This is a genomic window from Paenibacillus psychroresistens, assembly GCF_009728935.1.
GTDB classification, from domain to species: Bacteria; Bacillota; Bacilli; order Paenibacillales; family NBRC-103111; genus Paenibacillus_AC; species Paenibacillus_AC psychroresistens.
The window spans coordinates 2,802,684-3,033,369 of the sequence record NZ_CP034235.1 but is presented as its reverse complement, the minus strand read 5'-3'; the positions used below and the strand labels follow the sequence as shown (position 1 = coordinate 3,033,369).

Below are 230,686 nucleotides of genomic sequence, written 5' to 3'. Positions count from 1 at the left end.
AATTTAATAAATCCTCTATTAATTTCAATCAAAGACTTGTTTTCTAAAGAAGTTATTTCTCGATCTGTTACTTTATTAATATTTAATTTATACTCATCTTTCAAAAAAAACGTTTTCAAATTTTGCATGTGTATACCATCTGGGAATAGAGCCAATATTTCGAAGAGTAGTTTTTCTCTATTGGTTAGTTTGTTATACGAATAGTAAATTGATTGAAAAAGTGACTTCGATCTTTCTATGTTTTTATCTCCATGATTATTAAATATATCATCGTATCCAGATGCTGTTATATTAAAAAAATCTAAGTCTAATTCATTCTTTAACTGAATCATGTCTTTTGTTTTAGGCAAATTTTGTGCAATAATCTTAATTGCTAGCGGGTTATTATTTAATAAATTATCAAGTATCTCTTCTTTAAGAATTTTAATATTTTCTTCGTTTATAGATGAATGATAATACTTCCGAAACAAATTATATGCTTCATCTGAAGTAAAAGCTCTTAGCTCATGGCGTTTTTCAAATTCAAATCCTACCCACTCTCTAGATGTAATAACTAATGTTGCGTATTCACAAATGAATGTTATCAAATCTTTAATTTTATCAACTTCGATTATATATAACATTGTCTCAAAATTATCAAACATTATTAGCATATCAAGTTTCATTTCATTTTGTAGAATATGATCTTTAAGATTAATTGAACTATCTATTCCAAAACATTGAGATACTTTATATTCAAAAGTATTAAAATCTAAAATAAATTCGCAATCTATAAAATAATAACCATCACAGAAATATCTTCTTTTATATAACTCATAAACAGCTTTCTTTAAAGTAGTAGTTTTCCCAATACCACCCGAACCTTTTATTGTTAAAATATTATTATTAATATCAATTATCTTTTGAATTATATCTTCTATATCAGTCATTCTGCCTACAAAATTAATTAATTTTTTGGGGTCAATACTATCATCAATAGAAATTTTCGGACCTACATATTCATTAATTACAGCAACACCCTTCTCAATCATGCTTATTTCTATTTTTTCACTATTAATGATCTTCGAATTATTCAAACTTTCATATGTTGTCTTTTTAAATAATTTAAATAAGATATTACTTATTTCATTTTCCCATAAAATTATAATGGGTAATGAAAAATCTGCTATATCGATGTTTATTTCTTTATCAAGTATGATAAAAATACATTTAATACCGGTAATTGCTATGTCTTGTTCAATATCCCTTAATTGTTTATATTTACTCTTCAAATATTTATCTTCAATTAATATTTTCTCTTGATAAGCATTCGAGAAAATAAATACATAATCATATCCATCAAGGTCCCTTAGATTTAATTGTGTCAAATAAAAACAATCCACATTTACTTGTAACCTACTAAATTCTTTATTTATATCAATAAAATTATAGTGAACTTCTTTATCAACAGGTGAAGGTAACAATATCGCAATATTGTTTTTTTGTTCTAAATAATTTTTGGCAATTACTTCAGGTGTTAATCTTTCCATTGAAACACTTAACTGCAGTTTAGGTCCTTTTATTTCAATTAAACTAGTTAGCAAATCATCAAAAGCTTGCCCCCAGTTATCAATCTTAAGAGGTTGGATGCCGTACGCATTAAAATCTACATCTTCAGTTGTAATTATGAAATGATTACCAGATAGCCCTTTGTATACTTTTTGAATGTATTCAAATTGCTGCCTTACAAATGGATCTGAGAAACTGAATCCAATAAATAAAATGGTTTTATCTGTTATTATATTTTTAAATCTTTCAATTGCAGAATTATTTTCTTTATACAATTCTACGTAATCATCTTTAAATAAAATACATTTCGCTGGATCCTCTATGCAGCCATGTAATTTCAAAATATAATTTTCAGATAAATTTGCAATATGGTAATCATTATCATAGATGATTTTCCTATAATTATTTGCATATTCTAAAGATTTGTCGTAATTTGTGGTAATAATTTTATTTGAAATTTCTCCTAGTTTTTTGTGAAACCCAAGATTACCCATATGATCTTTTTCAATGTTAATAATATCGTCCATTATTCGATATATAAGCTGTTTATGATCTTTAATTTTCTCTAATATTTCTATTTCAGTAAAAAATTTTTTGCTTTCCAACCCATCTAATAATATTTGATAGCTTGAATCTTCGTTTAAGAGTTCAATTAAAAAAGCTCTAACCAATCCATTCCAATCCGGAAGCCCTAAGCTCTTTGAAAATCCTGAACCAATAAATAAAACAAGTTTATCTTTTTGAATTGCATCAATAATTTGCTGATTTATTCTCATTTAAGTGCTCCTTTAATAATAGCTTTAATTAATTTTACCATAAATCCCCTCCCCACTTTCGACAAATTTTTCTATTTTTATTTTCTTAGAAGAATTAGAGGGGGAAAGAGCGAAAAATGTAAATATGTAGTGCATTAGAATTAGGGAGGTGGTAGAATATACTAAGTTCATAAGTAAGGAGAAATTCCCATGCCCAAATTATTAAAGTCTAAAACGCGAAATAATACTACTATTTTCGAAATTGACGCAAAAAATTATATTTTAAAAGTTCGGCTGGTAAACCAATTTCGTAAAAGTACAACAACTATAAAAGGAAATATTAACTGTATCAAAATGATTGATAAAGTAGAAAAAACATCTATAGAAATAACAAGTAATAGCATTTCTTTTTTTCCAATGACGAAAACTGAAGATATAGAAGAAACAAGAAAAGTAATATATAAACAAGTAGCCCAACGCTCTTTAATTTATATTATGAGTTCGGAGGATAATTTAGAGTTATCTACCTCTTCTTTACTTTCTGATGATTTACGGGCATCCGCTAGTCTTCTATATTATTCTTTACATAAATATATAACGGGTCAACTATATACCTTTCTAAACGAAAAGCTGAATATCAACGATCAAAATATTTTTTTTGATGAAGTAGACCATTTTACAAGTGAAATATTTTTTAATGAAATATATAAACCTAGTTTAACATTTGAAGACCTTTCAAATATTACACTTAATAAGGAAAATTATATTAAATGCTTACAAAATTCAAAAAAGAAATCTTCGGTTAATCCCTTTAAATTGATATCACTGTTATTAATGAATGAATCATCTTTTTACGAAGAAATTGCACCCTATTTAAAAATATTATATAAAGAAATATTTAATGAAGAGTACACAGTGGAATTAGATAATATTGAAAAAAAAATCACAGAATGTTTGACTAAAGAAAAAAAAAATAGGACTCCGGAAATAGAAGTTTGTGCCGCTATAGCTTATGCTTTTAAAAATATTATTAATTCAACTGATATACATTCTAAAACAATGTGGTCAATTTACGCTTTATCTCTGAGACTTTACTGGTTAAGACAAACAGCGGATTACGATTACGATTTTGAAATTAAGACATCTGTCCGTGAAATGAGCCTATTAATTTCTAGTGTTAAAAAATTTATTAAATATATAAATAAACAATTTACTAATAATGGAGATATCGACGACGAAGAAATTTCAGGGGATGCTATCAATACTAAATTTAATGAAGTAGAAAACCATCCCAAAAATGCGGATGCAAGCAATGTTGACTTAGACAATACGAAGTTATACAATATCGATTCCAAATTTCTTTTAGATAACATTCAAAATAGTGAAATAATTATTTTCATGACCGCTGTTCATTTAGATGCTGAATTCGACTTTGAAAATATACTTTATTCATTAAATTTCACTGAAAATATAACCAATAAAGGTAAATATTTTATATATGAATCAGATAACTCATTCCAATTTTCTATAAATATTCATATAGATTTAAATGGAAGATGGACAATTTGGCAGGACGAAAAATCTTTATATGATAATATCTATACTCAATTGGATTTAATTAAAGTATTTGATGAATTCAAATATACTTTTTTAAATGTTTATCAAGAATGTTTTACTGTAAAATATTTCCCGGAACTTATAACTTCAAATCCAGTTATATTAAGAAATGATTATAATATTCAAACTTATAACGTAAGTGCAATTGGTGATATCCAGAATTCTATATATATTAGAAAAAATTTAATTTTGACCAGTGTTATTAGAGAAATTAAAACTTTATTTAATCTGAACTTTGGACATTACAATTCTTTCATTTTAGAAGGCTTTAACGTATATATTCATTTAGAATTTAGTCATGCTGTTTTTTCTACTTCATTACCATTTTATTCATCAATAAATAAAAGTGCTTTCGAGGGAAATTCAAATGATATAATTATGTTAATTGGTGTTGAACATGCTAGAGAATACTATGAAGATTTCGAGCATCATATTAATAATTCGATGGATATATATGATACTCTTTCGGTTAATGCGAATAATAAATCAGCTTTAATTGATTATACGCAGCCCATAGTTACTGAAATTAGTAATTTAGATGATTTTCTAAATAATAAACCATCAGTTTTAGCCCGAGAAATATTAGATTTTTTCAACCATATTGCATACTCATTAATAGAAAAAGGTAATGAATTTGAAAAATCGAACAACATAATTAATGTATGTATTAAAAGTCAATATTGCGGATCATTTCCACATGCTACATTAGGAATGTGGTATCTAAGGAATACAATAATTCCTATTGAAATTTCTGAGGAAAAAGGTAATGAATATTACTTAGTTTCAATTGATTTGATTGAAAGTGACCATCCTGAAGCTATAGATGAATTACATCAAAAATATTTCTATGAAATGGCTAGGTTCTATTTATATAGAAAAAACGATTATATTCAGTATTTAAAATATTACGATCAAGGAATTGATTTAGGTGATACTCTAAGTTCATATGATGAATTAATAAAGACAAATTATGATTATCAATCTTTAACAATAAATACTGAGATTGCTGTAACTTTAGAGGGAAATATAAAACCAAATAAGATAAAAACAACACGAAAAAAAACTATTGTTTCTCAAAAAGAAACGACACCCTAGTCCGGTGTCGTTTCTTTTTGCAATATTACTTTCAGCAACTCCAGGGCACTCTCTTCATTCGGATCGTTGGTACCGAGTCCACCTTGGATTCAGTAAGTAATTTGTCGATGTCTTGGAGAGCAATAAGATGTTCTGACAACTTTATTAGTAGATTCCTACTATCTTCTAAATATAATGGCCTTAGATTTTCTGGAGGAAATTGTGTACTCGTATATAATTTAAACAATACAAATACGTCTTGTTTGTACTGTGCTTTTTTCTTTTTATCTCCTGTTGTCATTCTTGAGACCCGACCATATTCGTTAAATATGACATCCATAATATCATTTAATTTAAGCTTAGCTGTCGTATCACAAAAATTTTTAAAACCACCCTCTTCAAATATTATTTCCTTTTCAGCTTCTATTTCATCTTCAAATTCCTCTTCATCGTCGTCTACGTTTTTATCATCATCTTTCTCATATTCATCGTCACAATTACGAGTGACTTCCTCGCTCTCTGCAATGTTATATATTATAGAATATAATTCATCCTCAACCATCTCGAGTAACTCATTAGTTCCAGGAGACCAGTCCTCATTCCAATCATAATAACCATCTGATATCAACCAAAGTAGCTTCAATTCATTAACAGATAATTTTTTAAGCACCCCACTGCAAATTGATAGAATAGTTGCTTCGTAGAATTCATAGAAAATACTTTCTCCTTCTTGAACTTGGAATTTAAATTCTTCCCATACATCGTCAAGCCCACTGTCATCACCACTGTGAAGACAATCAGGACCTAGTTCTTGAATTTCATTAATCACTTTATCAGCATATTCATTATATTTATCCTTTATAATTTGAGTCACTTCATCATTCAATTTCCTTTCCCCCTTTGCCATTATCATCCTCTTGCATTCGAATTTCGACTTCACCAACATCTCCATGCCATTGAATTGAACTCAAAAGAAAAGTTTTTAGGAACGAAGAACATTAATCTAACTCCTCAAACAACGTATAATTAATTGCATTTTCGTGAAATCCTATGTAATAATTCGTCGTTTGCCAGTTTATCCCTCTATTATTCCTACAAATATTTCTACTTTTATTACCCAAGAGGAAATAGAGGTGATAAGAACTAAAAATGTAAATATGTAGTGCTTTAGATTTAGGTAGGTGGTAAAATATGTTTATTGATTTTTTATTAATATATGAGGTGATATCTTGTCAGACCATTGGGATATATATTTTTGTTATTATGAGGACAAATTTGCCTCTGTTGTCTTGGATATGGATATTTGGAGAGAAATAGATAAGAATAATTATTCGCATCCGTTATTCCTTAGAACGATTGTTAAGTCCCCTGCTGAAAATGGCCTTCCTATTAATGATGAAGCAGAATTATTAAATGATATTGAAGACCTAATTATTGCTGAGATTAAAGATTTGGGATACAACATTGGTAGAATAACTTGTGATGGTAATCGTGATGTTTTCTTTTATTTTAAAGAACCCTCGTTAGAATTACTTTTAACTCTGGCAAAGAAACACTACTCTCAGCATGACTATGAATTTAAAGTAACAACTGTAAAAGAAGATAGTCCATGGGAGTTTTACTTTGAATATATCTATCCGAACAAATATCAAGTACAACATATTGGCAATCGAAAAGTTGTCGATTCCTTAAGGGAGTCTGGAGACCCACTAGAAAAACCAAGGCGAATAGACCACTGGATTAATATTAATAATCTAAAGGATAAAAAGTCTATTATAAAGAAACTTATTAACTTGGGTTTTATAATTGAACCAAAAGATAAACCATCTTTATTAAAAAAAGTCACAAATCTAGGGTTGAAAATGGTTTCGAAGAATAAAAATAATGACGAAAAATACTTGCAGTTTTATCGTACTGATCTCTCAGATTTCCATTCAATAAATGATATTACTGATTTGTTAGTTAACTTACTAGAAGATTATGACGCGGAATTAGATGGTTGGGAGACTTTAGCGTTAAAATGAATGCTATAAGTATCTGGGAAAGATTGAATCAAATTCAATTCCTGAAATTATCAATCAGATCGGGGTTACGAAATGGTATATGAGCTTTTATCTCTTTATAAAAAAAGTTAAGTCTAAGAAGAATGTTTCTAAAAAAAATGAAAATTTTGAAAATGATATTGCCGTTCTTTCTATTTATGGTATCCGCTTACTTCCTTTTTCATTTCACTTCAGTGAATACCATTGGAATTATTATTAGTTTACTCACTTTAATAATTTCAATTTGGATTTTCACAAAAATAACTAAAAAGGAAAGAGATCGCATACAAAACGAACTATATGATGGATTAAACTTTAATCAAATTCGAATCAAAGGTCTTAGTGATTATCTAAAACTAAAAGGCATTGAAAAAGACAAAGAAAAAATTCAAGATTTAATAAAACTTACCGAAGAAGAAATCAGCGAGGGGAAACTCCCTTATATTTTTGGTAATGGTTTAATGTTGGCTTTATTGATACCTGTTTGGAATCAATTAATCACATGGAAATTCACCCGTGAAATTGTACGATTTAATGATGGTTTAATTTTGACATTAGTTATCACTATATTAGTAGTTTTATTTTTTTTCTATATTACTTTTATGAAAAATACTTTTCATGATGATATCATCAATAACAAACAAAATAAGTTAAAAACAATAAAAAACGATTTAAAAGAAATTCATTTCAACTTATAGAATCTCTCGCCTAATAAGTCCTCTTTTACAATTATGTTTACTGTTCTAAAGGTTTTACTATGGTATAAACTATATTAATGCTTAAAACAAAGGAGAAATTTAAAGATGGAAGAAATACAAACGGCAGTTTTAAAAATTGAAGAAATAAAAATAAAGGTAACTGCAGCAATCAAAAAATTGTTTGATAATGATTTATATTTTCTAATTAATGATTTAAATGAACGAACAATTACACATAAACTTGGAACGTATTTACAAGAAGGTTTTTCCGGATTTGATGTAGATTGTGAATACAACAAAAATGTTGATGAAGAAAATGGTTTAAAAAATATTCATATGTTGATAAACGAAGCTGAAAAATTGAATAAAAGAAGTAAAATTGTGCTTAATGGAGAACTATATGTATTCTCAACATATCCAGACATTATTGTACACAAAAGAGGTGGTAATGAGAATAATCTGCTAATAATAGAAGTTAAAAAAACAACTAATCCTACTTCAAGAGATTTTGATCAAAAAAAATTAAAATGTTATACTGATCAATTGAATAGCTCTTTAAAATATAAATATGGTTTGTTTATAGAATTTGAAACAAAAGTTGAAATCCCAAAGCTTCCAACTTTAATATGGTATGAAAATGGAACAGCACTGCCTTCTGCGAATGCTCTTAGTAACTAATTTCAATACAAAACGACACCCTAAACCGGTGTCGTTTCTTTTTGTAGTATTTCTTTCAATAGTTCCAATGCACTCTCTTCCTCTGGATCATTAGTTCCTAGCTCACCACGGAAGGCTTTGGAGAGGACTGATTCTCTTAAAATGTTCATTTCTTTTTCCAAATCTACATTATGATTCACTTTTTTGAATTTTTGTACTGTTACATCAACAATTCGAACTATCTCATTTTGCTCATCAAGAGAAGGTAATGGAATTGGAAGTCTTCGAATTATTGACAAATTTAATATTTCCATTGTACCACCATGTGAACTATTGCTTAATAAAGCTTGAGCTATAGTTGATTGAAAATATATAGCTATATAGTAAGGATTAATAAATTCATTAAATGACAATTTAACCAATCGGGGATTTATTATACCTTTTTCAAAATTTTCAGGTACGACTAATATTTTACCTATTGTACCTACTAAACTAATTAATATATCGCCTTTCGATATTTCAAATGACTTAAGTTCAAGAAATTTTTCCTTAGTGATAAAATAATCTCCATAAGTAATATCTGATTTAATTACTTGCTCTTGACCATAAATTTTGTATTCTCCATTTTGTACATGGAACTCCTTTTTAAGAGCAGAACCAAATGGGCCTGCTTTTATTGCATTTTTTTTATTAGCAGCAATTTCATCAATCGAAACAACGGCCCATCCTTCAGGTAACTTATCAAATAAATCAGATTTAATTAATTCATTTTTCTTAAACCCACCTTTATTTTTAACAACTCCAGAATATTGAATTGTTTCAGCTATAAAAGGATTTTTATTTTTTTTCGAATTTTCATTTCTCCATTGAACTGATATTTCACCTAACGATGCACTTGTATATAATTCATTCATTGTAGAATTTTTTTTTTCGTTTACTTCATCAATAAATTGTCTAGCCTGATCAATTTTCCCAATAAGAAATTCCACACGTTCTACAATCCGAATTTGTTCTAGTAGAGGAGGAAGGGGAAAAGGATAGTCTAGTAAAAAACCTTTTGGCACTCTCTGTTGACCCACAGCCCCAGACATAACACCTTTTGCCTGTTTCCTAAATCTCCCTGATCGTATAAGAAGAAAAACAAAATTTTTATTTACTATTCGTTTACTTCTAATAACATGAAACTCTGTAGAACCAAAACCAAAACCGTTTAATAATTTTTTCGCAATTGCTGCTTTACCATTTTCCATACAAGGAGTTATTTTAGCAAAAAGAATATCATCTTCATTAAATGCAGTGTAACCTTTTTTAATTTCTACATACTTACGTACATCATGAACAACTATTTCGCCCTTTAATTCATCAACTGAAGCCATTGGAACAAAGCTTGTTTCAGTGGAATCAATGATATCACTTGGTATATTCCTTGAAGGATTAATTTCAACAATAGTACCAAGTTTAACCCAGAACCAGTTATTAGGAATGTCATACGGCTGGTCAGCATCAGCCACCATTGTCTTTTCTAGTGATGCATTAATATTCATTCCTATTCTCAAACTTGTCCCCCCTTAGCTACATTAAGTTCACGGACAACTTCATTTAATAAAGAAATTGCTTGCTCTAACTTTACAATCGATTCTTCTGCTGATTCGATTGGATCCGGTAAATCTTCATATGAATTTAAAGAATCATCAGCAATCAACCCGAGATCAAGGTTGTCACTCATAGCTTTAATCTGTTCACGAGTAAATACGTTCCAACGCTCGTCTTGAACATTCAAACGATCTTTTGCTTTATAAGCGGTAACAAAACCATCAAAATGCCCCTCGTTTAGCATGCTTCGTTTTCCGAAGCTATCCATATTGGTCCGTAAATCATATATCCAAACATCTTTAGTATTGTTTGAAAGCTCTTTGCCTAAATCAAAAAACAATACATTTGTCTTTACACCTGCAGCGTAAAAAATCCCTGTAGGAAGTCTTAAAATTGTATGAAGATTGCACTTATCCATTAAGTCTGTTCGAATACGTTGACCATCTCCATCTTGAAACAAAACATTATCTGGCAAAACTACTGCTGCTCGCGCTTTACCTGACTTTGGACTTAATGCTCTGTAAATATGTTGCAAAAAGTTTAGTTGTTTATTAGATGTTGTAAATAAAAGGTCATCACGTGTAGGACGTTCTCCACCTTTTTTCGTTCCAAATGGTGGATTTGTTAAAATAACGTCCACGTTACTCATTTGTTGTCCAATACTCGACAGAGAATCACCAAGAAGAATCTGACTTTTTAATCCGTGCAGCATTGTGTTCATTAAAGCTAACCGATGCGTTTCTGGTACGAGTTCGCACCCTGAAAAAGCTTCCTCTAGTTGAAAATCAACAACACGTGGTTCTAAACCGAAATAGCTATTATTATTTTCTTTTACATGTTGCGCTGCAGCAATCATAAAACCGAATGTTCCGGCAGCAGGGTCATTGCACTTCTCCCCTAGTTGAGGATCCAAGAGTTTGACCATGACATTAATCAATGGACGCGGAGTAAAGTATTGGCCGGCGCCAGATTTTTTCTCGTTTGCATTTTTCTCAAGAAGACCCTCATACAAATCTCCAAGACCTTCATGCCGTGCACTATACCAATCCAAAGCGTCAATTGACTTAATAATCTTTTCAAGATTAGCAGGCGTCGTGATATTAGTAGAGGCATTTGCATAAATCGACCCAACTAATCCTGTTCCTTTATTTCCAAGGTCATTTAATAATGTCCGGTAATGTGAATATAATTCCATCCCAATTTTTGAGGTTAAGCTCTTCCATCTATATTCTTCTGGAACCTGTCCATCTGTTTCAGTTTCGTCTAACATCTTCAAAAATAGTACATAGGTTAACTCGGTAACATACTGATGATATGTAATCCCATCATCCCGGAGTACATTACATAGATTCCATAGTTTCGATACAATTTCATTCGTATTCATAAATTAAGCATTCTTCCTCTCGTATAGCGATTCATTGATGTTATCTAATATTGGTTGAAGCATGCCTTTAAATATTTTATCCAATCCTTTACTTCCATTAATATCAGAGCGAAATGGTTCTATATCAAAAGCCCTTTGAGCGTTCGGGTCTAATACCCTTTCTGCAATGAGTTGAAGTTCAATCCGTCCAAGCCAGTTTCGTTGCACTGGAGACCAGTTCTCCATTTCATAAACTTTCCCCATTGCGCTTTTAACTCGTTCTTCGTGTGATAACAAAGCATCGCCTAAAACACGTTGCCGAATGAACCCGATAATGCTTGCTGTAATATCTTTTTTCGTTGTCTCTTTCCAGGCAGTTTGTAAATACTTCTCACTAAATTGATGTAAATCAAAAATCGTTCTAAGCTCTTTATAGTCAGCCCTTGTCATGTCTTTAGGACTTGTACAAACTAATATTAATGCCGGAATCAAGTTCATATTATCATCAATAAATTTACCGAATTCATCCAAGAAATCTCCTGGTTTCTTTCCGCTGCCATATCCTCTTTCATGCCTCAGAAATTCATCTTCATGGGTAGAGATGAATTGAACATTACCCCGGTATTTATTTTCATCTAAGAAGGCTACCAAATGTTTATTTTGCTGTAGGCTCTGATTCACTTCTCCAGGAGCAGCATTCTTCATCCAATTTAAATATTCTTCCACACTTTGGTCACCAGTTAAAGAGGAAAAGTTTTCTTTTCCCTTTTCATCAAGACGTTGCTTTTTTCTTTGAAGCTTCGCAATAATCATATCTATAATCTCTTTTTGCTTTTGTTCATCCTCAAATTGATTTAATCCACTCACCAATTCTTCAAAACTGATTTTTGGATTTACTACAACTGGCTTCATATTCGTAATTGGTTCAAGGGCTTCGAACATGCCTACCGCATCAAAGATATTAAAATGAGTCTTGCCCACTTCCGGACAAAGACGCGTAGCCCGCCCAACCATCTGCTCATAAAGGATGCGGGATTTCACCCTGCGCAGAAATACTAAATTACATATCTCAGGTACATCTATACCCGTTGTAAGAAGGTCAACTGTAACTGCAATATTAGGTAAGCGGTCATTTTTAAATAGTTTAATCGTCGATAATGGTTCCTTAATTGAGCCGGTAATCTTCATAATTGCTTTTTCGTCTATTTGACCAAGCAGACCTTCATACTCTTTACGCAGCAAATCAACTATCAAATCAGCATGATCATCTGTAGCAGCAAAGATTAATGTTTTTTGCCTGGAAGTTGGATCGATGTATTGTGCTATTTCTGCTAAAACCGTTTTATTGAAATTTTCAGTCAAAACCAATTTATTAAACTGTTCAATTTCAATAGATACTTCATCAGGTAAATCGTCGATATTTTCAACTTCACCAGTGGCAGGGTTAAAGACATCAATTTTACTTCCCTTTTCCCATGTAATCCCGTTTTCTTTTAACTTGGTAGTCAATTGATGTGGGGGTTCAAAATCGATTAACCATCCATCTATAACTGCTTCACGATAAGAATAGTTAAAGACTGGACTCCCGAACAACTCCTTTGTATGTAAAGCTGGAGTGGCCGTTAAACCAATCTTTACTGCATCAAAATACTGGAGTGCGTTCATATACTTGCTAATATAATCGGCCTGGTCTCTGAATTCATATTCTGTATCCGTCATAACTCGATCCAAAGTATACCCTCTATGAGCTTCATCGACAACTATACAATCATACTTATCTACTGTCAGTCCTAAATCCTCATTTTCTATCCTAGCGACTATACTTTGAATGGTTGCTATATGGACTTTTGATTCCGGATTTGGCTTCTTATCATCCAGCTCCTGAAGCTCAAAAATGTTTGTAAAGGTCTGTTGATTGGTAAGTCTGGACTCTTTAAATGAATCGGCAGCTTGGATGCCCAGTGCTTTTCTATCAACTAGAAACAAGATTCGCTTAAACCGTTTGGAGTTTATCAATCGATAAATTAAGCCAATCGACATGCGTGTTTTTCCGGTACCTGTCGCCATTGCTATCAGAATGCTTTTCTGTCCATTGGTAATAGCTTCTTCAACTCGTTTAATAGCCTCCAATTGGAAATCACGGAGCTTTAAGTATTCCTTTAAATAATCTTTGTTTTCTGCTTTTAGATGCTCCGTTGCTGCGTCAATATCTTGGACTAGTAGTTCCATAAGCCCTTCTGGACTATACCATGATTGGAGAGCTTTGGGTAGGTTTGTTGTCTTCCTCAAATCCTGGAACCAAATACCAGACTTCATTTCATGCTGCTTGATATATGGCCTTCCATTCGTTGCAAATACAAAGGGGATTGAATAATCACCCCACTGTCCTACTAATTCTTCATTTGCCTTTGGAGTAATTAATCGGCCATACTCTTTTGCTTGTTCTAAATCTGAATATACATCTTTTTTCTTACGTTTTGCCTCGATAAACCCAATAAATTTCAAACCAACAAATAAAGCATAATCAGCAGAGTAATTTTTCTGTAAAGGCCATTCGGATATCGCCATGTTTTTCCCTTTTACCGGGCGCGATCCTTTTGAGTATTTAATGGCTACAGAATCTACTATCCAGCCAGCCTTCATTAATTGGTCATCAATTAGTTTGCGCGTCTCTGCTTCATTAAGAGAAATAGAAGCTGCAGCTTTACGAGATTGCGTTCTCCGGGCTTTCAACACTTCATCCGGAGTATGAACTGCACTAAGTGCAGCAAGCTCTGCTTCGAGCTGAGAAAGCTTACTTTCATAGGAATGTGTTAAACTGTCCAATTCAGCTTTTAGTACTTCAGAAGATTTTGTTTCCTGCGGTATTGTAAACTCCTTCGGTTCAAAGTCCCAATCTCCATAAGTCTGCATAAACCAGACTCCTAATTGAAAAGACAATGATAGAAGTGTTTCGGCTTCTTGTTTTGAATCAAATGCATCATGTGTCGCTTTGTTTCCTTTTTTTCGTAAAGTATCAAGTATTTCAAATATCTCTCTTGAAATTAAATCTTGGCTCTTGAGGTATCTTATTTTATTATCCTGCGAAGCATTAAATGGTTCAGCTAATTGTTCAAAAGCATATAAGAATTGAGTCATTTTCTCGCCAAATAACCGAAGCTTTATCATTGTAGTGTTGGGATCATGATGTAGATTCTTCTCTGCTGTTTCCCCTATGGTAGCCAGGATAGGCCATTTCGTAAAAAGAAATTCAAAGTTACTTTGACCCATCATTAGCCTCCGTAAAATGCTTATTGTTTAAATACTGATTCTCTATGATGAGTTAAATATTTCTTGTGACCTTCTAGTAGATCTATTACTTTATCTACTTGTACATTGAGAAACATTATGCTTTGATCATCAAGAAATTTAGAAACCATGATTCTTCCATCATCGTTAAAACTAATATAGCCTCTATCAAACAGTGTATTATGAGCTGGGCAGAGTAAAAAACCATTATATTCGTCTAATCTTTCATGATTATTAGAATCTTTCCAAGGCTTTGTATGACTTGCAGTAAGAAAATCTATGTTGTTAATGGGACAAAGTTTACAATTACATCCGAACTTTAATAGTTTAGTTTTAAAAATACCTTGTCCGATTCTAGTTTTCACAATTCGTTCTTTTTCAGTGGTATCTAAATCAGGAGGCAGTTCATTTTCAATTTGTTGTATTATATCCACTTCATCTGGTCGCGAATGACCTATTAGGCCTAATAAGAAATCAGCAAATTGCTCTGAGATTTCGTACAAATACCCTTGGTTGCCTCCACCATTTATATTGAAAGGTGCATGAATTTGAGCCTGCAATTTGCTAATATCATCTTTATAATCAATATACCTAATTGGATTATTAACTCTAATATAATCCGCCTTTACATACCAACCATGATTTCTCCACGATTCATTTCTATCAAAGTTTATTGGCTTTTCTTGCTCCTTATTATCTTCAGTAGCAGTAATTAAATCCAATAACAGACCACCAACACTATTAAATATTAAATCCCCTTTAAGAACTTTTGTCATCGAAGTCCAGTAGTGAAAAGTTTGGCTTTGTTCATTTTTAGTAGGAGCCCATAGATAACCACCTGAACGAGCGTCTGTGTAGCTTTGCCCTTGGAACACAATAAAGTAATTCATAGATGTATCCCTCATATTCTTTATGTAATTATGTAATTTTATTTGAAATTACCTTCATAAATGAATTCGACAAAAAGTCCCAGTTCCCTTGTTAATTCAGGGGAATTTTAGGAATCGAAATTAAATATGGAAATAATGTGACAATTATCGATAAGTTGGTGGTATAATTTTCCTATGTAATTTAGACCATTGCAATTATGAGAGGAATACATATATGAAACTGCGTCTTGAATATTTTTCTTACCGATTTGCTGAGCAAATAATAAATAGTAAATTTACATTGAAGCAAGAAATAGACCAGATTCTTTTGCATTCTAATATTGATATTCCTACTCTTACACGGCCTAATTTTAATAAAGTTTTATTGAATAATTTCTTAGAAAAAGGTTGGAAGAGCCAGCCTTCTGTATTCGATGAACCTGATTCTCCAGCAGCAAAGATGGATTTTCTGAAAGAACGAATTGGGATTGAAGTGGGATTCGGACACGCATCTTTCATGGGCATTGACCTACTTAAATTTCAAGTTGCATCCTATTCCGCATTAAATAAGATCGACTTAGGTGTATACATAGTCACGACAAAAAACTTTCAAAAGAAAATGACGACCCAGCATAATCAAAACTGGGAAGGTTCATTGAATTTTGAAAAGGTTGTTAAATATCTGCCCCATTTTAAAAGCGCTATACAGGTGCCTGTTTATGTAATTGGAATTGATTTGTAATATAAATCCACTGTTTGATATAGGAGATTCTTATGGAAATATTATTGTATTTAAAGGCACTTTTTAAAAATAATTCTTTTTTACTCCAAATTATTGCTATCATACCTACAAGCATATTTATCATTAAAAAAGTTTCAATTATATTGAATCGATCAAAATTCGATGTATTATTTTTAACTAAAGATCAGAAAATGTGGAATAGAGGTATGCAATTAACTATCTATTTGCTATTTTTCAACATTTTCGTTGCCTGCTGGGGGTTCTTTTCAGCTCAATCAATTAAAATATCAAACTCTCAACACTTTGTTTACAATTCCGTTCTTATTATTCTTCTAGTATTCCTAATTACTTATTTATCAATAGGGCTAATAATGATTTTACATCCAATATATGATTTGGTTTTCAAAAAAATCAAGAAGAAAGAACCTAATATATATTTAAAATCTTTGACATATATAAACATGTATTCAGCATATTTTTCATTCTTATTTTTAGATTTTGTATTATTCAAACCTCCAACTCCATTAAATACGTCTAATATTATCTCTCTGATACCACAAATAATAATCCCTACTCTTTTTTCTGGTTTCTATTTCTTCACTTTACGTGGAATTTTCAATTCGTTTTATCTAAGCTCAAAAAAAGCTACTTCATTTATAATTAATCTCCCAGCACCCATTGATAAAAAGTTATATGTGCTACACGCAATAGAGAAGAATCTTATTGTTTTAGGCGACGAGTCAAGTGAGTTACTTTCAAATAAACTTTACATCTATGATAGGGATAAAAAAGAGCTGCAAGAATTTATTAAAGAATCTCAAAAATCAAATGAAGAAACAGAGATTACAAAGCCTAAGAACACCTTAGAAAGTAAATATTTTAACATAGATATATATTAATACAGGGTACTAAAAAACGACAATCATGTAGTTGTCGTTTTTTTGTAAGCCTATCCTATTAATATCTGAACGGTTGGAATGTCAGCTGGTGCCCATTCAAGTAGAAGCAATTCATTTTTCTTTTGATATACCAGACTTTCATGTTCCGTTACTTGTGGAATTCCGCTAATAACCTTTGCAAAGTATGAAATAAGCCTAACCTTGATTGCTGGATATTCATGAACTGTCTCCGTAATCTTTTCCCCTACTTCTATAACGCACCTAAGCTCTTCTTTTACTTCCCGTATTAGCGCTGTATGTGGATCCTCACCCTGCTCTATTTTACCGCCCGGAAATTCCCATAGCCCAGGTAAAGACATTGTTACAGAGCGCAGCGCACATAACACTTCGTTCTGTTCATTTAGGATTACTGCAGCAACCACATCAATTTGTTTCATGTTGTATCCCCTTTATTACATTTCCGGTACAATTCCATATGCCTCGCACAAATTAGAAAATGTGATCTCTAATCCTAATCTCTCCAGCTTATCGCGACGTTCATAAAATAATTTTCTTAACATATCTAGCCTATCACTATCTATCCCATGATGAATAAGACGATGACAGTTCGGACATAACGAAACGATATTTCCAGATTTGTCTAACATTTTTTTAAAGTTTCTCTGAAGCCCCATAGGAATAAGGTGATGAGCTTCCATATATGATTTACGGGTTATCTTAGAAATAAAAGAATGATGAGAATTATCAAAAGCACATTGATACTTAGCTTTAAATAAAGACTGTGCTGCTTTCTTTGCATCTCTCGGCCATCTTTCTGCCCCTCCCGTATCAATTAAAGGTTCTCGTCTATCCTCTGAATTTTCCTCCTTTTCTAAACTTTGTTCAACTGTTTTGATTTCTTCTGCAATGGTCTCTTGCACTGTCTCTTGGAAATCAGATTCTTGTTCACTATCTTCTAAAAACTGCTTATCCTCCTTAAAAAGTAGAAAGTCATTAAACTGTTCGACTGTTCTGTTACTAATCAAATATTGGATCTCATCGTATACGAGCAAGAGTTGCTTTAAATCTTGAATTAAGATTTCTGAACTCGGTAAACTATCTGCTGCATAATATTTACCGCAGATATGCCCGTTTTCATAACCAATACCTAAATCTCCACGTGCTTTCAAATCAATTGTTTCAGTCGAAAGCTCATTTGGTATGTTATGAAGTATTTCTTCTCTCAGCATATTTACTACTTTTTGTATTTTCTCTCTCCCTAATTTGATTCCGTATTTATCTTTATAATAAGTCCAGCCTTGATTCAAACTAATATAAAACCCACTCATATCAGCTTTGAACAAAAAGACAATATAATACCCTTTTTGCGCACTTAAAGTGACGTTCTTTAAGAAAACAGAAATCCAAGGAACCTCTGCCCATTGACCCTGTCCTATAGAACCTGTTAGTTTATACGTATTTGGACTCAACAACGCTTCTTCTTTAAGCGTTCTAGTTATTCTATTACGTATGAAATCCCCAATTACATGATCTTTAAAAGTTTCTTTACTTGCTCTGTTATAGTTGCTTAAAACAAATTCAAATTCTTCCCGGATTTTGCTATTGTTTTGTAAAGCTTCTTTCAGCTCAATCTCTTGTGCAAGTTTAAGTCCTAGCAGCTCATCGATAGAAACTTTATAATAAGCTGCAATTTTAATTAAAATATCACTATCTACTGAACGGCCTTCACTCTCAACTCGCGACAGGGTTGAATAACTAATCCCTATAGCCTGGGATACCTCCATCTGTGTTTTTCCGTGTTGTAATCGCAAAGCTTTCAGTTTATCACTTAGAAAAAAGTCAGCCACTTTAATCACCCTCACTTAAAATTGTCATTTAATAATTTTTATATTAACATGCAATTTGCATATTAGCAAATAAAAAATGAACGTTTTTTAATGAATGGAAATGAAATAATGACAATGTATTGATTGTTAAACATTTAATACTAGAACATTTGTTCGACATTTGCTATACTTGGGTTACTCATTTTTAGGGGGTCACACATGCAGCTTAATTTATATAAACCAACTGACCTAGAACAATGGATCACTCTGCAATATCAACAAAATGGAATTCACTACGCCTCAGACTTGGACATCGAAAAAATCGCCTCCATTTTCAACACCACTGTAATGACTTCTAAAGGACCATCGCACGTTCAATGGGATGACGAATTCTGCGTCATATTTATCAACGGTTACCACCGGGAAGAAACGAAACGAGAAATGTTTTTTCATGAGCTCTGCCACCCTATTCGGCATGAAGGTAATCAAAATAAAATGCCTACCTCATTTATTGAACTACAAGAAATCCAGGCTTCTATATTTCAGCTTTACGCTGCAATGCCTGCGTACATGTTAGAAGAATTTAAGAACATCCAAGGACCGGTACATACAAAAGTGCTAGCCGAAGAATTTCGCCTTTCCGAGCAGTTTATTATTCGTCGGTTGGAGCAAATAAATCAACGTATCCTCAGGGAGCAGCAAGATGAGTTATACCGAGCCAGCCGTCGACGTACTAGTAAACCTCCTGAATACACCGAAGAAACCAAACGAATTCTCAACCAGCTTTATAGACAAATCAAACATAAGTTACAATTGGAGGCTTAATATTGAAAGTATATTATGATGAATTTGAGGGCGGGTTATCGCCCGTCTGGATGATTGTGCCCATTAATCTAATAGAATGGCAATTAGAGCGTTTCTACATCTCGCTAAGTACTCCATTTGAACAGTTTACAACAAATGATTTTGATTCTAACCAGTTATACCTCACCGTACAAATTGAGGACCTTATTCGAAATTGGAATGAGCAAGATAGCGTAGGTATATCTTTGTCTTCTATTCGCAGTCGTTTTGAAAGCCAGAAATCAAATAATGATATTGATGTAGAATTCATCTGTACTGATATTGAACAGTTGGTAATCCGAATGTCCGATATTGAAGAAGTGCTGCAGATGAATATTCGAAGTTATTATAAGTGGGAGGAATCTAGCAATGAGAGGGCATGTCTTTCAACGAGGTAAGACTTGGAGCTATATAATTGATATACCTTATGAACCTTTAACCGGTAAGCGACGTCAAAAAAAGAAAGGTGGCTTCAGATTAGAAGGAGAAGCTGAAGCTGCTTGTGCCGCTGAGATAACTAGAATTAATTCAGGATTATTTATTGAAGATTCTAATATGACTGTGACCACCTATTTAAATATGTATCTCGAAATCCATGCAAAACCAAACTTCAAACCTACTTCATATGACACAGAAAAAACGGTTATTGAAGCTCGAATTATTCCTGAGATAGGTAGTACAAAATTACAAAAACTCACTCCATTAATCATTAAAAAATTCTATGCAAAACTAAGACTAAAATACTCTTCAGACTATGTGAGGAATATACACGGCATACTGAGAAGGGCATTGAGATTAGCTTATACAGATTATGACTTACTACTCACAAATATTATGGACAAAGTAAAGACTCCAAAAGTAGAGAAAAAAGAAATGAAGTTCTGGACATTTGAAGAATGGAATAAATTTATTGAATCCTCTGAAGGTCATGTGCATTTTATTGTCTTTTCATTGGGGGTTTATACAGGTATGCGTCGGGGAGAAATCTTGGGATTACGATGGAAAGATATTGATTTAGTTAAAGGAACACTCACGATTAATCAAACTCTTAATTGGATCCGAACGGGAGTAATCATTCAACCCTCAGCTAAAACCGATAACTCAAACCGGCCCGTTGTGCTGGATCGATATTTAATCGATGACCTTAAAGCAAGAAAAAAACAAGTGGATAACTTAAAACTAAAGTATGGTAAGGAATATGAAAATCATGATTTAGTTTGCTGCTATGAGTATGGAGGTAGAATAATTCCAAAGCGAATAACTGAAGCATTCAATGTACTAACACGAAAAGCTCAACTAGATAAAATACGCTTTCATGATTTGCGTCATACATATGCATCTTTTCTTCTTAGTATCGATATAAATCCTAAAGTTGCCGCAGAACGTATGGGCATGAGCCCCCAAATGTTCAACCATAGGTATTCTCATCTTCTTCCGAATATGCAACAGGATGCAGTTAATCGGATTGAAGATCGTATCGAAGAAGCTCGGAAAAAGCGCGCTGAACCTGTGGATAAATAGTTTTCGTTACCAAAGCGTTACCAAATATTATTTTTAAGATGTTTTTTAGTGGTTTATATGAATCTAGTATAACCCCTAAAAATAAAAAAAGCCTTATAGAATAAGGGTTTTTCTTTGGTGGGCCTTGAGGGACTCGAACCCCCGACCAATCGGTTATGAGCCGACCGCTCTAACCAACTGAGCTAAAGGCCCAAATATAAAATTTGGTTGCGGGGGCAGGATTTGAACCTGCGGCCTTCGGGTTATGAGCCCGACGAGCTACCGAGCTGCTCCACCCCGCGCCAGTATTCTAGAGTCACTTGTTAACAGCGACAAGAAGTAATATACACCATCGCTGCAAGCAAAGTCAAGTTTATATTAGAAAATATATCTAACACCAAAGCGGCCTTTTTTCGAACGGAAAACTTCTACGGTTTGCGGACACTCATAGCCATAAATCCACCAGTCTTCTTCTATTCGCTTCGCTAAAGTGCCCGCTTGGTTTTTGCTATCATGCAGCTTCACCCAATACACCCAAGACATCTGATCCCATCCTTTCTAATTGTTGTCCCTTATGTCTTATATAGGATAACCCATTAGCGGTAAAATCTATCCGTTTTTACTTAAGCAATATGTTGAAGCTTTTCTTCTGCATAGACCAAACGTTTGTAAGCCGTATCCCCTACCATCAATTGCTCATGGCTGCCCATCTCAATCACCTTCCCACGATCGATCACATAAATCTGATCCGCATTGATGATCGTAGATAACCGGTGGGCAATAATAATTGTCGTACGCCCCACTCTGAGCTCGTCTAATCCCCTCTGCACCAAACGCTCTGTCTCCAGATCTAGCGCCGATGTAGCTTCATCCAATATTAGAATTTCTGGATTAGCAAGAAAAGCACGCGCCAGCGACAAGCGTTGTCTTTGACCACCGGATAAAGTAATCCCGCGCTCCCCAATAATCGTTTCATAACCATCAGGCAGCTGCTGAATCACGTCGTGGATTTGGGCAACTCGGCACATGGCTTCAAGCTGCTCGTCGGATATGGACTCTCTGCCCAGTGTAAGATTCGTGCGGATCGTATCCGGTATCAAATAGGGATCCTGAAAAACAATATCGACTTTTTTCGTCCAATCTTCTCGTTTATAGTCCGATAAGGGTTGTCCATTCACGAGAATTTGGCCACTTTTCGGCTCAAAAAACCGAATCAACAGCTGGCTGATTGTCGACTTACCGCCTCCACTTGCCCCTACGAAAGCTATTTTCCCGCCCATGGGCAAATCCAGACTCATGTCATCGAGAATTAACGGAGTACCCGATCTGTAAGCAAAGGAAAGTCCTTCAAAAGCAAGTGTCTCCACAGGCTCTGATAACCGTTTATCCCCATCTTTAATTGATTCACCTTCAAGCACCTCGCTAAGACGGTCTAAATAGGCTAAATGACTGGAAGCATTCATAATATATTGAAAAAAAGTATTCAGCGAATCCATCAAGGTTGTTGAATATTGATACACGACGACGAACAAACCCAACGTCATATTGCCCTTCATCAGCTCGTATCCGCCAAAGCCCAATACGAATAAAGTGACTCCCCATTTGATTGGATTGCTGCTTAACAGCTGCTTGTTAACGATGCTGCCTTCCTTCATTACTTTTTCATAAAAGCTTGCGAATAATCCATCATAAATCCCTTTTTCCCAGCGAGTTCTGTTGTAGGAGATCACTTCTCGCGTAGATGAGACACCTTCTTCAATGTGAATGAGCAGCTTTGTTTTATTATCTTGGACTTCTTTAGAGACCTTTCTTAAACGCGGAGAAAAGTATTTACCGATCAGAATGAATCCCGTGGTCAATACTAAAATAACCAGCAGCATCTTTACATTAATATTTCCGATTACAATCATTAGAATCACAGCCATCAATGCCTGCTGCAGCATTCTTGGCAATTCAGTCCCCACTAGCCTTGAAGCTTGAGCAGCATCATTGGTAAAATAATGCACGTACTTAGCCGTACGTTCATTCTGCAAGCGGCCGATCGGAAATTTATATAAGCGCTGCATCAGCTTGCCGCACAAGCGAGTATACAGCGTGAATTCATTCTTATGAAAGGTGTAAGGAGCCCAGGTAAAGATCATCGCGTAGAAAAGGAAGACCAGTGCAAAAGCGGCAATAATCCGCGTTAACTCATTATAATGTCCATTAATAAAAACATCGTCGATAATAAATTTCTGTAAACCAGCCATAGCCAGAAACAAAACGGATTCCGCGACAAGCAGCACAAAAGCCAATACATAACTCCAACGATCCTCTTTAATTAAGGCGAAAATCCATTTTTTATGCTTCAAGACACTTCCTCCTCTTCCCCTGCTAGCTCTAAGCCTTCCGACAGGCGATAAAACAATCCCTGCATCGCCATTAAGGCATCATAAGTCCCCGCTTCGGCAATACACCCTTGATCCATCACAATGATACGGTCGGCCTTCCTAATCGTCGACAATCGATGTGCCACGGTTATCGTCGTTCTGTTCTTAAGTAAGTGATCTAAAGCGAGCTGGACTTTGCGTTCACTTTGATTATCCAATGCCGAGGTTGCCTCATCCAATAAAACAATCGCTGGATTTTTGAGGAATAAACGCGCAAGTGAAATGCGTTGCTTTTGGCCTCCAGACAGCTTAACCCCGCGCTCTCCAACAATCGTTTCATACCCTTCAGGAAGCTGCAGAATAAACTCGTGGGCATACGCTGCTTCAGCGGCTGCATATAGCTGCTCATCACTGGCATCGGGGCGACCAAAGCGTATATTATCGCGGACTGTCGTACCGAACAGATACGTTTCTTGGAACACATATCCCATGGCATCATGGATTTGCTCCAAAGCTAGCTGGTTCAGTGGTACTCCGTCTAGTTTTATTTCACCTGAAAGCGGGTCATAGAAACGTGCAGCCAGCTTGAGAATGGTTGATTTTCCATTACCGCTTGTGCCTACAAGTGCTATTTTCTCACCTGCTCGAATATCTAGTGTAAATCCACGAATGACGTCTGGTCGAGATGGATACCCAAAATGAACCTCGTTAAATTCAATTCGTCCGCGAATCTCTGCTAGGACTGGCTGCGGAACCTCTTGAACATCAGGCTTTTGATGCATAAAATGATAGAGAATCTCCCCTTGAAACATCAACAATCTCTGCTCGGTTAAATTAGTGATGACTACTGTCATTTTAAAAATCGCAAAGAAATAGAGAATTGTAAACGCAACAAAACCACCTACGCTCAGTTGATCATGTTTAATTAGATAAGCCCCATACAAGAAAACCGCAATAGCGCCTGAATAGGTACATAATCTTCTTACTGTTCCTCGCAAATAGGCATAGAGAATAACTCGGAGATTATTTTTCACGAGAAGATTTAATCTCTCTAGAACGCGCTGTAGATCCCATGATTCACGACCATAGGCCCGAAACTCTGGCAAGGCCGAAATACTCTCATAAATTTGTTTATTGAATTGAACTCGATTATCTGCAGTCATCTTGCCTACCTTAGCCGCTTTTTTCTCATAGTAAGGCCCAACCAAATAATAGAGTAGAAAGCACGGAATCAACAGTAAAGTTAGCTTAACATCAATCGTGAATAGAATACTGACAGCTACCACAGCAAAAATCGCATCCTGAATGATCCCAGGTAAATATTGACGATAGATTTCTTGAATGGCAGCCACTTCTGTATTGAGAAAAGATAGGGTTTCGCCTACAGGATGCCGCTCATAATAGGAGAACCCGAGCTTGCGCAGCTTTTGAAACACAGCAACCTGCAAATCACGTGCTGCTTTTTCGCGAATCACACGTTGTAAAGTATTCTGAGCCATTGCGGCAACAAACATGACCACACATAACCCAGCAATAGCTAGCAATAAATAGCCAAACGCAGTGTAGTCTTTGGCAGGATAGATAACGTCGATGAAGTGCTGAATCATTTTCGGAATAAGAATTTCACTGCCAGAGACGAACAAGCCACTGAGAACTAGCAAAGCAACAGTTCCTAAGTAGGGCTTTAGAAAAGCTAGAATCCAAAAGTATATTTGACGTAATTTAAGCTCGTCCTTTATAGGTTTTTCACTATGTACTTGATGTTGCGTAAGATTTACAGATATGACAAACTCCCCCTACTCGACCATGAGCAAAAAGCGACCCAATGGGTCGCCAATGCCTAAACCTATCTTATTTATTAAATAGTAAAGAATCAAAATAGTGCTCAATCGCCTGCTCATAATTCCCTTCAGCTTCTGCTGCTAACCCATCATTAACCATTTGCTGATCCAGCTCTGGAGCAAGCTTCATTGCTTTCTTAATGTTCAATAGTGCCGCGGGTGCGTCCATTTTGTGCAGATAAAACCAGCCTAACTGTTGGTAAACTTTAGCCATTCTCGTACTTCCCGCATCCATACTTTGCAGCTTATGAAGGATTTCTATGGCACGATCAATGCCATCTTGTACGAAGCCTTGACCAAACCGACATTGTGCGATGAATAAAGATATATCTTCCTTAGTGAAATCCAATTCTTTAGTAAGCTCAACCGGATACATATTCCTTGCCTGCCAGAGAAAGTCCTCAGCTACATCGTATTTCATTTGATCCATGCGAATATGTGCAAGCTCTAATAAAGCTCGTAATCTAGATAGCTCTTGTTCCTTCTGTTCGGAGACCGGCTCCTGGAGAATACTTTCTAATAATAGCTCAGCTTCTTTAATTTTATCCGACTCGGACAACGCAATCGCTAGAATGACACGTGCACTCCACTGATGTTTCGCCAAATCAATTAAAAAAGCTAGTTCTTGGTCCAACCAAGGCCGTAATGCTGTCAAAAGATCCTGAAGCTTATCTTCAGCGCTTAATTCCATACGATTTGTATCGCTCCCTTACCCATGATATAGCACATTATAACCGTTTCACGGTGAGGAATCCAGATTAACCCTTCCATTTATAAAAACGCGAACCGATTATGAAAGTGACAATCCCCCAAGCAGCCAGTACGCCTAAATTCAGCCAAAATGCAGGATGCATAATTCCCAAACCATATACCATTCCATCTCGAATCCCATTAGCAAAATAAGTCAGCGGCAGAAAATCAGAAATCGGTTTAATATAGGAAGGCAATGAGGCGCTGTCAAAAAAGATCCCACTCAGAAACATCATCACAAAGCTGATTAAATTAGCAAGGCCAAAATAACTATCCGGTGTTTTAGTCAATGAAGATACCATAAAGCCAATAGCTGAAAAGGCTGTCGTTCCAACAATAAAAATTAATAAAAAAGAAATGATATTTATATCAATTGATGCGTCATAGAAGAAAATGCCTACTAACGTTAAAAGTACGGCTTGAATCGCTGAGAGGATAAACCGGACCATCATATTGCTTAAGCCAAACAGCTTCATATTAACGGGACTTAGCATCAAGCGTTTAAGCAATCCATTGCGGCGCATTTCAACCATCACGATCATCCCAAATAAGCCCGCTTGTGAGATGGATAAGGCAATTAGTCCAGTCAATAAAAAGTCGACATATTTAAGCTTAGCATTACCTGAGGAGATAAATTCGGACTGGATGCTGTAATGTGGTTTAACTGCAGCTTCCTCTTGAATGCTTTGTTCCAAAGCACCCTTTACAATGTTGTTCATCACTGGAGTGAGGGCAGAATTTTGCTTTTCTTTATGAATGATCAGTTCAATTGGTTTTGCCATATCTCCCGAAGGAAGCACAATCGCTGCATCAATATCCTTGCTTTTCACTAAGTCCTCCGCCTGCTGTCTGCTTACGGGCTCCTTATTTTCCCACTCCAGTGCAGGCATTTGCTGCAAGGTAGTCAGGAGCTGCGTGGCATCTTGATTTTGCTGCTCTGCGGATACTACGACTATTTTAGCTGAGAAATTAGCTTCCTTCGCATCGGAACCACCAAAGATCATTAAGAAAATAACAAGCAGCAGCACAGGATAGAAAACAGACCAAAACCAGACCTGCTTCTCACGGAAAGTGGACTTGAAGTGCGCTTCAAATAGCTTTTTAAATTGACGCATCGCTTAATCCCTCCATTCTTTGCCGGTAAAAGCAATGAAGACATCTTCTAAGCTCATATCCTGTAACCGTATTTGCTCAACCTCTAGATGATTCTCCGTTGTAAACTTAAATACTTCATAGAGCGTTTCCTCTGGGCGAAAAGTAGAGAAGGTTAGCTTATTCTGATCCATACGAATTTTAGTGGTTGCCGGATGAGTTTCAATTGCACTTTTCAAAGCACGAATTTCTTCAATCCCTGAGCTTAAAGTAAGCTGAACCTCTCTTTCCTGCGAAAGCTGCTCAATTAGTTTTTTTGGCGTATTAATTGCAACCACCTTGCCTTGATCTACTATGCAGACTCGGTCGCTTAGTTTATCCGCTTCCTCCATGTAATGAGTAGTCAGAATTGTGGTTTTGCCCATTTCCTTCAGCTTCAGCACGATGTCCCACAGGTTGCGTCTGGCTTGTGGGTCCAGTCCTGTGGTTGGTTCATCCAGAAATAGCAGCTCAGGATCATTTACAAGCGCCAAGCCAACAGCCAGTCGTTGCTTCTGTCCGCCTGACAAGGAGCTTACCCGTTTCTTGCGATGCTCGGTTAAGTTAATCAGCTCCATGATTTCGTTAATCGATCTCGACTTCTTATAGAAGCTGGCAAACACATCGAGATTTTCATAGACGTTTAGATTGTCGAACAAGGCGCTTGATTGAGGCTGCACGCCAATCAGCTGCTTCATTTCTGCACTATGCTGAGACCAATTCATTCCGCTAATGCGAATTTCACCTTGATCCGGCTTTTGCAGTCCCTCAATCATCTCCAAGGTCGTCGTTTTCCCCGCACCATTAGGGCCAATAATCGTAAAAACCTCGCCTTTTTCCACAGAGAAGCTAATCTCTTCAACCGCAACAATGGACCCAAACGTTTTTCTCAAGCCCGATACTTCCAAAAGCGCCATCTTAATTGCCTCCTTATGTATGGTTAATGACTTCATTTTAACGGAATTTAGGCGTTCACAAAACAGTCCAAGGATGGCTTTACAACTCCGTCTTAAGGCGGAATATTTCTCTAAGATTCGGTTTATTTGACTCACCAATTTCATTGTGATAAATTTAATTGTGGGCAATTAATTTATAGATAAGGATGGATAAAAATGAGCATTTATGATTTTAAAGCGAATACGATTCGGGGAACTGAGGCATCTTTAGCAGATTATGAGGGCAAGGTTATACTAATTGTTAATACTGCAAGTAAATGCGGGTTCACTCCACAATATACGGAGCTTCAAAAATTATATGAACAATTTAAAGATCAAGGCTTGGTCGTACTAGGCTTTCCTAGCAATCAATTTGGCGGGCAAGAGCCAGGCACCAACGATGAAGTAGACAGCTTTTGTCAGATCAATTATGGTGTAACCTTCCCGCTTTTCGAGAAAATCGAAGTCAAAGATGAGCATAAGCATCCATTATTTGCTTATCTAACAGAAGAAGCTCCTTTCAAGGGATTTGATCAGGAAAGCCCTAGAGGAAAAATGATGCACGACATGTTCACTGGAAAAATGCCCGAGCAGCTGGAAACAGATGAAATTAAATGGAACTTTACTAAGTTCTTGATCGATCGTAAAGGACATGTAGTTCAACGTTTCGAGTCCCCTATTGAACCACAGGATATCGCTCCTGCAATCGAAGCTGTGTTATAAAACAGAAAAAAGCATTTCAACTCACCAAGTCCCCCGACCTTGTGATTGAAATGCTTTTTATTTAAGCTAAATTACTTCCCAAACTCCTGAGGGTTTGCTCTCCATGATTGCATTAAGGAAATATCTTGCAGTTGAATGTTACCCAACTCTACGGCTGTTTCCAACAATACTGTATAATCCGTTAAAGTTTGTACAGGAATGTTAGCTGCAGCGAAAACCCCAGCCGCTTTTTCGAATTGATAAGTAAAGATAGCAAGAACAGCAAGCGCTTGTCCACCAGCTTCATTAACAGCCAATGCAACCTTCAAAGAGCTTCCGCCAGTTGAGATCAAATCCTCAATCACGACTACCTTTTGCCCCGATTTTAAAGCACCTTCGATCATGTTCTCTTTTCCATGGCCTTTAGGTTTATCACGTACATAGATCATCGGCAGATTCAGCTTCTGAGCGACCCATGCTGCATGTGGAATGCCGCCTGTAGCTGCTCCAGCAATTACTTCAGCATCTGGATATTGCTCCCTAATAATGGCAGCAAAGCCGTCTGCGATCAGATCACGAATCTCTGGATAGGAAATCGTCAAACGATTATCACAATAAATCGGTGATTTAATGCCTGATGCCCAAGTGAACGGTTCATTGGGACGAAGCGCTACTGCGCCGATATTTAACAATGAGCTTGCGATTTGTTTACGTAAGGTTTGCGTTGTGCTCAACTAGATCAGCTCCTCAAGAATAGTTTCCAACGCTTTCCGCGGATCAGTCGCTGCAGTAATCGGTCGCCCAATTACGATGTAATCCGTACCTTGACTGAAAGCTTCCTGCGGTGTCATTACACGAGATTGATCGCCAATTGCAGCTCCTGTAGGACGAATCCCAGGTGTTACGGTAATGAAGCTGCTTCCCAGCTGCTGCTTAATTCTCAACACTTCATGTGGTGAAGCAACTACTCCATCCAAGTCAGCGGCTTGAGCCAATTGAGCGTACTTGAGAACGGCCTGCTCCACTGTTCCCGTCAAGCCAATTTCATCATTAAGCATTTGCTGGCTTGTGCTGGTAAGCTGGGTAACTGCGATGACTAACGGTCTTTCCGCCTTGCCACTCGTTAGCCCCTTATCCACACCTTCTAAAGCCGCTTCCAGCATAAGCTTCCCGCCAGCAGCATGGATATTGAACATATCCACACCTAAGCGGGTCAAGCTTTCTGCTCCACCTTTAACCGTGTTGGGAATATCGTGCATTTTTAAATCGAGAAATACTTTGTAGCCTTGCTCCTTCAAATACAGCACAAAGCTTGGACCAGCCGCATAGAACAATTGCATGCCGACTTTCATATAACAAGGAATGCCTTGAAGCTCCTTCAACAGAAGCTTCGCTTCATCCGCACTTGAATAATCCAGAGCGACCATAATTCTTCCGGCATGATCTTCATCTTTAGTTGTCCCTTGAGCTTGCAGCTTTTCATTCATCATCGTTGCAGTACCGTATTACCTGGCATTGGAGTCATAATCGCATTAAGCGGCATTGGGTTCGTTGCAAAATTAATCGTCTCCAGCATAACCTGCAGCGCACGTACGGTATCCAAGGATGTCATACAAACAATGCCGTTTTCTACTGCTTCACGACGGATTCGGAAGCCATCACGTTCTGGAGCCTTACCCTTAGTCAGAGTATTGACTACAAAGTGGGCTTCGCCATTGCGGATCAAGTCAAGAATATTCGGTGATCCTTCGCTTAGCTTGTTCACGGTTGTTACACGCAGACCCGCATCTGTAAATGCGATTGCAGTGCCGCCAGTTGCCACGATTTTATAGCCCATGCGGTCAAAGCCTCGAAGAATTTCGATAGCTTCTTCCTTATCTTTATCGGCAACAGTCACAATAATGGAGCCAGTTGGCGGAATTTTCATCCCTGATCCAATCAAACCTTTGTACAAGGCTTTGGCGAATACTTTATCGCGTCCCATAACTTCACCAGTTGATTTCATTTCAGGCCCGAGCGTTGTATCTACACGACGCAGCTTAGCAAACGAGAACACAGGTACTTTAACCGAAACATACTCATCTTCTGGCCATAGACCATTCTCATAGCCAAGCTCCTTGAGCTTTTTGCCCATGATCAGCTTAGTAGCTACATTCGCCATCGGAATTTTGGTCACCTTGCTTAAGAAAGGCACCGTTCTCGAAGAACGCGGGTTAACTTCAATGACATAAACCTCATTGTTAAAAATAACATATTGGATGTTGACTAACCCAATAACATTTAATGCCAAAGCTATTTTCTCTGTAATCGCACAAATTTTCGCCTTAATCTCAGCAGAAAGCGACTGCGGAGGATATACCGCAATGGAGTCACCGGAGTGAACGCCTGCGCGCTCTACATGCTCCATAATTCCTGGGATAAGCACCGTTTCACGGTCGCAGATCGCGTCAACTTCAACCTCTTTACCCAGCATGTAACGGTCAATTAACACCGGATGCTCTGGATTAATCGTTACTGCGTATTCCATGTAGCTCAACAATTCTTCATCACTATAAACGATTTCCATAGCACGCCCACCTAGTACATACGAAGGACGAACCAAGACCGGATAACCAAATCTCGATGCAACACCTACAGCTTGATCGACTGAAGTAACAGTACCGCCAGGAGGTTGAGCAATATTCAAGCTGGTTAATAAAGCTTCGAATTTCTTGCGATCTTCAGCAGCATCAATGTCAGCCAAATCCGTACCAAGAATTTTAACGCCTGCTTTAGAAAGCGGAGCAGCTAGGTTAATCGCCGTTTGCCCACCGAATTGCACGATAACGCCAATTGGTTTTTCACGTTCAATGACATTCATTACATCTTCGAAGAACAAAGGTTCAAAATAAAGTCGGTCAGAAGTACTGAAATCCGTTGAAACTGTTTCTGGGTTGTTATTGATGATTACTGCCTCGTAACCTGCTTCTTGAATCGCCCAGACTGCATGTACAGTTGAATAGTCGAATTCAATTCCTTGGCCGATGCGAATTGGACCTGAGCCCAATACAACAACCTTCTCCTTAGTTGTTTCAAGCACTTCATCTTCTGTTTCATATGTCGAATAGTAGTAAGGTGTTGAAGCTTCAAATTCAGCCGCACAGGTATCTACCATTTTATAAACAGGGATCAAACCAAGCCCTTTGCGGTAAATCCGAATTTCATTCTCGTTCGTATAAGTAAGCCCACGTCCAGCATTGCTGCGAATCTCAGCAATCGCACGATCCGTAAAGCCTTTGCGTTTAGCTTCGTACAACAAGTCATAGCTTAGTTCAGTTGCTTGAATGTCGGTTTCAAATGAAACCAAGCCTTGCAGCTTGTGCAGGAACCACCAGTCAATATTCGTTAGCTGTTGAATTTCTTCTAAGGTATAACCCATACGATAAGCTTCAGCAATTAGGAAAATTCGCTCATCATCCGGCTTTTGCAATCTAAGCTCAAGAACATCTCTAGCAATCCCTACAGCTTCCTTAAGGAACAAGCGATGTACGCCAATTTCTAATGAACGAATTGCTTTATGAATCGATTCCTCAAAGGTCCGGCCAATCGCCATAACCTCTCCAGTTGCTTTCATTTGAGTGCCTAATTTACGGTTTGCCGCAACGAATTTATCAAACGGCCAACGAGGTATTTTTGAAACAATGTAATCCAAAGCTGGCTCGAAGCAAGCATAGGTTTGTCCTGTAACTGGGTTAACAATCTCGTCCAATGTGTAACCGATAGCAATCTTAGCGGCCATCTTCGCAATCGGATAACCAGTTGCTTTAGAAGCAAGTGCCGATGAGCGGCTAACACGAGGATTAACCTCAATTACATAATATTGAAAGCTTTGTGGATCAAGTGCGTACTGTACGTTACAGCCACCCTCGATATTAAGCGCGCGGATAATTTTTAGTGAAGCGGAACGCAGCATTTGATATTCACGATCAGACAAGGTTTGGCTAGGTGCAACAACGATGCTATCCCCTGTATGTACGCCAACCGGATCAAAATTCTCCATATTACAAACCACTATACAGTTGTCGTTTGCATCACGCATAACTTCATATTCAACTTCTTTAAGGCCCGCAATACTCTTCTCAACTAGACATTGTCCAATTGGACTATAACGAATCCCAGCTGTAACAATCTCGATCAATTCTTCTTCGGTGTTGCAAATCCCGCCGCCAGTTCCACCTAATGTATAAGCAGGGCGGATGATAAGCGGAAAGCCTATCTCCCGTGAGAATTCTACAGCTTCGTCAATCGCAGTAACAATAATGCTATCGGGAATCGGTTGTTCTAATTCCTTCATAAGCTCTTTGAATAAATCGCGATCCTCGGCTTGCTCAATGGCGAACAATTGAGTTCCTAGCAGTTTAACATTTTCTCTTTCCAAAACGCCTGCTTTAGCTAATTCCACAGCCATATTCAAGCCCGTTTGGCCACCTAATGTTGGCAAAAGACCGTCTGGACGCTCTTGACGAATGATTTGTGTAACAAATTCCAAAGAGATGGGCTCAATGTAAACCTTATCTGCCATGTTAGTATCCGTCATGATCGTAGCTGGATTACTGTTGATCAAGACAACCTCAATACCCTCTTCTCTTAATGCTTGACAGGCTTGTGTTCCCGCATAATCAAACTCAGCTGCCTGACCAATCACAATCGGACCGGATCCGATAACCAATATCTTTTTTAGTGCCTTATTTTTGGGCATATTGTAAATCTCCTTTCGGTGCAGTTGCTTTAGCCAACTGAGCAGCAGCTAACATTTTAGTTTGCTGAGTGGCTTGTGGATTATCTAGTTTATAGGTACGAATCATATCGATGAATTGATCGAATAAATAACTGGAATCAAAAGGTCCTGGTGCAGCTTCTGGGTGATATTGAACGGAGAAAGCTGCATGTTTAGTATGCTTCAAGCCTTCGATGGTTTTATCATTATTGTTGATATGAGTGACTTCAAGTCCTGTGTTCAAAACGGATTCTTCCAAAACCGTATAACCATGATTCTGTGAAGTGATGTAGCAACGATTCGTTTTCAAATCCTTTACAGGGTGATTCCCACCGCGATGTCCAAATTTCAATTTAACTGTATCCGCACCGCAAGCCAGAGCGAACAGCTGATGCCCCAAACAAATCCCGAAAATCGGAATTTCACCAAGCAATTCAGCAATTGTTTTTACAGCTTCAGGCACGTCTTTCGGATCCCCAGGACCATTCGACAGCATAATTCCGTCTGGAGCAAGACGGCGAATTTGATCAGCCGTAGCATCATGAGGCACAACAACCACATCACAGCCGCGCTTAGTTAAATCATGCAGAATTCCAGCCTTAGAACCGTAATCGACTAGTACGATACGTTCCTTTTCCCCACGGAAGCTGTAGACACTTTTAGTCGAAACCTGTGCTACTTGATCCGTCATCAAGCTCATTGCCGTTAACTGCTCTTGCAGCTCTCCAACTGATTTCTGAGAAGTCGTGAGAATACCCTTCATCGTCCCATAGTTACGAAGAATACGTGTTAGCATTCTTGTATCAATACCGCTTAGACCTATAATGCCATATTCTTTCAACAGATTATCAATTGTATATTGGGAACGCCAGTTGCTTGGCGCCACTTCATGCTCGCGCACAACAAAGCCATGTATAAAAGGTCTCACCGATTCAAAATCATCGCGTGTGATTCCATAATTTCCGATTAGCGGGTATGTCATCGTTACAATCTGACCACAATAGGAGGGATCTGACAACACCTCTTGATAACCCGTCATTCCTGTATTAAAAACGACCTCACCTGTCGATTCACCTTCACTGCCAAACGATTTCCCTGTAAAAATAGTTCCATCTTGCAATAACAATCTTGCTTGCATGACCATCTCTCCTTTTGTCAAAGCTATTTATTCACTCCACACTACTTTACCTGCAACCATAGTTAACTTAGGCCAGCCCTTGAGCTTCCAGCCTGTAAAAGGGGTATTCCTTGACTTAGATGCAAAAGTAGTTGGATCAACTGCTTTCTCCTGCTCTAAATCGATTATTGTTAAATCCGCATCTGCACCAATTTCTATCCGTCCAGAAGTTAGCTTGAAAACATCTGCTGGCTTGCTTGTCATCCGCTCTAACAAGAAGGCTAAAGTCCACCGGCCGGTTGCAACAAACTTTGTATATAACAAGGGGAATGCCGTTTCAAAGCCTACGATGCCAAACGGTGCCAAATTCATCCCTTTTGCTTTCTCTTCTTCACTATGTGGAGCGTGATCCGTGATTAAAATATCGATCGTGCCATCTTCTAAAGCTTCTATACAAGCTTCCATATCTCTGCGTGAGCGCAAAGGCGGATTCATTTTCCAATTGGCATCCATACCCGGGATGTCTTCTTCGCATAATAATAGATGATGCGGACAAACCTCCGCAGTCACTTTAACCCCAATTTGCTTGCCTAAGCGAATTAAGCGAATCGATTGCTCCGTGCTGACATGACACACATGATAATGAACCCCAGTAGCCTCTGCTAGCAAAATATCTCGCCCCACATGAATCGCTTCCGACTCATTAGGAATCCCCTTCAAACCATGCTTGGTTGCGAAAGTTCCTTCGTTTACAGGAGCGCCCTCCACTAATGTATTATCTTCACAATGTGCGATAATCGGCATTCCCATGGCTGCTGCCTTTGCCATTGCATCCTTCATCATCTGTGCACTTTGGACACCTACACCGTCATCCGTAAAACCAATGACGCCTGCTGCTTTTAGTGCTGCAAAATCAGTCAGCTCGCGGCCAAGCTCATTTTTCGTAATGCATCCGTAAGGGAGCACACGTACTATGCCTTCTTGCTCGGCTTTATCAAGCACATATTTCACCGTTTCTACCGTGTCAATGACTGGTCTTGTGTTCGGCATACAAGCGATTGTTGTAAAGCCCCCGCGTGCTGCAGAGCGTGTTCCTGATGCAATTGTTTCCTTATGCTCAAAGCCTGGCTCGCGGAGATGGACGTGCATATCAATTAAGCCTGCTGAGATAAGTGCGCCTTTGGCATCTATAACCTCATGTCCGTCTGTTGCCGGCAGCGCATCGCCACTCGCTTTAACTATCTGAGCGATTTTACCTTGCTCTATGTAAAGATGGGATAATGTTGTTTCAAGCTCATTGTGAACTAACGTACCGTTTATAATCCAAATCCCCATGATTTCTTCCTCACTCCATCCAAGTTGATTTTTAGGTTAGGATAATGCTCTTTCAATAACTGACATTCGAATCGGTACACCATGACCGATTTGCGTGAAGATTTTGGAGCGTTGGCATTCAACTAACTCATCGTCGATTTCAACATTGCGGTTGATTGGCGCGGGATGCATGATAATCGCATGTGCCTTCATTCTTGAGGCTCTTTCCACCGTTAATCCGAACTGCGCTCTATATTCTAAAGAAGATGGTGTAATTTGCCCCTCTTCATGTCGTTCTAATTGTACCCGCAGCATCATAACTACATCCGCTTGCAAGGCTTCTTCCATAGTAATATAATCCGCAAGTCCGTCTAAGTCATGCGCATGCATATTATCTGGTGCACAGAAGCTTACTTTGGCTCCCATCGCTTGTAAAGCCCAGAGGTTGGAGCGCGCAACTCGACTATGCATAATATCACCAATAATAACAACATGCAGTCCGCGAACTTCACCAAAATGCTTACGCATTGTATAAACATCCAATAAAGCCTGGGTCGGATGCTCATTATGTCCATCTCCTGCATTGATTAGAGGAATACTCATTTTACTAGCTAGATCAGGCAATACTCCATTGGGCTTCATGCGAATGACACCTGCGTCAATTCCCATAGCTTCTAACGTTTTCACCGTATCGTAAATGGATTCGCCTTTTTGTACGCTTGATACCGCGGCTGAGAAGTTCAGCACTTGAGCACCTAAACGTTTTTCAGCTAGCTCAAAAGAAAATCGCGTACGTGTGCTATTCTCAAAAAACATATTAGCAATGAATTTTCCTTGCAGAAAATGAGTCACCTTAGCAGGATATTGCTCCCAAAAAGCAGCTCTGTCCAGAATTGATGTTATCTCCTGTGCACTCATGCCCTTTAAACCAATTAAATGCTTGATTGATTGAGTTTTAGTTTTTACCTGTGCCATTCCGCATTACCTCCCAGTTTGATTGATCAATACTTGATCGATTTCATCCACTTCTTCAAGGAGGACTTCAATCTCTTCCATCTTCGAAGTCGGAACGTTCTTTCCAACATAATCGGGGCGAATCGGCAATTCTCGGTGTCCACGGTCTACCAATACGGCAAGCTGGATCATTTCCGGTCTTCCCATATCCATCAAAGCATCCATAGCTGCTCTTACCGTTCGGCCTGTATAAAGCACATCATCGAAAAGGATCAGCTTTTTGCTGCGGATTTCCAAGGCTTGATTGGTGGTAATGGCATTTCCACTTTGCTTACTAGCAATATCATCGCGGTATAAAGTTACATCTATCTCGCCTACCGCAATTGGCATGTGTTCGATGTCCTGAATCAATTGAGCAATCCGTTGAGCTAAGAAAATACCCCGTGTCCGAATTCCAATCAGCATACAGTTAGCCACGCCTTTATTCTTTTCCAGGATCTCATGGGCAATGCGTGTAAGAGCTCGGCGCATTGCTATTTCGTCCATCAAAACAAGCTTTCCGGGTTCTGCCATACATGGACCTTCTTTCGGTAAGGATCGATAATTCCGTCTATCAGCATTTTGGGGCAAAAAAAAACCTCTAAGCCCGTAAGCAAGAGGTTTGTACAAAGACAGCATGTTCTCATACAGAGTCAATTTCAACCCAAAGGTTGAAATCTTGTCCGATCTAGAAATTCAGCTTGTTTGTCGTTCACCTTGCCAGTCTCTCGGGACTGCATTAAAGGCACTATTCGATTAAAAGAATTATCGCATTTTCGACAAAAGATGTCAACTCGGTTTTAAAAAGCGAAAGCCCTTTGAAAGGACCTCCGCCTGAATATTCAACTATTAAAATTTAATATTTCGAATACGCTCAATAGCTCGTTCTGTATTTTCCAAGCTGCCGAATGCCGTTAAGCGGAAGTAGCCTTCACCACTTTGACCGAAACCAACGCCTGGCGTACCCACGATGTTTGCCGTTTGCAACAGCTTATCGAAGAACTCCCATGAGCCGAAGCCTTCAGGTGTTTTCAACCAAATATAAGGTGCATTGACTCCGCCGTATACTTCAAAGCCTAAACTTGAGATACCTTCGCGAATGATCTTTGCATTGTTCATGTAATATTGAACTAGCTTGCTGATTTGCTCTTTGCCTGCATCGGAATAAATCGCTGCAGCACCTTTTTGCGTAATATAGGATACTCCATTAAATTTAGTTGTTTGACGACGATTCCAGAGATCTCTTAAAGTAATTTCATTACCTTGCTCGTCATACGCCTTTACTTCTTTAGGAACTACCGTATAAGCGCAACGTACGCCAGTGAAGCCCGCTGTTTTAGAAAGGCTGCGGAACTCAATCGCTACTTCACGCGCACCTTCAATTTCATAAATGCTGCGAGGAACATCATCTTCTTGGATATAAGCTTCATAAGCTGAGTCATAAAGAATAATACATTTATTCGCCTTAGCGAAATCAACCCACTTCTTTAATTCGTCTTTAGATAAAGTCATGCCCGTTGGATTGTTTGGATAACAAAGATAAATCAAGTCAACCTTGCGATCAGGCAGTGAAGGAATAAATTTGTTATCCGAATTACAAGGTAGGTATACGATATTCTCATAACGATTGGTTAGCTTGCTGTAGTTACCTGAACGTCCAGCCATTACATTACTATCTACATAAACCGGATATACAGGATCTGTTACAGCGATAATAGTGTCATTGCTAAAAATTTCTTGAATATTGCTGACATCACATTTCGAGCCATCGCTAACGAAAACCTCATCCGTTTGGATGTTGATGCCGCGAGCTGCATAATCATGCTCAACAATTTGCTGCAGTAGAAAATCATAGCCTTGCTCAGGGCCGTAGCCTTTAAATGTTTTTGTATCCGTCATATCCTCGACTGCTGCATGAAGACTTGCTATAACTGCATCCGGAAGTGGACGTGTAACATCGCCAATACCTAAGCTGATAATATCTGCTTGTGGATTTTCGCTAATAAATTTAGTTCTTCTTTTTGCAATTTCGGAGAAAAGATAGCTGCCTTGCAGCTGAAGATAATTCTGATTAACCTTTGCCATGAATGAATTGCTCCTTTTATAATCCATAATGTTTGTTTCATCATCACACTACTTTACCATCTATGCCTATATTTTTTCAAGCATTTATGAACGATCCCTTAGCATTTGCAATAACAATTGCATATCCTCAGGTAATGGAGCTTTAAACTCAAGATACTCCCCTGTTCGCGGATGTACAAAGCCTAAAACCTCAGCATGCAGAGCTTGTCCATCGATAAACTCGTTGCGCCCTCCACGTCCATAAGAGGGGTCTCCCATCAACGGATGCTTAATGAATTTCATATGCACGCGAATTTGGTGAGTACGTCCCGTTTCAAGCTTTAACTCCACTAACGTATTCTCCGAGAAACGCTCTTGAACTAAGAAATGAGTAATAGCTTCTTTACTATTACGTTCCGTTACCGTATAAAGCTTACGGTCGTGAGGGTCTCTGCCGATTGGCGCATCAATGGTCCCATTCTCATGGGAGATGACACCTTGAACAAAAGCTAGATATTTGCGCGTAACCGTATGATTCTTCAATTGTTCCGCTAAGCTTGAGTGTGCTAAATCATTTTTGGCAGCCATTAATAAACCAGAGGTATCTTTATCGATGCGATGAACGATCCCCGGTCGCATGACCCCATTTATTCCAGAGAGGTCTTTACAGTGAAACATCAACCCATTAACCAAAGTTCCAGAGTAATGTCCAGGTGCAGGATGTACGACCATCCCTCTTGGCTTATTGATTACGATGACATCACTATCTTCATAAACAACATCCAGCTCCATTTCTTCAGAAGCTATATCAAGCTCAACTGGCTCTGGGATTATCAAAACGATTTCATCCATTGCGCGCAGCTTATAATTCGTTTTCACAGCTTTGCCATTAACTTTAATATGCTCATCCTTAACCCATTGCTGAACCTGGGTACGCGAAAATCCTTCTTCCAAAGAATCCGCGATGTACTTATCTATCCGTTCACCCGCTTGCTCTGGTTCTACGGTTAAATCATGGCTATTCAATTGTTCCAGATCCATAGGCTTCATTGCTTTTCCCTCTTCTTTCTTTCAACCAACCTCGTAATGCATCAATAAATATCAGTACTACACCTACCGTAATTGCCGTATCTGCAAAGTTGAAAATCGCAAATGTATAATCAACAGCATGTCCGAAAAATGAAAAAACAAAATTAAATTGCAAAAAATCGACAACTTCCCCTTTGAATACCCGATCAGTAAAGTTACCCAGTGCTCCACCAATTAGAAAACTAATCGCTACGGCTAATAAGCGTTTCTTTTCCCGTAGCATTTTCTGCAAATACCAAATCATCCCAATGACTACAATCACCGTAATAATATAGAAAAACCATTGTTGTCCTTCGAGGATACTAAAAGCAGCCCCACTATTCCGATGCGAAGTAATTAGAAAAAAATCCCCAATTACAGAACGTGATTCGTACAAAGTAAAATTATGTACGATCAACCATTTCGTCGCCTGATCGATAAGAATCAAAAGCAATGCCAAAGCATAATAAATCAATTTTGGGTCCACCTTTCACTGCATTAAGGGTAAGTTTACCTCTCTTAGTATAACGCGACTCGGTGAATAATAAGCAATAGCAAGCGCGATGAAAGGAGATAACTCTAATGAATCCACTATCTAAATTACAAAAAGCTGAACTAAAGCAGCTGCTACTTGAGCAAAAATCCAGTTTATCCAAGCTTCTAGAAAACAGCGACAATTATGGACTGGCCTCATCTCTCCGAGAATCCTCTGGAGAATTATCGAATTATGATAATCATCCAGCCGATAATGCAACGGATTTATACGAAAAAAGCAAGGATCTAGCCCTTAACGAGAACACGGAAATGCACTTAGCTGAGGTCGAAGAGGCTTTATCAAGAATTGATTCTCAAAATTATGGCTTATGTGATCGTTGCAATCAACCCATACCTTTTGAAAGACTACAAATCCTTCCAGAAACTCGCTTTTGTGTTGCACATTCGCCAGAGCAAGAAATTTCTGATAATCGCCCTATTGAAGAAGAGGTATTAGCCATTCCATATGGACCAACGAGCGCAGACAGCTATGCCAAACAAGATCATTTTAATGGGGATGATGCTTGGCAAATTGTCGAAAGCTGGGGCAATGCCGATTCACCAGCTATGTCGTCGAATCGCGAAGTGCACAACTACAACGATTTATTCAATGATGCTGAAGAAAGTGAAGGCTACGTTGAAGCTTATGAGAGCTTTATTGCGACTGATATTTATGGAAAGCATGTATCCATTGTACGAAATAAAGCTTATCGTGAATATATAGCTAACCAAGAAGGTGAACCTCTTTTAGAGCCAGATAATCTTGATTAATTGTTTATTCAATGGCAAGACCGAAACCTGAGGACAGAACAGCGACAATTTATCCACCTTCGCTTAATATGAATTCAGTAATCGGTTTTGCTTATTAAACCTCATAATGAGCTGAAACAACCTCAGCACAACGTTTACAAAGAGTTGGATGAACCGGACTTTCGCCTACTTCAGATGTTACATTCCAGCATCGCTCACACTTTTCACCTTCAGCTGATGTCACCCGAACGGCTAGTTTTTTAAATTGGATCGCCTCATCTGGAATGCTGCTTTCTGTATGCACGACTACCTTTGAAACAATAAACAATTGTTCCAATTGTTCGAACTTTGACAATAAACCAGCAGTAGCTTCATCCACATATAAATCAATTGTTGCTCCTAATGCATTGCCGATTAGTTTCTTAGCCCGTGCATCTTCCAGTGCTTTTAGAACGTCATCCCGAATTTCAATGAACTCCAGCCATTTATGCTCTAAAGCTGCATCATATCGATTCTGCTCGACCTTAGGCATCTGAGAGAGCTGCACACTGATTTGTTCAACACCCGGAATGAACTTCCAGATTTCATCCGCAGTATGAGGTAGAACTGGTGCAATTAAGCGAGTAATCGTTGTTAAAGCTTCGTACAAAACAGTCTGAGCCGCTCTTCTCCCTGCACCATTAGGAGAACTTGCATAAAGGCGATCTTTAACAATATCCAGATAAAGCGCACTTAAATCCACTGCACAGAAATGATGCACGGATTGGTAAACAATGTGGAACTCATAGCTTTCATAAGCCGCTAAAACGCGTTCAGACATTTGATCCAGCTGTCCCAAAGTAAAACGATCCAATTCATCCAGCTGATCTTCACTCACTTGATCTGTCGATGGATCAAAACCAGCTAAATTACTTAACAAGAATCTTAAGGTGTTGCGGATTTTACGGTAAACTTCTGTTATTTGGCTAAGGATATTGTCCGAAATTCGTACATCCGATTGATAATCAACGGAAGAAACCCACAGACGCAAGATATCAGCACCTAAGCTATTGCAAACTTTGTTGGGATCAATAGTATTGCCTAAAGATTTAGACATCTTCTTGCCTTCACCATCTAGTGCAAAACCATGACTCAGAATTGCCTTGTATGGCGAGCTGCCACGCACTGCAGTACCTGTAATTAAGGATGAGTTATACCAGCCGCGATATTGATCTGAGCCTTCCATGTATAAATCAGCAGGCCATTGCAGCTCTGGACGGGATTCTAGAACAGCTATGTGGCTTGAGCCTGAATCGAACCATACATCCATAATATCATTTTCTTTACGAAATTGATCGTGCCCGCATTCAGGACAGGTAATCCCATCAGGTAAAAGCTCTTTTTCATCCTTAATGAACCAGACATTCGAGCCTTCCGCTTCAAACACAGAGGCTACCTTCTCAATAGTTTGCTCATTGACCAGAGGATGATTACAGCTGCGGCAATAAAAAATCGGAATCGGAACTCCCCAAGCACGCTGTCTAGAAATACACCAATCTCCACGATCGGCAATCATATTATGCAAACGCAGCTCGCCCCAGTGAGGGGTCCAATTCACTTTTTTAATTTCTTCAAGCATTTCAGCTCTAAATTTATCAATCGATGCGAACCATTGCTCTGTTGCCCGATAAATAACTGGCTTCTTGGTTCTCCAATCATGTGCGTATTGATGCACAACCGAGCTAAGCTTTAATAAATGTCCGCTTTCTTGGAGTCTGTCTGTTATCAGCGTATTAGCTTTTTCATAATAAATCCCTTCATAACCAGGGGCTTCTAGTGTGAATTTCCCTTGATCATCAATCGGACATAAGACACCCAGGTTATAACGTTGGCCAATACTAAAGTCATCCTCACCGTGACCAGGTGCAGTGTGAACACAGCCTGTTCCCGCTTCTAAAGTTACATGCTCGCCTACCATAACTAAGGACTCACGGTCGTAAAAAGGATGCTGGCAGGTAACGAATTCCAAGTCTGCTCCGAGAATTTTATCAAGAACTTTAACTTCGTTCCATTCTAATTCCTTAGAAACACTCTCCAATAAACCTTCTGCAACTATATATTTTTTCGCGTTAACTTCTACAACTACATAAATGAACTTAGGATTTAAACTAATTCCCAAGTTAGCAGGCAGCGTCCAAGGAGTCGTTGTCCAAATGACGATTGCCGCATCCTGAGGCAGCTTGCCTTTACCATCTTTAACTTGAAACGCTACATATATGGAAGGAGAAGTTTTCTCCTTATATTCGATTTCAGCTTCAGCTAATGCACTCTCAGAGGATGGAGACCAATATACCGGTCGCAGTCCTTTGTAGATATAACCTTTTTTAACCATATCGCCAAAAACACGAATTTGCTGTGCTTCATATTGAGGCTGTAGAGTGATATATGGGTTTTCCCAATCACCTCGGATAGCTAAGCGCTGAAATTGTACTTTTTGTTTCTCTACCCAGCTTAGCGCATATTCCTTACAGTATTCTCTGAATTCAGAGATACTCATTTTCTTACGATCCACCTTGCCGCCATTCGTAATGGCCTGTTCAATCGGCAAGCCATGTGTATCCCAGCCTGGTACAAAAGGTGAATCAAAGCCTTGAAGCGATTTATAGCGCACAATGATATCCTTAAGTATCTTATTCAAAGCATGCCCAATATGAATATCTCCATTAGCATATGGAGGACCATCATGAAGGATAAATTTCGGTTTGCCTTTACTTTGAGCTTGAACCTGTGCATAAATATCAATTTCGTCCCACCATTGCTGAATTTTCGGTTCTGCTTGTGGCAAATTTCCTCGCATAGGGAAATCTGTTTGCGGTAAGTTCAAGGTTTTTCCATAATCCATCTTTCTACACTCCTCTTTTTCAGTAAATAGACAAAAAAAACCTCCATCCCAAAGGGACGAAAGTTAACTCGCGGTACCACCCTAATAAGCTTCATGCTGTATAGAATACAGCATAAACCCCACTCGATGATTGTTAACGGAATCACCCGATACTCTTTACAGCTTACTTATTCAAGAGATACTCGTGGATGATATTCCAACGTGAATGAATATTAGGCTCTCACCAATTCCTAATTCGCTGCTTTCATTCCTTCGTTGTACTCGTCCCATTCATCGCTTTCTGATGTACATTAATTAAATGGAGTATAGCGGATTTAACGGACTACGTCAATAAATCGCAACTTACTGTTACTCTAATCCAGTCCGAGTTTCTAAAGTATCCCAGCCTTCGGTTTGGATAAGCTCCAATTGAGCTTCAACCAGCATCCGAAAACGTGTGCGATACACGGAAGCTTGCTTCTTTAACTCTTCAGTTTCCAGAGCAATTCTTCCAGATTTAACTAAGGATTCATTGATGATCCGATCTGCATTCTTCTCAGCTTCACGCATAACGAGCTGAGCTTCTTTTTTGGCATTCATCTTAACTTCTTCTGCTGTTTCTTGCGCAACAATTAACGTCTTGCTTAATGTTTCTTCCATTGTCGCAAAGTGGCTTAAGCGCTCTTGTACGGTCTGAACCTGGTTTTGCAATTCTTTGTTTTCGCGAATCATTGCCTCATAATCCTTGATTACTTGATCCAAAAATTCGTTAACCTGATCCTCGTCATAACCGCGCCAGCCTCTCTTAAATTCCTTGTTATGTATGTCTAACGGCGTTAATGGCATGATAAACCTCCTCAAAATAATAAACAATCCTTAAAAAGCAATTCGACAAAAAAAATAAAACTCCTGCAAAAGCAGAAGCAAAAAGCTGATCTTTACTTAAACCGACCAATTTTCATGCGTATTCTGCCTTTTTTAGACATTCCTTCGACTTCCAAAACTTTAAATCGACCAAGTCCTTGCACAGAAATGAGATCTCCTTCATTAAGCGGCTTGCTGGGATCTTCCTCAACCTTCCAGTTGACTCGACACTTCCCTGCCTTAATAGGCAGCAGCACTTTGGCTCGACTCAAGCGAAAAGCATCACTGACTATACCATCCATTCTTAACGAAGCTACGGAGATATGCATTTCCTCTAAATTAACCTTTGTGGGTTTGAATTGTTCCAATGGAATAATCTCGGTTTGCACAGCAACTTTATGAACCTGCTGAAGCTGGAGATGAAGATATGAGCTTGCTTCTGCAGCAACTAAGCAATGACAGCCTGATTCATGCACATGGATATCACCAATTTTATCACGTTTCATACCTAGGCCAAGAATCGAACCCATAAAATCACCATGAGTCAGGGTTAAAAACTTGCTATCCCCGCCTACAATGGATAAAACTTCAATGCCCATATCTTCTAGATCCATATGATAGTCCGGGGAAATGAGTGCGCGTTTTCTTTCTGCACCTTCATAGCCGCCATCAAATCGAACTATCACATTATCTGTTTTTTGAACAAGTGCTGTTACGATTACGGCTTGTCTTGGATCAAGAAAATCAGTTCTTTTCACCATATGCAGTTCACTTGCCTGAGAAATCCATTCCCAAGCTTTATCTACAAAATGATGCTCATCGGAGTGAAAATGTACATATAGCTGTTTGTTCATCGATTGCTTGTTCATTAGAATAGATTGCCTATAATCTCAACGATATATTGTATTCCTTTGATTACAAAACCTAATGCAAAGAATGCAATGATTGGTGAAACATCGATCATGCCGCCAATTGGAGGGATTAGTTTACGGAATGGAGCTAGATAAGGCTCGACAATCTTTCCAAGCAGCTCGCCAATAAAACTGTCTCTAATGTTCGGGACCCATGAAAGCAGAATATAAGCTATAAGCAACCACTTATAAATCGTTCCTAAATAAAAAATAAAATCATTAATACTGTTGACATTCATCGATTCTGTCACCTCTGTTTAGTGTTATCCGCTTAATCCTCACGCGCCTCTGAAATAGAACCCTGAATTTCTACAGAGTCTGGTGTGCATAAGAAAATGTTGGAGCCAATTTTTGATATGGAACCGTTCAAAGCATACACGGTACCGCTAAGAAAGTCTACAATCCTTATTGCTTGATCAGAACGAACCCGATGAAGATTAACAACAACAGGTCTGCGTGCACGAAGATGATCGGCAATTTCCTGAGTTTCTTCATACGTGCGAGGTTCATTTAGAACGACTCGTACATTTTTTTGCGAATGGATGCTTACGATATTCCCTTTGTTTTTACGTTGCTCAAAGGATTTGGTTTCATTCTCTTCAGGTGAATCTACAACTCGTTCTCTTTCGACAATCTCTTCTTCCTCTTGCAAGCCCAAGAAGTTCATAAATGTATTCATAACGCCCATAATAACACCAGCCTTCACCTATTATATTATTTGCCAACCAGTACAGAACCAAGTCGAACCCAAGTGGCTCCTTCTTCTATCGCAACCTCGAAGTCGTTAGACATGCCCATGGAAAGATGTGGAATAGAATAATCGAGAATTTGTCTAGCATTTAACTCATCACGCAAACGCCGTAATTCCCGAAATACAGGACGTGTTGATTCTTTCTCCGCCTCATAAGGGGCCATGGTCATTAGACCAACAATTCGAATATTAGGCAATTCGCGTAATTGCTCAGCGAATAAGAAGAACTCATCTGGAGCTAATCCGTATTTGGTTTCTTCACCAGATACATTTAACTGGATAAAGCAATCGACTTGAATGTTCAAAGCCAGCGCTTTTTTATGTAATTCTTCAGCTAATGAAAGCCTGTCCAAGGAATGAATAAACTGAAACTTGCCGATAACATCTTTTACTTTGTTCGTTTGCAGATGACCGATAAAATGCCAATTTGCTTCATCACCATAGGCTTCCCATTTCGCTTGCGCATCCTGCCAGCGGTTTTCGCCAATTTGCGTCAAGCCGCTGTGTATGGCTTCACCTGCAGCTTCAAGGGAGACATATTTAGTTACAGCAATAATTTGCACTTCTTCGCGCTTTCTGCCACTACGCAAGCAAGCTTCCAATACCCGCTGCTCTACTTCAATTGTACGTTCTTGCAATGACACTGGTGGCTCCACCTCATTCTATAATCCCTTAAATCAAACCAATCCAAGCAACCATTCTACCTGTTTTGCCATTTTCTTTGCGATGTGAAAAGAATAAATCGGTACGACAGCTTGTGCAGTACTCTGTTACTTCGATGTGCGACGGCAATATTCCTGCTTTCATCATAATTTGTCGGTTGATTTCTTGCAAGTTTAAAAGGAATTTGCCATTTTCCTTCTCTTTATACAGCGGGGGATCCTCTAAATCCCATAGCATGTCCTTGCCAAATATTTGCCATACTCGGTTCATAACGGTCTCATCTACTTCGAAGCAACAAATCCCGATAGAAGGTCCAATAGCGGCGATAATTTCATGTGGTTGACTATTATATTGCTGCTGCATCTGATTTATTGTAACTGCTGCTATTTCCTGAACGGAGCCTTTCCAACCAGCGTGAGCGAGACCGATAGCTTGATGGACTGGATCAAAAAAGTATAAAGGTACACAGTCCGCAAATAAAGCAGCTATGCATATATTCGTGCTTTGGGTTATAAAAGCATCCTTCGCTTGAAGCGCAGTTTCACGGGAATAAATACCCTTCCCTCGATCTATTGAAGTAAGTACTTCGACTTCATTGCCATGAACTTGCTCCGCATAAACCCAAGATTCGATGGGTAAATTAACCGAATTAGCCAAACGTTGTCGATTGAGCAGAACATCCTCTGTGTTATCTAGAACATGAAGTCCAATATTCAGTGAATGAAATGGGGCTGAGCTAACCCCGCCAGAACGGGAAGAAAATCCTACCTTAAGCTGTGGATATAGCTTCTGCCATGAATCAATAGTAAAAAGAGTAAGCTCCTTGCTATTTTCTTTTATAAACGGTTCCATTATGAATCCCTCCGTCCTCATCCCCTTGTTCGTCTTATAGTAACACAAGTAAATAGCAATTGTTACCTCTCCCGAGACGGTCTAATGTAATCCTGCAAGGGCTCACTATCATCAACAACACGATACAAACGTGGATCATCGAGCTTAACTAACACAACATCCAAGCCAATTTTTACTATATCCTTCCAAGGGATTACAACATCTGTCCCACCGCCAAAAAACCCAAAAAACTTCCCTTGATGCGGAACAACAATCGAATCAATTCGGCCCTGTCTTAGATCTAATTCCAAATCGCTGACTTGGCCAAGCTTCTTGCCATCCACAATATTAATCACATCTTTCGACTGGAAATCCGAGATTTTCACGAGGCAATCACCACGTATTCTGATTTATTGGGTTCTTTCCTTATTACTATATGTCCCTAATCAGAAAAATGTTCAATTGTCTCAAAAAAAGCTCAAAAAATTAAACATGCCAAGGCCATGGCGTTAAGCTCCATCTCCAGCCGCTTGAGTCACTGTCCTCTGAAGTGCTTGATTCTCTGTTATGATTCTCTAGCACATTACGGGTAGCATGTCGTTTTTCTGCTAATTCGTTATGTTGTTTGATCGCATTTTCATCATAAGGATGTGAGCCTAAATATAAGGTTAACTCTACAAGTGCAAAATCTAATGCCTGCAGCTCATTTAACAACTGATTGGAATCGGCTTCATAAGAATTCATTTCATTCAGCTCCATTTCTATGTTGGAATTACTTGTTAATTCTGAAATAACCAAAAAATCAACTTGTGAATCATAGTGGGTGGATTGATTAGTATACACCTGGATGCATCTTAGTTTCCCCCAAATTCACAGCTTCATCATGTATACTTAAAAAAAACATTAAATCATGAAAGAGCTGATAAGATTTGAGCGTTAGTCACTCCATAAAAGGAACATTTCAAGAAATTTTTATTGAACGCAGCATTTGGGTTTATTTACCTCCTAGTTATGCACTTTCTGCTAAAACTTATCCCGTGATTTATTTGCAGGATGGCAAGAGACTTATTGATCCTCTGGTATGTTCGAATATTCAAATTTTCGAGTCATGGTTTGAACAGGGTACTATGGCTGAATTTATTATAATCGCAGTTGAAGCTTTACATAGGAATGATGAATATACCCCTTGGAAATCAACAAAAGACTCTCATCTTTATGGAGAATTTGGCGGTCTGGGTGATGCTTACTTGCATTACTTAACAGAAATCGTCAAACCACTAGTAGATCAGCATTATAGAACATTAACGGATAATTTGAATACGATGATTGTTGGTTGTTCTTTAGGAGGTCTTATTGCGATTTATGGCGGCTTACAATTTCCGGGGATTTTTGGCAAAGTGGCAGGTCTGTCTTCTTCTGTCTGGTTTGAGGGTTTTTATGACTTCGCATCCAGAATGACATTACCTGCAAATCTACAGCTATATTTAGATGTGAGTAAAGCTGAAGGCAGCAACATGTTAAAAAGTAATCAAGCCTTCTACGAACTGTTTAAATCCAGCGGGTTCAATCAAGATAAATTGCATTTCCACATTGCTCAGGCTGGCAAGCATACCACCGAACATTTCATCAAAAGACTGCCAGATGCGCTAGAATGGTTAGTTCGCAGATCTATGCCACATTAAAGCACATTAGTGCACATCAAAGCACATTAGAGCGCATTAAAAAAGGTTATTAAGAAGCTCGCGCATCTCAATAACCTGAATACTTACATAGATAAAAACTTTATTTAAACATTTCACAGTAAGACTTCTTAAGTTTTCACATGCTTCTGCATCTGAGATATAGCGGATTTCTCTAAACGGGAAACCTGAGCTTGCGATATCCCAATCTCATCAGCAACTTCCATTTGTGTTTTCCCTTCAAAAAAGCGCATGGAAAGGATCATTTTCTCACGAACATTTAGCTTGCGCATCCCTTCTCGTAAAGCAATGCCTTCAATCCAAGAGGCATCCTTATGGCGGTCATCGCTTATTTGGTCCATAACATAGATAGGGTCGCCACCATCATGATAAATCGGCTCAAACAAGGATACAGGGTCTTGAATCGCATCTAATGCAAACACAACATCTTCCTTAGGTACGTTTAAAGCTTGAGCAATCTCATAAATGGTTGGCTCGCGAGAATTCATATTCGTGAGGTTGTCCCTTACTTGAAGTGCCTTGTACGCAATATCCCTAAGGGACCGCGAAACTCTGATGGGATTATTATCTCGAAGATACCGTCGAATCTCTCCAATGATCATGGGCACGGCGTAGGTTGAAAACTTCACATTCTGACTAAGGTCAAAATTGTCTATAGCCTTCATCAAACCAATGCAGCCGACTTGAAAAAGATCATCCACAAACTCTCCACGATTGTTAAACCGTTGGATCACACTTAATACCAATCTCAAATTGCCATTGACCAGCTTTTCTCTAGCTGATCGTTCATTTTTCGTCTGCAGTTGTACGAATAGCTCGCGCATCTCTGCATTGGTAAGGACAGGCAGCTTTGAGGTGTCCACACCGCAAATCTCGACTTTATTACGCGTCACCGTGATTACCTCCCAAGGAGAAACATTAATGTTAATTATCCCCGAGGAAGTTTTTTTTATGCTTTAAACCATCTTATTAAATTCTTTGCGTAGACGTTTAATAATTCGTTTTTCCAATCGAGAAATATAAGATTGCGAAATTCCCAGTAAATCCGCCACATCTTTCTGTGTCTTTTCATCTCCATCGGTTAATCCGAAGCGAAGCTCCATGATCACTCGTTCCCGTTCCGATAATTTATCTAAAGCCTTATGCAATAGTTTACGATCAACTTGCTCCTCAATATTGCGATAAATCGTATCATTCTCAGTTCCAAGCACGTCCGACAAAAGCAACTCATTGCCATCCCAATCAATATTCAACGGTTCATCAAACGAAACCTCGGTTCGTGTTTTACTATTACGGCGCAAATGCATCAATATTTCATTCTCAATACAACGGGAAGCATACGTAGCTAATTTTATTTTCTTCTCTGGATCAAATGTATTGACTGCTTTAATCAAACCAATGGCTCCGATCGAAACCAGGTCCTCGATATTAATCCCTGTATTCTCAAATTTGCGAGCAATATAAACAACGAGTCTTAAATTGCGTTCAATTAGCATCGCCCTAATTGCAGCGTCTCCTGTTGTTAGCTTTTGAAGCAAAACCTCTTCCTCCTCACGTGTTAAGGGCGGGGGCAAAGCTTCACTTCCCCCGATATAGTAAATTTCATTATTTTTCAATCCAAGTAACAGAATAAAGCGATAATAGCGCCACTGCAGTAAAAGCTTCCACCTATAAACCATTAACTTTTCCTCCCAGAGTTTTCGTAAGAAAACTTTCATCGTAAGCATAATCAAGCATTAGCAGAGTTTACTTTAGCAATTTCACTTCATAAGCATTGTTAGAATAAATCGTTCTCATGTTTCTATCTCAATTAACTTCGGATGCAGTATTGCTTGATAAGCACCATCCGAGCTAAGCTTGCCTCCATCCATGCCTACCAATACTTTATTAGTTGTGATCCACTGCTCATTATTGCGAACCATAACCTGATCTGGCTTAATCGCCAGCATGAACTGCCCTCCTTTATTAATTCCACGAAATGGAACTAGTCTGATTCTTTCTTGTCCTTTAAAATCCACTTTGTCTAATTCCATAAAAATTTGTTCAACTTCTGCATTTTGAATTCTCTTAATCCAAACTTCCGGCAAATAATCATGCAGTAACCCTACTTCAACTACCATTACAGGCATATTGGTTAGGGGATCGTAGAGTCGGTTCCCTGTGTCTATCAATCCTTTGCAAGTAAATTCAACCTCATCCAACTGAATTCTCAAATCAGTTATCCACTGGGAAACTTCCATTTGACGTTGAGAGGTTCTTGTTACTCGCAAATAAAACCAAACTACAAGCAACAAGGCAATGAGAACGAAACCCATACTCAGCTTCACATGAAAAGATAATCCTCCCGTATGTGTATACCAGATTCCATTCATTACATCGCCAGAGGATAGCAATAAATAATGAATGCCCAAGATACCACCAGCAGCTACAAAATTAACCAGATAAAAAACGCCCAAGGTACGGAAAAACCGTTGTATTTGACCAAAGCCAAAAGACACCAAAATCATAAAAACGGAGAAAATAAACTTAAAGATAAAGGTAAATAAAATGGATGTCTCAGGAAATAACATCATGATGACATACAAAGCGCCAATGCCAGCTCCTGCGGCAATTCTCCAACCCTTCATTTTGATTTTTCGAGTCCATCCAGTAGCTAGCAAAAGAACTCCATCAATTACAAAATTCATAAAAAAAATAAGATCCACATACACTATCACCGTTGAAGCCTCCAAAAATATTCCATTGCATAGACACGCCTTTCGCGATGAATGAGCTTAGTATACTGGTTTAGCTTTACGAAGTCTGTCTAAAACCGCCTGAGCTTTTTGGTTTTTTTGTCGAAAAAAAACCTCGAAACGCAAGCAATAAAACGGCTTGTATTTCGAGGTTTTCGACAAATAAAAACCCCTAAATTTCAGCAACTAGATTGCTGGATTTAGAGGTTTTTATTGTTCATTATTCAATTTACTAGAACCATCCTATTAATCATTCATGCTATTCTTACCGCGATTACGTAAAAAGGTAGGAATGTCTAGCTGATCATTGGGAGTTTGAGCACCAAAAGGACGAAGATTAGCCGTTTTTGGCTCTGCAGGCTCATTATGCTGCTGAACATTGTTATTATTATTATTATTATTGTTATTATTGTTATTATTGATATTGTTGTTAGTGCTTTGATTGCTATTGTGGTTTGAACTCTGAGGAAGCTGTGATGTAGGACGTCGAACTATCGGTGCGCTAGGTTTATGTTCAAAGCCTGTAGCAATAACAGTTACTTTAATTTCTTCCTTCATATTCTCATCGATAATCGCTCCAAAAATAACGTTTACTTCTGGATCAGATGCACCAATAACAATTTCAGCCGCTTCGTTCACTTCATACAAGCTTAAATTAGAACCACCTGTAATGTTCATGATAACTCCACGAGCACCTTCGATTGAAGTTTCCAATAAAGGGCTCATTATTGCTTTCTTCGCAGCTTCTGCAGCACGGTTTTCACCGGTTGCAATTCCAATTCCCATTAAAGCAGAACCACGTTCAGACATAATCGTCTTAACATCCGCGAAATCTAGGTTAATAAGTCCAGGAACCATAATTAAATCGGAAATCCCTTGTACGCCTTGACGAAGTACATTATCCGCTTCACGGAATGCTTCGATCATCGGTGTCTTCTTATCGACAATTTCAAGTAAACGATCATTAGGAATAACAATCAAGGTATCTACTTTTTCTTTCAGTGCTGCGATTCCTTGCTCTGCATGTGAAGCACGTTTACGTCCTTCAAAAGTAAAAGGTCGCGTAACAACACCTACTGTTAAGGCTCCACATTCCTTGGCAATCTCTGCAATAACAGGAGCTGCGCCAGTACCTGTACCGCCGCCCATTCCTGCAGTCACGAATACCAAATCAGCGCCTTTAATCGCTTGAATAATAGCTTCCCGTGATTCCTCTGCTGCTTTTTTACCTACTTCTGGATTTGCGCCAGCACCAAGACCACGTGTTAGCTTTTCACCTATTTTGAGCTTTACATCTGATTTGGCAAGGTTCAATGCTTGCGCATCTGTATTTACCGTAATAAAACCAACACCTTGAATTCCGTTCTCGATCATTCGATTGACTGCATTGCTTCCGCCGCCGCCAACACCGATTACTATTATCTTAGCGCTTTGCTCCATATCAATATCAAATTCCAACATAGTAATGTTTATCCTCCTCACGGAAAGCTTCTAAATATAGTCACTTAACCAATTTTTAAATTTTTCTACTAAATTTGTTTTTTTCTTATCTGACTTTTTTGAGGTTGTGCTCTTTACATAACCAGTGCTTCTGTTTTTAACGGATTTGGAAACAAATTGAATGATACCCACTCCGCTAGTGTAAGAAGGGTCACGTACGCCAATATAGTCGGGAACTGCAATGCGCACAGAAGCAGCTAACTCAGCTTGGGCGTGCGCAAGCATTCCTGGCATAGATACGGTCCCCCCAGTCAGAACATAACCACCTGGAGCATCACCGTAGCCTAAGCGATAAACCTCAGCACGGATCAATTGATATATTTCTTGAACCCTTGGTTCGATAATACTTGCTAATTCCACCTGGGTGAATTCTTTATCCACATTACTGCCGATTCTCGGCACTTTAAATCCTTGCTCGGGTGCTGCAATATCAACCAACGCACAGCCAAATTTCAGCTTCATTTTCTCAGCATGTTCCATTTGAGTATGAAGTCCGATTGAAATATCGTTGGTTATGTATTCTCCACCAATCGGTAAAGTTGAAGTAGCTGCAATAGCCCCATTCTCAAAAACAGCAATGGTAGTAGCTCCTGCACCAATATCTACTAAAATAGTACCTATCGATTTCTCATCTTTGGAAAGGGTAAGCTGTCCAGCAGCGAGTGACATCAGAATTAAACTAGATGCCTTTAAGCCTGCTTTATCCACGACACGGCGTAGATTATGTATCGCAGTCTTGGCACCTGTAATTATAGTTGCCTCAACTTCAAGACGAACACCAATCATTCCTCGCGGATCCTGGATTCCTTCTAGGCCATCTACTAGATACTGCTTTGGAACGACGCCGATAATTTCACGCTCAGGGGGTAATGCAATTACTTTGGCTGCCTGTAGGACGCGAATAATATCTTCTTCGCTGATCTCTCTATCTTCATTGGAAACTGCTACGACACCATGACTGGTTTGTAAAGTGATGTGACTTCCTGAAATACCCACATAAACATCAGATATTTGTACTCCGACCATGCGCTCAGCATGCTCTACCGCATTTCGGATAGATTGAACCGTTTGATCGATATCAACGATAGCTCCCTTACGAATTCCTTCCGAGTCGGCAGAACCTACCCCAATTATATTAATGGATCCGTTCGATACTTCTCCAATAATCGTGCGCACTTTAGATGTACCGATGTCCAAACTAACAATGACTTCATTGTTGCTCAAGCCCTGGCACCTCCTAGAACGTTCTGAATATAGCTTTTGTACTTATTCAACATGGTTGTTATATTCCCTCTTTTTTAAACAATATTTTTGCAAGTTAAAATTTGGCTATTGATACACGAAGCCCATAATCTTAAGTTTACCATTAATTAATAGGGATGAGTAGTTTTATTTTGCATAAATAGTAGGTTTATGTGTCCGTTTTCATCAAGGAGCAGGCGACTCCACAAGTTCATTAGGATCCTTATCTTTCTCAAACCGATCCCCATAATCAGAATCTAGTAAAGATAGAATTCCATCCGTTGAATTCTGTTTTTCTTTTGTATCGTTAATCAATGAGCTCATATAAGGAATTTTTTCCAGCAAGTAACCGACCGTTGTATTGACTTCAAACATTGAGCGTGTATAAATTTTTATTTTATCCTCGTAGGCTACAGAAGGAATAGGCTTAATTTCGGAAATGTCTGACAGCAAGGCTTCTGGAATTTGCGCTAATACGGCACATAGTTTGTTTTTCCAAGGATCAATATCCTTCCAGCCTGACATAATTGGCCGATCTATTGTCGGTGACCTTCCTTTTAAACTAACTGTGCTTCCATCTGCCAAAATGGCTTCCATATCCCCATCACTATTCAACTGGAAAGCAACACGCTGAAATTCTTTCACTTCGATATGAATGTAGCCGGGAAACTTTTTGGTAATTTTAACGGTATCGATTGTTTTTAACGTTTTCACTCTTTGTGCGATTTTAGCTGAGCTTGTGTAAAAATAGGAATCTCCAATTGAGATACCTGAAGCTTGTCCAATGGCAGTTTCTGAAATGAGTTCGAAGCCTGTAATATGTATTTGGGCAACCTTACTTATGGATGACTGGAAAAACAAGATAACAAGCAGCACTATAAAAAGCCCCGATAATATTAAAATGATTCTTCGGCCATTACGTTTCCTTGGCTTGTCTTTTTTTAATGCTGGAATTTGGCTTTGTACGGTTTCCACCTTAACACCATCCTAATCTATAACAAGGGTCTTAAATAATAACTCGCCTTTGAAATGGCATACCCATAACGTTCCTCATGATGGCATACGATTTCAAAGACAAGTAATCCATACTCGCACAACAGATAAATCCTAGTATTCTATTAAGGTCTGCTTAATAATAGGCGGTAGAGCGTTTTCTAGAGTTAGCTTTTTGCGCATGGGAACTGCCTGCCTACTGATTGAAGCACCTAAACGGCTTAACATGAACTCAATTCTATCATAGCCTCTATCAATATGATGAATTTGCTCTACGATGGTTGTGCCATGCGCAGCCAGCCCGGCAATGACCAGTGCTGCGCCTGCTCGCAGATCCGTTGCTTCTACAGTTGCCCCGTAAAGCCTTGGAACACCTCGGATGAAGGCTGAATTCATATCCACTCGAATATCGGCTCCCATACGAGTTAATTCATCCACATGTTTATAACGCCCTTCGAATATCGTTTCTTTTATGACACTTAACCCCTCTGCAAGGGTAAGCAATACCATGATTTGGGATTGTAAATCTGTTGGAAAAGCCGGATAAGGTGAAGTAACGATCCGTTCTAATCTTTTCGGCCTTGAGCGACAATTTATGTTGATTATATCATCATCAATATGAATTTGGACACCTGCTCGCCGAAGCACATGTATGACTGAGGTTAAGTGTGCAGGACAAACATGCTCCAATGTAACATTGCCTCTAGTAACTGCAGCAGCTACCATAAACGTTCCGGCTACTATTCTGTCTGGGATAATGCGATAAGCGCAAGGAATTAGCTTTTTAACACCTTCAATGGTAATTGTACTTGTACCCGCCCCAATAATATTGGCACCCATGCGATTTAGAAAGTTTTGTAGATCCTGAATTTCCGGCTCACGTGCTGCATTATGAATGGTTGTAATACCTTCCGCCATCGCTGCAGCCATCATTATATTCTCGGTAGCTCCCACACTTGGAAAATCAAGCATTATCTCTGCACCGATTAAGCGTGTTGCTTTGCAAACAATGGTATTGCCATACTCTCTAATTTCGGCTCCCAATTGCTGCAAGCCATCTAAATGCAGATTAATTTTCCGCTCACCAATCGCACAGCCGCCAGGCTGGTAAACCTGCACTTCACCGAAACGAGCCAAAAGTGGACCCATTAAAAATATCGAGGAACGCATTTGCTTCATCAAAGCCTCGGGTATGTGGCTACTATCTAACGTTGACATATCCAAAAACACGGTTTCCCCTTTATGCTCAGCCCGACAACCAAGGGCTCGTAGGATATTCAGCATTACCCTAATATCGAGCAAATCAGGTACATTCTCGATTGTATGTTTCCCACCTGCCATTATGCTAGCAGCAAGAATAGGCAGTGCTGCATTCTTCGCGCCGTGTATTCGAATGGTTCCCGAGAGAGGTCTCCCACCTTCGATAACCAATTTATCCAATACTACACCTCCCAGGCATTTGCTGGGCAAGCTTCTTCAGGCCTGATGACTAGAACAGTTTCAACAAGTACCAACAACAAGCACCTCGGGTACCAACTCTATACCGTATTGCTGCTTGATTGTAGTCTGGATTAGGTCAATTAATGTAAGTACATCCTGTGCAGTTGCTTGCCCAATGTTGACAATAAAATTAGCATGCTTTTCTGACACTTCTGCTCCGCCAATACGAAGTCCTTTAAGGCCAGCAGCTTCAATTAACCTAGCTGCATGATCTTGAGCCGGATTGCGAAACACACTCCCCGCACTATGCTGCTGCAACGGCTGTGTTCTAACCCGACGGTCGCGATAGGCTGCCATGGCCCCCGCTATTTCTTTACGATCGCCTTCCACTAATTCAAATACCGCTTCGGTAACAATACCTGGGACTTGATGAAGGAGAGAGTGGCGATAAGCATATTGTAAATCTTCTTTTTGCATGATGATTAACTCTCCAGATTGGAGTAGTACCTCTGCTTGCTTAAGAATATGCGAAACATCCGATCCGTGTGACCCTGCATTCATATAAACTGCACCACCCACACTGCCAGGAATCCCTCCAGCAAATTCCAAGCCGGTTAATCCTTCTTTCGCAGCCAATCTCGACAGCTTGACTAATGAGCATGCAGCCCCGGCATAAACGAGTGATCCTTCAAAACGAATATGCTCTAAAGACTCATTGATTTTCAATACAACCCCGCGAAAGCCTTGATCCCCAACTAATAAATTAGAGCCCCGGCCAATAACGAGCCAAGGTATGTTATAGCGATTTAACAGTTGGATACAAGTAACCAGCTTCTCCTTGGTTGCAGGAATGATAAAAACATCAGCAGGCCCACCAATTTTCCAAGTCGTGTAAGAAGCTAAAGGCTCGTTAAGACGGATTTCGCCGACATGAGCGGTTTCCAAGTCAGATATGAATTGCAGCATCGGTTAAACCTCCTTCACAAACATCTTCGGATCCAAGCTGACATTATCGCAAATCGGCCATTTTCGCGAGTTTAATGTCAGGCTTATTCGTTGTCTGCCTCGGTTATAAAGTATTTTATGTGTAATCGTCAATAGTGTGACAAATGCCTATAATTTGCGCAGCAGGTTTTTCATCTCTTGCACAAAAAGCTGCGCCGCCTTTGGGTTGCCCATTCGTTTGGATTGCTTGGACATGTAGTCACTGCGAATAGGGTCTTGCACAATTTTCTCAATCAAGTCAAACAAGCTATCGGCTGTCAAATCTTTTTCCAGCACGACTTCTGCAGCTTTCTCGCGCTCCAACCATCTTGCGTTGACTTCTTGATGATTGTTCGTTACATAAGGAGATGGAATTAAAATAGAGGGTATGCCTAAAGCCGTTATTTCTGCTAAAAAAGAAGCTCCGGCTCGATTAACAATTAACGACGCAGCCGCTAATACCTCAGGCATATTGTGAATGTAAGGAACAACATGATAGTGGTCTAGCTGCCCATTAGACTCAGTCTGAATTCGCTTTAGGGTGGCTTCGAATTGCGCTTCCCCTGTTATACAAACAAAATGGGCATTAGGCAGCCGCGGCAGCAAAGGCACAATATCAACCATCACATTGTTTATAGCTTTTGCGCCTCTGCTGCCCCCCACAATAATTACAAGTGGAGCATTTGGCAATAAGCCTAAAGTGGCTCGTCCTTTACTTGCATCTGCCTGGGCAACTGTGGTGGCACGTGGATTTCCCGTAAAAACAACTCGCTTAGCTTTAGGGAATTTGGATTCAGAGCCTTTAAAGCTAACAGCGATACAAGTTGCATACCGACTCAAAAAGCGATTGGTTAAACCCGGAAGTACATTTTGCTCATGAACCATCGTGGGAATATTTAGTTTTGCTGCTGCATAAACGACTGGACCACAAACATAACCACCCGTGCCAATCACTACATCGGGTTTAAATTGTTTTATCAGCTGTTTAGAACGCCGTACACCCGCCAAAAAACGCATGACTGTTTTCAGATTCTCCATGGAAAGCTTGCGCCGAAATCCCGTAATCTCAATTGATTCAAACCGAATCGGCAGCCCGGACTTGGCAACAATCGTTTTTTCCAAGCCTGATTGGGTGCCGATATAGAGAAATTCTGCTTTTGGATGCTCTTTTAAGCATTGTTCAGCTATTGCAAGCGCAGGATAAACATGTCCTCCTGTTCCGCCTCCGCTTAGCACAATTCGCATTCTATTTTCACCTCGCATAACGTGATATGTTTAACAATACACCTAAAGCAGTCAGCATTAGGGTTAAAGAGGAACCGCCAGCGCTTATCAATGGGAGAGTTATCCCGGTTACAGGGAACATCCCTATTACCACTCCAATATTAATAATTACCTGTACAGCAATCATTCCGACAATTCCAGTTGCCAAGAGACTGCCAAACTTATCAGGAGCCAGAATTGCGATCCGAATGCCCCGCCAAAGCAAGAGCATGAATAAGAACAGGACAAGAATGCCGCCTATAAAACCAAGCTCTTCTGCCAATATCGAGAATATAAAATCCGTTTGCGGTTCAGGCAGGTAGCTGTATTTTTGTCGGCTCATCCCTAAGCCAAGTCCAACTAAGCCGCCTGGCCCGATAGCATATAGCGATTGGATAATCTGATAGCCTGCACCTAAAGGGTCATCCCACGGAAACAAAAAGCCGGTTATTCGCTTCAAACGGTAAGGAGCAGCAAGGATTAATCCCACTAAGCCAACAACACCTGTAAGTCCAAGCAGATTCAAGTGAAGAATTCTAGCGCCAGCTATGTATATCATCAGCATGGAGGCCCCTACCAGCACCGCTCCCGTGCCTAAATCAGGCTGAAGCATGATCATCCCAAAGGCCAATCCAACGATCAGGAGAGGCGGCAGCAAACCTTTGGTGAAGCGCGTTATCTCCGAGGATTCCTCTGAGAGCATTTTCGCAAGATAAATAATAATTACAATCTTAATAAATTCTGAAGGCTGGATACCAAACGAGCTTATGCCCAACCAGCTTCTAGCGCCTCCCCGCACAACACCTATCCCTGGAATAAGCACAATAATCAAGAGAATAAACCCAAGGATAAGCCCTGGCTTAGCAGCTTTTCGCCATATGCGATAATCTACATTCATTGTAATTACCATTGCGACAACACCTAATATCGCGAAAATCAATTGTCGCTTTAAATAATAGAAGGAATCGCCATAATCATGAAAAGCAAGAACTGCACTAGCACTGTAAACCATCATTACGCCAATAACCAATAACAAAATCGTAGAAATAAAAAGTATCGTGTCCGCAGCGGAACGCTCTTTACTCATAACCCAACACCTCTAACCTCAATGTGGGCAGCCAATCCAATTAAATAGGCTTGGCCTCCCCTTGTTTAAGGTTATGCACGGCTTGCTTAAAAATGCGTCCACGCTCTTCATAAGATACAAACATATCCCAGCTGGCACATGCGGGTGAGAGCAAAACAACATCACCATCCTCCGCTAGCTCACTTGCTAGGATTACTGCTTCTTCAAGTATTTCTGCTGAGCTATTCCCATTATCGACAGATCGGATTAACTGTATGCCTGCCTGAGCTGCCACCTGCTTTAATTTATCCTTTGTTTCACCAAGGGTCACTAAAGCCCGCAATTTCTCGCGAAAATAAGGCGCTAATTCATTATATTCCGTGCCGCGATCCAATCCACCTGCAATCAATACAATTGGCCGCTCAAAAGCCTCCAGATCTTTGATTGTAGCTGCTGGATTGGTGGCCTTAGATCCATTAATATACGTTATACCAGCCCGGACAGAGACGAACTCCAAACGATGCTCTACGCCACGAAAATCTTGCAACACTTTAGCTATAATGTCTATAGAAACTCCACATGATAGGGCAATTGCAGTAACAGCCAATGCATTTTGAATGTTATGTCTGGCAGGAATACCTAAATTCGCTGTAGCCAATATAGCTTGATTAAAGCCAGATCCATTCCGATATACAATCCATTCCGCTTTATCCTCAAGTACCTTTAAGAATACGCCAGCCGCTAACTCCTCTCTCATGGAGAAAGACAGCAGCTTAGCTTTAATCGACGGAATCAGCTTGCGGCAATGGGCATCATCCCAATTTAGAATTGCGATATCATCTGCAGTTTGGTTTGCGAATAACTTGGCCTTAGAGGCCATATAATCCTCAAATGACCCATGATAATCCAAATGGGTTTCATACAAATTCAGTAAACAAGCAATATGTGGTTTGAACTGGGACGTTCCTTTCAATTGGAAGCTGCTGAGTTCAACAACCATAATATGCTCTGAGGTTGCTTCCTCTGCCGCTTCACATAAAGCGCGCCCAATATTACCGGCTACAATAGGTGAAAGTTCTGCTGCCTCTAATATTAGTCCCACCCACGTAGTTGTCGTCGTTTTACCATTTGAACCTGTAATCCCGATAATCGGTGCTTTGCAAATATGGTAGGCGACTTCAACTTCAGTTACTATTTCAATTCCTAGCTCCAATGCTTTTTGAAGGGGCTCAGCGGAATAAGGAATCCCCGGATTTTTGACAATAAGCTCCACTTCTGAATGAATTAAACCAGTTGGATGCTCGCCGCAAACCACAGCAATACCCCGCACCTCTAAAACTTCGGCCTCGGGGCATAAACTTCGTGCTTTTTTATCATTAACAATTACTTTTGCCCCTGCCTCATGCAGCAGCTTAGCAACAGCAACTCCGCTTTTGGCCAATCCCAAAACGACAATTTGCTTGTCCTTGTAAGCATTAGGATGCAACATACTCTAAAACACTCCATTCAAGTAAAGTCCCAAAGCAGCAAGCAATATACCCACGAACCAGAATGTAGTCACAACTCGCCACTCCGACCAGCCGACTAATTCGAAATGATGATGAATCGGACTCATTTTAAACACACGCTTGCCCCTTGTTTTAAACGAGATAACTTGAATAATAACCGATAAAATTTCAAAAACGAAAACACCGCCAATTATAGCTAACAGAATCTCTTCTTTAGTCAGAATAGCCACTGCTACTAAGCCGCCGCCTATCCCGAGCGACCCCGTATCTCCCATGAATACCTTAGCAGGATGTGCGTTGAAGACGAGAAAGCCCAGCACAGCGCCAATCATCGCCGCAGAGAATATAGCTGCTTCCGGACTGTGTCCTTTCATTGCAACAATTACAAAGCCTCCAAAGGCAATTGCACTAGTTCCGGCAAGTAAGCCATCTAAGCCATCGGTAATATTAACCGCATTAGTCGTGCCCATCATCAGTAAAGCTACAAACGGAAAATAAAGCCAGCCCAGCGAAAGAGACCAGTCAAAAAAAGGAATGTGCAGGTCAGTGGAATGACCCATTTTCACTAAATAATAACAAACAATAGCCGACACAATAAGCTGGCCCACCAGTTTTTGTCTCGCAGTTAGCCCAAGTGAACGTTTGAACACAATTTTAATATAATCATCGAGAAATCCAATCAGCCCAAACCCAAGTGTCGCAACTAACAAAACAATTAGCTCTGAATTTTTATCGATAAATTTAAGTGAGGCTAATGCTATCGCCAATAAGATAATGATGCCGCCCATAGTTGGGGTTCCCGTCTTCTTCAAATGGCTTTGGGGGCCATCTGTACGGATTTGCTGCCCAAACTTCAATCGCTTTAAAAAAGGAATAAATAAGGGGGCAACCAACATGGTAAATACAAAAGTAATCACTAAGGGGAATAAGACTTCTTTAAAATCAATCATTGGACACCTTCCTTTAAAGCGTTGACCACTTCCTCCAGCTTCATGCCGCGTGAGCCTTTAACTAGAACCAGATCACCCTCAGATACCTTGCCTTGCAATTGACGAATCATTTCCGCTTTATCTGTAAACCAATGTACCTGCTTAGCAGAGAATCGCGTCCGAGCCGCTTCTGCTATATATTGTGCAAGAGTTCCATAGGTAAATATGAAATCAATGTGCTGCGGCTGCAGCTCGTGGCCAATGCCTTCGTGGAAAGCTATTTCTTCCGTTCCTAGCTCGAGCATATCTCCAAGCACAACGAATTTACGTGTATACCCCTTCATTTCCTCAAGCAGACGAATAGCCGCTCTCATCGAAGTTGGACTCGCATTATAAGCATCATTTAGAATCAAGGCTTTATTGGCTGCGATAACCCGTTCAATTCGCATGCTTGTCATCTCAAGGGATCGCAAGCCTTTAACAAGATCGGCATCACTCACACCCATATACTTAGCTACAGCAATAGCCGATAAGGCATTAATAACGTTATGATGACCCAATACGGGTAAATAGAAATTGGGTGATTTCTCGATGTTAATTTGGAAATAGCTGCCTTCTTGTTCACTCAGAATAACAACAGGATAGAAATCGTTGCTATCATCTGAACCAAAGCGGAAACGCAGTATATTAGCCGGCTGCTTCATTTCAGGCAAAAAGCGTTCAATCAGCGGTTCGTCACCATTATAAACGAATAAACCATTCTCGCGAAGTCCGGCAAGAATTTCAAGCTTAGCTTTGGCAATCTCATCTCTAGATCCGAGCTGTAGTAAATGAGATTCACCAATATTAGAAATAATGGCTACATCAGGAGCAGCAAGCTTACTTAAAAGCTCAATCTCTCCGCGCTCGCTCATTCCCATCTCAATAATTGCCATCTCTGTTTCTTCTGACAGCTGCAAGAGAGTTAGGGGCAATCCAATATGATTGTTTAAATTGCCTTTTGTTTTGTGCACTTTGTAGGTGGTAGCCATAATAGCCGCAACTATGTCCTTCGTGGTGGTTTTACCATTGCTGCCGGTAATTCCGATCACGCGAACAGAGAGCTCGAGGCGATAAGCCTTGGCAAGCTCTTGTAAGGATATTAAGGTATCTTCCACATAGATGATTGGTACATTCGTTGGAGCATCGGGTCGATCCTTCTGCCAAAGTGCAGCAACAGCCCCTTTAGCAAATGCATCAAGTACAAATTGATGCCCGTCATAACGGTCTCCAATATCCAATGGGATAAATAAATTGCCCGGCTGCAGCGTTCGTGTATCTGTAGAAACGCCATGAAATTGCAAGGAGGTACTCCAATCCCCTGCAATCTCGCCGTTTAATACTTGAATCATATATTCCAGCGAACGTTTAATCACGTTTTCAATCCCCTTATCGCCGCTCTAGCTTCATCTCGATCATCAAAATCTGTTTTAATCGTGCCGATAATTTGATAGGTTTCATGTCCTTTACCCGCTATCAATACTACATCGTTTGGGCTTGCCATTTCAATGGCTTTTTTTATTGCCGCTCTACGGTCGACAATCATCTCGTACCGATGCTCAGGGAATCCAAGCTCCAAAAGCCCCGGTTCGATATCCAGTAAAATATGATCTGGGTTTTCTGTGCGCGGATTATCCGAAGTAATATACACATAATCACTGTATTGTGCTGCAATTTTTCCCATAAGCGGACGTTTTGTGCGATCGCGATCTCCACCACAGCCAAACACGGTAATAAGATGCCCTTGAACAAACCCGCGAATTGTCGAGAGAGCATTCTCTAAGCCGTCAGGCGTATGCGCATAATCCACTGCAACCAAGAAGTCTTGACCTTCTAGTACAGGCTCCATTCGTCCCGGTACAATTGACATTCCTTCTAAGCTATTCTTAACCTGCTCCAAGGGTACGCCTTCTAATAAAGTCGCGGCAATTGCCCCTAATGCATTATAAACATTGAATTTACCAATCAATTTTAATTGAATATCCGTCTCGCCGGCAAAACAAGTTAAATGAAATTGTGTACCTTCTGAGGTAATCCATATATTGTCAGCCATTACATCGGCCTTGTTATCAATTCCGTAGGTTACCACTTGAGCCGAAGTAATCTCTGCAAAATAAGTGGAGGCTGAATCATCTGCATTCAACACAGCGTATTTCTGCTTGGAAAAATCAGGTTCAAAGGTATTGCCCAATCTAGCAAACAAAAGTCCTTTTGCTGCTTTATACTGTTCCATGGAAAGATGAAAATCAAGATGATCCTGTGTTAGGTTAGTGAAAACAGCCGTACGAAAATTCGTCCCCAGCACCCTGCTTAATTGAAGCCCATGTGAAGAAACTTCCATCACACAGCAATCTATGTCGGCTTCTTTCATTTGTTGAAAGCTTTTCTGTAATTCAGGAGCTTCTTGTGTGTTGCCTTCATAAGCATATAATTGATTGTCTATTTTCATTCCGAGGTTGCCCATTAAACCTACCTTAAAGCCTTGATCGTTTAAGATATGCTCTATTATATGAGTTGTTGTAGTTTTACCATTCGTACCCGTTACGCCAATCACGTGAAAATCACGGCTAGCATATCCATAATAATGGTTTGCGATAACCGCCATAGCATATCTAACATTCTTCACAAGCAGCTGCGGCACATCAACCTCGAGGATACGTTCTGTCAAAATCGCTGCAGCTCCATATTCGATGGCCTCTCCAGCATATTGATGTCGATCCTGAAAGATAAGATTTGGAAAATCAGGAACACACAGAAATAAATCCCCTGGTTTGACTTTACGTGAATCCATTTCCATACCTGTTATCGAAATGTCACCATCCCCGATCACTCTGGCAACGGCGATAAGTGAAGCAAGTTCATTCAGCTTCATTGATTTCCCTCCTTTTAGTTTCATTAGGTTGATTAGCCAGCAATATGCGAATGGTTGAGCCTTGATCGACTCTTGTCCCAGGCTTTGGTGCTTGGCTAATAACCGTTGAGCCTTGACCCGATTTAGCTAATAGGAAATCTGAATTTAAATCTTCATAAATATCCTCAACTGTCCTACCTACTAAATCTGGAACCTCAACAATTTTAACATCCCCGTACCTATAGTCCTTCGTTATTTGCGCTTTTTGCTTCTCAACTTTCATATAAGGTAAAACATCGCTCATTATATTTTTGACAATAGGAGCAGCAATTAAACCGCCAAACTGCAAGCCTTGCGGATCATCAACCGCGATATATATCACGACTTTAGGATTATCTGCTGGGGCAAAGCCTACAAAAGAAACGATATGCTCATCAGCGGAATAATAACCATTCACTACCTTCTGAGCCGTTCCGGTTTTGCCGCCAATTCGGTAACCATCGAGGAAAGCATTACGCCCGGTTCCTTTAGCTACAACACTTTCTAATGCATCACGAACCTGCTTCGAGGTTGCTTCCGAAATGACTTGATCAACCAATTCCGGTTCAACGGTTTCTAATACTTCACCAGTTTCAGGCTGATACCAGGCTCTTGCAATATGGGGTTTGAATAGCTTCCCCCCATTAATCGCTGCTGAGACGGCTGCTATCTGCTGAATAGGAGTAACAGAAACCCCTTGGCCAAACGCTGTAGTGGCTAGCTCGACAGGGCCAACCTTCGCCAATTTAAAAAGAATCCCATTTTCTTCGCCACCGATATCAATACCCGTTTTTTTACCAAAGCCGAAACGGCGGATATAATCAAATAAGGTTTCTTTTCCTAAACGCTGTCCCATCACAACAAAGCCTGGATTACATGAATTCTGTACAACCTGGAGAAAGGTTTCACTGCCATGCCCGCCAGCCTTCCAGCATCGCAAACGCGCACCTGCTACCTCAATTGCACCCTTGTCATAGAACATTTCATGCTGTAGATCAACCTTTTTCTCCTCTAGAGCAGCTGCCAATGTAATGATTTTAAAGGTAGACCCCGGCTCATAAGTCATCCATATGGGTAAGTTACGATTATACACCTCAGCAGGGGATTCTTTATACTCAGCTGGATTATAGGAAGGTCTGCTTGCCATAGCCAGCACCTCTCCATTGTTCGGATCCATCATGATGCCAATGACATCTTTGGCTTGGTAATGAAGCATCGCTTGATCTAGCTCGCGCTCTAATACAGTCTGCATGTAGTTATCAATGGTCAACTGTAAATTCAAACCATCCTTAGCTTTGGTATATTGGTCTGAGGAGTTTGGCATTTGGCGTCCAGCTGCATCTGCCAAGAACGAAATGCTGCCGCGTATCCCATTTAATCTTTGGTCATATTCTGCTTCAACCCCGGTTAATCCTTGATTATCAATTCCCGTAATGCCAAGAATATGTGCGGCAAGCTCGCCAAATGGATAATATCTTTTGTTATCCTCTGCGACTACAATACCAGGCAACTTCAATTGGCGAATTTCTTGAGCTTTCTCAGCAGTGATTTTGCGGCCGCCTGGTTTAATATTAGATAGTGATTTCCTAATCGTAATTTGTTTATAGATGGTTTCTTCTGAAACCTCTAATACCCGGGCAAGCTGTGCAGCAGTGTTGCGCGCATCCTTAATTTGTGCAGGAATGGCTAACACCGTTGGCGACGTTATGTTGTAAGCAAGCTTTACCCCGTTCCGATCCCAGATCTCTCCTCTTTTTTCTTCAAAAGGAATATCTCTGCGCCATGAATCCTCTGCTTTCTGAGTTAGCTCAGAGCCAAGCCATAGTTGCACATAAGCCAATCGTAACATTAATGCCAAAAAAATCAAAGTACCGCCCCAGAGTGCAATCCACAATCTACGACGTACCTTTGCATTTGAAACTTGCATATAAGCTGCCCCCTTGACTAACCCCCTGTTAATGGACAACTTATTGACCATTAACAGGATCGATCGGTTTCATATCAAGATTATTCGGGACAACCTGGTCTTAGAACAAATGAAGCTTAGGTTAATCGGATTCTGTAGTCTCTTCTGGTGATGCATTTGGAGAGGCATCTTGGCTTTCTACGGAATCCTCATTTACTTCCGGTGTAGGCTCACTTAAGGGATGAAGCTCAAATTTGACAGATCGTTGTGCACCAGTACCCGTCACTACTTGTTTGGTTACATAGCCTTCACCGCTAACTTTACATTGCAGATCTAGCAAGGCACAGATTTCTATGGAGTCCCGCAACGATTTGCCAGTAAAATCAGGCACGGTCGTGATTTTGGCCTCAGTGGTCACATAAACGGGCCTGCTCATTGAAATTTCTGTCCCAGCTAACGGGAATTGCTTAATGATCTTAGCTCCATTGCCGAATACCTCGGGTGTCAGTCCAGTTTGATTCAATAAATTTTTTGCTGCTGTTAAAGTAGTTTGGCTTAAATCTGGAATTGTTTTAATCGGCGTTTCACTAACCGTTTTAGCATCTACTGTATTTGAAGTGATTCCCATATTGCGCAAGCTTGGTGTCATAATATCTCTAAAAACAGGAGCCCAAACGAAGCTGCCTTGATGGTAATCCCCGCCAAGATCAGGCTCATCTGCAATAATCGCAATCAATATTTGCGGATCTTCTACAGGTGCATACCCAATAAATGATATTAGCCATGAGTCGGTTTTATAGGTATTCTTACCAGGGTCTACAACGGAAGCCGTTCCCGTTTTACCGGCAATGCGATATCCATTCATATAAGCTTTCTTACCCGTTCCGTATTCTTGATCAGCTACAACCTGCTCCAAATAAAGACTTGTTTGCTTGGCTGTTGCTGCTGTAACAGCTTGTTTAATTATTTTGGGTTCGAACTTTTTAATGATCTCATTGGTTTTAGAGTCCTCAATATCCTTCACAACATGCGGCCACATAAGCTTACCGCCATTCGCAATTGCAGCATATGCCGCTATCTGTTGAATGGCTGTAACTACAACCTGACCTTGGCCATACGTAGCTGTTGCTTGCTCGGAATCATATTTCATCTGGCCAATTGTACCTGCAACCTCATTGGGAAGATCAATATTAGTTTTGCTGCCAAATCCAAAGTTATTGATATAAGCTTTTAATCGATCTACTCCTAGCTTCTCATAGCCTAATTTAACAAAGGCTACATTACTGGAATAGAGCAGTCCTCTCATATAAGTAATTGGACCCCAGCCAACATAATTATGATCATGCAAGGGTCTACTGCCTGGCACACGAATTGAACCGGATTGATAAGTATCATTAGGGTTAAACAAATTTTCTTGAACCGCACCAGCTAGAGTAACTAGCTTAAAGGTTGAGCCTGGTTCATGAGCATCCGAAATACTGAGATTCTTATAATCCTGCTGCTCCGCTTCCCAGTATCGGTTTGGATTGAAAGTCGGTGCATTAGCCATTGCTAATATTTCCATCGTTTTCGGATTAACAACAATAGCGGTCATGCTTTTGGGATGATATAAATCCATCGCTTTCTGTATCGCGGTTTCCGTATAGTATTGGATATTCTGATCAATCGTCAATCGAACATTATTGCCCATTACTGCAGGAGTATAGGAAACCTTGGAATCGGGAATTTCTACGCCAGAGGTGTCTTTTTCATGATTAAGCTTGCCTGGTAAGCCTTTTAGAATTTCATCCAATGAGCTCTCAATCCCACCAACTGGATCGCCTGCTTTATTTACATACCCCAAAACCTGAGAAGCTAAGCTGTTTAAAGGGTAATAGCGTTTAATAACTTCCTTAGTATAAAGTCCTATATTAGAATTTTTCTTTAGATCATACTTTTCTCGAATCGAGATAGCCAATTCATCAATTTTTAATTTGATTTCTCCGTCGATTTTCCAGCCTTCGGGATTAACCTCTACTTCGATCGCAAGATCTTTGCCATTTTGTTTTAATTTAGTCGTCATAGCATAAATTTGTTTTTCAAGCTTAGACGTATCTACACCAGCATTTGGACCCAAAATCAAGGCAAGCCCCTGTGAAATCTCATTAGCAAAATTAGGAATATCTTTTCCTTTATCTGCAATAATCTTCGGATTCACCGCTACTGTAAATGCCACACCATCCTCTGCAAATACTTTCCCTTTACGATCTAAGATGGATCCACGTTTTGCAGGCAGGATATCCTCATCTGCCCAAAGCCGTTCCGCTTTTTCTAACAGCATTGAAGCTTCAACAATTTGTACGTAATACATACGAGAAACGAGGCCTAGAAAGAGCAAAGTAAAGAAAAGGCCTATCACCATGGAACGGATTTTCAGTTTTCTATGCATGTTACACCCGCTCCGTTATCTGTTAAATGCCACTTTATTGTCTGTTGATTTGGAAAGTGATGGTTTACTAGGCACGTGAGTAATTTCATCCGGATCAAGCTGGGATAACCCTGTTTTCTCCGCTTCTATCCGCAAGCGTTCAGGATCATTGGCTTTATTCCACTGTTGCTTGAGGATATCGTTTTCAGCCTGTAAAGCTTTGATTTGCGTTTCAATCGTATGTATTTCTGTGTTCATTTCGTATATTTGCGCGTAGCGCCAAATGATTGTACCTGCCACAATAACACAGAGCAGTACAGTGAAAAGATACAGCAGCTTCTCTTGTACCGGTATAGCTTTCTTTCGATACACTTTCCTTTTTATCTCTCTTACCTTTACGGTTTCTCGATTGACTTGTTCTTCCATTGCTAGATTACCATGAACATACATTGCCATATTTATCGCCTCGCTATCTTATATTTTTTCTGCAACTCTTAATTTAGCTGATCGTGATCGGTTATTAAGCTCCAATTCTTCTTCAGAGGGTGCAATTGGCTTTCTATTTACCAGCTTAAGAATAGACTTTCTTTGACAAACGCACATTGGAAAATCCGACGGACATGTACATTGTTCGATAAATTTCGCAAATAAATGCTTGCAAATCCTATCTTCTAAGGAATGAAACGTGATTACTGCAATTCTTCCGCCTGGAGCTAAGCAGTGTACGGCTTGCTCTAATGCCTCTTTCATCGCACCCAATTCATCATTTACTGCGATCCTAATCGCTTGGAAGCTTCGTTTAGCAGGATGTGGTCCAGTGCGTCTTGTAGCTGCCGGGATTGCATTCTTGATGATTTCTGCAAGCTGAAAGGTTGTCATAATCGGAGCTTGTTCACGTGCTTTAATCAGATTAGAAGCTATTCTTCTTGCAAACTTTTCTTCACCGTATTCAAACAATATTTGGGTCAACTCAGCTTCTGTCCATTCATTAACTACCTCGTGAGCAGTTAATCCCCCCTCTTGATCCATACGCATATCAAGCGCTGCATCGTGATTGTAGCTAAATCCACGTTCTGCATCATCCAATTGTGGGGAAGATACACCAAGATCAAACAGAATGCCGTTTACTTGAGGCTGACCATTTAGCTTAGGGATGTCTAATTCGAGCAGTTTGTCCTTAAGATAGCGAAAATTGCTTCTCACTAATGTTACGCGATCCATTTGCTCTGCAAAAATTTGTTCCGCATTACTTAAAGCGGCATCATCTTGATCAAAAGCAATCAATCTGCCTGGAGGTTGAAGCTTTGAAACGATTAATTCGCTGTGTCCTGCTCCGCCAAGTGTGCAATCCACATAAATACCATGGGGGTCAATATGCAAGCCATCTACTGCTTCTGCTTTTAAAACCGTTATGTGATGAAACATTATGAACCTCCTGGAAGCATAAGCTGAGTTTCCTTGAAAAACTCGCATGGCTAAATTCTATTTCTTTATCTTATATTTAGAGATCAAAGTTAAAATCGACCAATTTTTCAGCTATTTCATTAAAGGATTGCTCCGATTGCAGCGAATATCCTTCCCATGTCTCTTTACTCCAAATTTCCACTCGATTGGATACCCCGATAACAACACAATCTTTAGCGAGCTTAGCATGATCCACTAGGGTATTCGGTATATTTACCCTTCCCTGTTTATCCAGTTCGCATTCGGTAGCACCTGAGAAAAAGAATCGAGTAAACGCGCGAGCGTCTGATTTCATTAGGGGCAGTGCTTTAAGCTTTTGTTCCATAATCGTCCATTCTTCCATTGCGTAAACGAAAAGACATTGATCTAAGCCGCGGGTAACTACAAAATGGGATCCGAGCGCATCTCTAAACTTAGCCGGAATGATAATACGGCCTTTTTCATCGATACTATGTTGATATTCACCCATAAACATCGGATCTCCACCCCTTTCCACCACTTTTACCCACTTTTCACCACAAGTTTATAAATATTCGCTGTAAAAACAAAAAGTCCTGCTAAGTTAGCAAGACTTTTTTTATATTTATTATAATATTGTGACTATTTAAGGTAGATCCTTAGGCGGTTCTTCCATTGAATCAACTTTCTGTATATAACTAGCTGGAGGTGAAGGATTTAATGCTGCTTTTCGTGCTCGCTTTCTTATAACTATAATAAGCGGTATTCCAATGATGGCAAGCACGATTAACACTGGAAGTACAGCTGCTACAAAAATGATTAAGCCTTGTGCTATCACTTTCAAAGCATGCACACTTGCTTTTAGTGCATCCTCTATCTGTGTCAAGGTAGAATCTCCACCGGCATCTATCTTAGCAGCCCCTTGTTGATATAAGCGTATTTCTACCGTTGACATGGATACGTTCTGATCGAGAAAGCGCATGCGGCCTTTAATTTGTTCAATAGCTTCCTGTACATTCCCCAACTCATTAGAGAAAGAAAGCAATTCAGCGGTTTTTTCTGCTTTTTCCATAAAAGCTAGCAATCTTGCTTCCACAACTTGTTTAGCCTTTAAACGTGAGCTTAAATCCACATATTCCTCCGAAACATCCTGACCTTGAATATTATGACGGATGTCAGAAACGGTCTTGATTTTCTCCAAATCACGAATGAAAGAGGAGAAACCATTAGCCGGCACCTTAATAACGTAGTTGCCGCTTTTTTCAGCTGTTGATTGATTCTCAGAAAATTGTAAAATATAGCCGCCCGTTAAAGTAACTAAGTTATTTATTTCGGTTTGGGCAACCGCATAATCCGGAACTTCCATCGTTAAGTTACCTTTGTAGATGACTTTACGATCCCAGCTATCCGTTGAAGCTGCAGCTGTAAATCCAACTTTACTTTCTGCGGCAGCCGCTATACCTATAGTTTGATTTTCTGTCGCTGTATCACTTAAGGTATAATTAGCATCTTTTGCCACTGATGCTGCTTGAGGTGCTTCTTCACTGATGGCCACTTTTAGATTATCTTGTGAAGCGGTTTCATCTCTTTTCGAGCTGCTACATCCAGATACCACTAACCAAATGCATAAGCATACTACCGCCATGATTCGGCCACTTCCATTTTTTATCCACATTCTCGAGCTCGGTTTCTTCTTGTTTATCTCTAACATTCAAAACGCCCCCTTTTAGCCCTTTATTGCGAGCTTATTCTCCTTAACGTAAAAAAAGGAAAAATGTTGCAATTAAGGGTGTGAGCCTATTTCAGCAAAAAATGCTATAGTAGAATGGTTAATTAACTTGAAAACTTTAGGGAGTGTATGGCATGACTCATAATTTCGATCGTATTGTCCCCAGACAGAATACCCATTCTTATAAATGGGATCAATCCAAGAAGCTGTTTGGAAATGCTGATATTCTACCCTTGTGGGTAGCTGATATGGACTTTGAAAGCCCACCCGCTATCAAAAAAGCACTACAAGATAGAGCTGCTCAGGGTATTTATGGATATACCATTCGTCCAGAGAGCTATTTATCAGCCATTACATCATGGTTTGAACGTAGACACAAATGGCAAATAGACCCCGCTTGGATCACAGATTCTCCTGGGATTGTTACTTCACTCAGCCTAGCCGTAGAGCTATTCAGTGAACCGGGCAGCTCCGTAATCATTCAGTCACCTGTCTATTATCCCTTCTATGATGTAATCCGGATGAATGATCGGCAGATAGCGATAAATCCGCTTCTGCAGAATAATGGCAGATTTGAAATAGATTTTGATCATTTGGAAGCTTTAATGCGTGATGGCGCAAAGCTAATGTTATTCTGTAATCCGCACAATCCTGGAGGAAGGGTATGGGAACACGCAGAATTACAACGCTTAGGCGAACTAAGCCTGCAATATAATGTTTTGATCATTTCAGATGAAATTCATTGTGATTTGACCTTTCCAGGGCATCCCTTTATTCCATTTGCCTCCCTTTCCGAAGAGCTTGCCCAAAACTCATTAACCTTGCTAGCTCCATCCAAAACCTTTAATTTGCCAGGTCTGCAATCCTCCATTGTCGTGACCCCAAATAAAGAGCTGAAGAGAAAACTCGATTATCGCCTAAAAACACTAAGCTTACATATGACCAATTATTTTGTCCCCGATGCCATACAAGCTGCTTATAATGACAGCGATCTATGGTTAGATGAGCTGTTAGTTTATTTACGTGGCAATTTAACCTATGCATTAGAGTTTATAGCCAAAGAAATTCCGCAGATAAAGGCAATGACACCTGAGGGGACCTACTTGCTATGGATGGATTGTAGTGAGCTTAAATTAGATGTTGCAGAGCTTAAGAAGCTCATGTTTCAAAAAGCAGAGGTAGCTTTCAGTGAAGGCTCTGTCTTTGGCACAGAGGGTATAGGCTATTTGCGGATTAACTTCGCTTGTCCACGTTCTATATTAGAAGAGGCGCTTCAAAGATTCAGCCGTGCTGTTAGGGAAGAATAGCTCTTTAAGGAGATACGCAAAAAAGCTGGTCATTGGATGATCAGCTTTTTTGCGTTATTTTAAATTAACTTATTCGTGTTCTGCCCAGCTGTCTAAGTAGCTGACTTGCGCATCTGTCAATGTATCGATCCCCATACCCAATGATTCAAGCTTGAAGCGAGCAACCTGCTCATCCAATGCATAAGGAACTGTAACTACGGTTTTGCCCAAGGTTTTGTATTGGTCATTAACATATTTCAATGACATTGCTTGAAGCGCAAAGGTCATATCCATAATTTCTGCCGGATGTCCATCACCAGCAGCTAGATTGACTAAACGGCCTTCTGCGATAATATAAACTTTACGTCCATCCTTGAGCTGATATTCTTCAATGTTTTTGCGAACGGTTCTTTTGCCAGAGGACAATGCATCGAGATCAGGCTTATTCACTTCAACATCAAAATGCCCAGCGTTGGATAGAATAGCTCCATCCTTCATCACTTTATAGTGCTTGCTGCTAATTACATCTCTTGTACCTGTAACTGTAACGAAGAAGTCGCCTACTTTTGCGGCATCTTCCATTGTCATTACAGAAAAGCCATCCATATAAGCTTCAACAGCCTTAATCGCATTGATTTCTGTAACAATTACTTGCGCTCCAAGACCTTTGGCACGCATCGCTACACCTTTACCACACCAGCCATATCCTGCAACAACTACTGTTTTACCAGCGACAACTAAGTTGGTTGTACGGTTGATTCCATCCCATACAGATTGTCCAGTTCCATAACGATTATCGAATAAATATTTGCAAAATGCATCATTTACCGCAACCATTGGGAATTCCAATTGCCCTTGCTTCTCCATGGCTTTTAAGCGAAGTATACCTGTTGTCGTTTCTTCGGCACCACCACGCACCTTGGCCAACAAATCACGACGTTCCGAGTGAAGAATCGATACCAAATCTCCGCCATCATCAATGATTAAATCGGGTTCTGTTTCTAATGCTTTAATAAGTAATTCTTTATATTCTGCTGGACTTGGATTGTATTTAGCGAATACCGTAATCCCATCTTCAACTAAAGCTGCACATACATCATCCTGTGTGGATAGAGGATTGCTCCCCGTAATGGTAACTTCAGCCCCGCCTGCTTTAACGACTTTTGCTAAATAAGCTGTCTTAGCCTCTAAATGAAGGGAAATGGCTACCTTTAAACCTTTAAAAGGCTGTTCTTTTTCAAATTGAGCTTTAATCCGATTCAAAACAGGCATGTGGGCGTTGACCCAATCAATTTTCAAATGTCCCTCTGGTGCTAATGCGATATCCGTAATAATACTTTTTCCTTGTGTACTCAATGTAATCTTCCTCTCTAAATATATATTATTCTGTGTGAGCCTTCAGTCGTATAAGGCAGCTCCAATAATTGCTGCAGGAAGCTTTCACCGTATTTATTCAGATAACCTATTATATTATACACTCTTTCCTGAGGTTTGCCGAGTGGATATAAAGTTAACCTAATCCGATCCAGATGTCGAAGCGCAGCTTCGTATTGCACTAAATTGGCTTCAACTGCTTTTGCTTCAAGAAATTCCATTTGCTCGATAATCTTATGCATATTGGTTTCTCCGAGCTTTCGCAAACCAGGATTAATTCCAGCTAGGGTATCTACTATCGGACCGTATACCTGATTAAACTGCTGCTTTGCCTCTGTAAATCGTGCCGGCAAGCCTAGCTGATCCTGAGCAGTTAACCATTCCTGCTTCCAAAGCTCAAATTCTTCAACTACCGTCTCAAAGGATAAAGTAAACTTATCCATTTGCTTCGCTACAGTTCCTTCTATAAGAGTAAACTCCATTCGCGGGATAATAATCGGCATTTCCATGCCCAAAGCTTCAAAAGCCAGTCCGGTTAAGCCCCAATACGCAATTTCTCCAGGCCCAAGAACAGTTGCAAGCACAGGGAATAAGAATTCTTGCATTAAGGGCCGTGTCATCACATTATTGCTTAAGCGTTCTGGACAAGTCTCGGCCCAATGGTTCATCTCATCTACTGTAAAGCTGCGTTCTTTTTTCTTATCGTGATATTGATGACCATCCCACTGCAGTAAGACACGTTCACCTTGATCGGTAAAAACGAACAAATTAACATTATGAGGAGCAAGCTCGGATTGCGCTTTATAGCCTAAAGCTTCAACTCGATCTTTACCTTGGAGATAAGCTTGATTGATTATCTCATGCTTCTGTAATAATTGGGAAAACATTGGACCTTCTAATCCACGTATAGCGGGGTTATCGGAGTCCATAAGAATAAGGCCTTGTTCACGGAACAACCAAACAAAGATTCGTGCAAAGAAATCTACCAATGTGAGTGATTGTGCACCAATCTCACTTAGCTTATGGATTAAGCCCGCTTTAAATTCCGTATGCATCAGCGAATTGTCTAGCTGCTGTATAGCCTCTTCCCATTGCTGAATAGTTAATTTACTAACCGAACAACGTATTCCAGTAGGGTGATCAATTCTAATCTTGCTCACTTCGAGCTGCTGTGTCAGGGTAAACGTGTGGTTCACTTCATCAAAATCATGGTCTTCTCCAGCTAACCAAAAAACCGGAATAACCTTACGATTCAATAGCTTTTCAGCATGCTTGGCTGATTGAATTAACGTGATTGCTTTATAAATGACTAACAATGGGCCTGTAAACAAACCTGTTTGTTGTCCACCAACGACAGCAAGCGTGCTTGGGTCTTCCAGTGACTTAATATTCTCAATTGCTTCCGAAGTGTTGCCGATAATCTTATTATATTCAAGTAAAACCTTAACCAGCTCACTGCGATTAGCTGTAAACCGGTTGGATTGATCTAACCATTTAGCTCGCTTAGACCAATTAGCTTCAACAGAAGGATGATATGGAAAAATAGCTCGTGCTTTTTCTATATTATGTACATAGTCTTCTGCTAAAGCTTGGCTTTTAGACCAAGGATACTCTTCCACTCTCATGCTATGATTCCCTACTTTCTCGACTGAATGATAAATACTGTTAACGGGCAACATGCCACATTTCCATTCGAAGCTATACACGAGGAACCTCGCTTCAGTTGGAATGGAATAATTAATTGTTGCCCGTTACCAGTAATAAAGGCTTCTACTGATTGTATCCATCCTAGCCAAGTTAGTCAAAAAAAATGCCCGAATAATAAATATCGGGCATTCCTCAAATTGTAGCTTAATATAAATGACAAGCTGTATAATGTCCTGTTTCTACTTCTTTAAACGGTGGCATGGACTCTGCACATTCCTTCATAGCATGGGGACAGCGTGTACGGAATGGACAACCGCTTGGTGGGTTAAGCGGGCTTGGAACCTCACCTTGCAGAATGACCCGCACCCGTTTCTTTTGAACGTCTGGATCCGGTATAGGAATCGCAGAAAGCAACGATTGCGTATAGGGATGTAATGGCTTGGCATTAAGCTTCTCAGAAGTAGTAACTTCAACCATTTTACCTAAATACATTACACCGATACGATCCGAAATATGTCTCACCATAGCCAAATCATGCGCAATGAATAAATAAGTAAGGCCACGGTCCTTCTGCAGCTTCTTAAACAAATTTACGACCTGCGCCTGCACAGAAACGTCCAAAGCTGAAATCGGCTCATCCGCAATAATAAACTGCGGTTCAATCGCGAGTGCACGAGCAATCCCTACACGTTGTCGTTGACCACCTGAGAATTCATGAGGAAAACGTCCTGCATGCTCTTCATTTAGTCCAACATCATTCAACAATTGGCTAACTCGGTCGCTGCGTTGCTTACCTGTATATAGCTTGTGGATATCAATGCCTTCAGCAATAATCTTCCCGATAGTCATACGCGGATCCAAAGATGCGTAAGGATCTTGAAAAACCATTTGCATATTACGATTATATTGAAGCTTGTTTTTAGCATTCAGCTTATGAATATTCTCGCCATTAAATAGCACTTCGCCACTAGTCGCTTCATATAATCGAATAATGGTACGTCCTGCAGTTGATTTTCCGCAGCCTGATTCGCCAACGAGCCCAAAGGTCTCACCGCGATTAATCGCAAAGCTGAGATCATCTACCGCCTTAAGGACACGTCCACCGCCTAAATGAAAATGCTTCTTTAGCTTTTTAACTTCTAGAATTGGTTTATCAGCCATTTGCTCTACCTCCAACTTCAATCGGACGTTCAACCTTTGGAGCATCCTCATGCAATAGCCAGCATGCTGCACTTTGTGTTTCTGAAACAATAAAATGTTCCGGATCCTGTTCCTTGCATATTTGCATAGCATAAGGACATCTTGCTGCAAAAGCGCAGCCAGTCGGAGGCGCGAATAAATCAGGAGGAGTCCCAGGAATCGGCACAAGCTCATCATGCCTATTACTATCTAAGCGCGGAACAGAACGAAGCAGCCCCCAGGTATAAGGATGCTTGGGATTATAAAAAATTTCATCTAAACTACCTTGCTCTACAACCTTGCCTGCATACATTACAATAATGCGTTGTGCAATCTCAGCAACTACTCCAAGATCATGAGTAATTAAGATAATAGAGGTTTCTGTCTTCTTTTGAATTTGGCGAAGCAAGTCAATAATTTGCGCTTGAATCGTTACGTCCAATGCCGTCGTAGGCTCATCTGCTATAAGCAGCTTTGGATTACAGGCAAGTGCAATAGCAATCATTACACGCTGCCGCATTCCACCTGAAAGCTCATGTGGATATTGATGAAGGCGTTCTTCCGGGTTTGACATGCCCACAAGCGCCAAAATCTCAGCCGCACGAACCAAAGCTTCTTTTCTGCTCATTCCTTGATGCTTGATGATACCTTCAGTGATTTGTGAGCCGACAGTCATAGTGGGATTCAAAGATGTCATAGGATCTTGGAAAATCATCCCCATCTCTGCTCCACGAATTTTCTCCATCTGACCTTCAGAAAGCTTGGTAATTTCATGCTTGCCATCAAATAAAATCGATCCTGATTTAATAAAGCTCGGTGGTGTTGGTATTAAACGCATGAGGGTTTGAGCTGTAACGGATTTGCCACAGCCAGATTCTCCAACGATAGCCAACACTTCACCTTTATTTAATGTAAAGGAGACCCCACGAACAGCCTTAACTTCACCAACATACATTTTAAATGATACCTGCAAATTCTTCACTTCAAGGATGGGCTTGCTCATTCATCTCACCTCCTTACTTTCTCATCTTAGGATCGAGAGCGTCACGAAGGCCGTCTCCCAAAAGATTAAAGCTTAATAAAATAAAACTAAACATAACTGCTGGAAACAATAAGCGATGCGGTTGATATCTCATATAATGAGCTCCATCATTTAACAGGTTACCTAATGATGCTAAAGGAGGTCGAATCCCCAATCCAATAAAGCTTAAAAAGGCCTCAACAAAAATTGCTGTAGGCACAACAAAGGTAATCTGTACAATAATAACACCCAAAACATTAGGAATTAAATGCTTAAATATAATTCGCCAAGGACTTGCTCCAAGTGTACGAGCAGCCAAAACAAACTCCTGTTCTTTGAGAACAAGCATTTGACCACGTACCAAGCGAGCCATTGTAACCCAGCCTGTAATGGCATAAGCGATGATAATTGATTTTATTCCGGGCCCTAAGGTCATCATTAATAGAATCGTCAAAAGCAGAAAAGGGATTGAATAAACAACTTCAATAACACGCTGCATAATGCTATCTACTCGTCCGCCATAATAAGCAGCAATCCCACCGTAAATAACTCCAATAACTAAATCAATAAGCGCTGCTGCTATACCGATGAATAATGATATGCGAGTGCCCCACCAAACACGAACCCATAGGTCCCGTCCAAAATCATCTGTTCCAAAAAAATGGGTAGCTGAAGGTTTTAAATTAATCTCTTTTAGGTGCTGTGTTTCGTAATCGTAGCTCGATACTAAAGGAGCCACAATCGCCAAAATTATTATTATTACTAATACAACCAAGCCCATCATAGCGAGCTTATTTTTCTTCAGACGGCGCCAAGCATCCTCCCAATAGTTAAGAGAAGGTCGGACTATGGCTTCCAGATCTGTTGTTTTTGCAGCAGGTTGAAATTTTTCTTTTGAAATGGATTGCATTTTCTACCTCCCCTTTCCTAATCGAATGCGTGGATCAATAAAGCTGTAGGCAATATCGGTCAAGAACAAGACGAAGATCAAGATACTTGCATAAAAAATCGTTAATCCTGTGATCATTGTATAGTCGTTTGAAACGATTGAGGTTACAAATTGTGTGCCTAATCCAGGTATAGCGAAAATACTTTCTACAACCAGTGTACCCGTAAGAACATTAACGGCAATAGGGCCAATTATCGTTACAACAGGTAAAATAGCATTTCGAATCATATGCTTCCAAACAACTGCAGTCGTTCGCAGTCCTTTTGATTTTGCTGTTTTAATATAATCCTGACTGGCTATATCCAACATTGAGGCACGCATCATTCTCGCGAGAATGGCAATAGTCCCAAAAGACAGAGCTATAGCGGGCAATACCCAATACTTTGGACCATGCCATAAACCTGGAGGCAACCATTTCAACTTTACCCCAATAAAATAAGAAAGTAGAGGTCCCACTACAAAGGAAGGTATCGATATTCCAATGATAGCTATAAACATGGCTGAATAATCGCCAAACTTGTTATGTTTAAGAGCTGCAATAATGCCGAGCAGCAATCCAACAATCATTGAAAAGCAAAGCGAGATAATGCCCAATTTAAATGAGGCAGGGAATGCCGACTTAATTACTTCCACAACTGTTCTTGTTGGGAATTGATAGGAGACCCCTAAATCACCTTGGATGACATGACCCATATATTTAAGGTATTGTTGCCATTCTGGCTTATCTAACCCATATTGCACCCGCAGAATTTCTAAATTCTCAGGTTGTAATTTAGCAGCCGCATCGCCAAAGGGATCTCCCGGTAAGATTTTCATTAAAAGAAACGTTATGGTAACGATAAGCCACAAGGTAATTATCATAAAAAGAAAACGGCGTAAAGTGTACCAAACCAACATAATCACCTCCCAAGAGAAATAAGTTTAGACAAACGAATTTGCAGTAGTCACATGAAAGGAGCCGTTCCACTAACTAACAGAACGACTCCTTCATTCAAACATTATTCTAGTCTGCTAAAGATAATTATTTAATTGTTGTCCATTTCAATTCAAAGTCAGGACCGTATGGAGGCAAGATCAAGCCTTCTACAGTTGGTCTAACTACGAATGCGGATGAACGGAAGTAAAGCGGCATAACTGCTGCTTCGTCCATTAGAATTTTTTCTGCATCAGCAAGCTGTTTAGCACGGGAAACAACATCAGTATTAGCTATTGCGCCTTTTACTAATTCATCATACTTAGCATTGGACCAATCTTGAGTATTGAAAGAACCGCCTGTCAAAAACATATCTAACCAAGTCATCGGATCATTATAATCCGCGCCCCATAGTGAAGATACGATTGTGTAATCCTTTTTCAATTCGCGGTCAAGACGGTTTTTATGTGGCATTGGTTCAGCTGTTACATCAACACCTAAATTTGTTTTCCATTGTGAGATTAAGAATTCTAACAATTTCTTTCCTGTTTCGGTATCATCGCCAATAACACTTAACTTAGGCAATGCTGCAACTCCTGCTTCTTTAAGACCCTCAGCAAGCAATGTTTTGGCTTTAGCTGCATCGAATGGTACTTCTGTATCTCCTACTACCTTACGGAATTCTGCATTGTTGCCATCTGCTGAACCATTTGGAACATATCCTGTTGAAGCAACAGAACCGTTCATAAGTACTGTATCCACGATCCCTTGGCGATCAACAGCCATGGTCAAGGCTTGACGAACTTTTAAGTTCTTGAATGCAGGTACTTTAGTTTGTTGAAAATTCAAGTAACCTGTTACAAGCTCACTTTTAATTTTTAAATCTTTCTTTTCTTTATATGCCGTGATTTGGTCACCTTTGATATCGGTGTAATCAACTGCATCTGTTTCATATAGGTTTAAACCAGTATTAGAATCTTTAACGATATTAATTGTGACTTTATCTAATTTAACATTAGCTGCGTCCCAATATTTATCATTTTTCTCAAGTACCAATGTTTGGTCATGATCCCATTTAGTAAGCTTAAATGGTCCTGCTCCCAATACTTTATCTGCATCTGCACCGCTCTTATCGCCTTGTGCTTTAACAAACTCTTCCTTTTGTGGATAGAAGTTTAAGAATGCAAGGGAACCTGTAAAGTAAGCAATTGGTCTTTCCAAAGTAATAACCAAAGTCTTCTCATCTTTTGCAACAGCGCCTAATGCTTTTTTAGCTGTCTCAACTGCTTCTGGCGTTTTAGCTGAAAGGATATCGTTACCACCTTTGATCCATGCAACCATAAAAGCATAAGAAGCTTTTGTAGCTGGATCTAAAGTTCTTTGGAAAGAGTAAACAAAATCCTTAGCTGTTACTGGCGTACCATCTGCCCATGTAATTCCATCACGCAAAGTAATCGTGTAAGTCAAACCATCAGTAGATATTTCTGGCTCCTTAGCAGCAAGTGCCGGCTCTGGCTTCATATCCTTGTCCAAACGGTACAAGCCTTCGCTAATAGCCCCTAAGAATGTAAACGAAGCTGAGCTTTCTGCGATGGAAACATCCAAAGCGGGAGGATCAGCACGATAATTCATTTTAAGTTCCTTTGGTCCTGTTGACTCTGGTGCAGCGCTTGCTGCAACTGTTTCTCCTGGTGAAGCTGGTGCTGCTGATTCGCTTGTCTCACTTTTACTGCTGCAACCATACAACGAAGTACCCACTAGTGCAGCTACAATCGCTGTTGTCATGCCTTTCTTGAAATTCATACATTTGCCTCCCCAAATTTTGTTGTGACAGAAGTTTGCGCATACGCTTGCACCAATGTTCACGAATTTACTTGAACATATGTTCACAACATCGTTTGCAATATTTCACTACTGCCCATTCAACGATTATACATCCAAATATCCATAAAATCCATACATTTAATTTAACATTATTTACAGTTACAATAATCCATTACATTTAATGTAATATAAATATCATTAATTTGGATAAATTTTCATAATGATGTTATGAAATATAACATGAGTTTTATGATTCTCAGCTTGTTATATATAACCCAGTATAGTTAGTTTGAATCAAAACCAATTTTTTAATACCAATTCATGCAAATAAATGCATTTTTAGCAGCTTCTTCTCAGAAAATAAAAAAATCGCACTCCGCTTGACCAAAAAGGTTAAGGGAATACGATCTAAATATTTGTCTTTAAACGAATTTAGGACTATTATCCATTTTTCTCATCGAATACAGAATTCCTTGAAGATTTAAGCACAATATCCATAGCGAGTGATAATTCTCGATAAACGTCTGTCTCCACCTGAGAACGCAACTGTGTTTTTGCGAGCATCTCTCCTTGTGATGTAGCCACATATTTGGATGGAAGCTTATTAAGCGTAATCGCCAAAATATCACTTTGATTTTTTTCATCTATTTCCGCTGCTCGATTATTATGATTCATTAATTCCTTCAAACAATTCTTCACAATATCTTCCATTAAGTTATGTACTTCCATGAATGAAACCCCCTACAAATTTGTTAGTTTTTCTTACACTAAGCTTATTAGCAATAATACTACGTAAAAGAATGATAATACAACAAACCCAATTCTCGAGATAATTTTTAAAATCCTTGGAAAATGGATAAAACCTCTTAAATCATTTTGCTGCCTGCCAATAAAGCCAGTGATCAGCAAAAGGAGTAATAGCATGAACCAAAAACCAAACCAGGAATTAAAAAGCTTATTCATCTGCATCGCTACAGTACCTAACAACAAGATTGTTGTGATATCAATTGCCAAGCGTGTAGTCTTCTTCTTGTCTTTTTTTATGAAATAAATGATGAACCAAATCACGAGAAAGGATAAATGAGGAATATAAGCTAAAGCTTTATAAATATTCTCTATAAAAGTAATAAAACCGATTTGGATCACCTGCTTTCTAAATGTTTAATCATCTTATAAAAGGCTTGATGCGTAGGCAATGCCAATTTATATTGGTTCGCATACTGGATTAACGCACCATTAATCCAATCTATCTCCGTGGTTCTCCCTTCCAATATATCCTTCAACATGGAAGATTGATTCTCAGCCGTTTTCTCACATACATGTATCAGTTGCTCCCACAGATTATCTGCGATTGTAATATTAGCAGCCCTGGCCACCAAGCAGCCTTCTTCAAAAAGCACCGACATTAGATCCTTAATATACAAAGACTCAAGCAATGCGCCGTTTTTAATTTGGAGAATAGCAGTCAGCGGATTAATTACAGCATTGATTAAAAGCTTGTTCCAAATGTTGCTAATTATTTTTTTCGACAAAAATACGTTAAATCCTGCTTCTATCAACATAGTTTGCAGGATTATTTCAGCTTCATCCCATTCTACACTATCTGAAGACATATTTTCTAAACGCCCAATCCAAGTTGTTCCGTGCCCCGAATGTCTAAAAGAAGCAGCAGATAACTTCAATGCACCTTCCGTTGTTATGGCTGCATATAAGCGATCATTTGAGAAATGTTGCTTTAAAAGCTCCATATGCCCTATCCCGTTTTGAAAGCAGACAATTCGAGTTGTCGGAGTAACTAATAGAAGCAGTTGCTGTAATAAGGCAGCTGTAATATCTTTCTGCTTCACCATTAAAAATAACCAATCCACTGGCTCCAATAACTCAGCAGCCCCTGTAATAGTATGCATGGAAAATGCATCAACTGAATAAACAATCTCCTCCTGGGAAGAGACTGCTAGTATACCTTTTGCTGTCAGTAAATCACTTTGCTCTTGTGTATGAGTAATTAAATCTACTATAGCAGCTGTTGCAGCAATTTTACTCGCAAATAACAAGCCTAGCGCTCCCGCCCCAACTATTCTGATCCGCACGGGATGCACCTCATTCTCTCTTTTTTTCAATATAGCATATTTACACATAAAAAAGACCTTTGCCATTAAAGGCAAAGATCAACTTGCAGCTTAAGATTCAATTCTTTCTAAATTACCGTTAGCATCCATTTTAAAACGAGACTTGTTTTCTTCATCCTCTTCTACCAAAAAAGCCAGCTTGCGGGCTCGATCCATGATTTGGATGAGTGCTTTGTAGTCGTCATTCACCACGCGATAATCCGTTTCTACTACATTATATTGCTTGTTCAAACGATCGTTTTCTTTTTTAATTCGATCCATTTGTTCTTGCGTTTCATGCAGTTCTTTCTCGAGATTTCTCGTATGCCGGGTCATATCTTGATAAGTTAATTTCCACTGCCGCAAGAAGCGAATAACGGCTTCAATGGATATAGTTTCATCTGTCATCCCCTCTATTCGATCGATCCTCTCGTTTCTTTCGTTTCTTGAGTGTACTAAGTCCGAAATATCCATAGTGGAAACAGAAGAAATGGTGCTCATTCCTTGAAGGGATGAAACGGTCTGTCTTTTCAATTGGTTGCGCTTTTGGCGCTGTGCCTTAGCAATTTGTATGGCAGGTTCATACTTTTTACGAACATAACTATTCCAACGAAAGCCGCAAGCGGCAGATGTCCTACCAATTCTTTCACCCACCTCTTCAAAAGCCGATAGCTGAGTGCCCCCTTCACGAATATGCCGCAAGGTCACCTCTGCTAAGATTAAATCATCATCATCGCTCCACGCATCTTGCCTAACTGCTGACATCGTCATACCTCCCGACCTGAATGAATAACGTTTTGTTACCGTTATCTTATCTTTATGCCCATAATAGAGTTCATAGAATCTATTTGATACTATTTGGTATATCCATTTTTTACGAAGTCCATACATGATTTCGAATGAAAAGGTTATAATAGAAGTAAAAGCGGTAAAACTGATACTTTCTAATATTTAGAAAAGTTTTAGATTTGGACACAGCTTTTTCGTTTACAGTCCAGATTCCAAAAGGTATAATGAAGTCAGTTAATTGACCGTAGTAAAGAGAGGGGGATTTCAACGTGGCACGCATGTTTCGCGTTCTTGGCTTTTGGACACTTGTAATCGGCCTTATGGCAATTGCCGGTGATCTAATACCGATGGCTTTTATTTTCTTTTTCCAGACTGCTCTATTCGTAGTATTAGGTTATATGAATTTGTCTGAGCGTACGTATATATTAATGTTTTGGGGTTATATGGTCCTTTCTTTTACAGGATTTACATACTGGTCCTTCTTCAAAATGCCTATATAAACAGTCACTTCAAACAGAATATAACCAAGGAAAAACGCTCCGTCTTTTCAGACGGAGCGTTTTTTATCGTTTAGTTAGATGAAGCACTTTAAATAGCTCGCTCATTTGATCACCAAGCAGAAGCTGGCGAATCGCTCGGTTTCTTTTGGCTACTGGACCAAAGGGATCGCGAGAATTATCATTTTGCAGCAGCTCCAGAATACCCTCCTGTACAAGAAATTCTTTCTGAGTCAGAAGCTTTGACTCTTGGATACCCGCTTTTGAACCCGATTGAATACATGCAGAGAAGTTGATATGAGCCGTTATATCCTGCTCTCCCACATGAATATAAGGGTTATCATATGCTTGATGATCTTTATAGCACAGCAAAGTACCATGCATACGATGAGTTGCATAAATTTCACTGGCGATATCACCATAATCAATGGTAATTAAATGACCAGCCTCAAGCCAGTTAGCTGTTTCAGCAAGCCATTCGTCTGCTGCCAGATTGATCTCTGCGGTTTGTCCTTCATGCAGCACAATATTATCTCTTTTCAAGTAAGCCAATAGCTGAACATTCTCACAAGGCAGCTCACATTCATAAAAAAGCTGTTTTGCTTCATCCCAGCCAACAAACAATTCATATAACAGATCAGCTTTATAACGAACACGATGAACAGGAAATGCATCTAATAATTCATTAGAGAAAATATAAGTATCCGTTCGCTTCCCCTGTTCCTTCCATTGCTCCGGAGACCAGAAGCTAATCACGTCCAGATGCTGTTGCAGATTCACCTTTTGTAGTTCACGGTGATATTCACTTCGCTCAATCTCTATAAAATGCAATCGTCGATAAAATTCCGAAAAATCAACCTGGAGCTTATGCAAAATCTGCTGGGCAAGCTGTCCATTGCCTCCCCCCCACTCGACTATTTCATACGATTCGCTTGTATTTTCAGTAAGCTTTTTCACCATATGACAGGCTAAAATTTCACCGAGCAAGCTGCCAATCGAAGAACTTGTATAAAAATCGCCTTTTTTGCCTACTTTAGAGCGTGTACCCGTGTAATAACCAAGCTCTGGAGCATACAAACAAAGCTCCATAAATTGGCGAAACGAAATTGCTTTAACATCACTTTGTTCTATTTCTCGACGAATCAGCTGTACCAACTCTTCATTAGACTCCATTGTTCCCACTATTGACACTCCTTGAGTATTTTCTGAAAATGCTTCCCATTCCCTAAAGACAAATGCATACAGAACCGTTATAATTGAGTGTGCTTCAACAACTACAAAGGAGATCCTACATTTATGTATAAAACCAAATTGACTTTATCTGTTTTAATGCTCGGTGTTTTGCTTACAGGCTGCAAAGAAGAACCAACACACTACAAGGAAGCTGCCCAAGCTTCTATAACTAAACAAGCTGAGATGAAAAACTACGTTTTTGCTGGAAATGCCGATATAGATCTAGGCAATATCATCCCTCAAACCAAGGATAGCAATGCGATAACCTCAAATTTATTGGGTATTTTGCAGAACAGCCGCATAGAATTTAAAGGGGTTGCCAATACGCAGCCTGTGCAGCTTGAGGTCGATCTTAAAGCTACACCTGCTCTACTAGGAACCGCATTAGACCTGCCAATTATCCTCAAGGATAACAAACTCTATATGAACATTCCAGTCTTGAGCCAAAAAGATGAATATTTTGCCATAGATTTAACTAAGCTCGGAACCGCGACGGATTCCAAAAGTGCATTGTCACCTGATAGCTTGAAAAACGTTTCACAAATTTCCTCGACAATTTCCAAGCTAATCATGGATGATATGCAGGAAGATTGGTTCCAGAAATCCGCAGACGAAATTACATTGCCCGACGGTAGTAAGGCTACTTCACTAACTGTAACAGTAAATGATAAGAATAAAGCGGCAATCTCCACTGTCTTTCAGTCCAAGCTTCCCAAAATAATCAGCACTTTACAAACAAGTGGAATTCTATCCAAGGATCAAGCGGATAAACTGAATCAAACTAATTTCCAATCCGTGCTTATTGAAATGCCCAGCTCCATAGTGTTAATTACTGATATCGAAGGCTTTATTCGTGAACAGCAAATTAATTTAAGCTTTTCGATTAAGGATGCAGCAGGAGCAACTGCCACTCATCATTTGAATCTCAAACAAACTTATGATCAAATTAATAAAAATCCAGCCTTTACAAAGCCAATTCCTAGCAAAATAAAGCCCTTTGAAGACATTCTAAAGCTAGTGGCTCCTAAAAAGTAAATTTTTTCAAGGAGAAAGTATGATTAGACTGCTGCGTACATGTACGATCCTTTATATTTGTTTATTCTTATTCGTTTATTCTTCTGCGCAGGCTTTAGCCGACCCCACCTTAGATGAAACCAAAGAACTGCTTAAAAAAAGCTTAACTATCGTGCAATTGGATCAAGAAATTGGACGTTTGTCGGTACAGGATACAGCGGTTAGCAAACAAATTGAAACGACCCAAGTGGAATTAGTTGAACAAGATCAACAAGTAACTGATACCCGTGAGCATGCAGGTAAAGTTTTGCGAGCTTATTATATGGGCGAGCGGGAATCGATCTGGACCTTGCTGTTTACGGCTAAATCCTTTGCAGATGCGCTAGCTCTTTACGATTATTTAAGTATGATTATCTCTAATGACCATAGGTTATTAGATAATTATGCTGGAGCCTTAACAGACTTAAAAACACTGCAGAACCAATTGGTCCAAACTCAAACCCAGCTCCGTCAAGTAAAGGCAGCTTTTATCGAACAGCGCGATCGTAATATAGCCCTGCAAAAAGAAGTGGATGCCAAAATTCAACAAATCCCTAAAGAAGAAGCAGCGATTATCTTAGTAAAAATTGAAGATCTTAAAACTACTTTTAAAAAGAAGGTCGTTCCGCTCTTCGAGAAATATTTTAAAGGAATCTCTGAGGTCATGCCGGTTTTTGTTAACCATGCCCTGAAAGAAGAGCGAGCAAAATATATTAAGGGAACTACCTTTGTGGTGAGCGATCAAGACTTCACCCAATTCTTCCGCAGCCAGAATAAGCTATTTGAAAACCTCACTTTTCAATTCAAAGATGGCATGTATAGTGTGGTTGGTAAAGATGGCGATATTCAAGCTTCCATTAAAGGCCATTATACGGTTGAGGAGAAACCAAATCGCCTGCAATTCCATGTAGATGAGTTGGGCTACAACGATCATCTTGGAGAAGCAGGCTCAACGGAGAATATTCTCGATGAAACAACAAGGCGTTTTATGGAGGAGCAATTTGATCTTAGTCTTTCTGTGCAGGATCATTCCCAAGGATTATTGCAGGCTGTTGAAGTAACAACCGAGGACGGCCTATTAACTTTGAAGATGAAGGTTACACTTACGGTGAAAGATAACTAAAGCTGCTCTTATTTTCTATCCAAAGTTTTGCGCTGCTCTCTAAGAAACTGCTGAAGTTTTGCTTCCCTTGCCAAACCTGATTCCATTCATTCTTGAAGGTGCTTATTTTCTTATTCGTCTCGGGCTCAACTGGAAGTGCTTTGCCATGATTAATTAGCCAACTGTACGAATTAGAATTCGCATCATTAGAGATGGGTGTTGCTAGGTAAGCCGTTGGGATGGAGCGTAATAGCTTAGCTTCGTCCCAAACAATTAGATCGGTTCCAACCGATGTCATTTCCTTAATCCAGTTTATTGCCAGAATTTCATTTTTGGATCGAGATGAAATGGCGTAGCTTCTTCCTTTTAGAAGCCCATTGTTTATCGTTTCATAGGTTGCCAAGCTGTTTGTTTTGAGTGCAGCCAGCTCAATATAGCTGCTCTCGTGCTCTTTATATTCAGAAACAGTTGTAACCATTGCTGCTATTGTTCCTAATCTAAGCAATATCCACGGATCCGTATTGGCTGAAAATGCTGGATAATTCTGTTTAAGCAGCGCTGCATTATAGATTTCTTCTTGAGGAACGAAAAAGCTTTCAATTTTTTTGATGATAAGCGGATCCCTCAAGCTCGTTAAATAGCTAGTTTGAGAGGGTTCATCTGTAAATGAAGATAGCACAGATAGAATAGCGTAAGGGTCAGTTGGATTTATGTATATCCCGAACTTACCGAGCTCCGGATGCATTAATGTTTTATTCCAGGCTATCCATTCTTCTGCGGATTCAGGAGCATGCTGCCATTTGTTTTCTTTGGCTATATCTTTATTCCAAACTAGTATGTAGGGATCAACATCCTTAGGTATTGCCCACATATAACCATTCCATTTCACTTGATTCATTAAAGTCATTATCCCTTTAGACTGTTGTTCACCAGTAAAAAACTCGTCTATTGGACGCAGAAACCCAAGCGCAGCAAACTCATTTACCCAAAGGTTGTCCATTAGCATTAAGTCAGGAGCGTCCCCCATTTGGTTCGCCTTTTTTAATTCAGAATAACCATCCGGTATATTTTTCAATTCAACATGTATATCTTCATTATTTTTTGTATATTCATCTGATTGCTTCTGTAACAAGGCAAACTCCGCTGGCTGCATCGAAACGGTAACCTTCAATGTTTGGCTTTCCAATATGGAAGTGGTATCGTTATTCTTACCTACACCTGTTACTACTTTATCTGTTATTGTCTTTTCGGGCTGTTGAACGGATTTGGTACATTGCGACAAGAGAATGATTGAAAGTCCAAATATGATAAAAAGCATAAGTAAGCTTCGTTTTCTGGTCAAGGCTGAATACTCCTTTGCGCATTTCATTTATAGCTTAATCATAACAAATATATGGAGTGCAATGCCAATTTTTATTTGATGTTGAAATTGCAATTTAAGAAAGGAAAGTTAATTATGGTTAAAATTGGTTTAATGCTGGACATGCCGGAAGGCAAGCTTCCTGGGTTTTACGCTCAGATTGTAAAAGGGTTAGCACAGCGTGTAAGCTTATTTGATCGCGATAAGGAATTGTTAGTGCTCAATACCATAGAGGAACGTGATGCGGTGCTAGAGCTCTTAGAACACTATCATATACCATCAGAAGAAATGCAATTACTGCTTATCCCTTCCGATAGTTATCTGTTCCCTGCATTCTCTGATTATGGTTTTACAAGTCGTGCAGAGCGACATTATCTTTATGCTCACTTGGTAAGCACGTTTCGCTTTTCAGTTATTCAGAACGCTCAATCCAACCCAGAAAATGCTTTGTTGCAAATGGAAGAACACTTATTAGCACGTTTCCTAGATGATAATATTCTTAACTTTGTGGTAGATCTACAATTTATCGAATTAATTGAAAGAATTGCAATTGCATATGGATGTTCGGTAGAGTTTGATCTGCCAAGATAAAAGGCTAGCCTCCGATCCGATTAGGACCGTGATGGCTAGCCTTTATTAATAATTACAATAAATCTGCAGCTAGCTGAGCCAGGTTAGAACGTTCTCCACGCTCGAGTGTTATATGGCCGCTGATGGATTCATTCTTAAACCGTTCCACTACATAAGTGAGTCCATTGCTTGAAGCATCTAGATAAGGATGATCAATTTGATCTGGGTCGCCAACGAGAATAATTTTACTGCCTTCACCAACTCGCGAGACAATCGTTTTCACTTCATGCCTCGATAGGTTTTGAGCTTCATCAATGATGATAAACTGACCTGGAATGGATCGCCCTCTTATATAGGTCAGCGCCTCAACTTCAATGCTGCCCATCCCTGCAAGGATCTTCTCAATATCTCCTGTTTTTTTAGTATCGAATAAGAATTCAAGGTTATCAAATATCGGTTGCATCCAAGGACGCAGCTTCTCGTTCTTCTCACCTGGCAAATACCCAATATCCTTCCCCATAGGGACAACAGGTCGGGCAATTAACATCTTCTTATATTTATGCTCATCTTCAATTTTCATTAATCCAGCAGCAAGTGCAAGCAATGTTTTCCCCGTTCCTGCCTTGCCTGTTAAAGTAACCAATGGAATTTCATCATTCAAAAGTAATTCCAATGCCATTCGCTGCTGCACATTACGAGCACCAATCCCCCATATAGGATCATTGCTGAGAAACAAAGGCTCTAATCTTTTGCCATCTGCATTTACTTTCAACAAAGCTGATTTCGAAGTGCCCAATTCATCCTTCAGAATAACAAATTCATGAGGATGTAATTTATAGCTTAATTGCAGACTGCTTACGCTAAGAAATCTGTACGAATAGAATTCATCTATAATGGCAGGATGAGTTAATAGGGTCAAGCAGCCGGCATACATATCGGTCAGTGATACAATGCGATCTGATAAATAATCCTGAGCTGTCAAACCAAGCACATCCGCTTTAATACGCACCAATGTGTCCTTACTGACAACAATCACAGGCTTAGGATCTGTCTTTCCCATCTCTTCATGAGCGTAGTTTAAAGCAACCGCTATAATTCGATTATCATTGCTCATATCAGCAAAGGTTTCTTGCATTTTCTCAAAGCTGCGATGATTCAATTCAACCTTAAGTGTTCCACCATTTTCTAATAGTACGCCATCATGAAGCTTGCCTTGCGCCCGAAAACCATCTAATAAACGTGAGACAAACCGTGCATTTCGCCCAATTTCATCAGCGAGTCTTTTTTTAGAATCAATTTCTTCCAGAACTATAGCAGGAATAATCACGTCATTATCTTCAAAAGCAAACACCGCATTAGGATCCTGCAACAATACGTTTGTGTCTAAGACAAATATTTTTTTCATTTAGAGTCCCTCCCAAATTTGGTTTGCGGCTATTAAGATGCATAGTGTAGATGAGTTAGGACAAAATACCGCTAAGAATCAATAAGAAGAAAGGACAGTGCAAATGCGAACCCTCCTTACTATTATCATTGGCTTGCTTGTATTTACTGGATGCAGTCGCGTGGCCCACAACGGGGCAACACCTCAGCAAAACCAATCACCAAATGGTAAAATCCGTGCTCAACAAACCGTCCCCGAGAACAACAATAAACTCCAGTCCCAACAAATTGTAAAGCATCTTGAGCAGCTAGCCAGTTCGATTCCAAATGTACAGCACGCTCATTGTGTAATTCTGGGTAAAACGGCCATCGTCGGTATTGATGTCAAAGAAGATTTACCCCGTTCACGTGTAGACAATATTAAATATTCTGTAGCTGAAGCTTTACGTAAAGATCCTCACGGTGTTAACGCCGTTGTTACTGCGGACATGGACTTGGATCGACGCATAAGCAATATTCGACAAGAGATAATGAAGGGTAGACCTATTGCTGGATTTGCCGATGAATTGGGTAAAATTATTGGCAGAATCATGCCTCAGCTTCCTAAAGACATTAATGCTAAAACCTACACACCACCAAACACAAATCATGCAAAGTAAGCAAAAAGCCTAGTTGCGCGAGCAAACCTAGGCTTTTTTCATGGCATCAAAAACCTGACCGTCCAGCTTTTCTGCCGCCCGTTTATCATAGGTTTTCTCATATTCAGGTGTAACAGATATTCGCGAACCATAGAACATAGCGTCACGAACCGCGCTGATTGTAATATCGACGCAAGCAAGCTTGAAAGGTACTGCCTCAAGTGCATCAACAATGATGCGGGCAGAGCCATAAATCGCATAAACGCTTCCGTCCGCAAAAACAGTCACGTTAACCAATTCATTATTGCGAATATTGGTAACTAGTCGTGAGCGTTGATCAATAGCAAAACGCAATGTGTTCGGCTCAGTGGCATACAACCAGGAAACTGCTGATGTACTTGGCGCCCCAGTTTCAGCATCAATTGTACTGAGTAAAGCGATAATTTCATTCTGTAATGCGGTGAATAAAGGCTCTGATAATCCTGTTAACGTTTCGGCCATCCATGAACCTCCCTCGGAAGTAGATAAACTGACTAATTACTTTTTACTAATAACGGGCAACAAATGACCGTTAACAACTTAAGTATAACATAGTCTGATTGCTTCAACCAATGTCATTCGCATTAATTGTACTTCGGGTTTGAATTAATATCCGTTAATAATTGCTCTGCACGTTCACGATCAAATAATTGCTTTTTGCTCTCACCATCGACTGTATATTTAATATAGAGCTTGGTTTCCTCTTCCACCACAACTTCAATTTCAGAGAGATGATGATCTTCTGTCAATATAATATCAAAAAAATCCAAGGTCTCTTTAGCTGCACCATCATCAGGACGGGCATCCGAAACAATCTTCATTTGCAACCAATTAAATAGTGCATCCTGCAGTACCATTAGTATTCTTCCTCTCGAATTATAATAACTTCCATACCGGCTGCAAGCCAATTATTCATCTGAGCAAGCCAAAGCTGTTGGGATGTAGTCCAGAGTTCTTCATCCGCAGCACCTGCTTCTACAAGCGCAAGCTGACTTTGTTCAATCTTTAACAGCCGTTCCAGAAAATTATCCGCACAATGCGATAATTCGTAGGGCATCCCGTCAAAGACAATGTCCTCGGCTTCCGCCAAGGACAAGGTGAGTTCATCGCCATCTATTCCACAGCTATCATCTAAGCTGTCATTTAATAATAAATTTGCTTTAAAAAGCGGTAATAACCAAGGATGAACAGCATCCAAAGCTTGTCGAAACAGTGCTAGCTCTGTTACTGGCAAGCATTTGAAACGGTCAGCTCCCAAAATTAAAGGCTCTTTACTTATTAAAGGCGTTAACCAAAAATGTGCCATAGGCTCACCTTTTCTGTCTTTTCTCAAAGAAATAACGTATTCGAACCATGAACATCAATAGAATAGCTACTGTTAGACTGTAGACAATAGGTAACTCAAGCAATAGCTGGAAGGAAGCCAAGATCATGGCTCCCACTCCAATTACTAGATAAATAATTAACTCTTTAAGGATTGGCAATTTGCGAACCTTAAATACCTTGGTATAAACATAAGCCATAAAAACATAAATGATAAAATAAGTCACCACATAATGCACGTTGAGCCATTCAGTTATGGCAGCCATTTTATCAACCTCACGAATTTCGGATTATATTATGCGTTAACTTCTGAGTTTTTACGGCTTTTCTCTGAACGCTCGCGTTCATTTTTGTTCAAATATTTCTTTCTCATCCGAATGGACTTTGGTGTAATTTCGCAATATTCATCATCATTCAAATATTCCAAAGCTTCTTCCAAGCCATATAAACGTGGAGTTTTCATCCGTACGGTGTCATCTTTATTCGCTGAACGAATGTTCGTTACTTGTTTTTCTTTGCAAATGTTAACTACGATATCATTATCACGAGTATGCTCACCCACGATCATTCCTTCATAGATTTCTGCACCAGGCTGCAAGAATAATAATCCACGATCTTCAATGGATAGAATTCCGTAAAGTGTGGAAACACCCGTTTCGCTTGATACAAGAACGCCTTGATGACGTCCACCAACATTGCTTCCATAGTAAGGACCATAGCTATCAAATGCATGGTTCATGATACCATAACCACGTGTTAATGTTAGGAAATTCGTACGGTAACCAATCAATCCACGAGCTGGAATCAAGAACTCTAAACGAACTTGTCCTGTACCATTATTGATCATATTAACCATTTCAGCCTTCCGGCTTCCAAGGCTCTCCATTACTGTACCCATGTGTTCTTCAGGTACATCGATAAGAAGACGCTCAACTGGCTCCATCTTTTGACCATCGATCATACGTGTAATAACTTCAGGCTTGGAAACCTGTAATTCAAAGCCTTCACGACGCATGTTTTCAATCAAAATACCTAAATGCAATTCACCGCGTCCTGAAACGACAAATGAATCTGGGCTATCTGTTTCATCTACTCTTAAGCTAACGTCGGTTTCAAGCTCGTTGAACAAACGCTCGCGCAATTTACGTGAAGTAACCCATTTCCCTTCTCTACCTGCAAAAGGGCTGTTGTTAACTAAGAAAGTCATTTGCAAAGTTGGCTCATCAATTTTCAGAACCGGTAATGCTTCTGGATTGTTTGGATCTGCAATGGTTTCACCAATATTGATTTCTCTAATACCGGCAATGGCAATAATATCGCCCGCTGCAGCTTCTTCAATTTCAATTCTTTTCAAGCCTTGAAAGCCGAATAGCTTTTCAATCCGAGCTTGTTTAATTTTACCATCACGAGTCATAACAGCAACAGGCTGCCCTTGTTTAATTACACCGCGATTAACACGACCAATAGCAACTCGACCCATATATTCATTATAGTCCATCAAAGTAACGAGGAATTGCAAAGGCAACTCTACGCTCTCCGTAGGAGCTGGAATGTGATTAACAATGACTTCGTAAACAGCTTGCATGTTGCTTGCTAAGTCGGTTGGTTCATTACCTGAAGTACCTTGTAGTGCAGATGCATAAACAACTTGGAAATCCAGTTGCTCATCTGTAGCACCAAGCTCAATAAATAAATCCAATACTTCATCAACAACTTCTTCAGGACGTGCACTTGGACGATCGATTTTGTTCAATACAACAATCGGCTTCAAGTTTTGCTCCAAAGCTTTGCGTAAAACGAATTTTGTTTGTGGCATACAACCTTCAAAAGCATCGACTACAAGCAAAACACCATCAACCATCTTCATAATACGTTCCACTTCACCACCGAAATCGGCATGTCCTGGAGTATCCACAATATTAATCAAATAATCTTTATAATTAATTGCTGTGTTTTTAGCCAAAATGGTAATTCCGCGCTCACGCTCTAAATCATTCGAGTCCATGGCACGTTCTTGAATAGCCTCATTATCACGAAAAGTTCCGGATTGCTGAAGCAGCTTATCTACTAAAGTTGTTTTCCCGTGATCGACATGGGCAATAATCGCAATATTTCTAATCTTATCTCTTGAATGCATGTTCCAAACCCTCTCTAAACTTAATTTATGAATCATCTCTCTGAATCAAACAAGGTATAAGTTTTTATATTGTCTGATATTTTCATAAAAGAAGCGTCGGACTATGCCCCGACGCTACACATATAGTAATCATAATAAAGCAATTTTTAAATAAATGCAAATAAAAAATATTTCAACAATCTTAGCTTACCAGGTTCTTTTTCGTTTAAGCATGATAACTACACCGATTCCGATTAGAATTAATGCGATGAAATAAATACTTACCGTGAATAAGAAAGCAATTGTGAAAAAAACAAGCGAGATCACTGCCAGAATAAATGCTGCTGTGAATGTTCCCCGGGGACTATTACGATTAAATATATGCAGTTCATACAACCCAACAGCCACACCAAATATAAATCCAGGCCATAGATATGCCATCGAGCCCCATCCAAACAAATTGCAAAAAAAGAACATCAGGGAATAAGTAACTAACATTCCACCTGGGACAAGCACAGCGACTGGAAGAACCCGCCAAAAGAACAATACATGCAATACTATACCAGGCAACAAGACAAAGATCGGCCAAAATAAGCTGCCTAAGAAACCAATGACCCCTAATTTACCAAGTAACAATACAACGGCTAATACAATAAGCACAAGGCCAAGCGAATAATTATTCCTCGCCATACGTTTCCTCCCCGAAAGTTGTCAGGATGTGACAGATTACATCAACAAGTTTAACTGAAATGGCTAAAAAATACCAGAGAATAAAATCGAATAATTCCATTAAAAAACGAGATATCCTATAGGATATCTCGTTTTTTAAATTATGACTACTTAGCACAAAACTTTATTTTTTAACTTTATTGGAAGTAAGTTTTTTAATTATACCAGCGGCGAGAACGATTAGTGTTGTAACCACAGGAATGATCCAATGCAAAGCTTCCGAATGGAAATGATCCATTATTTTTTTTTCATTTACAAACATTTCTCCTGCGGTATATCCAAGTATCCCAGCTCCCAAATAAACAAAAATCGGATATTTGTGCAATAGCTTCATTACCAAGGTGCTACCCCAAATAATAATCGGAATGCTCAAGCCAATCCCGAGGATAATTACGAGCAAATTATTCTCAGCCTTGGCTGCGATTGCCAATACATTATCCAAGCTCATTACAAAGTCAGCAAGGATGATTGTCCAGATTGCTTTGCCTAACGTGGAAGCTTCGCGTACATTAGCTTCTCCCTCGTCATCAATCAGCAGCTTGATTGCAATCCATAACAACAGAATCGAACCACCGGCTTGGATATAAGGCAATTCCAACAATTGAACAGCAACTATTGTAAGCACTAGTCTAAGTGCAATAGCACCAAAAGCTCCCCACCAAATTGCCTTCTGTCTTTGTTCAATCGGTAAATTCTTACTAGCTAGTGCAATAACTACTGCATTATCGCCACTCAATACAATATTAATCAACATAATTTGCAAAAACAATAAAAACCAATCTAATACCAAAACCGTATCCCCCTAATAATCATGTGCATTCTAATCCATACGGACAAAGCGACAAAAAGTTTCATTTTTATTGTAAAACCATTTGCTCATCTTCTTGTAAAGCCTTATCCTCGAATTCTAATAGCCAAAGCATTTTACGTTCCAAGCGCTGCACAACCTTCAAATTTGGATTGGTGCTCGGTGTTTTTGGAATAAATAAGGTGCAGCAATCCTCATAAGGCTGAATGGAAATATCGAATGTACCAATTTGCTCTGCCTTTTGGATAATTGTCGACTTGTCCGACATAATGAGTGGCCTCAGTATAGGCAGCTTAATCTCATGTCCAATCGTATGTAAGCTTGATAAGGTTTGGCTGGCAACTTGGCCAAGGCTTTCCCCTGTAACAATACCTAATGCATTTTGTTGCTGAGCCAGCTTTTCTGTAATCCTAAGCATCGATCGTCGCATCAGTGTTATTAATAAATTAGGTTGTCCTTCATTCTGCAAACGAGTCTGGATTTCCGCAAATGAAATGAAATGCACCTTTAGTCTCCCACCATAAAGTGCCAAACGTTCGCCTAACTCAATGACCTTCATTTTCGCACGTTCACTTGTATAAGGAATGCTGTGAAAATGAATAGCTTCAATCTCCAGCCCTTGACGCATCGCCATCCAGCCAGCTACAGGGCTATCAATCCCACCTGAAAGCATGAGAATTGCCTTTCCATTACTGCCAATCGGGAAACCACCAGCGCCTTCAACCACTTCAGTAAAAATATAAGCTACATGCTGACGGATATCAACCCTTAATTCCAAATCAGGCCGCTTCACATCCACCTTTAACCCTTCCACAGCATTTAAAATGTAACCGCCAACCCAATAACTTACTTGCAAAGAGTCATATAAGAATTCTTTATTGGCCCTTTTCACGGACACTTTGAATGTTTGCGGCTTTGAAATTATGGATTGCATCCACTCTAATGCTCGGGTTTGCATCGCTTTTAAATCAATTTCCGCACTTATTGCAGGACTGAATGAGCTGATTCCAAAAATGGGTTTAATTACTTCAATAACCTCATTATAAGATTCACCATTTAATTCAATATAGAAACGGGCGAATTCGGTTTTTATGTTGATTTTCTCATACGGAGCAAGCAGCTTTTGAATTTGTATATGGATTTTTTTCTCGAAAATGTAGCGGTTTTTACCTTTTAAAGTCAAATCGCCTAGGCGAACAATAATCACTTCTGGCTTCATTTGAAGCTATCACCTTCTTCGATTGTTCTGTTTGGAAGCCGCTAAGGCTATCATCGGTAATTGTAGCGCTTGAACAACCTGCTGTAAACAAGCTGCAAAATAATCCATCTCATCGAGCGAATGCTTAGCTGAAAAACTCACCCTCAGCCCGGTTTGTGCCATTTCACTATTCATTCCCATTGCTAATAGGATACGGCTAGCTTTTAAGTTTCCCGACGCGCATGCTGAACGTGTGGAAATACAAATCCCATGCTGTTCTAAAGCATGTATAACGATCTCCGCTTTCATCCCTGGGAAGCAAAAATGAAGCAGATGCGGCGCCATAATCTTCATATTCTCAGAACCGCTTATCTTTAGCTGATTTATTTCATTAATTTTTGTTATTAATCTTTTACGCAACATATAAAGCTTTTCCAGATCCTGTTCTTGTTGCTTAATCGCTATTTCTAAAGCTTTAGCCATCCCTGCTATTAAAGCAACATTCTCTGTTCCCGAACGCATTCCGAATTCTTGCCCGCCACCAGCTATTTCTGGCTTAAGCTCCAACCCCGTCCGACGATATAACACCCCAGCACCTTTAGGCCCTCCAAATTTATGTGCTGAGAGGCTTAGTAAATCAGCACCAAGCTGCTGTGGGATAACAGGTATCTTACCTACACTTTGAATGGCATCCACGTGAAAGGTAATTTTCGGATATTGGCGAAGCCATTTTCCGATAGCTTCAATTGGTTGAATTCGTCCCATTTCATTATTCACATGCATTAAGCTAACAAGTATGGTGTCGTCCTCAATCGCATTCTGTACATCCGCAAGCTGGAATCCGCCTGATCGATCAACCGGAATATGAGTGACACGAAATCCCTGTTCTGCTAATTGTGCAAAGCATTCATATACAGATGGATGCTCAACTTGACTCGTAATGATATGCTTACCGCGTTTAGCCCCAGCAACCGCATGAACAGCACCTTTTATCGCTAAATTATTGCTTTCTGTTCCACCCGATGTAAAAATAATCTCCTTCGGCTTACACTCTAATGATGCAGCAATATCTTTTCTCGCTTGCTTCAAGATCATCTCAGCTTCCATACCTAATCGATGCAAAGAAGATGGGTTGCCATAATGGTTTTTCATTACATGTGTGATGACTTCTAGAACTTCATCCAGAATTGGAGTGGTCGCACAATAATCCAAATAAAGCATCCAAATCTACTCCCTTGCAAATTAAAAAAGAAAAAGATCGGCATCCGGTCTTTTCCTTAGAAAAAAATGAATATTAGTAATTATTTTTCAGCTGAAGTACTTTTTGCACATATCGTTGTGTTTCCTGGGGAAGCAGCCCATACTTCTCATTTAGCTGTTGTTCGTTGGTAATTCCTAATCGTGCTAATCGGCCAGACCCGCCATTATAAGCGGCTAATGCCATCGATTCACTGCCATTGTAATTCCTAAGCAAATCAGAAAGATAACGTGTACCTGCTTGAATATTCTGCTGAGGATCAAATGAATCTGTGACTCCCAAGCCTCTTGCCGTATCATCCATAAGCTGCATAAGTCCCTTGGCTCCAGCCGATGAAACCACATGATTCTGAAAGGATGATTCTGCATCGACTACAGCCTTAATTAAGCTTGAATCAACTCCATATTGGCTGCTCGCTTGCTCGATTAGAGGATCATAGGAGGAAGGTCCACTTAAAGCTGGTGGATAAAAACCGAAATTACCTGAAGCTAACAATGATGATGTAGTGCTTATTGGATCCGAGCTAGCCGGTTGAGTTTGTGCGTATTGGCCTAACAAAGATTGTAATAAATCATTGAAAGAACTATCTAAAGTATCGTCTGATGGAATAGATGAATTATCGGATGATAGATTAAGCTTACCTAAGATTTGAAGCTGCAATAGTTGACTTAATGTTCGCGGATCAATACTCATTGCTTTAAGCCTCATTTCCATTATTAGCTTGCTCTTCTATTCTACACTTTTTATGTATCACAGACAAGCCTAAGAATCGGGCTCGTCTGGATGTTCCACGCATTTAGGCATAATTAGGGACTAAGACTAAGGATGTGAAAATAGAAATCAAGCTAATGGCGATCGACCATCCGCCCAGCACACGATTTCCTCTAAAAAATGCAATGATACCCAGAACAACACCCGCTGATCCAATCGTGACTGGCATTATAAATAAGGATATAATGGAAACCACGAACGCACTCCATCCCCAGGTACGGCTTATTGGCTTTGCAATCCCATCGAAATGTGAAAGCTGCGCCATGGGCTCTGCCAGCTCAGTTGCATATTCTTCATCATGAAGAACAGGAACAGCAACTAATGGTACGGATGGTGATCCTACTGCAGTAGGTATAACGGGTAAAGGCGTTATAGAATCCTTATCGTTTTCTAGATCACTCATCAGGCATTCCTCTTTTTTTGTTCAAATGTATGGCAGCATGTGTCCCTAACCTTTGCCGCTTTATCCTGATGTTCTGTGTCAAAGCTCTCCCCAGCAAATTCTGCATTAAAAGAAGTAGCTGCATGCTTATCCACATCAATCATGATTGTATCCGCAGCACAATTATTACCCTCTGACCAATAATTACAATTCGCTACACTGCACTTAACCTCTGGCATTTCAATCACCTCCCCTTACATTTTCCCCTGAAAATAAAGGGACTATGCACATGAAAAAAGAGACCTAACAGGTCTCTTCTGGGAAACAATGAATTTATAAGTTAAACTTTCTCGCCTTGCATCCGTTTTTGGGTAATATAGTCCGTTTCGTAATAAGCTAATTCCTCACGAACCTCTTCGAATATCTTTGATAATTCGATGGTTAGATCACGAACTTCACGGGTCGGCTTTTTACGAAAGCGAATGGCATCTTGTCCCGTATAAGCATATCGGCCGTCTTCCGAATAACATTCATTCTTAGGATAGAAAAAGCAGTTCACGCAAGAATGGTACGTCTCATAAAGCACTTTTTCAGCATACTCTACATTAAAATTAGGGCGACGAAGACTTACACCCAGCTTTTCGTACGAAACCTCACAAAATACAATTAAATGCCGTGTATCTGACAGATAGCCACGGTAAAATTCATGGGTCTCTTCGTCCCCTTCGACAGCCAATTGCGTCAAAGAATTCGTATTTAGAAACAATTCCATTTTTTCTACTGCGTCTTTTAATTTGTCCCTTGTTGATTCGCTAACGTTTTTCACGTTAAATATAGCCATGTAAAAATCTCCTCCAACGATAAGCTTGATTAATATTGAGCCAGTGGCTTCGTGTACATAGTACCATAATTCCTCCTGAAAAGTAACCTGCAATATGTACATTTTACAAGTAAGAATAAAAATTACTCCTTAACCTCAGGCTATTGATAAATTGAAAGTTGAGGAGGTTAAGCCAGTTGTCCAAGAAATGGGTTTATATATTGTGTATTGCTTTATTTGGATTATTTATTTTACCAAGAAATCATCATCCCAATGAGACGAAAACCGTTCAGAAAATGTCCGCACAGCGTGAAATTGAATTAAAACAGCAAACAGTATCTGCGGACGTTCGGCTTACTGATGAATTATGTCGCAGCCAATGTTCTTTGGATTTTCATCAAAAAATAAAGCTGCTGAACAACTCAAGTACTCAAGGCCAAACGGATGTGCTTGAAAAAATGATAACAGCTCATCCTCATATGACAAAGCTGATTTGGTCTTCAAATGAAAACAAGGAAATATCAGTAGGAAGTTTGAGCAGCACAGTGACTAATCACATCAAAAAAGAGCTGCTGCTTGCTAAACAGTCAACAGCTCAACACAAAGAATATCAATCTCTACCGCTTATCGTGAATGGCCAAACTTATTTTGTATTAGGCGTTCCCTCTCCAACAAACAAAGCTGCCTTAATTGGAGTTATGCACCAAAAAATTCTTACTCAAGTCGCTCAGCATCAGGTGAAACATTTACGTGTCGTACCCTATCCTGCGGATAACCACTGGAAAATCGAATCTGTAGATTCCAGCACTCTTCGAGATGTAAAGGTGGATCAACCTCATCAAAACGAAGGTACCAGTCATTATCATAAAAATCAAGTTGTCGTTAAATTTAAGAAGCAGCCAACTGCAAGTCAACTTCAACAAATCAAAAATGAAATTAAATCAACAAAAATCAAAAAGCTCGGATACACTTACGTATTCCAATCAGCAACGATGGATGCGAAGCAATTAATGGCTTATTTTAAAAAGTGGAATATTGAATATGTAGAACCGCATTACTTATATTTAACCAATGAAAATCCAGCAACAATTCCTTCAGTAAATGAGCCCAATGATTTATTGTACTCCAAATACCAATGGAACTTGCCTATCATTGAAACTGCAATAGGTTGGGGCGTTGGCAAAGGCAGCGAGAATGTAATTGTTGCTGTAGTTGATACAGGTGCAGATTTGGATCACCCTGATCTGCAAGGCCGCTTAAAACCCGGATATAATGTGATTGATCCCGCTTCCCCGCCAATGGATGATGTAGGGCATGGAACTCATGTCGCTGGGGTAATTTCGGCATTAGTCAACAATGGGGAAGGTGTCGCTGGGATGACCTGGTACAATCCAGTTATGCCCGTTAAGGTGCTGGACGAAACAGGAGCAGGCAACACATACAATGTAGCACAAGGCATAATCTGGGCAGCCGATCACGGAGCCAAAGTAATCAATATGAGCCTAGGCAATTATGCGGATGCTAATTTCTTACATGATGCAATTAAGTACGCATTTGATAAAGACATCGTGTTGATTGCTGCATCAGGAAATGACAATACCGAGGAACCCGGCTATCCTGCAGCCTATCCAGAAGTATTGGCTGTAGCGGCATCGGATAATGCGAAGAAGAAAGCCACTTTCTCTAACTTTGGCAATTATATTGGGGTTGCAGCACCTGGTGTGAATATTCCTAGCACCTACCCGCATAATCAATATGCAGCACTCTCAGGTACATCCATGGCTAGTCCGCATGTGACTGCTCTAGCTGCACTAATCCGTTCGATTAATCCTAAGCTGAAGAATACCGAGGTAATGGAAATCATGCGTAGAACGGCTGAGGATCTGGGCACACCAGGTAAAGATAAATATTTTGGATATGGCCAAATTGATGTCATTAGAGCTTTACAAGAAGCAGAAGGGCACACTACAGCTGCCGCACAAACACAAAAAAAATCGTCAGCAAATTTTTTGCAAGGCTGGTTTTCCCGACAAGTGGATCAAATTAACTCCTTATTTTCATAAGGAAACTAAATAGTCCACCGATTCGGCGGCTGAGCTTGATTTAGAGCGGTTTCGGCGCTTTAAATCCAACGATTCGGCCACTTAACTTGATTTAGAGCGATTTCGACGCTTTAAATTAAAAAACCGCCTAAGATCTAGGCGGTTTTTGGTGTTCCTATGTACGGAAAGCTTGCCGTAAGCCGGGTTCTGTACTTCCGGTGGTGCAAACGGGTTTCCCCTCCCACCATTGAAGTGACAATCATCTATCTAGGCCATTTATTGCTAAGCAGCTCAAGCGACCAACCCGAACGCACCTCAGGCTAAAGTTGTAAGCTCGAAGCTTACTGCGTTCCTCTTAGGTCTTGCTCCAGATGGGGTTTACCAGGGAAGAAGTCACCGAATTCCCTCGTGGTCTCTTACACCACGGTTCCACCCTTGCCTGTGCACAATGAATTTCTTCAGCGGCCATCGGCGGTCCATTTCTGTGGCACTTTCCTTCAACTCGCGTTGACTGGACGTTATCCAGCATCCTGCCTTAAGGAGCCCGGACTTTCCTCTCGTAACAAAGCAAGCTTTGCTGCCAGCGATTGTCTGTCAAGCTTTCCAATTCTACCACTATACAGATTTTTGGAATTAAAAACAACTATAAATAAATGGCAAATCTTAAATCAGAGTAATCTAACCCTATCGCAAGACCTATAAAGACCAGACCTTAAACAAATTTAAAAACCTCTGTATCCACTTCCGAAGCTATCACATTAGTCGTATATTTTTTAGCAGTTAAATGCTTAATTAGATAATCTGCCACATGGCTCTTCATAATTTTCTCAATGTTGTGCCCCGGATCGATCAATATCAAGCCGGCAGCTAGAGCGTCCTGAGCGCTATGGTAGTCGATGTCTCCTGTAATTAATACATCTGCCCCTGCAAAGAGAGAAGCTTGAATATAACGACTGCCAGCCCCTCCAAGTACGGCTATCTTCTTAACAACCTGCTGGAGGTTTCCAACAACTCGTACGGTTTCAACGGAGAAAGCTTGTTTAACCTGCACTACTAAATCCGCAACAGTGCATGCCTCTGCAAGCTTGCCTACGCGCCCTAGCCCAAATGTACGTCCTTTGAGCTCCAATGGGTAAAGATCGTAAGCAACTTCTTCATAGGGGTGTGCTTTCAGCATGGCTTGAATGACTTTACGTTCTATGCCCTCTGGCACAATTGTCTCAAAACGCACCTCGGTCACGGACTCGATTTGGCCAAGCCTTCCGATAAACGGTTGTGCTCCTTCACCAGGTAAAAAAGTGCCTGTGCCTGTTAGATTAAAGCTGCAATGGCTATAATGTCCAATCCCGCCAGCACCTGCATTAAAAACAGCCGCCCGTACTTGCTCATGATGTGTTTCAGGTATAAAAACAACTAGTTTCTTCAGCTTTTCCGTATGAACACCTTCAAGATGGCTCAGCCCACTAAGCCCAAGTGCCCCGGCCATCATATCATTCACTCCGCCATCAGCCACATCTAAATTCGTATGTGCTATGTAAACAGCAATATCATGTTTAATTAATTTTTCATAAAGCTTACCTGCGGGTGTATCGGTCTGAAGGTGCTTTAGCGGACGGTAAACTATAGCATGATGGGCAATGATTAAATCAATTTGCAGCCGTATGGCTTCCTCAGCTACCTCAGTCGTCACATCTAAAGCTACAAGTACATTTCTAATTTCCTTGTTTAACGTACCGAGCTGTAAGCCTATTTTATCATCGGGCATGGCATAGTGCTTAGGGGCAAGCTGCTCCATCATTTGAATGACGGTTTGACCTTTTGCGAGCATGCTATAACCTCCTGTATTTCGATCATTTCGTTTTGAATTTGTTGTTGACGCTGAAGCGATGCTTCTAGCTCTGATCTCGATAGCTGCTCCACAATACGCTGTAATTTAAATAACTCATCCTGCCATTTTTGAATCCATATTGGATCAGCTTGAGTTAGTAAGTAAGGACCCATAGCAATGAGTCTTTCTTTATTAACTGTTTTTCCTGCTATTTGCCGTTCTTGATACAAGCTCTGATTCAAATCCTTTGCTTGTTCAGATCGATCTGCGACCAGCACTTCGTAGATTTTTCCATCTTCTTGAATAATATATTCCTCACTCAAAAACCAATCATGCTCCACTAACCAGCGGCGAACCACTTCTTCCCCCACATTAGGCTGCAGAATCATTCGTTGCACTTGATTAAGCTTGGCAACACCTTGTGTCAAGATTTGAACAATCAAGAGTCCGCCCATTCCAGCAATTGTAATAACATCCACTTCACCAGAAGCAATAACTTCAAGGCCATCTCCTTGACGAACTTCTATGAAGCTTCTGAGACCTGCTTCTTCAACTTGTTTTAGTGCGGCTGCATAAGGACCTGCATTTAGTTCTCCAGCAATTGCTGAGGCTGTTATCCCCCTCTGTGCCAAATATACAGGAAGCAATGCATGATCCGAGCCAATATCAGCCAGCTTGCTGCCTTGCGGTACATGCTCAGCTATTGTTAATAAACGTTTAGATAATCCAACCATTAAGTTACCCACTCTATCCATTTTTTACGCAACGAGAATAACACTGTACCCGCCACTACTATTCGAAGCATCAGTGATAGCTGCAATCCACTTCGCGGTAAATCAGTAAATAATAATCCAAACAAATCTGGAACAAACCAAACTAGGTAACCGACCAGAAGCAGCACTGCTCCCATTTGTTTATTGTTGTGATGGAACAGCCAGCCTAACCAAATTAATACGATACTTACAGGCACCCAGCTCATTTGCAAGCCTAACCAATCGTACGTTTCAATATTATGATTTAAGACCCATCCATAGATGAGAATAAGTACAAGCCAGCCGCCAAAATGAAAAATAGGCATTCGTGCCGTTATTCCCGTTACCATCCAAATTATGCTGCATATTACGGTATATGCCACAATAAACTTGGGATCTGCATCGTGTTTATGTAGTAAGAATAATCCCACATTCAATAATAAAATGGAGCCCGCTCCTAAAGCTAAATAAGCAATCGTTGGGTTTTTCGGACGAGAAACACCGCCTATCATATAACAAAGCAGGATAAACAAGGAAAAAATCGAAATTTGCATTGGAATTTGAAAAGAGTTAAAATTAAGAACGATAAAGGAGATAAGGCCGATACCACCAAAAACTAATAACCAAACTTTCCAATTACTGTTACGAATGGAACCAGGTGATACACTGCCCCATTTTTTCGGTCGATCGGCTGGATCCTCTAAATATAAATTTAATAAAAAGTCGCATAAATGCTCGGGAAGCAATTTATTTTTTCGCCAATGCTCAATTTCATATACAATCGTTTTTCTTTTTTCCGCATCCAATTCTTTCACCCCGATTGCATCGTAATTTAAAAAAAATGACCCACTACTGCAAGGCAAGCAGGGTAGGTCGTGTGTATGATTTATTCAAGGAAATCCTTCAAACGTTTACTGCGGCTTGGATGACGAAGCTTACGTAGAGCTTTAGCCTCAATCTGACGGATACGCTCACGTGTAACTCCGAATACCTTACCCACTTCTTCCAATGTCCGAGTACGCCCATCATCGAGACCAAAACGCAAACGAAGTACATTTTCTTCTCTCTCGGTCAACGTATCGAGAACATCCTCAAGCTGTTCTTTAAGCAACTCATAAGCTGCTGCATCTGCTGGTGCCAATGCTTCTTGATCTTCAATAAAATCACCCAGATGTGAATCATCTTCTTCACCAATTGGCGTTTCCAGTGAGACGGGCTCTTGAGCAATCTTCATTATTTCTCTTACTTTTTCTGTACTTAAATCCATTTCCTTAGCAATTTCTTCAGGACTTGGCTCACGGCCTAATTCTTGAAGCAATTGACGTGAAACACGGATTAATTTATTGATGGTTTCCACCATATGAACGGGTATTCGAATGGTTCTTGCTTGATCCGCAATGGCGCGAGTGATAGCTTGACGAATCCACCATGTGGCATAAGTACTAAATTTATAGCCCTTGGTATGGTCAAACTTCTCTACCGCTTTAATTAAACCCATGTTGCCTTCTTGGATTAAATCAAGGAACAGCATTCCACGACCCACATAACGTTTCGCAATACTGACAACTAGTCGAAGATTTGCTTCCGCTAATCGACGTTTTGCCTCTTCATCACCATTTTCAATTCGTTTGGCCAAATCAACTTCATCCTCTGCTGAAAGCAAAGGAACACGACCAATCTCCTTTAAATACATCCGAACAGGGTCATTAATTTTAATGCCTGCTGGTAAGGATAAGTCATCATCAAAACTAAACTCGTCTTGATCTCTTTCTCTATCCCTGTCCCTATCTTCCGGATTATGCGGGCTTTCGTCTTCATCTGACTCGTTCCCCACATCAATACCCATTTCAGATAATTGCTCAAAAAACTCGTCAATTTGCTCCGCGTCTTGGTCAAACGGTGCTAAACGTTCTGCAATATCCTTGTAAGTCAGCGATAGTCTTTTTTTGCCCAACTCAATCAGCTGGTCCTTGACCTGCTCCAAAGTTAATTCTGTCTCTAGCTCCGCATGCTGGTCGTTAGCCATCATTCCCACTCCCTTATCCCTAAAACGATTTCAGCTGTTGTTTTAAGGTACTAATTTCCTTGTGAATCTGTGCTGCTAATGCATAGTCACCCGCGTTCTGGGCACGTAATGCTTCTTGACTTCTTTGCTCCAATGCCTGTAGCTGCGGATAATGCAGAATGACACGAATATAATCATCGATTGCTTGAGCATTGTTGGCTTCATTGCCTTCCAGCATTAATATCGAGCTGGCGACACTTTCCAATTGCTCATCCTGTAAGGTTGCGATGTATCGACTTGCATCCGGTGCGTTCCCTTGGGCGTAATAGGCGTATAAATAAGCAGCAAGAGCTGCGTGAGCTTCCACATTAAACTGTTCATCTAAACGCTGCTGTACATATGTGGCAATCTCCGAATCATGGATCATTGCAGACAATAGCTTTTTCTCAGCAACCTGATGAGCCTCCAGTAAAGGAGCATCTTTTTTCGAAACTCTTCCAATATTCATATCATTATTCCACGAATGATGCTTATTATCCCCCGTTTGTTGCTTTTTTAGAAATTCTTGCCGATGTTCATTCATTTCTTGTTTAATCGTGTCAAGTGTCAGCTGATAATCCACTGACAATTCCTTAGAGTACTGTTCACGATCAATCGCGGAAGGAAGCTCTGCAATCATTCGAATAGCAACATCCAGATACTGGCGTTTTCCGTCCTGCTGGAGCAAATTGAATCTTTTGCGTTCAAAAATCAATTTGTATTTAATCGTGGGTACAGCAGATTCGATTACTTCTCTTTGAAAGCTTTCTGCGCCATGTTTGCCAATGTATTCATCCGGATCCAAGCCTTCCGGTAACATGGCGATTTTGACATGCAGCTGTGCTTTTTCCAGAGTCGCGATACTTTTGAAGGCTGCTGTCTGTCCGGCGTTGTCACCATCGTAGCAAACGACTACTTCATCTGCATTTCTTTTCAAATGTGCTGCATGCTCTTCGGTTAATGCAGTTCCCATTGTAGCAACACCGTTAGTTACTCCGGCCTCCCATGCTTTAATGACATCCACATATCCTTCGAATAATACAACCTGGCGATTCTTGCGGATCACTGCTCTTGCTTGATGGAAGTTGTATAAGCTGCTGCTTTTATTAAACAGCACGGACTCAGGACTATTCATGTATTTGGGCTGAACATCTCCCATTGCACGTCCACCAAAAGCAATCACCCTTCCCTTTACATCACATATTGGAAATAGGATTCGATCACGAAATTTATCGACATAGCCGCCAGATGACCTAGCGCTAAGCAGTCCTCCTTGCTCCATTAACGGTAGTAAAAATTGCCGCTTTTCGAGAAATTGAGCTAGAGTGTCCCAAGCAGGTGGCGCATATCCAATTTGAAAAAATTCAATCCATTTATCAGTTAGCCCTCTCATACGCAGATATTGCATGGCTTCTTTGCCTTGCACCGTATTGAGTAGAACATGATGATACAGCTTGGTAGAAAGCTCATAAGCCTGTAATAACTTAGCTTTGTCTAACTGTAGCTCGGTTTGTTGCTCAGTGGGTGTTTCCCAGCCAATCGAGATATTAGCTTCCTCCGCCATTTGACGAACAGCTTCTCCGTAAGACAGGCCTTCCATTTCCTTCACAAAATTAATCGCATTTCCACCCATATGGCAACCGTAGCAATAAAAAATTTGTTTTTCTGGAGTAACGGTAAAGGAAGGAGATTTCTCCGAATGAAAAGGACATAGTCCTTTCATATAGCGCCCTTGTTTACTCAAGTGTACAAATTTACCAACGACATCTACAATGTCATGATGCTTAAGAACTGCCTCGATAATCGAATCGGGAATACGTCCGTTACTCATTCGATTCACCTTCATTCAAATTAACACGTAATAATATTCGCTAAGTCGTTACATTTTCCTGCAAGAAAGTTAAAACTTTTGTCAAAGTTTGTAGAAATTTATGTCTATCTTCTGAAGTCATAGGCCTCGGACCCTTGCTGTGCCTACCGCCTCGCCTCATTTTAGCTTGTTCATGCCTTTTCTCTAGAAGGAAATCTATAGTCTCATCTGAGTACCTTTGACCACGATTCGACAATACATGAGCCCGTTTTGCTAATCCAATTGTTGCCAAACCAAAATCCTGAGTAACCAATATATCGTTTGCTTTAATCATGTTTGCAATATACAGATCCACGGATTGATCAGAGCGATCCACTTGTTTGATCGTTACGCCTTCTCTTGGAGCTAAGTAATGATCGAAAGAAGCGACCATCCAAATCTCAACTTCAAAGGGTGCCGCAGCTATCACAATTTGATCTTTCACAGGGCATGCATCTGCATCCACAATAATTTTGGACGTTAGTCTCATTGCTATCCACCGAATTCCTACTTTAGTAGTACCGTAATATTATATACGATGAATAAATAAAAAATCCTGCTTCTTAAGAGAAATTCGTTAAAACTTCAAAAACTATTCGCGCTTCTGGAATAAATCCTGAATAATGCTTGCCGTTTCTTCTACTGCCTTGTTAGATACATCAATAACTGTACAGCCTAAGCGAGTCATAAGCTTAGCCGCATAATCGGATTCTTGCTCGATTCTGTCTATGCTTGCATAGTTTGCACTGTCTGGTAAACCTAATGCCTTCAAGCGTTCCTTACGGATTTCATTCAACTTCTCCGTACTTATCCGCAAGCCGATAATTTTATGTGACGAAATCGTGAACAATTCTTCCGGAGGTTTTAATTCCGGCACTAAAGGAACATTTGCCACTTTATATCGCATATGTGCTAGATACATCGAAAGTGGTGTTTTGGATGTTCTTGAAACGCCTAGCAGAATAATATCTGCCTTCAGAATGCCGCGTGAATCCTTACCATCATCATATTTAACAGCAAACTCAACAGCTTCCACTTTTTTGAAATAATCTTCATCCAGCTGATAAATCAGCCCTGGCTCATGTCTAGCTTGTCGATCCAATACCTTTTCCAAAGTGCTAATGATGGGGCCAAGAAGATCTATCGATAGAATTTGATGGATAAAGGCTTGCTCCATTAAGTAATCCCTTAGCTCTGGAATTACTAAAGTGAATACAATAACGCCATTTGCTGCCTTAGCAGAATTTATCGCGATATCAATACCGGCTCGATTCTGAATAAAAGGGATGCGCCGAATGCTAATAGCCAATGGAAAAAATTGAATAATCGCTGCCTTTACAACAGCCTCACCTGTCTCACCAGCAGAATCGGAAAGCACGAATATAGCAGGCATTGATATTCCTTCAGACATCATAAGCAATCGACTCCTTTAACTATTTAATTTAGAAAAGTCAGCAACTTGTTTAAGATCTGCGGCAATATTGTACAGCAAGGCTAATCGATTTTGCTTAACCTGTTCATCCTCTGCCATCACCATTACTCCATCAAAAAAGGCAGTAATAGGTGCTTTAAGCTTACTTAATGTTGTTAAAGCATCCGCTTCATTCGCATTTGCTAATTGTTCTAAGAATGAATCATGAGTCGCTTTCCATGCGCTATTAAGCTCAATTTCAGCCGGTTCTTGAAACAAAGCCACATTAACTTCGTAAACAGAAGCCTTCGCCGCTAAATTACCTACACGATTGAATGACTCCAACGTACTTTTAAAATCTGCTGTTTGGACATAATCCGTTAATGCAGCCGCTTTTCGAACAACTGCCGGTAAAGAATCGAAACCAGCAGCTAGCACAGCATCAATGATATCGTATCGGGTTTGCCGCTCTGTTAATACATTTTTAACCCGTAAAGCAAAGAAATCCATAAGGTCTTTACTTACTTCTTCGCTGCCACGCTTCAATAACCCTGCTTTTTGATGAGTTTGGATGGCAATTGTGAACAAATCAGAAAGCTTAGCAGCTAATCCCTGGTCAATCAGAATTTGAACAATGCCTGCAGCTTGTCTGCGTAAAGCATATGGATCCTGAGAGCCTGTAGGAATAATGCCAATCGAAAAACAACCTACAATGGAGTCCATTTTATCAGCAATACTCACAATTGCCCCGATGATTCCTGAAGGTGAAGCATCCCCCGAAAACTTAGGCTGATAATGCTCGAGAATAGCTTTAGCGATCACGTCGCTCTCGCCCGCCTTGTGTGCATAGTCTTCGCCCATAATGCCCTGCAGCTCAGGAAATTCATAAACCATTAATGATACAAGATCAAATTTACAGATCTCTGCCGCTCGTTGCACTTGACTGCTTAAAGATCTATCTAATTCCAGCAATTGAGCTAGAGCGTTGGAAATTTCGACGATTCTTCTGACTTTATCACCAACAGTACCCAGCTCTTCATGGAATACGATCGTTTCTAAGCGATTCAATGCACTCTCGATAGACATCTTCTGATCCTCTTGATAGAAGAAGCGCGCATCCTGCAAACGGGCTCGCAATACCTTTTCATTTCCTTTAGCAACTTGCTCCAAAGCAACTGAATTTCCATTACGCACGGTAACAAAGAAAGGCAATAAACTGCCATTATCATCTAACACTGGAAAATAACGCTGATGCTCTCGCATGGATGTAATCAGAACCTGCTGTGGTATCCGTAAAAAATCAGGATCAAATGTACCGAACAGCACCGTTGGATATTCCACAAGAAAAATAACTTCTTCCAGCAAATCTGGTTTCATTGCAATCGTCCAGCCTTTTTCTGCGGCTAAATCTTGAATTTGTTTAGTGATTAACTGCTCTCTTTCGTCTATGTTGGCAAGGACAAATTGAGCTTTAAGCGAGCTTTCATAAACAGCAGCTGACGAAATATCTACATTCTCCCCAAGAAATCGATGCCCTCTTGTTGTTCGTCCTGAAACAATACCAGCCATTTCTAGCGGAATAATAGCCTCGCCAAACAATGCAACCAACCAGCGAATAGGTCGGACAAATTTCATTTCATGACTACCCCAGCGCATATTCTTCGAAAAATTAAGTGAGCTAATGACTGATGTTAAACCTTCACTTAGTAAGGAGTCTGTAGCTACACCTATGCTCTGCTTAGCTGCGTGTACATATTGAACATTAGCCACTTCTTTAATAAACAATTGAGAAGGATCAGATCCTTGGCTTTTCGCAAAGCCTAGTGCAGCCTTGCTCCAATTTCCCTGTTCATCCACTGCAATCTTATGAGAGGGACCTTTTACTTCTTCATTCACATCCTGCTGCTTTTCAGCAACCTCATGGATACGTACCGCAATTCGGCGAGGGGTACCAAAGATTTCTACCTGTTTATGATCAACATGAATTGAATTTAGCCATTTGCTGATTTTATCAGCTAGCTGCTCAACGGCGGCACGCACAAATCGTGCAGGCACTTCTTCCATCCCAATTTCCAATAATAGATCTTTAGTCATTCTCAACCACTCCTTTCTTCAGCAATGGAAAGCCAAGACGTTCCCGTTCCTCGAGATATGTAGCTGCGCATGCTCGTGATAAATTCCGCACTCTTGTAATATAACCCGTACGTTCCGTAACGCTGATTGCCCCTCTGGCATCAAGAAGGTTAAATGTGTGTGAACATTTTAGAACATAGTCATAGCCTGGAAAAACCAATTTCTGCTCTAGCGCTTTACGCGCCTCTTCCTCGTACATGCCAAATAAAGTGAACAGCATCTTCGTATCGGAAACTTCAAAAGTATATTTAGAATGCTCAAATTCTGGTTGGTGGAAGATATCTCCGTACTTGATGCCATCAACCCATTCCAAATCAAAAACATTTTCCTTATCTTGAATATAAGAAGCCATTCGTTCTAAGCCATAAGTAATCTCTACAGCGATCGGATTCATGTCAATCCCGCCAACCTGCTGAAAATAAGTAAACTGGGTAATTTCCATTCCATCCAGCCATACCTCCCAGCCTAGTCCCCAAGCACCTAATCCGGGATGCTCCCAGTTATCTTCTACAAATCGAATATCATGCTGTAGGGGATCAATACCTAATTTCTTCAAGCTTTCCAAGTACAGCTCCTGGATATTATCGGGTGAAGACTTCATAATGACTTGAAATTGATGATGCTGATACAAACGATTCGGATTCTCGCCATAACGGCCATCGGATGGACGGCGTGACGGCTCTACATAAGCAACGTTCCATGGTTCAGGTCCAATACTGCGCAAAAATGTCATCGGATTAAGCGTCCCTGCGCCTTTTTCTACATCATAAGGCTGGACAACTATGCAATTCTGTTCAGCCCAAAATTGCTGTAAAGTCAAAATAATTTGTTGAAAGTTCATTCCAATAAGCCCCCTTTTATCCATTCTAATATCAGCATAAAAACACAAAAAAGCTCTCGTCCCTATGCCTGAATTCCAGACATAGGGACGAGAGCATGATCTCCCGCGGTTCCACCCTACTTGGCTAAACAAAATCTGCTTAACCCGCTTTTGTAATCTTGTCCAAACACTCCGGAAATGCCAATTTCCATCGCTGCGCTTGTAATATTAAATTAATTAATTGAGGAACATCATACCAAATCGAGATCAAGCTTGTCAAATTCCCTATAGCTCATATTTATCCATTTGATCTAGAAACCCACGAGCTTTCAAACGAATATCGATAAAATGATCCATAAAAGCGCGCATAATAAGCTTTAATTGTTTTTTTGTTTCATCTTTGACTTCAATTGCACCTAGTCTGCGAAGGTCCATACGTTGAAATAATCGCAGCATTTTTAAGGTTGACGCTGATATCCGAAAAAGCTGATTGTCTTTATAAAAACATTTAGCGCAAAGTACGCCACCTTGCGTAATGCTGATCCCCATTTCTCCATCATGAGCATTGCAGCTAACACATTCATCCAATTGAGGCAGGTATCCGGCAATAGCTAACATTTTCATTTCCATAATGTTCAGCACAATAGCTGGATCCTTATTGGATTCTATGGCTTCGAGACTGGCTTTGAGTTGTTCAAACATCATTTCGTTCGCATCTAACTCCGGTACAATACGGTCAATAAGTTCAACAACATAGGCAGAATAAGCGGACATATGCAAATTCTCACGAAGCTTACGATGCGATTCAAGAGTTTCACTTTGATTTAAAGTTCCCATAGAGCTGGTTTTGAACAAAACAAATTCACCATGTGTAAATATTTGTGTTACAGACGAAAAACGGCTGTTCATTTTCTTGGCGCCTCGTACCATAATACTCATTTTACCGTTATGGCGTGTATAAATAGCTATAATCTTATTGTTTTCTCCATAATCCATACTTCGAATGACAATGCCTTCCAGCTTGTAGAGCACACCGTTATCTCCCCATTACTCGTCTTCCTCTAAATCCATTAAATCTTGATCTGAAGCCTCATCTGCTGCTTCATCTGCATGAATTTCTTTATATAATAAATAAGCATCGACGTCACCAGTCATTGAAAAATAGTTCCATGTGAAATCTCTCATTTTGCACGCTTCCTCCCCATAACGAAATGATGATTACTATGGTTAGGATGATACAAAATCACTGGAACTATGCTATGCAATTAGTGGGCAGTTAGTCGTTTCGGAAGCCAAGCTCACGTAGAACACGTTCATGATTGCGCCAATCCTTCTGAACCTTCACCCATAACTCTAGAAATGTCTTCGAGCCTAACAGCGATTCTATATCATGACGGGCTCTCTTACCAATTTCTTTCAGCAGATCACCTTTTTTGCCAATGATAATGCCCTTTTGTGAATCGCGTTCAACAAAAATTATGGCAGATATGTGCACAATACCATTGGGCTCAACCTTCATGTCCTCAATTGCAACTGCAATGGAATGGGGAATTTCCTCCCGAGTTAAATGAAGGATTTTCTCGCGAATCAACTCTGCACAAACAAACTGCTCTGGGTGGTCAGTGATCTGATCTGCTGGATAATACTGAGGTCCTTCCCATAAATACTTCATCGTTTGCTCTAACAAAGTATTGACATTATTCCCGTTTCTAGCAGAAATAGGAATAATTTCTGCGAAATCATACAGCTTGCTGTACTTTTCGATCACGGGCAATAATGTTTCAGGATGTACTTGGTCGATTTTATTAAGCACTAGAATGACCGGTGTTTTGACCTCATGCAGTTGATCAATAATATACCGATCTCCACCGCCAATTCCTTCAACAACATCAACTAAGAAGAGAATCGCATCGACTTCGCGAAAGGTGCTTTCTGCAACCTTCATCATGTAATCGCCAAGCTTAGATTGCGGCTTATGAATACCTGGCGTATCCAAGAAAACAATTTGTGAATTTTCTGTTGTATAAACTCCATGAATTTTATTGCGTGTGGTTTGTGGCTTGTCCGACATAATCGCAACCTTTTGACCCACGACCTGATTCAATAAAGTTGATTTACCCACGTTGGGACGGCCGATAATGGAAACGAAGCCTGATTTGAAATTTTTAGACATGATTTTCCTCCGATTTTAACTAACGATTCAAATAAAATGCAAGAATAGTAATGGCTGTACCTATTAAGGCACCAAATAAGGATACAGATAAAGGACGATTCTTTTTCTCATAAAGCATAACCAAAAATAAAAAAGCTAAACTATACGCTAATAAGGCAACAAGTGTATTCGAAGTAAGCATCGTGATTAAAGTAGCAAGTGAGAAGGCAATCGCCATCCAAAGACTGGGTCTTAGCCTTTGGCTATGTGAAAAACGAGTCTCCATTACAACCACAGTGACAATAACTAATGCTAAATAAAGCCATACAGATTCTGCTGTAATATTGATTGTATAGCTTTTCCCTTGACGAAACCAGCGGTTTATCGGCTCAAAGAAGACAATCGCACCTACGGCCACGGCAAATGCCGCTGCTACAAGTACGGAGGCTGCTGCTAAATCCTTGGCAATTTTTGCTATTGGATGCTGATTCGGCATAGCCAAATCCACCGTTTTTTCAATGGCTGTATTAATCAGCTCCGTCATAATAACCAAAACGATAGCTAGAATAATGAATAAAATTTCGACTTTGGTAATATGAAAAAATAGCGCTGAAATTAAGGTAACAAAGGAAACAAAAAAATGAAATTTCATGTTCCGCTGAGTTGCTAAAGCGTATTTAAGCCCTTCATAGGCATAACGAAAGCTCCTTAGCCACCGCATGACCTCTTTCATCTCGTTAAGCCAGCCAGCTGTAAGATTTGTTCTTGCTTAGCGAACATTTCTGCTTCAGCTATAGCATCTCCATGATCATACCCGATCAAATGCAAAAAACCATGGATGAATAAAAAGCCAATTTCACGCTCCACAGAGTGCCCATACTCTTCACTTTGCGCAATAGCCCGTGGAATAGAAATAATGATATCCCCCAAGGGTACTAACTCCGCTTCCTCTTCATAGATGATCTCAAGTTCATCTTCGCCCATTTCTTGCATGGCAAAAGACAACACATCGGTTGGTCGATCCAAATTTCGATATTGTTTATTCAACTGTTGAATTTCTTCGTCGGTAACAAAACTCAATGCTACCTCGCCAATCTCCACTTTTTCTTGCTGCCCCGCTAATTTAAGCAGCAATTCAAGCTGTTCAATCAAGCTTGGTTGAATTTCCAAAGCATCCTGTTCATTATTCCATTCCAAGGTTAATCCCACTATACATTCACTCCTTAAGATCGCTCGGGTATTCAATGCGCGAATGAAAAATGCCAAGTAAAGCTTCACGCAAAGCTTTACTGATTGTGGTCAATTCTTTAAGTGTTAAATCGCACTCATTGAACTGCCCATCCTCTAATCTTTGCTTAATAATCTTTTCAACCATCGTATCAATTTGCTCCATGGTTGGGCTTCTCATCGAACGAACTGCTGCTTCTACACAATCTGCAATACCGACTATAGCGGCTTCCTTGGATTGTGCTTTAGGTCCTGGATAACGGTATTCTTCTTCTGAAATGGCTAGCTGACTACCTGAATCACCAAGCTTTTGCAAAGCCTTATGATGAAAATATTTAAGCAATGTTGTCCCATGATGCTGCTCAGCAATATCGCGAATCGCTTTAGGAATTTTGTGCTCTTTAAGCATTTCAACACCTTCGCGTGTATGAGCCATAATGATTGATTTACTTAAGCTTGGCTCAATCGAATCATGCGGATTCTCCATATTCGACTGATTCTCAATAAAATAGCTGGGTCTTCTGGTTTTACCAATATCATGATAATAGGAGCCTACTCTGCACAATAAACCGTCCGCACCAATCGAATCAGCAGCCGCTTCTGATAAGTTGCCGACCATTATGCTATGGTGATAAGTCCCAGGCGTTTCAGTGAGCAGCTTACGCAATAAAGGCAGATTGGGGTGAGAAAGCTCGATTAGCTTAAGTGGCGAAAGAATTCCAAAAACAGCTTCAAAAAACGGAAGAATTCCGATCACCAGTACAGCTGTTAGTACGCCTCCAGTTGCTGCAAAGGAGAGAGCGAATGTCGTTTCCTTAATCGTATAATGATTATCTAATAATAACAGGATTACAACCGATAGAACAGAAAATGCTGAGTTGATAATCCCTGCTCGGAGAATAGATATGCGTTGACTTGTCTGATTAAGCGAGAAAACAGAGGCATAACCCACAACCACAGCAACAAATCCATAACGAAAATCAAAAAGCTGAGCGGATTCATTATTAAAAATAATACTCGCCGTGATCGCAAAAATAAGAGTCGAAACCCATGCCAACGGCGCTTCCAGCAAAATCATAATCAATACTGTACCTAAAGCGACAGGAGTAATAAAGCCAATGTAAGGAAAATCTAAATTTACGCCTAATTCTACAATATGCATAACAGCGATATTTACGATATAAATAATCACGAGCATAAGCAATTGGCTATTATTCTCACGTATGGAAAGCTTGCTTTGCCTAATGAATAGATATAACACTAATACAAGCAGCGACGACAACAGCAGCAGCCCTAGCCGTGGTAAATAACTCGCTTTATCTGTAAGTAAATTCATACTTTTTAATTGCTCGTAGATTTCATTCGTTATCAGCTGATCTTTATTTATTATCGCGTCATTCTTATTAATAAAGATCGTTTTTGTCAGCTCTTGAGCCTTGTCTCTTGCTTCCGCCGTTCCTTGTTCATCCAAATACTTATTGGCTGTTAGTGAGAAACGAACGAGATCCTGTGCTACTTCCCTCAAAACGGACGTCGATAAATCAGATGAATTAACCTGCTCGGTTACTTTATTTCTTGTTCCTTGTACTTCAATAATCGGATCACTCATTAGTTTGCTGACAATGGATTTGACGATCGGTTCCATGTTATTTAATTCACTTTCACTTAAACGCGGCAGCTTATAATAGGTCTCTGCTGGAATCTTGTATTGCTGATCTAGCAGTTTTAGTTTAATCTCCTGTACAAGCTGTGTAGAATATTGCGGATTTTTTTCCAAGCCAGCAACAAAAGCATCCACATAATCCAACATTGTTTCAGGGATGACTCGATTATACAAGCTTACTTTTTCCTCAAAATTCAAAACAGTATCCGCAGATGCATTATTTTGCAGCAGTTTATCGAATAAAATATCAATCAGCTGTTCGCTTTTAAACGAAATTATTTGATATATGGGTTGTACCTTCTGTGCCGCTTCCAGCTTAGCTTCTTTGGTCGCCAGAACATTCTCAATTTGCTTGGTGGCTAGGATGGTCTTCTCCGAATAAGTATTGGGCTCTATATCATATGTTTTAGGTACTAGCTTGGTAGATAAAGAGAAATAAAATAACAATATCAATAAGAAAAACAAAAAAAGCCGGACAAATAGGTTGCTTTTCCAGCCTGTTAACCATTCATTTACTTTGCTGCCCATGGATACTTCGTTTTGGGTCATAAAGCTTAACCCCCTCTATAAGGACGACAACCGGATTTAATTCTGTCCTAGCCGCTCTGCGTCTTCTGTGTAAGCTACAATGATTCGCTGAACTAAGGTGTGACGCACAACATCCTGCTCTGAAAAATAGATAAATCCGATTTCTTCAACCGCATTCAATATGCGCTGCGCTTCGATTAATCCTGACTTTTTGCCGCGCGGCAAATCAATCTGGGTGACATCACCTGTAATAACCATCTTCGAGCCAAAGCCCAGACGAGTAAGGAACATTTTCATTTGCTCTGGTGTTGAATTCTGAGCCTCATCCAAGATAATAAAAGCATCATCCAGCGTACGTCCGCGCATATAGGCAAGAGGCGCGATTTCAATAAGTCCTCTTTCTAATGATTTAGCCACCTGTTCAGGCCCTAGGACATCATTCAGCGCGTCATATAATGGACGTAGGTAAGGGTCTACTTTTTCTTGAAGATCGCCTGGAAGGAACCCTAAGCTCTCTCCTGCTTCTACCGCAGGACGGGTGAGCACAATTCGTTTAACCTTGCCTTCTTTTAAAGCAGTAACAGCCAAAACAACAGCCAAATAGGTTTTCCCCGTTCCTGCTGGACCAATTCCAAAAACAATATCCGATTTGCGAATCCGATTAATGTATTGCTTCTGACCAATGGTTTTAATCCGAATCGGTCTGCCTTTATAAGTAAAGGCAATTTCTCCACGAAATAGCTCTAGCAGCTGCTCAGCTTGCATAGTTTTGGAAAGCTCCAATGCGTATGCAACATCTCTTTCCGATAGTACATACTGATTGCGAGTTAGCTCCAATAACACCTGAAAGAGCTGCTTCAAGGATTCAACCTCAGCTGTATCCCCTTGTATGACTATTTCCGCTTCTCGCGAGAATATTTGTGCTTCTGTCTGCTTTTCGATCAAATGTAAAAATTTATCCTGTGGTCCAAATATGGCTAGCGCTTCAGCTGTATTTTTCAAAGTAATCTTAGTGTTGTGAGAGGCAGTAATCAAAGTTTCATTCTCCTTGGATGATCGGCTGATCTTGCACGATAGATTGTTCGACCTCATAATGGGCTTCCATATAAACTTTACCATTCTCGAACCGTTCATGCAAAATTTTTCGCGTTAGAATACGAGCACCTGGATCTGCTGCTTTCAAAATATTGGCTTCTGCATTATCTAATCCAATCTTAACCGCTTCTTCCTGACTTCGTTTTTGCTCCAAAATTTGAGTTTCTTGCATGCTTTCTTGGATCCAGCCGATGGGCAATGTCCATTTATGCCAGTGAACCGATTTACGGACAATTTGCTTGGTCGACAATTCAAATTTGCTTTGTTTATATCCTGTTATTTGTAAAGCCCGATTTCCGAAGACGACATATAGCCGTTTTGACGATTCACCTGTATATGAATTTTGCTTAAGAATAACGGGAACTTCGATTTTCGAGGTGTACCAAACCTCCCCCATAACAACACCCTTGGCGACAACGATCTGCTGATTTGGCGCAGTGCCAATAAAGCCGGAGATAAGCACGTCCCCTTTACGGACAAACGAATGAACCTTCACCATAGGCATGCCTTTTTCAGCTTTAATTTGAGTTATAATGGCATTGGTCGAAGCTACAAGATGACGTGGATCAAGCAAGGGCTTTTTTTCTGGCTCGGCAGATTCCACAACTTCAATAGTCAGGTGAGATCCGTGATATTGAACGCCTACCCAGGAAGTAGACGGCAGTTGGCGTTGCAGCTCCCGCGAAAGGCTTTCTGGATTCTTCAGCTTAAATTTCCACTGGAATGGACGAATCCCTTGCAGCTTGGCCACCTCTAATATATGCGCAGTCTGTATTTTATCATTGCCTACGACTTTTACCTGCCAGATGACAGATGACATCAAGAATAAAGCAACTGCGAATAACAGCATGCCCGCTATCAAAAATTTACGAGTACCCAGTTTGTCCAAAAAAAAGGGTGCTCCGTAACGCTCTAATACATGAATCTTACAGCTTGTCTGACGAAGTAAGGGTCTTAAACGAAAAAAATGCTGCAGCAAAATAGTTAACTCTGCTGCATCTTTCGCTTTAAAATGAATATCCCATAGCTGAAGCTGTTCCTTTGCTGCCAAATTAATAAAATCGGCGATTTTATCTCCGGTCAGCTTTAGTTTTACATATCCACACCAAAACTTTAATTGAGGTTGCACAATGCTCACCTATTTCCATTCATAAGATATTTAAGCTCATCAATTCGGCCTTCTATGGAAATTTCTGCAGTTGAAATGGCGCGAATTATGAATTCACTCCCTTGCAATTCTAGAACTCCGTTATGGATAGCCAATTTCAAATGCTCACTCGAAAAATGAAGCAGCCCGCGATGATTTTCAATCATCAGGATTTGATTGCCAATCATGGTCATTCGCGGCAAATCGAGCGTAACATCAGGAGGCAGGTCTATCACCTGTGAAGTCCATTCATTTAGCTTTTTCTTTAAGTGCCGCATGTGTTCAGCTCCTAAACATCTCCCTCTGTATCTTTACAAAGTATGCTTGGGTGTTAAAATTTATGAGAATAAATATGAGGACACAAATGAGAGAAATCCGAGTGAGATTTGAGGGGGATTTGAGGACAAAAAAAAAACACCCTGTTCGGGTGTCGTAGTTTCAATATGAATAAACGTAATGTCTAAACCAACAGTTTGGAAACAACATCGCTTACTAGCTTTCCGTCGGCTTTGCCTTTAACTTCAGGCATTAATAATTTCATTAATGCTCCTTTATCTTTTACTCCTGCAAAGCCATTAGCCGTAATTAAACCTTGAACAATTGCTTCAACCTCCGGCTCAGATAACTGCTGAGGCAAGTATTCATTGACTACGCTAAGCTCGAAAGTATATTCTTCGATTTTCTCATCGTTATTGGCATCGTTCGCATATTCCAACTGTTGAGCTACCACTTTCTTGTAGCTTGTCACAGCTTCAATTGATTCAACATCATTTAACTCTTTACGCGTATCGATTTCGCGTTTATCAATTTCATTCTTGATCATGCGGATAATCGATAAGCGCACCTTATCTTTAGCACGCATAGCCGTTTTCATATCTTCTGTTAATTGTTGTTTAATGGACATCGTTTTCAATCCCTCCAAAGGTTATTAAGCCCCATTGTACTGTTTTTCATTTGAATTCGCTAGCACTGCACCAAATTCTTCCTAAACGCAACAAAAAAAGCTACTTAAATTTGACTTTAAGTAGCTTTTATCAGCAGTCTTCTGTAAAGTTATATCTTCCTTTAAAAGCTCGGACAAAACCATCCGACCTGCTTTTTCGAAATCCTCGAGGGAAAGTCTGCGCTATTGGGTTACACGATTTAGTATATTAAGCAGAGTCCACAAGGATATATGACTCTTCATTGTGAGCTTGATATCCTGGATCAATCGTTCACTTGGAGCTCATCGATGAAGACTTCTAGAACTTTCTTTTACGTGCAGCCTCGGATTTCAACTTCCGTTTAACGCTAGGCTTCTCATAGTGCTTGCGTTTTTTAACCTCAGCCAACACACCATCTTTAGCAATAGAACGCTTAAAGCGACGAAGCGCAGCATCAATAGTTTCATTTTTACGTACTTTTGTTTCTGACACCAGATTTCCCTCCCTCCGAAAAAACCGTCCCTAAAAATAATACACGATAATCAAGCTTAATTATAAGCCAAAAATAAAGCGAGTGTCAACCTTACAGATTGCTCAATTAAATTAAATTGATTTTTTTTGCTTAATGGGCACTTTTAAGGGGTTCCAATTGCTCTCCACCTAAGAGGTGATAATGAATATGGTACACCACTTGTCCGCCCTCTTTACCACAATTATTGACAAGCCGATAACCCGATTCTGCAATACCTAAATCACGAGCGATCAGCTGGGCCACACGATGGATATCCCCTATTAAACCCCAGTCATTGCTCTCAACTTCATTCATGGATGCAATATGTTTCTTGGGAATAATTAAGGCATGTACAGCAGCTAGGGGCTGGATATCATGGAACACAAGTATATTATCATCTTCATAGATTTTTTTCGATGGGATCGCCCCAGCAATTATTTTACAAAATAAACAGTCCATGGAATGACCTCCTAATATGATCTTTTGTTATATTTTAACTGAAAATAATGGCTTAGTCCAATCAAATAGTTAGTAAATTATATAAGATATTAAATAATAGACCTTTAGTCTAATAAGTCATATAATAAGCTTAACCATTAGTGAACGGAGTGTGATTAAGTATGAATTTTATGCGGGCAGCTACCAAAAAAAAGCGAGATCATGTAATTAATGTCGCTTTAAGCATGTTCATCGAGCAGGGCTTCGAGAATGTTTCCGTGGATGACATTATTAAGGCCACTAACACCTCTAAAGGAACATTTTATCATTACTTTAATAGTAAAGAAGACATTGCTGCTGAAGTGAATCGCAAACAAATGGATTTAATCCAGGCTTGGGTCGGACAGCCGACATCCAAGGTGGAATCTTTGGAAGGACACATCAATCGGCTATTTATAGACTTAGCGTCTATAACTGCTAAATACCATAAACTGATTCGCAGCTTACTGATTCTCTCTATGCAAAACAAAACTTTATTCACTGCAGACAACGATTTATTCCAATATTTATTTAAAAGCTTGCAGGTCTGGTTGCCCGATCCACGTAAAGCGGAGCTCTTAGTTACAGCCTATTTAGGCAGCGTAGTTGCTTGGTCTGTTCACGATCAAGATGATTTACCCGATCGAGTTCGCAACAATCTTGCCTTGGTTTGGGCAGGAATTCGTAATCAGTCCATTTCGGAGACTCTACACGTATCTCAAAGCACTAAGGAGGTTATAAAAATGAAAGTAGCTATTATTGGTGGAGGCCTAGCAGGCTTAACTACTGCAGCTTATTTAAGTGAAGAAAGCTCAATTGAGGGAATACTTTTTGAACGCAGCCCACAGCTAGGCGGGAGAGCATTTACCTATGAAAAATCCGGTTTTACCTTAAATTATGGAGCACATGCGATATATGCTTTAGATCGCCACAAAATTACTACATTAGAGAAAGAATTAGGTTTATCCTTCAGCAGCAAGCAGGTTGATAAACGACAAGTCATGTATTCTAAAAATGGTTTCTTAACTCCTGCTCCACTTGATTTTGTTAATTTAATGCGCACTGATTTACTGAATGTCATGCAGAAGGTACGCTTTGTCGGTGAAATTACTGCCATCATTGCACAAATTCATAGCTTAAAAAACTTTCAAACCTTGGGCGACTACTTAGCACAATCAAATGCCGATGATGATGTTAAAGAGCTTTGGGAGCATTTGGTATGCTCGAATTTTTTTATTACACCAGAAGATGCACGCAAGGTTTCCGGAACAACGATTAGTGATTATTATCAAAACTTATTTCTCTCCAATCGCCCTGTTAATTATGTTCTAGGCAGTTGGGCTGTTATTACAAATCAATTAAAGCAAAAAATTGAGCAAAGCGGTAACTGGAGAATTGCCCTCCAAGAAGGTGTCGAGAGCCTGAATTATGCAGATAAACAGTTTATTCTGAAAACCAAAGGGCAATCTTATTCGTTCGATAAGGTGATCTTTGCCATGCCCGTCCAGCAAGTCGTTAAGCTCTTAAAAAACACGGCTTGGGAGCCCTTCTTAGCTCCTTATGAGGATAACACTTCTACAGATGTCATGGTTTATGATGTTGGTTTAAGCGAAGTAGTAGCTCGACCTTTTAACTATATTAGTGATATGGATAATAAAATGTTTATCAGCGATGTTTCGGCAACCGATCATACTTTAGTTCCAGAAGGAGGACAGCTGCTCCAAGGAATTGCTTACCTAAGCAATCAATTTATCAATGAAGATGTCCGTAAATCCTACCTAGACCAAAAAACTGCACAAATGGAGATGATGTTTGACCAGCATTACCCCGGTTGGCGTGAAGCCATTGTAGTTAAACGCGTTTCCAAAAAGGCGATGGTATCCAGTGTCAAAAACATTGTTGAGAACCACTTATTACCGAATCGAGTTGAGAATATTCCATTCTATTTTTGTGGGGATGGTTGCGTCGGAAAAGGTGAATTGGCGGAGCGGGCATTTTCTAGTGCCAGAGCTGTAGCGCAAATGATCATTCAGGAAGTGCGCTAATCTTAGTTTTTCGCGTAAATTTATAGAGTTATTATGAATAATCATGTATACTTATGTAGAAATTAGGCATGATTTAACAAAATATGTTAGCCGGATGCGCGAGACATGACCCTATGAGGTGCTGCAATGAATCATCGAAGCGATAAAATGTTTGCTATTGGTCACTTAGTTATTCCGATTGTATTATTTACTTTATTCCAACGAGATCATCAGAAGATTCAATTATTACTTGTCTTCCTTTCTTTTTTCTGGTCGCTTTATCTCATTTGGCATGCCTTTATTGTAAAAAACCTCTATCTTTACCTTAAGAAGAACACTTATTGGTTTTTGATGCTTGTTGATGTGATCCTTAATAATCTTACTTATGTTTTACCAGAATGGGAGATAAACGCTCATCCAACCTGGCTATTATTATTCTTAGTTCCTTTGTATGCTTTGGAGCTAGGCATATTCCCTTCATTTTGTTTAAGCATGTTTGGTCTAGGGAATATATACATATTGACACTTGTTCAAGGCGGCAACTTTTTTTCCATGGATACCATGCTGGTTGCTTTCGGGATCCTTATGAGCTTGTTATTTATTGGGCGCAATAGTGATCGTTTGCAAAAAATGGCTTACTACGATGCACTTACTCAGCTTCCAAACCGTCTTATGATGAAGGATCAGTTAACGGCTTCTTTAAGAGATGCTTCTAAAAATGGTTTCCGACTCAGTATTCTCTTCTTGGATCTTGATCAATTTAAATATGTCAATGATACCATGGGCCATGCTGCCGGTGATGTATTATTGCAAACAGTAGCCTTGCGAATTAAGAAAGTCCTCCCAAAGAATGCGATGCTAGCCCGGATGGGCGGCGATGAATTTACTATTCTGATTCCCAAAATGGATACTTCTGATGTCGCTGCACGTACATCCGAAGCAATCATTGAAACCTTAAAATCTTCTTTTCCGCTTAATCATAACGAAGTCTATATTACGGCAAGCATTGGTATCTCCGTTTATCCAGAAGACGGCAGGGATGCAGATACCTTAATGAAAAATGCTGATACCGCTATGTACCGTGCTAAAGATGAAGGTCGAAACAATTATCAGTTCTACACCCCTTCGGTAAATCAAGAAGGAATTGAACGGCTGAAAATGGAAACCATGCTGCGCCATGCCATTGAACGTGATGAGTTTGTAATCTACTATCAGCCCAGAATCAACACCAAAACACGTGAGCTGGTCTGTGTCGAAGCCTTAGTTCGTTGGGTCCATCCTGAACTAGGCATGATTCACCCTAAAGATTTTATTTCTTTGGCAGAAGATACCGGATTGATCGTAGAAATTGGTGAGTTGGTGTTAAGAAAAGCTTGCATGCAGCGTAAAAAATGGACGGACCTAGGACTTCCACTGTTTAGAATCAGTGTTAATCTATCTCCTCGTCAATTCCGTCAATTAGATTTGCCCGAGGTCATTACCAAGGTATTTAAAGAAACCAAAATGGATCCTTCCTTGCTCGAGTTAGAAATAACAGAAAGTGCAGCGATGCAGGATGTTAACTTGTCGATTCTTATGCTGCGCGTGCTCAAGGATATGGGTATGACTATCGCCATTGATGATTTTGGAACAGGTTATTCATCGTTAAGTTATCTAAAGAAATTCCCAATCGACGTTATCAAAATCGATCAATCCTTTATAAGAGGTATTCAAAACCGTGATTCTGATGATGCTGCCATTGTTCGTGCCATCATTGTACTCGCTCATACCCTCAAGCTAGATGTAACTGCAGAAGGCGTAGAAACGTGGGATCAGGCTTATTTCTTAGAAGAACAAAATTGTGATGAAATTCAAGGTTTTTTATTCGGTAAGCCAATGACGCCTAAAACGTTGCAGGATTGGTTTAAGCTTGAACACACGGATGCTGCGGTTGGCGGGTACTGAGGTTGCAAAGAATATGGAAGGCTTATAAGCCTTCCATATATACTCGACTTCCTCTACCTCCAGGTTCAGCAGATTCAACAATTAGCTTGCGGGGAAGCCGTGATCTCAGCTCAGGTACATGACTAATGATACCCACTGTAAGGCTGTCTATATGGAGCTTTTCTAATGCTTCGACAACCGTTTCCAACAACTCAGGATCAAGTGTTCCGAATCCCTCGTCTAGAAAAAAGAATTCCAAAGGATACTGGCCGCTCAATTGGATTTGTGCAGACAGAGCCAATGCTAAAGCTAACGATGTTAAAAAGGTTTCTCCGCCAGACAAAGTACTTACCGGTCTTCTAACTCCTCCATTAGCATCATCTCGAATGACAAACCCACCAGATGAATCAACCTCTAACGCATATCGCTGTCTGGTTAACTGCCCTAGTCTTTGTGAAGCAATCCGACATACCTGGATCAATTGTTCTTCTGCAATATACTCAACAAAAGCATTTCCACGCAGCACACTTTGCAGCTTGCTTAAATCAGCAAATTCTTGTTTCAGCTTACTTAAATTTTGTTCCAATTCCTTCCAATGCATGTGCTTGGATTGCAGCTGCTCGAGATCTCGTTCGATTTTGGCACGATCCTGTAAGGCTTTTTCGTCCATTTCCTTAGCTGCGGCCACCATTAACTCCGAATCCAAGCATACCGTTTCACTAACTGACTTTCCGTTTAGCTTAATTATCAGTTCTGCGAGCTTTGCAGTTATACTAGCTATTTGCTCGCGATGTTTTTTCACTTCTTGCTGCCAAACTTCCATTTGATTACTAGTCAAATACGCATTTTTCACATCATCTGCAGTAACGAATTCAGTTCTCGCTAGAGCTTCCTGCCAAAACTGCTCCGCTTTAATAAAAGCCATCTTAGCTGAATCAACTGCTTGGCGAACGGTTATATATTTGTCGTTTATCCGCATCAGTTCATTTTGCGATTTTTCCATTAGCTGCTGGGCTACCTGCTCCGATTCACGAAGCTTTTTCAAGAGTAATTCCGTTTCTTGAATGTACCCTGCTATAGATTCCCCAGCTTTTATTTCTTGCTCCCAACGGGACATAAATTGATTTTTCAGTTCCAAATTCAACCTTTGCGAGCCTCTATGCTCGGTCTCTAATTGAATCTTCGATTTTTCGAGCTCTGCGACTTGTATTATTTTTTGTTGTGTTTCTTTTAAATTCTCTTCAATAAAAGGAATACTTTGCTCCACCCGTACGCGCAATTGTTCCGCGGCCAGATCCTGTTGATTTAACTTGCTAGTTTCTAACTGAATGTTCTCAAGCGTAAATGACGTATATACCGATTGCCATTGCTCCAATAATTGTTTGTGCGAGCTTTTAGAATTGAGTAATTGCTCCTCTAAAGTTACGTACATCGTTTGAATAGCTTGTATTTGTGCAGAAATCTCTATTTGATGCTGCATGATGCGATCTTTTTTCTGCAGAGCTATCTTCAACTCATCTGAAATCTGGGTGATTTGTTGAGCGGCTAGTATCTGCTGTTCGGATAAACGTTCATGCTCCATTTCGAGCAGCTCAATAGAGTCCAATACTTCTGGAGTTTGATTAGTTAAGGGCATGGCTGCAGCAACCTCAGCCTCTGCAGTTTCCCCATTGTTAGTAAAAGCGAGTGATTCTACTAGCTTCTGCTCTAGTGCTTGATACTGCATAGCTTGTCTTTCTTGATTGAACTGAAGCTTTAATACTTTAGTTAGCAACAAATCATGACGTTCTAGCTCAGTCTCGCTAGTAATCATAGAAGCTGATTCCCTATTTAATTCCTTAATAGGTGTTGGATGCTCTGTTGATCCACACACCGGGCATGGCTGCAGCTCCTTAAGCTGATCAGCTAAATGCAAAGCATAATGCGCTATTTCAGCAGATTTTGCTGTGCTTTTTATTTTTTCAATGGCACTTGTCGTGTTTATTTTTAAGGCTTCCAAATCTGCCTCTGTTTGCAAATGGTTGAATGTATTTCTTTTAATAGCATGCATTAATGTAGTTAAACCTGCTTGATTGTTTTTCAACAATGAAGTTACTTCAGCTTCACGCAATTTTTCTGTATTTAGCTGCTGTTGTTTAGTACTCATTTGCTGCTCAAGCTCTATTACTTTGGATTCGGTTGAATCCAATGCATGCTTATCGCGTAGCGCATTTTGCAGGTTTTGACGGTATTCCGATTTGATCTCTAATGACTTTAGCTGCTCCTGTAGATCATCTCGTTTTTTGATTGCTCGAGTATGGGTATCTTGTTTTTTTAGCAATTCTTCCTGGTAAAGCACCATCTGAGCTTTGCAAAGCTCAAGCTTATCTGCTAGCTCATTTTCTTGTAAAAGCCCCTTTTCGATTTCCTGTTCCAAACGGACAGCCTGCTTAAGCTGCTCTAACTTAACCTGCAGAGGTGCGTCCTGAAGAGATAGCTCGCTCTTGGCAAGAATATGCTGCTGAACAATGCTTTCGGTCTGGTTTGTGACCTCAATGTGCTGCTTAGCTATTTCATCTTGTTCAAGGATAAGCTTCTTTGCTAGTCTATCCGTATCTTCAAACTGCTGTAAAAAATGCCTGACTCGTTCTGCCTGATCAGCTAACTTCAACTGCTGCTCTTGCTCAACTATTCTTGGTTCTTCAATAAGCAGGCTGAATTTATTAGCTTCAAGCTCTTGCTGCGTTTGCTGCAAAGCTCGGGTTTGTTTGATTTCTTCCCATAGCTGCAATACTTGCTGCAGCTCAATCCGTTTCTGCTTCGCCGTATTGTCCGCTTCCTCTAATAGCAGCTTAGTCGATTGTAATGCTTGCTCTGAGGCATCACCAAGCCCTTGTTGCTCGGCTAAAATTTGTTTAATCGATATATCCGTTTCTTTGGTTCTCTGGCTCACTTTGGCTGTTAACACATCACCGTAATGTTCTAAATGAAACAGGCGCTGCAGCATTTGTCGACGGTCGCTGCCTTTCAGTGAGAGGAATTCAGCAAACTTGCCCTGAGGAAGTATCACTGCACGCGAGAAATCTTGCATCGAAAGCCCTAAAATTTGGTGAATTTGAGCATTTACTTCGCCAGCCTTATCAGCTATAACTATGCTTTCTTGCTCAGCTTGGATATGTATCAATCGACAGATAGTATTCGTCACAGATACATCAGCTGCTCGCTTAAATTGACGCTCCACCCGATATTTCTTGGAACCTTCGGCATGCGACAATTCAAAGGTAAAGCTCACAGAAAGGTTATTCTCATATTGATTGAGAATACCTTGCGTCCCATTGCTTGCACGTTCTACTTTACCGTACAAAGCTAATGTAATTGCATCCAAAATCGTCGACTTTCCGCTGCCTGTTGGACCAAATATCCCAAAAACTCCTGCATCACACAGAAGTGTAAAATCAATTTCCTGCTTCTCGCGATAGCTTTGCAACCCAGCCCAAGTCAGTTGAATCGGTTTCATAAGCCATTTCCCCCTTCGGACAAGGAATTTACGGATTCTGATTCCGTCGTTTGCTGAAGGAGCTCAAGAAATAAGCTTACCAAGGCAGGATCCGCCTCAGCTCCACCAGTTTGTCTGGTATAAAAACTCCGAAACATTTCATCTATCGGAAGCTGATCACGTCGACTTGCTTCTCCCACTCCTTTGTCAGCTGCTGCTTGCGGATAAATGGGGCGAATGTTAATGATCCCGACGTGCTGCTTGCGCAAACGTTGAATTTGTTCCATCGACATGGAGTCAACAATATGCAGCTCCAAATCAATCCAAGCACGCGCATCCTTGCCCTCTTCAAGCCAGCGATGCACTTGGGCAATTCCTTCGACCGCTTTCCATTTCACTAGCGGTCTTCCACTGCTTAAGAACACTTCCGTAAGCTGCGGTTCATCTCCAGGCTTTACATCCAATATCGTTACTGATTTGGCTTGTCCCGCTTCTGAGAAGCTATAGGCTAGCGGTGAGCCTGAATAACGAATAAGCGAGCTTGCCTTGAGCTGCTGCGGGCGATGCAAATGGCCGAGCGCAACATATTGTGCGTTTGCGCAAAGCGCAGCCGTGTCTACGGTGTACGCGCCACCCACTTGAATGGGGCGCTCAGATTCACTTTCAGTCCCACCTAATACGTAGAGGTGGCTCATGATTAGATTTACCGTGCGCGAGGTGAATTCGCTGGCTTGGCGGGCCACAAGCTGAGCGATGCGCTGTGAATAAGCACCTCGCAGGCTGACCTCATCGGCCTCCTCCGTAAGCAGCTCGCGCAGCCGTGACTCTGACGGGTACGGGAGGGCAAAAAGCAGCGCCTGTTCACTCGTGCGAGGCACGTCCACGCGTTGCAGCTGCGGCGTCGGCAGCCCGACGAGCGTGATGCCTTGGCGCAGCGCGAGTGGTGCGGAGGCGGCTAGGCGCTCGGGGTTATCGTGATTGCCAGCAATCGCGATAACCTGGCGCCTGCCTCCATCAGCGAGACGTGCTAGCCCGTCATAGAAGAGCGTCTCCGCCGCTGCCGGTGGATTGACAGAATCATAGGCATCACCTGCCATGAGGACAACGTCAATCTGCTGATCCCTCACAATTGTTACTAGCTCGTCCATGAAAGCCTCTTGTTCTTCCTGTCTGCTGCGCCCTTCCAAGGTCCGCCCTAAATGCCAATCCGCGGTATGTAAAATCCGCATCTTCCTCACCCACCCTTATTCCACAGTTTTGAAGATATCCTAAATATCTATCGCTGCAAAAAAACATTATGTAACCGCTTTGGTTGTTTATATTTTCCTTTTGACCGTTATCCCAATGACTCAGTTTGAATCTACACAAATTTAGAACATTTATAGCTCCCGTTGAACCTGTAACCCCAGTAGCGCCAGTTTCACCTGTGGCACCGTAATACAATACCTAGTTGATTTCATCCTTGTTTGACCAATTTAGCATATGTAGTGATTGATGTTGCGACGCAAAGCTTCAGCATCGACTCGAAAAGAGGAAGATTCCGCAGTTTCGTGTTAAATCGCCAGCAGAATTCGTTCCAATAATGCTGCAAATGAACTTGACCCAAACCGTGATAGGTCCGCTTCATCCAAGCTCTGGCTATTCTGAAGACTGGATAACCTTTCATGTCCTTGCGTTTCATTCTTTTCCGCTCTGAATAGGTGACGGCTGCATCTAAATCAATATGTTTCTCGCAGAAGCAATCTATTGCTACTGAAAGGACTTGAAACTCATCGTAATGGGACTTGTCCACCATTTGAATTTTGATACAGTCCAGCTGTTGCTGATCATCAATCGCTGCTCCAACTAAAACAGGATACTCATCTGCCTCATAATGAAATCCCGTGAAGGGTTTCCCACACTTGGCATTGTCGATATAAACATGGCCAGAGAGCTTCGCTGCGTCATCAGCCTGGGTGATGGATTGGCGAATCTTCCGCAGCATCAGCCAAGCTGTTTTATAGGTAACTTGAAGCACATTGCTTAAACGAAGTGCATTGATGCCAGATTCAGTAGAAGAAACGAGAAACAAAGCTGTAAACCATTTACGCAGATCAGTGGAACTGCTTTCCATAATCGTCCCAACCGTAAGGGAAGCCTGATGATGGCAATTGATGCATTGATAGAGCGGCAATCACCGTGAATTAATCCGAAATGCCTGCAAATGCGAACAACGGGAACATTTAAACCCATGAGGCCATTTTTGAGATGGCACAAGCTTCCTCAGAGTCAAAATGAGCTTGAAACTCTTCTAACGCAGCCATATCCTTGAGTAAATCCTTAGAGAAATCGACTCTTCTAATGTTAGGTAGTTGATCTAAAATATTCACCATCGCACATCACCAACCTCCAAAAAAGCAAACGTTTGTTCCTATATTTATTTTAACAGGAATTCGTTTCCATTTCAAGGTCTTTTTCGAAAAAATCGGTAGAAAGTAAAACTGACAATGTAAAATCGGCAAAAGATAACACTGGCAATTTCAAAATCGGTAAAAATTAACACTAAGCAATATCAAAATCGCTAAAATGTAACACTGAGCAATGTTAAAAATCCCTTAAATTTTATATCTGAGCCAAAGGGATAACGGTCAAAAGGGCAGCAAAACCAAAAGATTTATGCCATTTAGAACCTCCATGCACGATATTGCATAAATATGCAAAAACCATCATTAAGTATCTTCATCTCTTCGCAGTCAATTCAATCAAATGAGCACCATCGAAATAAAATAAATAGGTTTGTGTCACCGGCTTTTTCCATATCTGTTCAACCGCTTTAGCGTACAGCTCAAGCTGTACCCGATACTTCTCTGCTAAAAGCGGGATATCTGGTGTACGGACAGCATCGGTTTTATAATCCAAGAGAATTAAACCTTGTTCATCCTCAAACAAACAATCAATAACACCTTGAATCAAAACCATTTCATCCTGAATTGCTTCAGGAGCAAAAGGGTAAATTTCACTAGCCTGCAAACCATAGCTAAAAGGGGTTTCTCTTAAAACTTGCTTAGCATTAAGTAATCTATGACCTAGATCTGTACCAAAAAATCCATGGATTACTTTCACATCTACAGAATTATATTGCATGGACGTAATCATTTGAAGCCCCAGCATCCGGTCTAAGGTACCTTGAATATCAGCTAGTGTTAATCCTGCATTAATCGGAAGCTGCTGCATTACAGCATGATATACGGTCCCTCGCTCGGCAGCATTCAACTGCTGCTGTTCAATAAACCGTGGACGGCGGAATGACAAGCGGCGATCAGCTGAACGAGTTTCCTCACTGAATTCTGCAGAACCTTGAGAATCGCCTAAGCGCTTTAGCTCCGTTACCGATGTTTTGGAAAGCAATTGCGAAGCCATTTCATAAGAATACTTCCAAGATAACCGCTCTTCAATCTCTGAACTAAGCTCATCTGCTACCAATGGAATCGGAGTAAGATTAAGCAACGCCTCTTTATGCTGTTGCTGCTCGACCACAGCTTCACTTGCCGCAGCAGCTTGTGCAACGAATAATTCTGGCTGTGCCAGGACTACTTTCCAATGAGAAGGCATTTCGTTCAACAAGGTTCCATTGCTTGACTGCTTTTCAAACCCACCTCTGACACGAAGTGATTCTGCATGAGGATGGCGAATCAAGGAAGGTCCAATCCAATCCAAATAACAACGAGCTTTCGCTAGCTCATAGTCTGGTAACTCAATAGCTTTATGGGGCAATTGACGTCCCCATTGCAGTAATTGCTTGTCCAAATTACGAACAGTTCCAACCAAGTAGAGCTTCTCCCGAGCACGTGTCATTGCAACATAAAGCACACGCATTTCTTCAGCCAGCATCTCCAAACGCATCCTCCGGCGAATAGCCAAATAAGGCAATGATGGATAACTGACACGCAGCTTGGTGTCCACATATTTGGGACCAAATCCAAGCTCTTTATGGAGCAAAAATGTACTGTTTAAATCCTGCTGATTGAACATTTTTGCTAAACCTGCAACAAAGACGACTGGAAACTCCAAACCTTTGCTTTTATGAATCGATATGATTCTCACCACATCCTCTTGTTCACCCAAAGCTCTTGCTGTTCCTAAATCTCCACCACTGTCCTGCATCCGTTCGATAAAACGCAAGAAACGAAACAATCCGCGAAAGGAAGTAGCTTCATATTGCCGAGCACGATCGTACAAGGCTCTTAAATTGGCTTGGCGCTGCACTCCTCCAGGCATTCCACCGACGAAATCATAAAATCCTGTAGTGCGGTAAATCCCCCAAATTAAATCCGCTAGCGCGCCTTGTTTAGCATCCTCTCGCCAGACTTCAAGTGTTGCTATAAAAGAAATAAGCTTTTCACTTAAGGTTTGCTCAGCTGTTTCGGAAGTGCCAATCTGCTCTACATACTGTAGAAGAGCTAGATAAAAGCTCCCCTGTTTCTGTGCCAAGCGAATTGTTGCAAGCTCATCCGCAGTCAATCCAACAATCGGCGAACGCAGTACAGCAGCCAAAGGAATATCCTGCATGGGGTTGTCGATAATCTGCAGCAGGGATATCACAACTTCAATTTCCATAGCTGTAAAATAGCCCGTATTCAAATCTGCATAAGCAGGGATAGTTTGCAACCGCAATTCTTCCATCAGAGTAGGAGCCCAATTCCTTGTAGCACGCAGCAAAATAACGATATCTCGATAAGCAATCGGCCTCATCCCGCCTGCTTTCTTATCCCAAACCTGAAAAGCGGGTTGACCATCCATTCCCATAAGCCGCCGAATATGCAGGGCAATTAAGCGGGCTTCCATTTCAGCAGTTTTCAGTTCTTGTGTATCATCGCGTACAGTACCACCTGCAGTTGGCCCCTCATCTTCTTCGGCATCCGAGGACTTACCACCCTCTTGAGATTCTGCATCATCCTCGCTCGATTCAGAAGACTCTCCAGATCTATCAATTAACAACAGCTCAATTGCAAACTTTTCTTCAGCACTTAGCTCTTTAATACCTGCTTCACTCTCGGGATAACCTGCACCATAAACTAACTCAGCACTGCGATCATAAGCAACTTCTCCAACAGATTCATTCATTACCTGTTTAAAAATATAATTAACCCCGTCCACCACTTCACGTCGACTGCGAAAATTAGCTGCCAAATCAATTCTTCTGCCAGCACCGCCAAGCGTCTTTTGATAGCTTTTATATTTCTCTAGAAAAAGCCCTGGCTCCGCCAAACGAAAGCGGTAAATGCTTTGTTTGACGTCCCCAACAATGAACCTGTTCCCTGGATTTTTACGGGAAATGAGATCAATAATAGCTTCTTGTACGCGATTGGTATCCTGATATTCATCCAGCAGCACTTCGACAAACTGCTCTTGATAGTCTAGAGCTGCACGAGATGGCAATAATTCATCGCCTGTGCTAGCCGGATCACGTAAAATTTGCAAGCAATAATGCTCTAAATCAGCAAAATCCAGCAACCCCTTAGCTATTTTGGCCTGCATATAGCGTTCTCCAAAACGTAACACTAAATCTACTAAAACTTGCATCAAAGGTGCCATTTCGGTTAATTCAGCCGAAAATTGTTCTAAAGAGCGTCCAAACAGCTCTACCTTGAGCTTACTAAACTGATCTTTTGCTCTGTCCCGCAGCTGCTTCACATTCTCTTGTAATCCTTTGTCATAAGTGTCGCCTTTGCAAGGATTTAGACGTCCAAAGCCAGTTGTTTGAAAAGCCTCGTACAAATCTCCCCATATTTGATGCCATGTTTTTTGATTTGTTTCAGCTGACAGCTCCTGCAAATAACGAATAAGACTAAGTTCACCTTCTAGATTGTCCATATAAGGCAACGGACCTCCAGGCTGCTCTACTATCCGAATAGCTTCAAGCAATAAGCCTTCTACTCCATTTAACTCCAGATGGACATCATGAGTTAAACTGCGAAGCCACGGTTCCTCATCTTCAGAGCTTCCGTTCGCCCCACTATTAAAACGGGCTGCTTTTTCCAGCAACCATTTAGCAGGATCAGGGTGGCTTCTCGAGGAATCATAGAGTTGTTCAATCAAAGCCATTAAAGCATCATCATTACGCTCTCCGCTAAACCATTCAACCAGCAACCAAAACCCATTTACTTGTTCATCCAAGTTTTCACCGTAGCACTCCTCGAGCAAATCCTGTAGCTGATCGTGCCGCAGCAAAGCCGCTTCTGTCTCATTCGCGATTCTGAAGCCAGGATCCAGCTGAACCATTTGAAAATAGCGCTGGATCACCTCCATGCAAAAGGAGTGCAAGGTTGTAATGGATGCACGGTGAATGAGTGCTAATTGACGACGTAGATGCTGCGATTCCGGTTGGGCAAATAAAGCTTTCTCTAGAGCTTCTCCAATCCGATGCCGCATTTCTGCTGCCGCTGCCTTAGTGAATGTTGCGACTAGCAGACGATCGACGTCAAGCGGATTATGGACATCCGATATTTGGCGAATGATACGTTCGACCAAAACGGCCGTTTTACCTGAGCCCGCTGCTGCTGCGACGAGAATATTGCTGCCGCGCAAAGAGATCGCTTCCCACTGATCGTCCGTCCAAGTGCTATCTATTGGTTTTGAGGCTTGATCCATCATACTACTGCACTCCTTTCTGCTTCAGTGGAATGTCCATTACGGATTCACCAGCAATATCAAGCGCCATTGCTTGCCATACCTGCTCATTGCTTCGAGGCTGAATTATCCGATAGTCATTTCCTGCGAATAAGGGGTCAAATTCACAAATTGATTTATAATTACAAAAGGTGCAAGCAATCTGCTCGCCCATTCGATAAGGTTCTACGGATACCTCACCATTTGTGATCCTTGTTCCGATTACACGAATAGTTTGCCTTACATGGCTTTGCAGCAAGCTCCACTCTGCTCGTGTAGCTACGGATGCATTTTTATAGAAGCTTCCATCATTTTTCAAAGCAACCGGGATAATACTTGAACGCCCGCTTCCTCCACTTAGGTCATGATCCATGAATCCAATGGCTTCTGTTTCAGCCAATACAAGTCCACGTGTTTTAAAACGTTTCTTCAGCTCTTTTTCCACTTCTTCGCTTTGCAGTGCATTTTTGCTTTGAATCATTGGGTTATGCACATGAAAATAAAGCACGCCTGCCGGAATTGCTTTCTGTCCAATCCATCGTTCAGCATGTGTGATGACCACATCCAGATAAGTCAGCATTTGCAAGGAAAGTCCATGATATACTTCAGCTAATTTTAAAGAGGTTGAGCTTGATTTATAGTCAATAATCCTTAATAATGCACCCTCTGCACCCTCTGCACGATCCACACGGTCAATCCGTCCAATAATATCCATGGCAAAGCCATTATTTAATTGAAAGCTTAAGGCAGGCAATGTTTGCCCCGGTCCAAAACCAAGCTCTAGCTCAACAGGTACAAAAGCTCCTCGTCTAACATGCTCTGCTAACATTACGGCTGCTCGACCAATAATATTTTTTAATTTAAAGGCAATATAGCGGTATCTCGCAGAGCTTAATAGGATTTCGCTTTGCAGCCTAGGGGTCAACCGATCAATGATCAACGATGCCCTTTCCGTTAATTGCTCCAAGCTCAGCATTCCCCAAAGAACGCCTTCCTGCTGCATATCTTTGACTAATGCATTTAAAGCTGCGTGATATAATTGCCCGATATCTGGCGCTTCTAAGCGATAAATCCGTCGTTCCTGCAAGCGCAAGCCATGAGAGACAAACTGTGAAAATGGACATGCCACGAAGCGCTCCATGCGTGAAACACTGGCCCTTAAATGATCTCCATATAACTGTACTCGCGTTGTTTCGGCTAAAGCTGGTTCAGAATTAGTAAACAGCAACGATCGCATCATGCGCTGCAGCTTATCCCGCCAATCTGCTTGAACGGCAAACCAATTATAGATATGCCACCATAATGGGGCAATCTCAGCTCCACGCAGCGCCAACTTCATCTGTACGGTTAAATATGATAAAGCCCGTTCCGGCTGAGCGATAAAGCTCATTTGCGCTTGCTCCGATAATGATCCTTCAGGTCCGGCTAAAAGTAAGCGTTCCTGCATTAGTGGGAATAATGATTTCACTTGCTTGATGATTTCAGAGGGCAATAAAGATTTTCCCTCCTCATCAGCCAACGGATAACTTAACCACAAATAATCCGAAGGTGCACACAAAACGGTATAAATTAAAAATTGTTCATCCAAAAGCTTGCGACGACTTCCATCCGCCAAATGTAAGCCCAGCTCCGATAAAAGCTCGCGTTCATTCTCAGAGATCAAGCCATCTTCATTCATTCTTTGGGGTAGAACCCCATCATTCACACCTAAGACAAAAGCGATCTTAACCTGGGCTGTACGAGTTCGATCAATGCTTCCAATTAAGATTTGATCTAGTGAAGGTGGGACAAGAGCCAAACGAATGCTTTCTAATCCGGCATCTAATAATTGGACAAAAAGCTCTAGAGAAACCTCTTCAGCCCCCATCATTTCCACCATCTGATCCAGCATATTCATCACATGATCCCAGACCTGGCTATGTTCACGTGCTTTTTGCGGATTACCTGCAGCTAAAGCTTCATCTCCCCATTGCTGCAATCTTTCTGGAACTCCAGAATCGCTGAGCATTGTATATAAAGCTTCCGTCCGTTGCTGCAAAGTCTCTGACTGTTTCATCCGTTGCTGCAGCTGGGATAGAGGCTTAATAATCAATTGGCTGCTGGCTTGGATCCGCTTCAAGGCCAATGTATCCTCATCTTTAGCTGTTGCTTCCTCATCCTCTAACGAATTGAATCGTCGAATTTCCCAGCTCTTCGCTTCTAGCCAGCGATAGCCTTGAATTCCATATGCTAGCACGTAATTTTCAAGCTCATCCATAGCTTTACGATCTACAATGCCAGATGATTCTTTATTTAGCGGCAATAAAAAATCCGTTTTTACACAACGAAAAACAGCATCCGATTGCCAATTATGCAAGACAACCTCGAGCGCTGACCTTATAAATTCAACTAGCGGATGGAACATCATCGTACTCTTCTGATCAAAGAAGTACGGAATACTATAGTCATCAAATACGGAAGCTAGTAAGTCTCCATAAGCTTCAATGTTCCTAACCCGAACTGCAATATCTCTCCATCTTAAATGCTTCTCTCGCACAACACGGCGTATTTCTCGAGCTGCTCCTTCTACTTCTGCTCTGCGATGTACAGCTGCATACAAATGAATAGATTCATTTAGAGCTTCCTCAGCTACAGCTGGATAATGCTTCCTTCGCGGAGATAGACGCTGCTCATAATTACGCTCCAAATGTGCCAGCATGGGGCTCTTCCTGAAACGCGGCAGCTCGTTCTCACCAAGAACTACAACTTCATTGGTAAACATCCCTAAAGCTTCTAGCTGCTCCTGCAGCCGCACCATAGTAACGGCCGTGGGATGAAATAAATTCAATTCATCTGGCCGCTCACCAACCGAATAAGCGCGATCCAAGCATAAGGTTATCGTCACACTGCGACAATACCGCATACATTGCAGCACCGCTTCCTGCTCTTGAGGAGTAAAACCAAAAAAGCCGTCAATCCATAAATCAGCCTCACAAACACCAGTGCTTTTCTGCAATTGTTTAGCTAAATTGGCTAAGTAGTCTTCACCATCTAAATATTGCAGGGCTAGCAGCTTTTCAAACTCTGAATAAAGAACCAACAAATCATGTAATTTATCAGCTAATAAAGAGGTACTTCCCTCGATCTCTTTTGAGATTATTTTTTTTGCATAGTAATCCTTTAAGACATCTGCCGTTATACAATAACGTTTTAACTCACTAAAAAAAGCATTCAATCGCTCGAGAAAGCCCATTTTTTCCTGTGAGCTTTGAAACAGCTTCAATTCTGCATCATGTTTATGTAAAATACGCTGTAATAGCATTATTTTGCCTATATCATCTATGGGAAGCTTAGCTGTATCACCTGTTTCCTGCATAACTCGCCATGCTAGCCGCCGAAAACTTAGCACCTGAGCTCGGATAATTCCACTTAAACCAGGTGTTGAAACCAAGGCAACCTCAGCTTGAAAGGTTGCTTGCTCAGGTACAAGCAGAATGAGTGGATTCCCTTGCGGATTATCAGCTAGCTGCTGACGAATCTCATCCAAACAACGTCTGCTTTTGCCGCTGCCAGCTCGTCCTATTATAAATCGAATCGCCATATTGCCACTCCTTTGTAACCTCTATTATCTCTATACATGTAACCTTCTCTTATTTTAGCACATTTGTGAAACCGATAATAAAAAAGAACCCCCTTTACCAGGAAGTTCCAACCACAGTATTCCTTATGTTCATTCCTCAATGATAAAAAGTTTATAACTTTCCAGGATCCGTTTGGCTGCTGTTTCCTCATCAACCTTGTGAGCGAGGATATCCTGAAATACAGCGTAAATACTATTTATACTTCGATCCAGAACCTTCACTTGATCAACTAGTTGGCCTTTTGTGGAAGTGTGCACGTTTGATTTCGGGAAATAAGCCGGCATGTTCCTATGCTGCAATCCCGGAATCTCTGCAGCAAACGACACCTGGATCACCGGATTGTCCAATACCGGTCCAATACCCAGCTTGGCGTTCCGCAGTTGGTGTTCATCCGAAAGCAAGTAAGACATAACCTGAAAAGCTTCCTCCTTATGCGTACTCTTCGCATTCATCTGCAGCGCCTGCTCTATTCGGTCAGGGAATTGGTATGGGGAATTAGCAAACTCTGGGTAGGTCACAACATCCATATCTACTCCCGCCTTGACGGCTTCTTGCAAGGCGAAATATCTTTGTTTGTCATTCAACATTGTCATGTACCACCACGAACTCGTAGATAGCGCCACTTCGTCTTGTTTATAAGACGTCAAATATTGGGTAAAATAGCTCGTATCCCGGGGAGGGCTCCATTGACTGGATTTAGGCAGTCCTGCCAGCTCTTCGTAAAGCCGAATGATCTCCATCCATTGCGTCTTCGCTTCTTCCAGACTAATGCTGTGAGCTATCCATGATATCCCCAGCTGGTAAGCCATATTAACCCAAGCATCATAACTGGATAATTCATACCTGACTTCTGAAGGAAGCTTTCGCACCAGTTCCACAACATCGTCCCATGTCATGCCATCAATGGGATACTCGACGCCATACTTCTTAAACACTGCTTTGTTGTAATAGAGAGCATATAGCCTCTTGCTATAGGGAAGCACCGACAGTTCCCCGTTCACCTGCAGGGACTCGGCACGATTCCAAAGCCCTGGATCGATACTCCCAATATCAAACTGGTACTTCTGTATATATGGAGTCAGGTTTTCAGCCGGAAATTCAGTATATGAGGACATTTCTGGAATCGCCGTGGGGATGTAATCCACATCCCACCCTCTGGCACTACCTGCACCAACCATCGTATGACGTATATCTCCAGCTGCGGAAACCGGCCATTGTTCGGCTATTGAAGGACTTGGTGGTCCCGCTTCATATTTCAGCTTTATCCCTGGAAAGTGTTTTTCCACAGGATCAGCAATAAGTGTTTCAAATTCATCCATCTTCAAAAAAGTGGTAAAAACCAGCGTCACCTTATGCTTGGGTTGAAGTTTCAAGCCATCTTCACATCCAACTATGAATAGGCTCAATACCATAATAAGAAGAACTGTTTTATTCATAGATAATCCGTCCTCTCTAAATAGGTCTCAAGCCATTCACAATTCCATTTTAGCTTAATCCGCATTCAGGAAAATACTGTACATATTTCTATTTACTACAATTTACGTGTGTACAATATTGCTTTTAGTCTTATAATTTCGAAATATTTAACACAGCAAAAAAAACACCTATGTTCATTAATTGAACAATACTGTTTACAGGCAACTTGTCTCTATTTCATTCTCAAGAAATCCGCGAAAATCTCACGTTTAGCTGGAATGGAATCATGAATTTTTGCCCGTTATCAGATTAGGTGTTTTTAGGATCATACTTATATTTTCAGCAAATTACTTGCTTCGCACTTCAAAAATCGCAAATTTCAAATAATGGCCTTCTTCAACACCCAGTATTTGAGGATGGTCTTTACCTGCCCCGCGGAATTCTACCAAACGGAGAATTTTGCCTGCATCAATAGCTGCTTCTTGAATGGTTTGCAGGAACAGCTCTGGGCGCATATGGAAGGAACAGCTGGCCGTTACCAGAAAGCCGCCTTCGTTGACTAGCTTCATGCCGTGCAAATTAATATCCTTGTAACCACGGCTTGCACCTTCAACTGCACTTCGCGTTTTGGCAAATGCAGGTGGATCGAGAATGACAACATCCCAAGTACGTCCTTGAGCTTCTAATGGCTTTGAAGTATCTTGCTTCTTCTCGGCAGCAGTGGAACGAGATTTCCGCAGGTCTAGCCCTCTGACTTGTTCTCGCAAGTATTCAAAAGCGTCCGCTACCACATATTCTACACGATCCTCAAAACCATTTAATTTCATATTCCGTTTAGCGCTTTCGATGGCTCGTTCAGAGATATCCAAGCAAGTTACTTTTTTCGCACCGTTTACACATGCATTTAAAGTAAAGCTTCCTGTATGAGAGAAGCATTCCAGCACAGCCGCCCCGTCCCAATAAGGGAATGTAACTATTTTATCATTTGCATTTACGGGTACTAATTCAAGCTTACCTTCTAGTTCTCTTTCCTTAAGCTCAATCCCGCTTTTTTTACCCCAGCCTAACATCAATGGAGCAATGGCAGCACGATTCTCGCGTTGGTCGAAGAAGTATCCTGTTTTCTGGCCTTCATAGATATCGACTTCAATTTGCAAGCTATTCTCATTAATCGTTACAAATTGCGGAGTTTCCCCATAAAGATTACCTTTTACTTGCTCTAATCCCTCTAGCTCACGAATGGATACATCACTTCGCTCATAAATCCCGGCGGGCTGCATGACTTCAACCAGAGCATCAACGATTTGCTGACGGCAGGTATCCATACCTAGAGTAAGGATTTGCACAACTAAAACATCAGCAAACTTATCCACAATTAGACCAGGTAGAAAATCCGCTTCACCATAAACCAGTCGGTAAGCATCCCCCTGTTTAATAAATCGAGTTCGCAATGCCAAGCATTGTTGAAATCGCTCCACAAAAAAAGCTTTACTCATCGCTTCTAATGGCTTGTAGCTCACAACTCGTACAACAATTTGTGACTTGGGATTGTAATAACCGACTGCTAGAAATTGACCTATATGTGAAAGTACCGAAACCAGTGAGCCCACTTGCGGTTCACCCTCTACTCGGTCCACTTCATTCTGAAAAATCCAGGGCTGACCCTGCTCCAAGCGTTTTTTGCGCTTGCGTTGCAAATATACGGCTGCCATAATAAACTCCCTTACCTGCTGTTTTTCTTATTGAACCTCGATACCAAGCCGTTTAAGGCCGCTGCGCACAACATCCTCATTATTATCATAGCCTGAGGTTTTTTGCTGCCGCCATGCTTCTAATGGGGTTAACCATTCTACGCCGCGTATTTCCTCAACCTGCGCTTGAATGGTGCCTCCTATCGCCTCAACCAAGTAATAATGTACTTCTTTATCAATGATCCCCGATTTAGAGTGGACGAACTGATAGGTAATCAATGCAATGGAATCAATGATCCGTCCTACAATACCCGTTTCTTCTAAAATTTCACGCAAAGCGGTCTCCTCTATCGTCTCACCTGCCTCCATCTTGCCTTTGGGCAGTGTAATTTTACCATAACGATCTTGAATCATTTGCACCTGGAGCTCGTCCTTTTCCATTCGATAAACAAGCCCGCCTGCTGAAATTTCGACCATTGAATTCACCCATTCCTACTTATGTCGTCTTTTATACCGCTGCCGCCTGCATGATCCTTACAAACTCTCCCTTGCAAGCCTTAACGCCAGCTTCCGTAATCTTCACTTTAATAATCTGACCAATCATCTCTTCTGTTCCTGGGAAAATAACCTGTAAATAGTTATCGGAGAAGCCAGCTAGCAAGCCTTGGCTTAACATTTCCTTGCTTGGTTTTTCTGGTATTACTTCGAGCACTTCGCCTACAAAAGGTATTGCATAGGCAAGCTGCATTTGCTCGGATAAATGAATGATCTCATGTACACGTTGATTCTTCACATCTTCATCTACCTGATCCTCCATCCGTGCTGCAGGAGTACCTGTGCGCTTCGAGTAAGGGAATACGTGCATTTCCGCAAAACGCATCCGTTCCATAAAACGTAAGCCGTTTAAATACATTTCTTCCGTTTCGCCCGGAAAGCCGACAATAATGTCCGTCGTAATGGCGGCATCCGGCATAATTTCATGAATTAGCTCTATAGTATGTGCATATTCTGCCGTTGTATATTTGCGCCTCATTCGATGCAGCACATCGTCATCCCCAGCTTGTAGGGGAATGTGGAAATGGCGACACATCTTCGTTGAACCTTTGAGTACTTGCAGAACATCATCTGTAATTTGACTAGCTTCAATTGAGCTAATACGCAGGCGCTTAAGACCCTCTATTTTATCCAGATCCCAAAGCAGCTTAGCTAAGCTGTAGTCCTCTAAATCTTCCCCATATCCGCCTGTATGAATACCAGTAAGCACAATCTCCTGATAGCCTGCATTCACAAGCTGATGAGCTTGCTGCAGAACATTCTCCGGAATTCGACTTCTTAACAAGCCACGTGACCAGGGGATAATACAAAACGTACAGAAGTTATTACAGCCCTCTTGAATTTTCAAAAAAGCCCTTGTGTGATCAGAAAAGCTAGGTACATCCAACTCTTCAAACTCACGGGTTTTCATAATATTCCGAACGGCATTTATCGGTAAACGCTCTAGCTGGAATCGTTTTATTAAAGGCATGATTTTGTCGCGGTCCTGTGTCCCAATTACAATATCTACCCCAGGAATTGCAGCTACCTCCCCAGGTGAAGTTTGTGCATAACATCCACTCACTGCAATAATAGCCCCTGGATTACGTCGAACTGCGCGCCGAATAACCTGACGGCTTTTTTTATCACCTGTATTCGTTACTGTACATGTATTAATTAAATAAACATCCGCTGTTTGCTCAAAATCGACCTGCTCATAGCCTTCGTTTTTGAATAATTGCCAAATGCCTTCCGTTTCATAAAAATTGACCTTACATCCTAACGTATGAAATGCAACGCTTGGCATAGCGATCAGCCTCCCATTTCCCCGGTTTCATATAAAATGCACGTCAGCGCGACCATAGCCGCGGTTTCCGTACGTAGAATTCTCGAGCCTAAGCTAATTGAATGACAGCCTGCTTGAACGGCCTCAGCAATCTCTTTCACTGTGAAACCACCTTCTGGCCCAACCAAAAGTAAAACCTTGCCCTTAAGAGGTGTTTCAGCTTCACGTTTAAAGGTTTGGACCAGCAGCTGCTTTAATTGCAGACCACTTTCCTTCTCATAACAGATCAACGCAAGATCAACTTGCTCAACCAGCTTTAAGGTTTGTTTCCATGAAAGCGGCAGCGTTACTTCCGGAACACGATTACGATGCGCCTGCTCGGCAGCTTCCTTGGCAATCTTGCCCCACCGTTCTTGCAGCTTCACTGCTTTCTTATCATCATACTGTACAATGGTCCGCTCTGAAACAAAAGGGATAAATCGCGCTGCACCAATTTCCGTATTCTTCTGAATCACAGTTTCCAGTTTATCAGCTTTAGGCAAGCTTTGCGCTACCCACACCTCAATAGCTGCTTCGTTGTTTAAAGCCAGCTCCTCAAGAATGGCTGCTTCCACTATATCCTTATCCAAAAGGGTAAGGCTAACAAGTGCTTCCCGATTGATTCCATTGCTGCAAATGACGGTATCGCCTATTTGAGAACGCATTACTCGAACTAAATGGTGAGCATCTCCGCCGGTAATCGATACAGTCGTTTCATGAAATTGCTCTGGAGGAATAAAATACCGCTGCATCTTCATCACACTTTCTGCTAAAGTTCCAAAGCTTTATTTTACAAGGAAACTTCGGTTATTTCTACTAACTTAGCGCTACCCTACCAAATATCGCACGAGCTATATCTAGCATGACATTTTGGATCGGCTCCTGCAAAGATAAATAAGGGCCTAAAAATACATTGTATAAAGGAGGTAAAAAGACCATTAATAAAAAGAAATATATAGCCCACTGCTCATACTGTTGCAGTTTAATCCTTTGTTCAACAGGCAACAAATCCTGAACAATTCGATAGCCATCAAGTGGCGGCAAAGGCAATAAATTAAACAAAAACAACATCACATTCAAACTAATCAAATAACCTAAAAATGTTGTAATTGCACTCCAAACTCCATAATTCGCAACGTAAAGCTCGTGTAGCCAACCAAAATAACCTAATAAAAAAAGAATAAACAATCCAATAAAGGCAATAATCAAATTTGAAAGTGGACCTACAACAGAAACAATAATCCCCATCAATCTAGGCCTTTTAAAATTACCACGATTAACTAACACAGGCTTAGCCCAACCAAAACCAATTAAAAAGATTAATATCGTACCTAATACATCTAGATGAACACGAGGATTTAATGTTACCCTCCCCATCGAGCGAGGAGTTGGATCTCCGAACTTATCGGCAGCGTAAGCGTGAGCAAATTCATGTATGGTAAACGCTATTACCACTGCCAAGAATACAAATGGCGTATCTTTAAGCTCGAACCTCAACAAACCTTCTAAAAAATCCAATTTCCACCTACATCTTTCTGGCCACTATCGCCACCCAATTTTGATCATAATATTTCTCAATTACCGTTAACCCTGCTGCTGTCATAGCAGATTCAACCAACTCTTCTTTGGCTGCAATAATTCCTGAAGCAATGTATGTACCTCCAGCTCGCAATGCATTAAATACATCATCACAGAATAGAATGATCACTTCTGCCAATATATTAGCCACAACAATATCTACAGGTAAAGTAATGCCTAAGCTTTTATCGCCAGATTCAATGACTTTCAATAAATCACTTTTTCGTACCGTAATGCTGCTTTCCAGCCGATTTAGCGCTACATTCTCATTGGCAACTGTGACAGCAACCTGATCCAAATCCAATGCTAGCACATGCTTAGCACCTAGTTTAATTGCTGCAATCGCAAGAATTCCCGAACCTGTGCCCACATCTATAATCTCTTCACCGCCGCGAATAACTCGTTCTAATGTTTGTAAGCATAACGTAGTTGTTTCATGTGTACCTGTTCCAAATGCCATTCCTGGATCCAGTTCAATTATTAGCTCATCTGGTTCTGGAGAATACTCTTCCCAAGTAGGTTTAATAGTCAGTCTATCCGAAACCCGAATCGGTTTAAAGTATTTTTTCCACTCATCCGCCCAATCTTCGTCATAAACATCCTTCAGCTCTACGCGCGGGCTGCCTGTATCAATGCCAATTTCACTCAGCATTTGCAGAGATTCATCCAATTCCTTTAATATGCGCTCCATCTCACTGCCTTCAGAGAAGTAAGACTTAATTTCACAGCGTCCTTCAGGAATATCATTAAGCGGAGTATCGTACAGCTGTCCAAATGAAGTATCACGTTCCTTATTTAAGGTTCCAGATTCTTCAATGGATACACCACCGGCTCCTAATTCGTGCATGAAGTTCGTCACCATTTCAATGGCTTCTTCTGTTGTATAAATGGTAACCTCGTGCCAACGCATGTTTGGAACCCCCTAAATTTGAATAAACACCATTTTCGGCATATTAGCCCTATTGTACTACACTGTTATGTTTGGAGCAAAATTACAAAAATATAAACATAAAAAACTCCTTTCAGGTTCGAAAGGAGCGCGTTTTACTTAGCGTGTTCGCTTTAGTTATTCAGATGACTCAGATGACTTTTGGCGGTTATTAGCTGCTGTTGCTCTTTGATTAGCCTCTAAATCTTGACTATCTGCAGCTTCACTTGAAAATTCTACATCTTGGCTGCTTGCTATTGGCAGGTTTTTTTGTCTTTGCGTCTTTTCTTGCGATGAACCATTTGTTTTATTCTCTGATGACATTTGTATTCACTGCTCCTTCATTTTTAATTCAAAATTACTACAAGGAGTAGTATTTAACCAAACATAGGTTTTTATGCACTTGAGGTTGATTTACTGTAATGTGGCGAATCGTTCAACAATACTGTCCTCAAATGGATGTGGTAATGTAATCTTGCCCCCGTATTTGGCGGTATGATAGATGGCCATAATGACTTGGTACGATAGCATTGAATGCTCAAGGTCACAAATATGCCCACCTTCTGCATTGGACACGTAACTATCTATTGAATCTAAATAAGCAATCAATGCCTCCAAATAACCATCTTCCCAGCTTGATTTCTCGATAATATGGGATTGAGTAATGTAGTTTCTTACTTCCAAAGACTGATTGAGCGCAATTTTCAGGTGTCCTTCTTTCCCATAAACCTCAACACCGATATGGTAAAAAGGATTAGTTTCTCCTGGAATAGACCTTGCGAACGCTCCGCATTCGATCGTTGCACGCACCCCATTCTCGAAAAGAACACTTGCCATTGACTCATCTGGTGCTACGATCGAGGAGCTATCCTTCCCTTCACACAGGCCAGTTTGTCCCATCACCCAGCTAACAGGACTAAAATCATTAAAGAACATGACCATATCGATGACATGCGAGCCTTGCTCCATAATGTTCACTCTTGTGGATGCACGAATAAATTCAATTTCACCAATGGCTCCCGTTTGCAGCAAATTCCGCGCCTTACTCCAGGCTGGTAAATATTTGTGCTGATGGTTGACCAGCACTAACTTATTATGAGCTTTACAAATGTTAGCGATCTCGTAGGCTTCTGTTGGTTTAAGCGCTAAAGGCTTTTCGATATTTATTAGCTTGACACTAGGAAACTGTACAGCTATCTTCACTAATTCAAGTCTAGCATCAGCACTGCTGACAATATCAACTACATCCGGGTTCGTTTCATGCAACAAATCCGCTAAAATCAAGGAACGATGTTTGATCTGATATTGGTCTGCAAGACTATTCAATCTAACTGCATTTGAATGTCCGCATATGCCAACAAGCTCAATGCTATTGCATGCTTGGTAGGCTTTGGCATGAGCATCTGCCCAGCCATTGGTCCCGACGAGTACTGCTCTTAATTTCATCTGTAATGGATGCCTCCTCGTTCCTATTTGTTTAAGCAATGGACAGCTTAAGCATAAAAAACTTGCCTGCATAATAAAATGCGAGCAAGTTTTTGTAAACTAATTAAATTATTTATCAAATAAAGCCTTTTTCATCTTTTCGAAAATCGATTCGTGATGCTCGATCGGTACTTGGCCTTCTTTGTCACCTGAGAATTGTCTTAACAGATCCTTTTGCTCATCCGTTAATTTACTTGGCGTAACAACAACGACTTTAACCTGTTGATCTCCTTGGCCAAAACCGCGTAAGCGTGGAACCCCTTTGCCTTTTAAACGGAAATAGGTACCTGTTTGCGTGCCTGCAGGGATTTTCAGCTTAACTTTTTCAGTCAAGGTTGGAATTTCGATTTCATCACCTAAAGCTGCTTGAGTAAAGGTTAGTGGAACCTCGCAATAAACGTCATCGCCTTCACGCTCGAAGAACTCATGTGTTTTCACACGTAATACGATAAATAGATCTCCTGGAGGACCGCCTTTGGTTCCTGCTTCTCCCTCGCCTGAAACACGCAATTGTGCGCCTTCATCAACACCAGCTGGAATTTTCACATGAATTTTACGTTGTTTTTTAACTTTTCCGGCTCCATTACAATCCGAGCATTTATCTTTAATGATTTGCCCTTGGCCATTACAAGCGGAACAAACACGGCGATTCACAATACGGCCAAAAGCTGTATTCTGAATGACTTCTTGCTGTCCAGACCCTTTACAAACGCCGCAAGTCTCTGGCTTAGTCCCAACCTTGGCACCTGAACCATTACATTTATCACAATTTTCCGTACGAGGGATCGTAATATCAAGCTCTTTACCAAAGATAGCTTCTTTAAATTCAATAGTCATGGAATATTGCAGATCATTCCCACGCTGTGGTGCATTCGGATTCCTTCTTCCGCCACCACCGCCGCCAAAGAACATATCAAAAATATCGCCAAAGCCGCCCATATCCTGACCACCACCGCCGCCACCCATACCTTGATTGGGATCGACATGGCCATATTGGTCATAAGTACTGCGTTTTTGATCATCGCTCAGCACATCATAAGCTTCTTTAACTTCTTTGAATTGTTCTTCCGCATTTGCTGCTTTATTAACGTCGGGATGATACTCCCGGGCTAACTTACGAAAGGATTTTTTGACTTCCTCTGGCGTAGCATTCTTGCCTACCCCAAGCACTTCATAATAATCACGCTTACTCACTAGAGCACCCCCATCTAAACTGACAAAGCAAAGCCAAAGCCCGAATATTGCTCACTGGCTTTGGACTTCACTTCCAATTAAATTACTTCTTTTCGTCTTCTTTAACTTCTTTAACTTCTTCATATTCAGCTTCGACAACATTATCGTTTGATCTGCTGTTCGATGAATCGCCTTCGCCTTGAGCACCTTGAGCTGCTTGAGCATCTGCTGCCATTTTTTCATACATCTTCACAGATAATTGCTGCACGATTTCCGATAATTCTTCCGTTGCAGCTTTCAAGACTTCGTTATCATCGCCTTCAAGCGCCGCTTTAACTTTAGCTTTAGCTTCTTCCGCTTTGTCTAACTCGGCTTGATCCACTTTATCGCCTAAATCTTTGATTGTTTTATCAGCTGTATACATCAATTGATCGGCTTCATTACGCGCTTCAACCTTCTCTTTAAACAGACGATCTTCTTCCGCGTGAGCTTCGGCATCCTTCATCATTTGATCAACTTCAGCATCTGATAGACCGCCTGACGCTGTAATTGTAATCGTTTGGGTTTTACCAGTGCCTTTTTCCAAAGCAGAAACATTCACTATACCATTAGAGTCAATATTAAATGTAACTTCAATTTGCGGAACGCCGCGAGGTGCTGCAGGAATATCTCCCAACATGAATCGGCCCAATGTTTTGTTTCCTGTTGCCATGGTACGTTCACCTTGAAGCACATGAATTTCTACGCTAGTTTGCATATCTGCATAGGTGCTGTAAACCTGAGATTTACTTGTTGGGATTGTTGTGTTGCGTTCGATCATTTTCGTAAATACACCGCCAGCTGTTTCAATACCCAATGACAATGGAGTTACGTCTAGAAGGATTACACCTGTTACATCCCCAGTAAGAACACCTGCTTGAATTGCCGCGCCTAGAGCAACAACTTCATCCGGGTTAACACCTTTATGCGGATCTTTGCCAATCAATCTTTTAACGGCATCCACTACAGCAGGAATACGAGTGGAACCACCAACAAGCACAACTTTATCGATATCATTAGCCGTTAAGCCTGAATCCTTCAATGCTTGACGAGTTGGCCCGAGTGTTCTTTCAACAAGCGTAGCAGTCAATTCATCAAATTTAGCACGTGTTAACGTGATTTCTAAATGCTGAGGAACGCCATCCACTACAGTAATAAACGGAAGGGAGATAGTTGAAGTTACAACTCCAGAAAGCTCCTTTTTCGCTTTTTCTGCAGCATCCTTCAAACGTTGGACAGCTGCTTTATCTTTGCTTAGGTCAATGCTATGTTCTTTCTTAAATTCAGCTACTAGGTAATCCATTACCAATTGGTCAAAATCATCGCCGCCTAGACGGTTGTCACCACTGGTTGCTTTAACTTCAAATGTGCCTTCGCCTAATTCAAGAATGGATACGTCAAACGTACCGCCGCCTAAATCATAAACCAAGATGGTTTCATCTTGATCTTTCTCAAGGCCATAAGCTAGTGCTGCAGCTGTAGGCTCATTAACGATACGCAATACTTCCAAACCTGCAATCTTGCCTGCATCCTTTGTAGCTTGACGCTGGCTATCATTAAAATATGCGGGAACGGTAATAACCGCTTGGGTTACTTTTGTACCTAAGTAAGCTTCTGCATCTGCTTTTAATTTCTGAAGAATCATCGCTGAAATTTCTGGTGCTGTGTAGTCCTTATCTTCAATTGTCACTTTATGATTCGTACCCATGTAACGTTTAATGGATGCAATTGTACGATCTGGATTAGTGATAGCTTGGCGTTTAGCTGTTTCTCCAACTGTACGCTCGCCATCTTTTTTAAAGCCTACGATTGAAGGAGTTGTGCGGTTACCTTCTGGATTGGGGATAACAACGGCTTCGCCACCCTCCATTACTGCTACGCAAGAGTTTGTTGTTCCTAAGTCAATACCAATTACTTTTCCCATGGTCTCTCGAACCTCCATTATATAATTTACGTGCTAACTTTAACCATTGCTGGACGAATCACTTTATCCTTCAACATATAACCTTTTTGGATTTCCTCGACAATCGTGCCTTCTTCGTGGTCTTCTGAATCGACCTGCATAATCGCTTGGTGAAAATCAGGATTGAACGGCTGGTTAACCGATTCAATAGCTTTCAAGCCTTCTGATTCCAAAACCTGGTCCAATTGCTTAGCTGTCATTTCAATTCCTTTGATTAGAACTTCAAAATCTTTAACAGATTTACTTGCCACCAAAGCACGTTCAAAATTATCAACGATCGGCAGCAATTGCTCAATCAATTTCACTGATGCGTATTTAGCAAAATCCTCTTTCTCTTGACGAGAACGACGACGGAAATTATCATAGTCTGCTTGGACTCGCATATAACGTTCATGGTTATCATTGGCAAGCTTGCGCGCTGCTTCTAAAGCTGCTGCTTGCGGATCTACAACCTCAACTTCAACTTCAGTCACTTCTTCTTGATCCGGGTTTATAGCTTCTACATTTGCCTCCACGGCTTCTGCTGCAGCTGCTTGTTGTTGATCTTTCGCTTCCAAAATGTATTCACCTCCTTAACTTAATAAACCATTTTTATATCATTTAATCCGATTCTTCGCTAAGATGCGATTTCATTTTGATCACAGTATGAATTCGCAATAAAGCACCTGCGACTTCCCCTGCTGCTTTCAGTGCATGCAGCTTAACCAAGGTAGGGTCAACAATACCCGCTTCCAAACAATCGATCAGCTTGCCGGTATCACAATCAATTCCAAGAGAATCTGTTTGCTTTAGCAGCTGTGCGGCTTTAATTTCTTCGACTTTCTCCAGTGGATTATAGCCTGCATTTAGGACGATTTGACCAAGCGGTTTACGAAGTGCTTGTGAAACGGCAGAGATACCGAAGCTCTCCATTCCCATCTGTGATTCCCGAAAGCGATCTAATTCATGAGCTGCCGCTATTTCTGCTGCGCCCCCGCCTGGCAGATATCCGCCCCATAAAGCAGCTTGCAGCGCTGCTGCTGCGTCCATCGCAATCCGTGAACGTTCACTCGCAACTTCTCTTGTGCTCGCTCCAACAATTAAAGTGACCAGCGGCTTTCCTTCACCTTCACTTAAACGAATTCGTTCGATTCGTTCATCATAGTCGATAGCACCAGCGGTACCAAGTACTGTAGCAAGCTCAGCTGGTGATTTCTTCAAGGCGGAACGACGGACTGGCTTAGCACCCGTATATTCGCAAAGCTGCAATGTCTCCGCCCGTGTTAGTCGTTGAACCAGCATAATGCCATGATCCGCACAAAACTGCTCCGCCTCTGCATCAACTGCACGCTCGACTGAGATGAGTCCAACTTGCAGCTTAATCAATTGTTCAAGCTGCGCTTTGAATTGCTCTCTCATCTCCAAGAATGCCCGGAAACCACTTTCAGTTGCCAAAGCTTCTTCATCTATTGCTTCAGGTTCAAGCGCATCTTGAAGCACTAGAACCTGTTTAAACGCTGTATTACGGTGCATTTGAGGATGAAGCGGTTTTTTATGAAGTAAGATTCCATTCCATACTTGATTATTAGCTTTCTCCACAGCCGTTACCGTATCCGCAAAACGAAAGGCTTCGTCCTTAAGTTTATCCATTCCGGTAAGCTTAGCAGCTGCTAGGACTAGATCAGCAATATCTTTATGTTCACGTCCTGCTGTATAAGCAATCCGATATAAAATCGGGTCATCTAAATCAGCAATGTACCTAGATCGTGATTGTAAGCTCTCCATTGCAAGCTGAATGCCTTGCTCCATACCACGGACAACTTTTGCAACCGGTACACCCTTCATTACTTGTGCTACGCCTTCACTTACTAACGCACCTGCAAGCACAGTCGCGGTTGTTGTTCCATCGCCTACGATAGCTTGCTGTGAACGTGCTACCTGCACCATTAAGCGAGCAGCTGGATGCGTAACATCCATTTTTTCAAGAATGGTTACCCCATCATTCGTAATTAACACTTCACCTTGCGTACCGACTAACATGGTATCAAGCCCTTTGGGACCTAAAGTACCCTCTACAGCTGCGCATATCGCCCGGATAGCTCCAGCGTTATTCAGCAATGTGGCATATCGTTCTTCCCCTTCGTGATTGCCTTGCTTTGCTTGACTCATGAAGTGTAAGTCCTCTCTATTTATACCAGCGTCCGAGAATAAGTGACAAATCGCGAGATAGATAATCCAGCAAGCGAATCACCTTGCCGTATTCCATTCGGGTAGGACCTAGGATACCGATAGTTCCCAGCAATTGACCATCTATGGAATAGCTTGCTGAGATCAAGCTGCAATGATTGATGGCCTCAACGCTATTTTCACTGCCAATCCTAACTTGAATCCCTTCAGGCAATGCGGTAAACATTCGTAATAAATTTGGTTTTTCATCCAATAAATCAAGAATATGTTTGACCTTATCGACATCTTTAAAATCGGGCTGAGTCAGCATATTCGTTGCGCCGCCTAGAAAAATCCGATCTTGTTCTTCGTTTTGCAGCACCTCTTCCATAAGATGAAGCAAATCTTCATAACGATCCACATTTTTACTCAGCTCTACACCAATTTCGCTGTATAGCTTGGATCGAAGCTGAACCAACGGTACATTCTGCAAGCGATCATTCAAAATGTTAACGGTTTTTTCGATCTCTGACATCGGTATGCCTTCAGGAAGTGTAAATGTTTTATTCTCAACATGCCCTGTATTCGTCACGATAATGGCAACAGCCGTGTGAGTATTTAACGGAATAATCTGTAAATGCTTCAATGTCGTATTAAATACCTCTGGGCCCAATACGATTGATGTGTAGTTGGTTAACCCTGATAATACAGTTGCGACCTGCTGCACTACTTGTTCGACTTCACTTATTTTTTCGGCAAAAAAGCCTTTCATTACACTTAACTCATGTACCGACAATGCTCCATATTGAACAAGATGATCGACATAATACCGATAACCTTTATTCGATGGAATTCGTCCTGCCGAGGTGTGAGGCTGCTCCAAAAAGCCAAGCTCCTCCAAATCAGACATCTCATTGCGAATTGTTGCAGGACTAAAGCCGATATCTCCACGTTTGGAAATACTGCGGGAGCCAACAGGTTCGGCATAACGAATATAATCATCCACGATCGCGTTCAAAATCATACGTTGCCGTTCTGATAGCATATATTCCCCTCCTAAGAGTTTACGATCGTAAACTGGCTTCGTAAGCATCTGCTTATTAAAATTCGAATGTTAGCACTCTCGTCAGCTGAGTGCTAATCGATAATACAAAAATACCAAACCCAAACGCCTGTTGTCAAGTTAATCCAAACGTTTAAGTACGGCAATTTCATCACAGCAGTGTTGTTTTTTGCAAAATATACAATCTTTCCATACTTTTTCCGGAAAAATCTCCTTTGGGACCACACTAAACCCATTTTTCTCAAAAAAGGCAACTTCATACGTCAGAGCCATAATCTTCGGAATTTTCTGAGCTCTTGCTTCCTCGGTTAAGAAGGTTACAAGCTTCTTCCCAATTCCTAAGCCCTTGTATCCATCCGTAATTCCTAGAGACCGGATTTCAACAAGTTCAGGACCCAAGAGCGTTAGTGAGCCGCAGCCAACCATAATTCCATCCACTTCAGCTATAACGAAAGTGTCGATCTGACGCTGCAGAACCTCTTTGGATCTCGGAAGCATAATGCCTTTTTCCGCATAACCCTGTATAATTTCAAACAATGTATTCACATCGTCAATGCTTGCTTTTCTACACATAACAGATACTACAGTCATTATTCTCACATCCAGTTTAAAAGATAGTATGAATAAATATACAATAGAATGCATAAAAATATCAAGCAAATATTCCGATAAACTCCGCAAATACCTCATTGCCTAATAAAATTCCATGCTCCGATAAACGATAGCCGCCATCGAAAGCAGTCAACAGTTTTTTCTGAGTCAGCTTTTCGAGAATCTCACCAAAAACCGATTCCATGGTTACATCGAATTGAGAGCTGAAATCCTGATTAGTTACGCCTTTAAGCATTCGCAAACCAACCATCATAAAGTCTTCCATCGCTTCTTCCCGACTAACTTCATGCCCATCCAATATAGGCAAACCAAGCTTGGTAGCATCAATGTAAGGCTGAATAGCTTTAACATTGGAATGCCGTTGCCGAAGCATATAGCCATGAGCTCCAGCACCTAAGCCATAATAGCTCTGATTCCGCCAATACATGGAATTATGGCGACTTTCATACCCAGGTTTCGCGAAATTGCTGATTTCATATTGGGAATAGCCCGCAGCTTGCAAGCGTTCCATGATGGAGAGATACATTTGCACCTCGTCATCCTCATCCGGAAGAGCAAGCTGATTTTTCTGAAAAAGGGTATGAAAAAGCGTATTCTCTTCAACCTTAAGTCCGTAAATCGAGTAATGCTGCAAATCTAGCTTTAAGGCAGCATCTAATGTCTGCTGCATCATGGCAATGGTTTGCTTGGGAAGGCCGAACATTAAATCAATGGAGAGATTATTAAAGCCTGCAGTTCTGGCATTCTCAATACTTCGGTAAACATCATCGACATTATGGATACGTCCAATTTCGGCAAGCAGCATGGGATCAAAGGACTGAACACCAAAGCTGATCCGATTAACACCACCAGCTTTCATAGCATGCAGCTTATCAATATCCGTTGTTCCCGGATTAGCTTCCATCGAAAACTCAATTTGTTCGTCCCGTGCATCACCATGAAAAAAGTAAGTGCGTACCAAGCGCAGAAAATGCTCCATTTGATCTGGAAGCAGGACAGTTGGCGTACCCCCTCCAACAAAGATTGTTTCGATCCCGTCCGGAGGAAGCTGTTTAACGGTTTGCTCCATTTCACGTTCAAGTGCATCCAAGTATTCCCTTACGGGCTGACCTTTGAGCACATAGGAATTAAAATCACAGTAATGGCATTTATTCGTACAAAACGGAATATGCAGGTATACGGCTTTAGGTGCAATATGAAAGCTATTCATCTAGTCTCAACACCGCCATGAAGGCCTCCTGTGGAATTTCCACGCTGCCCACCTGTTTCATTCGCTTCTTGCCTTCTTTTTGTTTATCCAGCAGCTTACGTTTACGTGAGATGTCACCGCCGTAGCATTTGGCTAATACATTCTTACGCATCGCTTTTACTGTTTCACGGGCAAGCACTTTTTGACCAATAGACGCTTGGATGGGAACTTCAAACATTTGGCGTGGAATCAGATCCTTGAGCTTCTCACAAATTTGGCGTCCGCGATTATAAGCGCGATCACGATGAACAATGAAGGATAACGCATCTACATTCTCTGAATTCAACAGAATATCCATCTTCACGAGGTTGGAGCGTTTATACCCGCACATTTCGTAGTCAAACGACGCATACCCTTTGGTTCCAGACTTCAATTGATCGAAGAAATCATAAACAATTTCGGATAGCGGCATTTCATAGGTTAATGTGACTCGATTGGAATCGAGATATTCCATATTGACAAATTCGCCGCGTTTGCTTTGGCAAAGCTCCATGATTGTCCCTACAAAGTCATTTGGTACAATAACCCCCGCTTTAACATAAGGCTCTTCTACAAACTCAATCTTACCTGGATCTGGGTAATTCGCCGGATTATCAATTTTCAGCAACTCACCATTCGTTAGCGTAACATGATAGATAACGCTTGGTGCTGTAGTAATTAACGGAATATTAAATTCGCGTTCAACGCGTTCTTGAATAATTTCCATGTGGAGCAATCCAAGAAATCCGCAGCGGAAGCCGAAGCCTAATGCAGTAGAGCTTTCCGGTTCATAGCGAAGCGAGCTGTCATTCAGTTCCAGCTTCTCCAAAGCTTCTCTAAGATCATTATATTCCGAGTTATCAATAGGATATAATCCGCAGAAAACCATCGGGTTAATTCGACGATAACCAGGCAACGCTTCTGGAGCTGGATTCTTAAAATCAGTAACCGTATCCCCGACTCGTGTATCCTTAACATTCTTAATTCCTGCAACGATAAAACCAACGTCTCCGACATTAAGTTCAGGAATTATGCTCATACGCGGCATAAAGGCCCCGACCTCGATGACTTCAAATGATTTTTGAGTCGCCATAAATGTAATCTTCGTGCCTGCACGAATTGAACCATCGATTACGCGAACATAAACAATGACCCCTTTATAAGGATCATAATGAGAGTCAAAAATCAATGCTTTTAAAGGGTTATCCGGATCTCCAACAGGTGCGGGAACCTTAGCAACAACCTGCTCAAGTATTTCTTTAATTCCGATACCCGCCTTAGCTGAAGCCAATACAGCTTCGCTGGCATCTAAACCGATAACTTCTTCGATTTGCTGCTTCACACGCTCAGGATCTGCACTTGGCAAATCAATTTTATTAATAACCGGCAGAATCTCCAGGTTATTGTCTAAAGCCAAATAAACATTGGCTAAGGTTTGAGCTTCAATCCCTTGAGCAGCATCAACTACCAGCAAAGCACCTTCACAGGCAGCCAAGCTTCGGGATACTTCATAAGTGAAATCGACATGCCCCGGTGTATCAATTAGATTAAGAATATAAACCTCGCCGTCATCGGCTTTATAATTTAAACGAACAGCTTGCAGCTTAATTGTAATCCCGCGCTCCCGCTCCAAATCCATGGAATCCAGTAGCTGCTCTTGCATATCACGTGAGGCTACGGCGCCGGTATATTCCAAAATACGGTCAGCCAAAGTGGACTTACCATGATCAATATGTGCAATAATTGAGAAATTCCGAATTCTTTTTTGTCTCGCTCGAATGTCCGTCATGCCTAACCCCCTGAAAAATATGCGCAATCACACTAAATTTCATTATAACAGTTGTGAGAGTGAGCGGCAATGCAGAAGGTTCAACCTAGAATGAATTTAAAGAAAGCAACTACAGCATGCAGCAAAAAAGACGCCAGATGGCGAAAAAAATCACCAATGGCGTTAGTAAGCCTGTTTACAAAAGAATCCTTTAAAACAATCGAAGGCTGATCATCTTGAACAGCCTGTTCCTTCAACTGCTCAGATTGAGCCTGTCTCCTTGCTGTTGCTGCTGTCATTGGACCTAATGAAGCACTCTCCTCCACCTTATCTTTGGAGGGGATGGCAGTAGCCTTAGGTTTCGGAGTTATATTTTGCGTGGTTGCTGTTGTTGAGCTTGAGAGCCTTTTGTGGGCAATATCCATACCGAAGAACAAACCAAACCCAACCATAAAACAAATTACGAGCAATTTAAGCGTAATATTTTTCACTTGCTTCATCTCATTTCTGCGCAATGGCTCCTACTGCTCCATCGACTTTTTCCGAATCCATATATAAATCTGCAATTACATGTGCCAGCAAATCCACGGTCCGGTTGCATTCCTCGATCGTATTATATGGCCCGCCAATTTCAATAAGGATGTTGTTGGGAGAGAGTGACTGATTATATTCAGCATTGCCGTCATGTGCCGATTTACCCCAAATCCCCCGCGAGATTCCTGGCATCATCTTATCCATACCATCGTGGATTTTTGTAGCAAATTTCTCATTTAGCTCCCAATTCGGATTTCTCTGCCCAATGATAAACAAAACCTGCGCGTAAGCTTTGCCATCGATTGTTTTAGTCGTAATATTGCGGTTTTGGGAGTCCCGATGAATATCGAATACGTATTGAATAGCTGGATTCGCTGCAAAAGCTTCTCTTACGGTTTTCGCTGAATATTTGTAAGAGTATATAAAATCATAGCCTTTTTCCTGAGAAGCATAATCCGTACTATAGTCCACCGCGCCAATACCTAGATCCTTTAAATTTTGGGCTAATCTTTGACCAACTAACGTTATATTCTTAGTTTCGTCATAAGCTTTTTCGGGGTCTTTAATTCCCAGCTCAGGTACCCATGATTCTCGATTATGAGAATGGTAAATGAGAACAACATTTTTCTTACTGGGAGCTACATTTGCAGAAACAGGTTTAGAAATAGGAGCAGGACTTGGTTTTATATGTTTTAAAGGGGTGGTTGAAGGAAGAATCTCAACGACCTTGCTTGGCTTCTCTTCACTGGGTTCAATATCTTTGGCTGGCATATAGTCCTGTGGGCCTTCTGCTAGTTCAGTGCCTTGCCCTTGGCGCAGTAAAAATGCACTGTCATTACCCAAGCCAGGAATCTCGTGAGCTAATAAGGTTTTGGCATCTAGAGGATTAACGTCAGTGATAAGTCGGAAAAGAAACCCTATTGCATTGCGTTGAGATAGCACGGACGCTTGTGTAGTATCTTGATTTAAATGAGGAACCTCGAGCCCCATCATGTCCCAAAAAAAACCATAGGAGACGGTTGCAGCCAGTCCTTTTATCGAAGAGGTTGGCGCTTGATTCATTTTGGATTGTGCGTAAGAGGCTAAGTTTAGAATAATGAAAAATAGTAATGTACTGATAACTAGGGTGGCAAAGGTGCTCGATAATATCCCTACCTGCTGCAATAGCTTGCGTATTCGGCTCACATCTAACGTAATGGCGGTTCCTTTCATCGATCTATTCCTCCAATCCTCTGTTTCACTCTATTAAAAATTCTATGAGAAAAAGAGATTAGATAGAACCAAAAAAAAGAAAAAACCGCAAGACGGTTAGGTCTTCGCGGTTATATGAATTGCTTCATGTAGTTGTTGATTGCAGGCGGCACCTCTTTAAGTGCTCCCAGCTGTAGATAAGCACCTTTTGGTGTTGCCACAATTTCTACAATATTATAATCCCATTCTGTAAAGGCAGCTACGTGAATGCTATGGATGCCAAGCTCAAGCGCAGGAGCAACATCCGTTCGTAGAGAATTGCCTATCATCCAGGTTTCGGCACGATCAAAGCCTTCAGTAAGTAAGATTCCTTCCAAGGCTGATACATTCTTATGTCCACGAATAAAGACGCGATCTGCGAAAAAGGTTTCCAATTGCATCGCTTTGATTTTCTTCCATTGAACCTGTTCGGCCCCCCCCGTGTATAGTACAAGGTGATGCCCCGCACGCTGCAGCTCTGTCAGGGTTTCTACCATATCTGGATAAGGCTCGATCTCACTATCAAAAACAGAGTTGCCTAATCTAGTAAGCCATACACTCTCATTCTCCAATGGAAGTCTACCAAATAAGTTAGCATAATGTAAATAAGTACCAACAAAAGATAGTGGAAAATGCTCCACGGAAAAACCGTGGAGATGAATGTAATTAATATCTAGTTCCGATTGTTTAGCTTTAATCTCGCTAGCACTTAGCTGATGGGCACCAAACCAAGTCTGCATCTGGTCAATAAACTGTTGGATGATCAATTCGTAATATTTGTTGCAATGGATCAAGGTGTCATCTAGATCAAAAAGAATCGTCTGCGGTCTCATGGCGTGACTCCTTTAATTATCAGTTTGCAGTCTTGCTGTAAGTTAACACTAGCTGATTGTTGTTATTTTTGTCAATTGGATGGATGCGTATTTACGGCATCTTAATGTGTGTATGCTGCTACATTGTCGGAATCCACAGCTTCATGGAGCGCAGCATTTAACCCGCTCGCAATAATATTCGCCACATCTTCAATGAATTGGTCAATTTCTTTTGGGGTTACCAGCAAATCATGACCCAACGGAGTAAGAACTTCTTTAACCAGCATCAATCGTTCGTTTTCGTCCAAATGATTGAGCATTCCCAGAATTTGATCACTTTTATTGGTTTCCTTCTGAAAATGGGCCACCATTAGATCAATGCTGCTGTTAACAATAGTTGAAGCATATACGACTGTCGGAACTCCGATCGCTATAACAGGCACGCCGAGAATTTCGTGCGTCAGGCCTTTACGTTTGTTGCCAATTCCTGAGCCTGGGTGGATGCCTGTATCTGCAATCTGAATGGTTGTATTAACGCGTTGTAAGGACCTGGAGGCAAGCGCATCAATGGCAATCACTAAATCCGGCTTGGACTTCTCTACTATGCCCTGGACGATCTCACTGCTCTCAATTCCAGTCGTCCCCAATACCCCAGGAGCAATTGCACTCACCTCGCGGTAGCCCTCACTCACCTGATCTGGCATTAATTCAAAATAATGGCGTGTCACCAATACATTCTCAACGACTAGCGGACCTAAAGAATCTGGAGTAACATGAAAATTACCCAAACCGATGATAAGTACCTTTGCAGCAACAGGTATATTCAAATGCTTGAGAAAGCTGTTGAACTCTTTAGCAAGCCTTGTCGCTAAACGATCTTGAAGATTGGAGTCTTTCTGACGCAATCCCAACGCTTCCATAGTAATATAATGGCCGATTTGCTTGCCAATTGCCATTGCTCCCTCTTCGGTTTGCACATCTATTTTCGTAACCTTAATACCGTCATCGTCAATAATCTCTGTATGTATGCCCGGAATTGCGCCGCCAATTTGTCGCGCTACCCATTCATTGGCTTCCACAGCTAAATCAGTGCGAATTGAAAATTCACTTGTATCCATCAAATCATCCCTTTCGATTCATCTCATCATGGATAGTGTGTGAATAAAGCGATTCAGTTATACCGCTGCTTGTAAAAGCTATTGCATTTTCATAACTAGCGTGATAAACTATTTGAAGTTGTCAAAAAACAGCATGTGCTTGACGAAGTTAGCTTGCACAGCAAGCTCAACCGATGCTTACGATGCAAGTTTTCTTACGAAAAGAGGTGAACGTAATGCCAAATATTAAATCAGCAATTAAAAGAGTGAACGTTAATGAAAAACGCCGTCTTCGCAATGCTTCTCAGAAGTCAGCGCTTCGTACAGCAGTTAAAGCATTTGATACTGCAGTTGAAGGCAGCAACGTGGATTCCGCTAAAACAGCCCTAATTACTGCTACGAAGAAAATCGACAAGGCAGCTACTAAAGGTTTGATTCATAAAAATACGGCGAACCGTAAAAAGTCCCGTTTAGCGAAAAAGCTTAACCTTGCAGTTGCAAAAGCTTAATTCACACTAATCTACAATTAAACCGAAATCTCCCTCAAGCTTATTCATAAGCATGAGGGAGATTTTTAGTTTATCGGATAATCAGCTTGGAATTTCAAGGATGAACAGCTCTAATCCTAATGCCTTCTCAACCTTGCCACTTTTCATTCTATAGTCCAGATCTCCTAATTGCGATAATAACCCGCTGAGCTTCGCTAAGGAGTAGCTGCGCCCCTGCTCAGAGGCTAGCTTGACTGCATAAGGGTGAGCCCCGATTTGACCAGCAATTTGCTGCTGGGAGTAGCCTTGCTGCTCTAGCTCTTTAATTTGCAGCATAATTCGGAATTGGCGAGCTATCAGCAATAAGATTTTAATCGGCTCTTCTTTCTGCTTTAATAAATCATGAAAGATCGATAAGGCATTATCCAAGCGTTGTTTAACAATTTCATCCATGAGGATAAAAACATTCTGCTCCGCACTCCGCACGACAAGCTGCCCAATTAATTCACCAGTGATACAGCCATTAGGACCAACAAAAAGCGAGAGCTTCTCGAGCTCCGATGTAAGAATTTGCAGCTGAGCGCCTGTATAAAGAATAAATTTGTCGATGGCTCCATCTTCAAAGGTAACTCCCCATTTATCTGCTCTACGACTTATCCAACGAGAAAGCTCATCTACAGATAACGGTAAAAAAGGAATTGCGCTCTGACTTTCTTTAAGTGCTTTGACGATTTTCTTTCGTTCATCCAGCTTGTCCGCATCCACTACAAAGATAATTATTGCATAATCGACAGGTGATTTCAGATACTCCAAAAGTCGTTCAATCCGATGCTCGACTTTAGTGCTTTCTTTAGCGCCTGTAAAAAAAAGGGCATTCTTGGCAATTACAATTTTCTTATCTGCCAGAAATGGCATAGTTTCAGCATCATCTAGCACAGTATCCAGGCTCGTTTCACTTAAGTCATAGCGACTTACAGCAAATGATCTTTGATCTGGTTCAATCAGTTTATCAATTACATGTTGAATAAATTCCTGCTGCAAATATTTTTCCGTGCCATAGCATACATAGATAGGTAAAGAATTGCCTTGGGTAATCCCCTTGGCTGCTGTTTTATAATCCATTTCAAACACCTCTGTCCATATTGTAGCATGACCTATTCTAACAAGAACCATAAGGTTTGTCGACTGCAAATGCAACAAAGAGACCCTACTACTCGAAGTGAGTAAGATCTCTTTGTCTTTATATAAATACCTACGAATCAGGTATCTAGTCTATATTTATGCAACGGATCTCAAAGGGTGCAAACTATTCTACTTTTTGCTCTTGCTCTGTTTTCAGGGTCGGGTCCACAATAAATCGTTTCACCTGTCCATCTTCCGTTCTTACTTCATAAATTAGACGCTGACTCTCCTGCCATTGGACCAAAGCTATCGTATCCGTAGCATTCCACTGTACGCTCGAGGTATAAATTCGATTGCCATCTGGAGTTTGGACTAGAACAATTTGACGTTCGATCATTCCAATAAAATTCCCATCATCCGATGCCAAGGTTGTATTCTGCGGAGCAGGTGCCAACTCAGGTACTGGAATTGCAGATGGCATAGGTGTAGGAGAAACAGCTGGTGTTGCTTTAGGAACTTCTTTATCTGAGCTTAGCGTGTAATTGAAGTCTCCTACCTTTGGTGCTTGAGGCGGTAGTGTTGTAGGTACTACCTTCTTGTCAGTAGGAGAATTAAGTATTCTGTCTGCTGCTGCATCACCCGCTAATTCCTTTGAATTCGTACTTGCCTGAGGAGCTTTCTTTAGATCTCCGTTTAGTGCCCCATTGACACTTTCGTCAAATTTAACTTCAATTTTCGATTGATCATCTACAGACGCTGCAGCAGGTGCTTCTGGGGTTATTGTTTCCTTTGTACTTTTGGCTGTATCCGCAACCGATGTTGTCTTTTGTGAAGCTGCTCCAGCTTGAATTATTTCAGCAGCATCAAACTTGTTGCTTGGCTGCATGTTAATAATTAATCCGAATATAACAGCTGCCGCTACTAGTCCTCCGCCGATTTTCCATGGGAGTATAGTTTTATTCCGTGGTTTTGCTGTTGGCAGATAGACCACTTGCTTCGCTGCTTGCTGCGCATCAAGCTCAGCCAGCTTAGGCATAATCGAGTCTACAATGCTAAAAGGCGGTGTCACCATCGGTAATAAGCTAAGCTCTGCAGAAAGGCGTTGAAGCTGCTCAAAAGACGCGGCGCAATCAGGACATTGCATAATATGTGCTTTTAAGTTTTCTTGTTCTGCATACGTCAAATCATTGTCAACAAAACGCTGCATGTCATCCATCCTCTGTTCGCAATTCATCCTTTCACACCACCCTTCTGATAGTCTTGGAGTAAAATCTGCAATTGCTTGCGTGCTCGAAATAAGTAAGATTTAACGGTATTGATTGGCAAATCCAAAGACTCGGCAATCTCATTGTAAGAAAAATCCTCTACATATCGTAAGACAACAACTGTGCGATGATGCTCCGGCAATTTTTCAATCGCCTCTTGTATATCTTGGGCAATATATGTAGAAATAACCTCATCCTCTACGTTAGTGTCAGCAGAGAAAGTCATTTCATGTTCATCCATAGAGACGCTTGGCTTGACTTTACGGAATTTATCAATACATATATTCGTTACAATACGCTGCACCCAAGTTTTAAACTGTGCTTTTTCCTCGTAAGAATTAATCTTAGTATACACTCGAATAAGTGCTTCTTGCGCTACGTCTAACGCATCTTGTTCATTGCTAAGCATATAATAAGCCGTCTTATATACATGAGGCTCTATTTCTCGCAAAAGAGTAATTAATGCGTCACGATCACCTGATTGGGCTAATCTGACAAGTTCCGGCGATATCACTGCCTTACCCCCTCTTGCAACCTTTTAGACGGACTGGTCTCCGTAAATGTTGCAGCTCTCTAATCTATTTTTATACTTCTTTACTAGAATAACAAAAATCTAGCTTTCATGCGATGTTTCCCATAATTTAAGCACAAAAAAACCGTGCAAACGCGATTGAACAGCGCTTGACGGTTTAGTTAAATTCTACCGTTTACCCGGAAAATAAGGTTCCCCGAGCGACGAAGGCGGGGTAGCTCGACCCACAGCTCCAACCAGTACAAGAATAGTTAATACATACGGCAGCATATAAATAAACTCCGTCGGAATCTGGGCTGCAAAATCAAACAGCTGCACAAAGTTCTTCAAAGCTTGAGCAAAACCAAAGAAAATCGCTGCACCTAATACTCCAATTGGATTCCACTTTCCAAAAATCATTGCGGCTAGCGCAATAAAGCCTTGTCCGGAAATGGTATTGTGCGAGAAGCTGCTGGTTGTCGTTAAGGTGATCGTAGCCCCGCCTAAGCCGGCAAGAGCACCACTAAGCATTACAGCAAGATAACGCATCTTTTGCACCTTGATTCCGACCGTATCAGCAGCACTAGGATGCTCCCCCACAGCACGTAGCCTTAGACCAAACGGTGTTTTAAATAAAACGTAATAAGTTACCGCTACTAAAATTAACGCCAGATAAGTTGTAGGATACGCTGTGAAAAGCGCTACGCCTAGAAATGGAATATCGGATAAAAACGGAATGCTAATTTTTGAGAAAACCGTTTGTAAGGTAGTTGTTTCCCCTGCTCCATCGAACAAAATTTTCACTAAATATACCGTTACACCCGCAGCTAAAAAGTTTATTACCACACCGCTAACCACTTGATTAGCACTGAACGTTATTGAGGCTACAGCGTGGATCAAGGAAAACATAACCCCAAACAATAATCCTGCTATTAATCCAACCCATGGCGAGACGGATCCCATACCAGCTTCACTAGCATAATAAGTAGCAACAGCCGAGCTAAATGCGCCAGCCGTCATTAAACCTTCTAAACCAATATTAATAACTCCTGAGCGTTCTGAAAAAATCCCGCCTAAAGCTGCCAATATCAAAGCAGTCGAAAATACTAAGGTTGTATTAAACATATCACCAAGCGTAGTAAGAAACTCCATCTAAATCACCTCGCCTTTTTTTCGTTTACTTTTAAAAGATCGAAGGACCCAACGGATAATACCCGGTGAAGCCACAAAGAAAATAACAGAACCAATGACAATTCGAATAATTTCAGGTGGAACATCCGCACCGAAGCTCATTCCAGCGGCTCCGTAAGACAAAGTTCCGAAAAGCGCAGCTGCAAGCAGCACCCCTAATGGATGATTTCCGCCAAGCAAAGACACTGCGATCCCATCAAAACCATAACCAGACGATGAAGCGGCAACCACCTGATAATGGAATACACCTAGTACGTCAATAACTCCAGCAAGTCCAGCAAACACACCGCTAATAAACATGGCTTTAATGATATTGCGTTTTACGTTCATCCCTGCATATTCAGCTGCTTGTGGATTTAAGCCTACAGCTCGTAATTCAAAGCCTTGCTTGGTTTTCCAAAGAATTAGATAAAAAACAAGTGGACCTAACAAGGCCAGGAGTGTACCCCAATGCATACGCGCATTATCAAACAAATGACTCAACCATGGATAACTGAGGGAAGCTGAATCATGAATATGATAGGTTCTTTGTTGTCCAGGTTCAAGTAGAAAATGAGCGATAATATAATTCGCAAGGAATAGGGCAATCCAATTCAGCATAATGGTCGTAATGACTTCATTGACGCCCCATTTGGCCTTTAGCAGCCCAGCTAAACCACCCCAAAGACCTGCAAGTAAAGCCCCTGCAAGAATGGCTAGAGGTGCATGGATAAACCAAGGCATGCTTAACTTTATGCCAACTATGGAAGCACCTAAACTCCCCATAATAAACTGGCCTTCTGCACCAATGTTAAATAATCCGGAACGGAAAGCAAAGGCAACAGCTAAGCCTGTCAATAAAAGCGGTGTAATTTCACGAATGGTTTCCCCGAAGCCATAAGAATCCCCAAATACTTTTTTAATCAAAGAACCATATGCCAATATAGGATCATAACCGCCGATCAACATAATCAGAGCGCCGAAAAGCAAACCAAATAATATCGCGATGGCTGGAACAGTGGCTGATTCCTTAGTAAATGCTTTAATCAACTTATCCACTTATCCCGCCTCCTTCCATTATTTTAGCGCCTGCCATCATGCTGCCCAGCTCTTGATCATTCGTTTGGTCAGGCAGTACTTCCCCAACAACTTGTCCCTCGTACAAAACAGCTATGCGATCTGATAATTGCAAAATCTCATCTAATTCATAAGAAATCAATAATACCGCTTTATTCATGTTTCGTTGCTCTACAAGACGCTTGTGGATAAATTCAATCGCCCCTACATCCAACCCGCGAGTAGGTTGAGCTGCAATGAGCAGCTCCGGATGATTATTGAGCTCTCTGGCAATAATCGCTTTTTGTTGATTTCCACCCGATAAAGAACCCGCAGAAACAAATATATTCGGTGTTCGTACATCGAATTCAGCAACCAAAGCCTCTGCATGTTTATCAATTGCTTTGTAATCCATGAAACCATTGTGGTTATATTCGGGACGATAATAAGTACTTAATACCATATTCTCGCTTAAAGAGAAATCTAATATCAATCCATGCTTATGACGATCTTCAGGAATATGGGAGATACCGCTTTCTGAAATGCTTCTAACGGATTGATTGGCAATCTCCTTACCTAACAATTGAATCGAGCCGCTATCAACTTTCAGTAAGCCTGTTATCGCCTCAATCAACTCGGTTTGTCCATTGCCATCCACACCAGCAATACCCAGAATCTCACCGCGTCTTAATACTAAGGATGCACCATTCAAACCTTTCAGTCCATGCCGCCCTTTGACTACAAGATTACGGATATCGAGAATAACTTCCCCGGGCTCTGATTGTTTCTTGTCTAAATGAAACGATACTTGGCGACCTACCATCTTCTCGGCAAGCTCATCAGGAGTTGTAGCTGATTTGGCTACGGTTTCTATATGCTTACCCCTTCGGATAATGGTCACGGTATCGGCTATCTTCATAATTTCTTTGAGCTTGTGGGTGATCAAGATAATGGACTTCCCTTCAGCCACTAAGTTACGCATAATATCCATTAATTCATCAATCTCTTGAGGTGTTAGTACAGCTGTCGGCTCATCAAATATTAATATTTCTGCACCGCGATATAACGTTTTCAAGATTTCTACCCTTTGCTGCATACCTACCGATATATCTGATATTTTGGCATATGGATCTACGTTTAAACCATAACGTTTGGAGAGACGTTCTACTTCATTATGTGCATTCTTATAAGCGATCGAGATGCCTTTTCTAGGTTCATTACCCAGCACAATATTCTCTGTAACGGAAAAAGGCTGCACCAGCTTAAAATGCTGGTGCACCATCCCTATACCTAATTGAATGGCCGTGTTCGGGCCATCCATGTAAACCTTCTGTTCGTTAACAAAGATTTCACCTTCATCCGGCTGATATAGCCCGAATAAAATGTTCATTAAAGTAGATTTACCTGCGCCATTTTCGCCAAGGAGCGCATGAATCTCTCCTTGGCGTAGCTTAAGGTTAATCTGGTCGTTAACGACGATCCCTGGAAATCGTTTGGTAATATTTCGCATTTCTACGACAGTCTTAACCTTATCCATAAGATCACCTTTACTGAATTATTTTACTTCAGATGGAACTTTGATTTCACCGCTAATAATTTTAGCTTTAAATTCTTCCACTTTTGCTAGAATATCAGCTGAAACATTTTTACTTGAAGTTGCTGGAATACCTACTCCATCTTCTTTCAAGCCAAGTACAGTAACTTTACCGCCTTGGAATTTACCTTCAACCACATTTTTAGAAATTAAAGCAACTGCTTTATCTACACGTTTCACCATGGAGGTTAATGTAATGTCATCTCCAAAAGTTAAGGATTGATCCTTATCTACACCAATAACCCATACTTTTTTCTTTTTAAGACGATCTTTTGCTTCGTTAAATACACCATTTCCTGTTGATCCTGCTGCAGGGAATACAATGTCAGCTCCAGCGTCATAAAGTGTTTTTGCAGCTGCTTTACCAAGATCTGGTTTATCAAATGCACCCGTATAGTTCACAGAAACTTTTGCATCCGGATTTACAGCTGCAACTCCTGCAACAAAACCTGCTTCAAAACGTGTAATAACTGGAATTTTTATCCCGCCAACGAAACCAATTTTATTAGTTTCTGTCGTTAAACCTGCGATAACACCAACCAAATATGCGCCTTCATTCTCTGAAAAGGTTACTGATTCTACATTAGGTGCTTCAACAACATTATCAATAATCGCAAAATTCAATTTAGGGTTTTGATCGGCAACAGCTTTAATTGCATCTCCCATTAAGAAGCCAATACCCCAAGTTAAATTATAGTTGTCTTTTGCAAAAGTGTTAAGATTAGTCAAATAATCAGCGTCGCCTTTACTTTGCAAATATTTAACTTCTGTTCCTGACTCTGTACCGTATTGCTGCAAGCCTTCCCAAGCAGATTGGTTAAATGAGTTATCATTTACTCCGCCAATATCTGTGACCATCCCAACTTTAAATTTCGCAGCGGGTGCTTCTGTAGCCACCGGAGCAGCTGATGTAACGGGAGCTTCTGTAACTGCTGGAGCATCTGTAGCAGCCGCTGTACTAGGAGCAATTGACGCACCATTTTCTTCCTTAGTTTTTCCACAAGCAGACAATACAACAGCAAACATCAAAACTAGCATTAGACTTAAAGATAACATTTTTTTCATTGTTAAACCCTCCATTTTGTTTTTTTATTTTTACTTGTTTAAATCCTTTGGTGAAAAAGCGCCAGGAAGCAAATCCTTGACCTTCAATAGCAGTACGTCACCTTTCATATTCGCCAGCACCACCTCCATCTCAGGATCACAAAGCTCGGAAATAACTTGCCGACATGCACCACAGGGCGCAACGGGTCCGTCTGTTTCCGCGATGACAGCCAATCGCTTGAATTGTGTAACCCCGTCAGAGTAAGCTTTAAAAAGTGCTGTTCTTTCTGCGCAATTGCACATACTGTAAGCTGCGTTTTCGATGTTGCACCCGCGATAAATCGTGCCATCAACTGCTAATAAAGCGGCACCCACTTTAAAATTAGAATAAGGAGCATAAGCAAATTCCCTGGCAAGCTTAGCTTCACTTATTAAATTTTCGATAGCCAACACACCCTTTTCAGTTTTTTACCCATGTATATTTCAACAAAAATAGCTGTTTCTAAGCTAATCTTGCCAGGTAACGACTTCATAAATCAATTGTGGAGCAGAAACCGGTGAGGGGGAGATGTGATAGGCTGCATAAATCATCTGCTCTACCTCCGGATTGCTTGAGGCATTAGCATGAATCGTAAGTAGCGAATCGCCTTTACTAACTTTGTCACCGATTTTTTTGTGCAGCACTAATCCAACTGCCAGATCAATAATAGAATCCTTTGTTTGTCTACCAGCCCCTAGCAGCATAGCAGCTAGTCCAATCTGATCTGCACCAATCGCAGCAATGCAGCCATCCTCTAATGCATTCACTTCATAGATAAATGGCGCTGTCGGGAGCTTGCTTGGATCATCTATAACCGTTGCATCTCCGCCTTGTGCATGAAGAAAGACCCGCAAGGTTTCCAGAGCTTTTCCGCTTGTGATTGATTCTTCCAGCATACGCCTTGCTTCTTCCAAGCTATTTGCCTTTTGTGCTAGCATCACCATATGACTGCCTAATGTAAGACAAAGCTCAGTGAGATTATGTGAGCCGCGCCCTTGAAGCACTGCGATCGCTTCTTTAATCTCAAGTGCATTTCCTACGGCATCTCCCAAAGGCTGATTCATATCCGAGATCACAGCTACTGTATGGCGTCCAACTTGATTGCCGATATCAACCATGCAACGCGCCAATTCTTGCGCATTGTTCAAATCCTTCATAAATGCTCCAGAGCCTACTTTTACATCCAAGACAATAGCATCAGCACCTGAAGCAATTTTTTTACTCATAATTGAACTCGCGATTAGCGGGATCGATTCTACTGTTCCTGTAACATCCCGTAAAGCATAGAGTTTTTTATCAGCCGGGGTTAAGTTTCCACTTTGGCCAACTATAGCAATATGATTGGTGTTCACTAGATGATTGAATTGCTGGTTATCTATTTCGACATGGAAGCCTGGAACAGCTTCCAGCTTATCAATGGTACCGCCAGTATGGCCTAAACCTCTACCCGACATTTTAGCCACAGGAACCCCAACTGATGCTACCATAGGCGCAACGATCATCGTCGTTGTATCGCCGACTCCACCTGTACTATGTTTGTCCACCTTGATCCCTTGAATCGCAGATAGGTCAATTTGTTCCCCTGAATTCACCATAGCCATTGTAAGATGAACTCGCTCTTCCGAACTCATCCCTTGAAAAAATATCGCCATCGCAAATGCTGACATTTGGTAATCTGGAATTTCACCTGAGGTATAGCCCTGAATGACGAAGTCAATCTCCGCCTTATTCAACTCATGACCATCCCGTTTACGCTCAATCAGCTCAACCATTCTCATGATAAAGTCCCCTATCGCTGTTTAATAGCCGGTTCCAATGCCACCCGAAACTAGCGCAATACCTGAGCTAGTACCTAGACGTGTTGCTCCTGCTTCAATCAATTGCAGAGCAAATGACAAATCACGGACACCACCGGAAGCTTTAATCCCCATACTATCTCCAACCGTTGCCCGAATTAATTGGATATCTTCGATTGTCGCGCCTGTGGGTCCAAATCCGGTCGATGTTTTGACAAAATCTGCTCCTGCCAATTGGCACAATTGAGCCGCACGTTGCTTTTCAGCATCTGTTAGGTAACATGTTTCTATAATTACTTTTAGGATTACATTCCCTTGACAAACCTGTGCAACCTCGCGAATATCCTGTTGCACCGCTTGATAGTCTCCTGACTTCATTGCGCCAACATTGAGCACCATATCTACTTCTGTTGCACCGTTTTTTATAGAGTCTCTTGCTTCGGCTGCTTTTATTAACGTGCTGCTTGCACCAAGAGGAAAGCCTATTACAGTAGTAATTCCGACTCTACTACCTTGAAGCTCTTGGGCGGCCAGTGGAACCCAATAAGGATTCACACACACCGTAGCAAAATTATAGAGTTTAGCTTCTTCACATAATTGAATAATATCCTGATGAGTGCCGTCTGCCTTTAGTAATGTATGGTCAATCATTGCCGCAATTTGTTCTGATTTCATCTTTTTTCCCCCTAAACATTTACTTTGGCAAAATTTCTACGCAAGAATAACTATTATTCCTTGCTTAATAGCGCTTTTGCTGTAAATTGGTCTGTAATCAATGTATTTGCATATTTTCCGCATAAAGCCCCATAGATCGCATCAACCTTCGACGCCCCTCCAGCTACCAGAATGGAATGCTCCTTGCCTCTTAACTCAGAAAGCTCAATTCCAATGGTGCGCTCGTTCAAATTTTCTAAACAAATGACACCATTCTCATCAAAATATCGCGAGCAAATATCACCTGCAGCTTTGGATTTAATAACTTCGATCTCATCCTTGGTGAAGTAATTCGTTTGAATCAATACGGATTCTGAATTGGGTACTCCAGCTGTAAATATGGCGATATTAGACTGTCTGCCTAGGTCTAATACTTTACGAATATGACGATCGGATTGAATCGCTTGTTTAACCAAGATATGATCGACAATGGCAGGCAAATTCAGAAAATGTGGATTTACATGAAAAGCATTGCCAAACAACTGAATAATCTCTGATGCATACGTATTGACCTCAGAGTAGCTGACTCCGCCATTCAGCTGCAATACAACAACATCCTTCACTGCTTTTCTTTGCAGCTGGCATGCTACTTGATATAAGGTTGTTCCCCAAGAAACAGCGATGATATCATTATTCTTGACAATTTTATGTATATATTTTGCGGCTGCTTCACCCACATACTTTTTCCCAATATTATTCTCGTTAAACGGCATGAAAGCAACTTCAACATGCTTCAGCTGAAATTTTGCTCGTAATGCTAATGCCAATGTTTCAACTTCTTCGGATGGATCATTGATTGTTATTTGTACAATACCTTCGGTTTTTGCCTGCTGCAACAATCGGGAAACCGTTGGTCTTGATACACCAAGTCTTTCAGCTATCTCACTTTGACTGAAGTCTAATTGATAATATAGCTTGGCGGCTTCAATCACCTTTCTAAGCTTGTCTTCTTCCATTAGATCCTCCGTTTATCATAAGATGAGAGAAATTAAATTCATGTCTATTGAAATTATGTTCTATTGGGTTATTATAATCGAGATAGCTGGGCTTGGCAATCTAGGATTATTTCAACTTATGTCTGGTTTGAATCCCCGTTTCGGTGACTGTCATTTGTATTTCACCTTCTTCATCCGTCCGCATAACTTCAACATCATGCTCAGCTAAGCGGGATAGCACCTCCTCTGTAGGATGGCCATAAGTGTTATACCCGCCTACAGAAATGGCTGCTAGCTTAGGCTGCCAGTAATTCAACCATTCTTCTGTTGTCGAGGTTTTACTTCCATGATGAGCCACTTTTAAGACGTCAATTGGAATTGATTCATTACTTTCACTCTGAGCTTCTAAATGTTCCAATAGAATATTCTCTGAGCTTTTCTCCATATCACCCGTGAAGAGGAAACGGGAATTATACATTTCCAGCATAAAAACCAAGGAATAATTGTTCTGATTGTTCTCAATAGTTAGGCCGTTGAAGGATGTGGGGTTCGGATTATCGCTCGCTGCCTTTTGCGTTAAAGGGTATAAGAAATGGAGCTTTGTTGTTGCATCGATTGGTATTTCTAAATTTTCATTACCAGCTAGTAATGGAATCTGCAGATCTAATGCTGTTTTAAATAGCTTCTCTACACCTGCATTCGGTTTTAAAGTCCCGTTAAAAATAAAGTTATCCACCGGAATTTGCTCCAATACCGCTTGCAAGCCTCCAATATGATCGGCATCCTCATGTGTCGCAATCAGATAATCCAGATGATGGACTCCACGTTTTTTCAGCAAAGGCACCAAAGTATTCTTCCCTACCTCATATGGGTTTTTACGCTGCTTCCAATCATCTCCAGCCTTACGAAAAACCAAAGTCCCTCCACCATCCACAAGAATAAATTTATTATTAGGCGTATGTATTAATATAGCATCCCCTTGTCCCACATCTATAAACTGTACTTGTCCTTTATTTCGCCATAAATCTGGTTGATAACCATACCAAAGAAGTCCAATAAAGCAACACAAATTACACAAAATGACTAACGAAATTCCTCTGGAGCTTTGAATAAACCCGATAAAGACACCTTGAAGTCGAGCCTGCCTTACCGAGTTCCAGCGAATTAAACAACCAATTATTAGTGAGACAAACCCATAATAAAAACTAATCCAAACTATTGAAGGACTTGCCCAAATCAGCTTGAATCCGTTCCAGCTATCCATTACATCGGTCAGCCAAAAAGTAAATCGATTGCTAATTATCGCTAAATAAGCTATCACTTGCGCAGTGGGTTCATTTACCAAACTCAGGATTAAAGCAATCGAGCCTATTGGGGTGACTACAAAGCTGATAAAGGGCACTAGGATAATATTCGCCAACCAGGATAACAATGAAAATTGATTGAAATAATAAATCGTTAATGGAAAAGAGACCGCTTGCGCCACTAAAGTGACTGATAATGTGGAATTAATTAGCTTTTGCTGCGGGAGCAATTGACTGACCCATGGAACTCCAACAATCAATCCATAAGTAACTGTGAAAGACAATTGAAAGCTTACATCCAATAACGAATAAGGATTCCAAACTAACATAAGCCCCCCAACCAAGCAAAGTAATTTCAAAGCATCCTTTAACCAATTGCGACGAACGGCATAAAGTGCGATCATGGCCATCAAACCTGCTCTGACAACAGATGGAGATGAGCCTGTAAACAAAACATAAAAGGGCAGCAACGCTATTGCGATGAGTAAGCCCGTTTCTTTCGTAAAACGCAGCTTACGTAAAAACCATAAAACAACAGCACAAAAAACGGCCACCTGCATGCCCGAAATGGCAAGAATATGAGTCAAACCTAAATTGGAGAATTGTTGGAATTGCTGAGGATCAAGGTCGACGCGCAGACCAATCAATAAGCTTTTCATATACCCTGCTTGCGACTCTGGAAATAATTGATCTAGCTTGTCTGCTAGAAATCCACGAAATTGATCATTATATCTCAATAGCTGCAACCTATTCCAATGGAAGCTGGACTGGCTATTGACGGAGTCCAAACCTTTTAGCGTAAAAATCCAATGAATATGCTGCTGCCGTAAGTATTGTCGATAGTCGAAGCCTCCAAAATTTCGCGCGATCGCCGGAATCTGAAGCTTCCCACTTAAAGAGATGTCATCACCTCTTTGCCAGGTGTATGCTGTTTCTTGCTCATTTTGCTCAAGCAAACGAACTGATACCTGCACAGATTCTTTGACTTTTTGAGTCTTTTTAGATCTGTTAAGCTCAGTTTCAAGATATTTCACTTCACTTGCCATTATAGTAAAGCCAACGTGATCTCCGTCTACTACTATGGATGAAGTAATTCTCCCTTTCATCTCTAAAAGTATTTCGTCATTGCTTTCTGCATGAATCCCAGTTACATTTCGCTGATCAAACCACTGGTAATAACCAATTGAAATGCTCAAAAGCATTATCCAACTAATTACATTCAAACCGGGCAGCTTCATAAACCATAAAATACCAACTACTAAAATAAGCGAGCTTATAATTAACAAGGATACTTCAAGCAGCGGTAACCAGATCGCCATACAATATCCAAATACCCATATCCAAGTCCAGAAGATCAAGTGATTATTTTTCAAAGCATTTCCTCCTCAAAACAACGCAAAAACACCCCCTTCGCAAAACGAAGAGGGTGCTTCCCTATTATACTTATTTAATTGATTACTTCTATTTCTATGCTAGCAGGCGGCGAATAATTTTCCATATGAATAAACTTGATGCCTAGCTGCATCATCAGTTCTTTAACTTTATCACTATCTTTGGGATAAGCACGATGGTAGACAATTTCAATAACTCCGCTATTAGCTAACATATTGGCACATGTCCAGCAGGGCTGATCAGTTACGTAAACAACTGAGCCTTCGCGGTCCCTGCGATCCGTAAATAACAGCAGGTTTTGTTCAGCATGAATGGTACGCACACAACGTTGCTTGCGCGTCATCTCTTCTTCTCCATTGTCTAGAAGCTTAATTTCTAATTCTTCGACAATTAAACAGCCCGCTTCCGAACAATCAGCCACCCCCATCGGAGCCCCATTATACGCGGTACCTAACAATTTCTTCCCTTGTACTAGTGCTGCGCCAACATGACGTCTTGAGCATTGTGAGCGGGTCGAAGCCATATAAGCAATATCAAGAAAATAAGTATTCCAATCTTTTCTGATCGACATAGATGCTCCTTTAAAACGTTTATACTGCTCATTTTCTCATACTTCACCTGAAATTTAAAGCTCAAGGTGCATTTTGATTTTCGCGAAGATCTTCGGACCAATGCCTTTTACGTTCATTAACTCATCCAACATCTGAAACGGGTGGGCTTCACGATAAGCAATAATTGCTTTTGCTTTACTTTCACCGATCCCTGATAACTCCATCAGCTCAGCCGAATTTGCGGTATTCACATTAACCATGAAGCTGGCTTTTGGAGACTTTGAGTTTGAAGGAGGTTTAGCTGTTTTCTTCGGTGCGATTGAAGTTTCAGGCTGAGTAGATTCTACCGGTAATTCTGTTACTTCTGCAGGAACAATTATTTTAGGTGAATTTGTCTCTGTTGGATTAATCTTTGGGGAACTAACTTTTGGCGACTTAACAGCTTTTGGCGCAGTAGAAGCTTTCAGTTCATCATTCTGCTCCACTAACAGAGCTTTCATCTCTTGATTGACTATGAGCGGCTTCGAACCATCACTCTCCCCATGCTTGAATTCAAATCCAACTAACCCAACAACCGCAATAAGTGGAATTACACATAAAGCTATCACTTTCTTGTACTGTTGTAAAAACAACCACATTACAGTTCCTCCTCTTTTCTTTTCTTCAAATGCTGTAGAATAAATAGCTCATATGCTTCTTCAAATTCAACTTTATACACAACTCCACTCCTCAGCGCAAACAAAGAACCGCCTCTGTTCACGTTTAAAGTGAATAGAGGCGGTTCTTCCGCACATTTTGTTCAATTAAAAATAATATAAACGCTTTTGGAAAATTATGCAAGCCTTAATTAGCTGACTCTCTAGCTGTAATGCCTTATAAAGTCATTAGAAGCAGTATCGCCGCATATATTTGGAATAGCATTTCATATATGGGAGGGGTTTTAATGAATATCGGCTTCATTGGAACAGGCAGTATGGGCAGCATCCTAATAGAATCCTTTATTCAAACGGGAGCTCTTAGTCCAGAAGTGATTATAGCAAGTAATCGAACATCTGGTAAAATAGATCGGTTAGCTGAACAATTCAATGGTTTAGTGAAAGCAAACAGCAATATTGAAGTTGTGCAGCTAAGCCAAGTTATTTTCTTATGCATCAAACCAAGTGAATTTAAGAATGTAATTAGTGAGATTCAACCTTATGTTAAACCTTCACATATTATCATTTCAATCACAAGCCCGATTACAATTGCCTTCTTGGAAGACCAGCTTTCTAGCAAAATAGCTAAAATTATCCCCAGTATAACCAATTACGTCATGAGCGGACCCACTTTGTGTATTTTTGGAGAACGCATGCTGCAGGAAGATATACTCCAGATTGAGAATCTGATGTCCTTTATCAGCGAGCCAATCCGGGTATCCGAAAAATTCACACGGATATCCTCGGATATATCTAGCTGTGGACCGGCATTTTTCTCACTTATTCTCTTGAAATTTATTCGCGCTGCTGTCGATGAAACGGGAATTCCTTATTCCGATGCCAACCGTTTAGCTTGTGAAATGCTGCTTGGCACAGGTAAGCTGCTTACCACAGGCGGTTTTACACCGGGTGAACTGCAAAAACGCGTGTCCGTTCCCGGTGGAATTACCGCTGAAGGCCTTAAATTACTTGATCTTAAGCTGGATGGGGTATTCAACCAGCTTATTCATATCACACATGCTAAATTTGAAGAAGATATGGCGAAGGTAAATGGTTAACCTACAACTAGGTTAACTAGCTTGCCTTTCACGACAATCACTTTACGGATCGTCTTGCCAGAGATGGCTTCTTTAACTTTATCAAGATTTTGGGCAAGCTCTTGCATAGCGGCTTCTTCCATTTCTCTTGATATTGCGACACGCTCTATAATTTTACCATTTACTTGTACAACGATTTCGACTTCATTGTCTTCAATCCAAGCTTCATCGTAGGTTGGCCAAGCTGCATATGTTAAGCTGGTTTTTTTACCCAATTGCTCCCAAAGCTCTTCAGCAATATGCGGTGCAATCGGTGATAACATTTGTACAAACTGAACCATTGCAGCGAATGGCAATTGCTCTGTTTTGTAAGCTTCATTGACGAAAATCATTAACTGACTAATAGCTGTGTTAAACCTTAATGCTTCATAGTCTTCCGTAATTTTCTTGATGGATCGGTGCCAGGTGCGCTTAAAAGCATCATTGGACGGTCCTTCTTCGGGTGAAGCTACTATTTTTGCGTTTAATGACCCTTCTTCTTCGTTGATAAACAAGCGCCAGATGCGGTTAAAGAAGCGATAAATCCCCTCTGTTCCGCTTACATTCCATGGCTTAGTGGATTCAAGCGGCCCCATAAACATTTCGTACATACGCAAGGTGTCTCCACCGAATTCATTGACAATTTGATCGGGATTGATTACATTTCCGCGCGATTTACTCATTTTTTCATTATTATCACCAAGAATCATCCCTTGATTCACTAGCTTATGGAAAGGCTCCTTAGTGGAGACGATCCCTAAATCATAAAGCACCTTATGCCAGAAGCGAGCGTACAGCAAATGCAATACAGCATGCTCAGCGCCACCGATATAAAGATCTACAGGCAGCCATTGCTTCTGCAGCTCAGCTGAGCAAAGCTCCTTGTCATTGTGCGGATCGATATAGCGAAGGTAATACCAGCAGCTCCCAGCCCATTGCGGCATGGTATTGGTTTCACGGCGTGCTTTCATCCCTGTTTCGGTATCAATTGTATTAACCCATTCATCAACAACAGCTAACGGTGACTCTCCAGTCCCTGAAGGCGTAATTTGTGTGATATCAGGCAGCAATAACGGCAATTGATCGATCGGGACTGTTTTCATAGTGCCATCCTCCAAGTGAAGAATTGGAATTGGCTCCCCCCAATATCTTTGACGGCTGAATAACCAGTCACGCAAGCGATAGGTAACTTTCCCTTGGCCTTTACCCTCGGCTTCCAACCACGCAATCATCTTGGCAATCGCTTCGACATTACTCAAACCATCCAAAAAGCCTGAATTAACATGAGCGCCATCGCCTGCATAAGCTTCTTCTGATACGTTTCCACCTTGCACAACTTCTACTATGGGTAGTTCAAATTGTTTGGCAAACTCGTAATCACGCTCGTCATGCCCAGGAACAGCCATGATTGCCCCAGTACCATAACCAGCAAGCACATAATCTGCAATCCAGATCGGCACATTAGCACCATTAACCGGGTTTATAGCAAAAGCCCCCGTGAACACACCACTTTTATCCTTAGCTAAATCCGTTCGCTCCAAATCACTTTTACGCGATGCCTTTTCTTGATATTGGGCGATAGCTTCTTTTTGCCATTCTGTTGTGACCTTCGCCACTAATTCATGCTCTGGCGCCAACACACAATAAGTAGCTCCAAATAAAGTATCCGGTCGAGTTGTAAATACAGTCAAGCTTAAGTCTGTATAGCCAGCAATCGCAAAATGCACCTCTGCCCCAACGGACTTTCCAATCCAATTGCGCTGCATATCCTTGATGCCTTCTGTCCAGTCCAGCTCTTCCAAATCATCCAATAAACGCTCTGCGTATTCGGTGATTTTCAATACCCATTGGCGCATCGGACGACGGACTACAGGATGGTTGCCGCGCTCGCTTAAGCCATCAATTACTTCTTCATTCGCAAGAACCGTCCCAAGCGCCTCGCACCAGTTAACCAATACTTCATCTAGATAAGCAAGACCTTTGTTGTATAATTGAATGAAAATCCATTGCGTCCATTTATAATACTCAGGGTCCGTCGTACTGATTTCACGATCCCAATCATAGGAAAAACCCAATGTCTTAATCTGGCGACGAAAATTATTAATATTCTTGATCGTAAATTCCTTCGGATGCTGACCTGTATTAAGCGCATGCTGCTCAGCCGGTAAGCCAAAAGCATCCCAGCCCATCGGGTGAAGCACGTTATACCCTTTCATCCGCTTGTAGCGAGAGACGATATCTGTAGCTGTCATTCCTTCAGGATGCCCCACGTGCAAGCCATCACCAGACGGATAAGGAAACATATCCAACGCATAAAACTTAGGCATAGTCGTATCATCAAGCACCTTAAACGTTTTGTTGTCATCCCATATTTTCTGCCATTTAGGCTCCATAATTAATGGATTGTAGCCGAACTGCTTCACATCTTGCGCCATTTTATTGTACCTCCTGTATATTGTGGTCTAGCTTTTTTACTAAAAATTGGCATAAAAAAAACCTCCATCGCTAGCGCAACGCTAGGGACGAGATTGCTTCCCGTGGTACCACCCTAATTCACAGACATGCTATAAAAGCCATTTCTGCTCACTTGAAACCCTTAACGCGGGCGACGAAATGATTTACGCTGGATAATTCCAGTTTCATCCTTAGCTCCAAGACGAGTTCATTCCTGCCTACTGCCTGCTTGCACCAACCGCCGGCTCTCTGAAAGTGGCTCGAGAATTACTATTTCTTTTCATTGCTTGTTGTTTATAGACAGTAATTTCCCTTGATTATATGCAAAATAAAGCCATAATGTCAAGTGATCCCATTCAACCACTTCAGAAATGTGCGCAGATCAAGTATACTAATTCCAACAGATTTTTGTGGAAGGAGCTTCAAATTGAAAAAAATCAAGGTTATTTTTACGGGTGGAACTATAGGAAGTCGTAAAACAGAAAGAAATATAGATGTAGACGTTGCTGCTTCTTATGAATTGATTCGGCTTTATGGAGCTTTCACGCCTTCGCGCCAGATTGAATTTGATACCGTTCAGCCATTGAATATTTTAAGCGAAAATTTAGTTCCTGAGGATTGGCTGACGATGATTAAAGAGCTTGAAAACATAGATTATTCGTTGTATGAAGGAATTATAGTTACCCATGGAACAGATACATTACCCTTCACTGCAGCGGCTTTAAGCTTAGCCTCCCAGGGAATCCCCATTCCAATTATGTTAATTGCGAGTAATTTTCCGTTAAATGATCCTCGTGGCAAGGGGGTATTAAACTTTTCTCATGCCGTAGATTTTATTATGGAGCAATGTCTAGCTGGGGTATTTGTTATTTTTGAGAATAGTCAAGGAGAAGCAATTGTGCATTTAGGTACGAGACTATCACAGTCGGATCCATTCACAGATGAATATGACAGTACTTATTCTGCTCCATTCGGGGTGATGAGTAACCATCAATTTATACATAATACCCATGCGATTAACCCGTCAGTTGCAAAGCTGCAGAGCCAGTCTGCTCCCGAGGTTAATAATGTTCCGTGGTCATTCTCCAATGAGGTGCTTTATCTTAGACCCTATCCAGGGCTTAATTATCGATATTATGACTTTAGTAAGAGTAAACCTGTAGCAGTATTGCACGATTTATATCACTCAGGTACAGCTTCAACTAGAAATTCAGATGTTTTTGATGCATCCATTCTCCACTTTTTAGCTTATTGCCAGTCACATGAAGTGACAGTATATATTGCGCCCATTAAGAATAAAGCTGGTGATCTCTATGCTTCGTCTCATTTATTGTTAGAAGCAGGAGCGATCCCACTCGAAAATATCTCAGTAGAAACCGCACTTGTTAAGCTTATGCTAGCTTATGGCAGCTTCAAAGAGCATTCGCAGATTCTTCAATTTATGCAGGAAACATCTTTATTCTTCGAAATCCATCAGACGAGTTGAGTTGGTTTATGGCGTAATTGCCGTCTGACCTCCACTGCACGATTTAGAGCGCTCGCAGCGCTTTAAATCCTTAGTTCTCGCTCCTCTACTTAAACCAACGAAAATCTGGCGTTAATAACGAAATCATTTCGTTATTAACGCCAGATTTTTGTTAAACACCTCATTTAGAATCGTTAAGCCGCTTATGGTTTATGACAAACAAAGAACGCGCGCTCCGTCTCGGCATGCACCGGCTCAAAACGAAAATCACCAAAGCACTCCACATCAATGAAGCCTATATCAAGCAGCTGACGCTTAAGCCAGTCCAAGCGATAGCCTCGTTGCACATGTGTTTCTTCAAAGCGTAAAAACTTGGATTCTTGAGGTGAGCGATCCTTGCTTAAGCTGCTTTTCCCGTCGTCTTCACGAACGAACAAAGTTAGCTCATGGCAAATTTCGCAGGTTTCATCCTCAAGCTCTGAAGTCCAGATATAAGCGATGTCCTCTTCATTCATGAAAAAAGGCTGGGTTGCTGCATATGATATCAGCGTAAAAGGGGTATGAACATCGAAAATAAACAATCCGCCGGATTTCAAGCCTTGATATGTCTGACGAAAAGCTTGGACAATTTCATCCTCTTCGGTGATATAGTTCAAGCAATCACAGAATGAAACAGCCGCATCTACCTGCTCATGCAGCTCCCATTCCCGCATATCCTGCTGCACCCAAGCGATATTCAACCCACCTGGTATGCCTTGGCTTTTATTCTGCGCAACCGCAAGCATGTCTTCCGATAAATCGATGCCAGTTACTTGCAAACCATTTTGTGCCAGTGGAATTGCCAGACTGCCCGTCCCACAGCCAAGATCTACTATGGTTTTTGGTTTCCCGTAACGCTCCCAGCAGGTATCCATAAAACGCAGCCAATCGGTATAGGGCAGGTTATCCATTAAGCGATCGTAATAATAAGCAAACTTTGTATAGGACATAAAGTTATTCCTCCGTTTGCTTCAAGTATGTCCCGTTGTCCTTCTGTACAACTAGACCATTACGCATCAGCTTACCCAACGCACGTTTAAAGGATGATTTACTAATATTAAATTGATCAAAAATCGCTTCAACTGAAGATGCATCAGTCAACGGCATCATCTGATCCGCTTGTAGTTTTATATAGGCTAGAATAGTTTCCGAATCCTCATCACGCCCGACTTCTTTTAACGGTCGCATCGAGAGGTTAGCTCGTCCATCCTCACGCACAAAAATCACACGAACCTCAACCAGCTGCCCAAGTCTAACTAACTCTGTACGCTCCGTACTATGAATAAGTCCAATGGCACCAAAGCCGCCAAGAATTCCACCTTCACAAACAACGAAGCTTCCAAGCTGCAATGGTTTATAAACTCGCGCCATCACCCATTGATTCTTCCACGCCGTTGGTGCATGATAAGCCAATGGAATAAGCTGATCCTCACCTGCAAGCTTAGCAATCAAGCGACCTTGGCGATCCTGTGATAGCACGACATAAACCTTATCGCCAACTATCGGACGCAGCTCCTTCATCTCAGGCTGTTCACGAAATGGCAGCAATAGCTGACGTCCCAAGCCCATTTCGAGAAAGCTGCCAAAGCGCGGATGAATATCAACAACCTCTAACAAACCTACCTCGCCAAGCTTAAGAAAAGCATGCTTCATAGTCGCAGATAAGCGATCTTGAGCATCGTGATAAAGATAAACATCAAGCTCATCGTCTACCTGAATTTCTCCGACAACTTGAGTGTAATGAAGCAATACTTCCTGATCACCGTCAGTCATAAAGTAACCATAAGGCGCAAGCTCCTTGCCTACGCGCATTGAAACGACTGTTCCCGCTTCAAGTCCGTGACTCATACATGCTCCACAATTTTAGCATCCGACCATAAGCGCTCCAAGTTATAGAACTCACGCTCATCACGATGGAATATGTGTACGACAACATCACCTAAGTCAACCAATACCCAACGTGCTGTATTCATACCCTCGATACCACGAACACGTATGCCTAGTTCGCCTGCTTTTTCACGTACAGATGAACCAATCGCTTGCACTTGTGTTTCAGAATTACCATGGCAGATGATAAAATAATCTGCAATTAGAGAGATACCCTCTAAATTCAATGTCACGACGTTTATTGCTTTCTTATCTTCAACCGCATCAACCATTTGTTCCATAATATTTTTAATAGATATACTCAATTCGTCAACCCCTTTATCATTTGGAAATCTCTTCAATCAGTGCATTTCTTGCTAAAAGTGTTAATGGATAAATCCGTTGCTTCTTGGAAATCAAGAAAAGCAGGGTACTATCGAATCCAGCGATCAAGGCTTTCTCTAAGCTATTTTCGGCTTTTTTTCGAATTTTATCCACTTCAGGGAAGTCACGTCCAGGCTCGATATAATCGGCTAAACAGACAATTTTATCCAAAAGCGTCATGTCCACCCGACCGGATGTATGGTAGCGAATGGCATCCAATACCTCGATATCCTCAATACCAAACTCGGCTTGCACAAAGCATGCAGCAGCGGGACCATGCCAGAGCTGTTTATCATTCTCCAACAAATCTCCTGCCATACCCGAGTCAATCAAAACCTGAGCTTGCCGATCCACAGGCCAATATTTGCAATAATCATGTAATAGCGCAGCCAATTCTGCCTTCTCGACATCCGCACCAAATTGCTTAGCTAGCGTAACCGAAGAGCTCATTACACCCTTTACATGAATCCAACGTTTGTTTGGCATTTGCGCTTGTACCGCTTCAATCATTAATTCACGATTCATACAGCTGATTCGCCTCCATATATATGCGTAATTTCTCGCACACCAGATACTTTACAGATTGACGGAGCCGCATTTTCTCCCGAATATAAGTGGAGGATATTTCGATTAAGGGCATCTCAACCAGCTGAACTTTTGCTGCTAGCTTTGCAGGTAGTTCTGTTAAGTTGACCTCAAAGCCAGGTCGCTGTAAGCCAATAAACGATACCGACTCCATGATTTCTTCAATTCGAACCCATTTAGGTAGATACATCACCATGTCTGCCCCAATAATATAATAAAACGATAATTCCGGATGTAATTGACGTAGAACCTTTACCGTATCTACTGTATAGGAAGCTCCGCCACGTTCAAGCTCATAATCGACCGCACGAAAATTAGGATGATCTGAAACAGCCAATTGAACCATGGCTAATCTCTGTTCAGCACTTGCTTGGGGTAGGTTCTGTTTATGTGGAGGAATAAAAGTAGGTATAAACCAAACCTCATCCAAACCTGCAGCTTCACGCGCACTCTCAGCAGCAATCATATGTCCGAGATGAATCGGATCAAATGTGCCACCCATGATACCAATTTTCATCCGAGATTCACTTCGCTTTTTCAATAATTAGGGGAGTACAATCGTTTTATTATCTTTGGATTCTTTATACAGCACAATTACTTTACCGATGACTTGAACCAGCTCAGCACTTGCTCCTGTTGCCAATGCTTCTGCCACCTCATGTTTATCCTCAACGCAGTTGTTCAATACTGTAACCTTCATTAATTCTCTCACTTCAATAGCTTCTTTAATATGAGTGATTAAATGATCATTAACTCCGCCCTTGCCAACTTGAAAAATAGGATTCAAATGATGTGCCTGCGAGCGCAAAAATTTCTTCTGTTTGTTGTTTAACATGTTCATACCCTCCTACTCCGTTAAAGATTGCAAAACAATTTCACGCATAGCTTGAATAGGAGCATTCTGCCCTGTCCAATATTCAAAGGCATAGGCTCCTTGATAGATGAACATTCCCAAACCACCGTGAGTCTTAGCCCCTCTTGCTCTAGCTTCCTTCAAAAATAAAGTTTCCATAGGTGTATAAATAATATCGCTGACGACAAGCTTATCATGAAGCAAGCTTGGGTCTAGCGGAATCTCATTAATATTCGGATACATACCCAAAGACGTATTATTCACGACCAAATCCACTTTATCTATTATACCTGCAATTGCTTCCGCTGCAATGTATTTCGCTTCCGTCAGCAAAGAAATATAGGAAACCAGCTCATTTGCTTTCGATTCGGTCCGGTTGCTGACCCAAACTATCTCTGCTCCTGCCTTGGCCAAAGCGTAAGCAATACCGCGCCCTGCACCGCCTGCGCCTAATAGAAGCACACGTTTACCTTGCAACGATATTCCCGTTTCTTCACATAAAGAACGTACGTAGCCAATACCGTCTGTGTTATAGCCGATCAGCTTTCCATTCTCATTAACAATCGTATTAACCGCACCGATAACTCGTGCACCTTCATCGATTTCATCCAAGTAAGACATCACTTCTACTTTATAGGGAATCGTCACATTTACACCACGAAAGCGCAAGGCTCGAATCCCATCTATGGCTGCCTTTAAAGTCCCTTGTTCAATATGAAAAGCAGCATAAGCTGCATTAATCCCATTCTCTTGAAACGCGCGATTTAGCATCAACGGCGATCTCGAATGACTGATTGGGCTTCCGAAAACCCCATAAAAAGTAGTCAGACTATTAATTGTTTGGTTTGAGCTCAATTGGCCGACTCTCCTTAAGGAAAAACTTATACGCTAATTATTTAAATCAAACTTTCCCTAATGGAAAGCTTAACGCCTTTAGGTACGTGGACTTCCAATTCGGCACCCGCTAGACTGTTAATTTTGATCCAGCCCAGACCGGAAATAAGCACATCTATATTACTTCCTTTTTTAATATGGATGGGATGCTTAGCTAATGGAGGCAGCAGCTCTATATCCGCTAGAGTTGGCGGTTTTAACATGACTCCACGATGCTCTGCGTATAGCTCATCCGCTTTTTCTAGCTTGGTGCGGTGAATCTTAATTGCGCTCGAGACATAACAGGTAAAGGATTGACGCTCTCCACGGACAAAATCAAAACGAGCCAGGGCTCCAAAAAACAAGCTTTGCTGTTCATTCAATTGGAAAACCATCGGCTTAATCGCTTCACTAGGCAGCAAGGCTTGAATATCCTTTTTGGCTACTAGCTCACTCAATCTGTGCTTATAAACAATCCCCGGAGTATCAATAATGAATTTGCCGTCATCCAAAGGTATTTTGACAATATCCAGAGTTGTTCCAGGGTATTGCGATGTGGTTAACTCCGCTTCCAAATCACTATAATCACGAATCAAACGATTGATCAAAGTGGACTTTCCTACATTGGTCGCGCCAACAACATAAATATCTTTGCCTGCACGGTGCTTATCCAAGGTCTGCATAAACCGCTCAAAACCAATATTCTTCTTCGCACTGACCATGACGATTTCTACTGGCTTAAGACCTTGCTCTTTAAGCTGTCGTTGAATCCAATTGACAATTTTATTCAAATTACTAACCTTTGGCAATAAATCAACCTTATTCACTACCAGCATTAACGGATTCGTCCCGATAAATCTCGGCAAGCTTCCAATCAAGCTGCCTTCGAAATCAAAAATATCGACAATGTGAACAACCAAGCTTTGTGTCCCACCGATATGCCCTAATATTTGCAGAAAATCATCTTGATGCAGGGCTACGCTGGAAACCTCATTGTAATGCTTGATTCTAAAACATCTTTGACAAATAATTGGAACACGAGTTAATGCCTGCTCTGGTATAAATCCAAGCTTAGCGGTATCTACCGTTTGAAGCTTCACTCCACAGCCTTCGCAATTCGTAATTTCTATAACTTCTTCTACCATATAGACTTAAGTCTCCCGTCTTATTTTCGCGTTATTGCAAGTATAACCTTCTCTATCCTGCGGTTAATTTTTGTGAAAAAGCCTTCATCTAGAACAGCAATCGGTAATACAAGGATAGTGTGAAGCCCCATTCGGTTGCCACCTAATACATCCGTCAGCATCTGATCCCCAATCACAACCGTCTGCTCTGCTGTAAGCTCCATCCACTGTAAAGCTTTGATAAAAGCTGTGTTCGTTGGTTTCTTGGCACGGTGAATAAAAGGAATTTTCAGCGGATCAGCAAAATTCCGCACACGAAGTTCCGCATTATTAGAAACAATAACCACCTTAAAACCCTTTTGTTTAACTAGTTCCAGCCATACTACAAGCTCAGGTGTCGCTAAAGGTTCTTTGGCACCAACTAAAGTGTTGTCTAAATCAGTTATTATCCCGCGAATACCTTTTTCCCATAATTCATCTAACGGAATTTCATAGATTGTTTTCACCCGCAGCCGGGGTGTAAATTTGTGCAACAATACTTTCACCTCTACGTTCGCCTGATATATACGTGAAACTATACCATACTTCGGCTTTTTTGTGCAAAAAACCGCCCGCAGCAGCGGACGGTAGCCAGAAGCATTTTACATATCATGTCGCAATCTTTTGAAAATCAGGGTAGCTTGCTTTAACTCATCCATAGTTACAGATTTACCGCTGTACTTGGCTTTCTCAAAAAGCGACAATATGATTTCTAATTCCTTTTTCAGCCAGCCTTGACGATCACTTAGCCTTAGAAACAGCTCTCTTGCTGTTTCATGCTCTTGTGAAGGAATTCCCTTACGCCTCATATACCGTAATAAACGGCTATATTCATGGACAACTTGTTCATTTAAGTTATTCGCTTTACGTTGTTTTCGACGTCTGACAATGGTAAACCTTCGATACATAAGCTTAAGTCGGGCACGAAACAGCATGTATGCCGCTCCAATTAATAAAACCAAGCCACCGATTGATAGTATAATTCCTTTACCACGAAATGATTGGTTTTCCTCATCTACTTCTGCCAAAGCAGGTGCAGTTTCCGTTTCTGGTACTGGAGCTAACTCACCATCTGGCAATACGCGTGGGATAACAAATCCAGAAGTTGGTTCGAATGGCAACCAGCCATATCCTTCAAAATAAACCTCTACCCATGAATGGGCATTTGAGTTCTTCACCGTATAAATATCCGCTCCATCATAATCCTCTAGAGCACCATCTGGGATATTACCGCGCTGTCTGGCTTCATCCTGTCCGGAGGTGCCCCCTGAGTAACCTTTCACCCAACGAGCTGGGACGCCGATAGATCGGGTCAGCACAGCCATAGCTGTTGAGAAGTAATCACAATACCCTTCCTTAATCTCAAATAAGAATCGATCCACAAAATCCTTGCTTTTCCCAAGCTTTATATTAGGTTTGCTTGTATAAGGATAGGTGGTTCGCAAGTACTGCTCAATTGCTTTCACTTTATCGTATTGCGTTGTAGAAGCTGCTGTTATTGTTTGAGCTAGCTCACCGACACGAGCGGGAAGTGCCTGTGGAAGCTCTAGATATTCGGACAATTCTGCTAAATTCACTGGCGGTGTCGTTATGCCCTCAAGCCCAGCAGCATCAATAACAGGTACCTTCGAAACGATTGTGTAAGTTTTAGGATAGCGCAGCTTTTTAGACTTATCAGCAGTCCGCCATAGCAATTCGCTCTGGTTTTGCAACCAGCTAAGTTGAGAAACCTCAGGAGGCTCTCCGTTTATACTTATAACAGCAGAAAGCGGAAAAGCACCAAAAATAACCGGATATTGCGTATCATTTTCAAAAATAACCGTTTGTGTAACATCTACTGTTTTTAATTTGGAAATATCAATTCTTGGGTCAATCGGCAATTGAGCAAAATTAAGTTCTCCAGAGATTCCAGTATTCTTCTCTTTAGCGCTTATTTTCCAGCCTGAACCTGTGTAGTCGCTCAATGTTTCCCCACGCCAATAGCTGCGTTTTGTGGAATCTACCCTCATAACGGGTGAATAATCAAAATCAAAGCCGCCACCTAAAGTACTATCATTGCGTGAATATCCAGATGACGAGTTGCCTTTCGAAGCTGCTTTACTAGAGGAAGAACCGCTATTTTTTATGATTTTCTCGACAATTTCACCTTTCCAAGATTTATACATGGTATAAGGATCGGTTAATACATTGCTTACATCCGTTGCAAGTGAACCAAGAAACATCGTTAAGCCTAGAATTAAGACGACTGGCAAAGCAAGAGCGCCTGGATATTCGGCAATATAAGCCCAGCTTGTGGGGTTTTTTCGTTTTAAGGAAGCAAAATGATGGACGACCATTAAGCATAATCCGCAAAAAATCATGAGGGCCGATTGACTCCAAAGCTCATTAACACTAAAAGAATCTCGAATAGCGACTACAATTACACTGCCGATTGCAAAAAAGGCGATTCGCCATTTAACCTTTACCCACCAGAATATAAATAGATAGGCTAGCCAGGTACCTAAGATAAACCAAACATAGGGGTGAAGCTGATGAAAGTTAGCTTTCATAAAATAAGAGAATTGCTTCCAAGAATTGATTTTGACACTTATGAAATGATAATTAACAGCAATCCCATTAATTAAGATTACACCAATCAGCTGCAAGCTAAAACGAAGCCATAACGGCATACGTGTTGGCAGCATGACAACAAAAACGAATAACATGGAGTAATAGACCGATTGGACTGTTAACGGAAGCCAGCCTCCATCTTCAGCAGCGAACCAACGTAGAAATTGCATGATAAATAATCCAACCAACAATAAAGTTAAGCGTCGTTCCCAATCTTGTAATATGAAAAATAACGTACGGGTTATGCGGCTTTTCTGAACACCCATTTAGCTTCGCCCCCCCAACACTTGTGAAAGCTCATCTAATCTAGGAACGTCATAGCCTAAATAACCTTTAAGACGCAGCGTCTTCATCCATTCTACTTGTTTTTCAGCCTTCTCATCATGGACCCAAATGTGACAAGGGCTCATTTGACGGAGGTTAACCCAAGCTAAAGCAGACATCATAGATTCTCCAACTTGGGGAGAAATAATGGCAACAAAGGTTCCAGGCAGTAAGCTTTTTGTCCGCTCTTTAAGCACTTGCTCTAATGAGAATTTACCATCTGCTTCGACCATAATAAGATGGTTCAGAATTTGCATATGCTGGCTTTGCCCATATTTAGGTTCAAAATATTCAGAGCTTGCTCCTGTTGAGAGCAGCCCAAATGCCAAATCTCGTTTAGTCCCAAATTCAATTAATGAGGCCGCTATGGAAACAGCAAGCTCAAATTGCTCTTGATTCGCATAATGCTGCTTAGCTCTATCTAAGATTACAATCGTTTTGGGCAATGATTCTCTTTCAAACTCCTTGGATTTTAATGTTCCCGTTTTGGCTGTTGCATTCCAATGAATGCGTGATAGTCTATCCCCGTAATTATATTCTCGCGCTCCATTAATTTGAGTTGTTTCTCTCATTGCACGTGCAGTTGAAGAATGATGGTGCATTCCTTTAAGCATCTGCTGTAGTTTTTTCCATTCGCGAATAGCCGTTCTTTGTGGAAGAACGCTAAAGCTATGCTCCAAAGCTAGAGTACCTTTGTGTTCAAAAAAACCAAATATATCTTCTGTAGAACAATCTGTTTTGGTAAAGTTATAAATTCCACGACGTAAGGGTGGTGTCTTATATTCCATTATGCCCGATCTTTTCCAATCAGGAATTAATGAGCTTTCAAATATCTGATCGCCGCCATTATGCCTTTGTAAATGATCCTTAATTAAAACATAAGGAACAGGCCAATAACCCGGAATATCCAGTTTGATCTTGACTCCAAGCGTAGATCCTGCTTCCATGATGAATTCGTGTCCAGGAGTAATTAAAGTGCGTTCGCCTTTACTTTTGCGAATACCGCTCCATTGGCCAAGCCATAAGTAAATGCATAATACACTGACTATGATAAAAACCATGAATGATAGCTTTCCACCTTGAAATAGGAAGAAACATAGTGTTCCTACAAAACTAGCAAGCACTAACCAAACACGTACTTTAATTCCAAACAAATAACGCTGCGGCATTCGCATGTCTTGTAGCTCTATTTTGGGATATAGTTCATTCATCCTTTATCGCTCCAATCGAACGGGCACTCTAACCTGCTTCATTACAGAGTCTAATACTGAAATAATCGTTAAACCTTGCATACGTGCTTCTGATTGCAATAAAATGCGATGTCCCAATACAAATGGTGCTAAATACTTAATATCGTCAGGGATAACAAAATCTCTGTCTTGGATCAAGGCATACGATTTAGCTGCTTGGACTAAAGCTAGCGTCGCTCTCGGGCTAGCTCCCAGAAAAATGGTAGACGTTTCACGCGTTTTTCGCGTCAAAGAAACCGTATATTCAATGACTGCCTCGTCGATATGAACCTCTTTTACTTTTTGCTGCAGATCATTGACCTGATCCACTGTCATTACTGCTGCCAATGCATCCAAAGGATTCGAAACACTTTGTGTCAATGCCATCTTGTTTTCGGCTGCTTCATCCGGATATCCCAAACTAAATTTCATCATAAAGCGATCCAATTGTGCTTCTGGCAGAGTATATGTACCTTCAAAATCAATTGGATTCTGAGTAGCCATTAGCAGAAATGGTTTAGGCAGCTCGTAGCTTTCACCATCCACGGTAACAAAGCGTTCTTCCATAGCTTCTAGCAGTGCTGACTGAGTTTTAGTGGTTGCCCGATTAATTTCATCCGTTAACAGAATATTCGTCATGACCGGTCCTGGTCTGAAAATAAAAGCTTCATTCTTAGGATGGTAAATAGAAACGCCTGTAATATCAGATGGCAGTAGATCCGGATTACATTGAATACGACGGAATTGACCATCTATCGACCTGGCTAAAGCTTTAATTAAATTGGTTTTACCTGTTCCAGGTACATCTTCGAGAAGGACATGTCCGCCAGCAAAAAACGCGGTTAACAACAATACAATCTCATCTTGTTTTCCTAAAACACAATTCTCCAAGTTTTTTCTTAGTTGTTTAATCCGATTTGAATCTTCGTTTGCGTGAGCCATCATGTCACTTCCTCTTAAGAATTTTTGAATAAAATAAACTATTCCGTAAATATAAACTAATTTCATGGTTCATTCATATTTTACAAGAAATAGGTTAAAAAATATAGTTACGTTTCAATTACAAAGACAACTTAAGTGTAAAATTATGTATATTGTTTGTCTATGTCTTTCTATTAATAGTAAACGTATACAAATGGCTATAAGTTTCGGGAAAATACAAAAAACGCCCAAATATTTTTTTGAGCGTTCCATAGATTCAGCTATAATGGATTCAACCTTTGGGCTTAAAAAGCAATGCTGCAAAAAAGGAGAATACAATCGCAGCGGAAATACCGGCACTTGTTACATCAAATATATTGGTGACAATGCCAATCCAGCCATCCTCATGCAGTTTAGTTACAGCACCATGTACTAACGCATTTCCGAAACTCGTGATAGGTACGGTAGCTCCAGCACCTGCAAAACGGATAAACGGATCATACCAGCCTAATCCATCTACAACTGCTCCTAAGACAACAAGTAAACTCATTGTATGAGCAGGTGTAAGCTTTCCAACATCCATTAAGAGCTGTCCTAGAACACAAATCGCTCCACCAACAATAAATGCCCATACAAAAGGCATGATATTCTCCATGATTAGGCACCTCCTTCATGTTCAATTGCAACTGCATGAGCAATACAAGGAATGCTTTCCCCTTGCTGAAACGTTAATGGTGATAAAAGTGCGCCTGTTGCCACAACGAGTATGCGCTTCAGCTCACCTTTTTGGATTTTTTTGACCAAATGTCCATAAGTTACTGTAGCTGAACAGCCAGCCCCGCTTCCACCAGCTTGCACATGTTGTTTCTCGCGATCATACATCATTAACCCACAATCATTATATTGAGCAGGGTCGATTTTCAAATTATGTTTAATAAATAAAGCTTGGATGATTTCACTTCCTACCCTTGCTAAATCACCTGTGACGATAAGATCATAATAAGATGGATCGCATTTAAAATCGCGAAAATGTCCTTCAATGGTATCTAAAGCTGCCGGCGCCATAGCTGCTCCCATATTAAAGGGATCCGTTATCCCCATATCAATGACTCGCCCCATCGTAGCACGTGTTATAACAGGCCCTTTACCTTGTTTGGCTACAATGGCTGCTCCCGCCCCTGTTACAGTGAATTGTGCTGTAGGCGGCTTCTGAGAGCCATATTCGGTGGGATAGCGAAATTGCTTCTCTACTGTACTATTATGGCTGCAGGTGCCTGCCATAACATAATCAGCACTCCCTGAATCTACCAAATTTGCTGCCAAAGCCAAGCCTTCCATTGAGGTCGAGCAAGCTCCAAATATACCAAGAAAAGGAATAGCTAAGGTTCGAGCAGCAAAGCTGTTGCTTATGATCTGGTTCATTAAATCTCCACCGATATAGAAATTCACTTTTTCTTTGGTAAGCTTTGCTTTTTTAATGGCGAGCTTAGCTGCTTCCTCCATCATAACCTTTTCCGATTTTTCCCAGGTTGATTCACCCATCGTGATATCTCCATGCACGATATCGAAATCCTCTGCAAGTGGCCCTTTGCCTTCGTCAGGACCTACAATAGCTGCCGTTGATAGAAGAACCGGGCGCTTCGTGAATTTCCAGCTTTGATGTCCTTGCAGCATTTCAATGCCCTCCTCCATGATAAATATAGCTAATAATCCCAATAACAAATGCGGCTACAGTGCCAAATACAATAACTCCTCCTGCTATTTTGAACATATTACCGCCAACCCCCAACACAATACCTTCACTTCGATGCTCAATAGCCGCTGACGACATGGAATTTGCGAAACCTGTAACAGGCACAGCCGAGCCTGCACCCGCCCATTGAGCAATACGGTCATATACACCAAAGCTGGTAAGGATAACGGATATTAAAATTAATGTTACTACAGTAGGATCACCTGCAGTTTGCTTGGTAAAGCCAAAAGCATGAATAAACATATAGCTCAAGCCCTGACCAATTAAACAAATGAATCCACCTACTAAAAATGCACGTAAACAATTTGTTATAACAGGTCGCTTGGGTTCAATTGTTTTGGCTAAGGCTTGGTACTCCTGCTGGGTTTTAGTTAGCTTTTTCTTGGTTTCATTTGACATAATATCCTCCCTTTTAACGCTCCAATAATGGCTCCAGCGTTTGTATTATTTTTCTGATTTTTGTGACTTGCTCGGCATACATTTTTCGTGCTGTTTTGCTTTTAGTGGCTAAACCAAAAAGCTTAAGATCTGCTTCACATTTCTTTAAAGTTGCCCTTAGTATCGTTCTATTCTGCAAGCGTGGTTTGTCTAATTGATCCTCATATAGATCGAGATATAGCTTTCCCTGAGCATCCAGCTGCCCTAAAAACACACTATTAATTGGTGTGTCTCGCTTATCAAGCTCTTTATTAAGCCATACTTTAGTAAACCCAATAATCGCTAATGGCTCCTCCATAATTTCACCATCATTAATAACTATCTGCGATTCGGGCTGTGCAACAACCTTAACACCCAAATCTTTAGGAGTAACCGGTTGATTTTCTTGTTTCACTAATACACTTAAATTACCGCTTGACTCTAATAGAGCAAACTCAACATCTGCCAAATTGAAGACATTTTTCTTGCGTAACGATTGCATTAATTCATCACCTGTAAACCGTTCTTTTTTCAAATTTGCCTCCAGCACTTTACCATCCTTTATCATGACAGTCCCTTCTCCTTCGACTAATTTTCGTAGAAAAATACTTTTCATTGTGATTATTTCAAACAAATAAGCAAATACAAACCAAGTCGCTAATGCGACAATGCCATGCAGATAATTGCCTTCAATGTCAGTTGACATAAACCCAGCAAGCTCACCTAATGTAATTCCAAAAATATACTCAAAAAAAGTTAGCTGTGATATTTGTTTTTTACCTAAAATACGCGCGATCACAAATAACATCACGATAGCCCCAACAGAACGAACAAATATTAAGCTCCAATCTGGCACTTCGATTCATCCTCTCTTTCGAAAGTACCTTAAAATTATTTGCTAATCCTTGTAAATGTATGAATTTATTTTTTTACATGCTTTTTAGAAATAAGGTGCATATTAGCTAGGGTAAGAAAATTAGGAGGGAAAACGATGACAGTCGCATCAGATGTAAAAACTTGCTTAGCCTCTTTAAAAAGTGCGCAAGCTAGTCTAGAACAATTTGCCTTAAGCACAGAAAATCAAGAAGCAAAAACCTTGTTTGAAAATGCTTCAGTCTCCGCTCAGCAAATCGTTGATTCTGTAAGTACTCGTGTAAGCCAGTTAGAGAATGAAGAACCGCAATACAAAGGTTTTTAAATTAAAGAACGCAAAAAAACAGCCGTCAACTTAGAAGTTGAGGCTGTTTTTTTGTTGCTGATAAAATTATAGGACTAATGAAAGAATGACCAATAAAATAAACAGTACAAGAACTAGAACCAAGCCTTGTCGTTGACTCATTTGCAGGTCTCCGATCTATAACTAAATAAAAACCTACTAGGTGGGATAGTCCTATAGTATGCATTAGTTTATATTTGCGACGAGACAGCAGCCTATTCTCGATACTTTTTTAAGAGAAGCTAGTCTATATTAAGAGTATGCGATTTCACCATCTATAAATAATCCTGAAAAATCAGATCCATCAGCATTGCGAATAGTTCCTTGGCCGTTCTGTTTGCCAGCCTTCCATTCTCCTGTATAAACGTCCCCATTTATCCAATAATAAATACCTTGCCCTTCGAATTCACCATTCACCAGATTCCCTTCATAGTGGTCCCCTTCAGCCCAATAATATTTGCCGTAACCATTTGGACTTCCTGCTTTCATTTCACCCTTGTAGACAGCTCCACCCTTATAGAAAAAAACACCTTGTCCTTCGAATTTCCCATCCTTATACTCTCCAGAATATACTAATTTATCATTGTCAAAATATTTACCCTGTCCCTCCTGCAAGCCATTTTTAATCCCACCTTCATACCAAGCTCCTTCCATAAAAAATATTTGCCCGTTAAGAGGTGTTGCTGTTGAGTAGCTTTGAGCTAATGCTAATTTCCAACTGGCTTCAAGATCCGCTAGTGAATGGTTTGTTATCTGATCTATCACTTTTGTGAAGTTGTCTGCTGTGTAGTAAATCTCATTAATATTCGTTTCTCCATATTGAGCAACAAGGTATCCGTAAAACGATTGAGCTTCTGCATAAATTAGCCCAACATCCGCTTCAAGCCATTTAGTAGAATCTGCTGCAATATCCGAGAAAGCAATTAACTTATTATCTTGCAGAGCTTTATACAATACTCTAGAACGCGCTAGATCATAGTAAGGCTGTGCTTGTTCAAAATAAGTGGCTGCCCCTTCCATAAACCAGGTTGGTGCTTCATAGAGAGAGGAATCAATAGAAGATAAAGTGATCGCATGAGTAAGCTCATGTCTAAAACTCATTAAGTCCTGATTATTGACGTGGGCAGCTTCTAATTTAATTTTCATGCTATCCGTTGCTGGTTCCCAAGCAGCAATGGACCATGGCGGAAGCTCCTTGATTGCTAAGTAATCGGTTTCATTATAGAAATAAACCGGTATTTGTTCAGGCATAGGATGGCCGAATTCTATTAATAATATCTCGTAAATTTCATCAAAATATTGCGATTGGATGATTATATCTTGCTCTCTCTCTTGATCATAATAGTAGATTCTGAAATGAACGGTATCAAAAGACTTCCAATTTCGACTTAACTCAGACAATGGAACCGTAAACATTGGAGTTGCTAGAGGTGGGTTTAAAGGTGCTTTAAGTAGAACTGCCTCTTCTATTTGAGGTATACCATTCGGACTTGTTACTGCTTCAATTGGAGCCGATTCGACAGCTTTTAGAGGCATTTGGAGCTTGGAGGTTTCAGGAGTTATCCTAGTCGTTTTAATAGCTACTGTATTCGTCGAAGGCCGCCAATTCACATAAGCTCCAAAAGCTTGACTAATGAAGCGAAGCGGAACCATCGTATGCCCATTGATGATTTGAGCACTCACATCGAGCAGCTGTGGGCGACTGTTCACATAGGCTGTTTTTTGACCGATTGTGATTACAACTTCTATATCATCTTTAGTTGCAGTTGCAGTGCGAGTCACTGCATTCCATTTAATCTCTGCACCTAATGCTTCAAAAATGGCACGCAACGGCACTAAGGTATGTCCCTTTTCAATTAGCGGCGACTGCTCATATTGCTGCTCTTTTCCATCAATCATTACGGAAATTGACTTGCTATCAACTGCTGCGAATGCGGAAGCAGCCAAGAATATCATCGACAATAGGAATAATAGAAAAACGAAGAGAGCTTTAGATGATAGTCTAGCTAACCGCCGGTTGAACATAGGTAATCCCCTTTTGTTGTAAAATGGTATGTAATCTAGCATATGTTTTATTGGCTTTATTTATTTGTATTAGCAAATGGAAGATCCCCGTAAACTTTCATAAACCTGTAAATTAATTCTTGCTCAACCTCTCGAGGATCCTCATCGTCTGGAACAGCTTTAAATACGATGAATAGATCTTTATGATCGGAAATTTGCCAGATATACCTGCCGCCCCAGTGCCCAACAGGTTTGCCATTCCCAAAATCCATGTATTGTTTAATTCTAGAACGTAGAGTTCCTTTTGATATACCTGACCCACATTGACCGATGTACAGTATTTCCGTATCCGGAATCCATTTTTTTGATAATACTTTAATAGATACGGTCGGATCTTGATTCTTAAAATGCCCTCCTACACTTTCCTCTAAGAAAACTACAGGTTCACTACTATCTCGAAGGATTATGTAAACACCTTTCTCTTTAGGGATAAGGTCGTACGCTTTATCAACTGAAAGTACCTGCAATGGGATAGGATCGCTAAAATCATGAGTTATATCGCTTGTTTTGTTGTTCATTATTATCACTGCCTCTCGAATCATATAATAACATACCGACTCTTACCAACAAAATTCTTAAAACCGATTGTCCATTTACCATAATCCCTTATCTTTGATAATTGAATACGAAGTTTGATCTTTCTCATCGTTTTCCCAGGTTCTTGTTACTTGTATCTCAGCATCATCATGCTATCAAGCTCTGTATTTCCTGAAGTCTTACTGTTTATTCGAGTTATTTCATAACTACTGCAAGCATTCATTACTAATGTAAACATGATAATAAAAACACCTAATTTTAGCCTCATTATAATCCTTTCAGAATCAGTTAGTAGTGAAATAGTCCAGCCATCTCTTCATAAAATGTTCAAGATAAACAATTCGACATAATATATGAATTCCCCCTTTCATTAAATCACGTTTCTGTACCTAAGATATCAATAAGCGTAATTTCATTCCCTTCTTTGTCAGTACTGATAGGATCATGCAGGCAATAGTGATGCTAGTTCGATTTCAAATATTATAGTACAATGAAGCAAGGAATTGGCTAGGAGGAACCTGTCTTGACTTGGAAATTGAATCATCGCAATGGTGAAATATATGATGCAGGATTCAGTTTATTGACCCGGGCTGATTTGCCACTTATAAGGAAAAGCGAAGGATGGTCTCGAGGGCTAAACTGGAGCGAATACTTTCAGAAAAATCATGAATATACCGCATATAAGTTACACATTATTGGTAATAATATTAATAATATTATTCAAGGATTAATTGCAATTGCCTTTAGAGAAGGATATGTTGAGCTCGAGCTTACTGAAAAAGCACCTCTTAATCGAAAACCATCGCAACAGTTTATAAATGCAGGGGAAGTTTTATTCGCCCAAGCCTGTCTATTTAGTTTAGAAAACGGTGGAGACGGCTATGTATTGCTGAAAGCAAAGACAGGATTAATGGAATATTACATAGATCACTATGGGATGGAAGTAGTTAACAGTAAACAACGATTGTTGGCTATTCCACCTCTTGAAGCCAAAAGGCTAATTGGGTTATACTATATATAGATAAGGGAGTTGATGCTCATGCGTAAGACAAAGCCTATAGTCGCCGGTAGGGTGTCAGTTATTGGTCGTCGTCCAGTTATTCGTCCACTAGATGATGGAATTATGACCGTTCCAATTGGGCCTGAACAAAGTGCAAGTGCTCATGCTGATATGAAAGACTTTATTAATCGTCGTAAGAAAAATGATCTGTTTTCCAGTAAATAACACTTTAATCAAGAACTCGCTAATGGTGAGTTCTTATATTTTTTTTATTTTTATCAATCTACTAGAAAGTAAATTCGCTTAACACCAACAAAAACAAAAAAAGCTGCCTAAGCAGCCATTGTCATTTATCGTTTCACTTTATAAAATTCATGATAAAGCTTCATTAATGCACGCTTCTCAATGCGTGAAACATAGGATCTCGAGATACCAAGCTCTTTAGCGATTTCTCGCTGTGTACGCTCATCTCCGCCATGCTCCAGACCAAACCTGCCGCGAATGACCTCTTGCTCTCGAGGATCTAGGATATCTAAATGATGATAAATTTTACTCTTTTCAATTTTTAGCTGGACCTTATCCGCAACATCATCCGCTTCTGTTCCTAAGATATCTATAAGCGTGATTTCATTCCCTTCTTTGTCAGTACCAATGGGGTCATGTAAGGAAACATCCTTACGTGATTTCTTGAGTGACCTGAGATGCATCAGAATCTCATTCTCAATACAACGGGCTGCAAAAGTCGCTAATTTCGTGCCTTTGTTGGGGGAGTAGCTTTCAATCGCCTTAATTAAACCAATGGTGCCAATCGAGATAAGGTCTTCTAAATCTTCACCTGTGTTGTCGAACTTCTTGACAATATGTGCCACTAGCCGCAAATTGTGCTCCACCAGTAGATTTCTTGAGACTTGATTTCCTTCCGCCATCAGCTGCAAATGCTTCGTTTCTTCTGCTTCCGTTAGTGGTTGAGGAAAAGCATTATTCTTCACATACGAAACCAACAACGATATTTCCTTGATGAATAAAGCGATTGCTGAGAAAAAACCAAGCATAGCCGCACACCCCCATGTTGTATTGTTAAAGTGTATGTGGGCTTAGGCACGGCTGTGCCTGTACGGTGAAAAGAAAAAGAAACCATGGCTACTATAAGCAATAGTTTCTTTAATGATTAGTATTACAAAGCAAAACCCTCAGTTCACAAATACCCGATACAATTTAAAATCCCTCACTGGATCTGCAAGGTCATTCAGCTGTATGCTCCTGATTATCCTTCCACTGCCGTCAGTAAGCTCAGCCTTGCCATCGCGGCCTACAGCGGCTTTACTAACCACTTTGCCATCGGCATCTTTTACGATAATCTTTCCACTTTTCACAAGCTCGAAGCTAAACCTCTCGCTATTGATTTGAATGAATCCACGCAGCTGAAAGCCAAGGTTTACCACTTTTTCAGCAAACACGGTAGTTGAGCCTGCCACAATTATACAGACCAGCATAATACCGAGAAAGGATGCTTTCTTGAACTGCATAATCGACTTTATTCTTTCTTCCGTGACATTTATACTAAAACTGCTATATAGCGGAGTGAATTTCATTTTCTTTTCTGCCATTGCAATTAAAGTTAGCGCATAATCGGACTTTGAATTCTCGCCGAATACCTGGATTACCCTCTCGTCACAAGCAATCTCCAAATCTCTATTCATGAAAATAAATAATAGCCACACCATTGGATTGTACCAATGACAAATCAGTGTAATAAACAGTAGAAGCTTCCATAGGGCATCAAAGCGTTTGATGTGGATCATTTCATGGGCAAGGATATATCGCATTTGCATTTCATTCCCTAAATCAATCATTTTGGGAAGAATGATTCTGGGCTTAAATATTCCGTAGGTAATCGGTGTTGCAATTTTATCTGAAACCAGAATTTTTACAGTGCGGCTTAGCTTTTGTTCACGTTGCCATTTCTCGATAAAGGCATTGCCTTTGATGGGCAGCGCCGTTTTCATTTCCCGACGGCATTGATAATAGGATATGGCAAAGATCAGAGCAAGCATTACCGCTCCAATGATCCATAATATCACTAGACTTTCTGCCCATAGAGGTTTATATCCTGCCGCCACATATTCTGTACCTCTATGTATCAGACCGCCGGTCTCCCAATTATCCTCTGCTACTCCGAACTTCAGTAAAAAGTCTGCACCTATACGGTTTATAAGCGTATAAATGCCATATGGGGAGGAAATAGAGAAAGGAAGGATCAACCGGAACAAGGCTATCATCCAAAGTGCGATGAACATAGTTCTTGGCAAATGGCTGCCGGCAATAGCTCGCAACGCAACAATTACAAGAATAAGGATTCCGGCGGAGACATTCATTTGCAGAAGGTTCATTATGCATCTCCTTACTTCAGCTTGCCAACGATCTGTTTTAGTTTGACAATCTGATCTTTAGTCAGATTTTTTTCATTGATAAAGGTTGCAAAAAACATCTCAAGAGAGCCATCAAAAATTTTATTAATAAAACCGGCTGTTTCTTGGGCTTGCACCTCTTCTCTGGAGATCAAGGCATTGCATGTGAAATTAGGTTCCGATCTGCCAATTGCCCCTTTATCGATGCACTTTTTGATGACAGTATAGGTGGTATTCCTATTCCAGCCCGTTTCATCCTTCAACATCAAGGCAAGCTGCCCTGCTGTCAATTCACCCTCTCTCCACAGCGCTTCCATCACTTTGAGCTCGGAATCGAATAGCTTGATTTTCATTAGCTCTCCTCCTTTGGTTCGTGAGCAGCTTGTAGATCAGCTTCATTTTTGTTTTTAAAAAGCTATTGGCTTGATCGGATCGGTATTTACCCTGCTCCATATAGTCCATAATTTCCATTACATGATCGGTAAGCTCACTGTCTTCAAGCCGGTTGGCGATTATATTCCTGGTATTGGCTTTAATACTTATCGAGTAAACATGTTTAATCATGCTGTTAAATTGATTATAGATCTCGGTCGGGTCATTTAAATGCATACATTCCTTATATAGTACCTGTAAGGTCTTATCATATTTTTTCCTATGTGAAAAGAACCAAATCCCAAACGCAGCTATCACTATTAACAGCACCACAATACCCAACCCGATATACAAATGAGCCTTTTTTAGGTGTAGCGTCAAGATACCCTCATTTTGCGAATTATAGCTTACCTGATTGATACTTACCGCTTCGACTGCCGCCGTTTCATTATTGCTCGCTGCTTGAGCCTGCGGAATCTCTCCACTGACTGTAATTGTCGTCCCGGGGATTTCAGCTTGCTCATAACTGCCTGTTTCCGGATTAAAATAGGAGATGTGGATAGGGTCGATCTTGATATCCCCGTTCACTTTTGGGACCAATATAATCTCAAATTCCTTCATGTTTATATATTGATTGTTTGCAATAGCTTCCTGCTTATTCTTTTCCGTTTGGAAAACCGAAAATCCGGGTAGTTCATCTTTGACAACTTCCTTCAAAATATCCAGATCACCATTACTGGTAGCTGTAACCTGCAGTGTTACGGAATCTCCATATTTGATAGTATTGGTGCTAATCTTCGAGTCCAGGCTCAGCTTTCCGACAATTCCCGAAAAATCAGCCGGTTGATTAGCCAATGGCAGCGGTTTTACTGTCAATTGCTTCGATTCGGTTTGCAGATAAACGGGCTTTGAAGAGTCAAAAAAGCTGCCGGAGCTGACATTCACCTGAAATTTATAGGCAGGAATGGTGTATGTTCCAGTTTTTATAGGTGTGAGCATGGATTGCTTCGCCTCATATTTGGCATGCTTTTTTCCATCTATCTCGATAATTTCCGACTTTAGTTGTTCTCTCGGGATATCTTTACTGATAAATCCATCCAGGCCGGGACTGTCCAAAAAACCAAAATTCTCGATATTATACCGTGTATAGAGCTCATAAGACAGCACAACCTTCTGCCCAAAATATACTTCCTCATCTGAAAGTAACGTTTTGACGTATACATCTTCCGCCTCACTATTTTCCGATGGCTTAGCCTCGCTGACATTGATTTGCAATACGTTGGTTTGATAATTCTTTCCATCATATTTAACGCTGCCTTGGAGAGTAAATGAGCCCGCTTTTTTCGGCATAATGCTGTAATTAACATCCTGCTCGTTGGTTTCAACGCCATTTGCAATCTGCGTAGCTGAAGATTCGCTTCTTGATAGAATGTCAAAGTTTTCGAGCCCGTTGACTTCTATGACCTCGGCGCCGTTGGCATCTACCATGGCAAGCTTTAGATTTGCAGCTACGCCTTTTTGCAGCGTTAAACTATCTATATCGATCCGAAACTGAGGAGTTTGGGCAGCTTGTACACTCGGTGATATTGAAAGCATATAGGCGGCTATGATGAATAGTGCTAACGCTACTTTAATACTTCGTATTCTACCAGTCATATGCTTCTCCCTTATCCTCATTTTTGATTTCCTGATTATTCTTCAGGCTGTCTTCTTCCTGTTTCTCCAGCATACCCATCACTTGTTCAAGCTCTTTATCGCTTAATCCAGACGGGGCTGAACTTTCTCCACCCGGGCTGGGACTACTCTGATCACCTTGTTCATCTTGTGAGGATTGCTGGCCGTCTTGCTTATCTGGCTGTTCAGATGGTGAGGGCTGTTGCCCGTCCTGACTTCCCGGTTGTCCAGATGGTGAGGGCTGCTGGCCGTCCTTATTAACCGGTTGTCCAGATGGTGAGGGCTGCTGGCCGTCCTGCTTGTCCTGATTTTCTTGCTGTTCATTATCTTTCTTCTCGTCATCGTTCTTATCGCTGTCCTGCTGATTTTCCTGCTCCTGCTGCTGAGATTCTGTTTTCTTCAAGACATATTCATAATTATATTTGAGCGCTACATTCTCGGGAAATTTAAGTATTCCTTGCTTGTATGTCTTTAAGGCTTGTTGATAGAATGGCAGCTTTTGCTTGGCATCCTCGGTGGCTTCACCCAATTTAAAGCTGGCATTACCTGAATTAAGATACTTGTTCAAATTTTCTGATGCTTCATTATATAATTGGATAGCCTGCTCATAGTTACCTGCTGAATATTGAATGTTTCCTTCATTAAAGGCCGCCTTTTTGCGGTCCTCATGATCAGTCAGCCCTGTAAAAGCCATGATTACTAGTAAAGCCAGCAGTATTCCCGAGCCAATAAACAGCTTCTTCATTAAACACGCCTCCTGTCAGGCAAAAGATAGGCAGCCAGGAACAACAGAATTCCCGCTCCCAGAAAATATTGATACAGCTGCTTATATCTGCCGATCTTTGTTGTAGCCGTGTCATCACGCTTCAAAGCCGAGATATCCCGCAGAAGCGGATTTATCTCATCGCCTGATACTGACGATTGATAGTAGTGGCCGGAAGCAGCCAATTTTTCCAGTGTCTCCGGCTGTAAGCTTGAAGTGATAGCCTTACCGGTATCATCTTTCTTATAATCAACTCGTCGTTCGCCCGTGGAATCATAAACCGGAATAAGGCCGCCTTTTTCCGAGCCGAGACCAACCGCATATATTTTCAAACGATCATCATTAATTTTCTTCAAGACATCTAGACTAGCCGAGCCATGCTCTTCCCCGTCACTTAGAATAATAACTACCCTGTCAGAACTGGATGTACGCTCAAAAGAACGATTGGCCAAATTGATTGCCGCCCCAATATCGGTACCACCGCCGCCAATCATCTGGGTATCCATAACGTCAAGATACATGCCGGCCATCTGATAATCGTCCGTCAATGGCATTTGCACGTAAGCAGACGATGAGAAGGGAATAAAACCAATTCGGTCTCCCTTCAAATTGCTGATCAGGCTCTCAATGATTTTCTTGGCTCGGCTGATCCGGTCCGGCTCGATATCTTGAACCAGCATGCTCGTGGACGTATCAATTAAAAAGTAGATATCCAGGCCTGTCTTGCTTACTTCCGTATTGCCCTTGAGAATTTGCGGCCCCATCAGCGAGAAAACCATAAAGACTAATGCCAGAACACTTAACACAATCCGCGTGAATTTGAAGCGCGTATTCGTACTCATTCTTAACATAGTCATGATGCGTGCTTTTTTGCGATAGGACAGCATGTATATAATCAAACCCAATACCGGCACTAAAACGTATAGTGTAAAAACTGTATTTTTAAATTCCATGTTAAACACTAAATTAGCTCTCCTCCGCCAAAAAAAATCTTAAGGAACCTGGATATAATAGTAGCGGTCCAGGAAAATGCCTGCCAGCAACAATATAAGGGCAATCTGGATTAACATAAAGGCCAGTTCGGTATACTGATGGAAATTATCCTGATTAAATTCGCTCTTCTCCAGCATGTTGATATTCGTGAATATTTGGGAGAGAGCTTTTGAATCCTTAGCGCGATAATACTGTCCGCCTGTTACATCTGCAGCTTTTTGCAATAAAGGCTCATTTAATCCGCCTTCGCTTTGCTGATACTGCGTTCCGCCAAAAGCATCCTGTACCGGGATAATCGTTTTATCTGTACCAACACCGATGGTATAAATTTTGACACCCATGTCTTTCGCGAGTTCACTGGCAGTATCCGGATTTATTGTTCCGGCGTTGTTATCTCCATCCGTTACAAGGATTAGAATTTTGGAGGCAGCTTCGCTCTTCTTTAACCTGTTTAGCCCTACAGAAATAGCCATTCCGATCGCAGTACCCTCTTCATTCACCGATTCACTGCTTACTTCCCCCAGTGATTCCTTAATGATGTTATGGTCAAGCGTTAAGGGGACTCTGGTATAGGCAGTTCCTGCAAAAACAATGAACGATAACCGGTCCTGCGGTCGCTCATCTACAAAATCCTGCAAGGTATGCCGGGCTACTTCCAGACGATTCGGTTCAAAATCCACGGATTGCATGGATCCGGATACATCTAGAACCAACGAAATATCAATCCCCTTCTGTTGAACGGGAGCGTCCTTTTCTGGCAATTGCGGCCTTGCCAATGCAGCTATCAAGAGAATAAGACCTGCTAGAATGATATATTTGCCTATCTTATGTTTAATCGTCTTCCTTAACCCCGCACTCTTCAGCAGCTGAACACTGGAGAATTTCAGAGCATGCTTCTTTTTCCCTATGAAAATAGTAAAGATATAAATAAGCACCGGTATGCATAACAAGAAATACCAGTTTGTAAACTGGATCATAGTTCACTCCCCTTGTGCTCATTAATTCTCCCGACCAGATCTACCAGGTGACCATGTAAGTGTTGTTTGGCCCCCTCGAATGCGACAACACCACTAAACTTCAAGCGGTTGCTTTCCTCTAGCCAATCTCTGATTTCCTGCGCGCTTTCCTGCAAGCCTGGCATTAGACTGATTTCATCGATGATTTCTGAAGAAGTCTTGCCTCTAATCATGCATGAGTATGCAGCTTCAATATAGGTCTTAAAGTAAAATGTCATTTTCACAAAATACTGATCGTCATCTTCGGACATACCCTTCATTTGATTAATAAAATGCTGGAAGGGGGTTATTAAAGCTTTGTTCTTCTTGCGATAATACCTGCGGAAATAATAAATCCCGCCGCTTAACAGGAAAATTAGCAGGAGTGCATAAATCGCATACTGCCAGTTCAATTGGAAGCCTGGCTTTTCCGGCGTCAAATCCCCTTCGAATATACCATCTCTCTGGATTTCATCCAGCGTAGACTTAATGGTAATGGCGATTTCCTTATTTCCGAGCCTTACTTTCTTCTCACTGGGTTCAAAGCTGCGCAGCGTGAGGAGATAAACTCCTTTATCCTCTGTCAAATGCACGATTTCGAAATCCTTAAACTTATCGATTATTGCATCCTTGGAAAATTCCTGCGTCGAAATCTTTAGTTCAATTAAGTCTCCGACATAAATGCTGCGTGCCTCTGCTTGTACCTGTCCGGCTAAAGGCATAAAAAACAGAGTTAAAAAGAGTATAATAAGCGTGATTTTTGCTTTTTTCATCGCTGAATCCTTCTTCTGAAAAATTGTTCTAAAGGCCTGACATAGTCTTCATCCGTATATATATTCACCAGGTTATAGCCGGTTGTAGTCGGTTTACCGCTTAGCTTGTGTGCATTCTTAATGTTATCCAATATGACGGTTTCTCCGGTTTCAAGATCTTCAAAGGTAAAGATGGCTCCGGCCGGAATGAATTCCTCTGCCTTGTCCACAACACGCAGCATGACCAAGTCGTGCTTTGTTGCAATAACCTTCATATCCTTCTGATAGCCTTCGTCAAGAAAATCGGATATTAAAAAAACGATGCTTCTTTTCTTCTCGATCCTATTAAAATACTGCAGAACATTTGCAAGATTCGTACCATTAGATTCCGGCTCGCAGCTCAGAATATTCTCGATAATCGACAGAATGTGCTTCCTGCCATTTTTTGATGGGATGAACTTTTCAACCTTATCCGTAAAAAAAATCACACCGACCCTGTCATTGTTTTTGTTTGCCGAGAAAGCAAGTGTCGCACCCAGCTCTGCAATTAAAGTCTTCTTGTTGCCAAAGCTGTTGGAACGGGACATATCTATGAGCAGAAACATATTCAATTCCCGTTCTTCACTAAACTGTTTAACCGAAACTTTATTATGGCGTGCAGTCACATTCCAGTCGATATTCCTTACATCGTCACCAGGATAATACTGTCTAATGCTTTCAAATTCCATGCCTTTTCCCCTAAACCCTGAACGGTATTCGCCGGAAAAAATCTCTTCAACCAATCTTTTCGATTTTATCTCAATCTGCCTGATTTTCTTGACCATTTCGCTGGAAAGCATTGGTGCCTCTTCCTTTCATGCTCGTCTATTGGGTCATGGTAAATTGACTTGCTCGAGGATCGCAGCGATGACATCTTCCGAAGTCATATTATCGGCTTCCGCTTCATAAGAGAGAATAATTCTGTGACGTAATACATCATAAGCCAAAGCTTTAATATCATCGGGTACGACATAATTGCGGCCATCAATAAACGCCTTGCCTTTTGCTGCTTTTATCAGGTTAATCGAGGCGCGGGGTGAAGCTCCGCAAACGATATGAGCCGATGCTTCCCTGGTTTTGAATACAATATCGAGTACATACTCTTCTATATTGCTATCCACGTAGACCTTGTCAATTTGCGTCCGCATCTCCAGAATGTCCGCACGTGATAAAATTTCATTTACTTCAGGTTCACTGGAATCTTCTCTTGTAAAGCGTCCGATAATTTCTCTTTCTTCCGCTTTATTGGGATATTCGATCTTTAATTTCAACATAAAGCGGTCCTGTTGCGCTTCAGGAAGCGGATATGTACCTTGCTGCTCAAGCGGATTCTGCGTTGCGATTACGAGGAAAGGTTTTTCTAACGGATAGGTTGTATCACCGATAGTCACTTGCCTTTCCTGCATGGCTTCAAGCAGTGCGGACTGCACCTTGGCAGGTGCGCGGTTTATCTCATCCGCTATGATGAAATTACTGAAAATCGGGCCTTTTTTAATCACAAATTCTCCCGTATTGGGTTTATATATCTCTGTTCCGAGAATGTCTGCAGGCAATAGATCAGGTGTGAATTGGATCCGCTTGAAATCAACTCCGATTACCTTGGCAATTGTATTGGCAACCAACGACTTGGCTAATCCCGGAACACCCTCCAGTAGAATATGCCCTCCGGTCAGAAGGCCGATCAGGATGCGATCCACCATATACTCCTGGCCAATAATGACTTTACTGATCTCTTTTTTTAATACGGCAATTCTATTAAATGATGCAATCTTATTCTCTTCTTGAATGAAGCTTGTACTTTCCATCTGCTCGGTCCCTCTTTCTCAGTATGACTATTACAATAGTTAATAACATTAATTTGATTTTATCCCAGTCGTCACTCCCTTGTCAATGCCACCTAAACGCCGCAGCCACTGATCACTCCGATGAAATGGATGTCAACAAAATGTTGCAATTAAATTTGATCACTGATAAGCTATACGAGGTCATTAAGATTATGAAACGGTTGAAAGCTCCAATTCTTACAGAAGATAAAATTCCAATGAGTTATAAATTTAACAAAAGATAACCAGCAAAGATTAAATAATCAGGAGGCAAATAAAATGGAAATTTCGAAAACTTACGTTGATTACTATCTCGACAGATTCAGTCATTTATTAACAAGAGAAGAACCGAAGCCTGGGGCTACACAAGAAGAAATTGCAAAAATAGAACAAAAACAACTAAACGATGATACAATATTTATTCAAGAACTGAACGGTTTTCTGTACAGAGACCAAGGTGTTGGTAAAGACATTAAAACCGCAGTCATCACAGCCATAAAAGCCATATCGACCAGAACAGAGGCTGAAATAGTAAGTCTTTTAAAACGTTCACCTCAATTTGCAGACAAATTCAATTAATCAAAAGAGATGCGAATATTCGCATCTCTTTTTTGATTAGACTAAATCATTATTTATCATCTCCGAGTTGTAATCCTTCAAATACTTAAATCAGGGAGAATTATTAATATGCTAGAAAAACTAATTTTAACCGCCGTTATGCTGGTTATACTAAGTTCATGCAATGTTTTACCGCAAGAAAGCAGCCCTGCCTCGCCTACTAAAATAGAAGTTGAAGAAACAACTCCTCAACCTGTAAAGGAAACCAAACCAACCGAATCTGTAAAGCCATTAGTCGATGCCAGGAAACTGCTCATTATTAAATCCGAAGCCGAAAAATATTTACGGAGCATTAATTTTAATGGCGCAGTGCTTGTGGTGAATAACGATTCCATCCTCTTGGAGGAAGGCTTTGGAATGGCGGATATAAAGCTTGAAAAAGCCAATACATCCACGACGCAATTTCGTATCGCTTCCTTAACCAAACAATTTACGGCGGCAGCTATTTTGCAGCTTGAAGAAGCCGGCTCACTCTCCACTAACGATAAATTGCTAGCCTATTTCCCTGACTATAAGAAATGGGGAGACATTACAATCCATCAATTGTTATCCCAAACATCCGGAATTGCCCGTGAGACCCAAGATGTCGTAAAAACTCCAGTAGATGATATACTCCGATTAAATGCACAACGCCCCCTTACGGCAAGCGGTGGTTTTCAGTACAGCAACATTAATTATATTTTGCTTGGCCGAATTATTGAACAAGTTTCAAAACTGACTTATGAGGAATACATGAATCGTAATATTTTCGGGGCGATTTCCATGGCGAACAGCGGGGTGGCATCTACAACAAACAAAATGATGGATTATGCTTCAGGTGAGGGAAAGAGCAAGACGGATTTTGCATCAGCTGTAAACTATGAAGGTGCTGGATCTATCTATTCGACTGTTTTGGATTTATATCACTGGAATGAAGCTCTGAATAACCATCTTGTCATTTCACAAGAATCTACCGACAAAATGTTCACCTCTTACTCCAACAGCAGTTACGGTTACGGTTGGTATCTTAATAAAAAAGTTGCCTATCACCTGGGAAATATCAATGGATATGGAGCCATTATAACAAGAAGCTTATCTGATCATTCTGTTATTATTGTTTTAAGCAATAATGAGCTTAGGAGAGCACAAACCGTTCCGATCAGCAATAAGCTGGCTAGGTTGATGGAAAACAGTGAAATGGTAATTACCTAATCAAAAAGGACGATATTCCAGATAGTCAAATGACTTCCGGTATCGCCTTTTTGCGTTTAAACTCTTCTAAGACCAGTAACATCGACATTCTCAATCCGAATGCCATGTGGTAACGCTGCCTCTTTCAAAGCATCATACATGTACAACACCTACATGATGCTGCGGAACGATTTTGAATGTTGAAACAATCACTCCGATACCCATAACTAAAATTGCAATTGCAACCAACACATACAATATTGAATTCTCTATTAATCCTCCTTTTTAATCTGAATCCATTTATCCCCTAGCCATGTCTCGATTTTATACCAATCATTCCATTGTTCAATCTTATGAACGACCTGAGGAGTAATGATTCCTGCACTAGCTGAGTCATCCTTAAAAGGAATGTCGTACATATTGGTATATTCATTAAGAATAATATCTTCTGAAATCGTATCTGTTTCTCCAACTATAACTTTTTTACTATAGATCCAGTGGTCACCTGTTGAGGTATGGATATGGAACCAATGCTCCCCGCTTTTTTCAAAGGCCATTACCTTTTGCGGTTCCATTGATTTATAGGTCACACCCGTAACATCATTATATAAAGGTGTATTTTCAAACGTTGTTACATTTAGAGCTACTTTAGTCACCGGATTCTTAGCTTTCCATAACTTGTAGCCTTCGTTGGCTAGATATAGTCCTACTGCTTTATTTTGTCCCCATATACCTCCAAATGATGATAAAGGTAACTCATCTTCCCCTAGTTTTCTGCCAATCTCAGCAGTAAAACCAGGTTTATTAAATTCTTGGATGAACCAATCCGTATACCCTCCGCCTGAAGGGCTGGCTACATCAGGTACTAGCGAATACCCTGTTAAATAGGTAAGAGTTAATGCCATTTTCTTATCCCGATTCAAATTTTCAGCCTTCGTATGGAAATTCCAATATAATATTTCCCCAGCTGAGTGATAGGCTAGCGCTATTTCGGGCTTAATCTCTTTAGTAAAATTAACAAGGGTCTTGGCTTCAGCTGTCTGAACGGGGGCAATACCTTTATAATTTTTCCAGTTGGGTCTATAGCTAATAGCGGTAATATGCTCCCAGTCGGCATCATATTGACGGTTTGGATCAATTCCTTCTGCATTTGCTTTCCACTTGCTAAAGTCATCAGATCCTCCATTCATTTGAATTAACTTCGCACGAATATTTGTTGGAAAAGCTTTAGCCCCTTTTTGCTGAAGGGTAACTCCATCTGGATTAACCATTGGAACAAACCATATCGATGTTTTATTAAGCAGCTCTTGGACATTAAACTCTAAAATCTTTTTTTTATTAACAAAAGCTTGTGCGTACTGATCTATCATATTCATCGTGAGTGTAGTAGTTAACCATTCTCTTGCATGATGTGATGCATTAATAAATACCGCTGGTGTCCCTTTCCCTAATTTAACCGCCCAAATTTGACGCCCATAAAGAGTCGTTCCAATGGACTTATAAGTAATTAAATCGGGGTAGGCTGCAGCTAATCGAACGATATCTTTAGTCATAATCTCATAGGTATATACTTGATTAGGATTGATAATATTACTTGTTTCCGCTGAAGACTCCTCATGAAGATTTAATAGAATGAAAGATAAACATAGAATTACTAAGACTAATTTCTTATACATTATGTATCCGCCTCTGCTGAAAATATCATTAAACTAATAAACTTCAAAACTCTTATTTCCATAGGGAGCAATAATAGGAACCTTCCAGTTAAATCCACAACAAGGTTCTATAATATACTAATTATCCCAATAATGACATAGAGTTTATATGTTTTTTCTATGAATTATGACAAACTTCGCACATTTGGTTACTAGAGCAGCCTAAATTAAAAAGAATTTACATTTTTTGTCGAAGGTCATATAATGATGCAGTTGGAAAAAATATACACACGGAGGTTTTTATTGATGAAAAAAACAATGGCAGCAATTATACTCTCATTGGCATTATTAGTTGGGATCCTACCCTCAGCAACAGCAGCAGTTGTAGACAACAAAGTTATTTGGCTTGGAGATTATGGTGATAAAGATTGGTCAGGACTTAACCTTACAACTGTCGACGGGAAAACCAATACTACTAAACGTTTATTCAAAGAAGATGTAGTTACATATGCCGTTTCAGGAGATTGGATTTACTTCTTAAGACAGAACCCGGAAGATGAAATTAAAGCCGGAGACATCATGAAAATGAAAAAGGATGGCTCAAAGGTATCTAACGTAACAACTGGAAATGTAATGCAGAATTTTACAATCGAGGGGAAAATACTCTATTTCGGAGGCTATGATAAAGATTACAAATTTCAACTAGGTACGATGAATTTAGATGGATCTGGCAAAAAAATCCTAAAAAAGAATATTGAATTTTGGTCCTATGTGACAACAAAGAATTATATCTTTTATGTGGATACGATGGGAACCAGCATCTTTTATCGGATGAAATGGGATGGCACTGCAAAAACCGCGATATCAAAAGATGCAGTTAGGCCTTATGACGGAGGTTATGCAGTATATGGAGACACGCTTTTCTATGCGGAAACTTCTAAAGATGAAGCTGTTCAATGGTCTCTGGTTGATGTAACGGGTAAGAACAAAAAAACCTTTAAAACCAAAGGTTCAGTCCAACCAATCGCTTATTCGAATCAACAATTCTTCTACGAAGAAACCCTTGTAAAGGGTGCTATGAACCCCGTTCGCACATTGACGAAAATCAAGCGTGATGGAACAGCAAAGAAAACAGTGGCTATCATCGCGACAGATGATCGGTTCATTGGCCAAGTAGGCACAACGTTTGTGTATAAGACTGCAAAAGGTAAAGTTTATCAAATCAGCCAAGAGGGTAAAATCACAATATCCGCCAAGTAGAAATGTTTATCTATTAACAAAAAAACAGGGTAAAGTCTCTTTTTCGGAGATTTTACCCTTGCTTTATTTGATTCCATGCTTGCAAGGTTTCTTTTACTTCTTGATAGCCAGTTAGCTTTAATGGTATGAATATAGTTCGCTTGTTGTCATTGGTTTTTATTTTTATTCCTTTATTCTTATATTCCACAATCATCGTAATCTCACTGCGTTTAATATTTCGATCAGCTGATCCCATTTGTCTCTGGATAATAACATCATCGTAGATCATTAATTCATATGAGCTTAAAATCAGACTCCTTTTCTGCAGCCCTCTTCTCATTCCGATTCCGATAGAAATAAAAACAAGCGGCGCAGAAATAAAGATAGATTTATCCAACCCGCTTCCTTTAACTCCTAAATAAATACCTAGACAACCTGCTAATATTACTATCGTTATTATTTTGGGCATATTTTTTTGCAATTGGGTTTTGACTACTTCCGATGAAAATTTATAATGTGTATTCATTTATGATTGCTCCTTAAATTGGTTTTAATATTTTTTGTAAGACAAAATCATAAAGTTAATAATACCAATTATAACCATACGTGTATATGCATTTTTGAGCTCTTAAAAAGATCGCCTCCTCTCATTGGCCACAATGGCTGAGGGAAGGCGATCTTTATTTTTAAATAACTCATGAATTAATTACTCATTCTAGAATAATTAATGTTCAGCTGGAGCTACCACTGTGTTACCAATCAAAGTGACAGCAGTCTGTGCCAACATTCGGCCATTTATGGATGCGCCAGCACCAACTGTAATGTTAGTCTTAGCTAAAATGATTCCTTCAAAATGTGCACCTGCTTTAAGCGAAACGGTATTGGCCACCTGCCAGAAGATGTTCTTGGCTTGTGCTCCACCCGTTAAAGTAATGCTGACGTTGCTAGCTTGAGTAAGTCCTCCAGAAATTTGGAAAACCCAAACGTCATTTACTCCTCCATTTAAAGTGAGTCCACCTTGATCAATTAGCACATCAGTGCCCCATTTGTATACACCAGGTGTAAGTGTTTTACCACTAAGGTTTCCGCTATATAACTCGGAATAATTAAAGGCTCTCCCAGCTGCATCTGTATAGGCAGTTTCCATATCACTGATTGCTGTAACTAGAGTAGTAGGCGTTGGAACAGCATAGTCTGCAGCATATACACTTCCAGTAACTTGACTGGAGGTTGAGAATTGATTGCCTGCATCCATAGGTAATCCAAATCCAGTAATGCTTGCCGCAGCTATTGGGCTAACTCCGATATCTCCAGTTATATGAGATGATCCTGTGTTAGTGACTCCAGCTTTTGTCAAAATCACATAATTTTTAGCTGTGCCAAGGTTTAAAGGAGAAGGTACTACTGTTGGACTTGCACTTACAACACTAGAATAATTACTTTCCGTACCTGCGATTACTGAAGTTGCTTTGAAATAATACAAGGTATCATTGTTAAGTCCAGTCACATTGTAAGTTAAAGCGGTAACTGTAGCTGGAACATTAATTAAATGATAGTTTATTCCGTTTACTGATTGATAGAGATTATAATAAGTAGCATCTGTAACGGATGACCAAGTTAATCGAATCTGCGAATTCCCAGCATTCGCTGCAAGATTTGTTGGCTCATTATGGACTGTTGGTGTTGATGGTGGTGGAGTTGGTCCAGTCGTTGGTAGTGATGTTGGTCCAGTCGTTGGTATTGGTGTTGCTGTAGGCGCTGGAGTCGCTGTACTTGCGTCTATCATTTTAGTAGGCGTTGTTTCAAAGGTTGATCCCGCTTTAGCAATTGCATTAATCGTTGCACTATCAATCGTACCTTTACCTACTATAGTAGCTACCGCGTTTAGAATTAAGCTGACGATCTTTGCATCGTTTCCCAGATCAAGCTTCATCCCTGTTGAGGTCGCTTCAGCTGTGACCTTTTGAACACTGCCTTCGGGGATATCTACATTAATCTTGCTTCCGACAACATTAAGGTTATCAAAAGTCCCTTTTAAGGTTACATTCGAACCTGCTGGGATTAGCTCCGTTAATTTAACATTACCGAATCCAGCTCCAGTTACTGCTGTTTCTTGTAGGGTGGCTGGAGAATTAACATTTACTTGTGCAATAGTTGTAGTTCCTTCTGCAACAATACGTACGGGTCCATCTTTCTTATCTACCGTTAAAGTTTGCAGAACAGAGTTATTAAGATGAATACTGTTCACACCCCCACCATAGACGAAAGTTTCTCCGATTACGGTAACATTATTCAGAAATGCATCCCCGTTGCCAATTCCTGCAGCAAAGGTAAGATTCCCTTTGATAATCAAGTTTTGCAGTGTAATATCTGCTTTATTAATGACAACATTACTATTGATTGTCTCTGTCCCAGCTGCAGGACCATAAGTTCCTGCAGTATCGTAAGCGACCACTTTGGAAGCAATAGCACGATCCAAGGTTACAACTGCTTCAGCGCGAGTAATTGGATTCGTTGGCTTAAAGCTATTATCTGCTGCATAACCTTTCAATATTTGACTAGCTACAGCCATATTAACTGCATCTTTAGCCCAATCAGCAATTAAGCCAGCATCTTTAAATGTAGCTGCTGTACTAGCTGTCGCAGATAGTTTAAGCAATCTGCCGACAATAACAGCAACCTCTTGTCTGCTAATCGGTTTGCTTGCGCCGATTGTTCCATCCGCATACCCCGTTATGTAGCCTGCTTTAACTGCTTTTGCTACTTCTATATAGGCCCAATTGTCGGAAGCCACATCACTAAACGAAATCGCCGATTCTTCCTTAAACTCAAAAGAACGATTAATCAAAGCAATAAATTCTGCTCTCGTTATCGTATTGTCCGGTTTAAATGATCCATCCTCATACCCTTTAATCAGTCCTCTAGCTGTCCAATCACTAATCTGACCTTCTGCCCAATGGCCTGAAACGTCCGAGCTTACTGCTGCACTAAACACTGTACTGAATGCTGTAAACATTAGACATAATGACAATATAAGTACGATTGCTTTTTTACCTGTCTTTTTCATAAGCATAATTTATTCCCCCGAGTTAATTGATTTTCATCTACATAAATAAAACTAGACCAATACTCTTAAACTATTAACTAGCATTTGAAACAATTCCCAGAGAGTTATGATTCTCCGTAACAATTTATGAATAAACTAAAATAGAAACCGCAGGCATTAGTAGTAACTGCCCACGGTTTCTATCCGTTCTATATGCGATTGTAAGCCTTTAAATTACACTGCTTTTAGTAATAACGGTAGGTACCATCGGCTCCCCTTGAAGCCTGTTACCGCTAGTAACAAACACATCCTTATCCAGAATGACATAATCCAAGCTTGAATCGTTCTCGATCACACATTTCTGCATAATGATACTATTCTTGATTACCACACCTTTGCCAACCTTAACTCCACGAAAGAGAATACTATTCTCGACAGTACCTTCAATAATGCACCCATTGGCTACTAATGAATTGGTTACAGAGGCACCTTGCGCATACTCAACTGGCGGCTCATCCTTGACCTTGGTATAAATCAACCCTGGTTCGAAAAAAAGTGTTCTCCAGATTTGTGGCTTTAACAGCTCCATGCTGTATTTATAATAATTGTGGATGGAATTAATAATTGCTAAATAACCTGTATACTCATATGCATAAACATTTAGATTATGAAGATTCCGAATAATGACATGTCTGACTAAATCATAATAATTTTGGGTCACACTTTTCTTGACTAATTCAACCAACAGGTCCTTCTTAATCACTAGCATCCTCATAAAAACCTTACAGCCCTCATGCTTTAGATGATTTTCGGTCATGCTAACAACCCGGTTATCTTCGGCAACATCTACAATAATCAGATTCGATAGATCCTCTCGAGCGGAATCCATTTGCTTATAAACAACCGTTATATCGGCATTCTTCTGAATATGAGCCTCTACGACTTCGTTATAGTCGATATTACAGATCATATGACTGCTAGAAATGATTACATATTCCTCAGAGCTGCGGGAAAAATATTCGAGATGACCATGAAAGTTTTGCAAATCGCCGTTGAAGCTAGAGGAATTCGTGTCTGCGGGAGGCAGAATGAACAAACCTTTTTGTTTGTGATCCAAATCCCATTCTTTACCTGAGCCCACATGGTCCATGATCGAACGGTAGCTATTATGAGTTAGCACCGCCACATTGCTGATCCCTGAATTCACCATATTGGATAATACAAAATCAATCAAACGATATCTACCTCCAAAAGGAACTGTAGCGGTAGCACGTGAATAGGTCAATTCATGCAAGAGCGGTTGATTTATACTTAGATTAATTATGCCCAACACGTTATTCATTTTATTACTCCTTCCTCACTCTAAGCTTTAATAACTTTGTTATCACCAATTAGCGTTATCTCTGAAGACTCATCCGGATTCCCAATGGTCACATTATCTTTAATTACCGTATTCCAGCCAATAATCGCTCGATGAATCGTCACGTTTTTGCCAATTTTGGTTTGCGGCATGATGATGGAATCTTTAATATAGCTGCCTTCACCCACATCAACTCCGTAGAATAGAACAGAATGGTCAATCTTACCAAACACCATACAGCCTTCATTGACTAAAGAACGATCAATCTTAGCAGTAGCCCCGATATATTGTGGCGGCTGGTTGGGGTTTTTCGTATAGATTCGCCACTTCGGATCATGTAAACGAAAAGGTTTATCATCTGCTAATAAGTCCATATGCGCTTCCCAAAGACTATCAATCGTGCCGACATCCTTCCAATAGCCTTTAAAACGATAGGCAAACAGCTTTTTATAATCAGCCAGCATAGCCGGTATAATATCTTGTCCGAAATCACTATTGGATTTAGGTTTTAGTTCATCAGCCAATAAATATTGTTTAAGTACCTTCCAAGTAAAAATATACACGCCCATGGAGGCCGTATTGCTAGTGGTTACTTTAGGCTTTTCCTGAAATTCAGTAATCCAATCATCTTGGTCTACCTCCATCATCCCAAACCGGTAAGATTCATTTAGTGGAATTTCAATTACAGCTATGGATACATCCGCTTTAGTTTCCTTGTGCTTTTGCAGCATAAGATCGTAATTCATTTTGTAAATATGATCTCCAGAGATTATTAGCACGTATTCTGCATCATACTGCTCTAAGTAATTTATATTTTGATGAATGGCATGAGAGGTTCCTTTATACCAACGGCCGCCATTCTGTTCTACATAAGGAGGAAGCAAGGTAACGCCGCCATTTTTTCGATCCAAATCCCATGAGCTTCCGATTCCGATATAAGTGTTCAACACCATAGGCTGGTACTGTGTGAGAACTCCAACTGTATGGATGCCAGAATTAGTGCAATTGCTCAATGTAAAATCAATAATCCGATATTTACCTCCGAAAGGTACGGCAGGTTTGGCAATTTTCTTGGTCAAATGGCTTAACCGCTTACCTTCTCCACCAGCTAAAAGCATAGCTACACATTCTATTTTCTGCATTTAACTCAAATCCTTTCGTTTAAAATATGAATGCGCTTACAAATTAATAACAAGGTTAAATATAGGACTATTTCTAGTGTATGTCAATATACCTAGTCTAGCACCTGCCTATACAATAAGAGTAAACAAAAAAGAGAAGGTTCCCCCTCCCTTTATGAAGCCGTTATACTATACAATGGTTGACCAATTGAATTTGACTATCTGTTTTTGATTAAGCCCCGAACATCACGGAAACCAACAAACTTCTTGCTATGCGTATCCCAAAGACGAAAACGCAAAGATTGCAGACTAGTAGAGACAGTGATGGTATTTACGGTTTGCAGCAATGGTATATTATCGTGTGCTTTTTCCAGATAATAGTTAGGTACTCTTGGGCTCAAATGGTGAATATGATGAAAACCAATATTGCCTGTTATCCATTGTAGAACTCTTGGAAGCTTATAATAGGAGCTGCCGTCAATGGCTGCTTTTACAAAGTCCCATGATTCTTCTTCTTCGAAGTAAGAATCTTCGAACTGATGCTGTACATAGAAGAGCCAAATCCCGACTGCTCCCGATATTAGAAAAATCGGAGCTTGAATCATCACGAATGCCTGCCATCCAATTGCCCAGCTGAGCAGTACACCAGCAGATACGAGGACAAGATTAGTTGTATACGTATTAATACGCTCTCTTCTCTTAGCATTTTTGCGATTTAATCTATTTTGTATAAGGAAGATGAAAAAAGGACCAAAACCAAACATTACAATTGGATTACGATAGAGATGATAGCAAAACCGAGTCCATACAGAGGCGGATAAATACTCTTCAACAGTAAGGATCCAAACATCGCCTGTACCACGTTTGTTTAAGTTACTGCTGGTAGCATGATGAATCGAGTGGCTATGCTTCCATTTATGAAAGGGAAAGAAGGTGAGAATGCCTGTAATTGTACCTAATATTTCATTAGCAGTGCGATTTTTAAAAAAGGATTGATGACAGCAATCATGAAAGAGGATAAATATGCGGACTAAAAAACCAGAAGCGACGATTGTTAAAGCTAGGGTGAGCCAGTAAGAAATAGCCAAGCTCTGATAAGCGAGAAACCATAATACAAAATAAGGAAAAACACTATTTGAAATTTGTCGAACACTTGCCTTCAAGCATGGTTTCTCGTAAGGAGCGATGTCCTTTTTTAAGTGAAGTGCATTTGGGCTCAACATCTTTCCTCACACCATTCCAATCTAACATATAAGTATTTTTGCGCAACATATCTATCTTATCACGAAAACATTTCTAAAAGCGAAAACTTTTTCCAATTTCCTCTTATTTGGGCTGGTAATTGTAGACATTCTGTAAATCCATACATTTTCTAACAGGAGTAAACATTCGCATAGTCAATAAATACAATTTTTTTGTCCTTATTTAGTCGGATGTTTTTCCTTTTCAGATCACCGCTTTTTTTATCGTGTAAATCTGAAATCCTTATACCCATACTACGAAATGCTTCAAGGATATGGAACACTTGATTTTCATACTCTTTTTTATTGCGAATTATTCTGTTCATTTTCTTCATGATTAACCAACCATGTCCATATTCTACGATTTTACAAAGGTGCTTTTGCAGGGAGGAGGAGACACTACGGTAAAGATTTACCTCGTTTTTGTTGCACGTTATACCTTTTGCTATCTTGGCGACCTTTAACACTAAGCCGTTCCCCAAATCAAATACAACTCTATGCCTTCCGGCTCCTATGTCCTTATATGGAAGCTTTAATTCTTCTACTGAACATTCCTCTGATTGTTCTGAAACCTCAGCTTTTTCCAATTTTTTTATCCAATTTTGAATTGATTTTAATTTCTGCGATTTTAAATATTTGCTCATCTAGTCCCCCTCCTCTATCTATTAATAATATGTGAAATATAAAAAAATGCTTGTACTCTAGTGAAAGGCGGTGACATCCCGTCCCAACAAAAACCCAGTCAAAACACTTTTTTTCGTGTTTTGACTGGGTTTTTGTTTATAAAAATCGTATAGTTTATAACTTTAATTATTATCTGCGAATTAAATTATTAAATCCCCAAGACTTTGATATTTGGAATATCTGGCTAAAATAGCTTTTACCTGCTCAATCCTAGCAACAAGATTACCGGTTAATAGTATAAAAGGAATCTTGCGATGCAGGAGATCGGCGATAATCTTTTTCTGAAAAATAGCTCGATGAACCTCGCCTGATCGATCCTCGGTATCATCATAAGGAATGTCATCCCCGCAAACGAACACCAAATCATATCTTGAGGCTGCAGCAACAGCCATTTCACCCAATTCGGGAAGCGCAGCACCATGATAATCTAAAGCGAACATATAAGTTGTAATAGCATTGGTATCGACGAATAAATATTCGTTGGCTTCCGCCAGCAAAACTTCTTCTTTTGCCAAATGGCCTTCGGCTATCTCCACCAACTGCTCAGCTGTTAACCTATGTTCAATATGATGCTGCTCCCAATAGTCCCGTCCATATTCCGGCATCCAGACCGTCCTATATTCCACTGCCATTCGAGCAGCAATCGTGGTTTTACCGGTAGAAGGAGCTCCAAGGAAAACAACTGACGTCACTAAATCCCGATAAACTTGCGGATGAATAAAAGCTTTGTTCTCATAAGTCGAACCACGAATCACGGTACCTGAGATTGGCACAACTTCACGTTCGCAGTCCACTAGTCGATTAACAGCCCCCAGCGCTAAACCCATATGCTCGCCATAAAATTCACTCGAATAGAAATGGCTTATTTTCCGCTCAGCTAGAATACTAAGCATATAATTCTCCTGAATCCTCTTAACCTCAGGTGAGTCACCCATCGCATTAGGTCCATCCCAAGCTTCAATCACTTCAACAGTGGGATAAAGCTGGCGAATCCACTGGGACCTGACAGGTAAAGGGATCCGCGTAACTTCAGGACTATCATAAATCACAACAATAACCTCATCCATTTCTGCAATAGCCGTTTCAATCAAATACTGATGCCCGCGGTGCAGGGGAGCGAACTTCCCTAAAGTCAGACCTACCTTCTTATCTCGCACAATAAAACTCACCTCACGTGGCCAAGCTTTTCTGATATCCATTCTTCCAACCGAACCATCCTGCAATTGCGATGAATAGATAAATGATATAGAGAAACGCTATTGTATCGAGCCCTTTATAGAAATACATGCCTATCGACAATACATCAACAACAATCCATACCAGCCAATGTTCAAGCACTTTAGAGGATAAGAGGAATTGTGCAATCACACTTAAAATAGCAATAAAAGCGTCAGCATAAGGAATCGAAGCATCCGTATATTCGGTAAGCAAATAACCCCAGCCACCCGTTCCCGCAATAATCAAGATACTCAGCAATATAATCATTTTTGCTTCAATCCGTTTTGTTGGACGTACTTTAGCAGTGTAGCGTTTAGTTAGCCATACATACCAGCCCCAAATGCCTAATACGAAAAAGAAAACCTGTAGTGTCATATCTGCATAAAGCTTAGCATCATAAAAGCTGCAGAAAAAACAAGCTACATTGATCAATCCCATCGGCATACACCAAATGCTCTCTCTAGTTGTCAGCCAAACGCTTAACAAGCCCGTTGTAGTCGCTACAATCTCCAACGCTGTAGATGCGGTAAAATAAGCAATGATCAGCATGATCGCTAACAACCCAAACATAGTGCTCGGTTTATCCATATTGATAGCCATCGTATCCCTCATCTCATTTAGAGATTTTTCAACAAAGCTGTACGAATCTCATTTAAGGTTTGATCCAGAACCAGCTTCCCATCTACAAATACAACTTCTAGCAAATCATCTGTTTGTTTTGCCGCATATTCAGCAGCACTGAGATTATCAATAAAAGTCAGCTCCCCAGCCTCTTTAGTCACAAGCACCAAGCCTGTTTGCGATTTTTTGAAGTGGCCGCTGTCTGTTTTGGGATCCTTGTAAATTTTGCGTTCTTCGCCATTAACGATCGTAAAAGTAGATTTAAGGGCAAATCCAAAGGTATCGCGCGTGTTGTACTGATAAGTATAAGAGCCAATTCCATAAACCATGTTGGTCGAAGCGAAGCCTTTGTCTGCTAATTTCTCACAAATCTCTTTGCAGCGACTAATCGTAATAGCATCTCCATAAATCGCTCCAATGTGAGTGTCCAGCTGCTTGAATCCTTTATCCGTTGTAGTTCCACCAAAGATCTCCCAAAGAATTTCAATAACCCCTTTACGTTCAGAGTCGTTGGTAGAATCCGGATCACCGCAGATGATTTTCACAGGATCTCCACTGTCCGGTCGAATTACAACCTTGCCATCTCTCCTCAGAATATCTTCTTTAAGACCTCTAATTACTACATTTAGCACACTCCATAAATCCCATGTATCCGAAACAATCGAAACAAAGCCGCTTGGATAAACCTCGTTAATTAGATACTTATAAGATGCCATTTCATCTGTTCCATGAGCGCACATCACGCTATGCTCTGTAGCTGGAATCGAGGTTCCTACTAATTCTTTTTCAATATTGGCATTATAGAAATCTTCGAGATAGAGGATAGCAGGGATCG

At 40.5% G+C, this 230,686-nt stretch carries 211 protein-coding genes, 2 tRNA genes, 1 other RNA gene and 2 other annotated features (2 of these 216 only partly in view); of the genes, 30 read left to right on the top strand and 184 right to left on the bottom strand.

What is annotated here, in order from left to right; genetic code table 11:
- Positions 1 to 2,324: the 5' portion of an SIR2 family protein gene (locus EHS13_RS13605; protein ID WP_155700862.1), read on the bottom strand. The gene continues 1,162 nt to the left of window position 1, outside the view; the window shows 2,324 of its 3,486 coding nt (coding positions 1-2,324); it begins with the start codon at positions 2,322 to 2,324; its stop codon lies beyond the left edge, outside the window.
- A 189-nt stretch (positions 2,325 to 2,513) separates the two neighbouring features.
- Here EHS13_RS13605 and EHS13_RS13600 point away from each other — a divergent pair, with 189 nt between their 5' ends.
- Positions 2,514 to 5,015, top strand: a complete 2,502-nt coding sequence (locus EHS13_RS13600; RefSeq protein WP_155700861.1) for a hypothetical protein — start codon at positions 2,514 to 2,516, stop codon at positions 5,013 to 5,015.
- A gap of 31 nt (positions 5,016 to 5,046) precedes the next feature.
- Here the strand turns inward: EHS13_RS13600 and EHS13_RS13595 are convergent, their stop codons facing one another.
- Complete coding sequence (locus EHS13_RS13595) at positions 5,047 to 5,880, bottom strand: hypothetical protein (RefSeq protein ID WP_155700860.1); 834 nt, start codon at positions 5,878 to 5,880, stop codon at positions 5,047 to 5,049.
- 343 nt (positions 5,881 to 6,223) lie between these two features.
- Here EHS13_RS13595 and EHS13_RS13590 point away from each other — a divergent pair, with 343 nt between their 5' ends.
- The 3 genes from EHS13_RS13590 (at position 6,224) to EHS13_RS13580 (ending at position 8,412) form a co-directional block, all read left to right on the top strand.
- Positions 6,224 to 7,018, top strand: a complete 795-nt coding sequence (locus EHS13_RS13590) for a DUF695 domain-containing protein (protein ID WP_155700859.1) — start codon at positions 6,224 to 6,226, stop codon at positions 7,016 to 7,018.
- Positions 7,019 to 7,155: 137 nt separating this feature from the next.
- Positions 7,156 to 7,734, top strand: a complete 579-nt coding sequence (locus tag EHS13_RS13585; RefSeq protein WP_162463101.1) for a hypothetical protein — start codon at positions 7,156 to 7,158, stop codon at positions 7,732 to 7,734.
- A 105-nt stretch (positions 7,735 to 7,839) separates the two neighbouring features.
- Entirely contained in the window at positions 7,840 to 8,412 is a 573-nt protein-coding gene (locus EHS13_RS13580; RefSeq protein WP_155700857.1) for a hypothetical protein, read from the top strand.
- 20 nt (positions 8,413 to 8,432) lie between these two features.
- Here the strand turns inward: EHS13_RS13580 and EHS13_RS13575 are convergent, their stop codons facing one another.
- From EHS13_RS13575 to EHS13_RS13560, 4 genes are read right to left on the bottom strand one after another with little or no spacing between them, the layout of a single operon-like run.
- Positions 8,433 to 9,947, bottom strand: coding sequence for a restriction endonuclease subunit S (locus EHS13_RS13575; RefSeq protein ID WP_155700856.1), 1,515 nt, complete (start codon positions 9,945 to 9,947; stop codon positions 8,433 to 8,435).
- Positions 9,944 to 11,368 carry a class I SAM-dependent DNA methyltransferase gene (locus EHS13_RS13570; RefSeq protein WP_155700855.1) on the bottom strand — a complete coding sequence of 475 codons (1,425 nt, stop codon included), beginning with the start codon at positions 11,366 to 11,368 and terminating at the stop codon, positions 9,944 to 9,946. The genes EHS13_RS13575 and EHS13_RS13570 overlap by 4 nt, the downstream gene beginning before the upstream one ends.
- 3 nt (positions 11,369 to 11,371) lie before the next feature.
- Positions 11,372 to 14,620, bottom strand: coding sequence for a type I restriction-modification system endonuclease (gene hsdR, locus EHS13_RS13565; RefSeq protein ID WP_227013929.1), 3,249 nt, complete (start codon positions 14,618 to 14,620; stop codon positions 11,372 to 11,374).
- A 17-nt stretch (positions 14,621 to 14,637) separates the two neighbouring features.
- The gene (locus tag EHS13_RS13560; protein ID WP_162463100.1) at positions 14,638 to 15,525 is read right to left on the bottom strand and encodes an HNH endonuclease; all 888 of its coding nucleotides are present in this window, start codon (positions 15,523 to 15,525) and stop codon (positions 14,638 to 14,640) included.
- 214 nt (positions 15,526 to 15,739) lie between these two features.
- Here EHS13_RS13560 and EHS13_RS13555 point away from each other — a divergent pair, with 214 nt between their 5' ends.
- Both EHS13_RS13555 and EHS13_RS13550 read left to right on the top strand, forming a co-directional pair.
- Complete coding sequence (locus tag EHS13_RS13555; RefSeq protein WP_155700853.1) at positions 15,740 to 16,246, top strand: BglII/BstYI family type II restriction endonuclease; 507 nt, start codon at positions 15,740 to 15,742, stop codon at positions 16,244 to 16,246.
- A gap of 32 nt (positions 16,247 to 16,278) precedes the next feature.
- Entirely contained in the window at positions 16,279 to 17,145 is an 867-nt protein-coding gene (locus tag EHS13_RS13550; protein WP_155700852.1) for a hypothetical protein, read from the top strand.
- 50 nt (positions 17,146 to 17,195) lie between these two features.
- Here EHS13_RS13550 and EHS13_RS13545 read toward each other — a convergent pair whose 3' ends face one another.
- Both EHS13_RS13545 and EHS13_RS13540 read right to left on the bottom strand, forming a co-directional pair.
- The gene (locus EHS13_RS13545) at positions 17,196 to 17,582 is read right to left on the bottom strand and encodes a (deoxy)nucleoside triphosphate pyrophosphohydrolase (protein ID WP_155700851.1); all 387 of its coding nucleotides are present in this window, start codon (positions 17,580 to 17,582) and stop codon (positions 17,196 to 17,198) included.
- Positions 17,583 to 17,597: 15 nt separating this feature from the next.
- Positions 17,598 to 18,992 carry an MrcB family domain-containing protein gene (locus EHS13_RS13540; RefSeq protein ID WP_162463099.1) on the bottom strand — a complete coding sequence of 465 codons (1,395 nt, stop codon included), beginning with the start codon at positions 18,990 to 18,992 and terminating at the stop codon, positions 17,598 to 17,600.
- A 198-nt stretch (positions 18,993 to 19,190) separates the two neighbouring features.
- Between EHS13_RS13540 and EHS13_RS13535 the strand changes: the two genes are divergently transcribed.
- From EHS13_RS13535 to EHS13_RS13525, 3 genes are read left to right on the top strand one after another with little or no spacing between them, the layout of a single operon-like run.
- Positions 19,191 to 19,796: an ImmA/IrrE family metallo-endopeptidase gene (locus EHS13_RS13535; RefSeq protein ID WP_155700849.1), complete on the top strand. Its 606-nt coding sequence runs from the start codon at positions 19,191 to 19,193 to the stop codon at positions 19,794 to 19,796.
- Between the two features lie 2 nt (positions 19,797 to 19,798).
- Complete coding sequence (locus tag EHS13_RS13530; protein ID WP_155700848.1) at positions 19,799 to 20,212, top strand: hypothetical protein; 414 nt, start codon at positions 19,799 to 19,801, stop codon at positions 20,210 to 20,212.
- Positions 20,184 to 21,335 (top strand): site-specific integrase, encoded by a 1,152-nt coding sequence (locus EHS13_RS13525; protein WP_155700847.1) that lies wholly within the window; start codon positions 20,184 to 20,186, stop codon positions 21,333 to 21,335. The genes EHS13_RS13530 and EHS13_RS13525 overlap by 29 nt, the downstream gene beginning before the upstream one ends.
- Before the next feature lie 115 nt (positions 21,336 to 21,450).
- Here the strand turns inward: EHS13_RS13525 and EHS13_RS13520 are convergent.
- The 8 genes from EHS13_RS13520 to EHS13_RS13490 form a co-directional block, all read right to left on the bottom strand.
- Positions 21,451 to 21,527, bottom strand: a tRNA-Ile gene (locus tag EHS13_RS13520).
- Positions 21,528 to 21,539: 12 nt separating this feature from the next.
- Positions 21,540 to 21,616: transfer RNA gene (locus EHS13_RS13515), tRNA-Met, on the bottom strand.
- A 76-nt stretch (positions 21,617 to 21,692) separates the two neighbouring features.
- Positions 21,693 to 21,857: a hypothetical protein gene (locus EHS13_RS36395; protein WP_193571499.1), complete on the bottom strand. Its 165-nt coding sequence runs from the start codon at positions 21,855 to 21,857 to the stop codon at positions 21,693 to 21,695.
- A gap of 80 nt (positions 21,858 to 21,937) precedes the next feature.
- A complete protein-coding gene (locus EHS13_RS13510; RefSeq protein ID WP_155700846.1) occupies positions 21,938 to 23,665 on the bottom strand; it encodes an ABC transporter ATP-binding protein in 1,728 nt (575 codons plus the stop codon).
- The gene (locus EHS13_RS13505; RefSeq protein ID WP_155700845.1) at positions 23,662 to 25,344 is read right to left on the bottom strand and encodes an ABC transporter ATP-binding protein; all 1,683 of its coding nucleotides are present in this window, start codon (positions 25,342 to 25,344) and stop codon (positions 23,662 to 23,664) included. Before EHS13_RS13505 ends, EHS13_RS13510 begins: the two co-directional genes overlap by 4 nt.
- A 190-nt stretch (positions 25,345 to 25,534) precedes the next feature.
- The gene (locus tag EHS13_RS13500) at positions 25,535 to 26,215 is read right to left on the bottom strand and encodes a tetratricopeptide repeat protein (protein WP_155700844.1); all 681 of its coding nucleotides are present in this window, start codon (positions 26,213 to 26,215) and stop codon (positions 25,535 to 25,537) included.
- A 67-nt stretch (positions 26,216 to 26,282) separates the two neighbouring features.
- Positions 26,283 to 27,389, bottom strand: a complete 1,107-nt coding sequence (locus EHS13_RS13495) for an ABC transporter permease (protein WP_155700843.1) — start codon at positions 27,387 to 27,389, stop codon at positions 26,283 to 26,285.
- 3 nt (positions 27,390 to 27,392) lie between these two features.
- The gene (locus EHS13_RS13490; protein ID WP_155700842.1) at positions 27,393 to 28,322 is read right to left on the bottom strand and encodes an ABC transporter ATP-binding protein; all 930 of its coding nucleotides are present in this window, start codon (positions 28,320 to 28,322) and stop codon (positions 27,393 to 27,395) included.
- A 195-nt stretch (positions 28,323 to 28,517) separates the two neighbouring features.
- Here EHS13_RS13490 and EHS13_RS13485 point away from each other — a divergent pair, with 195 nt between their 5' ends.
- On the top strand, positions 28,518 to 29,063 hold the full coding sequence (locus EHS13_RS13485; RefSeq protein WP_155700841.1) for a glutathione peroxidase: 546 nt from the start codon (positions 28,518 to 28,520) through the stop codon (positions 29,061 to 29,063).
- A 71-nt stretch (positions 29,064 to 29,134) separates the two neighbouring features.
- Here the strand turns inward: EHS13_RS13485 and pyrE are convergent, their stop codons facing one another.
- From pyrE to lspA, 10 genes are all read right to left on the bottom strand, one after another.
- A complete protein-coding gene (gene pyrE, locus EHS13_RS13480) occupies positions 29,135 to 29,776 on the bottom strand; it encodes an orotate phosphoribosyltransferase (RefSeq protein WP_155700840.1) in 642 nt (213 codons plus the stop codon).
- Positions 29,777 to 30,532, bottom strand: coding sequence for an orotidine-5'-phosphate decarboxylase (gene pyrF / locus EHS13_RS13475; protein ID WP_227013928.1), 756 nt, complete (start codon positions 30,530 to 30,532; stop codon positions 29,777 to 29,779).
- Entirely contained in the window at positions 30,529 to 33,780 is a 3,252-nt protein-coding gene (gene carB, locus EHS13_RS13470) for a carbamoyl-phosphate synthase large subunit (protein WP_155700839.1), read from the bottom strand. The genes pyrF and carB overlap by 4 nt, the downstream gene beginning before the upstream one ends.
- Positions 33,767 to 34,936 (bottom strand): carbamoyl phosphate synthase small subunit, encoded by a 1,170-nt coding sequence (locus EHS13_RS13465; protein WP_155700838.1) that lies wholly within the window; start codon positions 34,934 to 34,936, stop codon positions 33,767 to 33,769. The genes carB and EHS13_RS13465 overlap by 14 nt, the downstream gene beginning before the upstream one ends.
- Positions 34,937 to 34,963: 27 nt before the next feature.
- The gene (locus EHS13_RS13460) at positions 34,964 to 36,250 is read right to left on the bottom strand and encodes a dihydroorotase (protein ID WP_155700837.1); all 1,287 of its coding nucleotides are present in this window, start codon (positions 36,248 to 36,250) and stop codon (positions 34,964 to 34,966) included.
- A gap of 36 nt (positions 36,251 to 36,286) precedes the next feature.
- On the bottom strand, positions 36,287 to 37,204 hold the full coding sequence (locus EHS13_RS13455) for an aspartate carbamoyltransferase catalytic subunit (protein WP_155700836.1): 918 nt from the start codon (positions 37,202 to 37,204) through the stop codon (positions 36,287 to 36,289).
- A 6-nt stretch (positions 37,205 to 37,210) separates the two neighbouring features.
- The gene (gene pyrR / locus EHS13_RS13450; RefSeq protein WP_155700835.1) at positions 37,211 to 37,756 is read right to left on the bottom strand and encodes a bifunctional pyr operon transcriptional regulator/uracil phosphoribosyltransferase PyrR; all 546 of its coding nucleotides are present in this window, start codon (positions 37,754 to 37,756) and stop codon (positions 37,211 to 37,213) included.
- 315 nt (positions 37,757 to 38,071) lie between these two features.
- Positions 38,072 to 39,307, bottom strand: coding sequence for an LL-diaminopimelate aminotransferase (locus EHS13_RS13445; protein WP_155700834.1), 1,236 nt, complete (start codon positions 39,305 to 39,307; stop codon positions 38,072 to 38,074).
- An 84-nt stretch (positions 39,308 to 39,391) separates the two neighbouring features.
- Positions 39,392 to 40,336, bottom strand: a complete 945-nt coding sequence (locus EHS13_RS13440; RefSeq protein ID WP_155700833.1) for an RluA family pseudouridine synthase — start codon at positions 40,334 to 40,336, stop codon at positions 39,392 to 39,394.
- Positions 40,305 to 40,829 carry a signal peptidase II gene (gene lspA / locus EHS13_RS13435; RefSeq protein ID WP_155700832.1) on the bottom strand — a complete coding sequence of 175 codons (525 nt, stop codon included), beginning with the start codon at positions 40,827 to 40,829 and terminating at the stop codon, positions 40,305 to 40,307. The genes EHS13_RS13440 and lspA overlap by 32 nt, the downstream gene beginning before the upstream one ends.
- 107 nt (positions 40,830 to 40,936) lie before the next feature.
- Here lspA and EHS13_RS13430 point away from each other — a divergent pair, with 107 nt between their 5' ends.
- The gene (locus EHS13_RS13430; protein ID WP_155700831.1) at positions 40,937 to 41,659 is read left to right on the top strand and encodes a TraR/DksA C4-type zinc finger protein; all 723 of its coding nucleotides are present in this window, start codon (positions 40,937 to 40,939) and stop codon (positions 41,657 to 41,659) included.
- 94 nt (positions 41,660 to 41,753) lie between these two features.
- Here the strand turns inward: EHS13_RS13430 and ileS are convergent, their stop codons facing one another.
- From ileS to EHS13_RS13385, 9 genes are all read right to left on the bottom strand, one after another.
- The gene (gene ileS / locus EHS13_RS13425; RefSeq protein WP_155700830.1) at positions 41,754 to 44,519 is read right to left on the bottom strand and encodes an isoleucine--tRNA ligase; all 2,766 of its coding nucleotides are present in this window, start codon (positions 44,517 to 44,519) and stop codon (positions 41,754 to 41,756) included.
- A 49-nt stretch (positions 44,520 to 44,568) separates the two neighbouring features.
- Positions 44,569 to 44,802 (bottom strand) — a binding site (T-box leader).
- Between the two features lie 65 nt (positions 44,803 to 44,867).
- Complete coding sequence (locus EHS13_RS13420; protein ID WP_155700829.1) at positions 44,868 to 45,344, bottom strand: DivIVA domain-containing protein; 477 nt, start codon at positions 45,342 to 45,344, stop codon at positions 44,868 to 44,870.
- A gap of 92 nt (positions 45,345 to 45,436) precedes the next feature.
- Positions 45,437 to 46,216 carry a YlmH family RNA-binding protein gene (locus EHS13_RS13415; RefSeq protein ID WP_155705347.1) on the bottom strand — a complete coding sequence of 260 codons (780 nt, stop codon included), beginning with the start codon at positions 46,214 to 46,216 and terminating at the stop codon, positions 45,437 to 45,439.
- Positions 46,217 to 46,230: 14 nt separating this feature from the next.
- Positions 46,231 to 46,512, bottom strand: a complete 282-nt coding sequence (locus EHS13_RS13410) for a YggT family protein (protein WP_155700828.1) — start codon at positions 46,510 to 46,512, stop codon at positions 46,231 to 46,233.
- A gap of 32 nt (positions 46,513 to 46,544) precedes the next feature.
- Positions 46,545 to 46,961 carry a cell division protein SepF gene (locus tag EHS13_RS13405; RefSeq protein ID WP_155700827.1) on the bottom strand — a complete coding sequence of 139 codons (417 nt, stop codon included), beginning with the start codon at positions 46,959 to 46,961 and terminating at the stop codon, positions 46,545 to 46,547.
- A gap of 26 nt (positions 46,962 to 46,987) precedes the next feature.
- Positions 46,988 to 47,668 (bottom strand): YggS family pyridoxal phosphate-dependent enzyme, encoded by a 681-nt coding sequence (locus tag EHS13_RS13400; protein ID WP_155700826.1) that lies wholly within the window; start codon positions 47,666 to 47,668, stop codon positions 46,988 to 46,990.
- A 28-nt stretch (positions 47,669 to 47,696) separates the two neighbouring features.
- The gene (gene pgeF, locus EHS13_RS13395; protein ID WP_155700825.1) at positions 47,697 to 48,539 is read right to left on the bottom strand and encodes a peptidoglycan editing factor PgeF; all 843 of its coding nucleotides are present in this window, start codon (positions 48,537 to 48,539) and stop codon (positions 47,697 to 47,699) included.
- 62 nt (positions 48,540 to 48,601) lie between these two features.
- Positions 48,602 to 48,904, bottom strand: a complete 303-nt coding sequence (locus tag EHS13_RS13390) for a YlmC/YmxH family sporulation protein (RefSeq protein ID WP_155700824.1) — start codon at positions 48,902 to 48,904, stop codon at positions 48,602 to 48,604.
- Between the two features lie 100 nt (positions 48,905 to 49,004).
- Entirely contained in the window at positions 49,005 to 49,361 is a 357-nt protein-coding gene (locus EHS13_RS13385) for a spore coat protein CotJB (protein ID WP_405083560.1), read from the bottom strand.
- Between the two features lie 86 nt (positions 49,362 to 49,447).
- Between EHS13_RS13385 and EHS13_RS13380 the strand changes: the two genes are divergently transcribed.
- Entirely contained in the window at positions 49,448 to 50,200 is a 753-nt protein-coding gene (locus EHS13_RS13380; RefSeq protein WP_155700823.1) for an alpha/beta hydrolase, read from the top strand.
- A gap of 128 nt (positions 50,201 to 50,328) precedes the next feature.
- Here EHS13_RS13380 and sigG read toward each other — a convergent pair whose 3' ends face one another.
- From sigG to EHS13_RS13280, 20 genes are all read right to left on the bottom strand, one after another.
- On the bottom strand, positions 50,329 to 51,111 hold the full coding sequence (gene sigG, locus EHS13_RS13375) for an RNA polymerase sporulation sigma factor SigG (protein ID WP_155700822.1): 783 nt from the start codon (positions 51,109 to 51,111) through the stop codon (positions 50,329 to 50,331).
- Positions 51,112 to 51,174: 63 nt separating this feature from the next.
- The gene (gene sigE / locus EHS13_RS13370) at positions 51,175 to 51,897 is read right to left on the bottom strand and encodes an RNA polymerase sporulation sigma factor SigE (RefSeq protein ID WP_155700821.1); all 723 of its coding nucleotides are present in this window, start codon (positions 51,895 to 51,897) and stop codon (positions 51,175 to 51,177) included.
- Between the two features lie 114 nt (positions 51,898 to 52,011).
- A complete protein-coding gene (gene spoIIGA / locus EHS13_RS13365; RefSeq protein ID WP_155700820.1) occupies positions 52,012 to 52,935 on the bottom strand; it encodes a sigma-E processing peptidase SpoIIGA in 924 nt (307 codons plus the stop codon).
- A gap of 264 nt (positions 52,936 to 53,199) precedes the next feature.
- Positions 53,200 to 54,414 (bottom strand): cell division protein FtsZ, encoded by a 1,215-nt coding sequence (gene ftsZ, locus EHS13_RS13360; RefSeq protein WP_155700819.1) that lies wholly within the window; start codon positions 54,412 to 54,414, stop codon positions 53,200 to 53,202.
- Between the two features lie 30 nt (positions 54,415 to 54,444).
- Positions 54,445 to 55,677 (bottom strand): cell division protein FtsA, encoded by a 1,233-nt coding sequence (ftsA, locus tag EHS13_RS13355; protein ID WP_155700818.1) that lies wholly within the window; start codon positions 55,675 to 55,677, stop codon positions 54,445 to 54,447.
- A gap of 204 nt (positions 55,678 to 55,881) precedes the next feature.
- Positions 55,882 to 56,670 carry a cell division protein FtsQ/DivIB gene (locus EHS13_RS13350; protein ID WP_155700817.1) on the bottom strand — a complete coding sequence of 263 codons (789 nt, stop codon included), beginning with the start codon at positions 56,668 to 56,670 and terminating at the stop codon, positions 55,882 to 55,884.
- A gap of 132 nt (positions 56,671 to 56,802) precedes the next feature.
- Positions 56,803 to 58,128, bottom strand: a complete 1,326-nt coding sequence (gene murA / locus EHS13_RS13345) for a UDP-N-acetylglucosamine 1-carboxyvinyltransferase (RefSeq protein WP_155700816.1) — start codon at positions 58,126 to 58,128, stop codon at positions 56,803 to 56,805.
- Between the two features lie 60 nt (positions 58,129 to 58,188).
- The gene (gene murB, locus EHS13_RS13340; protein ID WP_155700815.1) at positions 58,189 to 59,094 is read right to left on the bottom strand and encodes a UDP-N-acetylmuramate dehydrogenase; all 906 of its coding nucleotides are present in this window, start codon (positions 59,092 to 59,094) and stop codon (positions 58,189 to 58,191) included.
- Positions 59,095 to 59,241: 147 nt separating this feature from the next.
- Entirely contained in the window at positions 59,242 to 60,357 is a 1,116-nt protein-coding gene (gene murG, locus EHS13_RS13335; RefSeq protein WP_155700814.1) for an undecaprenyldiphospho-muramoylpentapeptide beta-N-acetylglucosaminyltransferase, read from the bottom strand.
- A 7-nt stretch (positions 60,358 to 60,364) separates the two neighbouring features.
- Positions 60,365 to 61,462, bottom strand: coding sequence for a stage V sporulation protein E (gene spoVE, locus EHS13_RS13330; protein ID WP_155700813.1), 1,098 nt, complete (start codon positions 61,460 to 61,462; stop codon positions 60,365 to 60,367).
- A gap of 40 nt (positions 61,463 to 61,502) precedes the next feature.
- On the bottom strand, positions 61,503 to 62,930 hold the full coding sequence (gene murD / locus EHS13_RS13325; RefSeq protein ID WP_155700812.1) for a UDP-N-acetylmuramoyl-L-alanine--D-glutamate ligase: 1,428 nt from the start codon (positions 62,928 to 62,930) through the stop codon (positions 61,503 to 61,505).
- Positions 62,931 to 62,933: 3 nt separating this feature from the next.
- Complete coding sequence (gene mraY, locus EHS13_RS13320; protein ID WP_155705345.1) at positions 62,934 to 63,896, bottom strand: phospho-N-acetylmuramoyl-pentapeptide-transferase; 963 nt, start codon at positions 63,894 to 63,896, stop codon at positions 62,934 to 62,936.
- Complete coding sequence (locus EHS13_RS13315; RefSeq protein WP_155700811.1) at positions 63,896 to 65,293, bottom strand: UDP-N-acetylmuramoyl-tripeptide--D-alanyl-D-alanine ligase; 1,398 nt, start codon at positions 65,291 to 65,293, stop codon at positions 63,896 to 63,898. The genes mraY and EHS13_RS13315 overlap by 1 nt, the downstream gene beginning before the upstream one ends.
- The gene (locus EHS13_RS13310) at positions 65,290 to 66,789 is read right to left on the bottom strand and encodes a UDP-N-acetylmuramoyl-L-alanyl-D-glutamate--2,6-diaminopimelate ligase (RefSeq protein WP_155700810.1); all 1,500 of its coding nucleotides are present in this window, start codon (positions 66,787 to 66,789) and stop codon (positions 65,290 to 65,292) included. The genes EHS13_RS13315 and EHS13_RS13310 overlap by 4 nt, the downstream gene beginning before the upstream one ends.
- A complete protein-coding gene (locus EHS13_RS13305) occupies positions 66,776 to 68,734 on the bottom strand; it encodes a stage V sporulation protein D (RefSeq protein WP_155700809.1) in 1,959 nt (652 codons plus the stop codon). The genes EHS13_RS13310 and EHS13_RS13305 overlap by 14 nt, the downstream gene beginning before the upstream one ends.
- A 121-nt stretch (positions 68,735 to 68,855) precedes the next feature.
- Positions 68,856 to 71,141: a penicillin-binding transpeptidase domain-containing protein gene (locus EHS13_RS13300; protein WP_155700808.1), complete on the bottom strand. Its 2,286-nt coding sequence runs from the start codon at positions 71,139 to 71,141 to the stop codon at positions 68,856 to 68,858.
- Positions 71,142 to 71,156: 15 nt separating this feature from the next.
- Positions 71,157 to 71,576 carry a cell division protein FtsL gene (ftsL, locus tag EHS13_RS13295; RefSeq protein WP_155700807.1) on the bottom strand — a complete coding sequence of 140 codons (420 nt, stop codon included), beginning with the start codon at positions 71,574 to 71,576 and terminating at the stop codon, positions 71,157 to 71,159.
- An 18-nt stretch (positions 71,577 to 71,594) separates the two neighbouring features.
- Positions 71,595 to 72,545: a 16S rRNA (cytosine(1402)-N(4))-methyltransferase RsmH gene (gene rsmH, locus EHS13_RS13290; protein WP_155700806.1), complete on the bottom strand. Its 951-nt coding sequence runs from the start codon at positions 72,543 to 72,545 to the stop codon at positions 71,595 to 71,597.
- Positions 72,546 to 72,621: 76 nt separating this feature from the next.
- On the bottom strand, positions 72,622 to 73,059 hold the full coding sequence (gene mraZ / locus EHS13_RS13285) for a division/cell wall cluster transcriptional repressor MraZ (protein WP_155700805.1): 438 nt from the start codon (positions 73,057 to 73,059) through the stop codon (positions 72,622 to 72,624).
- A gap of 129 nt (positions 73,060 to 73,188) precedes the next feature.
- Positions 73,189 to 74,253, bottom strand: a complete 1,065-nt coding sequence (locus tag EHS13_RS13280) for a DUF4349 domain-containing protein (protein ID WP_155700804.1) — start codon at positions 74,251 to 74,253, stop codon at positions 73,189 to 73,191.
- A gap of 152 nt (positions 74,254 to 74,405) precedes the next feature.
- On the opposite strand from EHS13_RS13280, the gene EHS13_RS13275 reads away from it, so the two are divergent.
- A complete protein-coding gene (locus tag EHS13_RS13275) occupies positions 74,406 to 75,578 on the top strand; it encodes a MalY/PatB family protein (protein ID WP_155700803.1) in 1,173 nt (390 codons plus the stop codon).
- Between the two features lie 69 nt (positions 75,579 to 75,647).
- Here the strand turns inward: EHS13_RS13275 and EHS13_RS13270 are convergent, their stop codons facing one another.
- From EHS13_RS13270 to EHS13_RS13220, 11 genes are all read right to left on the bottom strand, one after another.
- Positions 75,648 to 76,913, bottom strand: a complete 1,266-nt coding sequence (locus tag EHS13_RS13270; RefSeq protein ID WP_155700802.1) for an adenosylhomocysteinase — start codon at positions 76,911 to 76,913, stop codon at positions 75,648 to 75,650.
- A 14-nt stretch (positions 76,914 to 76,927) separates the two neighbouring features.
- Positions 76,928 to 78,556 (bottom strand): bacillithiol biosynthesis cysteine-adding enzyme BshC, encoded by a 1,629-nt coding sequence (gene bshC, locus EHS13_RS13265; protein WP_155700801.1) that lies wholly within the window; start codon positions 78,554 to 78,556, stop codon positions 76,928 to 76,930.
- A gap of 226 nt (positions 78,557 to 78,782) precedes the next feature.
- Complete coding sequence (locus tag EHS13_RS13260; RefSeq protein WP_155700800.1) at positions 78,783 to 79,739, bottom strand: ABC transporter ATP-binding protein; 957 nt, start codon at positions 79,737 to 79,739, stop codon at positions 78,783 to 78,785.
- Positions 79,732 to 80,760, bottom strand: a complete 1,029-nt coding sequence (locus EHS13_RS13255; protein WP_155700799.1) for an ABC transporter ATP-binding protein — start codon at positions 80,758 to 80,760, stop codon at positions 79,732 to 79,734. The genes EHS13_RS13260 and EHS13_RS13255 overlap by 8 nt, the downstream gene beginning before the upstream one ends.
- Before the next feature lie 13 nt (positions 80,761 to 80,773).
- Positions 80,774 to 81,688 (bottom strand): ABC transporter permease, encoded by a 915-nt coding sequence (locus EHS13_RS13250; RefSeq protein ID WP_155700798.1) that lies wholly within the window; start codon positions 81,686 to 81,688, stop codon positions 80,774 to 80,776.
- 3 nt (positions 81,689 to 81,691) lie between these two features.
- Positions 81,692 to 82,621: an ABC transporter permease gene (locus EHS13_RS13245; RefSeq protein ID WP_155705344.1), complete on the bottom strand. Its 930-nt coding sequence runs from the start codon at positions 82,619 to 82,621 to the stop codon at positions 81,692 to 81,694.
- Positions 82,622 to 82,748: 127 nt separating this feature from the next.
- Entirely contained in the window at positions 82,749 to 84,443 is a 1,695-nt protein-coding gene (locus EHS13_RS13240) for a peptide ABC transporter substrate-binding protein (protein WP_155700797.1), read from the bottom strand.
- 462 nt (positions 84,444 to 84,905) lie between these two features.
- Positions 84,906 to 85,193 carry a late competence development ComFB family protein gene (locus EHS13_RS13235; RefSeq protein WP_155700796.1) on the bottom strand — a complete coding sequence of 96 codons (288 nt, stop codon included), beginning with the start codon at positions 85,191 to 85,193 and terminating at the stop codon, positions 84,906 to 84,908.
- Between the two features lie 33 nt (positions 85,194 to 85,226).
- Positions 85,227 to 85,610: a DUF3397 family protein gene (locus tag EHS13_RS13230; RefSeq protein ID WP_155700795.1), complete on the bottom strand. Its 384-nt coding sequence runs from the start codon at positions 85,608 to 85,610 to the stop codon at positions 85,227 to 85,229.
- Positions 85,607 to 86,584 carry a ketopantoate reductase family protein gene (locus tag EHS13_RS13225; protein WP_227013927.1) on the bottom strand — a complete coding sequence of 326 codons (978 nt, stop codon included), beginning with the start codon at positions 86,582 to 86,584 and terminating at the stop codon, positions 85,607 to 85,609. The genes EHS13_RS13230 and EHS13_RS13225 overlap by 4 nt, the downstream gene beginning before the upstream one ends.
- A gap of 60 nt (positions 86,585 to 86,644) precedes the next feature.
- Entirely contained in the window at positions 86,645 to 87,337 is a 693-nt protein-coding gene (locus EHS13_RS13220) for an RsfA family transcriptional regulator (RefSeq protein ID WP_155700793.1), read from the bottom strand.
- A gap of 293 nt (positions 87,338 to 87,630) precedes the next feature.
- On the opposite strand from EHS13_RS13220, the gene EHS13_RS13215 reads away from it, so the two are divergent.
- Positions 87,631 to 87,861, top strand: coding sequence for a DUF2626 domain-containing protein (locus tag EHS13_RS13215; protein ID WP_155700792.1), 231 nt, complete (start codon positions 87,631 to 87,633; stop codon positions 87,859 to 87,861).
- Positions 87,862 to 87,924: 63 nt separating this feature from the next.
- Here EHS13_RS13215 and EHS13_RS13210 read toward each other — a convergent pair whose 3' ends face one another.
- Positions 87,925 to 89,031 (bottom strand): class I SAM-dependent methyltransferase, encoded by a 1,107-nt coding sequence (locus EHS13_RS13210; RefSeq protein ID WP_227014021.1) that lies wholly within the window; start codon positions 89,029 to 89,031, stop codon positions 87,925 to 87,927.
- A gap of 123 nt (positions 89,032 to 89,154) precedes the next feature.
- On the opposite strand from EHS13_RS13210, the gene EHS13_RS13205 reads away from it, so the two are divergent.
- Positions 89,155 to 90,126 (top strand): hypothetical protein, encoded by a 972-nt coding sequence (locus EHS13_RS13205; RefSeq protein ID WP_155700790.1) that lies wholly within the window; start codon positions 89,155 to 89,157, stop codon positions 90,124 to 90,126.
- A 19-nt stretch (positions 90,127 to 90,145) separates the two neighbouring features.
- A complete protein-coding gene (locus EHS13_RS13200) occupies positions 90,146 to 91,267 on the top strand; it encodes a coiled-coil domain-containing protein (RefSeq protein WP_155700789.1) in 1,122 nt (373 codons plus the stop codon).
- Here the strand turns inward: EHS13_RS13200 and EHS13_RS13195 are convergent.
- Complete coding sequence (locus tag EHS13_RS13195) at positions 91,248 to 92,588, bottom strand: sugar ABC transporter substrate-binding protein (RefSeq protein WP_162463097.1); 1,341 nt, start codon at positions 92,586 to 92,588, stop codon at positions 91,248 to 91,250. The two genes, EHS13_RS13200 and EHS13_RS13195, sit on opposite strands and share 20 nt — an antisense overlap.
- A gap of 114 nt (positions 92,589 to 92,702) precedes the next feature.
- Between EHS13_RS13195 and EHS13_RS13190 the strand changes: the two genes are divergently transcribed.
- On the top strand, positions 92,703 to 93,197 hold the full coding sequence (locus tag EHS13_RS13190) for a hypothetical protein (RefSeq protein WP_155700787.1): 495 nt from the start codon (positions 92,703 to 92,705) through the stop codon (positions 93,195 to 93,197).
- 52 nt (positions 93,198 to 93,249) lie between these two features.
- Here the strand turns inward: EHS13_RS13190 and EHS13_RS13185 are convergent, their stop codons facing one another.
- The gene (locus EHS13_RS13185; protein ID WP_155700786.1) at positions 93,250 to 94,581 is read right to left on the bottom strand and encodes a PhoH family protein; all 1,332 of its coding nucleotides are present in this window, start codon (positions 94,579 to 94,581) and stop codon (positions 93,250 to 93,252) included.
- 103 nt (positions 94,582 to 94,684) lie between these two features.
- On the opposite strand from EHS13_RS13185, the gene EHS13_RS13180 reads away from it, so the two are divergent.
- Positions 94,685 to 95,218 carry a YhcN/YlaJ family sporulation lipoprotein gene (locus EHS13_RS13180; protein WP_155705343.1) on the top strand — a complete coding sequence of 178 codons (534 nt, stop codon included), beginning with the start codon at positions 94,685 to 94,687 and terminating at the stop codon, positions 95,216 to 95,218.
- A gap of 27 nt (positions 95,219 to 95,245) precedes the next feature.
- On the opposite strand, the gene EHS13_RS13175 is transcribed toward EHS13_RS13180, so the two are convergent.
- The 13 genes from EHS13_RS13175 to EHS13_RS13115 form a co-directional block, all read right to left on the bottom strand.
- Positions 95,246 to 95,698 (bottom strand): pyridoxamine 5'-phosphate oxidase family protein, encoded by a 453-nt coding sequence (locus tag EHS13_RS13175; protein ID WP_155700785.1) that lies wholly within the window; start codon positions 95,696 to 95,698, stop codon positions 95,246 to 95,248.
- 122 nt (positions 95,699 to 95,820) lie between these two features.
- Positions 95,821 to 96,093 (bottom strand): hypothetical protein, encoded by a 273-nt coding sequence (locus EHS13_RS13170; protein WP_155700784.1) that lies wholly within the window; start codon positions 96,091 to 96,093, stop codon positions 95,821 to 95,823.
- Positions 96,093 to 96,542 (bottom strand): hypothetical protein, encoded by a 450-nt coding sequence (locus EHS13_RS13165; protein ID WP_155700783.1) that lies wholly within the window; start codon positions 96,540 to 96,542, stop codon positions 96,093 to 96,095. Before EHS13_RS13165 ends, EHS13_RS13170 begins: the two co-directional genes overlap by 1 nt.
- 4 nt (positions 96,543 to 96,546) lie before the next feature.
- A complete protein-coding gene (locus EHS13_RS13160) occupies positions 96,547 to 96,825 on the bottom strand; it encodes a YlaH-like family protein (RefSeq protein ID WP_227013926.1) in 279 nt (92 codons plus the stop codon).
- A 29-nt stretch (positions 96,826 to 96,854) separates the two neighbouring features.
- On the bottom strand, positions 96,855 to 98,696 hold the full coding sequence (typA, locus tag EHS13_RS13155; protein ID WP_155700782.1) for a translational GTPase TypA: 1,842 nt from the start codon (positions 98,694 to 98,696) through the stop codon (positions 96,855 to 96,857).
- Between the two features lie 186 nt (positions 98,697 to 98,882).
- Positions 98,883 to 99,365 carry a hypothetical protein gene (locus EHS13_RS13150; protein ID WP_155700781.1) on the bottom strand — a complete coding sequence of 161 codons (483 nt, stop codon included), beginning with the start codon at positions 99,363 to 99,365 and terminating at the stop codon, positions 98,883 to 98,885.
- A 163-nt stretch (positions 99,366 to 99,528) separates the two neighbouring features.
- Positions 99,529 to 100,158, bottom strand: coding sequence for a TerC family protein (locus EHS13_RS13145; protein WP_155705341.1), 630 nt, complete (start codon positions 100,156 to 100,158; stop codon positions 99,529 to 99,531).
- Between the two features lie 103 nt (positions 100,159 to 100,261).
- Positions 100,262 to 101,431, bottom strand: coding sequence for a tRNA uracil 4-sulfurtransferase ThiI (thiI, locus tag EHS13_RS13140; protein WP_155700780.1), 1,170 nt, complete (start codon positions 101,429 to 101,431; stop codon positions 100,262 to 100,264).
- A 9-nt stretch (positions 101,432 to 101,440) separates the two neighbouring features.
- Positions 101,441 to 102,631, bottom strand: coding sequence for a cysteine desulfurase family protein (locus EHS13_RS13135; protein WP_155700779.1), 1,191 nt, complete (start codon positions 102,629 to 102,631; stop codon positions 101,441 to 101,443).
- 73 nt (positions 102,632 to 102,704) lie between these two features.
- Entirely contained in the window at positions 102,705 to 103,361 is a 657-nt protein-coding gene (locus EHS13_RS13130; RefSeq protein ID WP_227013925.1) for a lytic transglycosylase domain-containing protein, read from the bottom strand.
- Between the two features lie 103 nt (positions 103,362 to 103,464).
- Positions 103,465 to 103,842, bottom strand: a complete 378-nt coding sequence (locus tag EHS13_RS13125; protein ID WP_155700778.1) for a DUF4190 domain-containing protein — start codon at positions 103,840 to 103,842, stop codon at positions 103,465 to 103,467.
- The gene (locus EHS13_RS13120) at positions 103,842 to 104,060 is read right to left on the bottom strand and encodes a DUF1540 domain-containing protein (protein ID WP_155700777.1); all 219 of its coding nucleotides are present in this window, start codon (positions 104,058 to 104,060) and stop codon (positions 103,842 to 103,844) included. The genes EHS13_RS13125 and EHS13_RS13120 overlap by 1 nt, the downstream gene beginning before the upstream one ends.
- Positions 104,061 to 104,161: 101 nt before the next feature.
- A complete protein-coding gene (locus EHS13_RS13115; RefSeq protein WP_155700776.1) occupies positions 104,162 to 104,662 on the bottom strand; it encodes a YpuI family protein in 501 nt (166 codons plus the stop codon).
- A 176-nt stretch (positions 104,663 to 104,838) separates the two neighbouring features.
- Between EHS13_RS13115 and EHS13_RS13110 the strand changes: the two genes are divergently transcribed.
- On the top strand, positions 104,839 to 106,704 hold the full coding sequence (locus EHS13_RS13110) for a S8 family peptidase (protein WP_227013924.1): 1,866 nt from the start codon (positions 104,839 to 104,841) through the stop codon (positions 106,702 to 106,704).
- A gap of 160 nt (positions 106,705 to 106,864) precedes the next feature.
- On the opposite strand, the gene rnpB is transcribed toward EHS13_RS13110, so the two are convergent.
- From rnpB to EHS13_RS13000, 22 genes are all read right to left on the bottom strand, one after another.
- Positions 106,865 to 107,286: RNase P RNA component class A (rnpB, locus tag EHS13_RS13105), an RNA gene on the bottom strand.
- 109 nt (positions 107,287 to 107,395) lie between these two features.
- Positions 107,396 to 108,511, bottom strand: a complete 1,116-nt coding sequence (locus EHS13_RS13100) for a Nif3-like dinuclear metal center hexameric protein (RefSeq protein WP_155700775.1) — start codon at positions 108,509 to 108,511, stop codon at positions 107,396 to 107,398.
- The gene (locus EHS13_RS13095) at positions 108,478 to 109,266 is read right to left on the bottom strand and encodes a tRNA (adenine(22)-N(1))-methyltransferase (RefSeq protein ID WP_227013923.1); all 789 of its coding nucleotides are present in this window, start codon (positions 109,264 to 109,266) and stop codon (positions 108,478 to 108,480) included. Before EHS13_RS13095 ends, EHS13_RS13100 begins: the two co-directional genes overlap by 34 nt.
- Positions 109,245 to 110,078 (bottom strand): hypothetical protein, encoded by an 834-nt coding sequence (locus tag EHS13_RS13090; RefSeq protein ID WP_155700774.1) that lies wholly within the window; start codon positions 110,076 to 110,078, stop codon positions 109,245 to 109,247. Before EHS13_RS13090 ends, EHS13_RS13095 begins: the two co-directional genes overlap by 22 nt.
- Before the next feature lie 71 nt (positions 110,079 to 110,149).
- On the bottom strand, positions 110,150 to 111,289 hold the full coding sequence (rpoD, locus tag EHS13_RS13085) for an RNA polymerase sigma factor RpoD (RefSeq protein WP_155705337.1): 1,140 nt from the start codon (positions 111,287 to 111,289) through the stop codon (positions 110,150 to 110,152).
- 19 nt (positions 111,290 to 111,308) lie between these two features.
- Positions 111,309 to 113,138 (bottom strand): DNA primase, encoded by a 1,830-nt coding sequence (gene dnaG / locus EHS13_RS13080; protein ID WP_155700773.1) that lies wholly within the window; start codon positions 113,136 to 113,138, stop codon positions 111,309 to 111,311.
- Positions 113,139 to 113,178: 40 nt separating this feature from the next.
- The gene (locus EHS13_RS13075; RefSeq protein WP_155700772.1) at positions 113,179 to 113,646 is read right to left on the bottom strand and encodes a YaiI/YqxD family protein; all 468 of its coding nucleotides are present in this window, start codon (positions 113,644 to 113,646) and stop codon (positions 113,179 to 113,181) included.
- Between the two features lie 102 nt (positions 113,647 to 113,748).
- Positions 113,749 to 114,567, bottom strand: coding sequence for a pyruvate, water dikinase regulatory protein (locus tag EHS13_RS13070; RefSeq protein ID WP_405083581.1), 819 nt, complete (start codon positions 114,565 to 114,567; stop codon positions 113,749 to 113,751).
- Between the two features lie 18 nt (positions 114,568 to 114,585).
- Entirely contained in the window at positions 114,586 to 116,661 is a 2,076-nt protein-coding gene (gene glyS / locus EHS13_RS13065; protein ID WP_155700770.1) for a glycine--tRNA ligase subunit beta, read from the bottom strand.
- Positions 116,654 to 117,541: a glycine--tRNA ligase subunit alpha gene (gene glyQ / locus EHS13_RS13060; RefSeq protein WP_155700769.1), complete on the bottom strand. Its 888-nt coding sequence runs from the start codon at positions 117,539 to 117,541 to the stop codon at positions 116,654 to 116,656. Before glyQ ends, glyS begins: the two co-directional genes overlap by 8 nt.
- Positions 117,542 to 117,805: 264 nt before the next feature.
- On the bottom strand, positions 117,806 to 118,552 hold the full coding sequence (gene recO / locus EHS13_RS13055) for a DNA repair protein RecO (protein ID WP_155700768.1): 747 nt from the start codon (positions 118,550 to 118,552) through the stop codon (positions 117,806 to 117,808).
- 15 nt (positions 118,553 to 118,567) lie between these two features.
- Complete coding sequence (locus tag EHS13_RS13050; protein ID WP_155700767.1) at positions 118,568 to 118,705, bottom strand: YqzL family protein; 138 nt, start codon at positions 118,703 to 118,705, stop codon at positions 118,568 to 118,570.
- A 91-nt stretch (positions 118,706 to 118,796) separates the two neighbouring features.
- Positions 118,797 to 119,696, bottom strand: a complete 900-nt coding sequence (gene era / locus EHS13_RS13045; RefSeq protein ID WP_155700766.1) for a GTPase Era — start codon at positions 119,694 to 119,696, stop codon at positions 118,797 to 118,799.
- A 16-nt stretch (positions 119,697 to 119,712) separates the two neighbouring features.
- Positions 119,713 to 120,393, bottom strand: coding sequence for a diacylglycerol kinase (locus EHS13_RS13040; RefSeq protein WP_227013922.1), 681 nt, complete (start codon positions 120,391 to 120,393; stop codon positions 119,713 to 119,715).
- Positions 120,394 to 120,401: 8 nt separating this feature from the next.
- Positions 120,402 to 120,881 carry an rRNA maturation RNase YbeY gene (gene ybeY, locus EHS13_RS13035; protein ID WP_155700764.1) on the bottom strand — a complete coding sequence of 160 codons (480 nt, stop codon included), beginning with the start codon at positions 120,879 to 120,881 and terminating at the stop codon, positions 120,402 to 120,404.
- A gap of 7 nt (positions 120,882 to 120,888) precedes the next feature.
- A complete protein-coding gene (locus EHS13_RS13030; RefSeq protein ID WP_155700763.1) occupies positions 120,889 to 123,111 on the bottom strand; it encodes an HD family phosphohydrolase in 2,223 nt (740 codons plus the stop codon).
- 36 nt (positions 123,112 to 123,147) lie between these two features.
- A complete protein-coding gene (locus EHS13_RS13025) occupies positions 123,148 to 124,122 on the bottom strand; it encodes a PhoH family protein (RefSeq protein ID WP_405083580.1) in 975 nt (324 codons plus the stop codon).
- Between the two features lie 7 nt (positions 124,123 to 124,129).
- A complete protein-coding gene (yqfD, locus tag EHS13_RS13020) occupies positions 124,130 to 125,323 on the bottom strand; it encodes a sporulation protein YqfD (RefSeq protein WP_155700761.1) in 1,194 nt (397 codons plus the stop codon).
- Complete coding sequence (gene yqfC, locus EHS13_RS13015; RefSeq protein WP_155700760.1) at positions 125,320 to 125,610, bottom strand: sporulation protein YqfC; 291 nt, start codon at positions 125,608 to 125,610, stop codon at positions 125,320 to 125,322. Before yqfC ends, yqfD begins: the two co-directional genes overlap by 4 nt.
- A 182-nt stretch (positions 125,611 to 125,792) precedes the next feature.
- Entirely contained in the window at positions 125,793 to 126,236 is a 444-nt protein-coding gene (locus EHS13_RS13010; protein WP_155700759.1) for a GatB/YqeY domain-containing protein, read from the bottom strand.
- Between the two features lie 337 nt (positions 126,237 to 126,573).
- On the bottom strand, positions 126,574 to 126,747 hold the full coding sequence (rpsU, locus tag EHS13_RS13005; RefSeq protein ID WP_044876085.1) for a 30S ribosomal protein S21: 174 nt from the start codon (positions 126,745 to 126,747) through the stop codon (positions 126,574 to 126,576).
- Between the two features lie 130 nt (positions 126,748 to 126,877).
- Positions 126,878 to 127,225, bottom strand: a complete 348-nt coding sequence (locus EHS13_RS13000) for a histidine triad nucleotide-binding protein (RefSeq protein ID WP_155700758.1) — start codon at positions 127,223 to 127,225, stop codon at positions 126,878 to 126,880.
- 161 nt (positions 127,226 to 127,386) lie between these two features.
- Here EHS13_RS13000 and EHS13_RS12995 point away from each other — a divergent pair, with 161 nt between their 5' ends.
- Positions 127,387 to 129,288 carry an FAD-dependent oxidoreductase gene (locus EHS13_RS12995; RefSeq protein ID WP_155700757.1) on the top strand — a complete coding sequence of 634 codons (1,902 nt, stop codon included), beginning with the start codon at positions 127,387 to 127,389 and terminating at the stop codon, positions 129,286 to 129,288.
- 126 nt (positions 129,289 to 129,414) lie between these two features.
- Positions 129,415 to 131,211: a putative bifunctional diguanylate cyclase/phosphodiesterase gene (locus tag EHS13_RS12990; RefSeq protein ID WP_155700756.1), complete on the top strand. Its 1,797-nt coding sequence runs from the start codon at positions 129,415 to 129,417 to the stop codon at positions 131,209 to 131,211.
- A 22-nt stretch (positions 131,212 to 131,233) separates the two neighbouring features.
- On the opposite strand, the gene EHS13_RS12985 is transcribed toward EHS13_RS12990, so the two are convergent.
- From EHS13_RS12985 to gpr, 27 genes are all read right to left on the bottom strand, one after another.
- A complete protein-coding gene (locus EHS13_RS12985) occupies positions 131,234 to 134,686 on the bottom strand; it encodes an AAA family ATPase (protein ID WP_155700755.1) in 3,453 nt (1,150 codons plus the stop codon).
- A complete protein-coding gene (locus EHS13_RS12980; RefSeq protein ID WP_155700754.1) occupies positions 134,683 to 135,894 on the bottom strand; it encodes an exonuclease SbcCD subunit D in 1,212 nt (403 codons plus the stop codon). The genes EHS13_RS12985 and EHS13_RS12980 overlap by 4 nt, the downstream gene beginning before the upstream one ends.
- Before the next feature lie 227 nt (positions 135,895 to 136,121).
- Positions 136,122 to 136,838 carry a DDE transposase gene (locus EHS13_RS12975; RefSeq protein WP_227013920.1) on the bottom strand — a complete coding sequence of 239 codons (717 nt, stop codon included), beginning with the start codon at positions 136,836 to 136,838 and terminating at the stop codon, positions 136,122 to 136,124.
- 49 nt (positions 136,839 to 136,887) lie between these two features.
- On the bottom strand, positions 136,888 to 137,037 hold the full coding sequence (locus EHS13_RS12970) for a hypothetical protein (protein WP_155700752.1): 150 nt from the start codon (positions 137,035 to 137,037) through the stop codon (positions 136,888 to 136,890).
- Positions 137,038 to 137,383: 346 nt separating this feature from the next.
- Positions 137,384 to 141,298 carry a helicase-exonuclease AddAB subunit AddA gene (gene addA, locus EHS13_RS12965; protein WP_319633424.1) on the bottom strand — a complete coding sequence of 1,305 codons (3,915 nt, stop codon included), beginning with the start codon at positions 141,296 to 141,298 and terminating at the stop codon, positions 137,384 to 137,386.
- Position 141,299: 1 nt separating this feature from the next.
- Positions 141,300 to 144,893: a helicase-exonuclease AddAB subunit AddB gene (gene addB / locus EHS13_RS12960; RefSeq protein ID WP_155700751.1), complete on the bottom strand. Its 3,594-nt coding sequence runs from the start codon at positions 144,891 to 144,893 to the stop codon at positions 141,300 to 141,302.
- A 129-nt stretch (positions 144,894 to 145,022) separates the two neighbouring features.
- A complete protein-coding gene (locus EHS13_RS12955; RefSeq protein WP_155700750.1) occupies positions 145,023 to 146,369 on the bottom strand; it encodes an ABC transporter substrate-binding protein in 1,347 nt (448 codons plus the stop codon).
- A gap of 327 nt (positions 146,370 to 146,696) precedes the next feature.
- Entirely contained in the window at positions 146,697 to 148,061 is a 1,365-nt protein-coding gene (locus tag EHS13_RS12950; RefSeq protein ID WP_155700749.1) for a class I SAM-dependent rRNA methyltransferase, read from the bottom strand.
- Positions 148,062 to 148,088: 27 nt separating this feature from the next.
- Positions 148,089 to 148,517 carry an NUDIX hydrolase gene (locus EHS13_RS12945; RefSeq protein WP_155705335.1) on the bottom strand — a complete coding sequence of 143 codons (429 nt, stop codon included), beginning with the start codon at positions 148,515 to 148,517 and terminating at the stop codon, positions 148,089 to 148,091.
- Between the two features lie 31 nt (positions 148,518 to 148,548).
- Positions 148,549 to 149,880, bottom strand: coding sequence for a tRNA (N(6)-L-threonylcarbamoyladenosine(37)-C(2))-methylthiotransferase MtaB (gene mtaB / locus EHS13_RS12940; protein WP_155700748.1), 1,332 nt, complete (start codon positions 149,878 to 149,880; stop codon positions 148,549 to 148,551).
- A 5-nt stretch (positions 149,881 to 149,885) separates the two neighbouring features.
- Positions 149,886 to 150,650: an RsmE family RNA methyltransferase gene (locus EHS13_RS12935; RefSeq protein ID WP_155700747.1), complete on the bottom strand. Its 765-nt coding sequence runs from the start codon at positions 150,648 to 150,650 to the stop codon at positions 149,886 to 149,888.
- A 64-nt stretch (positions 150,651 to 150,714) separates the two neighbouring features.
- Positions 150,715 to 151,416 carry a site-2 protease family protein gene (locus tag EHS13_RS12930; protein ID WP_227013919.1) on the bottom strand — a complete coding sequence of 234 codons (702 nt, stop codon included), beginning with the start codon at positions 151,414 to 151,416 and terminating at the stop codon, positions 150,715 to 150,717.
- Between the two features lie 7 nt (positions 151,417 to 151,423).
- Entirely contained in the window at positions 151,424 to 152,386 is a 963-nt protein-coding gene (gene prmA, locus EHS13_RS12925; RefSeq protein WP_155700746.1) for a 50S ribosomal protein L11 methyltransferase, read from the bottom strand.
- Between the two features lie 156 nt (positions 152,387 to 152,542).
- Positions 152,543 to 152,728 carry a YfhD family protein gene (locus tag EHS13_RS12920; RefSeq protein WP_155700745.1) on the bottom strand — a complete coding sequence of 62 codons (186 nt, stop codon included), beginning with the start codon at positions 152,726 to 152,728 and terminating at the stop codon, positions 152,543 to 152,545.
- Positions 152,729 to 152,818: 90 nt separating this feature from the next.
- Positions 152,819 to 153,850 carry a Gfo/Idh/MocA family protein gene (locus tag EHS13_RS12915; protein ID WP_162463094.1) on the bottom strand — a complete coding sequence of 344 codons (1,032 nt, stop codon included), beginning with the start codon at positions 153,848 to 153,850 and terminating at the stop codon, positions 152,819 to 152,821.
- Between the two features lie 108 nt (positions 153,851 to 153,958).
- Positions 153,959 to 155,083 (bottom strand): molecular chaperone DnaJ, encoded by a 1,125-nt coding sequence (gene dnaJ / locus EHS13_RS12910; RefSeq protein ID WP_155700743.1) that lies wholly within the window; start codon positions 155,081 to 155,083, stop codon positions 153,959 to 153,961.
- Positions 155,084 to 155,165: 82 nt separating this feature from the next.
- A complete protein-coding gene (dnaK, locus tag EHS13_RS12905; protein ID WP_155700742.1) occupies positions 155,166 to 157,025 on the bottom strand; it encodes a molecular chaperone DnaK in 1,860 nt (619 codons plus the stop codon).
- A gap of 26 nt (positions 157,026 to 157,051) precedes the next feature.
- On the bottom strand, positions 157,052 to 157,621 hold the full coding sequence (gene grpE / locus EHS13_RS12900) for a nucleotide exchange factor GrpE (protein ID WP_227013918.1): 570 nt from the start codon (positions 157,619 to 157,621) through the stop codon (positions 157,052 to 157,054).
- A gap of 43 nt (positions 157,622 to 157,664) precedes the next feature.
- Entirely contained in the window at positions 157,665 to 159,212 is a 1,548-nt protein-coding gene (locus EHS13_RS12895; RefSeq protein ID WP_155700740.1) for a TCP-1/cpn60 chaperonin family protein, read from the bottom strand.
- A 16-nt stretch (positions 159,213 to 159,228) separates the two neighbouring features.
- Positions 159,229 to 160,254 carry a heat-inducible transcriptional repressor HrcA gene (gene hrcA, locus EHS13_RS12890; RefSeq protein ID WP_155700739.1) on the bottom strand — a complete coding sequence of 342 codons (1,026 nt, stop codon included), beginning with the start codon at positions 160,252 to 160,254 and terminating at the stop codon, positions 159,229 to 159,231.
- Positions 160,255 to 160,392: 138 nt separating this feature from the next.
- On the bottom strand, positions 160,393 to 160,863 hold the full coding sequence (locus EHS13_RS12885) for an N-acetyltransferase (protein WP_155700738.1): 471 nt from the start codon (positions 160,861 to 160,863) through the stop codon (positions 160,393 to 160,395).
- 61 nt (positions 160,864 to 160,924) lie between these two features.
- Complete coding sequence (gene hemW, locus EHS13_RS12880; protein ID WP_155700737.1) at positions 160,925 to 162,094, bottom strand: radical SAM family heme chaperone HemW; 1,170 nt, start codon at positions 162,092 to 162,094, stop codon at positions 160,925 to 160,927.
- On the bottom strand, positions 162,087 to 163,901 hold the full coding sequence (gene lepA, locus EHS13_RS12875) for a translation elongation factor 4 (RefSeq protein WP_155700736.1): 1,815 nt from the start codon (positions 163,899 to 163,901) through the stop codon (positions 162,087 to 162,089). Before lepA ends, hemW begins: the two co-directional genes overlap by 8 nt.
- Before the next feature lie 80 nt (positions 163,902 to 163,981).
- Positions 163,982 to 164,380: a hypothetical protein gene (locus tag EHS13_RS12870; RefSeq protein WP_155700735.1), complete on the bottom strand. Its 399-nt coding sequence runs from the start codon at positions 164,378 to 164,380 to the stop codon at positions 163,982 to 163,984.
- 1 nt (position 164,381) lies between these two features.
- On the bottom strand, positions 164,382 to 165,626 hold the full coding sequence (gene spoIIP, locus EHS13_RS12865) for a stage II sporulation protein P (RefSeq protein WP_155700734.1): 1,245 nt from the start codon (positions 165,624 to 165,626) through the stop codon (positions 164,382 to 164,384).
- A gap of 110 nt (positions 165,627 to 165,736) precedes the next feature.
- Positions 165,737 to 166,477: an HAD family hydrolase gene (locus tag EHS13_RS12860; RefSeq protein WP_155700733.1), complete on the bottom strand. Its 741-nt coding sequence runs from the start codon at positions 166,475 to 166,477 to the stop codon at positions 165,737 to 165,739.
- A gap of 101 nt (positions 166,478 to 166,578) precedes the next feature.
- Complete coding sequence (gene gpr / locus EHS13_RS12855) at positions 166,579 to 167,574, bottom strand: GPR endopeptidase (RefSeq protein WP_155700732.1); 996 nt, start codon at positions 167,572 to 167,574, stop codon at positions 166,579 to 166,581.
- A 215-nt stretch (positions 167,575 to 167,789) separates the two neighbouring features.
- Between gpr and rpsT the strand changes: the two genes are divergently transcribed.
- A complete protein-coding gene (gene rpsT, locus EHS13_RS12850; RefSeq protein ID WP_155700731.1) occupies positions 167,790 to 168,062 on the top strand; it encodes a 30S ribosomal protein S20 in 273 nt (90 codons plus the stop codon).
- Between the two features lie 81 nt (positions 168,063 to 168,143).
- Here the strand turns inward: rpsT and holA are convergent, their stop codons facing one another.
- The 14 genes from holA to EHS13_RS12780 form a co-directional block, all read right to left on the bottom strand.
- The gene (gene holA / locus EHS13_RS12845) at positions 168,144 to 169,163 is read right to left on the bottom strand and encodes a DNA polymerase III subunit delta (protein WP_155700730.1); all 1,020 of its coding nucleotides are present in this window, start codon (positions 169,161 to 169,163) and stop codon (positions 168,144 to 168,146) included.
- A 184-nt stretch (positions 169,164 to 169,347) separates the two neighbouring features.
- Positions 169,348 to 170,379 (bottom strand): anti-sigma factor, encoded by a 1,032-nt coding sequence (locus EHS13_RS12840; RefSeq protein ID WP_227014020.1) that lies wholly within the window; start codon positions 170,377 to 170,379, stop codon positions 169,348 to 169,350.
- 14 nt (positions 170,380 to 170,393) lie between these two features.
- Positions 170,394 to 170,942 carry an RNA polymerase sigma factor gene (locus tag EHS13_RS12835; protein ID WP_155700728.1) on the bottom strand — a complete coding sequence of 183 codons (549 nt, stop codon included), beginning with the start codon at positions 170,940 to 170,942 and terminating at the stop codon, positions 170,394 to 170,396.
- A gap of 186 nt (positions 170,943 to 171,128) precedes the next feature.
- Complete coding sequence (locus EHS13_RS12830; RefSeq protein WP_155700727.1) at positions 171,129 to 172,091, bottom strand: ABC transporter permease; 963 nt, start codon at positions 172,089 to 172,091, stop codon at positions 171,129 to 171,131.
- Positions 172,092 to 173,168, bottom strand: a complete 1,077-nt coding sequence (locus EHS13_RS12825; RefSeq protein ID WP_155700726.1) for an ABC transporter permease — start codon at positions 173,166 to 173,168, stop codon at positions 172,092 to 172,094.
- A complete protein-coding gene (locus EHS13_RS12820; protein WP_155700725.1) occupies positions 173,161 to 174,702 on the bottom strand; it encodes an ABC transporter ATP-binding protein in 1,542 nt (513 codons plus the stop codon). The genes EHS13_RS12825 and EHS13_RS12820 overlap by 8 nt, the downstream gene beginning before the upstream one ends.
- An 18-nt stretch (positions 174,703 to 174,720) precedes the next feature.
- Positions 174,721 to 175,824 (bottom strand): BMP family lipoprotein, encoded by a 1,104-nt coding sequence (locus EHS13_RS12815; RefSeq protein WP_155700724.1) that lies wholly within the window; start codon positions 175,822 to 175,824, stop codon positions 174,721 to 174,723.
- A 30-nt stretch (positions 175,825 to 175,854) separates the two neighbouring features.
- Positions 175,855 to 176,253: a cytidine deaminase gene (locus EHS13_RS12810; protein WP_155700723.1), complete on the bottom strand. Its 399-nt coding sequence runs from the start codon at positions 176,251 to 176,253 to the stop codon at positions 175,855 to 175,857.
- A 57-nt stretch (positions 176,254 to 176,310) separates the two neighbouring features.
- Positions 176,311 to 177,621 (bottom strand): pyrimidine-nucleoside phosphorylase, encoded by a 1,311-nt coding sequence (locus EHS13_RS12805; RefSeq protein WP_155700722.1) that lies wholly within the window; start codon positions 177,619 to 177,621, stop codon positions 176,311 to 176,313.
- A 21-nt stretch (positions 177,622 to 177,642) separates the two neighbouring features.
- Complete coding sequence (deoC, locus tag EHS13_RS12800) at positions 177,643 to 178,314, bottom strand: deoxyribose-phosphate aldolase (RefSeq protein WP_155700721.1); 672 nt, start codon at positions 178,312 to 178,314, stop codon at positions 177,643 to 177,645.
- A gap of 53 nt (positions 178,315 to 178,367) precedes the next feature.
- Complete coding sequence (locus EHS13_RS12795; RefSeq protein WP_155700720.1) at positions 178,368 to 179,309, bottom strand: DNA-binding transcriptional repressor DeoR; 942 nt, start codon at positions 179,307 to 179,309, stop codon at positions 178,368 to 178,370.
- A 106-nt stretch (positions 179,310 to 179,415) separates the two neighbouring features.
- Complete coding sequence (locus tag EHS13_RS12790; RefSeq protein WP_155700719.1) at positions 179,416 to 181,965, bottom strand: DNA internalization-related competence protein ComEC/Rec2; 2,550 nt, start codon at positions 181,963 to 181,965, stop codon at positions 179,416 to 179,418.
- Between the two features lie 74 nt (positions 181,966 to 182,039).
- Complete coding sequence (locus tag EHS13_RS12785; protein WP_155700718.1) at positions 182,040 to 182,555, bottom strand: deoxycytidylate deaminase; 516 nt, start codon at positions 182,553 to 182,555, stop codon at positions 182,040 to 182,042.
- Positions 182,556 to 182,609: 54 nt separating this feature from the next.
- Complete coding sequence (locus EHS13_RS12780) at positions 182,610 to 183,173, bottom strand: ComEA family DNA-binding protein (protein ID WP_155700717.1); 564 nt, start codon at positions 183,171 to 183,173, stop codon at positions 182,610 to 182,612.
- 305 nt (positions 183,174 to 183,478) lie between these two features.
- Between EHS13_RS12780 and comER the strand changes: the two genes are divergently transcribed.
- Positions 183,479 to 184,288 (top strand): late competence protein ComER, encoded by an 810-nt coding sequence (comER, locus tag EHS13_RS12775; protein ID WP_155700716.1) that lies wholly within the window; start codon positions 183,479 to 183,481, stop codon positions 184,286 to 184,288.
- On the opposite strand, the gene leuS is transcribed toward comER, so the two are convergent.
- Entirely contained in the window at positions 184,285 to 186,741 is a 2,457-nt protein-coding gene (gene leuS / locus EHS13_RS12770) for a leucine--tRNA ligase (RefSeq protein ID WP_155700715.1), read from the bottom strand. The genes comER and leuS overlap by 4 nt on opposite strands.
- An 80-nt stretch (positions 186,742 to 186,821) precedes the next feature.
- Positions 186,822 to 187,053, bottom strand: a binding site (T-box leader).
- A 134-nt stretch (positions 187,054 to 187,187) separates the two neighbouring features.
- Between leuS and EHS13_RS12765 the strand changes: the two genes are divergently transcribed.
- Positions 187,188 to 188,246 (top strand): asparaginase, encoded by a 1,059-nt coding sequence (locus EHS13_RS12765; RefSeq protein ID WP_162463091.1) that lies wholly within the window; start codon positions 187,188 to 187,190, stop codon positions 188,244 to 188,246.
- A 182-nt stretch (positions 188,247 to 188,428) separates the two neighbouring features.
- Here EHS13_RS12765 and EHS13_RS12760 read toward each other — a convergent pair whose 3' ends face one another.
- The 16 genes from EHS13_RS12760 to EHS13_RS12685 form a co-directional block, all read right to left on the bottom strand.
- The gene (locus tag EHS13_RS12760; protein WP_155700713.1) at positions 188,429 to 189,214 is read right to left on the bottom strand and encodes a class I SAM-dependent DNA methyltransferase; all 786 of its coding nucleotides are present in this window, start codon (positions 189,212 to 189,214) and stop codon (positions 188,429 to 188,431) included.
- A gap of 4 nt (positions 189,215 to 189,218) precedes the next feature.
- Positions 189,219 to 190,112 (bottom strand): CvfB family protein, encoded by an 894-nt coding sequence (locus EHS13_RS12755; protein WP_155700712.1) that lies wholly within the window; start codon positions 190,110 to 190,112, stop codon positions 189,219 to 189,221.
- Positions 190,109 to 190,456 (bottom strand): ribosome silencing factor, encoded by a 348-nt coding sequence (gene rsfS / locus EHS13_RS12750; RefSeq protein WP_193571497.1) that lies wholly within the window; start codon positions 190,454 to 190,456, stop codon positions 190,109 to 190,111. Before rsfS ends, EHS13_RS12755 begins: the two co-directional genes overlap by 4 nt.
- A gap of 16 nt (positions 190,457 to 190,472) precedes the next feature.
- Positions 190,473 to 191,039 carry a bis(5'-nucleosyl)-tetraphosphatase (symmetrical) YqeK gene (gene yqeK / locus EHS13_RS12745; RefSeq protein WP_155700711.1) on the bottom strand — a complete coding sequence of 189 codons (567 nt, stop codon included), beginning with the start codon at positions 191,037 to 191,039 and terminating at the stop codon, positions 190,473 to 190,475.
- Positions 191,029 to 191,616 (bottom strand): nicotinate-nucleotide adenylyltransferase, encoded by a 588-nt coding sequence (locus tag EHS13_RS12740; protein ID WP_155700710.1) that lies wholly within the window; start codon positions 191,614 to 191,616, stop codon positions 191,029 to 191,031. Before EHS13_RS12740 ends, yqeK begins: the two co-directional genes overlap by 11 nt.
- Positions 191,617 to 191,643: 27 nt before the next feature.
- On the bottom strand, positions 191,644 to 191,934 hold the full coding sequence (gene yhbY / locus EHS13_RS12735) for a ribosome assembly RNA-binding protein YhbY (protein WP_155700709.1): 291 nt from the start codon (positions 191,932 to 191,934) through the stop codon (positions 191,644 to 191,646).
- A 12-nt stretch (positions 191,935 to 191,946) separates the two neighbouring features.
- A complete protein-coding gene (gene aroE / locus EHS13_RS12730; protein WP_155700708.1) occupies positions 191,947 to 192,807 on the bottom strand; it encodes a shikimate dehydrogenase in 861 nt (286 codons plus the stop codon).
- A gap of 41 nt (positions 192,808 to 192,848) precedes the next feature.
- Positions 192,849 to 193,970, bottom strand: coding sequence for a ribosome biogenesis GTPase YqeH (gene yqeH, locus EHS13_RS12725; protein WP_155700707.1), 1,122 nt, complete (start codon positions 193,968 to 193,970; stop codon positions 192,849 to 192,851).
- A 20-nt stretch (positions 193,971 to 193,990) separates the two neighbouring features.
- Entirely contained in the window at positions 193,991 to 194,485 is a 495-nt protein-coding gene (locus EHS13_RS12720) for a YqeG family HAD IIIA-type phosphatase (protein ID WP_155700706.1), read from the bottom strand.
- A gap of 105 nt (positions 194,486 to 194,590) precedes the next feature.
- Positions 194,591 to 196,864: a transglutaminase TgpA family protein gene (locus EHS13_RS12715; RefSeq protein ID WP_155700705.1), complete on the bottom strand. Its 2,274-nt coding sequence runs from the start codon at positions 196,862 to 196,864 to the stop codon at positions 194,591 to 194,593.
- Positions 196,865 to 198,133, bottom strand: a complete 1,269-nt coding sequence (locus tag EHS13_RS12710) for a DUF58 domain-containing protein (protein ID WP_227013917.1) — start codon at positions 198,131 to 198,133, stop codon at positions 196,865 to 196,867.
- Between the two features lie 3 nt (positions 198,134 to 198,136).
- The gene (locus EHS13_RS12705) at positions 198,137 to 199,093 is read right to left on the bottom strand and encodes an AAA family ATPase (protein ID WP_155705331.1); all 957 of its coding nucleotides are present in this window, start codon (positions 199,091 to 199,093) and stop codon (positions 198,137 to 198,139) included.
- 271 nt (positions 199,094 to 199,364) lie between these two features.
- Positions 199,365 to 199,715: a stage V sporulation protein AE gene (gene spoVAE / locus EHS13_RS12700; RefSeq protein ID WP_155705330.1), complete on the bottom strand. Its 351-nt coding sequence runs from the start codon at positions 199,713 to 199,715 to the stop codon at positions 199,365 to 199,367.
- Between the two features lie 14 nt (positions 199,716 to 199,729).
- Complete coding sequence (gene spoVAD / locus EHS13_RS12695; protein WP_155700704.1) at positions 199,730 to 200,746, bottom strand: stage V sporulation protein AD; 1,017 nt, start codon at positions 200,744 to 200,746, stop codon at positions 199,730 to 199,732.
- A gap of 1 nt (position 200,747) precedes the next feature.
- Complete coding sequence (spoVAC, locus tag EHS13_RS12690; protein WP_155700703.1) at positions 200,748 to 201,224, bottom strand: stage V sporulation protein AC; 477 nt, start codon at positions 201,222 to 201,224, stop codon at positions 200,748 to 200,750.
- A gap of 13 nt (positions 201,225 to 201,237) precedes the next feature.
- Complete coding sequence (locus tag EHS13_RS12685) at positions 201,238 to 202,098, bottom strand: DUF421 domain-containing protein (RefSeq protein WP_227013916.1); 861 nt, start codon at positions 202,096 to 202,098, stop codon at positions 201,238 to 201,240.
- 135 nt (positions 202,099 to 202,233) lie between these two features.
- On the opposite strand from EHS13_RS12685, the gene EHS13_RS12680 reads away from it, so the two are divergent.
- On the top strand, positions 202,234 to 202,440 hold the full coding sequence (locus EHS13_RS12680; RefSeq protein WP_155700702.1) for a DUF1657 domain-containing protein: 207 nt from the start codon (positions 202,234 to 202,236) through the stop codon (positions 202,438 to 202,440).
- A gap of 270 nt (positions 202,441 to 202,710) precedes the next feature.
- On the opposite strand, the gene EHS13_RS12675 is transcribed toward EHS13_RS12680, so the two are convergent.
- Entirely contained in the window at positions 202,711 to 204,483 is a 1,773-nt protein-coding gene (locus EHS13_RS12675; RefSeq protein ID WP_162463090.1) for a stalk domain-containing protein, read from the bottom strand.
- Positions 204,484 to 204,539: 56 nt separating this feature from the next.
- Positions 204,540 to 205,040, bottom strand: coding sequence for a hypothetical protein (locus EHS13_RS12670; protein ID WP_155700700.1), 501 nt, complete (start codon positions 205,038 to 205,040; stop codon positions 204,540 to 204,542).
- A 542-nt stretch (positions 205,041 to 205,582) separates the two neighbouring features.
- On the opposite strand from EHS13_RS12670, the gene EHS13_RS12660 reads away from it, so the two are divergent.
- Together EHS13_RS12660 and EHS13_RS12655 are read left to right on the top strand one after the other, a co-directional pair.
- On the top strand, positions 205,583 to 206,080 hold the full coding sequence (locus EHS13_RS12660) for a hypothetical protein (protein WP_155700699.1): 498 nt from the start codon (positions 205,583 to 205,585) through the stop codon (positions 206,078 to 206,080).
- Positions 206,081 to 206,098: 18 nt separating this feature from the next.
- Positions 206,099 to 206,284: a hypothetical protein gene (locus EHS13_RS12655; protein ID WP_155700698.1), complete on the top strand. Its 186-nt coding sequence runs from the start codon at positions 206,099 to 206,101 to the stop codon at positions 206,282 to 206,284.
- Between the two features lie 125 nt (positions 206,285 to 206,409).
- Here EHS13_RS12655 and sigK read toward each other — a convergent pair whose 3' ends face one another.
- The 10 genes from sigK to EHS13_RS12605 all read right to left on the bottom strand — a co-directional run bounded on the left by sigK (position 206,410) and on the right by EHS13_RS12605 (position 215,860).
- Positions 206,410 to 207,111, bottom strand: a complete 702-nt coding sequence (sigK, locus tag EHS13_RS12650) for an RNA polymerase sporulation sigma factor SigK (RefSeq protein ID WP_155700697.1) — start codon at positions 207,109 to 207,111, stop codon at positions 206,410 to 206,412.
- A 138-nt stretch (positions 207,112 to 207,249) separates the two neighbouring features.
- The gene (locus EHS13_RS12645; protein ID WP_155700696.1) at positions 207,250 to 208,449 is read right to left on the bottom strand and encodes a M56 family metallopeptidase; all 1,200 of its coding nucleotides are present in this window, start codon (positions 208,447 to 208,449) and stop codon (positions 207,250 to 207,252) included.
- Between the two features lie 11 nt (positions 208,450 to 208,460).
- Positions 208,461 to 208,820: a BlaI/MecI/CopY family transcriptional regulator gene (locus EHS13_RS12640; protein ID WP_155700695.1), complete on the bottom strand. Its 360-nt coding sequence runs from the start codon at positions 208,818 to 208,820 to the stop codon at positions 208,461 to 208,463.
- Entirely contained in the window at positions 208,759 to 210,495 is a 1,737-nt protein-coding gene (locus tag EHS13_RS12635) for a BatD family protein (protein WP_155700694.1), read from the bottom strand. Before EHS13_RS12635 ends, EHS13_RS12640 begins: the two co-directional genes overlap by 62 nt.
- Positions 210,485 to 211,258, bottom strand: coding sequence for a tetratricopeptide repeat protein (locus EHS13_RS12630; RefSeq protein WP_155700693.1), 774 nt, complete (start codon positions 211,256 to 211,258; stop codon positions 210,485 to 210,487). The genes EHS13_RS12635 and EHS13_RS12630 overlap by 11 nt, the downstream gene beginning before the upstream one ends.
- Positions 211,258 to 212,229 (bottom strand): VWA domain-containing protein, encoded by a 972-nt coding sequence (locus EHS13_RS12625; RefSeq protein WP_155705328.1) that lies wholly within the window; start codon positions 212,227 to 212,229, stop codon positions 211,258 to 211,260. The genes EHS13_RS12630 and EHS13_RS12625 overlap by 1 nt, the downstream gene beginning before the upstream one ends.
- Before the next feature lie 39 nt (positions 212,230 to 212,268).
- On the bottom strand, positions 212,269 to 213,246 hold the full coding sequence (locus EHS13_RS12620; RefSeq protein ID WP_227013915.1) for a VWA domain-containing protein: 978 nt from the start codon (positions 213,244 to 213,246) through the stop codon (positions 212,269 to 212,271).
- Positions 213,243 to 214,037, bottom strand: coding sequence for a hypothetical protein (locus tag EHS13_RS12615; RefSeq protein ID WP_155700692.1), 795 nt, complete (start codon positions 214,035 to 214,037; stop codon positions 213,243 to 213,245). Before EHS13_RS12615 ends, EHS13_RS12620 begins: the two co-directional genes overlap by 4 nt.
- Positions 214,034 to 214,855: a DUF58 domain-containing protein gene (locus EHS13_RS12610; RefSeq protein WP_155700691.1), complete on the bottom strand. Its 822-nt coding sequence runs from the start codon at positions 214,853 to 214,855 to the stop codon at positions 214,034 to 214,036. Before EHS13_RS12610 ends, EHS13_RS12615 begins: the two co-directional genes overlap by 4 nt.
- A 33-nt stretch (positions 214,856 to 214,888) precedes the next feature.
- Positions 214,889 to 215,860 carry an AAA family ATPase gene (locus tag EHS13_RS12605; protein ID WP_155700690.1) on the bottom strand — a complete coding sequence of 324 codons (972 nt, stop codon included), beginning with the start codon at positions 215,858 to 215,860 and terminating at the stop codon, positions 214,889 to 214,891.
- Positions 215,861 to 216,157: 297 nt separating this feature from the next.
- Between EHS13_RS12605 and EHS13_RS12600 the strand changes: the two genes are divergently transcribed.
- Together EHS13_RS12600 and EHS13_RS12595 are read left to right on the top strand one after the other, a co-directional pair.
- Positions 216,158 to 216,457 (top strand): hypothetical protein, encoded by a 300-nt coding sequence (locus EHS13_RS12600; RefSeq protein ID WP_155700689.1) that lies wholly within the window; start codon positions 216,158 to 216,160, stop codon positions 216,455 to 216,457.
- Positions 216,458 to 216,565: 108 nt separating this feature from the next.
- A complete protein-coding gene (locus tag EHS13_RS12595; protein ID WP_155700688.1) occupies positions 216,566 to 217,687 on the top strand; it encodes a serine hydrolase domain-containing protein in 1,122 nt (373 codons plus the stop codon).
- A gap of 251 nt (positions 217,688 to 217,938) precedes the next feature.
- Here EHS13_RS12595 and EHS13_RS12590 read toward each other — a convergent pair whose 3' ends face one another.
- The gene (locus tag EHS13_RS12590) at positions 217,939 to 219,342 is read right to left on the bottom strand and encodes a M14 family metallopeptidase (RefSeq protein ID WP_155700687.1); all 1,404 of its coding nucleotides are present in this window, start codon (positions 219,340 to 219,342) and stop codon (positions 217,939 to 217,941) included.
- 285 nt (positions 219,343 to 219,627) lie between these two features.
- On the opposite strand from EHS13_RS12590, the gene EHS13_RS12585 reads away from it, so the two are divergent.
- On the top strand, positions 219,628 to 220,581 hold the full coding sequence (locus EHS13_RS12585; RefSeq protein ID WP_162463089.1) for a DUF5050 domain-containing protein: 954 nt from the start codon (positions 219,628 to 219,630) through the stop codon (positions 220,579 to 220,581).
- 52 nt (positions 220,582 to 220,633) lie between these two features.
- On the opposite strand, the gene EHS13_RS12580 is transcribed toward EHS13_RS12585, so the two are convergent.
- The 9 genes from EHS13_RS12580 to EHS13_RS12540 form a co-directional block, all read right to left on the bottom strand.
- Positions 220,634 to 221,086 (bottom strand): hypothetical protein, encoded by a 453-nt coding sequence (locus EHS13_RS12580; protein ID WP_155700685.1) that lies wholly within the window; start codon positions 221,084 to 221,086, stop codon positions 220,634 to 220,636.
- 198 nt (positions 221,087 to 221,284) lie between these two features.
- A complete protein-coding gene (locus EHS13_RS12575; protein WP_155700684.1) occupies positions 221,285 to 223,633 on the bottom strand; it encodes an ice-binding family protein in 2,349 nt (782 codons plus the stop codon).
- Between the two features lie 202 nt (positions 223,634 to 223,835).
- A complete protein-coding gene (gene glgD / locus EHS13_RS12570; protein WP_155700683.1) occupies positions 223,836 to 224,948 on the bottom strand; it encodes a glucose-1-phosphate adenylyltransferase subunit GlgD in 1,113 nt (370 codons plus the stop codon).
- 20 nt (positions 224,949 to 224,968) lie between these two features.
- Complete coding sequence (locus EHS13_RS12565) at positions 224,969 to 226,108, bottom strand: glucose-1-phosphate adenylyltransferase (protein WP_155700682.1); 1,140 nt, start codon at positions 226,106 to 226,108, stop codon at positions 224,969 to 224,971.
- Positions 226,109 to 226,305: 197 nt separating this feature from the next.
- On the bottom strand, positions 226,306 to 227,310 hold the full coding sequence (locus EHS13_RS12560; protein WP_155700681.1) for a Delta(5) desaturase DesA: 1,005 nt from the start codon (positions 227,308 to 227,310) through the stop codon (positions 226,306 to 226,308).
- 149 nt (positions 227,311 to 227,459) lie between these two features.
- Positions 227,460 to 227,972, bottom strand: coding sequence for a hypothetical protein (locus tag EHS13_RS12555; protein WP_155700680.1), 513 nt, complete (start codon positions 227,970 to 227,972; stop codon positions 227,460 to 227,462).
- 180 nt (positions 227,973 to 228,152) lie between these two features.
- A complete protein-coding gene (locus EHS13_RS12550; RefSeq protein WP_155700679.1) occupies positions 228,153 to 229,211 on the bottom strand; it encodes an AAA family ATPase in 1,059 nt (352 codons plus the stop codon).
- Positions 229,183 to 229,830 carry a nicotinamide riboside transporter PnuC gene (gene pnuC, locus EHS13_RS12545; RefSeq protein WP_227013913.1) on the bottom strand — a complete coding sequence of 216 codons (648 nt, stop codon included), beginning with the start codon at positions 229,828 to 229,830 and terminating at the stop codon, positions 229,183 to 229,185. The genes EHS13_RS12550 and pnuC overlap by 29 nt, the downstream gene beginning before the upstream one ends.
- Positions 229,831 to 229,847: 17 nt before the next feature.
- Positions 229,848 to 230,686 carry the 3' portion of a nicotinate phosphoribosyltransferase gene (locus EHS13_RS12540; RefSeq protein WP_155700678.1) on the bottom strand. Its footprint extends 649 nt past the window's final position, so the window shows 839 of its 1,488 coding nt (coding positions 650-1,488); its start codon lies off the right edge, out of view — the gene reads right to left on this strand; the stop codon is at positions 229,848 to 229,850.

What these genes read in the sequence shown, in the direction of transcription:
- EHS13_RS13600 (WP_155700861.1), top strand. Translation starts at nt 2,514, where the DNA reads ATGCCCAAATTATTAAAGTCTAAAACGCGAAATAATACTACTATTTTC.
- EHS13_RS13585 (WP_162463101.1), top strand. Translation starts at nt 7,156, where the DNA reads ATGAAAATTTTGAAAATGATATTGCCGTTCTTTCTATTTATGGTATCC.
- EHS13_RS13580 (WP_155700857.1), top strand. Translation starts at nt 7,840, where the DNA reads ATGGAAGAAATACAAACGGCAGTTTTAAAAATTGAAGAAATAAAAATA.
- EHS13_RS13570 (WP_155700855.1), bottom strand. Translation starts at nt 11,368, where the DNA reads ATGAATACGAATGAAATTGTATCGAAACTATGGAATCTATGTAATGTA.
- hsdR (WP_227013929.1), bottom strand. Translation starts at nt 14,620, where the DNA reads ATGATGGGTCAAAGTAACTTTGAATTTCTTTTTACGAAATGGCCTATC.
- EHS13_RS13560 (WP_162463100.1), bottom strand. Translation starts at nt 15,525, where the DNA reads ATGAATTACTTTATTGTGTTCCAAGGGCAAAGCTACACAGACGCTCGT.
- EHS13_RS13555 (WP_155700853.1), top strand. Translation starts at nt 15,740, where the DNA reads ATGAAACTGCGTCTTGAATATTTTTCTTACCGATTTGCTGAGCAAATA.
- EHS13_RS13550 (WP_155700852.1), top strand. Translation starts at nt 16,279, where the DNA reads ATGGAAATATTATTGTATTTAAAGGCACTTTTTAAAAATAATTCTTTT.
- EHS13_RS13545 (WP_155700851.1), bottom strand. Translation starts at nt 17,582, where the DNA reads ATGAAACAAATTGATGTGGTTGCTGCAGTAATCCTAAATGAACAGAAC.
- EHS13_RS13535 (WP_155700849.1), top strand. Translation starts at nt 19,191, where the DNA reads ATGCAGCTTAATTTATATAAACCAACTGACCTAGAACAATGGATCACT.
- EHS13_RS13525 (WP_155700847.1), top strand. Translation starts at nt 20,184, where the DNA reads ATGAGAGGGCATGTCTTTCAACGAGGTAAGACTTGGAGCTATATAATT.
- EHS13_RS36395 (WP_193571499.1), bottom strand. Translation starts at nt 21,857, where the DNA reads ATGTCTTGGGTGTATTGGGTGAAGCTGCATGATAGCAAAAACCAAGCG.
- EHS13_RS13500 (WP_155700844.1), bottom strand. Translation starts at nt 26,215, where the DNA reads ATGGAATTAAGCGCTGAAGATAAGCTTCAGGATCTTTTGACAGCATTA.
- EHS13_RS13495 (WP_155700843.1), bottom strand. Translation starts at nt 27,389, where the DNA reads ATGCGTCAATTTAAAAAGCTATTTGAAGCGCACTTCAAGTCCACTTTC.
- EHS13_RS13490 (WP_155700842.1), bottom strand. Translation starts at nt 28,322, where the DNA reads ATGGCGCTTTTGGAAGTATCGGGCTTGAGAAAAACGTTTGGGTCCATT.
- EHS13_RS13485 (WP_155700841.1), top strand. Translation starts at nt 28,518, where the DNA reads ATGAGCATTTATGATTTTAAAGCGAATACGATTCGGGGAACTGAGGCA.
- pyrF (WP_227013928.1), bottom strand. Translation starts at nt 30,532, where the DNA reads ATGATGAATGAAAAGCTGCAAGCTCAAGGGACAACTAAAGATGAAGAT.
- carB (WP_155700839.1), bottom strand. Translation starts at nt 33,780, where the DNA reads ATGCCCAAAAATAAGGCACTAAAAAAGATATTGGTTATCGGATCCGGT.
- EHS13_RS13465 (WP_155700838.1), bottom strand. Translation starts at nt 34,936, where the DNA reads ATGCAAGCAAGATTGTTATTGCAAGATGGAACTATTTTTACAGGGAAA.
- EHS13_RS13460 (WP_155700837.1), bottom strand. Translation starts at nt 36,250, where the DNA reads ATGGGGATTTGGATTATAAACGGTACGTTAGTTCACAATGAGCTTGAA.
- EHS13_RS13455 (WP_155700836.1), bottom strand. Translation starts at nt 37,204, where the DNA reads ATGGCACAGGTAAAAACTAAAACTCAATCAATCAAGCATTTAATTGGT.
- pyrR (WP_155700835.1), bottom strand. Translation starts at nt 37,756, where the DNA reads ATGGCAGAACCCGGAAAGCTTGTTTTGATGGACGAAATAGCAATGCGC.
- EHS13_RS13445 (WP_155700834.1), bottom strand. Translation starts at nt 39,307, where the DNA reads ATGGCAAAGGTTAATCAGAATTATCTTCAGCTGCAAGGCAGCTATCTT.
- EHS13_RS13440 (WP_155700833.1), bottom strand. Translation starts at nt 40,336, where the DNA reads ATGAAGCCTATGGATCTGGAACAATTGAATAGCCATGATTTAACCGTA.
- EHS13_RS13430 (WP_155700831.1), top strand. Translation starts at nt 40,937, where the DNA reads ATGAATCCACTATCTAAATTACAAAAAGCTGAACTAAAGCAGCTGCTA.
- ileS (WP_155700830.1), bottom strand. Translation starts at nt 44,519, where the DNA reads ATGGATTATGGAAAAACCTTGAACTTACCGCAAACAGATTTCCCTATG.
- EHS13_RS13420 (WP_155700829.1), bottom strand. Translation starts at nt 45,344, where the DNA reads ATGCCATTAACGCCGTTAGACATACATAACAAGGAATTTAAGAGAGGC.
- EHS13_RS13415 (WP_155705347.1), bottom strand. Translation starts at nt 46,216, where the DNA reads ATGAACAAACAGCTATATGTACATTTTCACTCCGATGAGCATCATTTT.
- EHS13_RS13410 (WP_155700828.1), bottom strand. Translation starts at nt 46,512, where the DNA reads ATGAATGTCAACAGTATTAATGATTTTATTTTTTATTTAGGAACGATT.
- EHS13_RS13405 (WP_155700827.1), bottom strand. Translation starts at nt 46,961, where the DNA reads ATGGGCGTTATGAATACATTTATGAACTTCTTGGGCTTGCAAGAGGAA.
- pgeF (WP_155700825.1), bottom strand. Translation starts at nt 48,539, where the DNA reads ATGGAACCGTTTATAAAAGAAAATAGCAAGGAGCTTACTCTTTTTACT.
- sigE (WP_155700821.1), bottom strand. Translation starts at nt 51,897, where the DNA reads ATGGTTTATAGGTGGAAGCTTTTACTGCAGTGGCGCTATTATCGCTTT.
- ftsZ (WP_155700819.1), bottom strand. Translation starts at nt 54,414, where the DNA reads ATGTTGGAATTTGATATTGATATGGAGCAAAGCGCTAAGATAATAGTA.
- murB (WP_155700815.1), bottom strand. Translation starts at nt 59,094, where the DNA reads ATGCTGCAATTCATATCTGACTTGGAAACCGCTCATGTCGGCGAAATC.
- murG (WP_155700814.1), bottom strand. Translation starts at nt 60,357, where the DNA reads ATGCGAATTGTGCTAAGCGGAGGCGGAACAGGAGGACATGTTTATCCT.
- spoVE (WP_155700813.1), bottom strand. Translation starts at nt 61,462, where the DNA reads ATGAGTAAAGAGCGTTCCGCTGCGGACACGATACTTTTTATTTCTACG.
- murD (WP_155700812.1), bottom strand. Translation starts at nt 62,930, where the DNA reads ATGTTGCATCCTAATGCTTACAAGGACAAGCAAATTGTCGTTTTGGGA.
- EHS13_RS13310 (WP_155700810.1), bottom strand. Translation starts at nt 66,789, where the DNA reads ATGAAGCTGAATGAACTTGCTTCACTTATCGCCGTTGCCAGAGTGATC.
- EHS13_RS13305 (WP_155700809.1), bottom strand. Translation starts at nt 68,734, where the DNA reads ATGCAAGTTTCAAATGCAAAGGTACGTCGTAGATTGTGGATTGCACTC.
- EHS13_RS13300 (WP_155700808.1), bottom strand. Translation starts at nt 71,141, where the DNA reads ATGCATAGAAAACTGAAAATCCGTTCCATGGTGATAGGCCTTTTCTTT.
- ftsL (WP_155700807.1), bottom strand. Translation starts at nt 71,576, where the DNA reads ATGGCAATGTATGTTCATGGTAATCTAGCAATGGAAGAACAAGTCAAT.
- rsmH (WP_155700806.1), bottom strand. Translation starts at nt 72,545, where the DNA reads ATGTTTCATCACATAACGGTTTTAAAAGCAGAAGCAGTAGATGGCTTG.
- mraZ (WP_155700805.1), bottom strand. Translation starts at nt 73,059, where the DNA reads ATGTTTATGGGTGAATATCAACATAGTATCGATGAAAAAGGCCGTATT.
- EHS13_RS13280 (WP_155700804.1), bottom strand. Translation starts at nt 74,253, where the DNA reads ATGTTAGAGATAAACAAGAAGAAACCGAGCTCGAGAATGTGGATAAAA.
- EHS13_RS13275 (WP_155700803.1), top strand. Translation starts at nt 74,406, where the DNA reads ATGACTCATAATTTCGATCGTATTGTCCCCAGACAGAATACCCATTCT.
- bshC (WP_155700801.1), bottom strand. Translation starts at nt 78,556, where the DNA reads ATGAGAGTGGAAGAGTATCCTTGGTCTAAAAGCCAAGCTTTAGCAGAA.
- EHS13_RS13260 (WP_155700800.1), bottom strand. Translation starts at nt 79,739, where the DNA reads ATGGCTGATAAACCAATTCTAGAAGTTAAAAAGCTAAAGAAGCATTTT.
- EHS13_RS13255 (WP_155700799.1), bottom strand. Translation starts at nt 80,760, where the DNA reads ATGAGCAAGCCCATCCTTGAAGTGAAGAATTTGCAGGTATCATTTAAA.
- EHS13_RS13250 (WP_155700798.1), bottom strand. Translation starts at nt 81,688, where the DNA reads ATGCAATCCATTTCAAAAGAAAAATTTCAACCTGCTGCAAAAACAACA.
- EHS13_RS13240 (WP_155700797.1), bottom strand. Translation starts at nt 84,443, where the DNA reads ATGAATTTCAAGAAAGGCATGACAACAGCGATTGTAGCTGCACTAGTG.
- EHS13_RS13235 (WP_155700796.1), bottom strand. Translation starts at nt 85,193, where the DNA reads ATGGAAGTACATAACTTAATGGAAGATATTGTGAAGAATTGTTTGAAG.
- EHS13_RS13220 (WP_155700793.1), bottom strand. Translation starts at nt 87,337, where the DNA reads ATGTCAGCAGTTAGGCAAGATGCGTGGAGCGATGATGATGATTTAATC.
- EHS13_RS13210 (WP_227014021.1), bottom strand. Translation starts at nt 89,031, where the DNA reads ATGGAGTCTAATGAAGAGTTGGTACAGCTGATTCGTCGAGAAATAGAA.
- EHS13_RS13205 (WP_155700790.1), top strand. Translation starts at nt 89,155, where the DNA reads ATGTATAAAACCAAATTGACTTTATCTGTTTTAATGCTCGGTGTTTTG.
- EHS13_RS13200 (WP_155700789.1), top strand. Translation starts at nt 90,146, where the DNA reads ATGATTAGACTGCTGCGTACATGTACGATCCTTTATATTTGTTTATTC.
- EHS13_RS13190 (WP_155700787.1), top strand. Translation starts at nt 92,703, where the DNA reads ATGGTTAAAATTGGTTTAATGCTGGACATGCCGGAAGGCAAGCTTCCT.
- EHS13_RS13185 (WP_155700786.1), bottom strand. Translation starts at nt 94,581, where the DNA reads ATGAAAAAAATATTTGTCTTAGACACAAACGTATTGTTGCAGGATCCT.
- EHS13_RS13180 (WP_155705343.1), top strand. Translation starts at nt 94,685, where the DNA reads ATGCGAACCCTCCTTACTATTATCATTGGCTTGCTTGTATTTACTGGA.
- EHS13_RS13175 (WP_155700785.1), bottom strand. Translation starts at nt 95,698, where the DNA reads ATGGCCGAAACGTTAACAGGATTATCAGAGCCTTTATTCACCGCATTA.
- EHS13_RS13170 (WP_155700784.1), bottom strand. Translation starts at nt 96,093, where the DNA reads ATGGTACTGCAGGATGCACTATTTAATTGGTTGCAAATGAAGATTGTT.
- EHS13_RS13165 (WP_155700783.1), bottom strand. Translation starts at nt 96,542, where the DNA reads ATGGCACATTTTTGGTTAACGCCTTTAATAAGTAAAGAGCCTTTAATT.
- EHS13_RS13160 (WP_227013926.1), bottom strand. Translation starts at nt 96,825, where the DNA reads ATGGCTGCCATAACTGAATGGCTCAACGTGCATTATGTGGTGACTTAT.
- typA (WP_155700782.1), bottom strand. Translation starts at nt 98,696, where the DNA reads ATGCATTCAAGAGATAAGATTAGAAATATTGCGATTATTGCCCATGTC.
- EHS13_RS13150 (WP_155700781.1), bottom strand. Translation starts at nt 99,365, where the DNA reads ATGGCGAGGAATAATTATTCGCTTGGCCTTGTGCTTATTGTATTAGCC.
- EHS13_RS13145 (WP_155705341.1), bottom strand. Translation starts at nt 100,158, where the DNA reads ATGTTGATTAATATTGTATTGAGTGGCGATAATGCAGTAGTTATTGCA.
- thiI (WP_155700780.1), bottom strand. Translation starts at nt 101,431, where the DNA reads ATGAAGCCAGAAGTGATTATTGTTCGCCTAGGCGATTTGACTTTAAAA.
- EHS13_RS13135 (WP_155700779.1), bottom strand. Translation starts at nt 102,631, where the DNA reads ATGCTTTATTTGGATTATTGTGCGACCACTCCAATTCTGGATGAAGTT.
- EHS13_RS13130 (WP_227013925.1), bottom strand. Translation starts at nt 103,361, where the DNA reads ATGAGTATTGATCCGCGAACATTAAGTCAACTATTGCAGCTTCAAATC.
- EHS13_RS13125 (WP_155700778.1), bottom strand. Translation starts at nt 103,842, where the DNA reads ATGAGTGATCTAGAAAACGATAAGGATTCTATAACGCCTTTACCCGTT.
- EHS13_RS13120 (WP_155700777.1), bottom strand. Translation starts at nt 104,060, where the DNA reads ATGCCAGAGGTTAAGTGCAGTGTAGCGAATTGTAATTATTGGTCAGAG.
- EHS13_RS13115 (WP_155700776.1), bottom strand. Translation starts at nt 104,662, where the DNA reads ATGGCTATATTTAACGTGAAAAACGTTAGCGAATCAACAAGGGACAAA.
- EHS13_RS13100 (WP_155700775.1), bottom strand. Translation starts at nt 108,511, where the DNA reads ATGCTCGCAAAAGGTCAAACCGTCATTCAAATGATGGAGCAGCTTGCC.
- EHS13_RS13095 (WP_227013923.1), bottom strand. Translation starts at nt 109,266, where the DNA reads ATGGATAGAGTGGGTAACTTAATGGTTGGATTATCTAAACGTTTATTA.
- rpoD (WP_155705337.1), bottom strand. Translation starts at nt 111,289, where the DNA reads ATGGCTAACGACCAGCATGCGGAGCTAGAGACAGAATTAACTTTGGAG.
- dnaG (WP_155700773.1), bottom strand. Translation starts at nt 113,138, where the DNA reads ATGAGTAACGGACGTATTCCCGATTCGATTATCGAGGCAGTTCTTAAG.
- EHS13_RS13075 (WP_155700772.1), bottom strand. Translation starts at nt 113,646, where the DNA reads ATGAGACTAACGTCCAAAATTATTGTGGATGCAGATGCATGCCCTGTG.
- EHS13_RS13070 (WP_405083581.1), bottom strand. Translation starts at nt 114,567, where the DNA reads ATGTCTGAAGGAATATCAATGCCTGCTATATTCGTGCTTTCCGATTCT.
- glyS (WP_155700770.1), bottom strand. Translation starts at nt 116,661, where the DNA reads ATGACTAAAGATCTATTATTGGAAATTGGGATGGAAGAAGTGCCTGCA.
- glyQ (WP_155700769.1), bottom strand. Translation starts at nt 117,541, where the DNA reads ATGAACTTTCAACAAATTATTTTGACTTTACAGCAATTTTGGGCTGAA.
- EHS13_RS13050 (WP_155700767.1), bottom strand. Translation starts at nt 118,705, where the DNA reads ATGAGAGATTTCACATGGAACTATTTTTCAATGACTGGTGACGTCGAT.
- EHS13_RS13040 (WP_227013922.1), bottom strand. Translation starts at nt 120,393, where the DNA reads ATGCGGTGGCTAAGGAGCTTTCGTTATGCCTATGAAGGGCTTAAATAC.
- EHS13_RS13030 (WP_155700763.1), bottom strand. Translation starts at nt 123,111, where the DNA reads ATGACCCAAAACGAAGTATCCATGGGCAGCAAAGTAAATGAATGGTTA.
- yqfC (WP_155700760.1), bottom strand. Translation starts at nt 125,610, where the DNA reads ATGCGGCACTTAAAGAAAAAGCTAAATGAATGGACTTCACAGGTGATA.
- EHS13_RS13010 (WP_155700759.1), bottom strand. Translation starts at nt 126,236, where the DNA reads ATGTCCATTAAACAACAATTAACAGAAGATATGAAAACGGCTATGCGT.
- EHS13_RS13000 (WP_155700758.1), bottom strand. Translation starts at nt 127,225, where the DNA reads ATGGACTGTTTATTTTGTAAAATAATTGCTGGGGCGATCCCATCGAAA.
- EHS13_RS12995 (WP_155700757.1), top strand. Translation starts at nt 127,387, where the DNA reads ATGAATTTTATGCGGGCAGCTACCAAAAAAAAGCGAGATCATGTAATT.
- EHS13_RS12990 (WP_155700756.1), top strand. Translation starts at nt 129,415, where the DNA reads ATGAATCATCGAAGCGATAAAATGTTTGCTATTGGTCACTTAGTTATT.
- EHS13_RS12985 (WP_155700755.1), bottom strand. Translation starts at nt 134,686, where the DNA reads ATGAAACCGATTCAACTGACTTGGGCTGGGTTGCAAAGCTATCGCGAG.
- EHS13_RS12980 (WP_155700754.1), bottom strand. Translation starts at nt 135,894, where the DNA reads ATGCGGATTTTACATACCGCGGATTGGCATTTAGGGCGGACCTTGGAA.
- EHS13_RS12970 (WP_155700752.1), bottom strand. Translation starts at nt 137,037, where the DNA reads ATGGTGAATATTTTAGATCAACTACCTAACATTAGAAGAGTCGATTTC.
- addA (WP_319633424.1), bottom strand. Translation starts at nt 141,298, where the DNA reads ATGATGGATCAAGCCTCAAAACCAATAGATAGCACTTGGACGGACGAT.
- addB (WP_155700751.1), bottom strand. Translation starts at nt 144,893, where the DNA reads ATGGCGATTCGATTTATAATAGGACGAGCTGGCAGCGGCAAAAGCAGA.
- EHS13_RS12955 (WP_155700750.1), bottom strand. Translation starts at nt 146,369, where the DNA reads ATGAATAAAACAGTTCTTCTTATTATGGTATTGAGCCTATTCATAGTT.
- EHS13_RS12950 (WP_155700749.1), bottom strand. Translation starts at nt 148,061, where the DNA reads ATGGCAGCCGTATATTTGCAACGCAAGCGCAAAAAACGCTTGGAGCAG.
- EHS13_RS12945 (WP_155705335.1), bottom strand. Translation starts at nt 148,517, where the DNA reads ATGGTCGAAATTTCAGCAGGCGGGCTTGTTTATCGAATGGAAAAGGAC.
- mtaB (WP_155700748.1), bottom strand. Translation starts at nt 149,880, where the DNA reads ATGCCAAGCGTTGCATTTCATACGTTAGGATGTAAGGTCAATTTTTAT.
- EHS13_RS12935 (WP_155700747.1), bottom strand. Translation starts at nt 150,650, where the DNA reads ATGCAGCGGTATTTTATTCCTCCAGAGCAATTTCATGAAACGACTGTA.
- prmA (WP_155700746.1), bottom strand. Translation starts at nt 152,386, where the DNA reads ATGCGTTGGCACGAGGTTACCATTTATACAACAGAAGAAGCCATTGAA.
- EHS13_RS12920 (WP_155700745.1), bottom strand. Translation starts at nt 152,728, where the DNA reads ATGTCATCAGAGAATAAAACAAATGGTTCATCGCAAGAAAAGACGCAA.
- EHS13_RS12915 (WP_162463094.1), bottom strand. Translation starts at nt 153,850, where the DNA reads ATGAAATTAAGAGCAGTACTCGTCGGGACCAATGGCTGGGCAGATGCT.
- dnaK (WP_155700742.1), bottom strand. Translation starts at nt 157,025, where the DNA reads ATGGGAAAAGTAATTGGTATTGACTTAGGAACAACAAACTCTTGCGTA.
- EHS13_RS12895 (WP_155700740.1), bottom strand. Translation starts at nt 159,212, where the DNA reads ATGAGTCAAGCAAAGCAAGGCAATCACGAAGGGGAAGAACGATATGCC.
- hrcA (WP_155700739.1), bottom strand. Translation starts at nt 160,254, where the DNA reads ATGCTATCAGAACGGCAACGTATGATTTTGAACGCGATCGTGGATGAT.
- EHS13_RS12885 (WP_155700738.1), bottom strand. Translation starts at nt 160,863, where the DNA reads ATGACTGTAGTATCTGTTATGTGTAGAAAAGCAAGCATTGACGATGTG.
- hemW (WP_155700737.1), bottom strand. Translation starts at nt 162,094, where the DNA reads ATGAATAGCTTTCATATTGCACCTAAAGCCGTATACCTGCATATTCCG.
- lepA (WP_155700736.1), bottom strand. Translation starts at nt 163,901, where the DNA reads ATGACGGACATTCGAGCGAGACAAAAAAGAATTCGGAATTTCTCAATT.
- EHS13_RS12870 (WP_155700735.1), bottom strand. Translation starts at nt 164,380, where the DNA reads ATGAAGCAAGTGAAAAATATTACGCTTAAATTGCTCGTAATTTGTTTT.
- spoIIP (WP_155700734.1), bottom strand. Translation starts at nt 165,626, where the DNA reads ATGAAAGGAACCGCCATTACGTTAGATGTGAGCCGAATACGCAAGCTA.
- EHS13_RS12860 (WP_155700733.1), bottom strand. Translation starts at nt 166,477, where the DNA reads ATGAGACCGCAGACGATTCTTTTTGATCTAGATGACACCTTGATCCAT.
- gpr (WP_155700732.1), bottom strand. Translation starts at nt 167,574, where the DNA reads ATGGATACAAGTGAATTTTCAATTCGCACTGATTTAGCTGTGGAAGCC.
- rpsT (WP_155700731.1), top strand. Translation starts at nt 167,790, where the DNA reads ATGCCAAATATTAAATCAGCAATTAAAAGAGTGAACGTTAATGAAAAA.
- holA (WP_155700730.1), bottom strand. Translation starts at nt 169,163, where the DNA reads ATGGATTATAAAACAGCAGCCAAGGGGATTACCCAAGGCAATTCTTTA.
- EHS13_RS12840 (WP_227014020.1), bottom strand. Translation starts at nt 170,379, where the DNA reads ATGGATGACATGCAGCGTTTTGTTGACAATGATTTGACGTATGCAGAA.
- EHS13_RS12830 (WP_155700727.1), bottom strand. Translation starts at nt 172,091, where the DNA reads ATGGAGTTTCTTACTACGCTTGGTGATATGTTTAATACAACCTTAGTA.
- EHS13_RS12820 (WP_155700725.1), bottom strand. Translation starts at nt 174,702, where the DNA reads ATGGATAAGGTTAAGACTGTCGTAGAAATGCGAAATATTACCAAACGA.
- EHS13_RS12815 (WP_155700724.1), bottom strand. Translation starts at nt 175,824, where the DNA reads ATGAAAAAAATGTTATCTTTAAGTCTAATGCTAGTTTTGATGTTTGCT.
- EHS13_RS12805 (WP_155700722.1), bottom strand. Translation starts at nt 177,621, where the DNA reads ATGAGAATGGTTGAGCTGATTGAGCGTAAACGGGATGGTCATGAGTTG.
- deoC (WP_155700721.1), bottom strand. Translation starts at nt 178,314, where the DNA reads ATGAAATCAGAACAAATTGCGGCAATGATTGACCATACATTACTAAAG.
- EHS13_RS12795 (WP_155700720.1), bottom strand. Translation starts at nt 179,309, where the DNA reads ATGGAAGAAGACAAGCTTAGAAAGGTGATTGAAGCCGCCAAGCTATAT.
- EHS13_RS12785 (WP_155700718.1), bottom strand. Translation starts at nt 182,555, where the DNA reads ATGTCGATCAGAAAAGATTGGAATACTTATTTTCTTGATATTGCTTAT.
- EHS13_RS12780 (WP_155700717.1), bottom strand. Translation starts at nt 183,173, where the DNA reads ATGTGGTTGTTTTTACAACAGTACAAGAAAGTGATAGCTTTATGTGTA.
- comER (WP_155700716.1), top strand. Translation starts at nt 183,479, where the DNA reads ATGAATATCGGCTTCATTGGAACAGGCAGTATGGGCAGCATCCTAATA.
- leuS (WP_155700715.1), bottom strand. Translation starts at nt 186,741, where the DNA reads ATGGCGCAAGATGTGAAGCAGTTCGGCTACAATCCATTAATTATGGAG.
- EHS13_RS12760 (WP_155700713.1), bottom strand. Translation starts at nt 189,214, where the DNA reads ATGTCCTATACAAAGTTTGCTTATTATTACGATCGCTTAATGGATAAC.
- EHS13_RS12755 (WP_155700712.1), bottom strand. Translation starts at nt 190,112, where the DNA reads ATGAGTCACGGACTTGAAGCGGGAACAGTCGTTTCAATGCGCGTAGGC.
- yqeK (WP_155700711.1), bottom strand. Translation starts at nt 191,039, where the DNA reads ATGAATCGTGAATTAATGATTGAAGCGGTACAAGCGCAAATGCCAAAC.
- EHS13_RS12740 (WP_155700710.1), bottom strand. Translation starts at nt 191,616, where the DNA reads ATGAAAATTGGTATCATGGGTGGCACATTTGATCCGATTCATCTCGGA.
- yhbY (WP_155700709.1), bottom strand. Translation starts at nt 191,934, where the DNA reads ATGTTAAACAACAAACAGAAGAAATTTTTGCGCTCGCAGGCACATCAT.
- yqeH (WP_155700707.1), bottom strand. Translation starts at nt 193,970, where the DNA reads ATGGTAGAAGAAGTTATAGAAATTACGAATTGCGAAGGCTGTGGAGTG.
- EHS13_RS12715 (WP_155700705.1), bottom strand. Translation starts at nt 196,864, where the DNA reads ATGGGTGTTCAGAAAAGCCGCATAACCCGTACGTTATTTTTCATATTA.
- EHS13_RS12710 (WP_227013917.1), bottom strand. Translation starts at nt 198,133, where the DNA reads ATGAATGAACTATATCCCAAAATAGAGCTACAAGACATGCGAATGCCG.
- EHS13_RS12705 (WP_155705331.1), bottom strand. Translation starts at nt 199,093, where the DNA reads ATGGCTCACGCAAACGAAGATTCAAATCGGATTAAACAACTAAGAAAA.
- spoVAE (WP_155705330.1), bottom strand. Translation starts at nt 199,715, where the DNA reads ATGCCTTTTGTATGGGCATTTATTGTTGGTGGAGCGATTTGTGTTCTA.
- spoVAD (WP_155700704.1), bottom strand. Translation starts at nt 200,746, where the DNA reads ATGCTGCAAGGACATCAAAGCTGGAAATTCACGAAGCGCCCGGTTCTT.
- spoVAC (WP_155700703.1), bottom strand. Translation starts at nt 201,224, where the DNA reads ATGTCAAATGAAACCAAGAAAAAGCTAACTAAAACCCAGCAGGAGTAC.
- EHS13_RS12680 (WP_155700702.1), top strand. Translation starts at nt 202,234, where the DNA reads ATGACAGTCGCATCAGATGTAAAAACTTGCTTAGCCTCTTTAAAAAGT.
- EHS13_RS12675 (WP_162463090.1), bottom strand. Translation starts at nt 204,483, where the DNA reads ATGTTCAACCGGCGGTTAGCTAGACTATCATCTAAAGCTCTCTTCGTT.
- EHS13_RS12670 (WP_155700700.1), bottom strand. Translation starts at nt 205,040, where the DNA reads ATGAACAACAAAACAAGCGATATAACTCATGATTTTAGCGATCCTATC.
- EHS13_RS12655 (WP_155700698.1), top strand. Translation starts at nt 206,099, where the DNA reads ATGCGTAAGACAAAGCCTATAGTCGCCGGTAGGGTGTCAGTTATTGGT.
- sigK (WP_155700697.1), bottom strand. Translation starts at nt 207,111, where the DNA reads ATGCTTGGTTTTTTCTCAGCAATCGCTTTATTCATCAAGGAAATATCG.
- EHS13_RS12645 (WP_155700696.1), bottom strand. Translation starts at nt 208,449, where the DNA reads ATGAACCTTCTGCAAATGAATGTCTCCGCCGGAATCCTTATTCTTGTA.
- EHS13_RS12640 (WP_155700695.1), bottom strand. Translation starts at nt 208,820, where the DNA reads ATGAAAATCAAGCTATTCGATTCCGAGCTCAAAGTGATGGAAGCGCTG.
- EHS13_RS12635 (WP_155700694.1), bottom strand. Translation starts at nt 210,495, where the DNA reads ATGACTGGTAGAATACGAAGTATTAAAGTAGCGTTAGCACTATTCATC.
- EHS13_RS12630 (WP_155700693.1), bottom strand. Translation starts at nt 211,258, where the DNA reads ATGAAGAAGCTGTTTATTGGCTCGGGAATACTGCTGGCTTTACTAGTA.
- EHS13_RS12625 (WP_155705328.1), bottom strand. Translation starts at nt 212,229, where the DNA reads ATGGAATTTAAAAATACAGTTTTTACACTATACGTTTTAGTGCCGGTA.
- EHS13_RS12620 (WP_227013915.1), bottom strand. Translation starts at nt 213,246, where the DNA reads ATGATCCAGTTTACAAACTGGTATTTCTTGTTATGCATACCGGTGCTT.
- EHS13_RS12615 (WP_155700692.1), bottom strand. Translation starts at nt 214,037, where the DNA reads ATGAAAAAAGCAAAAATCACGCTTATTATACTCTTTTTAACTCTGTTT.
- EHS13_RS12610 (WP_155700691.1), bottom strand. Translation starts at nt 214,855, where the DNA reads ATGCTTTCCAGCGAAATGGTCAAGAAAATCAGGCAGATTGAGATAAAA.
- EHS13_RS12605 (WP_155700690.1), bottom strand. Translation starts at nt 215,860, where the DNA reads ATGGAAAGTACAAGCTTCATTCAAGAAGAGAATAAGATTGCATCATTT.
- EHS13_RS12600 (WP_155700689.1), top strand. Translation starts at nt 216,158, where the DNA reads ATGGAAATTTCGAAAACTTACGTTGATTACTATCTCGACAGATTCAGT.
- EHS13_RS12595 (WP_155700688.1), top strand. Translation starts at nt 216,566, where the DNA reads ATGCTAGAAAAACTAATTTTAACCGCCGTTATGCTGGTTATACTAAGT.
- EHS13_RS12590 (WP_155700687.1), bottom strand. Translation starts at nt 219,342, where the DNA reads ATGTATAAGAAATTAGTCTTAGTAATTCTATGTTTATCTTTCATTCTA.
- EHS13_RS12585 (WP_162463089.1), top strand. Translation starts at nt 219,628, where the DNA reads ATGAAAAAAACAATGGCAGCAATTATACTCTCATTGGCATTATTAGTT.
- EHS13_RS12580 (WP_155700685.1), bottom strand. Translation starts at nt 221,086, where the DNA reads ATGAATACACATTATAAATTTTCATCGGAAGTAGTCAAAACCCAATTG.
- EHS13_RS12575 (WP_155700684.1), bottom strand. Translation starts at nt 223,633, where the DNA reads ATGCTTATGAAAAAGACAGGTAAAAAAGCAATCGTACTTATATTGTCA.
- glgD (WP_155700683.1), bottom strand. Translation starts at nt 224,948, where the DNA reads ATGAATAACGTGTTGGGCATAATTAATCTAAGTATAAATCAACCGCTC.
- EHS13_RS12565 (WP_155700682.1), bottom strand. Translation starts at nt 226,108, where the DNA reads ATGCAGAAAATAGAATGTGTAGCTATGCTTTTAGCTGGTGGAGAAGGT.
- EHS13_RS12560 (WP_155700681.1), bottom strand. Translation starts at nt 227,310, where the DNA reads ATGTTGAGCCCAAATGCACTTCACTTAAAAAAGGACATCGCTCCTTAC.
- EHS13_RS12555 (WP_155700680.1), bottom strand. Translation starts at nt 227,972, where the DNA reads ATGAGCAAATATTTAAAATCGCAGAAATTAAAATCAATTCAAAATTGG.
- EHS13_RS12550 (WP_155700679.1), bottom strand. Translation starts at nt 229,211, where the DNA reads ATGGATATCAGAAAAGCTTGGCCACGTGAGGTGAGTTTTATTGTGCGA.
- pnuC (WP_227013913.1), bottom strand. Translation starts at nt 229,830, where the DNA reads ATGGCTATCAATATGGATAAACCGAGCACTATGTTTGGGTTGTTAGCG.